Annotated in this window: 173 protein-coding genes, 3 tRNA genes, 1 pseudogene and 1 riboswitch (2 of these 178 cut by a window edge); of the genes and pseudogenes, 86 read left to right on the forward strand and 91 right to left on the reverse strand. The window is 35.0% G+C overall.

Annotated features, from left to right (window positions below; genetic code table 11):
- Positions 1-95: the 3' end of a DUF4256 domain-containing protein gene (locus ACHRV3_RS00785; RefSeq protein WP_395434144.1), read on the forward strand. The gene continues 472 nt to the left of window position 1, outside the view; only the last 95 of its 567 coding nucleotides appear in the window; the start codon falls outside the window, past its left edge; it ends in the stop codon at positions 93-95.
- Positions 96-259: 164 nt separating this feature from the next.
- On the opposite strand, the gene ACHRV3_RS00790 is transcribed toward ACHRV3_RS00785, so the two are convergent.
- Together ACHRV3_RS00790 and ACHRV3_RS00795 are read right to left on the reverse strand one after the other, a co-directional pair.
- Positions 260-1,249, reverse strand: a complete 990-nt coding sequence (locus ACHRV3_RS00790; protein ID WP_395434450.1) for a type IX secretion system membrane protein PorP/SprF — start codon at positions 1,247-1,249, stop codon at positions 260-262.
- 129 nt (positions 1,250-1,378) lie between these two features.
- A complete protein-coding gene (locus ACHRV3_RS00795) occupies positions 1,379-4,843 on the reverse strand; it encodes a T9SS type B sorting domain-containing protein (RefSeq protein WP_395434145.1) in 3,465 nt (1,154 codons plus the stop codon).
- Between the two features lie 592 nt (positions 4,844-5,435).
- Between ACHRV3_RS00795 and ACHRV3_RS00800 the strand changes: the two genes are divergently transcribed.
- Together ACHRV3_RS00800 and ACHRV3_RS00805 are read left to right on the forward strand one after the other, a co-directional pair.
- A complete protein-coding gene (locus tag ACHRV3_RS00800) occupies positions 5,436-5,993 on the forward strand; it encodes a Crp/Fnr family transcriptional regulator (protein WP_395434146.1) in 558 nt (185 codons plus the stop codon).
- A gap of 76 nt (positions 5,994-6,069) precedes the next feature.
- Positions 6,070-6,984, forward strand: a complete 915-nt coding sequence (locus ACHRV3_RS00805) for an alpha/beta fold hydrolase (protein ID WP_395434147.1) — start codon at positions 6,070-6,072, stop codon at positions 6,982-6,984.
- A gap of 57 nt (positions 6,985-7,041) precedes the next feature.
- Here ACHRV3_RS00805 and ACHRV3_RS00810 read toward each other — a convergent pair whose 3' ends face one another.
- The 3 genes from ACHRV3_RS00810 to ACHRV3_RS00820 form a co-directional block, all read right to left on the reverse strand.
- Complete coding sequence (locus tag ACHRV3_RS00810) at positions 7,042-8,145, reverse strand: pyridoxal phosphate-dependent aminotransferase (RefSeq protein ID WP_395434148.1); 1,104 nt, start codon at positions 8,143-8,145, stop codon at positions 7,042-7,044.
- A gap of 212 nt (positions 8,146-8,357) precedes the next feature.
- Positions 8,358-9,155, reverse strand: a complete 798-nt coding sequence (locus tag ACHRV3_RS00815) for a hypothetical protein (RefSeq protein ID WP_047775188.1) — start codon at positions 9,153-9,155, stop codon at positions 8,358-8,360.
- Between the two features lie 46 nt (positions 9,156-9,201).
- Complete coding sequence (locus ACHRV3_RS00820) at positions 9,202-9,795, reverse strand: hypothetical protein (RefSeq protein ID WP_395434149.1); 594 nt, start codon at positions 9,793-9,795, stop codon at positions 9,202-9,204.
- Between the two features lie 326 nt (positions 9,796-10,121).
- Here ACHRV3_RS00820 and ACHRV3_RS00825 point away from each other — a divergent pair, with 326 nt between their 5' ends.
- On the forward strand, positions 10,122-11,381 hold the full coding sequence (locus tag ACHRV3_RS00825) for a hypothetical protein (RefSeq protein WP_395434150.1): 1,260 nt from the start codon (positions 10,122-10,124) through the stop codon (positions 11,379-11,381).
- A gap of 256 nt (positions 11,382-11,637) precedes the next feature.
- Here ACHRV3_RS00825 and ACHRV3_RS00830 read toward each other — a convergent pair whose 3' ends face one another.
- Both ACHRV3_RS00830 and ACHRV3_RS00835 read right to left on the reverse strand, forming a co-directional pair.
- A complete protein-coding gene (locus ACHRV3_RS00830; protein WP_395434151.1) occupies positions 11,638-12,837 on the reverse strand; it encodes a PQQ-binding-like beta-propeller repeat protein in 1,200 nt (399 codons plus the stop codon).
- Between the two features lie 253 nt (positions 12,838-13,090).
- Positions 13,091-13,168 (reverse strand) — tRNA-Val (locus tag ACHRV3_RS00835).
- Positions 13,169-13,433: 265 nt separating this feature from the next.
- On the opposite strand from ACHRV3_RS00835, the gene ACHRV3_RS00840 reads away from it, so the two are divergent.
- The 3 genes from ACHRV3_RS00840 (at position 13,434) to ACHRV3_RS00850 (ending at position 18,000) form a co-directional block, all read left to right on the forward strand.
- Positions 13,434-15,218: an ABC transporter ATP-binding protein gene (locus ACHRV3_RS00840; protein WP_395434152.1), complete on the forward strand. Its 1,785-nt coding sequence runs from the start codon at positions 13,434-13,436 to the stop codon at positions 15,216-15,218.
- Between the two features lie 154 nt (positions 15,219-15,372).
- Positions 15,373-16,584, forward strand: a complete 1,212-nt coding sequence (locus tag ACHRV3_RS00845; protein ID WP_395434153.1) for an OprO/OprP family phosphate-selective porin — start codon at positions 15,373-15,375, stop codon at positions 16,582-16,584.
- A 96-nt stretch (positions 16,585-16,680) separates the two neighbouring features.
- Positions 16,681-18,000, forward strand: coding sequence for a hypothetical protein (locus tag ACHRV3_RS00850; RefSeq protein ID WP_395434154.1), 1,320 nt, complete (start codon positions 16,681-16,683; stop codon positions 17,998-18,000).
- Between the two features lie 90 nt (positions 18,001-18,090).
- Here the strand turns inward: ACHRV3_RS00850 and ACHRV3_RS00855 are convergent, their stop codons facing one another.
- On the reverse strand, positions 18,091-19,260 hold the full coding sequence (locus ACHRV3_RS00855) for a proline dehydrogenase family protein (protein WP_047775208.1): 1,170 nt from the start codon (positions 19,258-19,260) through the stop codon (positions 18,091-18,093).
- A 90-nt stretch (positions 19,261-19,350) separates the two neighbouring features.
- Here ACHRV3_RS00855 and aroB point away from each other — a divergent pair, with 90 nt between their 5' ends.
- The 5 genes from aroB (at position 19,351) to recQ (ending at position 25,854) form a co-directional block, all read left to right on the forward strand.
- Positions 19,351-20,418, forward strand: coding sequence for a 3-dehydroquinate synthase (gene aroB / locus ACHRV3_RS00860; protein ID WP_395434155.1), 1,068 nt, complete (start codon positions 19,351-19,353; stop codon positions 20,416-20,418).
- A gap of 297 nt (positions 20,419-20,715) precedes the next feature.
- Positions 20,716-22,119, forward strand: a complete 1,404-nt coding sequence (locus tag ACHRV3_RS00865) for an arginine decarboxylase (RefSeq protein WP_395425434.1) — start codon at positions 20,716-20,718, stop codon at positions 22,117-22,119.
- Positions 22,120-22,226: 107 nt separating this feature from the next.
- Entirely contained in the window at positions 22,227-23,195 is a 969-nt protein-coding gene (locus ACHRV3_RS00870; RefSeq protein WP_035681188.1) for a deoxyhypusine synthase family protein, read from the forward strand.
- A 9-nt stretch (positions 23,196-23,204) separates the two neighbouring features.
- Complete coding sequence (locus ACHRV3_RS00875; protein WP_047775214.1) at positions 23,205-23,612, forward strand: hypothetical protein; 408 nt, start codon at positions 23,205-23,207, stop codon at positions 23,610-23,612.
- A gap of 127 nt (positions 23,613-23,739) precedes the next feature.
- Entirely contained in the window at positions 23,740-25,854 is a 2,115-nt protein-coding gene (gene recQ, locus ACHRV3_RS00880; protein WP_395434156.1) for a DNA helicase RecQ, read from the forward strand.
- A gap of 686 nt (positions 25,855-26,540) precedes the next feature.
- Here the strand turns inward: recQ and ettA are convergent.
- The 3 genes from ettA to holA all read right to left on the reverse strand — a co-directional run bounded on the left by ettA (position 26,541) and on the right by holA (position 29,530).
- Positions 26,541-28,235 carry an energy-dependent translational throttle protein EttA gene (ettA, locus tag ACHRV3_RS00885; RefSeq protein ID WP_047775217.1) on the reverse strand — a complete coding sequence of 565 codons (1,695 nt, stop codon included), beginning with the start codon at positions 28,233-28,235 and terminating at the stop codon, positions 26,541-26,543.
- A gap of 34 nt (positions 28,236-28,269) precedes the next feature.
- Positions 28,270-28,452 carry a CAL67264 family membrane protein gene (locus ACHRV3_RS00890; protein WP_047775219.1) on the reverse strand — a complete coding sequence of 61 codons (183 nt, stop codon included), beginning with the start codon at positions 28,450-28,452 and terminating at the stop codon, positions 28,270-28,272.
- Positions 28,453-28,525: 73 nt separating this feature from the next.
- Complete coding sequence (gene holA, locus ACHRV3_RS00895) at positions 28,526-29,530, reverse strand: DNA polymerase III subunit delta (RefSeq protein WP_047775220.1); 1,005 nt, start codon at positions 29,528-29,530, stop codon at positions 28,526-28,528.
- Positions 29,531-29,625: 95 nt separating this feature from the next.
- Here holA and ACHRV3_RS00900 point away from each other — a divergent pair, with 95 nt between their 5' ends.
- The 3 genes from ACHRV3_RS00900 to ACHRV3_RS00910 are packed head-to-tail and all read left to right on the forward strand — an operon-like array spanning position 29,626 to position 31,981.
- Positions 29,626-30,069: a type I restriction enzyme HsdR N-terminal domain-containing protein gene (locus tag ACHRV3_RS00900; RefSeq protein WP_395434157.1), complete on the forward strand. Its 444-nt coding sequence runs from the start codon at positions 29,626-29,628 to the stop codon at positions 30,067-30,069.
- A gap of 26 nt (positions 30,070-30,095) precedes the next feature.
- The gene (locus tag ACHRV3_RS00905; protein WP_395434159.1) at positions 30,096-31,115 is read left to right on the forward strand and encodes a glycosyltransferase family 2 protein; all 1,020 of its coding nucleotides are present in this window, start codon (positions 30,096-30,098) and stop codon (positions 31,113-31,115) included.
- A gap of 32 nt (positions 31,116-31,147) precedes the next feature.
- Entirely contained in the window at positions 31,148-31,981 is an 834-nt protein-coding gene (locus tag ACHRV3_RS00910; protein WP_047775225.1) for an OmpA family protein, read from the forward strand.
- Between the two features lie 482 nt (positions 31,982-32,463).
- On the opposite strand, the gene ACHRV3_RS00915 is transcribed toward ACHRV3_RS00910, so the two are convergent.
- On the reverse strand, positions 32,464-33,084 hold the full coding sequence (locus ACHRV3_RS00915; protein WP_047775227.1) for an L-threonylcarbamoyladenylate synthase: 621 nt from the start codon (positions 33,082-33,084) through the stop codon (positions 32,464-32,466).
- Positions 33,085-33,212: 128 nt separating this feature from the next.
- Positions 33,213-35,549 carry an ATP-dependent helicase gene (locus ACHRV3_RS00920; protein WP_395434160.1) on the reverse strand — a complete coding sequence of 779 codons (2,337 nt, stop codon included), beginning with the start codon at positions 35,547-35,549 and terminating at the stop codon, positions 33,213-33,215.
- A 236-nt stretch (positions 35,550-35,785) separates the two neighbouring features.
- Between ACHRV3_RS00920 and ACHRV3_RS00925 the strand changes: the two genes are divergently transcribed.
- Entirely contained in the window at positions 35,786-38,500 is a 2,715-nt protein-coding gene (locus ACHRV3_RS00925) for a T9SS type A sorting domain-containing protein (protein ID WP_395434161.1), read from the forward strand.
- Between the two features lie 102 nt (positions 38,501-38,602).
- On the opposite strand, the gene ACHRV3_RS00930 is transcribed toward ACHRV3_RS00925, so the two are convergent.
- Positions 38,603-39,370 carry a sulfite exporter TauE/SafE family protein gene (locus ACHRV3_RS00930; protein ID WP_395434162.1) on the reverse strand — a complete coding sequence of 256 codons (768 nt, stop codon included), beginning with the start codon at positions 39,368-39,370 and terminating at the stop codon, positions 38,603-38,605.
- A gap of 123 nt (positions 39,371-39,493) precedes the next feature.
- Between ACHRV3_RS00930 and ACHRV3_RS00935 the strand changes: the two genes are divergently transcribed.
- From ACHRV3_RS00935 to ACHRV3_RS00955, 5 genes are all read left to right on the forward strand, one after another.
- Positions 39,494-40,015, forward strand: coding sequence for a hypothetical protein (locus ACHRV3_RS00935; protein WP_047775235.1), 522 nt, complete (start codon positions 39,494-39,496; stop codon positions 40,013-40,015).
- A 1,150-nt stretch (positions 40,016-41,165) separates the two neighbouring features.
- A complete protein-coding gene (locus ACHRV3_RS00940) occupies positions 41,166-42,599 on the forward strand; it encodes a hypothetical protein (protein WP_395434163.1) in 1,434 nt (477 codons plus the stop codon).
- A gap of 72 nt (positions 42,600-42,671) precedes the next feature.
- Positions 42,672-43,775 carry a phosphotransferase family protein gene (locus tag ACHRV3_RS00945; RefSeq protein ID WP_395434164.1) on the forward strand — a complete coding sequence of 368 codons (1,104 nt, stop codon included), beginning with the start codon at positions 42,672-42,674 and terminating at the stop codon, positions 43,773-43,775.
- Positions 43,762-44,727, forward strand: a complete 966-nt coding sequence (locus tag ACHRV3_RS00950) for a T3SS effector HopA1 family protein (protein ID WP_395434165.1) — start codon at positions 43,762-43,764, stop codon at positions 44,725-44,727. Before ACHRV3_RS00945 ends, ACHRV3_RS00950 begins: the two co-directional genes overlap by 14 nt.
- A gap of 11 nt (positions 44,728-44,738) precedes the next feature.
- Positions 44,739-45,971 (forward strand): lanthionine synthetase LanC family protein, encoded by a 1,233-nt coding sequence (locus ACHRV3_RS00955; protein ID WP_395434166.1) that lies wholly within the window; start codon positions 44,739-44,741, stop codon positions 45,969-45,971.
- Positions 45,972-46,210: 239 nt separating this feature from the next.
- Here the strand turns inward: ACHRV3_RS00955 and ACHRV3_RS00960 are convergent, their stop codons facing one another.
- The 3 genes from ACHRV3_RS00960 to ACHRV3_RS00970 form a co-directional block, all read right to left on the reverse strand.
- Positions 46,211-47,110, reverse strand: coding sequence for a patatin family protein (locus ACHRV3_RS00960; protein WP_230001962.1), 900 nt, complete (start codon positions 47,108-47,110; stop codon positions 46,211-46,213).
- A gap of 164 nt (positions 47,111-47,274) precedes the next feature.
- Positions 47,275-49,335, reverse strand: a complete 2,061-nt coding sequence (locus ACHRV3_RS00965) for a M1 family metallopeptidase (RefSeq protein WP_395434167.1) — start codon at positions 49,333-49,335, stop codon at positions 47,275-47,277.
- On the reverse strand, positions 49,332-49,997 hold the full coding sequence (locus ACHRV3_RS00970) for a transposase (protein WP_395434168.1): 666 nt from the start codon (positions 49,995-49,997) through the stop codon (positions 49,332-49,334). The genes ACHRV3_RS00965 and ACHRV3_RS00970 overlap by 4 nt, the downstream gene beginning before the upstream one ends.
- 64 nt (positions 49,998-50,061) lie before the next feature.
- On the opposite strand from ACHRV3_RS00970, the gene ACHRV3_RS00975 reads away from it, so the two are divergent.
- The gene (locus ACHRV3_RS00975) at positions 50,062-50,832 is read left to right on the forward strand and encodes a diphthine--ammonia ligase (RefSeq protein WP_395434169.1); all 771 of its coding nucleotides are present in this window, start codon (positions 50,062-50,064) and stop codon (positions 50,830-50,832) included.
- Positions 50,833-50,903: 71 nt separating this feature from the next.
- The gene (locus ACHRV3_RS00980; protein WP_395434170.1) at positions 50,904-51,596 is read left to right on the forward strand and encodes an aspartyl/asparaginyl beta-hydroxylase domain-containing protein; all 693 of its coding nucleotides are present in this window, start codon (positions 50,904-50,906) and stop codon (positions 51,594-51,596) included.
- A 137-nt stretch (positions 51,597-51,733) separates the two neighbouring features.
- Here the strand turns inward: ACHRV3_RS00980 and ACHRV3_RS00985 are convergent, their stop codons facing one another.
- Positions 51,734-52,216: a DUF4348 domain-containing protein gene (locus ACHRV3_RS00985; RefSeq protein ID WP_395434171.1), complete on the reverse strand. Its 483-nt coding sequence runs from the start codon at positions 52,214-52,216 to the stop codon at positions 51,734-51,736.
- 5 nt (positions 52,217-52,221) lie between these two features.
- Positions 52,222-52,767 carry a DUF1697 domain-containing protein gene (locus ACHRV3_RS00990; RefSeq protein ID WP_395434172.1) on the reverse strand — a complete coding sequence of 182 codons (546 nt, stop codon included), beginning with the start codon at positions 52,765-52,767 and terminating at the stop codon, positions 52,222-52,224.
- Positions 52,768-53,168: 401 nt separating this feature from the next.
- Between ACHRV3_RS00990 and recG the strand changes: the two genes are divergently transcribed.
- The gene (gene recG, locus ACHRV3_RS00995; protein WP_047775257.1) at positions 53,169-55,277 is read left to right on the forward strand and encodes an ATP-dependent DNA helicase RecG; all 2,109 of its coding nucleotides are present in this window, start codon (positions 53,169-53,171) and stop codon (positions 55,275-55,277) included.
- A gap of 336 nt (positions 55,278-55,613) precedes the next feature.
- Here the strand turns inward: recG and ACHRV3_RS01000 are convergent, their stop codons facing one another.
- From ACHRV3_RS01000 to ACHRV3_RS01015, 4 genes are all read right to left on the reverse strand, one after another.
- Complete coding sequence (locus ACHRV3_RS01000; RefSeq protein ID WP_047775258.1) at positions 55,614-56,216, reverse strand: PAS domain-containing protein; 603 nt, start codon at positions 56,214-56,216, stop codon at positions 55,614-55,616.
- 75 nt (positions 56,217-56,291) lie between these two features.
- Positions 56,292-56,633, reverse strand: coding sequence for a hypothetical protein (locus ACHRV3_RS01005; RefSeq protein ID WP_395425451.1), 342 nt, complete (start codon positions 56,631-56,633; stop codon positions 56,292-56,294).
- A gap of 60 nt (positions 56,634-56,693) precedes the next feature.
- Complete coding sequence (locus ACHRV3_RS01010; RefSeq protein ID WP_047775262.1) at positions 56,694-57,551, reverse strand: hypothetical protein; 858 nt, start codon at positions 57,549-57,551, stop codon at positions 56,694-56,696.
- A 31-nt stretch (positions 57,552-57,582) separates the two neighbouring features.
- Positions 57,583-58,182 carry a peroxiredoxin gene (locus ACHRV3_RS01015; RefSeq protein WP_047775264.1) on the reverse strand — a complete coding sequence of 200 codons (600 nt, stop codon included), beginning with the start codon at positions 58,180-58,182 and terminating at the stop codon, positions 57,583-57,585.
- Positions 58,183-58,827: 645 nt separating this feature from the next.
- Between ACHRV3_RS01015 and ACHRV3_RS01020 the strand changes: the two genes are divergently transcribed.
- The 5 genes from ACHRV3_RS01020 (at position 58,828) to pheT (ending at position 67,941) form a co-directional block, all read left to right on the forward strand.
- The gene (locus ACHRV3_RS01020; RefSeq protein WP_047775266.1) at positions 58,828-59,886 is read left to right on the forward strand and encodes an efflux RND transporter periplasmic adaptor subunit; all 1,059 of its coding nucleotides are present in this window, start codon (positions 58,828-58,830) and stop codon (positions 59,884-59,886) included.
- 76 nt (positions 59,887-59,962) lie between these two features.
- Positions 59,963-63,058 carry an efflux RND transporter permease subunit gene (locus ACHRV3_RS01025; protein WP_395434173.1) on the forward strand — a complete coding sequence of 1,032 codons (3,096 nt, stop codon included), beginning with the start codon at positions 59,963-59,965 and terminating at the stop codon, positions 63,056-63,058.
- Positions 63,059-63,126: 68 nt separating this feature from the next.
- The gene (locus tag ACHRV3_RS01030; RefSeq protein WP_395434174.1) at positions 63,127-64,437 is read left to right on the forward strand and encodes a TolC family protein; all 1,311 of its coding nucleotides are present in this window, start codon (positions 63,127-63,129) and stop codon (positions 64,435-64,437) included.
- Positions 64,438-64,464: 27 nt separating this feature from the next.
- On the forward strand, positions 64,465-65,328 hold the full coding sequence (locus tag ACHRV3_RS01035) for a bestrophin family protein (protein WP_047775270.1): 864 nt from the start codon (positions 64,465-64,467) through the stop codon (positions 65,326-65,328).
- Between the two features lie 192 nt (positions 65,329-65,520).
- Positions 65,521-67,941, forward strand: a complete 2,421-nt coding sequence (gene pheT / locus ACHRV3_RS01040; RefSeq protein WP_047775272.1) for a phenylalanine--tRNA ligase subunit beta — start codon at positions 65,521-65,523, stop codon at positions 67,939-67,941.
- A gap of 59 nt (positions 67,942-68,000) precedes the next feature.
- Here pheT and ACHRV3_RS01045 read toward each other — a convergent pair whose 3' ends face one another.
- The 3 genes from ACHRV3_RS01045 to ACHRV3_RS01055 form a co-directional block, all read right to left on the reverse strand.
- Positions 68,001-68,825: an N-acetylmuramidase domain-containing protein gene (locus tag ACHRV3_RS01045; RefSeq protein ID WP_395434175.1), complete on the reverse strand. Its 825-nt coding sequence runs from the start codon at positions 68,823-68,825 to the stop codon at positions 68,001-68,003.
- Between the two features lie 4 nt (positions 68,826-68,829).
- A complete protein-coding gene (locus tag ACHRV3_RS01050) occupies positions 68,830-70,977 on the reverse strand; it encodes a hypothetical protein (protein WP_395434176.1) in 2,148 nt (715 codons plus the stop codon).
- Positions 70,978-71,055: 78 nt separating this feature from the next.
- On the reverse strand, positions 71,056-73,071 hold the full coding sequence (locus ACHRV3_RS01055) for a hypothetical protein (protein WP_230001972.1): 2,016 nt from the start codon (positions 73,069-73,071) through the stop codon (positions 71,056-71,058).
- Positions 73,072-73,345: 274 nt separating this feature from the next.
- Between ACHRV3_RS01055 and ACHRV3_RS01060 the strand changes: the two genes are divergently transcribed.
- The 3 genes from ACHRV3_RS01060 (at position 73,346) to ACHRV3_RS01070 (ending at position 75,840) form a co-directional block, all read left to right on the forward strand.
- Positions 73,346-73,786, forward strand: a complete 441-nt coding sequence (locus ACHRV3_RS01060) for a hypothetical protein (protein ID WP_395434177.1) — start codon at positions 73,346-73,348, stop codon at positions 73,784-73,786.
- A gap of 766 nt (positions 73,787-74,552) precedes the next feature.
- Entirely contained in the window at positions 74,553-75,206 is a 654-nt protein-coding gene (locus ACHRV3_RS01065) for a sensor histidine kinase (protein WP_395434178.1), read from the forward strand.
- A complete protein-coding gene (locus ACHRV3_RS01070) occupies positions 75,190-75,840 on the forward strand; it encodes a response regulator (RefSeq protein WP_395434179.1) in 651 nt (216 codons plus the stop codon). The genes ACHRV3_RS01065 and ACHRV3_RS01070 overlap by 17 nt, the downstream gene beginning before the upstream one ends.
- A 3-nt stretch (positions 75,841-75,843) precedes the next feature.
- Here the strand turns inward: ACHRV3_RS01070 and ACHRV3_RS01075 are convergent, their stop codons facing one another.
- Together ACHRV3_RS01075 and ACHRV3_RS01080 are read right to left on the reverse strand one after the other, a co-directional pair.
- On the reverse strand, positions 75,844-76,608 hold the full coding sequence (locus tag ACHRV3_RS01075; protein WP_395434180.1) for a hypothetical protein: 765 nt from the start codon (positions 76,606-76,608) through the stop codon (positions 75,844-75,846).
- A 27-nt stretch (positions 76,609-76,635) separates the two neighbouring features.
- On the reverse strand, positions 76,636-77,148 hold the full coding sequence (locus ACHRV3_RS01080) for an adenine phosphoribosyltransferase (RefSeq protein WP_395434181.1): 513 nt from the start codon (positions 77,146-77,148) through the stop codon (positions 76,636-76,638).
- A 116-nt stretch (positions 77,149-77,264) separates the two neighbouring features.
- Between ACHRV3_RS01080 and ACHRV3_RS01085 the strand changes: the two genes are divergently transcribed.
- Positions 77,265-77,338 (forward strand) — tRNA-Arg (locus ACHRV3_RS01085).
- Positions 77,339-77,602: 264 nt separating this feature from the next.
- Here ACHRV3_RS01085 and ACHRV3_RS01090 read toward each other — a convergent pair.
- The 3 genes from ACHRV3_RS01090 to ACHRV3_RS01100 all read right to left on the reverse strand — a co-directional run bounded on the left by ACHRV3_RS01090 (position 77,603) and on the right by ACHRV3_RS01100 (position 80,826).
- Positions 77,603-78,022: an SMI1/KNR4 family protein gene (locus ACHRV3_RS01090; protein ID WP_395434182.1), complete on the reverse strand. Its 420-nt coding sequence runs from the start codon at positions 78,020-78,022 to the stop codon at positions 77,603-77,605.
- A 603-nt stretch (positions 78,023-78,625) separates the two neighbouring features.
- Complete coding sequence (locus ACHRV3_RS01095) at positions 78,626-79,930, reverse strand: M20/M25/M40 family metallo-hydrolase (RefSeq protein ID WP_395434183.1); 1,305 nt, start codon at positions 79,928-79,930, stop codon at positions 78,626-78,628.
- A 335-nt stretch (positions 79,931-80,265) separates the two neighbouring features.
- On the reverse strand, positions 80,266-80,826 hold the full coding sequence (locus tag ACHRV3_RS01100) for a hypothetical protein (RefSeq protein WP_395434184.1): 561 nt from the start codon (positions 80,824-80,826) through the stop codon (positions 80,266-80,268).
- A 182-nt stretch (positions 80,827-81,008) separates the two neighbouring features.
- Between ACHRV3_RS01100 and ACHRV3_RS01105 the strand changes: the two genes are divergently transcribed.
- Entirely contained in the window at positions 81,009-81,422 is a 414-nt protein-coding gene (locus tag ACHRV3_RS01105; RefSeq protein ID WP_395434185.1) for an XRE family transcriptional regulator, read from the forward strand.
- 216 nt (positions 81,423-81,638) lie between these two features.
- Here the strand turns inward: ACHRV3_RS01105 and ACHRV3_RS01110 are convergent, their stop codons facing one another.
- The 3 genes from ACHRV3_RS01110 to ACHRV3_RS01120 form a co-directional block, all read right to left on the reverse strand.
- Positions 81,639-82,253 carry a hypothetical protein gene (locus ACHRV3_RS01110; RefSeq protein WP_395434186.1) on the reverse strand — a complete coding sequence of 205 codons (615 nt, stop codon included), beginning with the start codon at positions 82,251-82,253 and terminating at the stop codon, positions 81,639-81,641.
- A gap of 172 nt (positions 82,254-82,425) precedes the next feature.
- Positions 82,426-83,094 (reverse strand): hypothetical protein, encoded by a 669-nt coding sequence (locus ACHRV3_RS01115; RefSeq protein ID WP_395434187.1) that lies wholly within the window; start codon positions 83,092-83,094, stop codon positions 82,426-82,428.
- 264 nt (positions 83,095-83,358) lie between these two features.
- On the reverse strand, positions 83,359-83,736 hold the full coding sequence (locus ACHRV3_RS01120; RefSeq protein ID WP_395434188.1) for a 2-dehydro-3-deoxyphosphooctonate aldolase: 378 nt from the start codon (positions 83,734-83,736) through the stop codon (positions 83,359-83,361).
- Positions 83,737-84,335: 599 nt separating this feature from the next.
- Here ACHRV3_RS01120 and ACHRV3_RS01125 point away from each other — a divergent pair.
- The 3 genes from ACHRV3_RS01125 to ACHRV3_RS01135 all read left to right on the forward strand — a co-directional run bounded on the left by ACHRV3_RS01125 (position 84,336) and on the right by ACHRV3_RS01135 (position 85,561).
- Entirely contained in the window at positions 84,336-84,821 is a 486-nt protein-coding gene (locus ACHRV3_RS01125) for a hypothetical protein (protein WP_395434190.1), read from the forward strand.
- Between the two features lie 220 nt (positions 84,822-85,041).
- Positions 85,042-85,290, forward strand: a complete 249-nt coding sequence (locus ACHRV3_RS01130) for a type II toxin-antitoxin system ParD family antitoxin (RefSeq protein ID WP_395434191.1) — start codon at positions 85,042-85,044, stop codon at positions 85,288-85,290.
- Complete coding sequence (locus ACHRV3_RS01135) at positions 85,283-85,561, forward strand: type II toxin-antitoxin system RelE/ParE family toxin (RefSeq protein WP_395434192.1); 279 nt, start codon at positions 85,283-85,285, stop codon at positions 85,559-85,561. The genes ACHRV3_RS01130 and ACHRV3_RS01135 overlap by 8 nt, the downstream gene beginning before the upstream one ends.
- A 248-nt stretch (positions 85,562-85,809) precedes the next feature.
- Here the strand turns inward: ACHRV3_RS01135 and ACHRV3_RS01140 are convergent, their stop codons facing one another.
- The 12 genes from ACHRV3_RS01140 to ACHRV3_RS01195 all read right to left on the reverse strand — a co-directional run bounded on the left by ACHRV3_RS01140 (position 85,810) and on the right by ACHRV3_RS01195 (position 95,339).
- Complete coding sequence (locus ACHRV3_RS01140; protein WP_395434193.1) at positions 85,810-86,286, reverse strand: hypothetical protein; 477 nt, start codon at positions 86,284-86,286, stop codon at positions 85,810-85,812.
- A 186-nt stretch (positions 86,287-86,472) separates the two neighbouring features.
- Positions 86,473-86,877, reverse strand: coding sequence for a hypothetical protein (locus ACHRV3_RS01145; RefSeq protein ID WP_395434194.1), 405 nt, complete (start codon positions 86,875-86,877; stop codon positions 86,473-86,475).
- Between the two features lie 178 nt (positions 86,878-87,055).
- Positions 87,056-87,817, reverse strand: a complete 762-nt coding sequence (locus ACHRV3_RS01150) for a barstar family protein (RefSeq protein WP_395434195.1) — start codon at positions 87,815-87,817, stop codon at positions 87,056-87,058.
- Positions 87,818-88,170: 353 nt separating this feature from the next.
- Positions 88,171-88,788 (reverse strand): hypothetical protein, encoded by a 618-nt coding sequence (locus ACHRV3_RS01155; protein WP_395434196.1) that lies wholly within the window; start codon positions 88,786-88,788, stop codon positions 88,171-88,173.
- Between the two features lie 195 nt (positions 88,789-88,983).
- Positions 88,984-89,562 carry a DUF4833 domain-containing protein gene (locus ACHRV3_RS01160; protein ID WP_395434197.1) on the reverse strand — a complete coding sequence of 193 codons (579 nt, stop codon included), beginning with the start codon at positions 89,560-89,562 and terminating at the stop codon, positions 88,984-88,986.
- Positions 89,563-89,784: 222 nt separating this feature from the next.
- The gene (locus ACHRV3_RS01165; protein ID WP_395434198.1) at positions 89,785-90,210 is read right to left on the reverse strand and encodes a GtrA family protein; all 426 of its coding nucleotides are present in this window, start codon (positions 90,208-90,210) and stop codon (positions 89,785-89,787) included.
- 1 nt (position 90,211) lies between these two features.
- Positions 90,212-90,898, reverse strand: coding sequence for a CDP-alcohol phosphatidyltransferase family protein (locus ACHRV3_RS01170; RefSeq protein ID WP_395434199.1), 687 nt, complete (start codon positions 90,896-90,898; stop codon positions 90,212-90,214).
- Positions 90,899-91,051: 153 nt separating this feature from the next.
- Complete coding sequence (locus ACHRV3_RS01175; RefSeq protein WP_395434200.1) at positions 91,052-91,858, reverse strand: phytanoyl-CoA dioxygenase family protein; 807 nt, start codon at positions 91,856-91,858, stop codon at positions 91,052-91,054.
- 218 nt (positions 91,859-92,076) lie between these two features.
- On the reverse strand, positions 92,077-92,865 hold the full coding sequence (locus ACHRV3_RS01180) for an SDR family NAD(P)-dependent oxidoreductase (protein WP_395434201.1): 789 nt from the start codon (positions 92,863-92,865) through the stop codon (positions 92,077-92,079).
- 151 nt (positions 92,866-93,016) lie between these two features.
- Complete coding sequence (locus ACHRV3_RS01185; protein WP_395434202.1) at positions 93,017-93,715, reverse strand: DUF1826 domain-containing protein; 699 nt, start codon at positions 93,713-93,715, stop codon at positions 93,017-93,019.
- A 547-nt stretch (positions 93,716-94,262) separates the two neighbouring features.
- On the reverse strand, positions 94,263-94,667 hold the full coding sequence (locus ACHRV3_RS01190) for a hypothetical protein (RefSeq protein ID WP_395434203.1): 405 nt from the start codon (positions 94,665-94,667) through the stop codon (positions 94,263-94,265).
- Between the two features lie 177 nt (positions 94,668-94,844).
- The gene (locus ACHRV3_RS01195) at positions 94,845-95,339 is read right to left on the reverse strand and encodes a hypothetical protein (protein WP_395434204.1); all 495 of its coding nucleotides are present in this window, start codon (positions 95,337-95,339) and stop codon (positions 94,845-94,847) included.
- A 600-nt stretch (positions 95,340-95,939) separates the two neighbouring features.
- On the opposite strand from ACHRV3_RS01195, the gene ACHRV3_RS01200 reads away from it, so the two are divergent.
- The 11 genes from ACHRV3_RS01200 to ACHRV3_RS01250 all read left to right on the forward strand — a co-directional run bounded on the left by ACHRV3_RS01200 (position 95,940) and on the right by ACHRV3_RS01250 (position 109,273).
- Complete coding sequence (locus ACHRV3_RS01200; RefSeq protein ID WP_395434205.1) at positions 95,940-96,731, forward strand: polysaccharide lyase; 792 nt, start codon at positions 95,940-95,942, stop codon at positions 96,729-96,731.
- Between the two features lie 556 nt (positions 96,732-97,287).
- Positions 97,288-98,202 (forward strand): N-acetylmuramoyl-L-alanine amidase, encoded by a 915-nt coding sequence (locus tag ACHRV3_RS01205; RefSeq protein WP_395434206.1) that lies wholly within the window; start codon positions 97,288-97,290, stop codon positions 98,200-98,202.
- A 186-nt stretch (positions 98,203-98,388) separates the two neighbouring features.
- Positions 98,389-98,462, forward strand: a tRNA-Arg gene (locus ACHRV3_RS01210).
- Between the two features lie 208 nt (positions 98,463-98,670).
- On the forward strand, positions 98,671-98,856 hold the full coding sequence (locus ACHRV3_RS01215) for a hypothetical protein (RefSeq protein ID WP_395434207.1): 186 nt from the start codon (positions 98,671-98,673) through the stop codon (positions 98,854-98,856).
- A gap of 315 nt (positions 98,857-99,171) precedes the next feature.
- Entirely contained in the window at positions 99,172-99,579 is a 408-nt protein-coding gene (locus ACHRV3_RS01220; RefSeq protein ID WP_395434208.1) for a hypothetical protein, read from the forward strand.
- Positions 99,580-100,336: 757 nt separating this feature from the next.
- Positions 100,337-101,548 (forward strand): DUF4297 family anti-phage-associated protein, encoded by a 1,212-nt coding sequence (locus ACHRV3_RS01225; protein ID WP_395434209.1) that lies wholly within the window; start codon positions 100,337-100,339, stop codon positions 101,546-101,548.
- 1 nt (position 101,549) lies between these two features.
- Positions 101,550-103,229, forward strand: a complete 1,680-nt coding sequence (locus ACHRV3_RS01230; protein ID WP_395434210.1) for an ATP-binding protein — start codon at positions 101,550-101,552, stop codon at positions 103,227-103,229.
- Positions 103,230-103,345: 116 nt separating this feature from the next.
- Positions 103,346-104,119 carry a hypothetical protein gene (locus ACHRV3_RS01235; RefSeq protein WP_395434211.1) on the forward strand — a complete coding sequence of 258 codons (774 nt, stop codon included), beginning with the start codon at positions 103,346-103,348 and terminating at the stop codon, positions 104,117-104,119.
- Positions 104,120-104,364: 245 nt separating this feature from the next.
- Positions 104,365-106,353, forward strand: coding sequence for an AAA family ATPase (locus ACHRV3_RS01240; protein ID WP_395434212.1), 1,989 nt, complete (start codon positions 104,365-104,367; stop codon positions 106,351-106,353).
- A gap of 2 nt (positions 106,354-106,355) precedes the next feature.
- Positions 106,356-107,312 (forward strand): hypothetical protein, encoded by a 957-nt coding sequence (locus tag ACHRV3_RS01245; RefSeq protein ID WP_395434213.1) that lies wholly within the window; start codon positions 106,356-106,358, stop codon positions 107,310-107,312.
- Entirely contained in the window at positions 107,309-109,273 is a 1,965-nt protein-coding gene (locus ACHRV3_RS01250; RefSeq protein ID WP_395434214.1) for a hypothetical protein, read from the forward strand. Before ACHRV3_RS01245 ends, ACHRV3_RS01250 begins: the two co-directional genes overlap by 4 nt.
- Positions 109,274-109,695: 422 nt before the next feature.
- On the opposite strand, the gene ACHRV3_RS01255 is transcribed toward ACHRV3_RS01250, so the two are convergent.
- The 10 genes from ACHRV3_RS01255 to ACHRV3_RS01300 all read right to left on the reverse strand — a co-directional run bounded on the left by ACHRV3_RS01255 (position 109,696) and on the right by ACHRV3_RS01300 (position 119,174).
- A complete protein-coding gene (locus tag ACHRV3_RS01255; RefSeq protein ID WP_395434215.1) occupies positions 109,696-110,697 on the reverse strand; it encodes an NADP-dependent oxidoreductase in 1,002 nt (333 codons plus the stop codon).
- A 17-nt stretch (positions 110,698-110,714) separates the two neighbouring features.
- The gene (locus tag ACHRV3_RS01260; protein WP_395434216.1) at positions 110,715-111,590 is read right to left on the reverse strand and encodes an SDR family oxidoreductase; all 876 of its coding nucleotides are present in this window, start codon (positions 111,588-111,590) and stop codon (positions 110,715-110,717) included.
- The gene (locus tag ACHRV3_RS01265; protein ID WP_395434217.1) at positions 111,547-112,248 is read right to left on the reverse strand and encodes an SDR family oxidoreductase; all 702 of its coding nucleotides are present in this window, start codon (positions 112,246-112,248) and stop codon (positions 111,547-111,549) included. Before ACHRV3_RS01265 ends, ACHRV3_RS01260 begins: the two co-directional genes overlap by 44 nt.
- A 152-nt stretch (positions 112,249-112,400) precedes the next feature.
- Positions 112,401-112,991: a TetR/AcrR family transcriptional regulator gene (locus ACHRV3_RS01270; RefSeq protein ID WP_230001997.1), complete on the reverse strand. Its 591-nt coding sequence runs from the start codon at positions 112,989-112,991 to the stop codon at positions 112,401-112,403.
- A 267-nt stretch (positions 112,992-113,258) separates the two neighbouring features.
- The gene (locus ACHRV3_RS01275) at positions 113,259-114,131 is read right to left on the reverse strand and encodes a helix-turn-helix domain-containing protein (RefSeq protein WP_395434218.1); all 873 of its coding nucleotides are present in this window, start codon (positions 114,129-114,131) and stop codon (positions 113,259-113,261) included.
- Between the two features lie 173 nt (positions 114,132-114,304).
- On the reverse strand, positions 114,305-114,847 hold the full coding sequence (locus ACHRV3_RS01280; RefSeq protein ID WP_395434219.1) for a cysteine hydrolase family protein: 543 nt from the start codon (positions 114,845-114,847) through the stop codon (positions 114,305-114,307).
- A 435-nt stretch (positions 114,848-115,282) separates the two neighbouring features.
- The gene (locus ACHRV3_RS01285) at positions 115,283-115,735 is read right to left on the reverse strand and encodes an Lrp/AsnC family transcriptional regulator (RefSeq protein ID WP_047775354.1); all 453 of its coding nucleotides are present in this window, start codon (positions 115,733-115,735) and stop codon (positions 115,283-115,285) included.
- A 165-nt stretch (positions 115,736-115,900) separates the two neighbouring features.
- Complete coding sequence (locus ACHRV3_RS01290) at positions 115,901-116,893, reverse strand: bile acid:sodium symporter family protein (RefSeq protein ID WP_395434220.1); 993 nt, start codon at positions 116,891-116,893, stop codon at positions 115,901-115,903.
- A 166-nt stretch (positions 116,894-117,059) separates the two neighbouring features.
- On the reverse strand, positions 117,060-118,091 hold the full coding sequence (locus tag ACHRV3_RS01295; protein WP_047775357.1) for a methionine synthase: 1,032 nt from the start codon (positions 118,089-118,091) through the stop codon (positions 117,060-117,062).
- Between the two features lie 30 nt (positions 118,092-118,121).
- Complete coding sequence (locus tag ACHRV3_RS01300) at positions 118,122-119,174, reverse strand: DUF1852 domain-containing protein (RefSeq protein WP_395434221.1); 1,053 nt, start codon at positions 119,172-119,174, stop codon at positions 118,122-118,124.
- 268 nt (positions 119,175-119,442) lie between these two features.
- Here ACHRV3_RS01300 and ACHRV3_RS01305 point away from each other — a divergent pair, with 268 nt between their 5' ends.
- Both ACHRV3_RS01305 and ACHRV3_RS01310 read left to right on the forward strand, forming a co-directional pair.
- A complete protein-coding gene (locus tag ACHRV3_RS01305; protein ID WP_395434222.1) occupies positions 119,443-120,072 on the forward strand; it encodes a nitroreductase family protein in 630 nt (209 codons plus the stop codon).
- Between the two features lie 117 nt (positions 120,073-120,189).
- Positions 120,190-120,594, forward strand: a complete 405-nt coding sequence (locus ACHRV3_RS01310; protein WP_395434223.1) for a helix-turn-helix domain-containing protein — start codon at positions 120,190-120,192, stop codon at positions 120,592-120,594.
- A 99-nt stretch (positions 120,595-120,693) separates the two neighbouring features.
- On the opposite strand, the gene ACHRV3_RS01315 is transcribed toward ACHRV3_RS01310, so the two are convergent.
- Positions 120,694-121,383 (reverse strand): NADAR family protein, encoded by a 690-nt coding sequence (locus tag ACHRV3_RS01315; protein WP_395434224.1) that lies wholly within the window; start codon positions 121,381-121,383, stop codon positions 120,694-120,696.
- Positions 121,384-121,387: 4 nt separating this feature from the next.
- Complete coding sequence (locus ACHRV3_RS01320) at positions 121,388-122,464, reverse strand: hypothetical protein (protein WP_395434225.1); 1,077 nt, start codon at positions 122,462-122,464, stop codon at positions 121,388-121,390.
- A 352-nt stretch (positions 122,465-122,816) separates the two neighbouring features.
- On the opposite strand from ACHRV3_RS01320, the pseudogene ACHRV3_RS01325 reads away from it, so the two are divergent.
- The 4 genes and pseudogenes from ACHRV3_RS01325 (at position 122,817) to ACHRV3_RS01340 (ending at position 128,720) form a co-directional block, all read left to right on the forward strand.
- Positions 122,817-123,222, forward strand: a pseudogene (locus ACHRV3_RS01325) (XRE family transcriptional regulator).
- A gap of 295 nt (positions 123,223-123,517) precedes the next feature.
- Entirely contained in the window at positions 123,518-126,289 is a 2,772-nt protein-coding gene (locus ACHRV3_RS01330) for a hypothetical protein (protein ID WP_395434226.1), read from the forward strand.
- A gap of 419 nt (positions 126,290-126,708) precedes the next feature.
- Positions 126,709-127,797 (forward strand): hypothetical protein, encoded by a 1,089-nt coding sequence (locus tag ACHRV3_RS01335; protein WP_395434227.1) that lies wholly within the window; start codon positions 126,709-126,711, stop codon positions 127,795-127,797.
- The gene (locus tag ACHRV3_RS01340) at positions 127,794-128,720 is read left to right on the forward strand and encodes an STING domain-containing protein (protein WP_395434229.1); all 927 of its coding nucleotides are present in this window, start codon (positions 127,794-127,796) and stop codon (positions 128,718-128,720) included. The genes ACHRV3_RS01335 and ACHRV3_RS01340 overlap by 4 nt, the downstream gene beginning before the upstream one ends.
- Positions 128,721-129,027: 307 nt before the next feature.
- Here ACHRV3_RS01340 and ACHRV3_RS01345 read toward each other — a convergent pair whose 3' ends face one another.
- Together ACHRV3_RS01345 and ACHRV3_RS01350 are read right to left on the reverse strand one after the other, a co-directional pair.
- On the reverse strand, positions 129,028-130,452 hold the full coding sequence (locus ACHRV3_RS01345) for an amino acid permease (RefSeq protein ID WP_395434230.1): 1,425 nt from the start codon (positions 130,450-130,452) through the stop codon (positions 129,028-129,030).
- Between the two features lie 458 nt (positions 130,453-130,910).
- A complete protein-coding gene (locus ACHRV3_RS01350) occupies positions 130,911-134,597 on the reverse strand; it encodes an HYR domain-containing protein (protein ID WP_395434231.1) in 3,687 nt (1,228 codons plus the stop codon).
- 423 nt (positions 134,598-135,020) lie between these two features.
- On the opposite strand from ACHRV3_RS01350, the gene ACHRV3_RS01355 reads away from it, so the two are divergent.
- Positions 135,021-135,713: a hypothetical protein gene (locus tag ACHRV3_RS01355; protein WP_395434233.1), complete on the forward strand. Its 693-nt coding sequence runs from the start codon at positions 135,021-135,023 to the stop codon at positions 135,711-135,713.
- A 203-nt stretch (positions 135,714-135,916) separates the two neighbouring features.
- Here the strand turns inward: ACHRV3_RS01355 and ACHRV3_RS01360 are convergent, their stop codons facing one another.
- The 6 genes from ACHRV3_RS01360 to ppdK all read right to left on the reverse strand — a co-directional run bounded on the left by ACHRV3_RS01360 (position 135,917) and on the right by ppdK (position 149,944).
- Positions 135,917-139,069 carry a hypothetical protein gene (locus ACHRV3_RS01360; protein ID WP_395434235.1) on the reverse strand — a complete coding sequence of 1,051 codons (3,153 nt, stop codon included), beginning with the start codon at positions 139,067-139,069 and terminating at the stop codon, positions 135,917-135,919.
- Positions 139,070-139,422: 353 nt separating this feature from the next.
- The gene (locus ACHRV3_RS01365; protein WP_395442771.1) at positions 139,423-140,622 is read right to left on the reverse strand and encodes a sodium:proton antiporter; all 1,200 of its coding nucleotides are present in this window, start codon (positions 140,620-140,622) and stop codon (positions 139,423-139,425) included.
- A 302-nt stretch (positions 140,623-140,924) separates the two neighbouring features.
- Entirely contained in the window at positions 140,925-141,116 is a 192-nt protein-coding gene (locus ACHRV3_RS01370; protein ID WP_047777553.1) for a cold-shock protein, read from the reverse strand.
- A gap of 151 nt (positions 141,117-141,267) precedes the next feature.
- A complete protein-coding gene (locus ACHRV3_RS01375; protein ID WP_395434237.1) occupies positions 141,268-142,692 on the reverse strand; it encodes a SusD/RagB family nutrient-binding outer membrane lipoprotein in 1,425 nt (474 codons plus the stop codon).
- A gap of 12 nt (positions 142,693-142,704) precedes the next feature.
- Complete coding sequence (locus tag ACHRV3_RS01380; RefSeq protein ID WP_395434238.1) at positions 142,705-145,881, reverse strand: SusC/RagA family TonB-linked outer membrane protein; 3,177 nt, start codon at positions 145,879-145,881, stop codon at positions 142,705-142,707.
- Positions 145,882-147,154: 1,273 nt separating this feature from the next.
- Positions 147,155-149,944 carry a pyruvate, phosphate dikinase gene (gene ppdK, locus ACHRV3_RS01385; protein WP_395434239.1) on the reverse strand — a complete coding sequence of 930 codons (2,790 nt, stop codon included), beginning with the start codon at positions 149,942-149,944 and terminating at the stop codon, positions 147,155-147,157.
- 501 nt (positions 149,945-150,445) lie between these two features.
- On the opposite strand from ppdK, the gene ACHRV3_RS01390 reads away from it, so the two are divergent.
- The gene (locus ACHRV3_RS01390; RefSeq protein ID WP_395434240.1) at positions 150,446-151,465 is read left to right on the forward strand and encodes a hypothetical protein; all 1,020 of its coding nucleotides are present in this window, start codon (positions 150,446-150,448) and stop codon (positions 151,463-151,465) included.
- Here ACHRV3_RS01390 and ACHRV3_RS01395 read toward each other — a convergent pair.
- The 5 genes from ACHRV3_RS01395 to ACHRV3_RS01415 all read right to left on the reverse strand — a co-directional run bounded on the left by ACHRV3_RS01395 (position 151,449) and on the right by ACHRV3_RS01415 (position 160,270).
- On the reverse strand, positions 151,449-152,951 hold the full coding sequence (locus tag ACHRV3_RS01395; RefSeq protein WP_395434241.1) for an NAD(P)/FAD-dependent oxidoreductase: 1,503 nt from the start codon (positions 152,949-152,951) through the stop codon (positions 151,449-151,451). The two genes, ACHRV3_RS01390 and ACHRV3_RS01395, sit on opposite strands and share 17 nt — an antisense overlap.
- Before the next feature lie 353 nt (positions 152,952-153,304).
- Positions 153,305-154,690: a radical SAM protein gene (locus tag ACHRV3_RS01400; protein ID WP_395434242.1), complete on the reverse strand. Its 1,386-nt coding sequence runs from the start codon at positions 154,688-154,690 to the stop codon at positions 153,305-153,307.
- Positions 154,690-156,990 carry a hypothetical protein gene (locus ACHRV3_RS01405; RefSeq protein WP_395434243.1) on the reverse strand — a complete coding sequence of 767 codons (2,301 nt, stop codon included), beginning with the start codon at positions 156,988-156,990 and terminating at the stop codon, positions 154,690-154,692. The genes ACHRV3_RS01400 and ACHRV3_RS01405 overlap by 1 nt, the downstream gene beginning before the upstream one ends.
- A 33-nt stretch (positions 156,991-157,023) precedes the next feature.
- Entirely contained in the window at positions 157,024-158,508 is a 1,485-nt protein-coding gene (locus ACHRV3_RS01410) for a ferritin-like protein (protein WP_395434244.1), read from the reverse strand.
- A 214-nt stretch (positions 158,509-158,722) separates the two neighbouring features.
- Positions 158,723-160,270 carry a peroxidase, FMP-type gene (locus ACHRV3_RS01415; protein WP_395434245.1) on the reverse strand — a complete coding sequence of 516 codons (1,548 nt, stop codon included), beginning with the start codon at positions 160,268-160,270 and terminating at the stop codon, positions 158,723-158,725.
- A 1,291-nt stretch (positions 160,271-161,561) separates the two neighbouring features.
- Here ACHRV3_RS01415 and ACHRV3_RS01420 point away from each other — a divergent pair.
- Complete coding sequence (locus tag ACHRV3_RS01420; protein WP_395425603.1) at positions 161,562-162,236, forward strand: VIT family protein; 675 nt, start codon at positions 161,562-161,564, stop codon at positions 162,234-162,236.
- An 82-nt stretch (positions 162,237-162,318) separates the two neighbouring features.
- Here ACHRV3_RS01420 and ACHRV3_RS01425 read toward each other — a convergent pair whose 3' ends face one another.
- Complete coding sequence (locus tag ACHRV3_RS01425) at positions 162,319-163,095, reverse strand: hypothetical protein (RefSeq protein WP_395434246.1); 777 nt, start codon at positions 163,093-163,095, stop codon at positions 162,319-162,321.
- A gap of 391 nt (positions 163,096-163,486) precedes the next feature.
- Between ACHRV3_RS01425 and ACHRV3_RS01430 the strand changes: the two genes are divergently transcribed.
- From ACHRV3_RS01430 to ACHRV3_RS01505, 16 genes are all read left to right on the forward strand, one after another.
- Complete coding sequence (locus tag ACHRV3_RS01430; protein ID WP_395434247.1) at positions 163,487-163,837, forward strand: hypothetical protein; 351 nt, start codon at positions 163,487-163,489, stop codon at positions 163,835-163,837.
- A gap of 547 nt (positions 163,838-164,384) precedes the next feature.
- Positions 164,385-164,888, forward strand: a complete 504-nt coding sequence (locus tag ACHRV3_RS01435) for a DUF4625 domain-containing protein (protein WP_395434248.1) — start codon at positions 164,385-164,387, stop codon at positions 164,886-164,888.
- A gap of 10 nt (positions 164,889-164,898) precedes the next feature.
- Positions 164,899-167,331 (forward strand): TonB-dependent receptor, encoded by a 2,433-nt coding sequence (locus tag ACHRV3_RS01440; protein WP_395434249.1) that lies wholly within the window; start codon positions 164,899-164,901, stop codon positions 167,329-167,331.
- A gap of 14 nt (positions 167,332-167,345) precedes the next feature.
- Positions 167,346-168,257 carry a DUF4625 domain-containing protein gene (locus tag ACHRV3_RS01445; protein WP_395434250.1) on the forward strand — a complete coding sequence of 304 codons (912 nt, stop codon included), beginning with the start codon at positions 167,346-167,348 and terminating at the stop codon, positions 168,255-168,257.
- A 37-nt stretch (positions 168,258-168,294) separates the two neighbouring features.
- Positions 168,295-169,509 (forward strand): hypothetical protein, encoded by a 1,215-nt coding sequence (locus ACHRV3_RS01450; RefSeq protein ID WP_395434251.1) that lies wholly within the window; start codon positions 168,295-168,297, stop codon positions 169,507-169,509.
- Between the two features lie 112 nt (positions 169,510-169,621).
- A complete protein-coding gene (locus ACHRV3_RS01455) occupies positions 169,622-170,749 on the forward strand; it encodes an NAD(P)/FAD-dependent oxidoreductase (protein ID WP_395434252.1) in 1,128 nt (375 codons plus the stop codon).
- Complete coding sequence (locus ACHRV3_RS01460) at positions 170,750-171,463, forward strand: methyltransferase domain-containing protein (RefSeq protein WP_395434253.1); 714 nt, start codon at positions 170,750-170,752, stop codon at positions 171,461-171,463.
- Positions 171,460-172,512, forward strand: a complete 1,053-nt coding sequence (locus ACHRV3_RS01465; protein ID WP_395434254.1) for a type III polyketide synthase — start codon at positions 171,460-171,462, stop codon at positions 172,510-172,512. Before ACHRV3_RS01460 ends, ACHRV3_RS01465 begins: the two co-directional genes overlap by 4 nt.
- Before the next feature lie 16 nt (positions 172,513-172,528).
- The gene (locus tag ACHRV3_RS01470) at positions 172,529-172,978 is read left to right on the forward strand and encodes a 3-hydroxyacyl-ACP dehydratase FabZ family protein (RefSeq protein WP_047777514.1); all 450 of its coding nucleotides are present in this window, start codon (positions 172,529-172,531) and stop codon (positions 172,976-172,978) included.
- Entirely contained in the window at positions 172,975-174,249 is a 1,275-nt protein-coding gene (locus ACHRV3_RS01475; RefSeq protein WP_395434255.1) for a beta-ketoacyl-[acyl-carrier-protein] synthase family protein, read from the forward strand. The genes ACHRV3_RS01470 and ACHRV3_RS01475 overlap by 4 nt, the downstream gene beginning before the upstream one ends.
- A 1-nt stretch (position 174,250) precedes the next feature.
- Positions 174,251-174,505: an acyl carrier protein gene (locus ACHRV3_RS01480; RefSeq protein WP_047777601.1), complete on the forward strand. Its 255-nt coding sequence runs from the start codon at positions 174,251-174,253 to the stop codon at positions 174,503-174,505.
- Positions 174,502-175,023, forward strand: a complete 522-nt coding sequence (locus tag ACHRV3_RS01485) for a 4'-phosphopantetheinyl transferase superfamily protein (protein WP_395434256.1) — start codon at positions 174,502-174,504, stop codon at positions 175,021-175,023. The genes ACHRV3_RS01480 and ACHRV3_RS01485 overlap by 4 nt, the downstream gene beginning before the upstream one ends.
- Positions 175,024-176,006: 983 nt before the next feature.
- The gene (locus ACHRV3_RS01490; RefSeq protein WP_395425615.1) at positions 176,007-176,663 is read left to right on the forward strand and encodes a DUF4331 family protein; all 657 of its coding nucleotides are present in this window, start codon (positions 176,007-176,009) and stop codon (positions 176,661-176,663) included.
- Positions 176,664-176,700: 37 nt separating this feature from the next.
- A complete protein-coding gene (locus tag ACHRV3_RS01495) occupies positions 176,701-177,255 on the forward strand; it encodes a DUF4331 family protein (RefSeq protein WP_047777506.1) in 555 nt (184 codons plus the stop codon).
- Positions 177,256-177,327: 72 nt separating this feature from the next.
- Positions 177,328-178,623: a hypothetical protein gene (locus tag ACHRV3_RS01500; protein WP_395434258.1), complete on the forward strand. Its 1,296-nt coding sequence runs from the start codon at positions 177,328-177,330 to the stop codon at positions 178,621-178,623.
- Between the two features lie 10 nt (positions 178,624-178,633).
- Entirely contained in the window at positions 178,634-180,847 is a 2,214-nt protein-coding gene (locus tag ACHRV3_RS01505; protein ID WP_395434259.1) for a TonB-dependent receptor, read from the forward strand.
- 492 nt (positions 180,848-181,339) lie between these two features.
- On the opposite strand, the gene ACHRV3_RS01510 is transcribed toward ACHRV3_RS01505, so the two are convergent.
- The 3 genes from ACHRV3_RS01510 to ACHRV3_RS01520 form a co-directional block, all read right to left on the reverse strand.
- Positions 181,340-182,800, reverse strand: a complete 1,461-nt coding sequence (locus tag ACHRV3_RS01510; protein ID WP_395434260.1) for an FAD-dependent oxidoreductase — start codon at positions 182,798-182,800, stop codon at positions 181,340-181,342.
- 713 nt (positions 182,801-183,513) lie between these two features.
- Complete coding sequence (locus ACHRV3_RS01515) at positions 183,514-184,323, reverse strand: PhzF family phenazine biosynthesis protein (RefSeq protein ID WP_395434261.1); 810 nt, start codon at positions 184,321-184,323, stop codon at positions 183,514-183,516.
- A 154-nt stretch (positions 184,324-184,477) separates the two neighbouring features.
- Positions 184,478-185,854 (reverse strand): phosphatidylinositol-specific phospholipase C domain-containing protein, encoded by a 1,377-nt coding sequence (locus ACHRV3_RS01520; RefSeq protein WP_395434262.1) that lies wholly within the window; start codon positions 185,852-185,854, stop codon positions 184,478-184,480.
- Positions 185,855-186,190: 336 nt separating this feature from the next.
- Here ACHRV3_RS01520 and ACHRV3_RS01525 point away from each other — a divergent pair, with 336 nt between their 5' ends.
- From ACHRV3_RS01525 to ACHRV3_RS01570, 10 genes are all read left to right on the forward strand, one after another.
- Positions 186,191-186,520: a hypothetical protein gene (locus ACHRV3_RS01525; RefSeq protein WP_047777496.1), complete on the forward strand. Its 330-nt coding sequence runs from the start codon at positions 186,191-186,193 to the stop codon at positions 186,518-186,520.
- 175 nt (positions 186,521-186,695) lie between these two features.
- A complete protein-coding gene (locus ACHRV3_RS01530) occupies positions 186,696-187,079 on the forward strand; it encodes a hypothetical protein (protein WP_395434263.1) in 384 nt (127 codons plus the stop codon).
- Between the two features lie 118 nt (positions 187,080-187,197).
- Positions 187,198-187,590, forward strand: a complete 393-nt coding sequence (locus ACHRV3_RS01535; protein ID WP_395434264.1) for a hypothetical protein — start codon at positions 187,198-187,200, stop codon at positions 187,588-187,590.
- Positions 187,591-187,783: 193 nt separating this feature from the next.
- Positions 187,784-191,257 carry a hypothetical protein gene (locus ACHRV3_RS01540; protein ID WP_395434265.1) on the forward strand — a complete coding sequence of 1,158 codons (3,474 nt, stop codon included), beginning with the start codon at positions 187,784-187,786 and terminating at the stop codon, positions 191,255-191,257.
- 5 nt (positions 191,258-191,262) lie between these two features.
- Positions 191,263-192,753, forward strand: a complete 1,491-nt coding sequence (locus tag ACHRV3_RS01545) for a hypothetical protein (RefSeq protein ID WP_047777491.1) — start codon at positions 191,263-191,265, stop codon at positions 192,751-192,753.
- A gap of 52 nt (positions 192,754-192,805) precedes the next feature.
- Positions 192,806-201,376: a hypothetical protein gene (locus ACHRV3_RS01550; RefSeq protein ID WP_395434266.1), complete on the forward strand. Its 8,571-nt coding sequence runs from the start codon at positions 192,806-192,808 to the stop codon at positions 201,374-201,376.
- A gap of 386 nt (positions 201,377-201,762) precedes the next feature.
- Positions 201,763-203,007: a DUF4856 domain-containing protein gene (locus ACHRV3_RS01555; protein WP_395434267.1), complete on the forward strand. Its 1,245-nt coding sequence runs from the start codon at positions 201,763-201,765 to the stop codon at positions 203,005-203,007.
- A gap of 55 nt (positions 203,008-203,062) precedes the next feature.
- Entirely contained in the window at positions 203,063-204,178 is a 1,116-nt protein-coding gene (locus ACHRV3_RS01560) for an imelysin family protein (RefSeq protein ID WP_395434268.1), read from the forward strand.
- 2 nt (positions 204,179-204,180) lie between these two features.
- A complete protein-coding gene (locus ACHRV3_RS01565) occupies positions 204,181-205,548 on the forward strand; it encodes an HTTM domain-containing protein (RefSeq protein WP_395434269.1) in 1,368 nt (455 codons plus the stop codon).
- Entirely contained in the window at positions 205,529-207,955 is a 2,427-nt protein-coding gene (locus tag ACHRV3_RS01570; RefSeq protein ID WP_395434270.1) for a TonB-dependent receptor domain-containing protein, read from the forward strand. Before ACHRV3_RS01565 ends, ACHRV3_RS01570 begins: the two co-directional genes overlap by 20 nt.
- Before the next feature lie 630 nt (positions 207,956-208,585).
- On the opposite strand, the gene ACHRV3_RS01575 is transcribed toward ACHRV3_RS01570, so the two are convergent.
- From ACHRV3_RS01575 to ACHRV3_RS01640, 14 genes are all read right to left on the reverse strand, one after another.
- Entirely contained in the window at positions 208,586-209,995 is a 1,410-nt protein-coding gene (locus ACHRV3_RS01575) for a di-heme oxidoredictase family protein (RefSeq protein ID WP_395434271.1), read from the reverse strand.
- Positions 209,996-210,060: 65 nt separating this feature from the next.
- A complete protein-coding gene (locus ACHRV3_RS01580; RefSeq protein WP_395434272.1) occupies positions 210,061-211,254 on the reverse strand; it encodes an imelysin family protein in 1,194 nt (397 codons plus the stop codon).
- A gap of 237 nt (positions 211,255-211,491) precedes the next feature.
- Positions 211,492-212,127, reverse strand: coding sequence for an MgtC/SapB family protein (locus ACHRV3_RS01585; RefSeq protein ID WP_395434273.1), 636 nt, complete (start codon positions 212,125-212,127; stop codon positions 211,492-211,494).
- Positions 212,128-212,192: 65 nt separating this feature from the next.
- Positions 212,193-212,687, reverse strand: coding sequence for an SRPBCC domain-containing protein (locus tag ACHRV3_RS01590; RefSeq protein ID WP_395434274.1), 495 nt, complete (start codon positions 212,685-212,687; stop codon positions 212,193-212,195).
- Positions 212,688-213,498: 811 nt separating this feature from the next.
- Positions 213,499-214,446 carry a DUF4465 domain-containing protein gene (locus ACHRV3_RS01595; RefSeq protein WP_395434275.1) on the reverse strand — a complete coding sequence of 316 codons (948 nt, stop codon included), beginning with the start codon at positions 214,444-214,446 and terminating at the stop codon, positions 213,499-213,501.
- 78 nt (positions 214,447-214,524) lie between these two features.
- On the reverse strand, positions 214,525-215,754 hold the full coding sequence (locus tag ACHRV3_RS01600; protein WP_395434276.1) for a hypothetical protein: 1,230 nt from the start codon (positions 215,752-215,754) through the stop codon (positions 214,525-214,527).
- A gap of 4 nt (positions 215,755-215,758) precedes the next feature.
- Positions 215,759-217,006 carry a hypothetical protein gene (locus tag ACHRV3_RS01605; protein ID WP_395434277.1) on the reverse strand — a complete coding sequence of 416 codons (1,248 nt, stop codon included), beginning with the start codon at positions 217,004-217,006 and terminating at the stop codon, positions 215,759-215,761.
- Between the two features lie 37 nt (positions 217,007-217,043).
- On the reverse strand, positions 217,044-218,330 hold the full coding sequence (locus tag ACHRV3_RS01610) for a cell surface protein (protein ID WP_395434278.1): 1,287 nt from the start codon (positions 218,328-218,330) through the stop codon (positions 217,044-217,046).
- Between the two features lie 12 nt (positions 218,331-218,342).
- Complete coding sequence (locus ACHRV3_RS01615; RefSeq protein ID WP_395434279.1) at positions 218,343-219,488, reverse strand: DUF5074 domain-containing protein; 1,146 nt, start codon at positions 219,486-219,488, stop codon at positions 218,343-218,345.
- Positions 219,485-221,533, reverse strand: a complete 2,049-nt coding sequence (locus ACHRV3_RS01620; RefSeq protein ID WP_395434281.1) for a TonB-dependent receptor — start codon at positions 221,531-221,533, stop codon at positions 219,485-219,487. The genes ACHRV3_RS01615 and ACHRV3_RS01620 overlap by 4 nt, the downstream gene beginning before the upstream one ends.
- Positions 221,534-221,649: 116 nt before the next feature.
- Positions 221,650-221,857: riboswitch (cobalamin riboswitch) on the reverse strand.
- A 483-nt stretch (positions 221,858-222,340) separates the two neighbouring features.
- Positions 222,341-223,600: an NAD(P)/FAD-dependent oxidoreductase gene (locus ACHRV3_RS01625; protein WP_047777475.1), complete on the reverse strand. Its 1,260-nt coding sequence runs from the start codon at positions 223,598-223,600 to the stop codon at positions 222,341-222,343.
- A gap of 86 nt (positions 223,601-223,686) precedes the next feature.
- Positions 223,687-225,021 (reverse strand): DEAD/DEAH box helicase, encoded by a 1,335-nt coding sequence (locus ACHRV3_RS01630; protein ID WP_395434282.1) that lies wholly within the window; start codon positions 225,019-225,021, stop codon positions 223,687-223,689.
- Positions 225,022-225,273: 252 nt separating this feature from the next.
- Entirely contained in the window at positions 225,274-226,812 is a 1,539-nt protein-coding gene (locus tag ACHRV3_RS01635) for a DEAD/DEAH box helicase (RefSeq protein ID WP_047777470.1), read from the reverse strand.
- A gap of 108 nt (positions 226,813-226,920) precedes the next feature.
- The gene (locus ACHRV3_RS01640) at positions 226,921-227,454 is read right to left on the reverse strand and encodes a DUF6155 family protein (RefSeq protein ID WP_395434283.1); all 534 of its coding nucleotides are present in this window, start codon (positions 227,452-227,454) and stop codon (positions 226,921-226,923) included.
- A 103-nt stretch (positions 227,455-227,557) separates the two neighbouring features.
- Between ACHRV3_RS01640 and ACHRV3_RS01645 the strand changes: the two genes are divergently transcribed.
- Both ACHRV3_RS01645 and ACHRV3_RS01650 read left to right on the forward strand, forming a co-directional pair.
- Positions 227,558-227,845, forward strand: coding sequence for a DUF3817 domain-containing protein (locus ACHRV3_RS01645; RefSeq protein ID WP_047777466.1), 288 nt, complete (start codon positions 227,558-227,560; stop codon positions 227,843-227,845).
- Positions 227,838-229,094, forward strand: a complete 1,257-nt coding sequence (locus ACHRV3_RS01650; RefSeq protein WP_230002065.1) for a mechanosensitive ion channel family protein — start codon at positions 227,838-227,840, stop codon at positions 229,092-229,094. The genes ACHRV3_RS01645 and ACHRV3_RS01650 overlap by 8 nt, the downstream gene beginning before the upstream one ends.
- Positions 229,095-229,571: 477 nt before the next feature.
- Here the strand turns inward: ACHRV3_RS01650 and ACHRV3_RS01655 are convergent, their stop codons facing one another.
- Positions 229,572-230,003 carry a hypothetical protein gene (locus ACHRV3_RS01655; protein ID WP_047777462.1) on the reverse strand — a complete coding sequence of 144 codons (432 nt, stop codon included), beginning with the start codon at positions 230,001-230,003 and terminating at the stop codon, positions 229,572-229,574.
- 14 nt (positions 230,004-230,017) lie between these two features.
- Positions 230,018-230,401 carry an acyl-CoA thioesterase gene (locus tag ACHRV3_RS01660; protein ID WP_047777460.1) on the reverse strand — a complete coding sequence of 128 codons (384 nt, stop codon included), beginning with the start codon at positions 230,399-230,401 and terminating at the stop codon, positions 230,018-230,020.
- 70 nt (positions 230,402-230,471) lie between these two features.
- Here ACHRV3_RS01660 and ACHRV3_RS01665 point away from each other — a divergent pair, with 70 nt between their 5' ends.
- On the forward strand, positions 230,472-230,686 hold the 5' portion of the coding sequence (locus ACHRV3_RS01665) for a glyoxalase (protein ID WP_395434284.1). Its footprint extends 187 nt past the window's final position; only the first 215 of its 402 coding nucleotides appear in the window; it begins with the start codon at positions 230,472-230,474; the stop codon falls past the right edge of the window.

Here is a 230,686-nt window from a genome sequence, read left to right on the forward strand (position 1 = left end):
TTTCTGATTTTCGTTACAATACTGTTTTTGTCTACCACAATGGCGCTGATTCTTATTATGCAGCGAGAGGTTTTCGTGGGCGATTATTGGTTTAATGATGATGTTATTTCACATATAAAAAACCTCCAAAATCAAATGAATTTGGAGGTTTTTATATCAAGTCAAAGACTACTGAGATCGGTTTTTCTTATTTATTACTAACACTTTCGTTTTATTTGTAGAGCGTCTTTGTGTTACACTTCGCGAAAGCTGTAAAATCTTAGTTTACAGCGGGACAATTACAATCGTACTTCTCCTTTCTACAAGCAAAATTCATCCCTAATGTAAGCTGGTGATAAGCGCCATTGTCAAATTTGACACTACCAAAAACGGAAGAATACGTATAGGCAAACAGGAAGCTTCTATAGTTTATACCGATAATAGGTGTCAAATATTGTAATTTTTGTTTTGAAGTGCCATTTACCGGGTGCTGGGCATCTAAACCGGTACGATAAGACAAACCGGCCCACAGCATTCCTTCACTAAAATTCTTGTACGTTTTCAAATTTACATCGAGTGTCTTTTCTTCTGTCATTTCAGTAAATTGAAACATAACAGAAGGTTCCCATGATAACCAATCTGAATTGCCAAAAATGTAACCTGTACTAAAAAGATATTTTCTTAGGTTGCTTGTTTCATGATTGGAATCCTTATTTTGTTTGGTTTCCAAAACATTTTTTGCAGTCAGATGAACATACATATCCAGATAATTATAGGAAGTTCCGATATCAAAATTGACATGTGTTTCGCTTTCGACGTTTCCTTTAATAATCGGATCTGTAACACCGGAATCCAGAAAGTGAGTTTCATCTATCTGGCTTTGCGTGATACCGCCACTTATTCCAAAAGAGAGTTGATTCAAATCGATAGCATCCCTTGAAAACATAATGTGATGTGCATAAGTAAGTTGGATTCCTTTTTGAGAATAGTATCCGTTTTTATCGTTAAAAAGAATAATTCCTCCAGCCGATTTTTCGTCAAATCTGGTATTGTAACTCAAGGTCTGAAATGCAGGAGCGTCCTCGTGACCGAACCATTGGTTGCGAATGGTTAATCTTATTTTATCACAATTAGCTGCTCCCGCCATTGAAGGGTGAATGAGATAGTAATTGTCGGATAAATAATCAGAGTAGATCGGAATTCCTTCTTGCGAAAAGCAATGTGTAGTGATCAGTAGAAGGGTAATATAAGAGACAAATCGTGAATACATCATTCAAGTTTTATTTTAAATTTATTTACTACTAATACAGTAGTTTTAGAAAATAAGATTGCGAAATAAAGCAGTCATCTTGTTGGAAATACGGTGCTGCTCTTTAGAATAGTGGCTTAAGAAAGTGTTTTAACGTTTCAGTGAAAAGTGCCCGTACAGTGTTTTTCGTATCAATGGATCATTCTTATCAGTGTACGTCATTGTAAACCAATAATCTGTGGCCGTAAGAGGACTGTTGTTGAAGGTACCGTCCCATCCATTAGAATCTTGTGACAATTGAATTATAAATTTACCATAGCGGTCAAAAATTCTTATTTCGGGATTTTTAAAATTATCAAAGTTTTTGATGTGCCAAGTATCGTTTTGTCCATCATTATTTGGTGTAAAAAACTTTGGATAATCTAATGTTAGCGGATCGGGATCTGAAATGGCCTTATTGCATTTCTCCTCTACTTTGACAATTGGCGCTGTAAGCACACAACCATTTTGGTCTGTAATCATAACGGTATACTCCCCTATTTGGTCTGCTATATAAGCATCACTATTGGCATTAGTAATAGTTGTATTATTTTTTTTCCATTGATACGATTTAATTTGTATGGATGATGAATTTGCAACAGCCTTTAAAACGGTTTTATACGGATAACAGAAAAAGAAATTACCTTCTATTTTAACTGTTGGTAGTCCGCTATTTTTAGCAATAGTGAGAGTCTTATTAATTGAAAAGGTACAATTCGAAATAAAAATTTTGGTTATTTTGTAGGTACCAATAGATGCAGACGAAACGAGGAGCTGTGGGGTGTTAGTTATTGTTACCCGAGGTTGCAAAATTCCGTTTAGTTTGTATTCAACTATATAAGGTCCCGGTTCAGTGCTTTTTATTTCAATCTGAATGTCAGTGCCTGTTCCCTGACAAGCTGATCTGTCAACCTTAGAAAGTACTATATCCGGAGTAGCTACATTGGAATTGATATCTAGAGATTCATCTAATACGGTATCAAATCCTGCTGCAGTAATTTTTGTTAGTCTATAAATACCGATTGGTGCTGGTGATTTGAAAAGTATGTGTGGACTGTTATTTATAGTTGTTGCAGGTTGCGATACTCCATTTATCTCGTATTCTATTGTAAAGGGGCCTGGCTTGGTACTTTTTATTTCAACTATAACACCCGGTCCGATACCGGCACAAATAGATGCGCCATAGGCAACAAGTTTAGCACTCAAATTTGATCCGGCAGCCATTGGGAGTATAACAAGGCTGTTGTTTAATAAAGCATCACAACCTGAAGCGGAAATCTTTGTCAAATGATACGTACCTTCCGGAGCCTGTGAAGGGATAAGAATGTAAGGACTACTATTTGCTGTTACAGTAGGTTGCGGCACTCCGTTTAATTCATACTCGATTAAAAAAGGACCGGTTTCAGTACTTTTTATTTCAATCTGGACACCGGGGCCTACTCCAGAAGATGGTGAGGCTGCATATTTAGAAAGTGTAGCATTCAGGACCGGATTGGCTGCTGTTGTAGTAATAGTAAGTTTATCGTTTAATATAGTAGTGCATCCGGCAACAGAGATTTTCGTCAATCGATAAATTCCATTTGAAGCGGGTGCTGTAATAAGAGTATAAGGGCTGCTAGTTGCGGTTACAGAAGGCTGCGATATTCCGTTTATCTCATATTCGAGGATAAAAGGGCCTGGCTCCGTACTTGTTATTTCAATCTGAATCCCGGAGTCTTTTCCAGTACAATAATTCCCTCCATATTTAACTAATTTTGCAGTTGCTACAGCTCCAATATATTTTAATTCTATTGGGCTACATACGACTTCACCAGCGCTAACGGCATCTGTCACAGCAGTAAGCGCATAGCTGCCTTCTTTAACTGATTGTATGGTATACGGATTTTGCGAAGTGGTCACATCCGGAAAACTAATCTCCGGAGATACGGCTGTTTTTTTATAACTGAATGTATAAGGAGCTTTGCCGGAGAAATAAACTTTTAAGGATAATTCTTTTCCACAAGTGGCATTAAAACCTTCCATTCTGGCGGTAGGTGCAAAACAGCTGTTAGCACCAGATCCACCATATACTTCAGCCAGTCCTTTTTTAGGATCAAAAGCTGGTAGAAAGGTTACTATTGATTCTATTACAGCTGACATTTGATATCTGAAAGAAATAGGATTTCCTCCATTAATTCCATCAAAAACAGGTTTAATAGTATTTATAAAGTTTTGTTCCTGTACGCCAAAAGAAGCGTAAAAAGGCGTTATTTTTTTTATGTATTCCTCTACGTCATTCCACGCAAATGGAGCGTCGTAATAGCCTCTGAAACTATGTGCTGCTTTATTGGTGATGCCAAAAACAGCGGCATCTGTCCAATTGATGTCAGCAACTTTGTTGTCCAGTACTTTTGTTAATCGGTTGGTTTGTTCCGCATAAAGCCGATTGGTAGCAGCAGGTGTAGAAGGAGAAATTCGATCCATAAGGTTTGTTGCATTGATAGCAGCTGAACGGTCTTTGTCAAAAATATCTTCAAATGAGGAATGATTCATGCCCTGATTATAAGCCATGCCAATTATTTTGACAGCAGCATAAGGATCGTTTGATTTTTTTAAAAAGTCAATCGGATTCCAACATTTAACATATTGCCAATACGCTACATTCCGATAATCATGATAGGCTTTCACAATCAATTGAAATTCAAAACTGGAGCCTGTATTTGGGGTACCTATAAAACTTTTTTTATCAATTTGCGGAATAAAACAGGGATAGCTTGTATTTAACTCTGTCCAGCTCCCTCCCATTTCTTGTTGAAAATACCCTACAGCTACAGCACCACTGGCATCATAACAATACAAAGGAGCATTGATGTCATTATGAGGGTATGTCTTTGTAACCCAATTTGGGGCAATAAGCTGACTTCCTTCACAGCTTGCTTGTGATTCCTGAATAGCAGTAGCAAAGTATGCATTGATACTCATTGCATCAAATCCCATTAGGTTTGTAAATAAAGAATGGGACACCGCCATCGCAATAGCCCAACCTTTCCGATTCTCGGGAATATAAACCTGTATAGGAGCATTCCAGGCAAAAACGGATCCTTCACCTATTCGTATTTCCTGAGCAGCCGGGCCAACTGGCTTTACCGTACAGGCAGCACTAAAATTTCTTTCACATTTAAAGTTCTCATGTGCAGGAGGTGTGTAACAACTTATGCCTGTAATGGGATTGCCGTTTAAAATGCCTTCGTCAGGTGGAAACATCCCTAATTCATAATCCATTGTGACACTATAGGTGGTTGTGCCAACGGGAAGAGCATTTCCGAAGGTCGTTTTTTTTAATTCAACTACACCATTATCTCCATTTTGAATGACGTCTAATCCTGACCACACTGTAGTATTTGAGACAGCTTTCCAATTAAAAGTAAAGTCATAGTTTGTAATTGGAGCTGAAGTATTATTGTGAATTTTAAAGTCCAAAACAATAGTTTTTCCATACTTACCCGTCATACAAAACTCGTAAGTTACCTGGCTGTAAGAAGCAGTAGTGGCGAATAAAATAGAAAATAGAAGATAGCGTAATTTATACAAGTTCATAAGCGTTTGAAATAAGATTTAGATTTCGAGTGGTTTTCTTCGAAATTTCCTCACTTCGGGTTTAAGCTGCAATTAGCATACGTTACAAATACCAGTTAACTTTATTTGGTATGGTGCAAGAGTGTTTGGGTTGTGTCGTGTCATCTTAACTTTCAATAGTGTCCTTTCTTAAGATTTACAGTTTTACAAACTATGGAAAGAACAAAACACTCTTTATTATTACGATAATTACATTTACAGAGCGAAATTATCAAACAGACTAATTTTGTTTAAATCAAACTTATAAGTGTATTTATCTAGTTTATGGATGAATATGTAAATTGTGCTCTCCAGCTCTCTCAAGTAGTAAGATCAGATTTGTTTGCCGGATCTTGATTGGCAAAGGATGCTTACTTGGTATTTTTAAAGATTAAAAAATGGAATTTTAATCTACTCCGGTTTCCTGTATTAATTTTATGTAATTTTGATAAGGAATTTTGCTATTTAGTCTATACAAAACGTTCTTTTTAGGCTTTACTAAGGATGTTTTTGTGCATTAAAATTCATTGCAGCCAACGGGTTAAAGCAGAGTTAATATTTTAAAACGATACAGTTGATACAATTTCTAAAATCTTTGCAATTACTTTCTGACAGTGAACTTCAAAAATTAGAGGGTATCACCAAAACAAAATTCTTGAAAAAGAAGGAGTACTTCATTAAAGAGGGTGCAATATGTACTGAGTTAGTGCTAATTAAAAGTGGTATTTTAAGGTCCTATTATAGTAATATTGAAGGGAAAGAAACTACTAAATGTATTGCATTTGAAAACGAATTAACGACTGCCTATTCCAGTTTTATAACACAAGAAGCAACTTATGAAAATATCCAGGCATTATGCGATACAGAACTAATCATTTTGGAAAGAGAAGCGCTATATTCCTTATATGAGGATAGTTTTGACTGGCAAAATTTAGGCAGGAGGCTAACCGAACAGCACTATATTGAACAGGAAAACAGAACGATCTCCTTTCAAAAACAAACCGCTAAGGAGCGCTATGAAACACTAGCGGCCAACCATTCAAAATATATCAAATTCATTCCGTTAAAACACCTCTCTTCTTTTTTAGGTATTTCTCCAAGGCATTTAAGCAGGTTGCGCAACGGCACTTAATTTGAAGACATTTGTCTATTTCTTAACAGGTTACTTCAAGGCATCTTTGTATAAACTAAACCAATAGAGTATACAAATGACAGCAACCACAGATTTCAATTTATCAACTGAAGCTAAGGAACCTTTTAAAGTTGATCATACGTTAAAGCCAGTCATCGAAAGACATACTGCAAAAATTAAAGGAGGTATTCAATACATTGATGAAGGAAATGGGATTCCGATTTTATTTGTTCACGGTGCCTTATCTAATGCCAATACCTGGAGAAAAGTTATTCCAATTCTAAGTCAAAATTATAGATGTATTGCCATTGACTTGCCTCTAGGGGGGAATTATTTAGCGGTAGCAGACAATGTTGATTTAACACCAATTGGAATTGCCCTGTTAATCAATGAATTTCTGGAATATCTTGGTATCAATGAAATTATTGTGGTGTCAAATGATACAGGGGGCGCTTATGTACAGATTTTTGCTTCACTTTTTCCTGAAAAAGTATCGAAAATGGTGTTTTCAAATTGTGAAGTTCTTGCTGTTTTCCCGCCTACGAAGTTTGCATATCTAAAATACGCCGTTAGAGTTCCGGGTTTTACTTTTTTGTTAAGTCGTGTCTTTTCTCTAAAATGGTTGTTGAAAAAAGACCTGATTATGGGACTGTTATCTTTAAAAGTAACAGATCAGGAATTATCAAATTTATACTTAAATAATTTTATTCGCAATAAAAGAGTCAGAGCTAATTTTGCAAGTGCTGCCAAAGCGTGGTCTCCAAAATATACTATCGAAGCCGCTCGGAAATTGCGAACCTTCGAAAAACCGGTGTTGATACTTTGGGGAAATCAGGATTTCAAACTTTTTCCCTTAAAATTAGGAGAAAATTTAAAAGCTGTTTTCCCAAATGCAAAACTTGTTGAAATTGCTAACGCGCGAACCTATATTCAAGAAGATCAACCGGATCGCACAATTGAGGAGATTGTGCAGTTTATTGATTATAGATAAATTAAATATTCCAGTTTAATCTGGTAGAGCTTAAACTGGAATATTTTTTTGTTTTATTTATTGTAAAGAAGCAATGAATTTTTGCATTTCTTCCTTTTTGCCAATTGTAATTCTGGACCACTTCCCCTCCTCTTCGTAAATTTTGGTACCGATTATATTATTGACTTCTAACTGGTGAAAAAAGTCTTTTTTATAATTTTTTAAAGAGAAATAGATAAAATTGGAATTCGAGTGAATACAAGAAATGTTTAATTTCTCTAACTCGGCAATGGTATAATCTCTGGTTTTCTGATTTAATGCTTTTGTTTCGTTTACAAAATTTTCGTCTTTTAAAGATGCTATCGCAGCAGCCGTTGAAACAACACTAACTGCCCCATTAGCCCAGGTTTGCAGTTCACTTAGTTTTTCAATTGTGCTAGAATTGGCAATGGCATACCCTATTCTTGCGCCTGCTAATCCGTATGCTTTTGAGAAAGTTTTGGCAATTATTACATTTTTATTTTCAAGGACCAGGTGACTTACCGATTCTTGATCAGTAAAATCAATATAGGCTTCATCGACTAAAACAATGGAGTTTTTAGAGGCCTGAGATATGAATTGTATTAAATCGTTTCTTTCGCAAATGGTTCCGGTTGGATTGTTTGGATTACAGATGTAAACCAACTTTGTGTCAGCAGTAATCGAACTTAGCATTTTAGGAAGATCAATTTTTTTGTCTGCTGTTAATGGAACTTTGATTTTGGTTAGCCCTAATTTTTCGGCAGTATCCGTCCAATATCCGTAACTTGGGTCCGCAATAACAAGATTGCCTTTTTGTAAGGCTGCAAACTGGCTTACTAAATCTAAAATTTCAGTTGAACCTGCGCTAATTAAAATATTGTTGAGGTTTACTTTGTTTTTTACACCTAATAAATTGACCAATTCTGATGAAAGCTCCCAACCGTATCTGTTGCTTAAAGTTATGCTTTCGATCATGGCTGTTTTTGCGGCTTTAGACGGACCATAAGGGTTTTCGTTTGAACTTAATCTAATAGGAGTGTCTTTGCTTTCTTTTTCAGGAAAATGATCTGTGGGTAAAGCAAATGTTTCAAACGGAACCAGTCCAAGTCCAACAACACCAACACTAATTTTTTTTAACCAGTCGCGTCTATTATTTTCCATAAATCAATTTGTTAAGAAGGTTATTAAATACGAGGTATTAGATGGTAAAACCTTAATTATGTTACAGGTTAACTGTTAAAAATATGAAAAATAATTGTTTTTATTTGGTTAATTCTGATTTTTAAGTTTAAACTTCTACACTTTAATTCTTTGTCCCTTAAAGTATAAAGGTATAAAAAGACGATTTGATCGAGTTACTGTTAGCAGCTTCTTTATTTTCTATATTTTAATTTTCTAACTTCCATTTCTTGTTCAATACCGGTACTATTACCAAACCCTCTTACAGTTTGAAGCTGTTGAGCGTAACCGGGACTTAAATTTCCATTACAGACTAATTCTTTCAGCTGGTCTTTGTAGAGTAATTCACCTCTTTGGTAAATATGTGTTAATAATATTGCTGTTGGCAGATCTTCAATATTTTTTCTGACATAGTTATACCCCACTTTTCTTTCTGTCGGGAAGCCATATTTCTCGACCATATTTTGGAATCTTAAGGAAACTGCTTTCATTTCAGAAACTAGTATTTCAATTGCATAATCGTGCTCTTTTGTTCTCCACTGGTGGTAATGGGTATTGATTTCTTTATCAAATTTCTCTAAGTCAATGAGATCTGCTTTAAAATTTAAATCAAAATTAGCGTTATACAATTTTTGATATTCCGGAAATTGCTCGTTGAACTGTTTGTACCACTTATAGTTTTCAAATTTTTTAAAAAAGAGTAACGGGATCCCTCCTTTTGCTAATTTTATTGCAATTTGTTCCATCCAAATTTTGTCTTCGGTTTGGTCTGCTACTTTTAAGGCAAGATTCAAATCTGTACCCAATGCAAAATCCGTATTTTCAAAAGCCTGTTTAAAAAGTTTATTGGCTTCTTTATAGTTTTTAACAGCATTTTCCTTTTTAGCAAGTTCAATAAACGTATTGTATTTTTCACAATCGCATTTTTGAGAAAAAGCAAGCGCACCGAAAAAGAAATTAAATAACAATAACAGGAGTATTTTTTTCTGCATTTTTGAAGATTTGAAATTATACTGTTGTTGGAAAGATGCTTTTTTTTTATTTAGATTCTTTTCTTAGAGAATTCAAAATCTCTTTCATTTCCACAATATCCTCTTCAGTACAATTCATTTTTGAGAGATGAACATTTACAAATAAATCATTGCCAAACATGGCGTATCCATACATGTGCTTTTGAGTAAATTTAGTTCCCTCAATGTTGATTTCGTTTTCTCTAAACATAAAATCATCAGTCATTTCGCCCCAACTTTTATCATTTGTTTCCATACTTTTCAAATTGGAGTAATTTTTAAAATAGGAATAGGGAAATACCGGTGAGTTTTCAGGAAAGTCTTTGTTTGCATCTTTAAACTTTTTACCAAGTACAAGTTTAGGGACTTCAACCAGAGCAAGTTTTTCTTCTTCGTCAAGTTTATAAAATAAAACAGAGCATATAAATCCATCTTTTTCAGCGGAGTAATAATAATCGGAACCCCTCCATTCTTTGTTGAATTTTTTAAAATGATCCGACAATAAGCTTATTTTAACTCCATTCTGTTTGGGGTAAATAAATTCAAATGTCTTTTTTTCAATACAACTGAATGATAAAAAGCCTAAAATAAGTATTCCGAAAAGCATTTGTTTTAATTTCATTGTATTTAAATGTTAGTTTTTTATACGCTGTCAAGGTTCTGATATTTGACAAACGTGATAGGTTGTTAAACGAAGTTTTTTGCTAAAGTATAGTTACTGTTTGGATTTTTACTACGGCTTTCCGGATTTTGTCGAATTATTTTTCGGTTTGAATTTTTCTTGCTTCCAGACAAATCCTTTTGGGCGACTTTAATATTAGTTTTAGCGAAGATATTTCTTATATTAGCCTCCCAAGCAACAGCTTATAGTCTTAAACAGGCTGGTTTTAAAGGGTTGTAGTTATTTTATTTCTAGTATAAACGTTTTATATATTCTAAACATTACAATTGAAAAAAGTATTAAAAAAAGGAATTAAATTTCTTGTTTGTATTCTCGTCTTGGGTCTGATTTATAGTTTTTCTTTAAAGACTTATGATAAAAATTCGGGAAAAGAAACTTTGGAATATTGGAAAAACAATAAAAAATTATACGAATCAGTCCATCAAAATCAGGATTTATCGTTTACTAATTTAGACCGTTATTTAGTCAATAATAACTTGATTTTACTGGGAGAATTTCATGGAATAAAAGAGACAATTGATATTGACATCAGTTTAATTAAATATTTAAATCGTAAAGTTGAAATGAAAATACATTTGGCAGAAATTGATTTCAGTCAGGCTTATTTTCTAAATCGATATTTAGAATCAGGAGAGGAAACTCTTATTGATTCCGTTTTAAACAGCTGGATTGTTTATCATGGACATCACAATCGCGACTATAAACGTAAATGGATTGAGATTTACAAATTAAATCAATCTAATTCTCCCGATCGACAAATAAAAGTTTACGGAATAGATAAAATTCAAAATCTAAGACTAACTCAAAAGCACTTGAAAATTCTATTGAAAGAATTAGGGCTTTCTGATGTTTTTCCAAACGATGAAGCGTTATTTCTTAAATGGGCGAAAGAAAGACTCCCGAAAATGATTTCAAATGGCAATATAAAAAATAAGGATATTGCGGAAGATGTTTTATTTATTCAAAAAAATCTTGCTAACTACACTACATCGTCAAGAGAAAGTACAATGTACTTAAACTTTAAATATTTATATGAAAGATATAATTTTAAAGAGGAAAAAATCTATGGCTATTTTGGAGAAGCTCATGTACTGCAAAAAGAAATAAATAGCAAAAAGGATTTTGGTGCTTTGGTTGAAGAAGATGTTAATTTTAAGAACAAAACCTACACAATTATCTCAAGGTATTTGGATAGCGATATGTCTGCTCCTTCTAAATTTTTGCCTTTCTTTTTGCGAAGTGAAAATGAGCATACAAAATCAGGGATTACTTGCGATAATCCATTTCTTCTTTACCATAGTGGTATTAATGAATTTAAACAACTAACCAAGAATAACACAAATACTTTTTTTGACTTGAATCAAATCGATTCTCCCTACAGAAAATCAAAAAGACTGATTAAAAGCTTTGGATTGTTTAGCCTACTCTCGGGAATGAAAATTACCGATGAAACCTCTTCTACAACAGATTATGCTCAAGGTTTAGTGTTAATTAGGAATTCTGATTGGGCGCAACCAAATCAATAATGATAAGGCATAGATATTCGTATTTATACACTTTAAAATATGAAAAAAAAGATACTCCTATTAATTTTGGCTACAACAGGATTGCTTTCCTGTAAGCAAGGAATTCTTGTGGAAAGATTGATTTAAAAGACTTTACATTACAGAAATAAAAAAACTCCTTAATTCTTTAAGGAGTTTTTGCAAAGTATCTGAATTTAGAATCAATCACTTACTATTAGTTTTAAGAGCTCGATATCGAGACAATTTCTTTATTTTCTTATCGAATTATTTTTATAAAAGCACTGTATACATCTTCTTTAATCGAAGTCCGCATGTATGTCATGTTTTCGTCTTTTTCTTTTAAATCAAATTGAACCAAACCGGCATCACAATAATAAAACACGGAATCATCAATAGGGAATTCTAAATTTGAAATGGGTAAGGTGGTTAATTTTATTTCGAAGGCTATTTCGCCATTATTGATGTCTAATTGAAAAAGTCTTCCCTTGCGGGTATATCCCCAGATATTATCATCCTGCTCCGTAATATATTGGATATTGTCGTCTTTAAAATCCGTTTTCCAAAGCTGAGTTCCTGTTTTCGAATCTAACGAGTATAAAGAAGAAACTGTTGGGCCCTGAGCTGCAAAATATACCTTTTTGTCTTTGCATAAGATGCGCTCTTTAACATTATGCTGATTTTCATCCAGTTTAAATTGCCATAAAACGTCCGGTTTGTTAGGGCTTAGGGCAAAAAGGATCCCTTCTTCATTTGCTGTAAAGACATTTTCGCCATCTGTAACAGGTTTTCCGTCCACCGCTTTCTCGAAGGTTTTTTGGTAAAGAACTTTTCCTGTATTTGCATCAAAACAATAGAAATTTGACGCGCTTTGGGCGAAAACTTTATTATCAAAAAAGAGTACCGGAATGTCATTGTTCGGGGTATCAAATTTATAGGTCCATATTAAACTGCCATTTTTTAAATCAAGCGCATAAATGTTACTGCTTTGGTCTTGATTTTGAGCTGTAATATACAGTTGTCCATTATTTATAATCGGAGTTTGATCTTTTAGTACAACCTGATCTGTAATATTACCTAATCTTGATTTCCAAAAAATAGCTCCGGTTTCGTTGTCAATGGCGAAAATTTCACCATTTATAAACGGAACGTACAGAACTCCATCCAGCAGTGTTATTTTATTGGCACACATTTCAGTATGCGAATCCGTGGCTTTTACGGTCCAGATAATTTGTTCCGAATCTAAATCAAATGAAAAAAGAATACCATCGTAATCGTGAATCAGAATCGAATTTTCGTATAACGGAACTTTTTTAAGCGGGTTTATCGCTTTATTAGAAACCTTATCATTCTTAGCGTCTGAAGGATCGGTCTTACCCAACGTTGCTGCGGTCGGCGTTTGCCCGAACAGATTTACAACAGTAAATACAAATAAAAGAGTTATTAGTTTTTTTTTCATTTTAAAGATTTGGGTTGATAATTTAATTTCTTTTTGGGTTATATGAAAATACGGCTTCTTTTTCACATTATCCTGTCACGCTTACAAGTAATAAATCTTGATAGTAAACTTAATTCGTTTAATTTAAGCGGTATAAGTATGACAAACACCAGAAATTATCTCGCTACTAATATAGAAACAATTTTCGCCGGTAAATCAATATTTAAAAAATTAAAGACATAAAAAAAACTCCCTAATTTCTTAAGGAGTTTCTTGGTGGGCGATGAGGGGTTCGAACCCCCGACCCCCTCGGTGTAAACGAGGTGCTCTGAACCAGCTGAGCTAATCGCCCTATTTTACTAGGTTGCTATCGTATTGTGATTGCGAGTGCAAATATACAGCTAGATTTTGTATTTGCAAGCATATTTACGAAAAAAGTGAAATAATTTTTCGAGATTTTCTTTAGCGAACTCTTTTACAGTAAATTAATGTAATCCCATTTGCTTCATAATTATTCAGGTTCCGTTAAAAAAATCACAAAACGGCTAAGTTTAGCATATAACTTTGGTTTCAGTCGCTATAATCATACCTTTGTATATCTTAATTGTATATTTAAAATGGCCAGATATAAAGAAAATGATTTGCCAAAATCAAAGATTACTGCTACTTCTCTCAATAAAGCAAAACTAATATTCAAATACGCCGGAAAACACCAATGGAAATTCTATGTTGGTTTATTCTTCCTGTTGCTAACAGGAGCTACTGCCCTAGCCTTTCCTAAGTTAATGGGAATGTTAGTAGACTGCGTTAAAAACAAAGACAACACAGAGACCAATAAAATTGCTTTAAGCTTAGTTGCTATACTATTTCTTCAGGCCTTCTTCTCTTTCTTTAGATTGTCTTTATTTATCAATTTTACCGAAAATACGCTGGCAACCTTGCGTTTGTCTTTATATACTAATTTGGTTAAGTTGCCTATGACGTTCTTCTCTCAAAAAAGAGTTGGTGAACTTAACAGTCGTATCAGCGCTGATATTACACAGATTCAAGACACGCTGACCAGTACGATAGCAGAATTTTTACGCCAGTTTATATTAATCATCGGAGGGGTAATTTTATTGGCTACAGAAAGTTTCAAACTTACTTTGTTAATGCTTTCTGTTGTGCCCTTGGTGGCTGTTGCAGCTGTAATCTTCGGAAGATTTATTAGAAAATACTCCAAACAAGTGCAAGATCAGGTGGCCGAAAGCCAGGTTATTGTAGAAGAAACCATGCAAGGAATTAGTATTGTGAAAGCATTTGCTAACGAATGGTATGAAATTGCAAGATACAAAGGCAAAATAAACGAAGTAGTAAAACTGGCAATTAAAGGCGGTAAATACCGTGGTTACTTTGCTTCGTTTATCATTTTTTGTTTGTTTGGTGCGATTGTTGCCGTAGTTTGGTACGGTGTTCGATTGAGTATTGCAGGTGAAATGAGTGTAGGTCAATTGATTTCATTTGTATTGTATTCTACTTTTGTAGGGGCTTCTTTTGGAGGAATAGCCGAATTATATGCACAAATACAGAAAGCAATTGGTGCTACCGAAAGAGTTTTTGAATTATTAGAAGAAACACCGGAAGAAATAAATCTTGAAGCAAACGGTGCGCATGAGAAAATTAAAGGAAATGTAGCGTTTAACAATGTAGCATTTAGCTATCCTTCTCGTAAAGAAATTGAAGTGCTTAAGAATGTAAGCTTTACAGCAGAATTTGGTCAAAAAATAGCAATTGTAGGGCCAAGTGGTGCCGGAAAATCGACTATTTCGTCTCTTTTATTGCGATTTTACGATATTTCGTCTGGGGAAATTACCGTTGATGGAAAGAATATTTATGATTATGATCTTGAAAATCTACGTGGCAACATGAGTATCGTTCCACAAGATGTGATTTTGTTTGGAGGAACGATTAAAGAAAATATCGCTTATGGTAAACCCGACGCTACGGACGAGGAAATTATTCAGGCGGCGAAACAAGCAAACGCATTCAACTTTGTGAATGGTTTTCCGGAGAAATTCGAAACTTTGGTTGGAGAACGTGGTGTGAAATTGTCTGGTGGCCAACGTCAGCGTATTGCCATTGCAAGGGCTTTGCTTAAAAATCCAAGTATCTTGATTCTCGATGAAGCGACTTCTTCTTTGGACAGTGAAAGTGAAAAATTAGTTCAGGAAGCTTTAGAAATTCTAATGGAAGGAAGAACCAGTATTATTATCGCACACCGTCTGTCAACAATCAGAAGTGCCGATAAAATTTTAGTTTTAGACAACGGAAAAATCACCGAAGAAGGAACACATCAGGAACTGATAAATTTGGAGAATGGAATTTATAAAAACCTGAGTAACTTACAATTTACCCATAATTAGTGGTTAAAAAAAGTCTCTTTTTTTTTGTAAGAAAATATAAAATAATAACAAACAAATACTTAAATTTGAAGTCAATGGGTGTAAAAACTCATTGGCTTTTCTTTTTTTTTACCTAAATCGTTTCCAGTTTATGTCGTAATCAAATCCTTTAAATATGAGTCAAAAAGAACTTAATTTGAAAATTTATTTTGGTGTCTTACTTTTATCTTTTTGCTCAATTACATTCTCTCAAGAGCAAAAGGACTCTACTAAACTAATGAATGTGAGTTATGGAAGTAAAGGAATTCAATTAGAGACCAGAGATAATAAATTCTTGTTTCAATTACAAAGCAGATTACAGTTTCGTTTTGCAACTCCATACGATCAGGATCCGTTAACGTATGACGATTTCAATCAAGACAATCAGACCGCCTTTAAAATAAACAGGGCAAGGCTAAAGGTCGGAGGTCATGCTTTTGAGCCGTGGTTGAAGTATTATTGGGAATACGAGCTAAGTCAGTCCAATTTGTTGGATTTTAGAATCATGATTGAAAAATGGGACTGGATGAGTTTTAAAATAGGGCAATGGAAAACGGAGTTTACCCGCGAACGCTTTATTAGCAGCGGTGAACAACAAATGGTAGAACGATCTATATTGAACCGCCCTTTTACCACAGACAGACAGCAAGGAGTCGAAATTTATGGTCATCTAAAAGGAAAAGGCATAGCCGATTTTAACTATTGGGTTGCTGCTCTAACCGGAACCGGAAGAGGAAATACTAAAAATGACGACCAGAACCTAATGTACTTTGGAAGAGCGCAATGGAATTTCTTAGGCAGAACACTTGATTTTGAAGGAGGAGACTTAGAATTTCATGAAAAACCAGCCGCTATCATAGCCTTGGCCGGAGTAACAAACAGAAGCCCATATACTCGTTTTTCCCAAGCCGGTGGTGGCTCTTTGGAAGGATTTGAAGAAGAAAAACCAGGTCAATACAGAGTTAATCAATACAATATAGAATCCGCATTCATGTACCGTGGGTTTTCCTGGCAAAGCGAATGGCATCACAAAAATATTATCGACAGGGTAAACAACAATGAATTAACCCGATTACGAGGGTATTATGCACAAGCTGGTTACTTTTTTCATACCATTTGGCCTTGGGTTCCTAAACATTTAGAAATGGCAGGGAGACATGCTGTTTATCGTCCTGATAAAAATTATAAAGACAACCTGCAAAGAGAATCTACGGTAGCTTTTAATTACTTTTTTAAAGGCCATAAAAACAAGCTCACCGGAGAGGTCTCCTACTTTGATTTCCAGGATTCTAGCCTGCAATATACAGGTGGTTGGCGCTTTAGAGTGCAATGGGATATTTCACTTTAAATAAAGTAATTTCTGTAAAATTGGGAAAATTTTATGACTTGAAATAAGCTCAGATTTTATATGTTTGCCTTTAAACCCGGTAAACAAGCCTCTATTATGAAAAAAATCCGTTACAGAAGCAGTTTAATTTTTTTTGCTGTTTTACTACTTTCACTCTCTAATTTAAACGCCCAAAAAAAACAATCCCCATTTGTAGTTAATTTATCCGAAGACGTATCACAATACATTAAATTCGGAATGAATCTTCAAGTTTGGGGACGCTATTCAGAGCTAAATCCCGGAAGTAAAATTGGAACTGACGAAGTTAACCAAACGTATGATATCGTAATTAGACGTTTGCGTTTGCAGGCGATGGGAATGTTAACGGAGAATATCTTTTTTCACCTTCAATTAGGACAAAATAATATCAATTTTCAACAAAATTCTGGCCCTTCCAATGCGCCGCTTTCTATTATGGATGCTTTAGGAGAATACCATTTTAATGATAAACTTCATATTGGTGGTGGTTTAACCGCCTGGGGAGCCGGAACAACAAGATATTCCGCAAATAGTAGTTCTTCTCACTTGACACTGGATACGCCGATGTATCAGCAGTTTATTAATACCTCCTCTACTTTTGGAAACAGAAACTTAAGTATTTATGCTAAAGGTGATTTGGGAAAATTCAATTACCGAGCTGCAATCACAAATCCATATAAAAACAGCGTAAATAATTTGGGCATCAACTCTACATTGAGTACAGAAACACCAAGAGCACAATATTCAGGAATCCTAACCTATTCCTTTTTCGAAAAAGAATCTTTGGAAGATCCATACCACAAAGGGACTTACTTAGGAACTAAAAAGGCCTTTAATCTGGCACTGGGTTATATGACACAAGCAAAAGCGATGTGGCATTTAACAGCTGACGATAAAATCGCCCACGATGACATGAGTGTTTTAGGTTTTGATGTTTTTTACGACAGTCCAATCAATGATAAAGGAGCTGCTATTACCGCTTATGCTTCTTACAACAATAATAATTACGGTAGAAATTACATTCAATCTGTTTCAACTCCTAACCCGGCTGTTGGAGATAATGGTTTAATCAATGGTTCCGGAGCCGGTTTTATTGGCGTAGGTACAGGAAATATTTATTACGGACAATTCGGGTACTTATTTGCTAAATCCTCTAATGCGGCTAAAAAAGGACGATTCCAGCCCTATGTGGCGGCACAAGTTGCTGCTTTAGAAGCCTTAGACGCTCCAATGACGATGTATGAAATCGGAGCAAATTATTACATAACAGGTACTTTTGGTCCGAAATTCAGTTTAAACTATCAAAACAGAGCGATCTACGATAATACACTAATTGGAAAATACAAACAAAGCGACCGATTAGGAACTGTGGTGCTGCAATGCCAGGTTTCGTTTTAAAAAAAACAAAAAAAACTCCAATGAAAATTGGAGTTTTTTGTTGTTGTAAAATATAAATTGTTAGCTGAGACTGTAAGCTGAGACTGAAAACTATTTCCCTTTCCTACGTCTGCGTTCTGCTTTAATCATAGATAATTCACGACTTGTTTGTCCTGCTACAGAAGTGTTTTCTTCTGCACGACGAATCAAGTACGGCATAACATCTTTTACAGGACCGAATGGCAAATATTTGGCAACATTATAACCGTTTTCGGCTAAGTTGTAACTGATATTATCACTCATTCCGTACAATTGACCAAACCAGATTCTGTTATCGTTTTTGGCAATTCCTTTGTTTTGCATCATTTCCATCAATTTATAAGAGCTCAATTCATTGTGAGTTCCTGCAAAAATGGACATCGTATCTAAATGTTCTAACATATAATGAACAGCTTCATCATAGTTAACGTCTGTTGCTTCTTTAGAAACACAAATTGGAGAAACGTAATTCTTTTCTTCAGCTCTCTTATTTTCTTTTTCCATATAAGCGCCACGAACCAGTTTCATTCCAATAAAAAAGCCTTCTTTTTTGGCAATATCATGCAATTTTTTCAAATAATCCAAACGATCCCAACGGTACATTTGTAAAGTATTGAAAACAATTGCTTTCTCTTTATTGTATTTACGCATCATATCGGTTACCAAGTCGTCTGCAGCATCCTGCATCCAGCTTTCTTCACCGTCAATTAATAAGGCAACGTCTTTTTTGTGTGCTTCACTGCAAACTTTATCAAAACGGGCTACTACTCTATCCCATTCTGCTTGTTCTGCAGGAGACAAGGTTTGTTGCTCTCCTAATTTTTCATAAAGTTCAAAACGACCTAAACCGGTAGGTTTAAAAACCGCAAACGGAATTGCTAAACGTTCTTTAGCAAATTCAATCGTTTTTAAAGTCATTTCTAAAGCAGCATCAAACTGCTCTTCTTCTTCTTTTCCTTCAACTGAATAATCTAAAACAGATGAAACGCCTTTGGTAAACATTTTGTCTACTACAGTAATACAATCGTCTTCGTTGATACCACCACAAAAATGGTCAAAAACAGTTGCACGGATTAATCCTTCTACTGGCAAATGTGCTTTAATAGCAAAATTAGTAACAGCCGTTCCTATCCTCACCAAGGGTTCACTGTCGATCATTTTAAAAAGAAAATAAGCTCTGTCAAGTTCCGTATCGCTTTTTAACGAAAATGCAACCTGAGTGTTATCGAATATTTTTTCCATTTAGGTTATTTTTTGTGCAAATATAGACAGAGTTTCAATATTATTTACTTAAAAATGCCTTATTTTGCGCTTTCAATTAACTAAAGAATTATGCAATCCATTCAAGCCAATAATTATCTGGTACATTTTAATCAAAATGCATACGAAGCTCTAAATGTACATTTAAGAGAAAATAAATATTCAAACCTGTTTATTGTAGTCGATAATCATACAAATGAGTATTGTTTGTCTAAGTTTTTACCTTTACTTGAAACGGATTTAACTATTGAAATAATTGAATTTGAGGCGGGTGAAATCAATAAAAATATTGATACCTGTATCGAAATCTGGAATGTTTTGACGGAACTTGGTGCGGATAGAAAATCACTTATAATTAATCTTGGTGGTGGTGTTGTAACCGATTTAGGCGGATTTGTAGCTTCGACTTTTAAACGTGGAGTTGACTTTATCAATATACCGACTACCTTATTATCTATGGTGGATGCCTCTGTTGGAGGAAAAACCGGAGTTGATTTAGGGAATCTGAAAAACCAAATTGGGGTTATTAACGTACCTCAGATGGTATTAATTGACACGCAATATCTGGAAACTTTATCGCAAAGCGAAATGCGTTCCGGTTTGGCTGAGATGTTAAAACACGGTTTAATCTATGATGCTCCTTATTGGAGACAATTTTTAGACCTGAAATCTATTGACTATGCTGATTTTGATGAATTGATTTATCGTTCTGTAGAAATTAAGAACGAAATTGTAATTCAGGACCCAACAGAAAAGAATATTCGTAAAGCATTGAATTTTGGTCATACATTGGGACATGCTATTGAAAGCTACTTTTTAGAAAGTGAAACTAAAAAAACCTTATTGCATGGGGAAGCAATTGCAGTAGGAATGATACTGGAAAGTTATATTTCATTGCAAAAAGAATTGATTACTGCTACAGAATATGCCGAAATCAAAACCGCTATTCAAAGTATATATGACGACGTGAAGTTTGATGATAAAGACATCGATCCGATCCTTGAATTGCTTATTCACGACAAAAAAAATGAGTACGGTACCATTCAATTTGCCTTGATTGAAGGGATAGGAAAAATAAAAATTAACCAATCCGTTGAAAATAAATTAATTCTAGACGCGTTTGAGGATTATAAATCTTAAACTTTTTTTAAGCAAAAGCTTTGCTTTAGCTGTATTTTATTTTTTACATTTGCCACGATGAAAACAAACAGAAAACAAAGACAATTTAGTTCTTATAGAAACCGCCTCAATAGTTCCTTGCTAAGGATGTTGAATCGTTTTTATAATAGCAAGAGTCCGTTTTGTTTTGATGTTTTTTTATGTTCAAAAGCAGAACACGAAAAACTGCCGATTATATTCGCCAATATTAGAGTTTGAATTTTAGATTTAGCACCGTTTACCTAAATTAAAAATACAATCTTAAATATTGAAAAATAAATGAATACAAAATATTCGGACTTAATAAATCAAACGTATTACTTCCCGCAAGAAGAATTTAAATTAAATAAAGACAACTTACAATTTCACAATATCGATTTGATGAAATTGGTGGAACAATACGGCACTCCATTAAAATTTACTTACCTGCCACAGATTTCGAACAACATCAATAAGGCAAAAGCCTGGTTCAGAAAATCTATGGAAAAAAACAAGTACGAAGCAAAGTATTACTATTGCTATTGTACAAAAAGCTCTCATTTTGAGTACATCATGAATGAAGCTTTCAAAAACAATATCCATATCGAAACATCATCTGCTTTTGATGTGAATATCGTGGAGAATTTGTTGGAAAACGGTAAGATAAACAAAAGTACGTATGTTATTTGTAACGGTTTTAAAAGAGACGAATACATCAGCAACATTGCGAGACTAATCAATAACGGACATAAAAACACTATTCCGATTATTGATAATTATGAAGAACTTGATTTGCTTCAGGCTGAAATAAAAGGAAAATTCAAAATTGGAATCCGTATTGCTGCCGAAGAAGAACCTAAATTTGAGTTTTATACTTCCAGATTAGGTATTGGATACAAAAATATCGTTGCTTTCTACAAGAAACAAATTCAGGAGAATGATAAATTAGAGCTGAAAATGCTTCACTTTTTCATTAACACCGGAATAAATGATACGGCTTATTACTGGAACGAATTGGTGAAATGTATCAAAGTATACATTGCACTAAAAAAAGAATGCCCTGGTCTTGATGGCTTGAATATTGGTGGTGGTTTCCCTATTAAAAATTCATTGGCCTTTGAATATGACTACCAATATATGATTGATGAAATTATCAATCAGATTAAAATTGCCTGTGACGAAGCAGAAGTAGATGTTCCGAACATTTTTACTGAATTTGGTTCCTTTACTGTTGGAGAAAGCGGTGGCGCTATCTATCAGATTTTGTACCAAAAACAACAAAATGACAGAGAAAAATGGAACATGATTGACTCTTCATTCATTACCACTTTGCCAGATACATGGGCTATCAACAAACGTTTTATCATGCTGGCGGTAAACCGCTGGAACGATACTTACGAGCGGGTTCTGTTAGGAGGTTTAACTTGTGATAGCGATGATTATTACAACTCCGAGCAAAACATGAACGCCATTTATTTACCTAAATACAACAAAGAAAAACCATTGTATATTGGTTTCTTTAATACAGGTGCTTATCAGGAAACAATTGGAGGTTACGGAGGTTTACACCACTGCCTTATTCCACAGCCCAAACACATCCTTATAGATCGAGACGAAAACGGAATTTTGGCTACTGAAGTTTTTTCAGAACAACAAACTTCTGATGATGTATTGAAGATATTAGGCTACTCTAAAAAAATATAAAAAAAGCTGCAAATTGATGATTTAATATCTTTAAAATTATTAATTTGCAGTATCATCTAAAAGGTTAAACTTTTAATTCAAAATAAAAAAACAAAAAAAACAAGAAAATGAAAGGACCAATCAGTCAGTTTATTGAAAAACATTATTTGCACTTTAATTCTGCTTCTTTAGTTGATGCTGCAAAGGCATACGAACAACAATTGGCAAATGGAGCTAAGATGATGGTAAGTATGGCTGGCGCTATGAGTACAGCAGAAATTGGTAAAATTTTTGCCGAAATAATCAGACAAGATAAAGTACAGATTATTTCATGTACCGGAGCCAATCTGGAAGAAGATATCATGAACTTAGTAGCTCATTCTCATTACGAAAGAGTTCCTAATTACCGTGATTTAACACCGGAAGACGAATGGGCATTACTGGAAAGAGGATTAAACCGTGTTACCGATACTTGCATTCCTGAACATGAAGCATTTCGTCGTTTGCAAAAACACATTTACAAAATCTGGAAAGATGCTGATGACAAAGGAGAACGTTATTTTCCGCATGAATTCATGTATAAAATGTTATTATCCGGCGTATTAGAAGAATACTACGAAATAGATTTAAAAGATAGCTGGATGTATGCAGCTGCTGAGAAAAATTTACCTATCATTGTTCCGGGTTGGGAAGATAGCACAATGGGTAACATTTTTGCCTCATATGTAATTAAAGGTGAGTTAAAAGCCTCTACCATGAAATCAGGAATCGAATACATGACATTCCTTGCTGATTGGTATCCGAAAAATAGCACTAACGGAATTGGATTTTTCCAAATTGGTGGTGGTATTGCAGGAGATTTCCCTATCTGTGTGGTACCAATGTTGTACCAGGATATGGAAATGCATGATATCCCGTTTTGGAGTTATTTCTGCCAAATTTCAGATTCAACAACCAGTTATGGTTCGTACTCTGGAGCAGTTCCAAACGAGAAAATCACTTGGGGTAAATTAGACATCAAAACCCCTAAATTTATTATTGAGTCGGATGCTACAATCGTTGCTCCGTTAATTTTTGCATATTTATTAGATTTATAGGATAATTTTATGAAAAGAGTTATAGTAGACTACGCTAAACTTACCAACGAAATTTTAAACCTTTTGGTAGAGAAATTTCCTGATGGTTATGATGATTCGGATGTTATCCGTTTTAGAAATGCTAAAAACGAATTGATCGAAGCGGTTGAAGTTCGTACTGAAGACACTATTTATTTAGTGAAAATTAGTACCAAACTTGCAGACAGAATCGAAAACTACGACGAAGATGATGATATCGACGTTGATGTAGATACTATCGAGCCGGTAAAAGGTCTTGATCTTGATGATGATATTGATGAGGACGAAGATGAAGATACACAAGACAAACCAGACTCTGACGGTGGAGATGACGATGATGACGACGAAGATAAAGAAGACATCGCTGATGACGACGACGATGAAGACGATGAAGATTAATTTATCTCTTTCTTAATAAACTAAAGGAACTCTATTCGGGTTCCTTTTTTTATTATTTCCTTATAAAACTTATTATTATTTATAAGAAAAATACTATATTTACATAATTCTAAAGTACTAGCGCCAGATGAATTCACAGATACTACATGCCAAACTAAAAGAAAATTTTGGATTTGAAAAGTTCAGACCCAATCAGGAAACGATTATAAACACGATACTTTCCGGTCAGGATACACTGGCTATTATGCCAACCGGAGGAGGAAAATCAATCTGTTTTCAGTTACCGGCGCTAGTGCTTCCCGGAATTACCATTGTTGTTTCCCCACTGATTGCGTTGATGAAAGATCAGGTAGACAGTCTGAAAACGAATGGTATTTCGGCCTGTTATATTAATAGTAGTCAATCTTCTGAAGAACAGCGATTTTACATCGATCACCTAAAGTCAAATACGATTAAACTGGTGTATATAGCCCCAGAAAGTTTGTCTTATTTGGATGCGGTTTTTAATGAGTTAACAATCAGCTTAATCGCTATAGATGAGGCACATTGTATTTCGTCATGGGGTCATGATTTTCGTCCGGCCTATACCAATTTAGGGTATTTGAAAAGCCGCTTCCCTTCTACTCCAATTCTGGCATTGACCGCTACAGCTGATAAAGCAACGCGTACGGATATTACAAAACAGTTAAATTTAAGAAACCCAAAAACTTTTGTAGCTTCTTTTGACAGGAAAAATCTAAGTCTTGAAGTGCGTCCTGCTTTGGATCGTATCAAACAAATTACAGATTTTATTGAAAAGCGACCAAACGAATCGGGAATCGTATACTGTCTAAGTCGTAAAACCACAGAAGAATTAGCCGATAAACTTCGAAAGAAAGGAATTTTAGCAAAAGCGTATCATGCGGGTTTAGAGAATAAGCTACGGGCAAAAACACAAGATGAATTTATAAACGATGATTGTCAGGTGGTTTGTGCGACAATTGCATTCGGAATGGGGATTGATAAATCCAATGTGCGTTGGGTGGTGCATTACAATCTTCCCAAAAATATTGAAGGCTATTATCAGGAAATTGGACGTGCCGGTCGTGATGGATTGCCGTCTGAAACTGTTTTATTTGAAAGTTATGCCGATGTGATTCAGCTCCAGAAGTTCGCGTCAGAAGGTCTAAACGCCGATGTGCAATTGGCAAAACTGGAACGAATGAAGCAATATGCCGATGCTTTAAGCTGTAGGCGCAAAATTCTGCTCTCGTATTTTGGTGAGTTGGTTACGGAGAATTGTGGTAATTGTGATATTTGTAAAAATCCTCCCGTTTTCTTTGACGGAACAATTTTAGCACAGAAAGCATTGTCAGCGATTATCCGTTTGCAGGAATCTGAACCCTTGGCTGTAATTGTTGATTTTTTAAGAGGCTCAAAAAACGCGTATATCTACGAAAAAAATTATCAAACGCTAAAAACGTACGGAATTGGCGCTGATATTTCCTGGTACGATTGGAATCAGTATTTAATACAACTAATCAATTTAGGATATTGCGAAATTGCCTTTCATCAACACAATAAAATTTTACTAACACCCTTTGCAAAGAAAGTGTTGTTTGAAGGCGAAAAAGTTAAACTGACAACCGTTGTCAAAAAAGTGATCGACAAAAACGCTATAAAAGAAGAAAAAGCAACAGTTGCCAAAAATTCTCTTTTTGAAACGCTTCGAAAATTGCGTTACGAAATTGCGCAGGAAGAAGAAGTTCCGGCTTATGTAATTTTTAGTGATGCCGCCTTACGTCAAATGGAAACCGTTCGCCCAATGAGTGATGAAGAATTTTTGACTATTGATGGTGTTGGAAAAGTCAAACTTGAAAAATATGGATCAGAGTTCATAGACGCGATTATTGATTTTTATAAAAAGAAAAAGACCAACACAAAAACCAAAAAAGAAAGCAATACCTATAAAGCAACTTTAGAATTATTCCAAAGCGGTAGCTCTGTTGAAGAAATCGCCTTCAAAAGAAAACTCGGACTTTCGACAATAGTCTCACATTTGGCCAAATTATATGTGGAGGGCTATGATATTGACTTAAGCAAGTTTGTTACTTCTAAAGAAATTGCTCTATTAGAAAGAGCGCAAATAAAATTAGAAAATCCTACTGCTCTAAAACCTTATTTTGATCATTTTGAAGGAAGTATTTCGTATGATAAAATCAGATTGGGTCTTGCGGTTATTGAGAGGTATAATAAAAAGTAGGGCGCGTGCGCTTCGACTTCGCTCAGCGTGACAGAAAGAAAATTAGGTTTGTTTTTTGTTTATAGATTAGGGTTCGGTGTTATTGGTTAAGAAATAAAATGATCACAACAGATAGAATATTTTAAACGATTTGTCACTCTGAGCGAAGTCGAAGGCTATTTAAGTAATAAAGGGCTTCGACTTCGCTCAGCCTGACAGTAAGGGAATTAGTTTTGTTTTTTGTTTATGCTTATGGTTCGGTGTTATTGGTTAAAAAATAAAATGATCACAACAGATAGAAAATTTAAAACGATTTGTCGCCCTGAGCGAAGTCGAAGGCTATTTAAGTAATAAAGGGCTTCGACTTCGTTCAGCCTGACAGTAAGGGAATTAGTTTTGTTTTTTGTTTATGCTTATGGTTCGGTGTTATTGGGGTAAAAATAAAATGATCACAACAGATAGAAAATTTAAAACGATTTGTCACCCTGAGCGAAGTCGAAGGCTATTTAAGTAAAAAGGGGCTTCGACTTCGCTCAGCCTGACAGTGGGGTTTGCTGTTGATAGGTTAGCAATAAAATTACCGTATAGCGCACCACTTTATCTACAACTAAATTTTCAGAGTTTCACCAAAAAAAAATCCCAAACCCCAACCTACAAAGATTGGAATTTGGAATTTATAAAATTGGAATTTAAATTCCCCCAGGAATTTAGTTTCTGATTAATTTTTTGTATTTCAAACGTTTTGGAGTTAAATCACCACCTAAACGTTTCTTTTTGTTTTCTTCGTATTCAGAGAAACCACCTTCGAAATAGTACACTTCAGATTCTCCTTCAAAGGCAAGAATGTGAGTACAAATTCTGTCCAGGAACCATCTGTCGTGTGAAATTACTACAGCACAACCAGCGAAGTTTTCAAGACCCTCCTCAAGTGCACGAAGTGTATTTACATCCAAATCATTCGTAGGTTCGTCTAATAAAAGCACGTTTCCTTCTTCTTTTAGTGTCATTGCCAAGTGCAAACGGTTACGCTCACCACCCGAAAGCATAGCAACTTTTTTGTTCTGATCGCTTCCTCCAAAGTTAAAACGGCTTAGGTAAGCACGAGAGTTTACCTGACGTCCGCCCATCATGATTAATTCCTGACCATCGCAGAAATTTTCCCAGATTGTTTTGTTTGGGTCAATGTTAGAGTGTGATTGATCTACGTAAGCGATTTTTACGGTTTCTCCAACAGAAAATTCTCCGCTGTCGGTTTCCTGCTCTCCCATAATCATTCTGAAAATAGTAGATTTACCGGCACCGTTTGGTCCGATAATTCCAACGATTCCGGCTTGTGGTAAAGTGAAATTCAAATTATCATACAATAATTTATCTCCAAATGCTTTCGCAACATTTTTAGCTTCAATTACATTTGTTCCTAAACGAGGTCCGTTTGGAATATAGATTTCCAGATTTTCATCCAGTTGTTTTTGATCTTCGTTTAATAATTTGTCGTAATTCTGTAAACGTGCTTTTTGTTTTGTCTGACGCCCTTTTGCTCCTTGACGAACCCAGTCCAACTCACGCTCTAAGTTTTTACGACGTTTAGAAGCTACTTTTTCTTCTAATGCCATTCTGCTTGATTTTTGATCCAACCAAGAAGAATAATTTCCTTTCCATGGAATACCTTCTCCTCTGTCTAATTCAAGAATCCAACCCGCTACATTATCCAGGAAGTATCTATCGTGCGTTACCGCGATAACAGTTCCGGCATATTGCGCTAAGTGTTGCTCTAACCAAAGTACACTTTCCGCATCTAAGTGGTTGGTAGGCTCATCCAATAACAATACATCAGGTTGTTGCAATAACAAACGACATAAAGCTACACGACGACGCTCTCCTCCAGAAAGGTTTTTGATTGGCGTATCTCCGTCCGGAGTACGTAAAGCATCCATTGCGATTTCTAATTTGGTATCAATTTCCCAAGCTCCAAGCGCATCAATTTTATCTTGTAAAGCTGCTTGACGGTCCATTAATTTGTCCATTTTATCCGCATCTTCGTAATTTTCAGGAAGACCAAATAAATCATTAATGTTGTTGTATTCTTCTAAAACTGCCATGGTTTCGGCAACTCCTTCACGAACAATATCAATAACTGTTTTCGTTTCATCTAATTGTGGTTCTTGCTCTAAATAACCAACAGTATAACCCGGAGCAAAAACTACATCACCCTGATAATTTTTATCAACTCCGGCGATAATCTTCAAAAGAGAAGATTTTCCGGAACCATTTAAACCTAAAATACCAATTTTAGCTCCGTAAAAAAAGCTTAAATAAATATTCTTTAGTACTTGTTTGTCACTGCTTGAGTAGGTTTTACTCAATTTTGACATGGAGAAAATTACTTTCTTATCGTCTGACATTATGATCTATTTTTTAAATTTCTATATTTTTATTTTAAACTCTACCTTTTAAAGCATTAAAAACCCATGCATTAGCAAAGAAACCAACACCTACAGCTCCAAATCCCCAACCCGAAACATCACTATATCTAAAAGCTCCAAGACCTATTAATAACAATCCCATAAGTATCATTATAAAAGTAGCCCATCCTAAAACAGTATTTTTATTCATTCCCATAATTGTGAATTATTTTTTAATCTAGATTATTTTTTATTTTTTTGGAAATGCAAATATCGTGAATTTTCATGGCTTAATTAAATATTTTGTAAAGCATTTCTTTTAACAAATCTGATTGTGGCAATGCATTCGCCCCAACTCCTTTACTTTTTACATCAATATCGCGTAATGCGCCTATAATTTGACTTACTTTTCGCATCGGGTAATTCTTTATTGCCAGGTCGTATTCCTTTAAAAAATAAGGATTTACTCCGATGGCTGTAGCTACATTTTTAGGATTCTTGTCTTTGAGTCCGTGGTATTTCAGCAGTTGTATAAAAAATCCAAATACCAGTCCGGTTGTCATTACCAGCGGGTATTCTTTTGGATTGTGAGCAAAGTTTTCTGCAATCTTGTAGGCTTTAATCTGATTGCGTTCTCCGATTGCCTTTCTTAATTCAAAAACATTGTAGTCTTTACTAAAACCGATATTTTCTTCAATATGTTGTGGTGTAATTACAGTTCCTTGCGGTAAAATAATCTGTAATTTCTCAAGTTCATTATTGATTTTACTTAAATCGGTACCTAAAAATTCAACCAGCATGGCATTTGCTTTCGGATCAATTGTATATTTTTTTCCCGCTAATACCCTTTTGATCCAGTCACCAACCTGATTTTCGTATAATTTTTTACTTTCAAATACAACTCCTTTTTGAGCTAATAGTTTGGTTACTTTTTTACGTTTATCAAGTGTTTTGTATTTGTAGCAAAAGACTAAAACGGTCGTTTCCATTGGATTAGCGACATAAGATTCTATTTTGTCAATATTTCTGGATAAGTCCTGCGCTTCTTTTACTATAACAACCTGACGATCAGCCATCATCGGATAGCGCTTAGCCGTTGAAACAATATCTTCGACAGAAACATCTCTTCCGTATAAAACAGTCTGGTTGAATCCTTTCTCCTCTTCTGCAAGTAGATTTTTCTCCATGTACTCCGCTAACTTATCAATATAATAAGGCTCTTCACCCATTAAAAAATAAATTGGCTTAATATTTCCGGCTTTTATATCATTTACAATTTTTACAACTTCATCCATTCATTTTGATGTTTCAAGTTGCAGGTTTCAAGTTTACGCTCCAATAACTTGAAACTTTAAACTTGAAACCTGCAACAATTTTATATTTTTGCTTTATGCTAAAATTAAATTTCCCTACTTATACTTTCCGATTCAAAAATAGCGAAAATAAAGTGTCTATTTTTGATGAAATCAGGAAAAAATTCATCATTCTTACCCCGGAAGAATGGGTGCGTCAGCATGTCGTCCATTTTTTAATGAAGGAGAAAAAATACCCCAAATCACTTATAAATGTAGAAAAAGCCCTGACAGTCAACGGATTGCGAAAGCGTTACGATGTTGTGGTCTTTAATTCTGATGGTTCTATACATATATTGGTAGAGTGCAAAGCTCCTGAAGTAAAAATATCGCAGGCAACTTTTGACCAGATTGCCCGTTATAATATGACAATGCAGGCACGGTTTTTGAATGTTACGAACGGTCTGAATCATTATTATTGTCAAATGGACTTTGAAAACGAGAAATATGCGTTTTTACCATCGCTTCCGGACTATAAATAAATTTAATAAATTATAAAAAAATACTTTTGGATAAAATAGCAGTCGTAATTTTAAATTGGAATGGAGTAAAATTGTTAGAGCAGTTTTTGCCTTCTGTCATCCAATTTTCGGCAGAAGCCACTATTTATGTTGCAGATAATGCTTCAACGGACAGTTCTATAAATTTCGTCAAAGAAAACTTCCCAACCATAAAGATTGTCAAAAATGATGGTAATCATGGTTTTGCGAAAGGATACAACGATGCTTTACAACATATTGATGCCGAACTATACGCTTTAGTCAATTCAGATATCGAGGTAACAGAAAATTGGTTGAAACCTATTATAGAAATGTTTGACGATGAAAAGCAAACGGCTATTATTCAACCTAAAATTCTGGACTTTAAAAATAAAGAATATTTCGAATACGCCGGTGCAGCGGGTGGTTTTTTGGACAAATATGGCTATCCTTACTGTCGTGGACGTATTTTTGAAACGATTGAGAAAGACAATGGGCAATACGATGATAATTGCGAATTATTCTGGGCTTCCGGCGCTTGTTTTTTTATTAGAAGTAAGGTTTATCACGAATTAGAAGGCTTTGATGCTGCTTTTTTTGCGCATCAGGAGGAAATCGATTTGTGCTGGCGTGCTTTAAATGAAGGGTATATTATTAAATACAATTCACAATCGATAGTGTATCATGTGGGAGGCGCGACATTACAACAAGGGAATCCAAGAAAAACGTATCTGAATTTCAGGAATTCGTTGCTAATGATGGTGAAAAACCTTCCGAAAAAAGGGTTGCTCTCCACTCTTTTCATCCGAATGGTTTTAGACGGAATTGCGGGAGTACGTTTTCTTTTTCAAGGAAAATTTCAACATACTATTGCGATTTTGAAAGCACATTTCTCATTTTATGGCCTGTTTTTTGCGTATAAAAGAAAAAGAAAAGATTTTCAGATCCAACAATACTATAGTGTCAAAAGTATCGTTTACTTGTATTACGTGGAAAAATTGACATTATTTAAAGAAATCTTTAACAGAATTCAATATATTAAAAACTAAATTTGTAATCAACGTCTAATTAAATTAAAATTATGAGAAAAATAGTAATTGCACTATCCGTATTAATGGCTTTAACATCGTGTGTTTCGAAGAAACAATACGCGGCATTAGAAGCTAAAAACAAAGAGACTCAAGACTTATTAAATTCTTGTACTGTAAAACTTAATTCATGTTTGGAAGAGAAAGCGGGCTTAGCAGCTACTGCTGAAAGTTATAAATCACACAATCAGGACTTAATAAACAGTTCGAAAGATTTGACTGTATTAACTACAAAAGGAGCTGAAAATCTGGAGAAATCTTTAGAAAGTTTAAAAGAGAAAGATTTAAAAATATCAAGACTTCAAGATGCTTTAACTAAAAAAGACAGTGTGACGTTGGCTTTAGTAACAAGCTTAAAAGGAGCAGTTGGAATCAACGATCCGGACATCGAAATCAACGTTGAAAAAGGAGTTGTATTTATTTCTATTGCAGATAAATTATTATTTAAAAGTGGTAGTTATGACGTAAGTGATAAAGCAAAAACAGTTTTAGCTAAAGTGGCTAAAGTTGTAAATGACAAACCGGACTTTGAATGTATGGTTGAAGGTCATACAGATGACGTTCCTTACAAAAGCAACGGAATTATCTTAGACAACTGGGATTTAAGTGTGAAACGTTCTACTGCTATTGTACGTGTATTAACAAATGATCTTGGTGTAAATCCAGCGAAATTAATTGCTGCAGGTAGAAGTTCATATGTGCCTTTAGTTGCAAATGACACTCCTGAAAATAAAGCTCGTAACAGAAGAACTCGTATTGTGGTTATGCCAAAAATCGATCAATTCTACGATATGATTGAAAAAGAAATGAAAAAACAATCGAAATAATTCTTTATTTCCATATCATTTTTAAACAGAAAAAGCAGGTCGAACGACCTGCTTTTATGTATTCTTAACTTTGTTTAATAACCAATTAAATATAAATCAAGAATAGCATTATTTTTAATTAACTAACTAAATTTTAACTGATATTAAAGTTAGTTATTATTTTTAAATTACGATACGTTTTAAGTTTTTTTTTACAAAAGCACTATTAAGGTTTCAATTTATAGCTGCAAATTAGATTTTTATTGCTGTATTGTATCGTTTAACAGCAGTTTATCTCCCACTTTCTTTTCTTTCCATTTACTCAGAAAAACAATGTTTTCAATATTTGAGTTGCTCTCCTACTTGTAAATGTATAAACGGTCCGTCTGAAAGCGTATTCCGGATTACTCAGTTTTTTAAATAAAAGAAAAATGGTTTAATTAATTCACAAGTAAATTAATCAAACCATTCTTTATTATCTTAAAATTGTATTCTTTTATTTTTTACAGAATATCAATATCTCCTTTTCCTTCTCTGATAATTACAGGCTCATGTTCAGATAAATCTATAATTGTTGAACCAACGTTATCTCCATAACCTCCGTCAATAACAAGATCTACCAGGTTTTGCCATTTTTCAAAAATGAGTTCCGGATCTGTTGTGTATTCAATTACATCATCCTCATCGCGTATCGAAGTAGAAACAATTGGGTTTCCTAACTGTCTTACTATTTCTAAAACAATATTATTATCCGGCACACGAATACCGACAGTGGTTTTCTTCTTAAATTCTTTTGGCAAATTGTTATTTCCCGGCAAAATAAAAGTATAAGGCCCAGGCAACGCTCGTTTCAGGATTTTAAATGTTGACGTATCAATTTGTCTCACATAATCGGATAAATTGCTTAAATCATGACAAATGAAGGAGAAGTTTGCTTTCTCCAGCTTTACGCCTTTTATTTTTGCTATTTTTTCCAACGCACGGGAATTGGTAATATCACAACCCAATCCGTACACTGTATCGGTCGGATAAATCACCAGACCACCATTCTGAAGTACTTTTACCACTTTGGCTATCGCAGCTTCACTTGGTTTATCGGGGTATATTTTTATAAATTCTGCCATGAGTTTTTTTTGTTTAAAGTTTCTGGTTTTACGTTTAAAGTTTCACGTTTTACGTTTCATGTTTTACGTTTAAGGACTTGTGATGAGAACTTGAAACTTTAAACCTGAAACTTAAAACAAATTACTCGTTATCCTACCACATCTAATTTAGCAAATCGAAGTAATAATTTCTTGAGTCCGCCTACTTCAAATTTAATTTCGGCTTTTTTGTCGGGGCCAACTCCTTCCAAATTGACTACCTCTCCTCTACCAAAACGTTCGTGCATTACGACATTTCCGATTGTCAATTTATTATCGAATAAATTCGGAGCGCTACTGTTTGGATTTGTTCCCACAACAGGTTTCAACTTGCGGACATTTGAATCCGGTCTTGGCTCATTATTGGTGTGCTGTTTTGGAGGAGTACTTCCAATCGGTTTTGCTAGTCGCAATTTTGATTTGTCAATATCTCCAAAAATATCACCGTCAATCGGGGATTTGTATCTGTAATTCGTTTCTGCCGGAGTTAAATATTCCAGGTATTGCCCATCAATTTCTTCAATAAATCGGGAAGGTTCACTATCGGTTAATTTTCCCCAACGGTAACGTGATTGTGCATACGTTAAGTACGCCTGATGCTCGGCACGTGTCAGGGCAACGTAAAATAAACGTCGCTCTTCTTCCAGTTCGCTTCTGGTACTCATACTCATGGCGCTCGGAAACAAATCTTCTTCCATTCCGACTGCAAAAACATGAGGAAATTCCAATCCTTTTGCTAAGTGAATGGTCATTAAAGCGACACGATCTTCATCGGTTGTATCGTTGTCTAAGTCGGTAGCAAGGGCAACATCCTGCATAAATTCAGACAAAGCACCTCTTGCGCCGTCAATTTCTCTTTGGCCTTCGGTGAAGTCTTTTATACCGTTTAAAAGCTCCTCGATATTTTGAACTTTAGCCATTCCTTCCGGAGTAGCATCTTTTTTAAGCTCTTGTACTAAACCTGTTTTTTTGGCTACGTGGTCTGTAATATAAAAAGCATCCTGATTCTGATCAATAACCTGAAAACTCTGAATCATGGTCACGAAATCTTTCAACTTGTTTTTTGTTCCTGTATTCAGTTTCAAATCAATTTTATCGATGTTTACCATTATTTCCCAAATCGATCTTTTATAATGATTGGCAGCAATAGTTAATTTTTCGACTGTTGTATCTCCAATTCCACGAGCCGGATAATTGATCACACGTATCAATGCTTCTTCGTCTTTTGGATTAATAACCAAACGCAAATAACACAAAACGTCTTTGATTTCTTTACGTTGGTAGAAAGACAAACCACCATAAATTCGATACGGAATATCGCGTTTTCTCAAAGCATCCTCCATCGCACGCGACTGCGCATTGGTACGATACAAAATAGCGAAGGAACCATTATGCAACTGATTTTGCATTTTTTGTTCGAAAATTGTACTGGCCACAAAACGACCTTCCTCGGCATCGGTTAAACTTCGGTGTACTTTGATCTTTGGTCCGAAATCATTTGCGGTCCAAACGATTTTATCCAGTTTCGTTTTATTCTTATCGATAATGGTATTGGCCGCTTCTACAATATTTCGGGTAGAACGGTAGTTTTGTTCCAATCGGAACATTTTTACCCCTTCATAATCCTTCTGAAAATTCAGAATGTTATTGATATTCGCTCCACGGAAAGCATAAATACTTTGCGCATCATCACCTACCACACAAATATTTTGAAATTTATCTGATAATGCTCTTACAATCAAATATTGAGAGTGATTGGTATCCTGGTACTCATCAACCAAAATATATCTAAAACGGTTTTGGTATTTTGATAAAACCTCGGGAAAACGGGTTAACAATTCGTTGGTTTTCAACAACAAATCATCAAAGTCCATTGCTCCGGCTTTGAAACATCTTTCAACATATTGCTGATAAATTTCTCCTAACCTAGGTCTTTTAGCCATAGCATCGGCTTCTTGCAACTCAGGATCGTTGAAGTAGGCTTTAACCGTAATTAAACTGTTTTTATAATTTGAAATTCGGCCTAGAATCTGTTTTGGTTTATAGACATCGCGATCCAATTGCATTTCTTTAATAATCGAAGAAATCAACCTTGCGGAATCCTGCGAGTCATAAATCGTAAAATTTGACGGGTATCCCAAATGGTCTGATTCGGCACGAAGGATACGGGCAAAAATAGAGTGAAATGTCCCCATCCAAAGGTTCTTTGCCTCAGCAGATCCTACGATATCAGAGATCCTGTGTTTCATTTCACGAGCTGCTTTGTTCGTAAAAGTCAACGACAATATATTAAAAGCATCAACACCCTGATGCATCAGATAAGCAATTCTAATGGTAAGAACACGGGTTTTTCCTGAACCTGCACCAGCAATAATAATCATTGGCCCGTCTTTTTGTAAAACGGGTTCTCTTTGCGCTTCGTTTAGCTGGTCAATATAATTTTGCATGAAATTTTTCTATTTAGGCAAAAATAAGAATTCTAGTTTTAATAAGCTAGTAAGTTTCTGAGGTTCTAAACAATAAAACGTGCTTATTTTATATTCTCTTTTGAAGTAAAAGACGCTCTAAACAGAAGATCTTGACTTTTTCTAAAAAGGTTGTGAGAAATGTTAAAATTTCAGGCAAAATAACAGGATTTATTTGAATAAAATTTTACTTTTATCTTAACTATAAAAAACTGTCTATGAAGAAATTTTACCTACTATTACTTTTATTTTTAAGTTTAAAATTACTGGCTCAAAACCCGGGACTAGATCCTACTTTTAACCCCAAAGATGATGGAGTTTATCAACAAAAAAATGGATCCGGTGCGGTTCTGCTTCCAAACAATAAAATACTAAGTGTCTATAAAAATGGACAGGTTGAATGTAATGTATTGCTTTTGAATCCGGATGGAAGCCGGGATAATACTTTTAATACGACGGCTTCTTTTTCATCAAAAGACATTCGGATATTTGCTAAATCAGATGGTGCTTTTTTAACGCTTGATTACAGCGGTAAATTAAAAGCTTTTCATGCAGATGGAACGCTTAACGCAGGTTTTACTATTACAACTATAAAAAACACCAATACCGATACTTATAGAATCAATGATATCATTTATCAAGAGGATGGGAAAATCATTCTCTACGGTGCGTTTGATACTTTGAATGACGTTTATGCGGTAGGTTTTGTGCGCTTAAATGCGGACGGAAGTCTTGATCCTACTTTTAAATGGAAATCTGCCGGTAAAAAAATAGTGATCCAGAATGATGGAAATTATGTGGCTGTAGGCGGAACAAGACCATCACGATATTTTGCTGATGGGAAAATGGATTCAAGCTTTAAAATAATTGCTACTATCGATCCTGTGCAAAAATTTGTGACGAATGGCTTTGAAACGGCAGATAATAGTACTATCGATGACATAGCCGTGCAGCCTGATGGAAAAGTAATAGCAGTTGGATGTAATTATGTCGAGAACGGCAGAACCATTTCTTACTCTATTGTTAGGCTAAATGCAAATGGGACAAGAGATACGGGATTTAAATTATTTACAGACAGAGAGCAAAGAATAAGAAAAGTTTATATACAAAAAGACAATAAAATCATCCTTAATATTGACTATTATAAATTTATCCGATTAAATCCTGATGGATCAACAGATCCCACTTTTAAATACACCAATACAGTAGGTTTCCTAAACGAAGGAGTTTTGCACTTTCAAGGGGATAAAATAATTATCAGTGCTCGTTTTAAAGACAGTCAAGGAATTACAAGAGCTGATATACATCGAATAAATGTTGATGGAAGTCTTGATTTGACTTTTAATCCGCATTCAGGTCCTAATTTATTTTTTAATGAAACGTCTCCTTTTTTATCGAAAGTACTATTAGATCAAAAGGTTTTATTAGTTGGGAATTTTACAACCTACAATGATACTCCGGTGAGAAATATATGCCGACTCAATCAAAACGGTACCTACGATCCAAGTTTTAAGCTGGATCCAAAGATTCGAATATTAGCGGATACAGACAGTTCATATCGCATTTTGGAGCAGAAAGACGGAAAAATTATATTGGTTCATAATGGTACGCTGTTGATAGATGGTCGTGCAACCTCTATCATTAGATTAAAACCTGATGGTACTATTGATGCTACTTTTAACATAGATCAGTATGTGTCCTACAACCCATCTGATATCCAACTTTTAAGTAATGGAAAAATTCTAATGATAGGTGAAAACGGTGTTTTTATTAACACAGCAGGAAGTTATTATTCCTTTAATATCATTCAACTTAATTCAGATGGTTCACTTGATAATGGTTACAAAAGTGTCCAATACAAAAAGCCATTTAGAATAGCTCCTTTGTCCGATAATAAAGTTTTAGTTTCCTTTCTGGATTACAATCCAAATTATACCTATTATCCGGTTATAAAATTAAATGAAGACGGCACGAAAGACAGTTCTTTCAAATCCGGAATTTATCCTTATTCCAAAATAAAAGAACTAAATGATGGTAAACTATTAATTACCTACTATGATCGATATCGTACTGGTTCCAATGGTGAAGATCTTTATTTGACAAGAGTAAATTCTAATGGTTCGGCTGATCCTACCTTTAGCACTTATTCTTTTGCTTCAAGTAAAGTTAATCGTTCTGATTTTTATGAAAATGGGGAGATTAATCTATTCTTAGCTACTTACGCTACTGACTCAACAAAAAAAGTAACGCTTAGTTCGGATGGAAAATTAACAAACAGTACGACCTATAATAGCTCTAAAGAGTTTGCGATTCAAAACTGTGAAGATTTACTTTTTTACGGTTATTTTGATAAACTTGATGGTGTTAACAAAAGTGGAATTGTTCGCTACAAGACGTCCAACAGTACTTCAAGTTCAAATCCAGCTGGCGAAATTTATCAACCTTTCACAAATGGACAGACTTTGGCAGATCTTAAAGTGGATGGAATAGCTTTAAAATGGTACACTTTGCAAAGTGATTGCGGTATCAACAATAAAACAACAAACAAAAGTGCCGCAGATACTGAAACTTTGTTGCCTGCTACAACACTTTTGGTTAACGGAACAACCTATTACGCATCACAAAGTATAAATGGTGTAGAAAGCAGCTATAGGCTTCCGATAACCGTATATTCTGCTACACTTGGAGTAAAAGAAAACAATCTGCCTAATTTGGTGACTTATCCAAATCCGGTAAAAGAATATTATACCATTTCCAATCGTGAGGATATTACCGAAGTTCAGGTTTACAATATCCTGGGGCAACTTCAATTTAATCGTACTTATAACAAAAACAGTGTAGAAATTGATTTTACAGCTTTAAAATCAGGTCTGTATTTTGTGAAGGTATATTCGGAGGGTAAAAGTGATACTCTGAAGGTTATTAAAAATTAGAATACCACTTTTTTAAAGTTATTAAAGTACAAAGGCTCTAAGTTTCTAAGTTTTTCTTTAAAAGAAATCTCAGAAACTTAGAGCCTTATTATCTTAGCCTCTTTACTTATAAAATACGTCGTAAGCAAAACGGATCAAAGTGCCAATTACCACCACCAGGAAGAAGATCCTTATAAATCCGTTTCCTTTATTGATGGCCAGTTTGGCGCCAACCCACCCTCCTATTCCATTACAAATGGCCATTGGGATGGCAATTGTCCAGATGATTTTTCCTTTTATCATAAACAGACAAATTGAACCAAAATTGGTTGCCAGATTGACCATTTTCGCATTCGCGGAAGCGTGAAGAAAATCGAAACCTAAAAGCGCTATAAAAGCCACAACCAGAAAACTTCCTGTGCCTGGCCCGATAAAGCCGTCGTAGAATCCAATAATTATACTTATTACAACAGCATACATAATTTGGGTTCTTGCTGAATGGTCTTTGGCAACCTGCTGTCCGAAGTTTTTCTTTACATAAGTATAGATAAACAACAATGACAAAACAACCAATAATAGCGGTTTCATAAAGTCATTACTGACAAGGGTTAGAATAGTCGAACCCAAAAAAGCTGACGGGACTGCCAGCGCCATCATAATCAGTAATAATCGCCACTGAATTACGACATTTTTCAGGTATTGAAAAGCGGCTACCGCAGTTCCGCTAAAAGCTGGAATTTTTAAAGTTCCGATCACGGTAGAAACAGGTAAATTGGGTAGCAAAATTAAGCCCATTGGTGTTTGAATCAACCCTCCTCCTCCAACTATGGCATCAATAAATCCTGCAGCAAAGGCAGCTAAACAAAGTAAAATAATTAAGTAGGATTCCATTTTGGTTGGGTATCAGCAGGTTTAATAAATCGGGAACAAAAGTAACCTTCCATTTTGTTTATTACAATAATTTTAAAGTGGATTTCTCCTCAAAAAGTATATTTTTGTTGAAAAATTACGAAAATGGATTTTACACGAATTATAGAATTAGCCAGTTATACTTTACCAGCTATCGTTACCGGATTTGTAGCCTACAGTTTTTTTGAATTACATATTAAAAACAACGATAGAAAACGTGCTTTTTTATTAAACAAACAGGCTCATAAAGAATCCTTACCAATACGTTTACAGGCATACGAGCGTATGACCTTGTACTTAGAACGTATTAATCTGACTAAGTTATTGATTAGAATTGCTCCTATTTCTAACGAAAAACACGATTATGAGAATTTTGTAATTGATCAGATCGAACAGGAATTTGAACACAATCTGACGCAACAGATTTATATGTCCGACGAATGCTGGACTATTATTACCACTGCGAAAAACTCAACCATACAAATTATTCGCAAAGCCGCAATGAGCGACCGTGTTGAGAATGCTGATAAATTACGTGAAGTAATTTTGAACGATTTATTAGAAAAACAGTCTCCAAGTAACGCAGCTTTGGGTTACATAAAAAATGAGGTTGCCGAAATGTGGTAAACCAAATTATTTTGAAAGATTGATGCTTGGTCAATCTTTCATTTTTTTTCCTCTTTCTTCTTTATTGTCTGAAATCGTTGTTTTTTGCCACGAATTTCACGAATCTTCTCGAATTATTCTTTTGCCACAGATTAAAGAGATTTGCACTGATTTTTTTCACGCAGATCTAGCAGATTATAGCAGAAACACTGCGGCGAAAATCCGTTTAATCCGCTGGATCTGCGTGCTATTTTTTTTATTTCCTATTTGAATGTCATTTCTCAAAAGTTAGTTACTCTTTGTTAAAGTGCTAATTATACTTTATTGAAAGCTATGGCTGTTTTTTTGCCACGAATTGCACAAATCTTCACGAATTGTTCTTTTGCCACAGATTAAAAAAATTTGCACTGATTTTTTTTCACGCAGATTTGCTTCGCCAGTTCGCTATCGGACGGGTAGCAGATTTTTAATTATCGCATTCCGCGAAAATCCGCTTAATCCGCTAGATCTGCGTGCTGTTTTTTTATTTCCTATTTGCACTGATTATGGATCAAACCCAAAATCTGTGGACTGGTAACAAAAATGAGTATTAAAATTTAGTTTGTCTACTCCACCTAATTTTACACAATACCCTTGGTTTGTCCTTTCGACGAAGGAGAAATCACACAAGAAATTCCGCAAAGAAAAGCTCTAATCTTTGTCGAATATTAGATGTAATTTCTCCTTCGTCGAAAGGACAGGACTATCGAAAAAAAAGGCTTATTACTTCAATAACTGCGTCGCGATAAATCACAAATAACCACTTAGATGTATTTATTTAAATTATTGATTTTTAATCACTTAAGCCTTTTTATTGCCGTGAAATAGTTTTTTTATGTCTATTTTTTCTGCTTTCATGACAAAAATTCTCCCTCTTCGTGTCATTTCTTCCTTTACAGGTTTACATCCCCAGTAATTTTATTCCTTAATAACAGCTGAAAAGCATGCGTCAATTGTTATTTATCTTATTATCAGAATATTATATGACAATAAAAACCATCATGTGTTTACATGCTAAAGAGAAAAAGTTATAGTCCATATTTATTTCAAACAATAAGCAAATCAACCAAAAAACAGGGAAGGAAGCCGAAAAACCCTAAAAAAGAGTAGGTAACAAATCAACCAATAAGTTATGACTAAAATTTCTAACGTAGAAAACGGGGCTGTGTACGAAGGGTACGACAGCCTTGCTGCCTCACAGTGGTGTACCCCATCATTTCTGGGATGTAGCGCGTGTGTCTCTGCCAGTGCTGTCAAAGGTCAGGTTACGATCACAATAGAATTAAGAACTCCTTTCGGAAATGTATCTAAAAGCTTTAGTTTTAATAGTAATGTAAGTTTTACATGGCAGCCTTTTAGTAAATTCAAAGTTACCATAAGCATCGCAAACTTCAATGAAGCCGGCGGTGTTTTTAGTTTTGATCTGGCTCTGAATCCTTGCATCGACATTCCGTTTTATGGATGGAAATGCTTTAATTTCAGCCACACATTCTCTGTGCCGTTATTAGTAGCAGGCATCGAAAGTGATATTGACGATTCTCATTTTACAAGTTTGTTAACGTTACACGCTAGTGGTGCTTTAGATGCTGGATGTCACTGCGATGATACAGCTACTCCGTTGTTGAAAGGTGATATTTACAACAACTATCTGAGTAGCCAGGCCGCTTTTCCAACCATACCGGTTACGAAATGCTTTCCGATACCAACTGTACAATGCATTCCAACTATTACATCATGTGTAACAGGGATATCCCCTATTTGTCTTACACAGCAAGATACTGGTGCAAATGCAGCTGCAATACCTACACTACCGGTAAATCAATGTATCCCTACAGTGTCTTGTATTCCTACTGTATCTTGCATTCCGACGGTATCCTGCACGGGAATCCCTTTTATTTGCAATGGTGCGGCACTTCAAGCTGGAAATACTGCCAATGCGGAAGCCAGAACATTAGTTTGTTTTCCAACATATCCTCCGGTATGCAGACAACTAAGTGCTACTGATGCAAATGCTGCTGCAATACCAACATTACCTGTAAGTCAATGTATTCCTACAGCATCTTGTATTCCTACTGTTTCTTGCATTCCAACGATATCTTGCACAGGAATACCTTTTATCTGTAATGATGCTGTTCAAAGTACTGGCGGTGTAAATGCGGGACCACCACATACTGTATTGTGTTTTCCAACATTGCCAATGGCATGTAGACCAACAGGAGCTGTTGCCGATGCAGCTGCAATTCCGACATTACCGGTGAATCAATGTATACCTACGGTATCTTGTATTCCTACAGTGTCTTGTATCCCAACGGTATCGTGCACTGGAATCCCATTTATTTGTAATGGTGTTGCTGCTCAAGCGGGAAGCACACAACAAAGTACTTATACACTAATTTGTGCCCCAACTAATCCTATAGTATGCAGGCATTTAGGTGCTGATTATCAGGGTAATGCTGCTGCAATACCGACATTACCGGTAAATCAGTGTGTGCCTACTGTATCGTGTGTTCCAACCTTGTCTTGTATCCCAACGGCATCGTGCACCGGAATACCTTTTATTTGTTAATACTATTTAATTTTAAAAATCGCAGGGTCTAAACAATCCTGCGATTGTTTTTTAATCCTTAAATCTTACGCAATGCAATTAACTCCAGAAACCGTATATCAGTATCTACATAAACGTCAACTTATTGATGAAGAGGCAGTGATTAAAGGCAATTTTATGGTACATCCGGTAAAGACCAGAAATACCATCATGAAAATAATAGTCCGTCCTGAGAATTCTCTTTTTGTGAAGCAAATGCAAAAAGATATCGTTAGTGACGGTTTATTTCAAAGAGAAATCAGTACCTATACTTTATTTAAAAACAATGCAGAATTTTCATCAATTGCTGCTGTTGTTCCTAAACTATTGGATTACGATGATACGGCTAATATAATGGTAACCGAACTGTTATATGATGCAAAAAACTTATATGAGCATTATATGCTTACCAAAAACTTCGACTTAAACCTTGCCCGCGAGCAAGCTGTTATATTATCAGCATGTCATGTTGTACCTGAAGACAAAACAAGTGCATCAATGTTTCCAAAAAACCTGCCGTGGGTATTACAATTGGATAAATACGATGCCGATCAATTTTTTGTAAACAATGAAGCAAGCACTTCTATTATAAACCTGATAAAAGAGAATCAGGTCCTGCAAAACGCATTAATAAACTTGGCCATATCGTGGAATTACACCCACTTGATACACGGTGATATCAAATGGATCAACTTTATGGTTACTCAAGATGAAAAAGGTTTCACACAAAAACTCATCGATTGGGAACTTGCTGACATTGGCGATCCGTTGTGGGATGTTGCCGGACTCATGCAATCGTATATCAGCGTTTGGCTCCTTGGATTTGATAATAACGACCCTGCCGGTTACCAATTACCTGAGTATATGCAAGCTTACGATATCAAAAACACCCAATCTTCGGCACAGGCTTTCCTTTATGAATATATGACCATACAAAAATATCCTGAATCGTATTATGGTACTATTTTGGCAAAAATAATTCAGCTAACAGCAGCCAGAATTATTCAGACGAGTTTAGAAGGAATTACTTATAATTCAAAAATCGAAGCGAATAATATGCGTTGTATTCAATTGGCATTCAATATTATGAGTGATCCTTTTAACGCATTACAGGAATTGTTTAATATAAAACTACAACAAGATTATGTTCCAGGATAAAACCATCGTTAAAGAACTTACGCGACTGATTAGTCAACTTCATATTTCGGACTCTTTTCTCCAATTTAGAGAAAAACAATATGCTATTACGCCTGAGGATGCAATGAGCAGTCTCATTAGCATATTGTATTCCGAATGTTATGCCTTAAAAGAAAGCTATCAGACAGGTCAGAAGGAAAGAGCGCTCCATTTTACGGACTCTAATGACTCTTTTTTGGAATTGCTTTCTCAAAATAATCTAAGTAAAAACAGAACAGAAAAGGATTGGATTGTAAAAAACATACATCCAAACGGGTATTTAGAAGTAACAAAACAGAGCGAACTGCAAGTCATACACGTTTCTCATTTAGTAGATGTCCCGTCCGGATCAACTGCAGAAATTGGGCAAACGGTTTCGGTTTTATTTCCAAAAGAAGACAGACAGAGGCAACCTACTTTTTATTATGTTTTTAGTGATCAATCGATGAATCCGTTTCAAAATTTCACGAGAATATATTGGAATTGTAACAGCGATGGTGCGCCAAAACTTATAAAAAGCATTACCGAAAAACTAAACTATTATTCGATTCCGTTTCTCTTTAAATGCCTTAATCACCCTGATTTGTATTTTCGAAGGGATGCAGCAGTACTTTATATAGAAGACACTATGATTCCTATAATCAAAATGTTACTTCCTGAAATTTATAGCGAAATGGAGGACTACCTTGAAGAAGATGTGCCTCTTTTTGCTTATCCGTATGCCAAAGGAGTTGGTATAGCTGAAAGTCCGAATGAGAATGAAAGTTTCGGAATGAACAGAATAACGATACTAGCTGAAGCACTCTTCCGAACTACACACAAAAAACTGGTAGCAACAGCTGTTGTTAACGAAATTGGAAGCGCTTTTCTACAAAGAGGAATAGATCCTAAAACGACTTTTCTCAATAAAGGAACAAAAATACTATTCAATTAAAAGCAAGAATTATGGATCAGACCAATAAAAATATTTTCCTTGAAACGGCATGGAATATCGGAACTAATTTAATGAAAACCAGTATCTGGCATGATAAATCCTGTACCTGGCAAGGGTATTCATTTGAGCCTTTGAATGGTACGTATCAACCGGTGATCAGGACTTTTGGACCGGATGTTTATTCGGGTACAGCGGGTATTGCTTTATTTTTGACGGCTTTGTATACGGAAAGAGAAGACCTGATTTTGCTCCAAACAATAGAAGGCAGCATTGAACAAATGAAAAGTACCATGTATGCTGCTATTAATCACGGATTCTATGCCGGAAAACCTGGGATTGCAGCGGCATTAATCAAAATTGGAAATGAATTAAACAGGACAGATTGGGTACAAGACGGACTTGATTTACTCGATAGCATTCCTTCTGAATCACTTCAATCCTATGAAATTGATATTATAAGTGGTGCTGCCGGAACAATACCGGTGCTGCTGGATGTTTATACTGTTTTTAAAAAATCGGAATTACTGGATAAAGCAATTGCACTAGGGTATTTATTGTGTGATGCGGCTGTTAAAAACAATACCGTCTGGTCATGGGCTACGGTTCCATCCCAAAAAAATCTAACGGGTTTCTCGCACGGTTCTTCAGGGATAGCTTTGGCATTATTGCAATTGTATAAAGCAACGGGGAACTCCACATTTATGGAAGCTGCTGAAGGTGGTTTTAATTACGAACGCCAGTCTTTTGATAACACACAACAAAACTGGCCTGACTTTAGAGACGATGTGGTCGCAAGCACCACAACCAATGTATGCGGACTAGCCTGGTGCCATGGAGCTCCCGGGATTACAATTTCAAGATTAAAAGCCAATCAACTAGATTCAAATCCTGTTTTTACAAACGAAATGAATATCGCACTCGCAACTACCGCTAATTCTGTTTATCAGGGGCTAATAGAAAATCTGACGAGTACCAATTACTCTATTTGTCATGGCATAGCAGGAAATGCAGATATCATGATGGATTGTGGAGGAATGGAATACCAGCAACTGGCAGAAGCTGTCGGGAACGCTGGTATTAGCAAATATCCAAACAATAGTATTCAATGGTCTACAGGATTAAGTAGCGGACAGTATACGCCGGGACTGATGATGGGAATTGCAGGGACTGGATATTTTTATCTTCGTTTACTGAATAAAGACAAACATAAAAGTGTGTTGCTGCCGCAACTTGGGTTGACTTAGGGAGCTAATAACCACTTTGTAATTAACTTATAAGGTGATATAGTAAAATGAGACAATAATTTATTTTATTAGCCTCCAGCTTTAGCTGGAGGTATATAGATAGAGAAGTGTAATTGGCTTTAGCTAAAATAAGTCGCCAATTTGGCTAAAGCCATTAAATCTTTAAATTAAACTATAGTCCTCCAGCTAAAGCAGGAGGCAATGGAAAATAATGCTTCTATTCTTTATAAAATTACAAACTACTTATTATCACTCATAATTTCAGATTTATTCTGAGCATATTCATAACCTTGCTCCCACCACACTTTCATAACTTCTCTATTGAAAATCAAAGCGTTATTTGTGAGTTTTGTTGGTGTGTAGTATAGATTTAATTTTACATTTTTATTGCTGGCCATTAGTTTTCCAATTGCGATATCATGCTTTTCTACCTGATCCAGAGCAATTCGGAATAAATCAATCATCAAGGAAAACGGGTTTTTGCCGATAACCATTTTATCCATATTAACTTCGGTTTCCAGAATGATCACATCAATTTCGGTTGCGCCACGATTTATGGCTTCGCGAATGGGTACCAAACTAGAGAAACCGCCGTCTCCATATTCGTAATTGTTCTTGGTTACTAAACTCATAAACGGAATATAATTGCTTGAAATCCAAGTCCAGTCGCAAAACTCTTCGTACGTACAATCTTTAACGGACTTGTATTCTGCCTCGTTTTTGGTTAAATTGGTAACGGTAACAATAACATCACTCTTAAGTTTTTTGAGCTTATTGAAATCGGCTATCGAAAAATTGTTTTTGATGTACTTTTGCAGTCCTTTACTCTCTCCAAAAGTCCTTTTCCCTCTAAAAAATTGACGTAAAACATTAAAATGATTAATGGTTACGATGTCAATTCCGTCTTTGACTTTTACAACAAATGGACAGATATTAAAAATTTTGGACATGGTAACATTGGTGTAAACCCAGTGGATTTTTTTCAAATGCCCCAGAGCCAGGTGCGGAATTAAAAGACTGCCTGTTGAAGTCCCTAAAAACATGTCGTATTCGTGTTTCTTCTCTTCTATTAAATATTGTGCCACACCACCCGCAAATGCTCCTTTACTGCCTCCACCTGAAATAACCAATGCTCTCATAAATTTAATGTAGGTATTATTTTTTTATTTAGAATGTGGGGAGAAAATAGAGTATAGAACATAGAATATAGATTGGGGTGTTTTCCTTGCTCTACATCCTAATATTCTATGCTCTATATTCTTTGTTCTATATTCTTTGTTCTATATTCTTTGTTCTATATTCTTTACTCCTTTAATAAACGATTCAACTGAAACTGTTCATCGGATGTCAAATTAGGCAAAATTCTTTCAAACGACGCACGCATTTCCGAATTTTTTAATAAAATCCTAATAGAATCTCTTCCGAATTTTGAAAATTGCCACATATGATGCGTTGTCGCATCTACTAAATTTGTTAAAACGGTATCGTTTATCAATCTAAATGCAATTAATTTTTCTAACGCATTTTGTCTTGTCGTTGCTTCATATTTTGTGGATGAAAAACCAATCAGTTCCGTAACTAAATCTTCCGGATTCTCGCTGTAATCACGTGTAGATAAAGCCAATGAAAGCCATAGTGTACGAAGATTATAGTCATTAAAACCAATCCAATTCTTTGATTTGTTTAGGTATTCAGTCTGATGTTCGGGAAAACTTTTCCATAAACTATAGAGGGCGATTTCTTGAGTTTGGTATGATTTGTCATCAAGCAAAGTTTCATAGGTGACTCTGAAATCTTCCGGAATTTGATTAAAATTACCCGCAACTGCCTGACGAATCTGTACATCATTACTTTGCATAGCAATTAGTAATAATTCTTTTTTAGCATCATACTTATCGTTTTCTATTTGATTAACAATAGCTTCTTTTACAGTGTGGTAGGTGTTTGAATTTAAAGTTTTAATTAAAAATTCTTTCTTTTCTGATAAAGGCGTTTTTTTTAGTTTATCTACTTCCAAACGAACTTGAATTGCTTTGTTTTTGCTCAATAAAGCATTAGCGGTAGCGGTATCAAAAGCAGTTGATTCTAACCAGGTCTTCTGAAATTTATCCAAATCAAAATCGGATACTTTTTTAACTTCATCAAAGAAATTTTGCGTATTTACATTTTGATAAGCGTATTTTTTGAGGTAACTTTTAATGGCTTTTTTAAAGGCCTTATCACCTATTGATTCGTGCAGTACGAACAACGTCCAAGCTCCTTTTTCGTAAAAGGTTAAAGAACTTGCCTTGGCATTTAAAACCGGAATCGTATCTGTTCTTGAGGCAAACTTTAATTGCTGTGCGGTTTCGTATAATTTAGAATAAAAGTAATCCTCACCATAAATAGCCCTCTCGGCAAGCAAAGCATAATAAGTCGCAAAACCTTCCTGAAGCCAATGATGTGTGCTGCTTTCGGCCGTAATCAGATCCCCGAACCAATGATGTGCCAACTCATGTGCGTCGACATTGGTATAATTTCGGTCTTCAAAACCGGTAGAATCAACAACGTAACGCGTTGCAAAAAGTGTGGTTGTTGTGTTTTCCATTCCCGCATACAAAAAATCACGAACCGGAATTTCTCTGTAAATTCCCCACGGATACCCTACACCTATTTCTTTTTCCAGAAAATCGAAAATGCGTTTCGAATAACGGTAAGTAGGTTCAAAACGTGCTAAATCCTTATTCTCCAAATAATACTCTAATGGAATGTTTGTTTTAGATTTGAACTCTTTTTTATCATATTTACCAACCGTAAGCATCAATAAATAAGAACTCATTGGCTTTTTCATCTGGTATTGCCATTGAACCTGATTGTTATGCTCTGTTTTGTTTTTCAAGATTCCATTCGAGACTACCTGATAGCCTTTTTCATAAGTAACTTCCATATTAAAAATTACTTTTTCATTGACATCATCAAAACTCGGAAACCAGTTGCTGGTATATCTCCCCTGACCCTGCGTCCAGATTTGTACTTCTGAATTTTCAACAGCAACAAAATACAAAGCTTGTTTGGGTTTAACCGAGTAGTTAAAACGAAGCTGCTTTTTGCCTTTTTCAAGATTATCAATGATTTGCAATTGTTTGCCTGTGTTAAGAAAAATCACTTCTTTTCCATCGATTTCAACATTGGTAAATTCCATGTTTTTCGCATCAATTTTAATCGTATCTGCGGCTTCCAAAACATCAAAATCATACGTGACACTACCAGAAACAGATTTTTCCTTGGCATCTAATTTTAATTGCCCCGAAACGGATTTAAAATCGACGAACTGGGTTTGCTGTGCAAAAGCGAAGCTGGTAATAAAAAGAAAAAAGTATTTCATTGAAAATTTGAATTTATGGGATCCGTCTCCCAATTTCTAGGGTTGTTTTTTATGTAATTATAGATTTTATCAAAGGCAATATGGTTTCTAACAATACTATCGTGATAATTGGATTGCCAGATTGATGTTTCATTACCGATTTGTTTTGTTGTGACCGATTTAAAAATCGCAACAAATGATGAAATTGAATTTGGTTTTCGGGTTAATTTGATTTTTTTGGGGTTATTGTGGTCTTGTTGTGGGTCCGATTTTTGATCGTGATTATGTTTTGAATCATCTTCCAAATAATGTTCCAAATCATCTTCCAAATTACGTTCCCGTAGAGACGCACTGCTGTGCGTCTCTACGCTGTGCGTCTCTACATCGTTCGTTTCTGCGTTAGAAATCGGATTATTTTGGATTTCAATCAACAAATGAATATGATTTGGCATGACCACCCAATTATGGAAAAACCAATTTTTCCGAATTGAAATTGATTTTTTCAATTCGGTCTCAATAATTTCTCCATTGTCGTTTAATTTCATCACTTCATTTTCAACTGTGCCAAAAATGGACTCTCTATTCTGAGTCACTATTGTAATAAAATAGATTGCATCACCGGAATAATCCCAGTTTTTCAATCTGTTAGAATCAGTTTTGTATTTATTCTTAAATAATATCATTTCTTGAGGCGTATAATAATCTCAAAGTTACAAAGGTTTCGCCAACAAATCGAATGAATTTTGTATGTTTACTACAGAAAATTACAACAAAGTGTCAAAGCCAATAAAAGCCTTATTTAACTGGAGCAGCGGAAAAGATTCTGCTCTTACCTTATACAAAATTTTACAGAATCCGAAGTATAAAATCGAATGTTTACTAACCAGTGTCAACGAGAAATACCAACGAATTTCGATGCATGGTGTACGCATTGAACTTCTCGAAGCACAGGCAAAAAGTATCAGTATTCCATTAAAAGTACTGCAGGTTCCGGAGATGCCAACAATGGAAGTGTATGAAAACGTAATGACTCAAACTTTAAATGAATTAAAAAAAGAAGGAATTACACATTCTGTTTTCGGGGATATCTTTCTGGAAGATTTGCGAAAATATCGTGAGGATCAATTAGCAAAAATTGGTTTTCAAGGTGTTTTTCCAATCTGGAAAATTCCAACAAGAGAATTGATCCAGGAATTCATTCAACTTGGATTTAAGACAATTGTAGTTTGTGTAAATGAACGCTATTTAGACAAAAGTTTTGCCGGTCGTATTATCGATCAGGATTTTATCAATGATTTGCCTGAAAATGTAGATTTATGTGGCGAAAATGGTGAATTTCACACCTTTACATTTGATGGTCCGCTTTTCTCTAAACCAATTGATTTTGAAATTGGCGAAATCGTTTACCGCAAGTATGAAAGACCAAAAAAAGATGAGTCATCCAATACTGCTTGTGATACGAATACGACCGATGCTTTCGATTTTGGATTCTGGTACTGCGATTTGATTCCTAAATAAGTGATGTAAACTGAGGTTAGGTTTTAAATTCGCGAGAGTTTATTATTATTCTAATGCAAAAAAAATAGATTATGGATATACTGATACGTTCTATAAAATTCCCCATTGTTTTTGATGTAGACAGACTCAAAAGTGATCTTTCTAAAATAATGAATAAAAAATGGGTAGCGCATTACAATACCAATGATTATTCCGGAAAATGGACTTCGGTTGCCTTGATGTCTACAGACGGGAAATCGGATACTATTTTTGCTTTACCCAATACTGACGATGCCATTAAAGAAACCGAAATTTTAAATTCCTGTACCTATTTTAAAGAAATTTTAGATGGTTTTCTCTTTGAAAAAACCGCAGTACGCCTACTTCAATTAGCTGTTGGTGCAGAAATCAAGCCGCACTCCGATCATTGTTTGGGGTATGAAGATGGTTCTTTCCGATTGCATATCCCAATAATTACCAATCCTGATGTCGAATTTATTCTGGACGGAAAACGTCTGATCATGGGTGAAGGAGAATGTTGGTATATTGACGCTAATTTTGAGCATTCTGTGGCAAACAGAGGCGATCAGGATCGTATACACCTAGTGATTGACGGAGTCCGAAATGAATGGACTGATGCTCTTTTTTACAAAGAAGCGGCAGAAAATCAATTTAAGAAGCCGGCTGTAGTACTTAAAAAAGAGGAAAAAGAACTTATGATTGCCCAGCTACGTCTTCTAAATACACCAATAGCAAATGAATTAATAAAAAACTTAGAGCTATAAAATCTAGGTTTTTAAAAACGACTGTTTTAAAGTAATTGTTTTTGTAGCTATTGAGCTGTTTCTTTTAAACATTAAAATTCAGACCAATAAAGATCAATTTGTCTGAGAAACTGCTATGTTGTTATTCTTAATTCAATTTAGGTTGAAACATCGATCCAAGTTGATAGTTGCCATTTTCCATTTTTTCTTTTGAAAAAGTAATCGATATAAATACCATTGTTAATTCCGCGCTGTTGGATTACGGCGCCCTCTTCTTTTAGATGTATCACTTGCTTATAATCCATGCTCTGCGGTTGCACGTCCAGATTAATATTGCGGTATTCCTCTTTAGTAATTAAGTAATCAACTAATTCAAAATCGTCGTTATTTATTTTAACTTTCAGCGGAAAATGAATTCTATCTCTTTGAAAAAGGGAATCGTTACTAAATATTTTTAAAAAAGAATTAAAGTCTTCTTGTTCATTTTTACTTTCGGCGACGGCAGGTTTTTTTTCTTCTACTCTAACAGATTTTTTGGTTTCTTCTCTTGGAACAGGAGTAGTTTGCAATACATCATTCCTTTTGCAGCTTACAAATGCTACTAATAAAAAAAAGAAAAATATACTTTGTGAGATTTTCATATGGATTATTCTTCTTTATACATGTTCAATAAATTAGTTACCGTATTCCAGTTTCTAATCGTTGCCGTTACGTTTAGTTTTTTCTCAATATATTTTTGATCAAATCTTGTCTTTCCTGCTCCAACCGCGTATTTAATAAAAATTCTGTTCCCGTCAATACTGGCTTCATCAGGTTTAAACTGACTAATTTTAAGATCATTGATATTCTCGCTTTTCAAAGCAATTGAGACAAAAGCAACGTACAGTTTTTTAGTGTCGACTTCTTTTTCTTTGAGAAAAGGGCTGTTTTTGAAACAATCATCAAGGTCTTTTTTGGTAATCACCACCGTTGGAACTTCATGACCGAAAACTTTAAAGATTTCTTGTTTTATTTGAAAACCCACTGCTGATGCACTTTCTTCCGGTGTATCTACAAATACATTTCCGGACTGTAGGTATGTTCTAACATTTTGAAAACCTATATTTTCAAGCATTGTCTTTAATGCTTCCATTTTCATCATATTATGTCCCGAAACATTTATGCCGCGTAAAAGTACCAGATGTGTTGTCATTGTCTTTAAATTTTGTTCAAAGATAAAAAATTCAACTGCAATAAAAATGGAGCTGGACTCAATTATAGTTTTACGATTAGGATTAAAAAAAAGATACCAAACTAAAACGGCTTAAAATGTAGATGAAAATGTCCTAATTATAAAAAAATCCGGCTGTCGATACTGCTAATAATCAACTGTCTATATATTCGTACATTGCCTTTACCGGATTTAACAAACGTCAATTTCTTTCCTACAACAACTGACTTTTCAAGACTGGCAGATTTTTAAAATTCCCAATTAAAATCTATCTTCGTATTTCTAAAAGAGAAAAAAGAAGAGACCCGTCAGCATACAGTGCACAATCTTAAAGTTATTCTCTAATATCTATTTGCAATATTCTAAAAACGTAACGCCAAAAAATGTCTAATAATCTCCTTGAAACTCCTATCGAATACTTAAAAGGTGTTGGTCCCAATCGGGGTCAATTGCTGCGCAAGGAACTGGGGATTCATAAGTATGGTGATTTAGTTAACTTTTTTCCAAATCGTTATATTGATCGAACGCGATACTACAAGATAAATGAACTTCAAAATACGGGTTCTGAAGTTCAGATTATTGGGAAAATCATCAACATCAAAACGGTTGAATTTGCAAAAAACAAAAAGCGTCTGGTAGCCACCTTTGTAGATGATACGGGCCAAATTGATTTAAATTGGTTTCAGGGACACAAGTGGGTTCGCGAAAGCTTAAAGCTGAATGAAGTTTGTGTCATTTTTGGAAAATGCTCTTTGTATGGGAGTCAATTTAGTATGGCGCATCCTGAGATCGAACCTTTAAATGAACATGAAAAAAGCCTCCGTTCTGCCATGCAACCGGTTTATCCTTCAACAGAAACACTGACAAATCGAGGTATTTCTAATCGAACGATCAATAAATTAATGGAGCAACTGTTTATTGAAACGCAGGCTTTGTTTACAGAAACATTTCCTTCTTATTTAATTGAAGAGTTGAAATTGATTTCAAAAAAAGCAGCGCTATTCAATATTCATTTCCCGAAGAGTACTGATGCTTTGGCGAAAGCGCAGTTTCGATTAAAGTTTGAAGAGTTATTCTTTATTCAACTGCAATTAATCACCAAAAATCTAATTCAGAAACACAAAATAAAAGGGCATCCGTTTACAAAAGTGGGTGAATTTTTTAATGAATTCTATCAGAATCATTTGCCTTTTGAATTGACCAATGCGCAAAAAAGAGTTATAAAAGAAATCCGTTCCGATATGGGAAGCAATGCCCAAATGAACCGATTATTGCAGGGTGATGTGGGATCCGGAAAGACTATTGTAGCTTTTATGAGCATGTTATTGGCGATGGACAATGGTTTTCAGGCTTGTTTGATGGCGCCTACAGAAATTCTCGCCAACCAGCATTTTATCGGATTGTCGGAATTGGCTAAAACTTTAAATATTAACATCAAAATACTTACCGGTTCTACCAAAACGGCTGCCAGAAGAATTCTGCATGAAGAACTTGAAAACGGGACTTTGCATATTTTAATCGGGACACACGCTTTATTGGAAGACAAAGTTAAATTTAAAAACCTAGGTTTAGCGGTAATCGATGAGCAACATCGTTTTGGTGTCGAGCAACGTTCTAAGTTATGGAAGAAGAACGAGATTCCACCCCATGTTTTAGTAATGACGGCCACCCCTATTCCAAGGACACTTGCGATGAGTCTTTATGGTGATTTGGATATTTCTGTAATTGATGAATTGCCTCCCGGACGAAAACCCATTCAGACCGTACATCGTTTTGACAGTAATCGTTTGAAAGTTTGGAAATTTCTTAGGGATGAAATCGCACTGGGAAGACAAATTTATATCGTTTATCCGTTGATTCAAGAGTCTGAAAAAATGGATTATAAAGACTTAATGGACGGTTACGAGAGTATTTCACGTGATTTTCCATTGCCACAGTATTCGATTTCTATTTTGCACGGAAAAATGAAGCCCGCAGATAAAGATGCTGAAATGAAACGTTTTTCAGAAGGAAAAACGAATATAATGGTCGCAACAACCGTGATTGAAGTTGGGGTAAATGTCCCCAATGCAAGTGTAATGATTATTGAAAGTGCAGAACGCTTCGGATTGTCTCAATTGCATCAGCTTAGGGGTCGTGTAGGACGTGGTGCTGAACAAAGTTATTGTATTCTAATGACAAGTCATAAATTAAGTGCCGACAGTAAAACTCGAATGGAGACCATGGTGCAAACCAATGATGGTTTCGAAATTGCCGAAGTAGATCTTAAACTTCGTGGCCCCGGAGATTTAATGGGGACGCAACAAAGCGGTGTTTTAAACCTTCAAATTGCAGACATTGTCCGTGATCGTGATATATTGTCTTTAGGAAGAAACTATGCCATGAAAATTCTTAAAGAAGATTCTGCTCTTCAAAAACCGGAGCATGCTATTTTGAAAGCGGTCTTTATTGAACTAACTAAGAAGAAAAATATCTGGAATTATATTAGCTAAAAGGTGCTAAGTTACTAAGATGCTAAGCTTCTGAGAATCTGGAAATGTATTTACTTGAAGGGTTCTTTTAATTGCTAAAAAAGTCCAAAAGTTGCGGAGCGATTTTTATTGCCACCCACTTTTAAATTCAGTTATCAGAATCACCAAATCTTAGCCCCTCAGAACCTCAGTAACTCAGAAACTTTAAAAAAAAATACACTCCAAAGTATCATCTTAAACGGTCGAGATTTAAGTCTAAAATAGTTACATAAATTAGTAAGCTTAATAGAGTTGGGGCAAAAAAAGCATTCCTATTTTAGAACTGATACAATGAAGCGTATAGTAGTTTGTTCTACGCTATTTTTTGGTTCCGTTTTTCTTTTCGAAAAAGCCGTTAAAAAAACCTTTGCTTACTTTATTTTTATCATCTTTTCCGGTGGCTACAAGATGATCTACATATTCGGTGTACGTTTTTTTACGTTCTTCCAAAAAACCGATCAAATACTCTTCAGACGCATGAAGTCCACTCGCCTCTTCGATATGGATTAGTTTTTTGTATAGTGGTTCTATAAACTTAACGATCACTTCTTCCGGAACCGATTTTCGGGTTCCAAAGTACCCTACAATTTCTCCGTCTGAATCTGAAACAATTTTAAAATCTGTGATTACCCAATAGTATCTTCCGGTTTTAGACATGTTTTTGACTATAGCATGTATATTTTTATTACCCTTGATACTATCCCATAAAAATTTAAAAATAACTTTTGGCATATCCGGATGACGGATAACGTTGTGGGGCTGTCCGATAAGTTCAAACTCATCGTAGCCCGATACATCAATAAAAGCTTCGTTAGCATACAAAATAGTTCCTTTTGTATCTGTTTTGCTTAGTAATACTTTGGTTTTATTCCAATCAACTTCTCTGTCTGATGGATTCGGGCGGGTAATTCTGGTATCCATAAATCTCGTATTTTAAAATTAATATGCGACTCTTTTGTTGTGCATAAATAAATGCGCTGCGTATTAAATAGTATTCTAGTTCAGTTCTTCTTTTAAAATAGTTAACAAGCCTTTTGTTTTCTTAAAAACGGCTTCGAGCTCCTCCTCCAGCCAATCCGGCAAGGTGGCGTCGTTGGCCAGTTTTAAATGCTGAATATCATTTGCAATATGAACGATCTTTTTATATTGAAAATCTAAATTTTTAGCATTATGATTATCACTGTGTTGGTTAAAAATTCGGGCAACTTCCTTTCCAAAATCAGTTTCTGTAATTTTATCAAATGAATTTACAGCTACTTCTTCTTTAAGGAAACTGTCAAACGATTTTTTTAAAGAATCGAGCATTGCATTGGTTGATTCAAAATCATATTTCGACATAAGATTAAATTTAAGTTATAATGGATTGAATTAATACCTACTACTAAATACAACTTAAAGTTAATTTGAAACTCTGGTAGCTGATTTACCGTGAATATCATTAACCAAATCATCTATTTTTTTGGCACTTTCACGCATCATTTCGAGGTAGTTTAATAGTTTATCATTATCGGTATGTCCTTTTGAAGCATCAATAAGTTTTAAAACTGAATCAACCGGAAGTCTTAAATCCTGTGCTGTTCTGTAAACAAAAACATTAAATTCATTATTAGAAGACAATGTACTGTATTTTGCGGAAGCCAATTTCATGTTTTCCAATTCATACTCATCCGATATTTTTGAAATGTGATTCTGGCTGTGTTCTTTGAAATAATACGCCCAATACCCATTCATTAAAAATACAACTGCAGCTAATACTACGTGAATAATAAAAGTTTCTAAATCGAAATTTACCTGAGAAAAATACAATTGCAAACCTTTTGGATCATTAAAAACAGCATTCTGCATATAAGCCAGAGCTCCATGATGCAGAACCACCAAAAGCGTAAGCGGAATTTGCAATTTCCAATTTTGATAAATAATTAAAATGGTACTGGCGATAAATACGGTAAAGTGCATTTCGAACAAACCGTGCATTTGGTAAATGTATTGTGCCATAAATATTGCTAGCACTACAGACAAAACATACTGGTAAAAGTTCGATTTTTTAAAAAAGAATTTTGCCGAATAGTACAATAATAAATTAATGACACCTACTCCAACCCCAATTTCAAATGTATCGTACTTAAAGGCCAGGGCAATTCCGAGAAGAAAATAGGCTGCAAGCACATAATTAATAATCGTGTCTGACTTTTGTGTCATTGTTGACATAAAACTGTGTAGGTAATCTTGTTCATTCAAACTTGCTTTTGATTTCATAATTTTGGGTAATTTAGGTTGAGGGTTAGATTTATTTAGTGCATTTTGGTAACGAACATCCGTAAGCTCTCAGAGCTAAAGCATCAAATGAAGGGGTCTTGGTTTGTTTGAGCAAAGAATCAATTGCCATTTGTGCATAATTACTGTCGGCATTAGTACAATATCTGGTCTTATTGTAATTCCCTCGGTAGTATAAATTCTGTACTGGATCAATTATAACAGCTTGCGGAGTGGAGAAAACACCACACTTTTTGGCCATCGCTTCATCAAAATAGACAGGGATTTCAGCATCGAATTTTTTCTGTATTTCTTCAATCGTAAAGTTTTTGTGTTTGTTTAAGACCACAATTTTAAAATTAATACGATCACCATACTTTTTGATTAGTTCGCTAACGTGTGGTATGTTAAATCGCGAACAAGGACAGTCCGGATTAAAAAAATGAATAAATACAGGTTTGTTGTTGGTAACCCAACATTTCCCTAAGTCAATTCGGGAACCCATAGCAATGGTATGATAATTTTTAGGAATCGGAGTTGGCAAACTGTATTTGAACTCATTCTGCCAGAATAAAACAAGAATTGCGGAGAGCAATAAAGAAAACCATAAGCCAAGGAGTATTTTTTTTGCCATAAATAAGTAGTTTTGGGTATATAATTCTAATGATGTCTAAACAACTGTTAAGTAATTGGTTTTGTAAAAAACTAATTTTAACTTAAAAACAAATAAAAAACCTACACATTTACACGCTTAACCCCTAAAAACATTAATATTATCACAAAAAACCGATCATTTTGTTTAAGCTTATCAATGTTACGAATAAAATCGATAAACAACAAAAAAAATCAGTTAAAATGCAAATTTTGCTTATTAGATAAGAATTACCTTATTTTTTGTTTTATTTTTAAGCAAAATTACTTGCGTAAAAACCTACAAAAAATACAGCTCATTAAAACATTTCTAAAAGTTTTGTTAAAAAACATGTTTTTCAGATCGTGCCGTTAAACCAATCATCTAAATCAGCATCTAAATCCAATTATTCACATCAACTTTATAAAATGACCTATTTTCAAAAAACAGCCAAAAATCGGCGCCAGAACAGCTCTAAGTCAATTTGAATAATAGTAAAATACTGTTTTTCAATGACTTAAATTCAATGTAAAGATTTGTACATACAAATGTTAAATAAAAGCTAACGCCATTTGGATTCGCTCCAAAAAGTTAAATTTGTACACTTACTAAAAACACTTACCCAAAAAATCTATTTACCTCAATTTTATGAAAGTAAAAAACCTAGTTTATGCCCTTCTGATTATCGGACTTGGAGGGTTTATTGCCTACCGAGTTGTATCTAATAAAAGTAAAAACGAAGAATCTAAAAAATTCGGCGATAAAGACAGTCCAACTACCGTAACAGGAATAGTGGTAAAAACGGCCACTTTTGATAATAATCTGTCCTTATCGGGATCTATTGAAGCCAATGAGCAAATAGAAATTCGAAGCGAAGTCTCGGGTATTGTTGAGAATATTTACTTTACTGAAGGTACTTTCGTAAACAAAGGTCAGGTACTTTTTAAGGTAAATGATATTGAGTTAAAAGCGCAATTAAGACAAGCTGTTACCAGAGAAAAATTAGCAGCGGAAAACGAAAGAAGAGCCAAATTATTACTTCAAAAAGAAGCGATAAGTCAGGAAGAATTTGATGTTGCCAATGCAGATTATGCATCAGCGCAAGCTCAAAGCCAATTGATCAGAGCACAGATTTCAAAAACAGCTGTAAAAGCTCCTTTCTCTGGAAAAATTGGTTTGCGTTCTATTTCTCCGGGAACGTACATCACTCCTACTATATTGGTGGCAAAATTAGTGAATACTGGGAAATTGAAAATTACATTTTCAATTCCTGAAAAATATGCCTCACAAGTAGTGTCGGGCTCTAATATTGATTTTACAGTGTCGGGCTCAACAAAAGTTTATACAGCCAAAATATACGCTATTGAACCTGAAGTGGCTGTAGCGACACGTACTTTACAAATTCGCGCCATTGCAGATAATATCGACGGAAAACTTTTGCCGGGTACTTTTGCAGATGTGCAATTACCTCTTAATATTATCAAAGATGCGATCGTAGTTCCTTCAGAAGCTATTGTTCCTGTTCAAAGTGGTAAAAAAGTATATATCGCAAATATGGGTAAAGCCAAAGAAGTTATGGTTGATGCTACCACAAGAACAGATGCTTCGATTTTGATTTTATCCGGATTAAAAGCGGGTGATACGCTGCTGACAAGCGGTGTGATGTCATTAAAAAATGAGGCTCCAATAAAAGTTAAAGTAAAATAATTATAGATTTTGAAAATCGGTTTATGAGGTAACAATCGAAAACCAACTACTTAAAATCTAAAATCTAAAAATCATAATGAGTTTATCTACTACTAGTATAAGAAGACCCGTTTTAACCATTGTACTGAATCTTTTGATTATTTTGTTCGGTTTTATTGGTTACACTTTTCTGGGTGTTCGCGAATTTCCTTCCATTGATCCGGCACAGGTTTCGATCAGAACCAATTATACCGGAGCCAATGCTGATATTATTGAATCCCAAATCACAGAACCTCTTGAAAAAGCTGTAAATGCCATTGACGGAATCAGAAATATAACTTCTTCCAGTAATCAGGGAAGCAGTAACATTACCATCGAGTTTAATCTGGACAAAGATCTGGAAGAGGCTGCAAATGATGTAAGAGATAAGGTTTCTCAGGCCGTGAGAAGTTTGCCGCAGGATATCGATGCTCCGCCCGTAGTTTCTAAGGCTGATGCCGATAGTGATGCTATTATTTCGATGACTGTGCAGAGTGATACCCGAAGCGCGTTGGAATTAAGTGATTATGCGGAAAATGTAATTTCACAACGTTTAGAAACGATTCCGGGAGTTAGTGGTGTGCAAATCTGGGGGCAAAAACGATACGCCATGCGTTTGTGGATAGATCCGGCAAAACTGGCAGCTTACGGTTGTACAGTAGCGGAAGTTCGAAATGCTTTAAACGCACAAAATGTGGAGTTACCTTCCGGAAAATTGACCGGAAATAACACCGAACTTACAGTAAAAACGGTTGGAAATCTCTCTAAACCGGAAGAATTCAACAATATCATTATCCGTACCGACGGTGATATCATTGTCAGGTTAAGTGACATTGGTGGCGCCGAATTAGGTCCGGAAAACATAGAGACAAAATTGAGTCAATCAGGACTTCCAATGATTGGTTTGGCTATTGTTCCGATGCCAGGGGCTAATTATCTGGATATTTCGGCTGAATTCTATAAAAAATACGATGCCTTAAAAAAGGATCTTCCAAAAGACATCAAACTTAATATTGCGCTGGATAATACTATTTTCGTTAAGAAATCAGTACTTGAAGTAGCGGAGACTTTAGGGATTTCAATTATTCTGGTAATTATTATTATTTACCTGTTTTTTAGAGACTGGGCCATTGCATTCCGTCCTTTAATTGACATTCCGGTGTCTTTAATTGCGACATTTTTTATCATGTGGCTTTTTGGATTTTCAATCAATGTACTGACTCTTTTAGCTATTGTTTTGGCGACAGGTTTGGTGGTAGATGATGGAATTGTGGTAACGGAAAACATCTTCAAAAAAGTCGAAGAAGGCATGTCGCCTATTGAAGCGGCCATTAAAGGATCAAACGAAATCTTCTACGCTGTAATTTCGATTTCGGTGACTTTGGCGGCTGTGTTTTTACCTGTAATTTTCCTGGAAGGCTTTGTCGGCCGACTCTTTAGGGAATTTGGAGTTGTAATTGGTGCTGCCGTATTAATTTCGGCCTTTGTATCATTGACTTTAACGCCAATGTTAAATGCTTATTTAATGAAAGGTGGAGAACAAAAAAAATCAAAATTCTATGTTAGAACAGAACCTTTTTTCGAAAAGCTAAACAGCGGTTATGCGGATGCTTTAAACCGATTTATGGCGAAAAAATGGATCAGTTTCCCGATTCTAATTGCTTGTTTTGGATTGATTTATTTGTTTTTTACGATACTTCCAAAAGAAACGGCTCCTTATGACGACCGTAGCTCGGTAACCATGCGTATGACAACTCCTGAAGGCTCTTCGTACGAGTACACGGACCGTTTTATGCAGGAAATATCAAGATTGGTAGACGACTCAATTCCGGAGAAAAAAGTGAGTTTGGTGATAACCGCACCTGGTTTTGGAGCTTCTGCAACAAACACCGGTTTTATCAGACTTTCATTAAAAGAACCAAACGAAAGAAAACTGTCTCAAAAAGACATTGCAGATAAATTAACAAAATGGACGAAAAAATATCCGGATGCTAAAACATCTGTGATTCAACAACCTACTATTGCCGTAAACAGACGTGGAGGTTTGCCGATTCAATATATTATTCAAGCACCCAATTTCGAAAAACTAAGAGAAAAAATTCCTTTGTTTATGGAAGAAGTGGGTAAAAGCGATGTTTTCTCTATTACCGACGTGAACTTGAAATTTAATAAACCCGAAATCAACGTCAGTATCGATCGTGCCAAAGCCGAGAGTTTAGGAATTTCTATTATCGATATTGCGCAGACTTTACAGCTTTCTTTAAGTGGTCAGCGTTTTGGTTATTTTATTAAAAACGGAAAACAATATCAGGTTATTGGTCAATTTGATCAGAAGGACCGTTCTAAGCCTCTGGATTTGACTTCTATGTTTGTTAAAAACAGCAAAGGAGAGCTTATTCAGATGGACAATGTTGTGAATATAGAGGAACAAAGTAATCCACCTCAATTGTATCACAACAACCGTTATATGTCGGCTACTGTTTCTGCAGGTTTGGCGCCGGGCAAAAGTATCAGTGATGGTATTCAGGCTATGGATCAGATTAAAGCTAAAGTTTTAGATGATACTTTTACGACTGACTTAAGTGGAGAATCACGAGATTTTGTCGAAAGTAGTTCCAATACCTCTTTCGCGTTTGGATTGGCTTTGCTGTTAATCTTTTTGATTCTTGCTGCTCAGTTTGAAAGTTTTATCGATCCGCTTATCATCATCCTTACAGTGCCAATGGCTGTTGCTGGTGCCCTATTTTCTTTATGGTTATTCAATCAAACCTGGAATATTTTTAGCCAGATTGGAACGGTAATGCTTATTGGATTGGTAACTAAAAACGGTATTTTAATTGTTGAATTTGCGAATCAGCTAAGAGAGCAGGGAAAACCGAAGCTGGAAGCTATTTTAGAAGCATCAGAAGCGCGTTTGCGTCCAATTCTAATGACAAGTTTGGCGATTGCTTTAGGGGCTTTACCAATTGCAATGTCACTTGGAGCAGCATCGACGAGTAGAATCGGAATGGGAATTGTTATTGTGGGTGGAACTATTTTCTCTTTGGCTCTAACTCTTTTTGTGATTCCGGCGATTTACCTGATGTGGTCTAAGGCCCGAAAACACTATCCGGAGTTTGATCATATTGACGAATACGAAAAAGAAAGTAAATAATTTATTAGTCAGGAATTCACTATTGCAAAAATTTATGCTGGTGAATTCCTTTCAAAAGAAAAACAAATATGAGTACTAAAATTTTATTCAGTAGTCTGCTAGTATGCTTCTTCTGCCTCACAAAAGTACAAGCGCAGGAAGTTTTAACTATTGAAGATGCTATGAAAATAGCCTTGGAAAATAACTTTGAAATTAAGATTGCCAAAAACAACACGAAAATAAGTGAGACTAATGTTACGGTCGGAAACGCCGGAATGTTACCTACCGCAACAGCTTCGGTTACAGATAACAACAACATTCAGAATTCATCACAAACACGTCAGGATGGAACTTCAACATCTTTGAAAAATGCGAAGAACAACAGCTTAAGTTATGGTGTAAGTCTGGGATGGACGGTCTTTGATGGAATGAAAATGTTTGCGAAATTGGATCAGTTAAAAGAACTTCAAAAACTGGGCGATTCAGAGCTTAAAAGAACCATTTTAATTAAGATTGGACAAGTAAATTCGGCTTATTATGACTTGGTGCAGCAGCAACAACAATTGGCTGCATTGGACACGACAATTGTAATTTCCAATCAAAGATTAACTTTAGCTAAAAATCGTTTCAGTATTGGTAAAGCTTCAAAATTAGAGGTTTTAAATGCGCAGGTGGATTTAAATTCGGATCAGGTGGCGTTGTTAAGACAAAAAGAATCGTATGCTAACGCTAAAATTTTATTGAACCAGTATTTAGCACGTGATTCAAGAATAGATTTTAAAGTAACTGATTTGGTTACTGTTGATAATAAATTGATTTTAAATGACTTAGTAGATTTAGCTCAAAAACAGAATCCGGCATTAGAAGCGCAGGTTATAAACAAACGTATAGCCGAATTGCAATTGAAACAAGTCAAAGCTGATCGTTATCCAATTGTGAGGCTGACTTCGGGTTATAATTTTAACGAAAGTGAATCGAGTTTAGGATTTACCAGCGCTACTTCTTCGCGAGGTTTAAATTATGGTTTTAATGCGACGTTGAATATTTTTGACGGCTTTAATCAGCATCGAAATGAAAAAGTAGCTAAACTGCAGATTGAGAATTCTCAAATTGCCATCGAGCAGCAAAATATGGTTTTGAATACACAGTTAAGTACCGCTTTTCAGACGTATTTGACCAATTTAGAATTGATTGGTCTTGAGGAAAATAACGAAGCAATCGCTAAACAAAACTTAGAGATTACGCTGGATAAATTCAAAATCGGAACGATCACTACCATTGATTTCAGAACAGCTCAGCTTAATTATGTAAACGCAAAGGTACGTTACAGCAATGCCCAATATCAGGCAAAATTATCTGAAATTGCACTAAAAGAATTGGCGGGAAATATGAATTTTTAATTTAAATTTGTTTCAAAACAAACTTAAATGATTTCATATAATACTAAAGAATGGTTTTCTTTTATCTTTCATTTTCATAAATCAGATACCGTTCGAAAATTATTTCCAATTATGCTGGCCATCGGAGTTTACGCTGGAGCAGTTGGATATGTTGAACTTGAATATTTTAAAGTTACCAAAAATGACTACATCCAGAACATTCCTATTATGCATGGAATGCTTGGTTTTGTAATATCCCTATTGCTTGTTTTCAGAACCAACACAGCTTATGATCGTTGGTGGGAAGGCAGAAAGCTTTGGGGCGCACTGGTAAACAACAGTCGTAATTTAGCGATAAAACTTTCCGCTATTTTAAAAGAAGAAAACGACAGGAAATTTTTCCGTAAGATTATACCAACTTATGCTTCTGTTTTGCAGAAGCATTTGAATAATGAGGATACCGGTAAACAGCTTTTTGAAGATGTAGATTTAGAAATTGACCATCAAAAGCACAAACCGAATCAGGTAAAAAGAATCATGTATCAGAAAATCAATGATTTGTATGATGCTAAAAAAATTACAGGAGATCAGCTGATTATTTTAAACGAGGAATTACAATCTTTTACCGATATTTGTGGTGCTTGCGAGCGCATCAAAAACACGCCTATCCCCTACTCTTACAGTGCTTTCATCAAGAAATTCATCTTTTTTTATACGATGACATTGCCTTTTGGATATGCAGTAAGTTTAGGATATTATGTAGCACCGGTGGTTGTTTTTATCTTTTACGTCTTAGCCAGTTTAGAGCTTATTGCGGAAGAAATTGAAGATCCTTTTGGTGATGATGAAAATGATTTACCGATCAGAAAGATTTCGGAAAATATCAAAAAACACGTGGAAGAACTGATTTAAATCCCCTTACAAAGTAGCGTAGCAACTCATTACAAACAGATTACAAACAGATTACAAAATGCTTGTGTTAAATTTGTTGCAGCATTATAACGTTGAAAGGTAAATTTATACGGCAAAAAACAAAAAAATTGTTTCCAACTCCGCTGATCAATCCTTATATTTACACCCTTATTCAAGAATAAAAAAGTTAACATGAAAATATCTTACAACTGGTTAAAACAATTCATTAAGACAGACTGGACCTCTGAACAAACATCAGAATTACTTACAGATTTAGGTCTGGAAGTCGAAGTTGTTGAAAAATATGAATCCATTAAAGGTGGTTTACAAGGAATTGTTGTAGGACACGTGCTTACCTGTGAAAAACATCCTGATGCTGACAGACTAAACGTTACGACTGTAAATATCGGATTGGAAGCTCCTATACAGATTGTTTGTGGAGCTGCTAATGTTGCTGCCGGACAAAAAGTAGCAGTTGCTACTATCGGAACAGTTTTGTATGATAAAGACGGTGGAGAATTCACCATTAAAAAAGGAAAAATTCGTGGACAGGAAAGCCACGGAATGATCTGTGCAGAGGATGAATTAGGTCTTGGCACAAGTCATGACGGAATTATGGTTTTAGACGAAAAATTAGTACCTGGAACTCCGGGTTCTAAAGTTTTTGATATCGTAAGCGATGAAGTTTTCGAAATTGGATTGACACCTAACCGTGCCGATGCCATGAGCCATTATGGAACAGCGCGTGATCTTAGAGCCGGAATGTTGCAACGTGGCGTAAACATCGAATTAATTACACCTTCTGTAAGCAATTTCAGAGTGGATATGCGTACCCTTAAAATTGATGTGGTTGTTGAAGAGCCTCTTTTAGCTCCAAGATATTGTGGTGTTACGATTTCGGGAATCACTGTTGGAGAATCTCCAAGCTGGTTGCAAGATCGTCTAAAAGCGATCGGATTAGCCCCAAAAAATAATATTGTTGACGTTACCAATTATGTTTTACATGAATTAGGACAACCTTTGCACGCTTTTGATGCTGCAAAAGTCAACGGAAAAATAAGTGTAAAAACATTGGCTGAGGGTACAAAATTTACAACCTTAGATGATGTGGAAAGAACATTGCATGCAGAAGATTTGATGATCTGCGATGAAAAAGGACCACTTTGCATTGCCGGTGTTTTTGGAGGAAAAAAATCAGGAGTTTCTGAAGGAACTACTTCTATTTTCCTTGAAAGTGCTTATTTTGATGCGGTTAGTGTTCGTAAGACAGCCAAAAGACATCAGTTAAACACAGATGCTTCTTTTAGATTTGAAAGAGGAATTGATCCGACTATTACAGAATATGCTTTAAAACGTGCTGCTCTTTTGATTCAGGAAGTTGCAGGTGGAAAAATTACCTCTGATGTAATTGAAGTGTATCCTAAAAAGGTAGAGGATTTTTCTGTTTTATTGAACTTTAGTCATGTTTATAAAATTATCGGTCAGGAAATTCCAAAAGATACGATCAAAAAAATACTGGTTTCTTTAGATATCAAAGTAAACAGTGTTTCTGATTCCGGTTTGGGATTAACGATTCCTGCTTACCGTGTAGATGTACAACGTGAAATTGATGTAATTGAAGAAATTTTAAGAGTATACGGTTATAACAATATCGAGTTTTCGAAGAAGTTTAATGCTACGGTTGCAAACTCACCAAGAACAGAAGATTACAAAGTGCAGAACTTAATCGGTTCGCAATTGAACTCGCAAGGTTTTCATGAAATGATGGCCAATTCTTTAACAACAGCTGCTTATACAAAACTATCGGCTATGTTAAAAGAAGAGCATAATGTGACCATGCTTAATCCGTTAAGTAGTGACTTGGCAACTATGCGTCAATCTTTGCTGTTTTCTGCTTTGGAAGCGATTTCATACAACATCAACAGAAAAAGTTCTGATTTGAAATTGTTTGAATTTGGAAAAACCTATCATAAATTCCTTAACGGTTATGAGGAGCACAAACATTTAACGCTATCCATTTCCGGAGACAGAAATAAAGAAAGCTGGACAAGCCCTCAAAAAGCTACAGATTTCTTTTTATTGAAAGGATATGTTAAAGCTATTTTAGCCCGTTTAGGAATCGATAAAATATCTAATAATCCCGTGCAGTCTGATATCTTCTCTGAAGGAACATCTATCTGTTACAATAATGATGTATTAGTTGAAATGGGTGTGATTAAAAAACCGATCCTAAAACATTTCGGAATCAAACAAGATGTTTATTTTGCTGATTTCAACTGGGATTTGGTATTGAAAATTATTACCGGAAAAATCAAATACACCGAAATTCCAAAGTATCCGGAAGTTCGTAGAGATTTGGCTTTGTTAATCGATCAAAAAACAACGTACGAGAGTGTTTATAATTTGGCGAAACAAACGGAAAAAACACTTTTAAAAGATGTGAATTTGTTTGATGTTTATGAAGGTAAAAATCTTCCGGAAGGTAAAAAATCTTACGCTTTAAGTTTTACGATTCAGGATCATACTAAGACACTTACAGATGTTCAGATTGATAAAATCATGTCGAAATTGCAACATGCATTTGAGACCGAACTTGGAGCAAGTTTAAGATAAAAAAGAACTTTCTTACTATAATTAAATCCGACAGTTTTCAAAGAGCTGTCGGATTTTTTTTAAGACGCAAATCGCTCGTAAGCACTCTTTAGTTTTTCATCGTATTTGTTTGTTCTATATCCCTCACCGTTGTACTTAAGGGCAAATTCAGCCCATTTTTGGTTTCTTAAAACCGAAATCAGATTATTCTCTTTCAAAAACAACCCGAAAGCTTTTAAATGTTCCCCTTCATTTAGATTCATTTTTTCTGTAAATTCGTTTATGTTCGCATATCCGATAGAAACAGCATTAAATCCCATAACCTGAAAGAGCCCCCAAGAGGCCGAGCACTTTGCAGCGTCACTAAAATCTGGATCCGAGTTTAAATTCATCGCTTTTTCTAAACGGGTATACTCGCCTTCTCCGCCCACATAATACTTTTTGGTATAAGCAGGATAGAGAATATTGGCCGTATTTGAATTGACATAAGCTTGACAATTGATGCCTCTCTTTTTTAATTCCCTCCAGAAAACATGGCCTTCAAACAGAATTTTTGGCCTCCCGTCTACCAGAAAACCTTTGCCATTGCTTTCAACCTGATTTACCGCTTTAACAACTGCCAATTCAAGATTATGGTCGTTCGAGAAATCAATAAGATCTTGCTCCGAAAGTAATTTGTTGTTGGATAAAGATCCGGTATCACTTTGTTCTAAAAGCATTGACCAGGTTTTTAGTCCCACAATTCCATCGACTACCAGATTGTTGTTTAACTGAAAATCCTTTACTGCTTTATCCGTTTCAACGCCAAAATAGTCTGAAACGATGACGCTGTAATTGCGTTTTGCGAGTAATTCGTTTAAGTAATAGACCTCACTTGATTTTACTCCAAATTTTATAGTTCTCATGGCTTTACTTGATTATCGTTATTTTGGAAGAGGTTGAGAAATCAAAAACTTCATTTTTGGATTTTACCAAATTGTCGTTTTTGTCAAAATAATTTGTTTTATACGAAATAAGGGTCGAATTTACCCCTGTATTTTTGACAATAAAATTAAAGAGGATCGGAGTCGAAAATTCCGATTTTAAGCGTTCAATGCTGAATTTACTTCCAGATTCCAGAACCGTTAACTCTACCGTAATTTTACTTGTAGCCGCTGCCTGCTTTTTTATTTCGATCTGAATGTAACGATTGTAGTCTGTAGATTGCGAAACGATCTGATTGAATTCGGAGCTAATATTTTCAATGTTTTCAAAATCAAAAAATACGTTTTCCAAATTCCCTGATGCGCTACTGGGATTGAGAGCAGCACTATCCAAAACCTTGCTGTCGTTACTGATTAACTGCGGATAACTATTGAAAAAGGTGCTGTTAAAATACGTTGCGTTTTGATTGTAAACCAAAAGAATAGAATTGAGTCTGCAACTGGAAAAAGACTGATTTTTAATTTGAATCTTCTTCAAATCATTATCTATCGAAGCAGCGATTATTTCTCCAATCGTTTTTTCAATATTCAATTCAATGACACTGGTGTCTTTTATTTCTTTATGTTTAAAATTAATATTAGCAAACTGTGATATGGTGTTGTTCAAAGCGTTGATCATTATACTTGCTTCGGCCAGATTTTCAGTAGAGAGATTGAACAGAAAATGTTTCCCGTCTACATTAATATCTGATTTTTGCAAGAAATAATTTCCGCTCACCTCGTACTCGGCTTCAATATCATTTGGGAAAAGAAACTGAACTTTATTGAAATAATCGGTCGTGTCTCCATCAATAAAATTGTTGTTTAAAAGTGCTATTTTTAGTTTGGCCAAATCAAATTCGGAAAGATTTGGGCCAATAGCAAACTGGAAACTAATTTTTGAGATTTCTTCCGAAGAACCTACGCCGTCTTCAAAGGCATGAAAAATAGTCGAAATGCAAGGTTTTAAAGTATCTAAATCTTTAGAAAGACTGTACATTTTAGAAATCAGTAAAAAGGTATTGGGTTGCACCATCGATTTATAAATCGAAAGTTTGCTGAAATTTATTCCAGCGACAAATATTTGTTTGAACTGAGAAAAGTCTTCATTCAGATTAAAAGGATTAACAATAAACCCTCCATCGGCTGTTTTGTAAAGACTGGTTGTAGGTTCTTTTGAAACAGCATACCCTACGGTTTTATTTACCTTTAATAAAAAAGTGCTTTTAACCAATTCTGCCTGAATGGAAGTGTCGATATTATTCTCTCTTTGAATTTCGGTAATGGATTTGCTTGAAATCATGCTTTTTGCAGGTCCAGCTTTCACAAGCAAAGGACTGCTTATCAAATTTGCTTTTGTTGAAAATGTTTTAGGAGCCACTAAATCACTTTTGATCGCCATTTTAGTGTTGATTAAGGAAATATCTCTGGCAAACAAAAGGTTTCTTCTGTACTTGGAGTATCCTTTAAAATCGAAGAACAAATCGATATTACATTTGGCGCTTTCAATTTGCGAGATGAGATTGAAATAAGCAATTTTTACGGCTTCATCCTTTAGGTCAAATTGTATTTCTTTGGTTAAGGTATTAATTACGCCATTGATTCTGACCAGGTCGCCGTTTACTTTCAGATTTAGTATTGCTTCTCTTAAGTTTAAAGCAATATTCCTCTGATTACTGCTTACTTGTTTGTTTTTGATGTTGTATTTCAAAGTAACATAACCAAGTAACCCGCTTTTGTTTCCGGATTTATCCAGTACGTTTTCGTAATAGAACACCGTGTTGTTGTTTGGTGTAAGTTCTATTTCGGGAAAAAACAAGGTGATATCAGGATTGTTATAATCTTTAAAAGTTGAATTTTCGTTTATTACGGTATCGTTTTCAATCAATGGAAAATAAATATCCAAGGGTATCAGGATGATTTCGGGTCTTATGTTTATCGAATGAATTACAGGATGTTCGATAACTTTAAAATCAGCTACTTTGACACTGGGTGCCACCGTAAATGAAGCACTGGGTTTTGCCGGTTCGAGGTTGAATCTGTTGGTGGGAACCAGTTTTGTTCCTTCAAGTTTGAATGTATTTAAATCTGGCATGATGTTTCATTTTAATGATTAATTAGGTTTAGAAAACAAAAGGGACAAAATGTCCCCTTTGTTTGTTTAGAAAAAAAACTATTCCATAAATGGCGCTCTGATTTTTTCTATGTCCGCATTTTGAGCAGCAGTTCCTGTTGGGATTTCAAATAAAACATCCCCTTCTAAATAATCAATTTTTTGATAATCCGTAGAGATACTTACTTTTTTGGCTTTTTTACCAATTTTACCGTTACAAGTATATTTTACTTTGTATTCGGTTGGTTTTATGGTATAATCCAATTCATACCAAGCTCTGTAAGGTATCGCGTCTTCAAAATTGTCGGCTGTAAATTTGAATTTTTTGCTTGACATTTTGTCTACTTTTAAAGTAACCTCCAAAGTGTCGCATTCAAAAAGTTCTTCGGTAGATAATGTGTAGTTTATCATATTCATAACCGGTAGTGGTACGAACACTTTGGTTCCCTCAAATTCAAACTCTCTGGTGGTGTCTTTTAATTTGATTCTCTTGTCTTTCTCATACATTACCTCTTGTCTTACTTTAATTTTGGTCGAACCATTGTTTTTCACAAAATCAAAGACAAAAGCATTTTTCTCTTTGGATTTATCATTCCAAGTTGCCGGGAAAATTGCGTCAATTTCTTTACCGGATTTGCTCGTATTTTTCACATACGGAGTACCTTCAGGTGCAATCATTCTTCCGGAACTTTTCCAGATTATTTTTCCTTTTGAATCCGGATAACCAACTTCGATAGAAACCTGGCTTACTGGACTGTCGTTTACGATATCGCTGTCTTTGTCCAGTTTAATCAAACCACCATTTAAAGATGCAATCACCTGAACTTTAGAAAAATCTTCATCAAGCTGAATCTCAGTGATGTATTTTTTTAGTTCTGCTTTTGCTTCAGCTCCTGATTTTAAAGTCAAAGGAGTCAGATTTCCACTGATTTTTGAATCTAAAACTTCAATGGCAGAGAATTTAATTTCATCGGTAAATTTTACTTCTCTAATTTGAGTTCCGGATTTTAAGCTTACTCCTACGCTGCCCAGTCCAAATAGCACTCTAAAGAATCCTCCTGGTTTTTCCGGTGTAGATGCCGGAGTAAATTGTTTTTCAGGGGCATCAAAAATTTGTTTTTGAACCATTTGAAAAGCAAAATCTCTTTGTTTGGTTAAAAGTGCTTCTTCTACTTTTTTTCTTTCCTCGTTAGAGAATTGGTTGTCTGTGATGATTTCACTGATGATTCCACCTTGAGTTAAGATTTTCTCATACTCATGCTCCCAGTTTACATCAACAAATGACCAGCTGGCATTTACTTTAGCAGAAAAATAAGTGTGTACTTTTTTGACATCTACAGTAGTTTTAATAGTTGTTGTTGGCATGTATCCTTTGTACTTGATACTGTTCTCGACAACCAGGTTATTGGTTCCTGTTTCTAAAGCACCTTTTACTAATGAAGCACTGTTACGTCCCATTAATACAGACAATGCGTTATCCCCAAGTCCAAAAGTACTTCCGTTTCCTTCTCCTTGAATATTAAATGTCCATGGATTAGCCCCTCCAAAAGGATTGTTTGGAGACTTCTCTCCTACTATATGCATGGCAATTTTGTTCTCTGTTAACTGTATAGGTCTAACGTTTGTTTCGTTAAAATCTCTGTCAACGCCTTTTAGGAAAGAAAACAATCCGAAAAGTTTTGAAGTTCTTTGATTGTTATAGCTCGTGTGAAGCTTTGTTTTCAATTTATCGATTGCTTTCTTTAATAAAGCTTCCGGTAAATCTATAGTGCTTGTCAATGTAGTATAAGCTCCTGCTTCTTCTTCCAGTCCTTCTGCACCGATTACGGTTGAGGAATCTCCTTCTGATTTAAAAACCTGCATAGAGAATTTGAATCTTCCGTCAGGGTGTTTCGCCAGACGTGGTGCTTTTGGATAATAATAAAACTGCATTGGTAATCCCGCGTCTCTCAATAACATATTGTTGGGATCTGGTGAAAAAAGGACTGCAAAATCTGCTCCATCTTCTTTTTCTAAAAGGATTTCTACTGTTCCGGCTCCTGCATGTGGGTAACCTAGAGGTGTTGGTTGTGACATAATTAAATAATTTAAAGTTTTACATTTTTAATTGGCTCTTTTTTTTGAGTTTCGCCTGACTCATTTGTTCGAAAAAAGGAACGATGTAAAATTGTATCATTAGAAATTATCCTGTAACAGCGCTTTAGCCCAAATTTTTAAATAAATTTACCTGCGTAAAAAAGGGTAAATTCCCCCTTGTCGCATCTTGTCATTTGAAATAATTTTGTACGTAAGAATATCAAAAACCTTAATTAATAACTTTTTAACTAATTACACTTTAAAACTAAAAAACATGAAAAACCCTTCTTCAAAACCCAATCAGTTGATAACGAGAGAATTTGCCAAGGAGCTGAATTCGAATTACACGCATAAAAGAGCGAAAATAATCCGTAAATCAACCAAAAAAGACGATGCAAATGCCATTTGGTATTCACTGGAAGCTTTAGAAAGCTACATACAGTATATTAAAACACAAGGAGTTGAAAACGGATATGACGTAGACGGGATCCGATTCTATTTTGGTGTATACCCGGAGGATGAAAAACATGGCGAGAAAGCAGGTCTGACGACACTTTTTCTGGCTCCTACTGGAAAAAAAGCAAGCTCAGTATCGAGTGCAAACAAAATGCAAGCTTTTGCTTCTACAGTAGAAGAAGAGGAATCCCATGACATAGAAAGCATTCAACCAATGAATTATGGCAACATAGGAAGACCACCTAGCCTAACCTACTAAAAAAAATTATGTTTGAATTTTTAAGATCTTATATCGTCTATTTAGCTTTGCTATCAGGAATCATCGGGTTAATCTCGTTGCATAAACTTCCTAGTAATAAAGCTAAATTTTTAGTACTTTTAATCTGGTTTTCAGTGCTAATTGAAATAGTCGGCTACTTTTTTACACAATGGACAGGTTTATTAAACTATTATGTTTATAATTTTTACATGTTCGTTAGTTTCTCGGCCTATATACTATTACTCAGAAGCCTTTTATTGAAGCGGGATAACAGAATTTCTGCAATACTATTTTTAGCGCTGTTCGTGGTTTCCTTTTTTTTGAATATTTTATATTTCAAAGAAGATATGAATCACTCGTTTACATACAGTTTTGCAATAGGAGTTATAGTAGTGATGATACTTGCCTGTCTCTATTTGGTAGAGATCTTTAATTCAGACAAAATATTAAACTTTAAAAAATCTGTTTTTTTTTGGTATATCTTAGGCATATTGGTCTTTCACGTTCCTTTTCTGCCTTTTATGTTAGCGATAAACTGGTTTTTAATCAAACAAGACGACTCTATTTTTAGTTTAGTTGTTTTTATTTTAAATTTTCTGGCACACAGTTGTTTTATAATCGGATTTATATGGAGCGAAAAGAAATACAATTATTAGTCATTTCATTAGGTATTGTTTTTTTTACTCTACTCATCACGTTACTTGTGCTTTTTTTTTATTTTTTGAAGAAAAAGAACAATTATCTGGTTGAGAAAATGGAATCTGAAATGTACTTTCAATCAGAGTTAGTCAAAACCAGGATTGAGATTAAAGATCAGACGCTCTCCGAAATCAGCAAAGAACTGCACGACAATATTGGCCAGATTGTTTCAGTGGGAATTATGCAGCTTAATATGTACATACAGACCGGAAAATCAATTAAAAGCAAAGAACTGACTGATCTTAAGCATGTTTTAGCCAAATCGCTCGACGAGATTCGGATTTTATCCCGCATTATAAACAAGGATAACTTATTGCAATCCAATTTTATAGAAGCGATAAAACAGGATTTGGAACGTATAAAAAAACTGAAACACATTCACTATAATTATAAATTTACAGGAGAAATACCTGAGATTAACGAAGAGCATGATTTGTTTATTTACCGCATTTTTCAGGAAGCTTTGCACAATAGTTTAAAACATTCTCTCAGCGATTTGTACGAGGTGGATATTACGACAACTGCAGACCTTTTTCAGTTAAAAATGAAGGATTTCGGAATTGGTTATGACACCAAAAAAGTCACGTCCGGAATTGGTTTAAACAATATGAAATTGAGAGCTAAACTAATTGGTGCTAAACTAATTATGGAATCCAATACATCCGGAACAAGTATAACTTTAGAATATCCCTTAACCATACCCGATGAAAACAAAAGTTAAAAATAAAATTATTATTGTCGATGATCACCAGTTGTTCTCACAATCCTTGCAGCTTTTGATCAATAGTTTTAAAGAATTTGACGTGGTCAATCGCTTTGAAAACGGCAAAGTTTTTATAACTTATCTGCAGGAGAATACAGACTTAGAGGTAGATTTGATTCTTTTAGATGTCAATATGCCTGTTTTAGACGGCCTTGAAACAATGAAATGGGTCAAAGAAAACAGGCCTTCGTTAAAAATTATAGCGCTATCGGTAAACGATGATGAAGAAATTATCATTAAAATGATCACTAATGGTGCCAGAGGTTATTTACTAAAAGACACTTCGCCAGAAATATTCAAAGAAGCCATGTCGTGCGTGATCGATAAAGGCTTCTATTTTACCGAATTAGTCTCAGGAATGCTCGTGAAAAAAGCCAATGACGATTCTAAAAAAGTCAGTTTAAAAGAAAAAGAAATTGTTTTTATAAGACATGCCTGCAGTGAAAAAACCTATAAGGAAATTGCTTCAGAAATGTGTCTGAGTCCCAAAACAATTGACGGCTACAGAGAGTCCCTGTTTGATAAGCTCGAAATCAAAACCCGAATAGGTCTAGTTTTATATGCGATTAAGCATAAAATTGTTTTGGTTTAAAGACTACTTAAATTCGATTAATTTATCGTTTGCCAAATCATACTCATATAATTTCCTGGTTTCGTTATCTAAATACAACCATTGAATTATACTGGTATGATTTTCGAATTCGTTTGAAATTCCAACAATAACATAAGAGCGACCGTCTTTATCTCCATTTTCTATCGAATAAACCAAATTGGTGTCCGGATTTTGGAGGTTTGCTTTTACGAGCTCTCTTTTAGAATTTGCGAGGTAGTACTCGACCAAAACATTGAGGTATTCCACAAAAGACTTTGTATACTGCTCCTCGCCTTTCAAATAATATTTAATTGGTTTTTTGTATTTTCTTTTAAATAGACTTACGCTACCGTCTTTTACTTTTTTAGCTTTTATCAGCCAAGGTGTGAAATCCAGTTTCTCTCCGTCGCCTGCACTGTAAGTTGTATCTATTTTCCAGGTTATTTCTAGAATGTCGCCCCTCAGAAAGGCAGCAGTTCCTTCAAAATTAGTGTTCAATGCTACAGTTTCCTTGCCTTTTTTTATGGTAAACAGGTTATAATCGCCGTTGTCATCGTATTCTACATATTCCACTTCATCTGAGTATTCTTTTTCTTTATTCAATCGCTCTCCTGGGCGTATAGCGCTAAAAAAGGCCTCTTCTTGGGAAGCCTTTGGGATTTGCTTTTCTTTATTCGCTGCTGTTTTTACCGATATTTCTGAGGATGTTGTTTTTTGGTCATTACAGGAAAATAAGAACAGTGCTGCTAGTAGAGAAATATATTTCATTTTCAGATTTGGGTTAAAGTCGCTGGATTAGTAGGTTATTGCCGCAAAAATAGGGTTTTCGGCAATTTTATCTCTGCCTTTTAAAAATGAAAGCTCCATTAGAAAATTAAACTGTACAATTTCTCCACCCAATTCCTTTACCAATTCTCCAAGTGCTTTAGCTGTTCCTCCCGTTGCTAAAACATCATCATGTATCAAGACCCTGTCTCCTTTTTTGATGGCATCTGTGTGAATTTCTAAGGTATCTGTGCCGTATTCTAAGTCATAAGAAGCGGAAATAGTTGTGTAAGGCAGTTTTTTAGGTTTACGAACCGGTACAAAACCCGCATTCAATTCCTGAGCCAACAACATGCCGAAGAAAAATCCGCGACTTTCAGCCCCTATAACTTTGTCGATAACCTGTCCGTTTAGCGATGCTAGCAGAATAGACAGGCATTCTTTGCGCGCAACCGGATCATTTAATAACGGGGTAATATCTTTAAATAAAATTCCTTCTTTGGGAAAATCTTGAATATCACGTATATAACTTTCGAACTTCATTTTTTTTTGTTTTTATATTATTTTTTCCTTGTTTATCTCACATTTATAGCTATCTTTGCACCCGCAATAAGCGCTCAACAAAGCTACAGAATTTTAGCTGAATTGAGAAATAAAAAGGCCTCGTGGCGCAACTGAATAGCGCACTTGATTACGGCTCAAGAGGTTACTGGTTTGAATCCAGTCGAGGTCACTAAAAGAGACAACTAGCAAATAGTTGTCTCTTTTTTTATGCACTAGTATGTAAATTTATCAAGCCTTTACAATCTAACATTTCATGGTTCAATTTTTTCACAAGAAATCCTTAGATACTTTAAAATAAACAATCTAAAAGTGTCTTTAATTGAAATTTAATCGGAGCTTAACGATGATTCGAAGTTTCATTAAGGATATGCGATTTTTCTCTTTTGGTTTATCGTAATTTTTTGATACTAAATACAATAACTTCAAAATAATTTTAGCTTTCTTCTTGCAAGTTATTGATAAAATCTTCAAAGCTATTAGCGACTAATTCAAAAGCATCTTTTTTTGTTTTCCACTCCATTTCCATTTGATATATCAATATTTTATCAATAGATTCTTCATCAAATGATATACAAAAAACCCAGCCTCCATTATCTATTGCAAAAGGTAGCTTTTTTCCCAAGCCTTCTTCCTTGAATTCTTTTACAAAATCGTACATCATCTTATAAGTTATGAATTGTGAAATTTCAAACAACTTCCCATCACTATTTATATACTTATTCTCCTTTACTGACAAATCTGCATATTCTGAAATAAAATCTTTAATATTATCAGGAATTTTTATACCAGCTTCATTTTCAATTCTACTGTATTGATGTGGCAAAAAGCGATCATTTAAAGTTAACCTTCTCATAGTATTTTATTGCTTATACTTTTTCATTTAAATGGATTATTTTCCACGGCAGTTGCCAATAAATCCAAATATAGTTAAATCCTGCAAAATATGCAGAGCATATTATTAATTTATCAGCATATACTATACAACTTATTGGCAAAAAAATTGCCTTTTTTACAGATGTTTCATCCATCTAAGTTTTGTAGCAGAATTAACTTATTCATATTTTGAAAACATATGAATCCCCAACAGTACATCCAAACCAAATCCTTAAAGCCAACGAGAGACAGACACTACATATGGTAAGCCAATTTCTTCAAATCATCCATAAAAAATGTTGAAATTTGTCCCGTAGAGGTCACAGCTGAAAAGCCCATTTTTAACGAAATGGGCTTTTTTTTGTGTTTTTCCAATCGAATTTAATGGGTTTTTACTTCCAAAAAGGTTGTGAATTAAACCTAACAGGTTTTTAAAACCTGTTAGGTTTGGGGCTACAATCAAATGTTTTTGATATAAATAAAACAAAAATAGTCAACCTATATCAGGACAAGACAAATAATAAAAAAGCACTGAAAACCAATCATTTTCAGTGCTTTTTCGATTCTTTGTAATTTACTTCTGTTATTTCAGTTGAGTAGTATTTACTCTTGTTGGCGTATCTTTTCCACTAATAATTGAAGAAGAACTTAAGGCAATTGATTTTATTATTTGGGTCATGTTATCAATATCTAACGTTTCAAATTCATCATCGGCTGTGTGGTACGTTAGCTCATTATCCATTTTTGAAGTAGAGATGGTATGAGCAGGAACTCCAAGCTTGGCTAACGTAGCGTTGTCGGAGCGGTAAAATAATTGTTGTTCCGGATAAGGATCTGAATAAAATGTAAAACTTGATCCTTTTAAATTAGTTTGCAAAATCTCTCCCATATTCGACTTTTCGTAGCCTGTAATGTAAGCTGAGTTTTTACCCCATTTAGATTCTGTTCCGATCATTTCAATATTAAACATCGCAATCACTTTTTCCGGCGCAAGCTGTTTAGAAAAATATTTGGCTCCATAACCACCTATTTCTTCAGCTGTAAATGTGGTAAAAATGATAGTACGCTCGTTGTTATTTTGTTTTTTAAAATATTTCGCAAGCATAATTACTGCTGTTGTTCCAGCGGCATCATCATTAGCGCCATTATAAATAGAATCTGTTGCAGGATGTGGAGCACCTTCTTGGGGAGAGCCTATTCCTAAATGATCATAATGCCCTGAAAAAATCACATACTCATTTGGTTTAGTTTTTCCCGGTAATATTCCAACAACATTATTCAATGTTTTTTTGGAGATTACATTCGTTAATTCAACAGAGAAAGTGGTCGCTTCTATGGTTCCAAAAACAAACATAATTGTATTGTTTCCGGGATTAGAATTTACTCGATCAATATGTTGAATATTTGGTAAAACACTATCAAATGAAGGGTCAACTAGTACCAAAAGATTTTTCGAACTTTTATAATATTCATTAAATTTATCCCCAATGTTATCCCCTTTATTGATTTTTACAATAGAAATATCGCTTTTTTCAGTTAAAGAAACTTGAGGAAGGTACGAGAATATTGCAACTTGATTATTATTTATTTCTTTGCCATCAATAGTAATTTTTGAAGAAACTCCTTTAGAGACCGTTATTGAAAATTCTTGTCTATAATTTGTTGCTGTATTGAAAGTTTTCAAACCAATTTCTTTAAACTCTGATTCTATAAAAGCAGATGCTTTCTCAATACCGGGAGTAAAAGTTCTTCTACCCTGCATATCATCAGCCGAAAGTATTTTCTCTATACGAGTTACTTCCTTGGTCGTAATAATTTTATCAATCGATTGTCCATGTACATTAAAACATTGACTTAGAACAAACATACTTACAATAATTTTTTTCATATTTTACTTTTATAAATAACATTTTAATTAAACCAAAATTACGTTAATTATTTGCGAAACTTAGCGCTCGCAGAAATTTTTAAATGAAAAAACTGGCGGCATTGCTAAATTATAACGTGAACAATTTAAAAACATTAAACTGAGAAGTTTAGTGCTTGTTGTATGCTTTTATTTAACGACGTATAATTTTATAAGCAAAAAGAAGAAGCCGTCTCAATACCAACTTGAGACGGCTTCTTCTTTTATGGCTTTTTTTGCTTTTATAACGGATAACCTAAAGAAAATCTATGTTGAAGTTCATAGTATAGTATTTTAAAATTCGAATACCGGATATTTTATTCCGTTACAGCAACAACCTTATCCGTTTTCTTTATTTTCTCAACGCCCCTTTCTCTCATTTGTTCCACTGCATCGAACATTTTGATTAAATGAATATAGGGCGTCGTCAGGTCAGAATCCGAATCTCCGGGATGGGGAGACAATGAAAGCTCCAGGATTTGACATAGAAATAATTCAAATTCTTCCAGTGTTTTTTCATCAAATGCTTTTTGAAATACAATAAAGGGATTATCGTATTCTTCCTTCGTGAGAGAAGAATGATGAGAAACCGTTTCACAGCGCAAAGATTCTTTCACTTTTCGTTTTTTGCTTTTTTCATGCAGGCAATAGCAGACTTTGACAAAGGAGCTGAAAACGGTATACAAAATAAAAACATCAGAAGGATTGTCCTCTCTGTAGATTTTTGTTTTATAGCTGTAAATTACCGCTTCATTTAAACTTTGTTTATAATAATCCAGGTCTGCAAAATCAAAAAAAGCGTTAATTGCCTTAAATGGATTTCCTGCCGCATATCCCGCCCAAAAGCTGGTTTCGAAGGATGATTTCTTCTTTTTCATAGTCAATAGATTTAAAAATTAAGAAGTGAAGTTCGATTCATTCAAAAGGATAATCTATTCGGAAATCGGATATAATATCTGACAAAAAGGATGTTTTACGGGATATTTTTTTATCTTTGAAATTCAGGATTTTTAATCCAAATGGCTTTATCTTTGAGCTTTTAGAAAAATTAATATTCGTTATGGAACAGAAAATACATCAGGGAAGAAACATAAAACGTTTCAGAGAAATGCTTAACATAAAGCAAGAAGCATTGGCTTATGATCTGGGCGAAGACTGGAACCAAAAGAAAATTTCTATGCTGGAGCAAAAAGATGTAATTGAAGACAATTTGTTGAAACAAATTTCAGCTGTATTAAAAATTCCTGTGGAAGCTTTTCAGAATTTTGATGAGGAGCAGGCGATTAATATTATTTCTAATACTTTTCATGAAGGAGCAGTAGCGGTTGGTAACAATTCTGGGCATGTGAGTACTACTATTAATCCAATTGATAAGATTGTACAAATACACGAAGAAAAAATTGCCTTGTACGAGCGGATGTTGAAGGAGAAAGATGAAATGATGATGAGGCTTGAAAAATTAATCAATAAGTAACTGTAAAAGAGGTTTTTACAGTCTGTTTTTTGCTTTAAAATATTATTTTCGGGTGCGAAGTTGGGAGATATTCGCATAGCTTTTCATAAGGAAGACTTCGCAGAGCGGCGATAAAGATGCGAGATTTTTCGGTTAAACAAAATTTCCAAATACAAAAACCATCTTTAAATTCAGTCAAATGCCTAAATCTATTGGAACGGCTATTGTGCGATGCCGTTATTTTAGCTCTTCAATTTTTATCGATGGTATTTGATTGCAATTTATATACTTCACAAAAACCTTATTACGAATGTTTATTGAAAATTTGATTTCAATATTTTCTACACAATCAATATCAGTTATTTCGGGAAGTTTAAAGTTTAATTGTTTTCCACTTATTTCGTCAATTTCAAAAGAGTGAATTAAATAATTATCTTCCAGTTTTACTTTATTTGAACTGTAAGTTAAGATATAACGATCAAATCCTTTACCCGAAGATCTGACATTTTCCTTTTCGTAGTTTATTTTAATATCGTTATTACCAATCGAACTATTTCTCATAAAAAGAGTTTTAGGAAGGAACGAATTAATTGAGTCGATTTTATTTTTAGATAGTGAACTGATTTCAATTGTTGAAAAAATTTCATTTTCCTGAATTGTGTTTTCATATACTGAATCATTATGAATCCTAATCCATCCAAAGAATAAGACAGCAATTGTCAAAATAATTACAAGCCATCCTGAAAAATTTAAACGTTTTATAAACGGGATTCCTTTTATATCACTTTTCAAATTCGAAAAGAGTGGGATGATTGCGATAGATGTTATAAAAAGGAGTTCTATATATTTCATAATCTAATTTAAGCACTGATTTTTTACGGTTTCGCACAACGTTTAGCGCATTTGAGAAGTCGCTGAAATAGGAACAGAGTTCTCTCTGCTAAGATAAAACATTTTTGGTTTGAAAAATCTTCCAATCACTAACGAACTAGCGATTTATTTAACACACTGTTAGTCACTGGCCTTAATCTTTTGAATAAATCCGAAATCCATAAATTGTTTTATCGCTTTGTGAAACCCAAACATCAAAAACACCTCTATTTAACTCACAAAGCCCGTAATTATATAAATCACCTTTGATACTTAAATTTTTTCGAATATGATTATCGCTTTCGACAAATTCTAAATCAAATTCGCCATCGTATTTTGCATGAATTAGTAGTTTGGATGTAGTCCCATCTTCAAATTTTTCCATCCAAATATTTTTACTAATAAATACATTTACAATTTTTCCATCATATTCTTTATAGTAAAAATTCCCGCCCTTTAAGAAATTTGAAAACTGTTTTTTAGAAATTTTAGATTTTGGTTTTTGTAAAAGAGTAATCCAATCGCTTTTATTTTCTTCTATTTTACCTAATACATCGCGAAAATCTTTACAATTTTTCTGTAACCTAAAATAGACTATATCTCTTATTGAATCAGCTATTGTTTGAGATGATATATTTACTTTTTCATAAAAATCAGGAAGATGCTTTTGAAAAATCATTGTAATTTTTACATCATCTTTAATTTCGTTTAACCTGGAAAGTGATTCGCACATTTTAATAGAAACAGAATCAATTTGTTGAATAGTTTGGGCAGATAAAGATTTAAATTGAAATAATATAAAAATAAAAGTTAATCCTTTCATAATGTATAGATTTTGTTTTGTTCCGATTTCGATGGCTTGCGGCTAACCTCAATCTGTAAAAAAACCTCTATTATTTATTCTTCAAATATAACAAAAGAATAGTACCACGATAAGAAAAGGTCAATTTTTAAGTATGCAACATGTCACAGGAATTCCCCGTAATCAAATGTGTTTTTCGAGTTTAAACGAGGTTGTTTTTTAGTGATTTATTTTAAATAGTTTTTTTTCAGAGGTTGCGCAACAGCTACGGCTGTTAGCAATAGTTTATTTGAATTTTAACCCAATTGGAGCTTTAAGTTTTGCTTTGTCATACATGTTTAAATATAAAGTTATTGTATCATTTTTTCCTTCATATGTAACTTTGAAGATGTCTAACATTCCCATACCATATGAACTATTTCTTGTTTCAAAATGACAACAACTTCCAGATCGATTATACAGTATAGTTTCTCCATTTGGACCAGATAAAGAATTTAAATATTTACGTTCATTTATAGGTCCATTATCATCTCCTCCAACTTTAATTGGGTTATCTCTTGAGTATCCATATGTTGAATCTGTTGTTACATTTTGCGTTCCTGATTTAGAAGTAGAGCAAGAGATTAATGCTGAGAATGTAATGATAAAAAATAGTTTTTTCATATCTGTATAAGTTGATTTAATAATTGGTTTTTGAAGTTTCTCGTTAAATTACTGCTAACGTCAGTCTGTAAAAAAAACCTCTGTTAGTTATTCTTCAAATATAACAAAAGAATTATATCAAGATAAGAAAAGTTGTATTTTTAAGTATACAACATATCACAGGAATTCCCCGTAATCAAATGTGTTTTTCGAGTTTAGAAGCCCCCCTACTCTACGAAGTGTTCTTCTTTACACTACCCAAATGTCTCTGACTTTGCGCAATTTTAAACAAATATAATTGAGAAACAAAGACTTCATAAAGTCTCTGACTTTAAAACTAATTTTCTTAGAATATTTTTACTGAATGTGAAAAATCCTCAACAATAATAAGAACTAACTATAAAAAGTCAGGAGACTTCTGTCAAGTTTATAATTTCTAAGGAACAAAAAATTGCGCAAAGTCAGAGACATTTGCGTAGCTTTTCATTAGAACACTTCGGAGAGCGGAGAAACAAGCTTTCGACTTTAAAAATATTTATCAAATAAATTCCAGATACTTGATACTCTTATTTTTTCTGGATACAAAAATCCTCACTTTTTTGTAAGTTTGAGAAAAAGTTATGAATGAGCAATTCTTTAAAGAAGCCGAACAAATAAAAGCTAGCTTGGAACAGTTGATAGAAAGTAATAATGACAAAATTCAAGTCGCCGATACTGAAGTTAGAAAAGTCAAGTACTTTGTATACTTAACTCTTTCATTTGTAATTTTAAGTCTTACTTTCTTTTATTTCTTTAAAGGATTTCAAAACTATATAAAATACTTTTTAATTGTGACATATTCAATAACTTTAGGAATATATTTCTGGCTTCTTCGTGAAAGATATAAACTGATTTATGGATTACTTGAACTGATGGCTGGACTGGCATCTATATTTATTGTTTTTAATTCAACCGATTTTAATTTTGTCTTCAGTTCCTGGAAATTTGAAAATTTTATGGGAATAGTCGGAGGTCTCTACATTCTTGTACGCGGTATTGATAATCTTTCAAAAACAAAAACTGGAATAATGATCGCAGACTTTTTTTCCATTGATAAAAAACAATAACCCGCTCTATGAAGTATTCTTCTTTACGCTGCTGCAAATGTCTCTGACTTTAAAACTAATTTTATTAGAATATTTCTTCTGAATGTAAAAAAACAAGACAATAATTAAGAACTAACTGTGAAAAAACCGGAAGGCTCTTACAAACTTTAATAACTTATAAATACGTTTTTATTTCAAAATTTTGGTGTAAATTTACACCAATCTAAAAACTTGTATTGTTATGACACGACAAAGTATATCATTAACTGCCCCCAATGACGAGTGGTTGAAAAATCAGGTTAATACGGAAGAATTTAGCAGTAAAAGTGAAGCTATTAACTATTTGATTAAGCAAGCGCGTTCACAAGAAGAATACTATGAGTTTGTGAGAGCGAAAATTGAGAAGGGAGAAAAAAGTGGTTTTGCTAAAAAACAAACTAGAGAAGAAATGTTAGCTGAATTTAAAAAAGATTTACCAAATAATGTATAGCTATTATTTAAGTAGCGAAGCCAAAGAAGATTTAAGAAGAATTTATTATTATGGTGTTAGCAAGTTTGGTATTAATCAAGCTGACAACTATTATAATATGTTTTATGATTGTTTTGAAAAAATAGAGGAAAATCCTTTTTTATTTCCATCTGCTGACCCTATTAAAAAAGGATATCGTTATTGTGTTTGTGGTGTTGATACTATTTATTATCAAATTAATGGAGATAAACGGGTAGAAATTATTGCCATTATCGGAAGGCAAGACTTTTAAAGCAATTCAATTTCTCGAGAGTACCTTTTTTGCCATTGAAATTTCACTCCGCTCTATGCTAGATGCTTGATTGAAAACGTCTACGTATCGTTCACGTAGTAATGTCACACAACGTCCTGGCGCTACAAGAGGTTTGGGATTAAAGATGCGAGTTTTTTCTATTATGCATAAATTTCCCAAGTACGAAACCATCTTTAAATTCAGCCAAATGCTTAAATCTCTTGTAACGGCTGTTACCAGCAGTTTTTTTACTTAATTTTAGTAAATATTATGGTATTTTCTACTTTTTGATAGTCAATAAATCCGATTTTAATAGTATCAAGTTTATTTCTCACTTTTGAATTTTCATAATCAATACCTAAATTACTATCCAAAATTCCGCCATTTTCTGAATTAAAATTGATGTAATCATTCCAATTAACGTCACAATCGTATTCAAATTTTTCGCCCGTTTTTGCATTTTTTAATTTACAAATAAATACAAAAACATTTTTATTTATTGTTCTGTCTTTTGTCGAATTAAATTTAGTGGTTGTAAATGCTTCACCAATAATATAATCTTTTTTGTTAATTGTGACATTTCTTTTATCAGGCATGTAAATGTCGAAAAGTAAATTATCTTTTTTTGCATCTTTTATGCTATGAGGTATAGATATGTTATCTGATCCAATACAAGATAAAAATAATATACTTGTAATAAAATATAGTACTGTTTTTGTTTTCATTTTTTGATTTTAAATTATGTCAGATTCTTGAGTCTGCTGCCTAATTGCTGGAACGTTCTGGCGCTACAAAAGGTTTTGGAATAAAGGTGCGAGTTTTTTCCACTATGCGCAATTTTCCCAAGTACAAAACCGTCTTTAAAGCCAGCCTAAAACCAAATATCTTGCAGCATCTGTTTTTACGTAGCCTTAATTTAACTTATTAATGTCTTCATAAGTTAAATAGTTTTTTCTACTAATAGTAAACATTAGTGATTCGTTCTCATTTATAACCATTAAAATTAGCCCAATACTTTCGTTATTTTTTGGAAAATGTATTTTATAATTTTGACCATTGTCTAACAGGATCTTATAAGTATCAATTGACATGTCTGAAGAACCATGATGTCCTGCTCCGCTTTGTACATAACTATGTTTTATAGATTTCCCTAAACTATCTTTTATAGCAATTTCCTTTGGTGAAAAAGTGATTTCATATTTTTCACCCTTTAAATTTAATGCTTTCCACTTGCCTTGAAAACTATCTGACCCTTCACATGAAGAGACTAAAATAATAAAACATATAATCAAAGCTAATTTTAATTTTTTCAACATAATAATTTATTAGGGTTTAGTTTTTTGCAAAGGTTACGCACAACGTCTTAGCGTTACAAGAGGTTTGGTATTAAAGATGCGAGTTTTTTCTATTATGCACAAAATTTTCAAGTACAAAGCCATTTTAAATTCAGCCAAATACCAAAAAATCTCTTGTAGGTTGTTGTGCGATGTTTTTTTAATTCAGTTCAATTTTTACATTATTATCTTTCAATACTTCTAGTATGTGATTAAATTTTTCTTTTAAATATTTTTTACTTTGTAAATGATTTTTCCACTTTATGGTAAATGGCAATTTAACTCCAAATTCCCCTCGAAAACAATCGTGCAAAGCATCTAAATTTCTTCCGAAATATCCACCTGGTCCATTAATACTTTCTCCAATTACGCAATAAAATGAATCTGTGTTGTCAATTAAATCTCCGTTTATCTCAACAATTAAATTTGCTCTGTCTATTATATTACTTTGCAAATTTATCGCAACTTCTAACCAACCTTGTCGACTTTCTTTCTTAAGTTTCCTCCAAAGATTATATTCTGTCAACTCATTGTTAATTCTCATTTCGCAAACTTCACGAACTCCTTGACTTGCTTCATATAAGTTACAATTTAAGTCTAAATTGTAATAACCATTTTCCAAATCTTGAATTTGGTTAATTTCAAGATTAAAAAAGAAATATTCAAGTTTGATATTGTTTTGTTTGTCAATAAAGTAAATGTAATATCCGCTATATTCATTTTTAGTTGATGCTTCTTTTAGATTTCTTTCAAATTCGCTAAAATTTTTTCCTCTTAATAGTTTTAATTTACATTTTATGGGATACTTGTTTTCGTCACTTTGATCTTTTTCTAATGGATTTTCTCCTTCTATACCTTCTATATTTTCAAAATAGCCTAAAATACTTGTCTTCGGATAATCATCAATTCCTATTGCTATCATTTTCGTTTTTTCTTTTTGTAAAATATCACACAACGTGGCGGGTAATGCCGAAGACAGTGAATTTTAGTACAAAAGTTGAATAGAATTGCTGTCGTTCAACTTTGCAGAAATGTTCAATCTAACCCCGCTCTACGAAGTGTTCTTCTTTGTGCTGCGTAAATGTCCCTGAATTTGCGCCATTTTAAACAAATATAATTGAAAAACAAAGACTTCATAAAGTCTCTGAAATTAAAACTAATTTTGTTAGAATATTTCTTCTTCTGAATGTAAAAAAAATCCATGACTATAATAAGAACTAACTGTAAAAAGTCGGGAGACTTCTATTAAGTATATAATTTCTGAGGAGATGGTTATTATTTAATTTCGATATAATCCATTTTGGCTTCCAAACGTTTTGGTTTTGCTGATTCATCTATATCTTTATATTCTCCAATTCTGTTACTTTCATCAGTGAGGAAGATAAAACTCCATTTTTTATTTTCATCATACATATATTCATTTTCGGTCATCAAATCTTGACTAACTTCCATTTTTGGATATCTTTTTAGAATATCAATTATGTTTGATTTTGGATTTAAACCATTGTCTGTTTTTAGTTTGTTGCTAATTGCAATTATTGCGATAATTTTTGTCGTATCTCTGTTAGGGATCAAAGCAAGAATTTCTTCACTCTTAATTGAATATATAAAAGCATTTCCGCCTCCATCGTAACCAAAATCATAGGCTTCTACTTTTTTTCTATTCATTTCACGCAAAGAATTTTCAGCATCATTAAGGTTCATTCCTATTTTGATTTCTCCAACTTTCCCTTTTGATATTAAAAACTTGTCAAAATTGAATTCGGCATTTTCTTTTCCTTTGGTTTTTAGCTCATTAATCGTTTTATTATAAGTTTTAGGTTGATTTTCTTCCGTTTTTTTACATGAAAATAAATTAATAAATAGAAGTAAAATTATTAGTTTGGTTTTCATTTTTTGCCAATTTTTATTTCGATTTTCTGTCGCTCTAAACTATCCACTAACATTAATATATGCGAAACAAACCTTCATGTATACATCCTTTTTAAGGCAGATTTGTGAAGGTTTGTTTCGCTTTTTACTATTTCAAATATATTCTTTTTCTCTTACAAATCATCAAAAGGTTTTTTTATTTGTTGGATATCTATCTCATTTCAACAACATCCTTTCCGTAATTGTTTTATTGGAAGAAGCATCAATTCCGGTAACTTCGGCATACTTTACATTGGGTAGCCAAAAAGAACCGCCTTCAATGCGTACAAATATTTTTTCTACCTGTATTTTTTTCTGATTTACACTTGCAAAAACATGGTATTTTTGATCTGACTCTATCTTTTTTAAGGTTAAAGGCAACTTTTTATACGATACAAATTGAAGCTCAAACTCCTCATTATTTACCGTTTTACTTTCTATTCCGTATGCAAATTTGCGTTGTATGTAACTAAAATCTTTTTTATCTCCTTTCTCAGCATATCGAATCCAATACGCTTTTATAGGATCGCTTTTGTTTATTTTTCCATTTTCCTGGTAGTTTATGGCATAAATAGCAGTGTTTGTATTGGGATCCCGCTGAATGTAAAATAGCATATTATCTATATTCTTAGGCGTTGGAAAATTTAACGGCGATGGATTTTTGGATTGTGCCACCAGATCATCAGAAAGTATATTTACTAAGATCGATATAACGATTAGTAATTTTCTAAAATATTTAAATGATAATTTGTTCATAGCGAAATGTTTATATGACCCGTTGGGCGTAATTAATTTTAACACATAGAGACATAGTTCACAAAGCTTAAAAAGGCGTAACACTTAAAATAAATCGCATAAGCGATGTGTAAAAATTATAATTTTCTTAAAACATGTCAAATTGTAAATCAAAATCTATGTTTCTATGTGTCAAAAAACATGTAGTTTAATTGCAACCAATGGATTATTTATAGGCTAATTCTATTCGGTTACATTCTGTTTTTTGTTTACTTTAAAAACCCAATATTTAATTAGTGGGTAATTGAATCCATAAGAGACAAAACTATCCGTGATTAATCTTCCGATTCTGTAATCGATTTGAAATGCTTTTTGTAAAATAAACGTACCAAATGACTTTAAGGAGATACTTCCCAATACAACCAACGCAAATTTAAAAAGCTGACTATTGATGTGGTTACTATAACCGGATTGATTTTTAAATACCCAAAATCTGTTGATGCTGAAATTGACAATTGCACCAACGGTTCCGGAGATTAGAATAGAAAAGGTAAAATGCAATTTAAATACTTCTGTCAACAAAATCATTAAGCCATAATCGGTAATACCCCCTAAAAATGCCGCAACTTGTGCTTGCAGAAAAATGAAAATAGATTTTCTCTTGAACATATTAGTCTTGAGTTTTATCCCTTAAATCACCTAACTTTAAAAGTTTTATACTGTCAATAGTATTGATTATAAACAGTATAATTGAGATTAAACCAGCCAAATAGGTAATGGATCCGTGGAATAAAACTTCTATAATTAAAATTAAAGCAATAATAAATCTAAGTTCTGTTGGACCAACAAAGCCGGAATCTATACGGTATTCATTTGTAATTTTGTAGCGCAACTGGCTGATGATGATCGACCATCCATACAATGCGACAAAAGCAAAGGCTACTATTTGTGTGCTATTTTCAGCATAAATGTAGTAGCCAAATCCTATCAGTACAATACCAATCCAATCGGCAATAATATCGAGTGCAAAACCATACCAACGACGTGGAATATTTCTATAATAAGCCAATCTTCCGTCTAAAGAATCTCCTAACCAATTTATAGCCAAACCGATAATACCAAAAAGCAAATACCAATTGGTGAAATAAGTGCCTAAAGCAAAAGCTAAAAAAATTAACCCCGAACCAAGTGTACCAATTAAGGTGAGTGCGTTTGGCGAAATGAATTCAGGCACCTTTGGAAGCAAAAAAACGATCGTTAACTGTTCTGCTCTTTTTAGAATATTAGTTCGCTTACGGTCTGAAAATGTTCTTTGTACAATTGCACTATACGCTTCAATCTGTGTTTCTTTCCCCATTAATAGCCTAATATTAATACGCCTGCTAGTATAGGCAGTTCTAGTTTTACAATTTTTAGTTTTATTTTTCTTTGGGTATTTTTAAAAAAGTCGGTGGTTCTTTTTAGCTTACCTGATCTAACCAGATAACTAAATGCGAGTACAATCAGCATATTATTTAACAATACCTGCAAAACGTTGATAGAAAACCGTTGGGCTATTCTCGTTTTTAGGAGCGTACTTTCCTGCTATAATTGGAATATAAACCACTCTCCTCCTACTTTCTTCGCCACGGATAGATGATTCTGCAACTCTGTGCCACAAACGGCCATCGTGAATGGTTAAATCACCGGCTTCCGGATTGATGGAAATTTCCTGTGGATCGGGTTTATTGTCTAAAAAGTATTTTTTTCGGAAAAGCATTTGATAAACACTTTGTTTGTGAGTACCCGGAATGATTTTAAGACCTCCGTTTTCGGGTTGTAAAGTGCTTAAGTGAATCCCAACATTTAACATCGGGTTTAATTTTCCGCCATAAAAAATATCTCTCAAACCATCTGTATGCCAGCCCATTTTAGTAAACTTGCTTTCCGGCCCATTGATATAATGATTGAAAACCATTCCGTCTTTTTCTTCAGTACCTAATCTTGCGCCATCACCTGCCAACTCTAATAAACTATTGAATCTTGGATCAAGTAAAAGACCGCTTAAGGTTTGATGATGTTGATTGATAAAAGCAAAACGCTGTACAATAGTTGAACCATCTAAATCTTTTCCAAATTTAATTGGAACACCGTTTACCTTTTTAAGATCGTTGTCAATCCATTCTTGCTCCACTTGTTTCGAGGCATCAATGATTGATGAAACAGTTTCCGGATTTATAAATTTTTTGAAGTGGATAAAACCATAATGGTTAAAAAAGTTAATTTGCTCGTCAGTTAATTGCTCAGTAAGAGTAAAGGTTTTGTAAGAAGATACCATAATATATAGATTTAATAAATGAAAGAATAACGTTTGAAATTTTATCTAAAAGAGTTGCAACAGCAACAACACATTCGCATGTTGGCGTGCATTCGGTTTTCAGACAAATTAAACATATTTCTTTTATTACTCATGTTCTATAGAATTAGTAGATATTAAGCAAATGTAATATAATTTCACATACGCAAAGAATATTTTTTTTATTTTTTTTGAAAAATTTAAATTTTATAAATCCCGGCTGCAGTTTTTTCGATGAAAGCCTTTGGTAGTATGCGGTTGGCATAAACCGAAATGATATTTGTAAAACCGGGAATAACTTCCGATTTTCTGTTGAACATGGCTTTTACGGCAATTTTAGCAACTTCATCAGGTTGCATATTGAACTTTTCAGCCATTTTGCTAAAAGCATTTAAACCAGCTCTGGCAGCAAAACCTGTATCAACCGGACCTGGACTAAAACAGCTTACTGAAATTGAAGTTGGGGCAAGTTCGAAACGTAAGGCACGGGTAAATGATAAAACAAAAGCCTTTGTAGCTGAATAAACAGCCAGCGTTGGTACAGCTTGGTAGGCAGCAGTACTCGCTATATTTAAAATGTAGGCTTGTTTTTCTTGTGAAAGGATGGGCACTAATAAATGTGAAAGTTCTACAACTACATTCATGTTAAGTTGCATCATACCAAGCTGATCGGTTAGAGAAGACTGACTAAAATTGCCCCACACACCATAACCGGCATTGTTAACTAAAAAACCAACCCGATAGTTATTCTCTTTTATCCAATTGGTGACTTTTAACGATGCACCATTTGTCGACAGATCAATCGATAAAACAGAAGCGTTGATGTCGTATTTAACTTGAAGATCATCAGATAGTGCTTTTAAACCCTCCTCACTTCTTGCGACAAGTAATAGTGGATAACCTTGTTTGGCCAATTCATAAGCAATAGCTTTTCCAATCCCTTTGCTGGCGCCCGTAATTAAGGCATACGGTTTCGTTTTTTCGTTCATTTGATTAATTTAATGATCAAATATAGAGATTAATTGTAAACTGTTAGGTCTGCAACGTACATAATGGTTCCCTCTTATCTCTCTGTTTTCAATTAGAAAATGAAAACAGTCAAAATCAAGTTATTAAACTAATGGAGAATTAAAAAAATCGCTAACAAATTAACAACAACCTATACTCCCCTTCCTTTTCTATTGGTGCTCTGTGAATACAAGGTAACACTTGCTGTTCCGGATGATCTACGGCCAGTCGCCAAAGATGTACTAACCCTAAATTAATAGGCTTCACGTCTGCATGTACCTGATAATGCAAATCAAAATAGTTTTCCTTCAAAAAGTCTTCGAATTCTTCTGGCGATCCATCATGCAGCTCTTTTAACTTTGTTCGGACTTCCGGAATTAGCACTTTTTGCTGTGCTTGCGAATTAGAAATAATATCACTTGCCGCACCATGATACGTACATAAAAAAGTATCTGTCGCAATTGGCGAACGATCAACATGAAACGAATACACATCAGTTGATATGAAATCAAATTCATCATCGCGTTCGTAACACTTCAGTAAATTAAGGGAAGGCGAAGCGCCAAAATTAGTTAGTAATTGTAAATCATTTAAGATTATTTCCCTTGCTATACTTCCCTTTTCTGAGAGTTGGAGTGCAATCAGGTCTTCAGCATACACTTCTGTTATATTTCCTTTTATACTCAACTGCGCTACAACATCGTTAAAATCACCATCCGAATTTCTGTGCCAGCATAGTGCATTCATTTCTCCCTTGAAATCGGTTTGTACAAGCTCAGAGAAAGTTGATACTAATCCAATTTGGTTGTTGTCGGAAAATGTTTTGTTCATGGTTTACTATTAAGAAGGTAGTTGCTTTAGGTTTTACAAAATTATGTAATAGTAGGTAATTGGTGTTTTTTTTTAGCTTTAAAATTTTGGGTTTGCCTGATTTTATGTTCCAAAAGGTTGAAGCTGTTACTTTTCGAAATTTATCATTATTAAATTTTGATGGGCATGTTTTAGACTAGCGACAGGAATTTGTCTATTGATACGATCTGTAAAATAGTCAAATATTTGAGTATAACTATTGACCAACTTGTTAACTTTGAAGACGATATTTTCCAAAAAGTAATCATAGAATATAAAAAACTTATTGAACAAATCAAATTAATTCAAGGGTTAGAACATGAAGAAATAATATGGTCGATACTTTTTTAACTCAAAAATAATTTAAAGACTTGTTCACTAAAATACAGCAATGTTATAAAAAAGAAAACCCCACAATTTGCGAGGTTTTCTTTTTTTGCTATTTTGTCTGCTCTTGTTTGCGGGCAAGAGCTATAGACATCAAGCTAGTCTTTAAGGTTATTTCTACTCGAACCTTCCAGATTCTGGATTAATTCTCATCATAAGTAATTGGCCAGCTCATTTTTTCTAATTCACTTTCAGTAAATTGGTAATGTTTCAATATCATATTATATTTTACAATGGTATCCCAAGGGGTATTTTCTATTACATCTTTATCAAAAATAAAAAGTTGTACCGTTGGGTTTCTACTAAACATGCTCATTGTAAAAGCATATATATCTCCTGGATAAATTTTATAGGCTGTATTTTTACCAGGTATATTAACTATACTTTTCAAACTAGTATCAGGATAGGAATGAGATACGCCCCAATATATCAATTTACCTGAGTTGTTTTTTACATTAAAATATTTTCGATATCGATTTTCATCACAGCTAGCGAACAGGATAAAACCTGTTATTAAAAGAGTTGTTGTTTTTAATATATTTTTCATTTATATTTCTTGTTTAGGTAACCATTTAAATTTTGACACGAAGTTATTTCGTTATATTTCAATATTTTGGTACTAATTGTTTATACTTTAAAAATTCAAATCAAACCAATCATTGTAATCACCGTCAAAAATAGGGTGGCTTAAGTAATCACAATTATCAAAATCTGATACATTACCCTATTGTCCATTAGCCTGAATATCTAATTCTTTCTTAATACCTATTAAAATACGGTCTTCAAACAGTTTTTTTTCTTTTTTATTTTCAAAAAAGTCAAGATCGTTATTTATGTCTTTCCAATTGCCAATATTTAGACCATTATTAATAGATACAAAAGAGAATTCTGTTGAATTTTTACCTGTAGAACTAATTAAAGTATATATAACCTTATTTTCTTTTTTATAATAAAAATAAAAGCGAAACCAATTTGAAGTTTCTGATTTTGATTCATCTTTTAAATCCCAAGAACCTTGATTTTCAATTGACACTTTTGGTACAATATAGTCCTTGTTTTTCTCTTTAAATCTTAAAATTGCGCTCTTAACAGTATCAAATTTATATTGAAGTTCATATTTCTCTGCATACGGATAGCTACCCGGTGCAAATTTATTGCCCAAATAAAATAATAAAGTAATAGAGAAAATTATAATTGCTAAATAAGTTTTTTTTTTCATCCTATATAAATAGTAATGTCTGTGTATACTTGGAGAATTATTTACTCCTTGATTACTGTATTCTTACCCTATTTTTGCTTTTCCATATCCGTTAAACTGTGCTAGAGAAAAAAGAATGGGACGAAATCACGACAATGAGCGGTGTTTTCGTTATTAATAATTTGCTAAAATTTCATCGTAATTACACTGTTAAATTATGTTAATTTTATTTTTTAAGGCGCAAAGATATACAAATCGCAATATAAATTATAAGAGTGCATTTCTTTATGTCCCATTTAAATTATAAAGTCCTCTATTATAAAGTAATACGGAAAAGCAGAATTTTGGATAGTAAGTATCAATAAATGAATTTCATTATTGCTATTCCCACCAACAAAGTAACTTTCAAGGTCTATTCTTACTTGATTCCAAAAAAATACATATAATACATAAATAGGATTTTTCTGTACCCAGAATCGTACTTTATTGCTCCCCCTGAGAACTATTATTAAGCAACTTTGCAACATCACTTCATTGCGTTACGAACGTAAATGCGATACGTAACAAGCATACAATTAACCTATTAACTATTAATTATTTACTAACCTTAAACCTTTAAAAATGAAAAAAATCTTAAAATTAACAAGTTTATTATTTATTACAGCAGTAGTGTTTACTTCCTGCGAAAAGGAACAAGATTTAAATGAGCCTCAAAGTACTAATAAGGTGATGTCGCGAAACGGTAACAAAAGCGAACCGAAAATTGTTAGCAAGGATGCCACAGATGGAGCAGTATTACAAGGTTCTGCCGGAGCCAGAACGATTACCTTGCAAACCAATACACTATCATGTCCCGGTGGTTTGTGTACCTCGTATGGTGTTTGGTCGGGTGATGTCTACTCGGTGTGGTTTACAATGAAATTTAATTCCGGATTTTATTGGAGCAGAGGCGGTAAATGCGGATACGGTATCCTAATTGGGGATCAGAATACAGGTGGTGACCCAGGATGGGATGGGAATGGCGGTAGTGCCCGATTTATGTGGTACTGCCCTAGCGGATCGAACACTGCTAAGGGAAGCGGGGCTTACCTTCAGCCTTACGTTTACTATAAAGATCAACCCGGACAATTTGGTAATGATTTTGGGAAAAAATATTACATCCAAGAAGGCGTGACATACAACTGTCAAATATCAGTTAAGTTGAATACCGGATCCAATACTAACGGATACGTCAAATATTATGTAAATGGTACGGAGGTGTTGAATCAAAGTATTCGCTGGGTCACTAACGACGCTAAACGAAATGTTAATGCAGTAAGTCTTCACACCTTCCGTGGTGGTAGCCAGAGCTACTGGACAGCTCCTGTGACGAGCTCTATTTCTTATCCTAGTGCGTCTTGGGATGCGCAATAGTAGTTATAGGCTTTAAGGTATTTTAGCCAAAATAAATAAAAATCTCAAATACAAACAAGGCCGCCACCACTAACATCGGTCTGGCTTTGTTGAGTAAAAGGTATTTTATAAAGGAACATTCTAAAAGATGTTCCTTTTTTTGTTTCTTTTTGAATGAAGTAAGTTAAAAAGGGTATAAACCCCCTTTTATAACTTCGCTTATATTCTTATTTTTGAGCAAGTTATAGATGTATAGATTGTAATCTGTAAACTGTAAATTCTTCTTTGAATCTTTTTTCTTTCGTATTATAAAGAGAAAAAAAATACACTATACGCCTTCCTTTTGAGTCTTTTGTGGACCAAGTCCAAAAGTTGTGGAGAAGTAAAAATCTCGCAAAGTCGCAAGATCGTAAAGTTTTAATGAAAAAGTAAAACGTCAAAGCTGCACGCCCCTACCCTAAACTGCTAATGCAACTATTCAAATATGCTGATTAGAAATACTCATATTCTATTTTTTATACCCCGAACTGAATGCTAGACAAATAAAACAGTACTAATTTTAAAAACGAAAGTGATCATGGAAATAAAAAAAGATTGGCTGGTTCCCGATACAGTCACAGATAAAATAAAAAAACAGGTTTCTCCAAACGCCCGTTATACTATAGTGCCTAAGTTTTTGGTTATTCATTATACCGCCGGTGATACTGCAGAATCTGCTTTAAATTGGTTTATGACTCCGCAAGACAAAGGAAATCCGGATCGAATTGCAGCGCATATTGTCGTAGATGTTGATGGTAGTATCACACAGTTGGTTCCCTTTAACAGAAGAGCCAATCATGCCGGTTACAGCGTGTGGGATAAAGTATCCGGATTTAATGATCATTCCATAGGGATCGAAATTGTTAATCCGGGTTATTTAGAAAAATTAACTGACGGAAGCTACCGCCGACGCGTTGGAACTGACAAAAATAAAAAACCGGTTTACAAGACCTACCCTGCCACTATTTCATCAAAACTGCATGTGGGCAACCATAAACACAAATTTTGGACCGATCCTGATAATCATCTTTGGTTTAAATTCCCCAAAGCACAATTAGATGCCGTATACAAACTATCCGGTTTACTGATCAGTCAATATGAACTCACTACGGCTATTGGTCACGATGATATTTCACCGGCTCGAAAACCCGATCCGGGGCCTGCATTCCCATGGGACGACTTTAAAATTGCCGTATTTGGAAAAACAGATACTGTTGGAAAAATCTTTAAGGTTACAGAAAACGGAACTAATTTTAGAAGTGGTCCCTCAAAAGAAAATACGCCTATAAAAAGTCTGAAAAAGGATTATGAGGTAGGCCTCATTGAAACCAACGGCTCCTGGAACAAAGTTTATCTGGTAAATGACAAAAAAGACGTCGTTAATTCAGATGGCGGCAGTAAAAAAGAAATTGGATGGATACATAACTCCTTATTGGTTTTGAAGGATATTTAGCTATTTGATTGCTTTTCAAAGTATTAATCATGAAAAACGTTTAAATAAAATACTGTTTCAAAACCACATAAAAAAAATCTGTCGTATCAGGGTTGTTTTCCTTGTTTATCTCACATTTATGTCTATCTTTGCACCCGCGATAAGCGCTCAAGTAAAGCTGCTAAATGTAGTTTAACTGAGAAAAAAGGCCTCGTGGCGCAACTGAATAGCGCACTTGATTACGGCTCAAGAGGTTACTGGTTTGAATCCAGTCGAGGTCACTACTAAAAAAAACGTTAAAACTTAGGTTTTAGCGTTTTTTTTATGCTTTTCATGCATTTTTAATGCGTTTTATCCTACGTAAACATACGGTTTAGACGTCCTATCGAGGTGACTACTCAGGATTTAAACCAAACTTACCATGCTGATTTACAGTGCAAAAACATTTAACTTTATATTTAGAATAATTTAACATTAAAAAACTAAATTATGAATTATAGAGATGAGCAAAACAAAGGAAAAATATCTCCAGAAAAGGCACAGAAAATGCTTAAAAAGGAAGGAATGAATGTAACAGTTGAGCAGGCAGAAGAAATATTATACTTTATCCGACTGATAGCAAATATTCAAATTGTAAAATTTATCGAGAACAACAAAACGACTGAAAAAAACTAAATTAGTCTTCGTTGACGCGTAAAATATACGCTGTCTTTACCGGTTTGGTTTGAACATTTATTCGCTTAATGTTTATATTTATATGCATTGCTAAAGCAAAATCAGGTATTAATACGGTGGTGGTATTTTTGCTAAAAGAATTATTTTGCACATTAATACTGCACCAGATTACGGAAATCCATAAAATAACAATAAAATGCTTTTGTAAGTTTGGAAATTAGATTAACAAGCGTAGGATGAGAGTACAATTATGGGCACTTATTCATGCTGATGCATTTTTTTTTAATAACCTTTATTTAAGAGAACTAACAGAGTATGACTGTAGAAAAATATACCGATCAACAACTTAGCGGACTTGTAATCCAATTGATTTTTAAAATATATAACAATCCGGAAAAAATTCTTGAATCTTTTCAAGGCAACATTGCAAGAAAAGTCAGGTCCCTGCATTTAAAAAAATTGACTGCTGCTGAAATTCAAGAAGCCTCTTTAAAAGTTGCAGCCTTGACATTTAAAGATTTGAATACAATACCAAAAGAATACATACGAAGCAAATTATCCCGTGAAATTACTTCAAAGAGTTATCAAGAAGGAATCGAACTTTCCCAATACAGAGATTATTTTAGTGATCTAGCAAAAGATATGGTTAGAGATTTAATTCAGCGAAAATACAACCTGGCTAAACAGCAGAGAGATCAGGTGCTAAAAAAGAGGAAAAAATAGCCCGGCATATAAGGCTAGTCTACATCTTGAGATATTGATATGCAGTGAGTGAAAATCCTTTAAGAAAAACATTACCATAGCTGCATCTGAGTTTTATCACTGCCCTCAGTTACAAGGAACGCAGTAATAAATACGCAGATGAGATGACGATTAAAAAACTGAAACTAGTATGAGAAAATTATTTTTTGCGGCAGTTACAGCATTGATGACGATTTCCACGTTCTCTCAAAGTTTGCCTGAAGCCTCCAGACAAAATATTTCCACCGACAGTAATGTTGCCTACAGGCTGTTCTCTACGCGAAATATCTATACTTTTATCAAATTGAATACAAGGAACGGACAGATGTCGCAGGTTTAATGGGATACAAAAGGCAATCAATCTGAAACTGCGCTGTCATTAATTACCCGTGTTACAAAAGAAGAAGAAAATTCTGGGAAATTTTTTCTTTATCCGACAACAAATTTCTATAATTTCATTTTGCTTGACCAGACGGACGGACGGATATGGCAGGTACAATGGTCCTCTGCGCCTAACGAAAGGGCGGTCATCCCAATAAACTAAGTAGTCAATTTTATGCCTTTAGATTAATAGCAGGAAGTTCAAAATTTGAAAAAACAAAACCTTCGGCAATTGATGCAGGGAATTCAGCCAATAAGCTTAATTTAAAACTGCTTCTGCCTTTAGAGGCTTCAGCAGAGAGTTTCTATGTAAGACGAGGAAAAAAGATTATAAATAATACAAAACATTTTTACGGACATGACAGATAGAACAGCAGTCGATACAATAAAAGGTTACTTCTACCAATTTGATTATGCAATTATAAAAATATTGGAATTAAGCAAAGATACGGATGCTATTACTGTAGAAGGAATTGAAGACGTAGATATAAAAACCGCTACAGAAGAAACAGCTGTCCAATGTAAATATCATTCCAAAACCGAATATAATCATTCAGTAATAGCCAAACCAGTAATGCTAATGCTTAATCACTACCGGGAAGTGGTTAATGGCACAAAAAAAAGAATAAATTACAAGCTTTACGGCCATTTCCTATCAGGCCAAAAAAAGCTGATTCTTCCTATAGACTCAACTTTTTTAAAAGACCACTTTTTGACTTACAGTGAAAATAAAATTAAACGCTACCATCATACTGAGCTACATCTCTCTGATGCAGAATTGGACGATTTCATTTCTCTGCTGACAATTGACATCAACGCATTAGAATATCAATCCCAGGTTTCAAAAATAGCTGCATTATTAACTAATCATTTTGGATGCACATCTTTTGAAGCGGAAAACTTTTTTTATAACAATGCACTCAAAGCTATAAAAGACATTTCAGTCCAAAATGATATATTAAAACGAAAAATAACGAAATCTGAATTTCTAAAGAGATTAGATTCTAGAAGGGTTTTATTCAATCAATGGTTTATCGCGTATAAAGGAGAAGCAAAATTATTTGCAGAATTAAGAGCAGAATATTTCACGGTTTTTAACATTTCTCCTTTTGAACGATTTTTTATTATTGAAGTGCCGGCTGTGAATTACCTGCGAGCAGAATTAAAAGATTTAATCTTAAATATTTCGAAAAAATGGTCTAAACTCTCAGCAAGGGAATCCCAGCCATTTTGTCCATACATTTATCTTCATGGCATTCTTCCACAGGAATTAATTGAACTAAAAAAAGAGCTTTATTTAGAAAGTTTCACATTTGTGGACGGATTTGATTTCAGTGGTGCAGATTTTAGTGCAAAATCAATAACAAAGACCGCCAGCTATAGTAATTCGATTAAACTTAAAATCATCAATTCACTAGAACACTTTGATTTAACTATAAAAGAAATAAGCAAAACTAAGGAGGTTTACCAGTTCTATAATTCAAATCCGTTTTTTACAGTTTCTTACCCAAATGTTAAGCAGGTCCAGATACAATTTTCAAAATTAACCGATATCAAAAAAATCATATAAAATGTCAGAAGAACTTAAAAAAGTAAATGCTGAGGTAATTGCAGTTTACCCAGATAAGATAAAAATTGTCGTTGACAACCTTGAAGATTTTAGAATTGCAGGAGAATTACTGCAGGTAGGTTCTTATCTTAAGATTTCAGATAATGACAACGCTGTATTAATGTCAATTATTGAAAATTTTTCAATAATTGTAAATGATTCAGGAAAAAGAGACTATGCAATTGAAGCATTCCCGTTAGGAATGATTAAAAATGGGCAGTTCATAAGGGGCGGGGATTCGCTAGCAATTCCTCCAAAGAAAGTTGAACCAGCATCAGAAGAAGAGATAAAAAAAATATATGAGCAGTCAATCGATGCAAAAGAGAAGTTTACTTTTGCCGCCCTCTCCTCCAATCATAAAATCAGGATTCCTGTAAACGGAAATAAATTTTTTAATAAGCATGTGGCAATTGTAGGTTCTACCGGTTCGGGAAAATCGCATACATTATCTACAATCATACAGAAGGCCGTCTCCGAAAAAAGCGGAAGCTTTTCGCTTAATAACTCACATGTCATCATTTTTGATATTCATTCGGAATATAAATCGGCTTTTCCAGCGGCGAATTTTATCGATATTAAAAATCTCGTCCTCCCATACTGGCTTCTAAACAGCGAAGAACTCGAGGAGTTTTTTTTAGATACGGAAGCAAATGATCATAACCAGAAATTTATCTTTAAAGAAGCAATTGTCTCTGATAGAAAAAAACATTTCAAGGGAACTGAGGCAGACAAAAAGAAAATTCATTACGATTCCCCGCTATATTTTGATATCCAATATATATTGGATTATGCAAACATGAAAAATACTGAATTAGTAGATTCAGGCGAGGTCTATGCAGCTAGCAATAAAGAGAAGGCAGGTCAGCCTAAACTTACAAATGGAAGTCTGAACGGAAAACTGACAAACTTTGTCAATAGATTAGAGAACAAGATAAATGACAACAGGCTTGATTTCCTGCTTTCTCAAAAATCTAAGGACATAACCTTCGAACAGACTTTAAATCAGCTGATAGGCTATGAATCGGGAAAACAGTCCAACGTTACTGTAATTGATTTGAGCGGTGTGCCATTCGAGGTTTTAAGCATTACAGTTTCACTAATTTCAAGAATGGTTTTCGAATATGGATATTTCTACAAAAGGCTGAGAAATACAAAAGATCCAAATGAAAAAATTAATAATGACATTCCAATTTTACTTGTTTACGAAGAAGCACATAAATATGTACCTAACAGTGATTTAGTAAAATATCGTTCCTCAAAAAATTCAATAGAACGAATAGCTAAAGAAGGCAGAAAATATGGAATTACTTTATTGCTAGCAAGTCAGAGGCCATCTGAAATTTCAGAAACAATATTTTCGCAGTGCAACAACTTTATTGCTATGCGACTGACAAATCCTGTTGACCAAAGTTACGTAAAAAAACTTCTGCCGGACAGTCTTGGGTCTTTAATTGATACAATGCCGTCCTTGAAGCAAGGCGAAGCTTTACTTGTAGGGGAATCAATTATTTTACCTTCAATTGTTCAAATTGACAGATGCAAAGATCAGCCTTCATCAAACGATATACCCTATTGGGAATTATGGAAAGAAGAATGGAAAGACATGAATATTGACGAAATTAAAAATGAGTGGTACAGCTAAAAATATCTAACAGGCTTGACTTATCTATTGAAATGATAAGAGTAGTGTATTTCACATAAGCTGAAATCTTATGCAAGAATTGAAGAATAATATAAAAACAATTTAAAATAACCTTTATGGCTCGCAGAAAAATGCAGAAAGGAATATGCCGTTTATGCAAAAAAAACACTGATCTAAGCTTTGAACATATTCCGCCGAAAGTAGCTTTCAATAAATATACTAAATTTAGAAGTGTGCCGTTTTTAGAGTATGCGCAGAATGCACACAAAACGGACTACCAGCCGAACGCAAAGCTACAGCAAGGGGGGCTCGGAAAGTATTGTCTCTGCCGAAAATGCAACAGCTTCTTAGGAAATAATTATGTACCGGATTATTTTAAAATGAGTCAAACGGCTAAAGCAATTTTTCAAAACAAAGATTTCTCAAAAGCGTTTTTTACTACCCGCGAAATTTCGCCATTAAGATTTCTTAAGCAAATATTATCAATGTTTGTATGTATAAACGATCCAGATTTTACTGATGATGAACCGGAATTATTGAACTTTTTAAAAAATCCAAGCGAAAATAATCTTTCCGATAAATTTAGAATTTTTATGTATCTTAATCATCTTGGACAGATACGCAGTTTAACTTCGATGTATACTAATAAATACGGATTAGTGAACGAATTGACATTTCCTCCTCTAGGCTTTGTACTTAGTATTAATTCTGACAATTCATTTCCCTTAACCGAAATAACCCATTTTAAAAATATTTCGATAGATTACACAGATGAAGTTACTTATGAACTTTTTAATTTGCCGACACATCTGCCCTTTCCTGTTGACTACCGAACTAGAGAAGAAATAGATGAAGCTGTTAGAAAAAGTGAAAAATATCAAGAGGAATAAAAAAAGCTTGTTAAACAGCGGTTATCCGATTATAAAAATTGGATTAGATTTAATGCTACTTTTATAATAGAAATAAAATTAGCCCTTATACCCTACTTATTTTTCACAAAAAAACAAAGCGAATTTTAAAAATTGTCTTTTAGTTTAAAAGATGATATTTTGAAAAAAATAACGGCAAAATTGCCCTTCAACTTTATCTACATTTTTCGTTAACAAATCCACATTAATATTTCAATATTAAATTTATGATTACAAGCATATACCTTAAAGAACACCAATACTTAATAAGAAAGCCTCAAACTTTAAATTTTGGGGGGAAATACCTGTATTCATATCATCCTTTAGGTAAAAATCTAATTGTTAGAAGAAAATTAAACGAAAAATATATTCCAGATTTTTTTAACATCTCAAATAGTTATTGTAAAATTCAATTATTGAGTGCTATAGTAGGTGAAAATGGAGTGGGAAAATCTTCTATTTTAGATGTAATTAGAGGCGCTTTTGTACAGCATATTTATTCTATGCCACATAGTCTTTCCACTATCTTAGTCGAAATTGATGGAGAGACTAAATTATTAGATTCTAATTTTCAAAATGTATATCTTGAAATTGAAAAAGATGATGATATTGATCATATAGATATTGAAACAATCGATAAAGAATCCTATCAGAGTATATACTATTCTCCACATTTTGATTTAAAGTACAACAATGACTTTAGTGAAGTTGATGAGTATGACATTTCTCTTGATCAATTTATTAAATTAGACTTAGAAGACACCGACAAAAAGGGTACTAATGAAAATGGATGGAGATTTGATTTACATGATGAATTATTATTAAAAAACTCTATTCGACAAATTGAATTTCTAAACTCATCTATTTTTAATGATAATATTATATTTAAGGAAATTTTTAATTTGCAAAAATACAACACGGGAATACTTCATTTTCGAGATGTAAAAATTCCCGATTTTCATAATACACCGTCGCCTTTAAGGCCAATTATCAAACTTATTTTTGATAAGTTAGAAAATGAAAATTCTAAATGGCACATTTTCAGAGATGAAAATTCGCATTTAGGAGACAAATTAAATCAAGCATTGGTAAACAAATATCTTTTAGAGAGATTTGTTGTTCATGCTTTTCTATCTATAGTAATTCAGCAAATGGAGAAAAGTAATACTTGGTTGGAAGAAGGAAGAATTGAAAACCCTTATCAAATGGATAGATTTAAAGATTCTTCTGCTTTCGAGACTTTTACTTATTTCATTAAAGAAAGCTATATCGAAAAAGGTAAATTTAAACGCATAATTTTTAATTCCGAAGAAATTTTAATTTTTTTTAAAAAACTAAATACACTTTTTTCAAAAGAAACTAACCCTGACAATATCAAAAAGCAAAGTATTAGATCGAATTTGGATGATATAAAAGATGTGTTAGAATTACACAAAAAAATTATGATAAATTTGCTACATTATTACCCTACTACTGATGGATTAATTAAAAAAAGTGATTATATCGATGGCTTTTTAGCTTTTAGGCCTACTGACCGAAATATGAGTTCTGGAGAAAATGCTTTATTGAATTTTTTTTCAAAATTATATTCTTTCATAGAAAATAATCTCGTAGATAACAGCAAATCTTTATCCGACAAGGAAAATTATATCATTTTACTAGATGAAGCCGATTTAGGGTTTCATCCAATTTGGAAAAAAAGATATATTAATGCAATACTTAAAAGTTTACCACATTTTTTTAAGGCCTTAGATATAAAGCCAGATTTACAAATAATTATAACCACACATGATCCACTTACTTTATCAGATTTGCCTATAAATAATGTTATTTTTTTAAATAAGGATGAAGCTTATTGTAAAATAATGTCTACTGATGATCAGAATAAAATACAAAAGACATTTGGAGCTAATATTACTGATTTACTAGCTCATTCTTTTTTTGTTGAAGATGGTTTAATTGGTGATTTTTCAAGGTCTAAAATCAAAGAGGTGATTGATTGGATAAATGACAGTCAGAAACTATCAGAAAAAAGTAAATCAGATCAAAAATTCAAACTTCAATTTGAATATTATAAAAACGTAGTAAACCTCATTGACGAAAAGATTATAAAATTGAAGCTTGCAGAAATGATAACTGATTTAGTACCAGATAATGATTACTATAATTTACTTATAGAAAATGAAATCGAATTTTTAAAAAATAAAAAAAGATAATCATGCAACATATCGACACTAATCTTCCTAATATGATTGAAGCAAGAGATAGTTATTACCAGTTTATGAGGTATGTCATTAAGAAAAAAATTAATGGAAAAACCTTTACTGATCCTCCTCCAATTACAAATATGAATGCAATATATAAAGTAAATGGAATAAAAAGTACTATTGTTAAATTTCTAAATAACGAAGATAATTTAAGAAAGGTTCTAATTGGAACACCTGATGAACTAGACACAATAAAATCACTTTTTACGAGCGTTGGCTTAAAAAAGTCTCTAACAAAAATAATTAATTATGATAGTTGGATTAAAACTGACGAAGATGCAACCTATCGATTTTATAACGCCTATACTTTAGCGGAAAAGCTTGATATTCCGACCTGTGTATATTGTAATCGGATTTATACAAAAACTGTTATTAGCAGTTCTGGGAAAAAAATTACCCGTCCCACTTTTGATCATTGGTTTTCCAAAAGTAATTATCCTTTGCTTGCATTGTCATTTTATAATCTAATTCCAAGTTGCTCAGTATGTAATAGTGGTGTTAAAGGTTCTACTCCTTTTTCTCTTTCAACTCATTTTCATCCCTATTACAAGAACTTAGTTGACGATTTTAAATATACCTTTAGTTATGATCATAAGGATTATGATAAATTTTCTTTTAAAATTTTAACTGAAAATAAATTCTCAGAAGAATCAGTAAAAGCATTCGAATTAGAAGAGATTTTTAAATCTCACGAAGATGAAATAGAAGATTTGAGAAAAATTAAAGATGCTTATTCAGAAAGTTATCTTGACATGGTTGAATCAAAAATACTAAATGGGCTTTCCTTAAACAGGGAAGAAATATATCGATTAGCTTTTGGGACACATTTGGAAGAAGCTAAGTTTGATCGCAGACCACTAAGTAAAATGAAAAGAGATCTTTTAATTGAATTAGGTATTATAACATGAATTTTAAAATTATAGCATTAGAAATTTTAGATGGTTGCACAAAAAGGCATTCTAAAAACCTTCAGAAAAATTTAATCTATTATTTCTACAATCAATATTTAATTGATAAAAATAATGGATATGACAAAATTAGAATTGATAAATCAAAAAACATTGACTTATTTTCTCAAGATGAAACCCTGAAAATTAGTATTTCTGCCATAGTAGGAAAAAATGGATCTGGTAAAAGTACAATTATTGACCTTATTATAAAGGGAATAAATAATTTCGCATATCAATATAGGCAACAAAATCCCGACAAAAAAATACACCAAGTGGACTACGTTGGGGGGATAGATATTATTATTTACTATCAAAAAAGTGAAAGTGTTATCCTAAAATTACATATTAAAAATAAAGCGTGTAAAATTTACGAATGCGTATGGGATGATAATAGAAAATTTTTCATAAACAGAGGAATCGCTTCAACGGATCTGCATCTGAGTCATCTATTTTATACGGAAATCATCAATTATTCATTATACGCATACAACTCTTCCATTGAGGGAGGGTGGATTAGCAAACTATTCCATAAAAATGATTCATATCAAACCCCTATAGTATTGAATCCTTTTAGAAAAAATGGAGTTATTGATGTGAATATTGAAAATGCCCTAATATTTCAACGTTTAATGGCAAATTTGTTTAGAAACGAAAATATTGAAATTGAAATTGGAGAAAACTTAGTAGTAGAAAATCTTATTTTAAAATTAGCCCCTGAGAGAAGAAAATTTAAATATTATAACGATAAACAGAAAAAAGATTTAGAGTTTTCACTTTTGAAATTTGATAACGAAATCAAAGATGAAATCATAAAAAAACTACTTGAAGCTTTCTATAATTATTCTATTGATAAAATTAAAATTACTGGAAAATTATACGATAACGCCAAGTCATATATACTTTATAAACTTATTAGTATTTGTCAAAAATATGATGAATATGATTATTTTGACTTTAAAACTATTAAATTTAAAAATTTAGAAAACTTAATTGATCATTTAAGAATCGATAATAGTCATATCACATTTAAACTTAGACAAACTATTAATTATCTAATCTTTGACCATATTGAGTACGATGAACAAAAAAACATAAATTTTGTTAAAGTAAAAAAATTAGCAAAAAATATTAATAAAATAAGAGGTCATGAAAATATAATTAAATTCATTCCACCACCTATCTTCAATATAGACTTAAATCTTAAATCAGTAAATGGCAGTGAAACAGAAATTAGATTTAGCAATTTAAGTTCAGGAGAAAAACAATTAATATATTCCCTCAATTCAATTTATTATCATTTAATCTATCTTGATTCGGTAGCCTCTTCAAATGGGAATAAAACATATTATAAAGATGTCAATATAATATTAGAAGAAATTGAACTATATTTTCATCCTGAATTTCAAAGACAATATATTAAGTTACTATTAGATGGACTATATAATATTGGGCTTGAAAGAATAAAAAGCATAAATATAATTTTTGTAACTCACTCCCCCTTTATCTTATCTGACATCCCCCAATCAAATGTAATGTACTTGGAAGTTAAAAATGGAATTTCTGTACCTATTAAGCAAGAAAAAAAATCTTTTTCTGCTAATATACATCATTTGCTGACAGATAATTTTTTCCTTAAAAATAATATTTATATTGGTAGTTTTGCTCATTCAAAATTAAAAATGGCAATAGGGTTTATAAATACTTATGACGAAAAATCAGCAAAAAAAGAAGAAATACTTTATTGGTATAATTTTTTAGAGATAATAGATGAACCAATAATTAAAAACAAATTATTAGAAATGTTCACTATAAAATTTCAAGAATTTTCAAAAGAAAGATTTATAGACATTAAAAAAGAAAAGGTTCTAAAATTTGCAGAAGAAATGGGAATTTCAATTCACTTTCAACATGAGATATAAAAAAAGAAGGTGCAGAATGCACCTTTCACTTTATCTAAATTTTTCGTTAGCACATCCTGAAGGGGATTACCTTAGTGACACACTAACTAAATCGCATACAGTATTTCATAGAGCCAAAAAAAGACAATTCTACCCTACGCATAGCAATCTTTTTAAATCCTTTAAAATATTTGTAGAATTTTATTATAGTTTAATGCCATAAACCAATTGAGTTTTTATATTTTTTTGCACTAATCCCCAACAGGACATCTAAACCAAATTTTCATAGCCAATGGAAGACAGAGACTACAAATAGAAAGCCAATTTCTTCAAATCCTCCAAAAATGATGTTGTAATTTGTCCTGTCCCCGTCACAAAAACAAAAGCTCAATTCGAAAGAATTGAGCTTTTGTTTTATGTATTATAATAAACTGTTGTCAATTTTAATTAACCTTAATTACAACTTTCCCTTTAGCACGCCCGCTTTCTACATAAGTCATAGCATCGTTAGCTTTATTAAATGGAAATACTTTGTCTACTACCGGGCGTATAATTCCAGAATTGATGAGTTCTGTAATTTGATGAAGTTGCTCCCCGCTTGCTTTCATAAAAAGAAACGAATAATATACTCCTAATCGTTTTGCTTTTTTCTTAGTACTGTAACTCAGAAAAAACATCACTATTTTTAATACGGCATTGAGTCTAAATTCTTTTGCAAATTCCGGATCTGGTGGACCTGAAATTGATATTAGTTTTCCTCCCGGTTTTAATATCCGAAGGGATTTTTCCAGACTGACTGCATCTTGACTGTTTAAAACAACATCATAATTTTTAAGAATGGTTTCAAAATCTTCTTTTTTGTAATCAATAACAATATCTGCACCAAGGCTTTTTACCAATTCAATATTTGTAGTGCTGGTTGTCGTGGCAACAATAGCGCCTAAATGTTTGGCCAGCTGAATAGCAAAAGTTCCTACGCCGCCAGAACCTGCCTGAATAAATACTTTTTGCCCTTTTTTTAAAGCGGCTTTTTCAACTAATGCCTGCCAAGCTGTTAACCCAACTAACGGAATTGAGGCCGCTTCTTCCATCGAAATAGTTGTTGGTTTTAGTGCAGCATCATTTTCATTAATGGCAATAAATTCAGTAAAAGTACCTATCTTAAAATCGGCTGGACGCGAATAAACTTCATCTCCTATTTTAAACTTCTTTACTCCAGAACCTGTTTTTACCACAACTCCTGCCACATCATGACCTAAAATAAGTGGCATTTTGTAGGGAAGCATGGCTTTAAATTCACCACTTTTTATCTTAGAATCTAGCAGATTTACTCCGGTTGCACTTACTTTAACCAAAATATCGTTTTCTTGTAGTTTTGGCTCCGGAACTTCGACCAGAGTCATACCGTCTTTAGGTTTATAACTCTTTATTATAAATGCTTTCATATGATTTTATTAAGTGATTATTTTTGTAATAATTTATAGCTGTTTTTAGGATTAACTAAAGCATACGCTAATTGAGGAAAGAATCTATTTAACAAATACAAAACTTTTGTATCTCCTATTCGAATCGTATAATGATCTTTCTTTAAAGCATTAATAAACTCTTTCACAAACTCTTCTGTTGTTAGTTTTTTACCTGTTCTATCTGCAGTCATTTCGGTAGCAACAACTGGAGGAAGAAGTTCAAATACTTTTACACGACTGTTTAAAATCTGTAAATGTTTACGCAGCGATTCTGTATAAAAACCTAATGCCGCTTTACTCGCAGAATATGTTGGTTCTACAATTGAAGGTACATAACGAAGAAGTGAGGTTGTATTAATAATAGCGCTTTCTCTTCGTGATTGCAGCATATCCATAAAAAGATTATTTAAGCGAATTACGCCAAGATAATTAACCTCAATTTCATAAGCAGCATTCTTACTATGTCTTTCATCTGTAAGAGCTAAATTTAAAAGCGGACTTAACACTCCTGCATTATGATATAAAATATCAATTCCGCCCAATCCTCTTATATGATTGAAAAGAGCAATCGCATCTTCTTCCTTTCCGGCATCACTTTTTATAGTAATTAAACTTGAATGTGCTTTTTTTGCACTATCAAGCTTCTCTTGATTTCTACCCGTAATAATAACTTTTGCACCTTGCTGCAAGAATTGTTTTGCAGCCTCAAGACCTATTCCAGAACCTCCGCCGGTAATTAATATCACTTTATCCTTTAGTACCATAATTTTACATTTTCCTATTAATTCAATCTCTAATGAAAGATTTTGATCTAAGTTATTTTCAGTTTTATAATTTATCTGCGAACTTTTTTGATTCTCCAACCAAAACATCAAATTGATTTTTCTCTAATGCCAAGAATAATTCATCTGCAACTTCTGAAGGTGGAATTCCGTTTGCACCACCAATCTCAGCAGAAAATTCTGTATTCACCAAAGGTGGATAAACTTCATAAACATTTAGATTAGGATTTTCTTCAAATGAATCTCTTAAACCTTGTGTATAAAGATGTAATGCAGCTTTACTTGCAGAATAAGTTGGCAGGTATTTATTTCCTCTAAAAACTGCAATCGAAGTAATATTTACAATTGCTGCATCTTTTTGCTGTACTAAATGAGGCAATACCAATTGTGTAAAATCGATAACACTTAAATAATTCGTATTAATTTCCTGAAATGCTTTTTCGGCAGCATTATTTTTGCTGTCGCTTAAATCATTCATAAAGGCAGCACCGGCATTATTGATGATAATATTCACGTCAGGATATTGTGTTATTAATTCTTTTGCAATTCGAATACGATCTTCTGCTACAGATAAATCTCCTTGTATTGCAATAGCATTGTCTAATTCTTTCAATGCGTTTTGTAAACGTTCTTCATTACGCCCGTTGATGATCACTTTATTTCCTGCGGCACTTAATTTTTTTGCAAATGCTAATCCAATCCCAGCGCTACCGCCTGAAATAAATATTGTATTATTTGTTGTTTTCATTTTGTTATTTATTTAATTCTTAAATATTTAAATTATAATTTTATACTTTTTAGTATATTTTATACTCGAAAAAAAGATTGAAGGCTTTAATATTTCTTCTTTTAAAAACTAATAAAATATACCAAAAAGTTTATTTTAAGCCCAAAAAAAAGTCAAATTACAAACTGCTCTAATTCTTCTTTCAAATTTTTAATAAGACCTTGCATAGGTTTAGCAGTATTCATAGTTCTGCATAAAACTAAAGCGCCTTCAACGGCTGCAACTGCTTTAAAAGCATAGATTTCGGGTTCTAACTTATTTGTAAACTCACCATCTAAGATACCTTTGTTTAAAATTTCGACAAATAAATCCTGTCCATTTCTGATCACACCAGCCACTCTTTCTTTGATTATTGGAAAAGTATCATCTGACTCTACGGCCATATTAAACACTGGACATCCGCCTTTTATATTGGTTTCTAATGGATCTTTATAAAAATCTAAATAAGCAAAAACCTTAGTTTTAGCCGTTTTAGCTTTATTAATAGCCGCTACTAATCGCAATCCGTTATAATCAAGCATGTAATTTACTACCTGAATAGACAAATCCTCTTTACTTTCAAAATGCCCATAAAGACAGCCTTTTGTCAACTTAGCAGCTTCAAGTACATCATCAATGCTCGCGCCTGCAATTCCTTTTTGATTAAAAATAGGAGCTGCAGTTTCAAGTATAAATTGCTTTGTTCTTTCCGCTTTAGTTAACATTACTCTTTTAATTAGAGTGCAAATATACTAAAAAGTATATTTTAAAACACATTTTCAGATTTTTTTAACATACAACCGATAGGTTCTCAAATTTCCTTAAATCATTCATAAAATGGTTTGTAAATTGTAAACTAGACGTCACAAATTTAAAGCTTATTTCTTTCGAAATGAGCTGTTTTTTATTCGTAGCTGGTTTTATTAAGGAGTAAAAAGTTATAAATAATAAATAAACTTGATGACATTTTGATAGTTTGGATAACTAAAATGCTATGAAAATATACCATTTTGGTAATCTGAGAGGAACTGGCTGCTGGTTATTCCTGTCTGGGTTTTAAAAAATCGCATCAAATGTCCAGGTTCTGAAAAATGAAGATCGTAGGCTATCTCAGCAATAGTTTTTCCAGAATGTATCAGGTCATTCTTTATTTCAAAAAGCAGTCTCTGTTTTAAGAGCTCTGTCGCGGTAACATTAAACTGCTTTTTCACACAAGAGTTAATTGTAATCCTGCTAACATTTAATAAATCTGCATAATAGTCAATGCGTTGCTTCTGCCTGATATGTATTTCTACTAATTGTTTAAACTGGTAAGCGAAATTATTTTCTGCCCTATCTATAGAAAGATTATTTGCACCAGCATACATTCTGTTAAACTTCAAAAGCAAATAATAAGTAAGAGATCGTATGATATGAATACTGTCTGTTTTGCTATTAACAAGTTCGTATTTGATTTCCATAAGCTGGTCAAATGCTTTTTGAACTTCTTCCCTTCCACTACTAATATTTAAAGGATAATTTAATTGATAAAAATAAAGAAGCCGATACGTAAAGAATTTGTCCGAAAAAAAATCATTAAGAAAATTTTCCTGAAAAACCAGAACAGTATAATCCAATCCCTCTCTCTCCAAAGTCCATTGCCTTTTTTGAAAAGGAGAAATAAAAACAATTGTATTGTCAGTTATATTGATTTTCTGCTGATTTAAAATCAGGGATCCCTTGGCAGTCTTAAAAAGTAATATTTCAAAAAAATCAGTATTGTAAGTATCCCGCTCCAAATATCTCTCACTCAGCATATCGCCATGCAATACGTTGAGAAGCACTTCAACACCACATTCTGTTTTATGAAATTTAACTGTTTTCATTTTTTCTAATTAGTTAACCTATTGAAATCCGTTTCTTTTACTTTTAAGATTTGTTCTAACATTATAATTAAAGCAAATTTACAACTTCATTTACAAATTACTTCAAACCAAAAAATGAGCAGTAATTAATTACGGCTCATTTCATAAAAATAATTTCTTATTTATCTTTAATTTTACGAAAGCAGATATTCTTCTGTTGTAGTAATTTTTGCGTAAAAGAATTCTAATGCCGCCAAAAATGCATTATGAACATCCGCAGCTTTTACATCTTGATCATTTATTTGAAGATTCATTGTAGCACAGGCATCTCCAATTACTGTACATTCAAATCCATAATCAACAGCAGCTCTTGTTCCTGCGTCAATGCACATGTGAGTCATCATTCCCGCGATTACCAAATGTGTTATCTTCTTTGACTGCAGATATTCCAATAAATCAGTATCCCTAAAACTATTTGGAAACTGTTTCGTAATTACTTTCTCCTCTTCCAGCGGTTTTACATTTTCATGAATTTCCACCCCTTTTGTACCGGGAACAAAAAAGGGAACACCTTCTCCCGATAGGTGCTGAACATGAACAATAGTCCCGTTTTCTTTTCTAAAATGCTCTAATAGTTTCTTTGCGTTTTCACTTGCACCAATAGGATTTACAAGTTCTAATGCCCCATTTTCAAAATATTCTTTCTGTATATCAATTAATAATAGTGCCTTATTCATTTTATTTTAATTTTAAAATTTATATCTGACAAAATTAAAACTTAGAGTAATGATACCAGATACCAAAGCACTCCCAATAGATACCATTTTGATAAGTAAAGGTTTTTATAAATACCTGATTTGAAATTAAAAATAAAAAGTGACTCACGGTTTTGGTTTGGAATGATACACCATAATAGACAAACCTGAATTAAGATAACATTTTTACATCAATCCCCAACAATACATCCAAACCAAATTCTTTATGCCAATGAAAGACACGCTCTACATGTAGTAAGCCAATCCTGCATAAAATGGTGCAAAATTTGTCCTTTAAGGTCACAAAAAAAGACAACTAGTAAATAGTTGTCTCTTTTTTTACGCATTAATATGTAGATTTATTAAGCCTTTACAACCTAACATTTCATGGTTCGATTTAAATAAACCATCGCGGAACTATCCATACATATTCTTTATCTCCGACATAACAAAGGTACTTTGGGTGCTCCCTATACTTTCAACTGATCCCAATTTATTAAACACAAAATCCTGATAATGCTTCATGTCTTTGGCAGAAACTTTCATTAAAAAATCGTAATCTCCTGAGATATTGTAACATTCCACAACTTCTTCTATTTTCATAATATCACTAACAAACTGATTCCCAATATTACGATCGTGCTGTTTCAGTTTGATATTGCAGAAAACGATGAATCCTCTATTTAATTTTTCTGCATCCAGTAGTGCTATATACTTCTTAATATAACCATTATTCTCTAATCTTTTAATCCGCTCAAAAACAGGCGATGCCGAAAGATTTACCATTTTGGCAAGCTCTTTTACCGTGTATTTAGAATTATCGTGTAGTATGTTTAATAACTGAAGATCAATATCGTCTATTTGTTCCATTGAATGTTTTACTTTAAACAGGTTTAATTAATTTGTAATAACAGAATAAAATTCTTCAAATATAATCAAAAACAACACAAAAATCTTCTTTTGTATAAACCAAAAACATAGCATACTGCAAAGTTTTACTTTGACAGTATAAAAATTCACTAGTCATAAATAAAATTATACTTCTTTTCGGCGAGCCATACCCTGAGCGATGATACTAGCGGCAATCAATTGCAAGGCATGATAAAGCATGAGTGGCAGCAATACGATGCCGGTGATGGTACTGTGTTGAAAAAGTACTTTTGACATAACAGTGCCGTGTACCAATGACTTTTTAGACCCGCAGAATAAGACCGTAATACGATCTTCATCTGAAAAACCAAACAGACGGCTGAGTAGTCCGACACAAAAGAACACGGTAAAAAACAACACCATCATCCCTGCAGCAAGTCCGGCAAGTTCAAGGGCGGTGAAGCCTTCAAAAAGATGTTGGGAAAATGACTTGCAAAACGATGTGTAAATAATCGTTAGAATAACTGCCTGATCGAAATATTTGAGCTGCTTCTTGTATTTTTCGGCAATGGTGCCGAAACGGGAATTGAGGCTTATGCCAATGATGACAGGTAGCAAGACTTGCAGAATTAACTTTGTGCCGATTTGAGTGACATCAAAATCGCCTGTTGCAGAAGCTATAAACAGCCCAACCCAGAGCGGCGTAACCACTACTCCAATCAAACTGGAAATACTCGCATTGAAAATGGCTGCGGGAATGTTTCCCTTGGCGATGGAAACCATAACCACGGAAGAGGATACTGTAGACGGTAAAGCTGCCAGAAAAAATACACCCAGCCAAAGCAGTTCGAAGCCGTTATTGACAAACAACGGGCGAAATGCCAAAACAATGAGCGGGAAAAATAAAAAGGTTGTCAACTGAACGACAATGTGCATTTTCCAGTTAGAAAGTCCAGCTTTTAGTTTCTCAACACTCAGTCGCAAGCCATAAAACAAGAAAATCAAGGAAACGCCGGCGTTGGCAATCTCTTCCAGTGAAACAGGTTCTTTGACCATACCTGGCTTTGGCAAAAAATAAGCCATCAGAATCATGGTGGCTATCATTAACAGGAAACCGTCAAAACCTGCTTTTTTTAATACTTCTAATAATTTCTTCAATTTGTTTTAAATATTATTCCTCCGTAGAGTCAAGGTTACAAAAATATCTTGCGCAGATAAACGTGGATTCTTTAGATTCATTAGTCTGTCCGCAGAGTCACTCTGTTAAATTCTACGGACAGCAGGCTTCAAACAAGGAAATCCTATTCAAATTAGTACATGGAGACTAAATCCCAAGTTCTTTTCGTATAATTTCTGCTCCTGCGCTTAAAGCACTTAACTTGCCACTAGCTACGTTTCGAGATAGCGGGGCCATACCGCAGTTTGTAGAAGGGTAAAGATTTTCGGCATCTACAAACTCAAGCGCTTTACGCAGGGTATCCGCTACTTCTTCTGGTGTTTCGATAGTGTTGGTTGCCACATCAATGGCACCGACCATCACTTTTTTACCGCGAACAAGTTCCATTAAATCTAAAGGCACATTGGAGTTGTGACATTCTAAAGACACGATATCAATTTTAGATTTTTGAATTTTCGGAAAAATTTCTTCGTATTGTCGCCACTCTGAACCTAATGTCTTTTTCCAATCCGTATTTGCTTGTATTCCATAACCATAACAAATATGAACGGCGGTTTGACAGTGTAAACCTTCAATGGCTCTTTCTAATGCTGCCATTCCCCAATCGTTTACTTCGTCAAAGAACACATTAAATGCAGGTTCATCAAACTGGATAATGTCCACCCCTGCGTCTTGAAGTTCTCTTGCTTCTTCATTGAGTGCTTTGGCAAATTCCCACGCCAATTTTTCCCGGCTTTTATAATGGTCGTCGTACAAGGTGTCTACCATTGTCAACGGGCCTGGCAATGCCCATTTTATAGGCTTATTAGTCTGTTTACGTAAAAATTTAGCATCTTCAACAAAAACTGCTTTTTGACGTGCAATCTCACCTACAACCACTGGAACACTCGCGTCATAACGGTTACGGATTTTTACTGTTTTGCGATTTTCAAAATCTACACCGCTTAAATGCTCGATAAAAGTCGTTACAAAATGCTGGCGTGTCTGCTCGCCGTCACAAATGATATCAAGATCTGCCAATTGTTGTTCCTGCAGAGAAATGCGTAAAGCATCTTGCTTCCCTTCAAGTAGCTGATCGCCTTCCAATTTCCATGGTGACCAAAGTTTTTCGGGTGGTGCAAGCCAAGCAGGTTTGGGTAAACTTCCAACAATAGAGGTGGGCAATAATAATTTCTTCATAATAGTATAATTTTAATGCGTTGTAATCAATTAAAGGGTAAAATTAGCAGACCATTGTTCCAGGAGATTTTTGTAAGGCTTAATGAAATGCTCTTCTGCATATTTACCCTGTTCAACAGCCAATTGGCTGCGCTCTTCGCGGTCATAAACCACGCGAGTCAGTGAATAATCTTCGTGTTTAAGACTGGGTTGATAGATTTTCCCGGCCACTGAATTTGCATTGTAAATTTCAGCGCGATAAATCTTCTGGAAAGTCTCCATCGTGCTGATTGAGCTGATTAGTCCAAGATCAGTATAATCAGCAAGTAGATCTCCGGAATGATAAAAAGCCATCGGTGCTACACTATTCGGAGGCATGAAAAAACGAACTTTTAAGCCCATTTTAGAGAAATATTCATCCGTGATAGAATACTGATCCTGCAGATACTCAAAACCCAGAACCGGATGCTGATACTCCGTGCGCGTATAAGTTTTGTTGGTCGATACACTTAGACAAATGATCGGTGACATCTTAAAGTGCTCTTTATAAGTGGCTGAATTCACAAAGCACTTATAAAGTTTTCCGTGCAAATCACCAAAATTTTCAGGAATACAAAAATTAGATTTGTTTTTATTATGCTCGATCAATAAAATGCTGAAATCATAATCACGAACATAAGAAGAAAAATTATTTCCGGCAATACCTTCGATCTGCTGGCCAGTCTTGTGGTCAAAAATATTCGTTTTTAAAACTTCAATCAACGGCAGATTGTTAATACTATTCTTATCATCAATACGCATTGTTACTGTGATGATTTCAAGTTCTACAAGGTAACGATCCGCTTTTGGATTATCCAGATGAGCCAATGCATTGAATCGATTGTTAATCATATTTAAGGCATTACGTAAGTTTTGTTGGCGATTAGCTCCTCTAGCCAAGTTGGCGAAATTGGTTGTCAAACGCGTTTGGCTTGAGGGGTGATAGTTTTCATCTAAACAAGTACTCTCTAGTGTGAATGCAAAATCATTCTTGATTGTATTCTGGGTGTTTTCAATATCCTGCTTTTCGTATATTCCCCTATTTTCTTGTATGTTCGCTTTCATCTGATGACAACTTTTAGTTTTTTTACCCTGCAAAATTGAAAATAAAAGATTTAATATTTTGTATAAACTAAAAATTCAGATAATAATTCTTTTTCAATATACTTTTTAAGATTATTAATCTTTATATAAATATAATAATGAAGAAAAACAGATAATTATTCTTTAGGGAACCAGGATATGACTGATTTGAATTTTCCTACAGCAACTCAAGACTCGAAAAAGAAAACAATATATTTTATCTTTGACAAAACTTAAGATAGATATTGCAATGAATTTGATAGAAAATTTAAAATGGCGTTACGCCGCAAAAGCTTACAGCGCCCTTAAAGTAACAGAAGAAAAGGTTGATCAGATATTAGAAGCTATAAATCTTTCAGCATCTTCTTGTGGTCTGCAGTCTTACCGTATTTTTGTTGTAAGCAACCCGGAAATCCAAAAAAAATTAGGTGCTGACTCGTATAATGGACAGATTAGCTCCTGCTCTCATTTGTTGGTTTTTGCTGCATTTAATGACGTGACTCCGACTTACATTGACGACTACATGGCTATGACAGAAAAACAAAGAGGTCTTGAAGCTGGTGCTTTATCAGGATTTAGAAATGGATTGCATACCTATTTTAGCGCTATTAACACAGAGCAAAAAGTGCTTTGGGCTGCCAAACAGGCTTATATTGCACTAGGAACAGCACTTATTGCTGCGGCAGAATTGAAAGTGGACGCCACTCCTATCGAAGGATTTAATGCTTCTCTTATCGATGAAGTTTTGGGTTTACAAGAGAAAGGGCTGCATTCCGCAGTTATCCTTGCTTTAGGATACCGTGATTTGGAAAAAGACTATATGGCAACTACGAAAAAAGTTCGTTTGCCTATAGATGAAATGATAACGAAAGTCTATTAATGTTATTCGATATCTGACAAAAAAGATATTTTACGGGATATTTTTTTATCTTTGAAATTCAGGCTTTTTAAGCCAAATGGCTTTATCTTTGAGCTTTTAGAAAAAATGATATTCGTTATGGAACAGAAAATACATCAGGGAAGAAACGTAAAACGCTTTAGAGAAATGCTTAACATCAAGCAGGAAGCATTGGCTTATGATCTGGGCGAAGACTGGAACCAAAAGAAAATTTCTATGCTGGAGCAGAAAGATGTAATTGAAGACAGTTTGTTGAAACAAATTTCGGCGGTATTAAAAATTCCTGTTGAAGCTTTTCAGAATTTTGATGAGGAGCAGGCGGTGAATGTTATTTCTAATACTTTTGGTGATAATAGTATTGGATATCAGAAAAATGATAATCCTACTTTTAATCCTATAGAGCAAGTGCTAAAGATGCACGAAGAAAAAATTGCATTATACGAGCGTATGTTGAAAGAGAAAGATGAAATGATGGTGAGGCTTGAGAAATTGATTGGTAAATAAATCATTTATTAAGATATATAAAACAACAGCAGGTTTAGAACTAATTAAGCTCATAATTTGGATTTAATAAATCACCCCAAATGCAAAATAAGCCTAGTTTTAAATCTCTGAAAATAATTCTCCTTGTATACCTCTATTACATTTATCATTCCATGTCTTTTCCAGTTCATCAATGAAATTTTGTCTTTCATCAATTATCGCAATTCTTTCATCTAATAGTAAAAAATTAGGGATATTAGGTGGTTCAATAATTAATAAAGAAAATTTATTTATACTGTAAAATGTTTGTCTTAAATCCATTAGCAATCGTCCTAAGGCATTTTTTCCTCTAAACATTTTAGCATCAGCATCAGGAATCGCACCCCAAAAATTATCACTTGATGAATTTTCTACGATATTTTTTAATCCCGTTTCATTTAAAACTGAACCAAAGGAATTAAAGTTTTGAGCTATTTTTACTTGGATACACCATTTCATTACTTTTATTCTAACATTATCCCAATCATCACGGCTATTTTTTTTATTAGCGTTACTAATCATTTTCACATTCATTGGACTCGATTGATTGATGATTTTTTGCTGAATCTCAGGTAAGTGAGGAAACCTACAAGCTTGATAAAGTGCTTCAACTGTTTTAATCTTAACGTTGTTTATCTCTAATGGGAATCCGGTAGACATATTTGATAATCCTCCATACATATCGGTATTTTTTTTGAAGATACAGGAGTTATCGATAGAATAAATTCTAATCTCGTTTGGCTCTAATTGGTATTTCTCCTTTTTATTCATTTTTTTAAGTATGATTTCGCTCAAATAATGGTAACCAACTATTATTTTTGTACCAAAAAACCAAAGGTACATTATAGGGCACATTTCTCCAAGTAAATATTAATGTACCAAAACCTAAACTAACATCTCCATATAATCCATACCCTAGAGGTCTAGGTCTAAGTGTATTATATAAAGTTGGTGAAGAATTGTAAATTTCAATACATTTATTTAAGATTATTTTTTCAAATCTATCTCTATTATTTGGCGACGTAAAAAAATTTTCTATATCTGGTTTATTAGAAGGGCGAAAAACTATTTTCTTCCCATTCAAAAAACCTCTTTCAGCAATCTTTTCTTCAATTTGTTGTCGGCAATTAACTAGGAGTTCATTATCAAGATCTTCTTTTGGAAAGATAAAATCCATTTCTGAATTATCATTTACATTCTTATCAATTACAATTTCCCAAGCGTAAACATAACCAATACTGTAATTATCTAGTTCTCTGTAAATTCTTTTCTGGACATTTGATATATTTGGCTTGTGTACTGAGAAATATGACAGCACCAATTTTGCTTTATTTTGTTTGAAGTTTTCGAGGTTGGTTTTACCATTGACACTTATTTGGTGAAACCAACCTTTATCCTTAGCATCATTTTTTGTCATGCTTTTAACGAATGTGTCTCCAGTACAAAAAACATCATCAGCATAAATATAAAACGCCGGATTCTCATGATTACAATCTTTTGTATTTATTCCATATTCATGATGAATTATTTCATCGATGAATTTTAGCAATATCTTTTGACTTTTACCTTCATGCTGATTATCTATAAAACAGGACTGTAAAAGAAAATCTCTAGGATTTTCAAAATCGAATTCCTTTGTGAGGAATTCTATCATTTCCTTTACCATTTTCTTTGCATCAACCCTTGATATATATCTTTTTCCTAGAATATTTTTCATTTCTTCTAAAATAAAAATCCTATCATCTTCATCGAATTGTTCTATCCAAGTTTTTATAATTTCCTCACTCATCAATTTTTCTTCAATTCGATAATCCTGAATAATGTCATATATCTCTGTAATAAGTTGTTCCATTGTAGATTTAGGTTTAAAGATATTTTTAAGTTTCTAATTTATATTTTTAGTGTTTTTTATTTGAATTTCTATTTTATTATAGCTAGAATTAATAAATTAAGAAATATTTCAAACTTCTTAATTTTTCTTTCTAATTTTGAATAATCAAATCCTTTTGTGCGGCAATTTAGTTGATTAACAAATAATAGAAACAGGTATAATTACCCGTTTTTGCTTTAGAAAATTCATAAAAATACCTAAGCCCACCCCCGCTGGCGCGAGCGTCCCGCTCGTGAGGGTAAAGATGTCTCATCGAGTGCACGAGCGGGACGCTCGCGCCAGCGAGGGGCTTTTAGAAAAATAGATATTCGTTATGGAACAGAAAATACATCAGGGAAAAAACGTAAAACGTTTTAGAGAAATGCTTAACATAAATCAGGAAGCATTGGCTTATGATCTGGGCGAAGACTGGAACCAAAAGAAAATTTCTATGCTGGAGCAAAAAGATGTAATTGAAGACAATCTACTAAAACAAATTTCGGCGGTATTAAAAATTCCTGTTGAAGCTTTTCAGAATTTTGATGAAGAACAAGCTACAAATTTTATTTCGAATAAATTCTATAATGGTGCAATTGGTTTTCAGAAGAATGATAATTGTACATTTAATACAATTGATAAAATTGTACAATTATATGATGAAAAAATTGCATTGATATGAGCGCATGTTGAAAGAGAAAGATGAGATGATGGTGAGGCTTGAGAAATTAATCACTAAGTAATTATTTATAAAGATATATTAATTCTACAAAGAGGCTTTCTAGTCTCTTTGTTGTTTTATAACTATATTGAGTTAATTATCCACTTTCGTCTTTAACTATATTTGTATTGAAATGCAATTCCTACATATTAAAATTGTTTTTCTTACAGTTAATCGAATAACAATGCAGTTCAACGGCAAATGCGAGTTTAGCAATAAAAAAATTGCCAAATATTTTTGACAATAAAAAAATTGTTTTAATTTTGGCAAAAAATAAATTGTCATCTGCGACAATATAGTTCAAAAAAACATTTATTATGATCCATTCTGAATTAAACATATTGCTTAGGAACAACACGGGTAATAAATCCAAACATGATTTAATAGAGAGTTTTGTTGTAAGAATAAAATCATTTGAACAAATTATTACAGATCTAAAATCTAATAAAAAAACAAAAAACCACTTAATTATTGGTCAACGAGGTGCTGGAAAAACAACACTTCTATATAGAATAAAATATGCTATTGAAGATGATGTTGAATTAGAACCAAAAATAATTCCAATAATGTTTACTGAAGAGCAATACAATTTAATGGATATTGTAAATCTATGGGAAAGTATTTCAGAATATCTTGAAGACAGTAAAGGCTTTGAGGACTTAAACAATCAGATTTCTAAAATCACTTATAATAATATTAATCAAGAAAAACTTATATACAGCTTACTCAATAAAACATTAATTGAAAATAAAAAAACAATTATTGTTTTCTTAGAAAATATTGACTCATTTTTTAAAAAAATTGGGAAGAATGGTCAAGAAAGACTACGTGAAGTATTTGATAATTCAAATAATATAAAATTAATCAGCTCCTCAACTACATATTTTGAAGGGATAATTAAGGAAAACGACGCTTTCCATAATTTTTTTAATATTGTACAACTAAATGGCTTAAATGAAGATGAAAGTATAAATCTATTGTACAAATTAGCCGAGCAGAAAAAACAGACGGAACAAATTAAAGCAATAATTGAATTACATCCCAAGAGATTAGAATCCCTAAGAAGACTAACTAACGGAAATCCACGAATTATATCTTATCTCTTTCAAATATTTTTAGATAACGAAAATGGAAAAGCAATAACTGATCTTTATATACTTTTGGACGATATAACTTTTCTATACAAAGCAGAGTTAGATCAGTTATCTGCTCAACAACAAAAAATAGTCGATTCAATTGCAAGAAATTGGGATGCAATTTCAACAAAAGAATTAGCGCAAAAAACAAATATTGATAGTAAACACATTTCATCAATATTAAATACCCTTGAAAAAAATCAAATCATTGAAAGCATTCCTACAAACACGAAAAATAATTTATACAGATTAAAAGACCGATTTTTAAACATCTGGTATTTAATGCGTTTTGGAAAAAAAAGAGATAAAGAAAACATAATATGGCTAGTACGATTCTTTGACGCTTGGTGCGATAAATCAGAATTATCAAAGAGAATTGACTCGTTTATTATGAACCTGAAAGCAGGGCAATATGATGTAATTGCAGCTCTAGACATGGGGAATGTTTTTCTCTCATGTGAAAATGTACCGAACGAAATAAAATACAATTTATATCAAACCACTAAATCAATTTTACCAACTAAATTAATAAAACAACTTATTATATCTGATGCTTCATTAGATGAATCAATCAGAAAATTAGTAAAAGAAAAAAAGTGGGATATTGCTTTTGAAGCTTTAGAAGAAATAAAATGCTCCGATAAACAGCTGACTTTAGCGAGTTGGGTCCATTTAAATAAGGGAGATGTTAAAAAAGGTCTGGAAACTTTAGAAAAACTATATGAAATTAGATCACAAGGCGACTTAACAAAAGACTCTGCAAAAGAATCTGTAGGAGATCTTGCGATGTTAATTGCTGAAGTTTTTGATACTTTAAACGACTTTGAAAAAACAATTTTTTATTATAAACAATCTATCAATTTAGGCATTACAAAATCACTTTTTCAAATTGCAAATGTATATTCAAAACAATTAGGAGACTTGTCAGAAGCTGAGAAGTATTTCCGACTTGCGGAATCTAATAATATTGACGGAGCAGCAATAGCACTGGCCGAAATATTATTCGCAACAGGTAGATTTGAAGAAAGCCAACAAATAATCGTGTCCGAAATAAATAAAGGAGCTAAAGATGTAAAAAGCAGTCTTGCAACAATTCTTATTAAGCAAGATAAAATTGAAGAAGCAATAGATGTTTATAATGATGCCATAAATAATGGAGAAGATGAAGCGATTTTAAATTTAGGTAAGTTATATATATCTAAGCCTAATCCAAACATAACAAAAGCAAAGGAATTATTTGATAGAGCTGTTTCTCTTAAATTAAAAAATGCTTACCATTCCCTTGCAAGATTAAATTTAAAAGAAGATAACAATGAGGAAGCAGAAAAAAACCTGATAAAGGGAGTAAATAATAAGGAGGCAGAATCTGCCCATCTTCTCGCCCATTTTTGCCATGATCGAGGTGATGACTGGGGAAAAATTGAAAAACTATTTATAAAATCATTTAAGTGGGGAAAATATTCTTCTTTGCTTTGCCTTGCTCACGCAGCAATAAAAGATAAAAAACATAATCGAAAAAAGATAATTCTAAATATTTTTGAAAAAAACTATTTCAATATACAAAAGAAGCCTATACTACTTATTGCATACGCTAGAATTTTGTTATGGGACAATCAATATGATAATTCAATTAAAATTATATCAAATGTTGATGAAAGGATTGACATTATTCTTAATAGTAATGCCTCTGAGCAATATAAAGAAGATTTAATCGAAGAATTAACTATTTTCTTTATTGTATTATTAGCGAAAAATCAATTTAAGATAGCATCCAGTTTATTTTCAAGTTGCAAGACAAACTTTAAACAAATTTTAAAACCTGTATATTTTGCATTAATGAATTTTATGAAAGATGAATATCCAAATGAATATTTAAAAGCAGGTGACGAACTAAAAGAAACAATAGATGAAATAAATAAAAGAATTGAAAAATATAAGTTGATATACAAATAGGTACATAAAAGAAAAAGTCTAAAAGTAAACTTTTAGACCTTTATATGAAAGATTAATAATCCTTCCTTGATTTCAGAACTCAAAATTAGGATTAATATACTTCATAGACAAAATTTAATTCTTAAATTTTGTTAATACATCTTTTCTGTTACTATTTTAAAATAAAAAAATAATTTAAAATTAGTAATTATGATAACAATGTAACCCAATCAAACTTGGAAGGAGAAGCTATAGGCTCTCCGATGTTCTAAAATTAAAACAGATTTTTCGGACAGAATTGCTAAATTAATTGGCATGACTTAATATGCGATATAATAATTGAACTATAATTATTATACATAGCAAATTATTTAGTACTCAATTTAATATTAAGTAAACCTATAATTTATTCATTTTCTCTAATTCCAAAAACAAAAGACATGAATCCTAATTATTTAGAAATATTAAACGATCTTAAAAAAAGATCAAATCCTGAAAACATTGTTAATAAAAGAGCAATTTTAGAAAAAGCTATGTTTTCTGACAGCTCAATATTACCATATTCTGATATCACAGAATATATAAAACTAGCTATGGTAGGCGTACCTCAAGAATATACTCTAAAGAGCAAAGAGGCGGCAAAAAAGGTTATTGAGCATTTAAAAAAGAGTCACGGAAGCGACGTTGAATTTAAATTTCAAGGATCAGTAGAAACTAATACTCATATCTTAAGTGAGAATGATATTGATCTCGTACAGGTAACTAGCAAATCAAATTCCGTAGATAGAGCTGGATTAACGAAAGCTCTTAATGAATCTCATTTATTTACTCCATCAGAAGTTGTAAATCTAAAAAAACATTCGGCTAGTTTCTCCCAATATCAGGGTAATCAAATGTCAGATCTACGCTCTTTACGAATTAAATCAGAAAACGTATTATCTAAGGCGTATAAAGATGTTGATATATCAAAACCAAAAGCAATTTGTGTTAATGTAAAGAGTCCATTAAGAAACGTCGATGTAGTTACTGCAGTAGACTACAAAACAGTTAACTATATGAAAAAGGACGTAGAATACCGAAAGGGAATCCAGATTTATGACAAAGAAAAGGACAGTAAATTACCTTTGGAGTATCCGTTTTGGAGCATTAAACGAATTAATGAACGAGACATAATTACAGACAGAAGATTAAAAAAAATGATTCGATTTTTAAAAAACATCAAATCTGACGGAAAAAAAATAATAGGAAGAAAACCTCTGATTTCAAGTTTTGACATAAATGCTATTTGTTACAATATCCCAGTAATTAAGTATCAGTATTTACATTATTTAGAGCTAGTTCCTGTACTCTATCAGCAAATTTCAAAAATTATAGATGATGAAGATTTTAGAAATAATTTAAAATCTGTCGATGGTGAAGAATTCATCTTTAAAGACAATCAAGGAAAGGTAGAGGAACTACAATTCCTAAAAAATGCGGTTGAGAAAATAAATTTAAAAATTAAAATACAAAAATTATTAGCAATATGAAAAAGAGAATATTTATAGGTAGTTCATCCGAAGAACTAGGAACTGCAGAAATTGTTAAGGCTATTTTAGAAAAAGACTTTGATGTAACAATTTGGAATGACACAATTTGGGAAAAAGAAGTTTTTAAAATAAATAATAATTTTTTAACTGATTTACTAAAAGCTCCTCTCAAGTTCGATTTTGGAATTCTCATAGGATCTCCGGATGATGAGACAAAAAAAAGAGGTGAGATTGTTTTAAGTGCAAGGGATAACATACTATTTGAACTTGGTTTATTTATAGGGAGATTAGGCTTAAATAAGTGTGCTTTTTTAGTAAATGATAAAGTAGAAATACCATCTGATTTTGGAGGTATTTACCTCTCGAAATTTAATAGCTCTAATTTAGCAAATACCGTAAATCGGATAAGCAAAGCATTTTTAGAAAGTTCTCCCTCTGGAATAAATTTTTTTCCTTCCTCTACTTTAGCATTTGGATACTTCGAAAATTTTGTCAAACCATTATGTCTTGGATATTTCAGCAATGGATCGTTCAAAATTGATGGTGCCGATTATAAAGATTGTAAATTTAGGATCATGTTGCCTGAAAAATTATCGGAAGATGTAAATTTACAGTATCAAAAAATTAAACATTCAATGGGTGCCAAAGAAAAACAGATAGAATCATTGGGTAGGACAAGGACATACAATATTGATGTTAAAAGTTTTGAAAATGGAAAACTTGAAATTTTAGATTTTCCAACAACACTAACTGGCATAAATTATTCTATTAAAGAATTGTTACCTGATGAATATAAAAAATATGGCGAAGATTATAAAATAATTTTAAACCGTGAAGTAGAAAATTTTTCGTCAACACTAATAGATTTAATAAACAAAAATGACTTTCAAGAATTTGCTAAAATAGAATTTTTAAAGCAATAGTAAATAATACAATTTTTATTTATCCCGATCGCGCGGATTTGTAATCATAAGTGTTCGAAACCTTATTTTTATTTTTGAATTAGTTTTTAAAAACATATTTAATGCTCATTTTTATTAGAAAAAAGGACAATTTTTTGTTCAAAACTGAACTTAAATATTAATGGTTTTCATGTTTCGAACACTTATGATTTGTAATTCGTGCCTGCAAAGTATATCTTAACAGATTAAAAAAAAGAAAATACTGTTTTAACTAACTTACAAAAAACAAAATCCCATTTCAAACGAAATGGGATTTTGTAAAAACGACCTATTTTTTCCCTTTAAAAACTTTATAAAAAACAAATAAAATCCCCAACCAAATAGGAATTAATTCTACAGATATCTTCATATTCGTAATCCACATAATAGCTAAAATACCGAGTAAAAACACGAAACAGATGTAATTGCTTACCGGATAAAATATAGAGGCGAATTTAGTTTTTGTGTTTTCTTTGTCTTTCGCACGTCTAAATTGTAGATGGGTATACGAAATCATAACCCAGTTAATAATCAGGCAAGACACCACTAAAGACATTAAAATGCTAAAAGCCTCTTCTGGCATTACTTTGTTTACTACAATACAGATCGCTGCAAAACAGGAAGAAATTAAAATGGCATTAACAGGTACTGATTGTTTGTTTAGCTTCTTTAAAAACTTTGGCGCATTGCCTTGATCTGCCAAACCAAATAACATTCGCGAGTTACTGTATACACTACTATTGTAAACGGATAAAGCGGCGGTTAATACAATTAAATTAAGCACATTAGCTATAAGGCTGGTGAAAAATATTTTCTTACCAAAGAGCTCAAACTCCATTCCGTTTAAATTTTGAAAAACCATTACAAACGGACTACTGTCTGTAGTAATTTGCTGCCAAGGTGACAAAGCAAATAAAATGACCAATGCCCCAACATAAAATATAAGGATTCTATAAATTACCTGATTGGTAGCTTTTGGAATGTTTTTTTCCGGATTTTCGGCCTCTGCGGCGGTAATTCCAATGAGTTCTAAACCTCCAAAAGAGAACATAATCAGTGCCATTGCGGCCAATAAACCTTGAAAATCACCGGTTCCTGTTTTTTCAAAGAAACCTTTTGGAAAGAAACCTCCATCGTTATATAAATTATGAATCGTAGCGTGCTCTCCTCCTGTTCCACTTATCAGTAGATAAATACCAAAAAGAATCATGGCTATAATAGCGACCACTTTTATGATTGAAAACCAAAATTCAGTTTCTCCATACACTTTTACGGAAGCAAAATTCAAAGCATTAATAATCAGGAAGAAAAATAAACTGGATGCCCACAACGGAATTTCAGGCCACCAAAACTGCACATAAACTCCAATAGCTGTAAGTTCAGCCATACTGACTAAAATATACAAAATCCAATAATTCCAACCTGATGCAAAACCTGCAAAAGAACCACAATATTTATAAGCAAAATAGCTAAAACTTCCTGATACCGGTTCTTCAACAACCATTTCACCAAGTTGTCTCATTATAAAAAAAGCAATAATTCCGGCAATGGCATATCCTAAAATAACAGATGGCCCTGCTAATACGGCTGCCGGACCAATACCGAGGAAAAGACCTGTTCCTATCGATCCGCCTAAGGCAATTAACTGAATGTGTCGGTTCGTTAGTCCGCGTTTAAGTTGATTCTCTTGTACAGTATCTTGATTATTTTTCACAAATTAGATTTTTAAAGGGATTAGATGTATTCAGAAATGTATAAAAAGCGAAGATAAGTTAAAAAAGGAATCTTACAAAACATCGTTGCGTCGCAGCTGTCAGAATCCAATATAAATATTTAATTTTGAAAATTAAACTGCTAATTTATAGAGCGGTTAAAGTATCGTTATTAGTATTGTAACTAATTGATTGTTTGAATTATACATAGCCTGAGTACCACTTAAAGTTTAATAAATTATCCTGCGAAATTTTCTTAAAAATCATTTGAGATTTCATGTTTAGACCTTTAACTCCTTTTGCCCCCTACGAAGCTGGGTGACTTCAAATAGCGGGTATTAAAAACAAAAGAGACGACCAGCAGATCGTCTCTTTATACTATTTTAAAAATTATAATTTATTTTCTCTTTCACTGATTTACAATGCTATTGTGCAAAAACAGCTGATCTGATACCGTTATTTAATCTTTAATCACTTTTTTCGTTACAGTTCCCATATCATTTGAAACTCGAAATAAATAGACACCAACTGGTAAATTAGATACATTTAATTTGGTAGATATCGTTTTTAATTCTCTTGTAATAAGAAGATTCCCCGTTACATCAAAAACATCCAATTTGGCGCTATTTAGTATATTCACGTCAATTGTTATGAAATCTTTAACCGGATTTGGATACAATTTGAATGAGTCTTGGAAAGTAAAATCTTTTGTTGCCAGAACTGCAACATCAAAACAGGTACTTGTAGCCGTGCAGTTGTTTTTAGTAACCTCTACAGCATAGCTTCCTAATTGCTTTGGTGTAAAAGTGGGATTATTTTCGTTTGGAATGGCCGTAAATACTCCATTGTTACAGGTCAGCCACTTATAAGTTGCCGCTGTTTCGGCAACAGTTAATTTACCTTCATTGTAAGAAACTGTTACATCAAGACCTTTTATTGTTACTAGTTGTGTTGCTGTGGCGGTATTGTTGCTTCTGTCTTTTATGGTCCAGGTTACAGTTGTGTTTCCTATAGGGAAATTTGCCGGTGCATCATTTGTAACTGAAGCAACTGAGCAATTATCGGCAGTTATTGGATTTCCCAATGCGATTCCTGCTGCTTTACAGTTAAACGTGGTATTTGATACTATTGCCGCAGGAGCAGTAATTGTTGGCGGTGTTACATCTTTTACTGTTACTATTTGGGTGGCCGTTGCACTATTATTGCTTTTGTCTTTTACGGTCCAGGTTACGATTGTAGTTCCTAGTGAGTAAAATTTTGGAGCATTACTAGTTACAGAAGCTACCGAACAATTATCTGCCGTTACCGGAGTTCCTAAAACGACATCTGTTGCTGATAGTGTGCAACCTGCAGCAGTCAGATTCACCGTTACAGCAGTTGGAGCTGTAATAGTAGGTAAAGTAACGTCTTTTACCGTTATGGTCTGAGCAGCTGTTGCAATATTACCGCTTGCATCTTTTACGGTCCAGATCACTGTTGTATTTCCTACAGGAAAAATTGCAGGAGCATTATTGGTTACTGAAGCTACGTTACAGTTGTCTGATGTTATGGGAGTTCCCAGTACAACAGCTGTTGCTGTACAATCTAAATTGGCGTTGACTGTTACAGCTGCCGGAGCAGTTATAGTAGGTCTTTCAATATCAGAATCTGTGATTATTATAAAATTCTTAGTTATCGTTGCCGATTCACTATCTATTATTTTACAAGAATAATTTCCAGCCACTAATCCGGTAATTTCCGGTGTTGTTGCTCCATTAGACCAAAGGTAGGTATAAGGTGCTTTTCCTTCATTAACAGAAACTATAGAAGCCGAACCTGTAGCACTGTCAAGGCAAGTAACATTGGTTTGGATCGTTGTTGCGTTTAGAGGTGTAAAATAGGTACCCTTGAGACGAATGAAATACGAGGAAGTAAAACTCTTATAAGAAGAAAACACGCCACTAACATTAATTTTTCCATCTGGAAATAATGAAATAGAGTAAATCGGAGCTACAAATTGGTTTCCTGTATCAAAGGAAGCGTCTATACTTCCATCAGAATTTAAACGGGTTAAACGGCTTTGTGCGATTCCTTGAAAAGTATCAAACTCCCCTCCTACAAGTATTTTTCCATCAGGTTGTAAAACCAAAGAACTAATTTCAATACCATATCCTGTTCGTACACTTTCAGATCCAATGGACTGAGTAAAAGAAGGGTCTTTGCTCCCATCTGAATTTAAACGAACCAGGTAATTTTGATAATCCCCGGTAGTAGGTGAGAAAAGACCGGCCACCAGTATTTTTCCATCAGGCTGCAAAGTTATTTTTTGAACATTAATCGCCAAATTATATAACGTTCCGATATCAAACGAAGTGTCTTGGCTTCCATCTGGATTTAAACGAACCAAATATTTTTGAGGAATTGGATTAAGAGTAGTAAATGACCCTCCTACCAGTATTTTGCCATCGGGTTGTGCTACTATAGAAGAAATTATTCCTTTAGAAAGATCAAAACTATTTCCGGCTGTAAAAGAAACATCGTTAGTACCATCAATATTCAAACGAAATAATCTTCTAACAGGGAGATACGGGTAACTATCAACAAAAGCACTTATGATTATCTTTCCATTGGGCTGCAAAGCTATAACGTCAACATCATATTCAGATGATCTAAGGAAAGAAGTGTCACGAGAACCATCAGGATTTAATCTAACCAGAGCATTTCTGCCTGAATTCCCGAAGTTAGTAAATTTACCTCTTATCAATATTTTTCCATCAGCCTGTAATAGTATCGATTGAACTTCATCATTGAATTCAGCCGGCGGGTTAAATGAAGTGTCCTTGCTTCCATCAAGGTTTATGCGAATCAGTTTTTTTTGTGTAACTCCCTGAAAATTGTCAAAATATCCTCCTATCAAGGTTTTTCCATCACCTTGCACGGCTGAGCACTGCACAGCTGCGTCAAAACCTGTGTCTTTGTTAAAAGAAGAATCTCTTCTTCCATTGGCATTTAAGCAAACTATACCTTTCTCAATAATCTTATTGCAATAATTAAATTTACCGCCAATAAGGATTCTTCCATCATTTAAAATAGCTGTAGCCAAAACGTCTGCATTTGCTTTTCCTGTAAGAAGATTTGCTCCATCATCAAAAGAAGCGATTGAAAAAGTACTATCTAGACTTCCGTCCGAATTAAAACGATAGACACCATCATCACCGGAAGAATTATTAGGCTTATAAAAACTTGCAATTAGTTTTCCATCAGGCTGGAGGGACATATTACTTGCATATTCATTATTCATATAGGCAAAATTAATTGGATTAGTAAATGAAGTGTCATTGCTGCCGTCGGGATTTAAACGAATTAAATATTTCTGAGCCACTCCCTGATAAGTTCTAAAGCCACCACTAGCGATTATTTTTCCGTCACTTTGTATTAAAACAGAATATACGTAATTACCAACAAAGCCAGTTCCTGTATTAAACGAAGTATCTTTGGAACCATCTACATTCAAACGAATCAAATATTGCTGAGCCACATCCTGAAACGTACTAAACTTGCCACTTACAACTATTTTTCCATCAGATTGAACGGCGACAGCAGTAATATCATTATCAAATCCGTTGCCTATATTAAAGGCTGTATCAAGGCTTCCATCGGCATTCAAACGAATCAATCGTCTCTGTGGCGTAGAATATATCTTTTTATTAGCTACAAGTATTTTTCCATCAGATTGAACTGTTATAGCACTCACAGAAACCGAACTTTCGCCCACACCTCCTCCAAATAGAAAAGAAGTATCTTTACTTCCGTCTGCATTTAAACGTATTACACGAGATTGTTCAACGTTATCGTTTCCTCCTACCAGTAATTTTCCATCAGACTGCAAAGCGATAGATTTTACAGTAAAACGAGTAATATCCTCGTTATAAACAAAAGTCGGATCCAGACTTCCGTCAGGGTTAATACGAACCAATCCATTAGTTCTCTTACTCCTAAAGACAGCAGCTCCTTTTATGATTATTTTACCGTCAGGTTGTGTTACGATACATTCTACCAAACCGCCAAATCCGGGTGAAGGTCCAAAATGGTGCTCCACATCAGCAGCGTTTTGAGCAAATAGTATTAAAGATTTTAGAATAAAAAAAAAGAGTAGAGTTTTTTTCACTTAAATAGGTTTTTAAAATGTTATAGCTAAAACAATAGGTTCAAAAGATGAATCTTAAAAAACTAACAAACATAAGAAAAAACTTTTCTTTAGATTTTATATTGATAAATAATTTGTTAAAAACAAACATTTTACAATAGTTTAGATAAGTATTTTAACTTATTCTTTCTTAAATATAGCAGCTGTTATAGATGCGCAATGATTAAATCAAATTATAACTTGCTTAAAAACGGTTCTAATCCCTTTAGGGCTGCGAAGGACAAAATTTTCAAAGAAATCTGAGGCTTTTTTGTTCGCTTTTTTTATACTTTCTTTCCTAACTTTGTGTGCACAGAATTCTAATCTGCGCTAAAGACTGTCATCAGGTAAATATTTTTTTCTTTCAAATCAAGTTCCATAAATTTTAAAAAATAAAAAAACGAAATGAAGCATACACAACAAGAAAACGATAAGGAAATTACTGTTTTAGAACTTCGTAATTATTTACTAAAGCCCAATAAACTGAACGATTTTGAAGAATATTTCAATAATCATTTTGTAACCCCAATGGCTAAACTGGAAGGCTTTACTCTGGGACAATTTAAAATTAATAATGTAAATGATCGATTTGTTTGGCTACGTGGATTTACAGACATGAAAACGAGAGTAAACTTCTTAAATGATTTTTATATCAACAGTACAACATGGAAAGATTTTGGGCAAGGCGCAAATGCTATGATGCTAAATTCAGATCACGTGCATTTACTAAAGCCATTAGAAAAAAGTACCACTCTTGACTTTTTAGACATAAATGAAGGGATAGTACTTATAGATTTTTATATCTGCAATAGCACTTTAAATAAGGTAATTGATCTATTTAAAACTACGTACATTCCGTTTTTAAAATCTTTGAATATTAATGACCTATCCCTTTGGGTCAGCGAAATGCAGGAAAATGATTTTCCGAGACTTCCCGTTTTTCAGGATAAAAATCTTTTGGTAACAATTATAAAGTATAAGGATTTGGCTGAATACGAAAAAAAGCAAAAATTGATCGCAGAAATGAATATAGAGCTAAAAATAGCGCTACAGGAATTAGTAACAATCCATAGCAATTTAGTACTCGAAAAAATCTAAGGAAATTTTTGGGGTTGTTAGGTTGGATTCTGTAATGCTTGTTATTTTAGTTAAAAGCTACGACTTTGTAAGGGAACTTTTTAAGATATTTCAGCAATACTTAAGTTATAAAAGTAAAAGCTCAATTCGAGAGAATTGAGCTTTTTTTATGATCTAATTTTATTCTGCAGTTTTAATTTTAAATAATCAGCCAATTGTTCTTTTTATTTATTTTTACTTCCCAATTTTTCCAAATATTCACCCAATGGAATATCCAGTCCAAAACCATAAAAAGCATTGTCTCCAAAATTATAATCCTTAACAAATGGAAAGCCTAGAATTAAATTAACATCTAAAGCATTATAAAATCGCATCCCGACTCCTACACCAACATGCGGAAAATCAAAATTCTCGTTAGTAGTGGTATTAGCCACATTGTAGAGTAATCCTGATCCGTAAACAATGCTATATATTTCATTTATAAAAGGAGCTTTTTTATTAAGATAAACGTCATCTTTAACTACATTTTCATATCCTTCAAAGCGTTTGAAATTCGCAATACGCCATTTTACTCCTATTTTTTCTGACGCAAAACTAATGTTGTTAATTGTTTCTGTATCTGAAATTTTGAAGTTTTTAAAAAAGAAATTTTGATCTAATCCCAGACTGAGATAAAGTGAAAAAACTGCTTTATTATTCCTGTTGTAATATTGTTGCAACTCATTTAAAAATGAAACGACGTCTATTTCGACATATTCCTCTGCTGGATTAATTAAAGTATATTTTTTCATGGCATTGATAAAAAGTATGTAGCTGTCTTTAAATTCACCAGCTGTGAGATTATCTTCTACTTTTTTACTTCCATCTCGTAACATATTAACGATACTCTGATATGTTTCTGCCTTATCGAGGTTGTTAAGATTGGAAATAAACTCAAAGAGATTCATAAGTTCTTCATCATAATTTCCAATACCTTTTATTCCCTGTAATGCTCTTATTTTAAGAAAGGGAATTATAATTTTTGTATGGGAAATAATTGCATCATAAAGAGCATCATTTTTTTGATCTCTAACCTTAAGTTCTATCATTTTCTCTGATATGTACTCATCTAAATAAACGATATCACTCATATGGATATCATCATTATTAATGAGAGACTTTATTGTAGCGTGTATTTTTGGTAGAATAACAGAAGCCTTAGCAATAGTTGCTGAATCTACTTCTTTAATATCAAAGTCATTACCTGTTGTAACTTCATCTAATACAGTAGTTAAATATTCGTTGTAAAAATCATTTGACTCTGCAATTTTGTTATAATTATTATCAATATTTTTTCTGTTACTTTCTTTTATAGTCTTAATTTTTCTATTTCTAACTCCAATCTTAACATCTAGAGCCAGCATGAAAGTCTGATTTTTTTCAAACCCCGCTTTTAAATTCGATATATCAGCAGTTACAAACTTTCCTTCAATCCAAGAATTTATCTGGAGAGCTTCGCTCAGATATTCATTATTAGGTAAAGGTTTAAGATATTTATCAAGTTCAAGTATTGAATTTAGGGCATCTATAGTTAAACTATTTTTATCATTATTATTTGAAGAATTACGTTTTTTTATTTTTTTATTTATTTTATCAATATATTCATTTATCACTTTTATGGTGGGTTCATCTGGAAAACTTGTCGCGTCTAAATGTTTTAGATCTGGTATCGAATTACTTGAGAACTTAAATTGAGCTTTGACTTTCAAAAAATCTTTTATTATAGCATCCACTTGATTTTGAACAGAAGGATCCTTAAATTCTTCTCTAAACGATGTTAAAATATTCTGAATCTGAACATAATCGTTGTAAGCCAGTATAGTTAATTTTCCGCAGTCACTCTCACAGTTCACATTTAAAGTTTCTTCAACATTTGGTCTACTCCTTAGTCTATCAGCATTTATGATACTAATTTCGCTCTCCAAATTTCTTATTTGATTGAGCATATCATTAATATAAGAATATTTGCTTTTCCATGATTTTTCATTTAACATTGGAGCAATAAGTGCAATACTCTCACCTTGTAAATTCTTCATAATATCAACTACTTTCTTACCCTTGTTTTTCTTAAGAAATTCATTAATGACATCATAATTTTTTACATATGGCGTAATTTTTCTGCAAACATAAACTTTCATACTATCGAGACTTTTCTTAAAATCGGTAGCGTCCTTTTTTACTAGATTTGTTTTACTCTCTAGACCTGAATAAAATTCACTTGTCCGATAATCAATTTTATTCTTGAAAAAACCTTTCTTTTGTAACTCAGGAATATCTGACAAAGAAAGACTTACAACGTCGAGAATAATTCCAAAAGGAATCTCTATATAATATTTCGTTATATTTTTTACTTTATTGTCTAATATTATCTTTTCTTCAGCAATTTTTAAATTGCTGATTTTTTCTTTAAGTTCAGCTTTCTCTTTTGTGTTTTTTCCATCTAGTTTATTAAGTTCATCGTTTAATTGAATTTCCATCTTCAGCAACTTCTCATATTTTGCAATTGAATTGTTAATTTCTATCAAATAATTATTTAGTTGTATAATGTTATTCCCCGATTGAAGATAATCTTTGAATTCTGATAAATAATACCCTACTGAATCAATGCTTTTAATGGCGTTGTTTGACGACATTTGATCAATAATCTTCAGGCTTTCAGTTTTTTTTAATGCGATAATTGCTTCCTTATCATTAGTAATATTTTCCCTTAAGTTCAAACGAGCTAATTTTTTTTTAAGTTTTATCAGATCATTCTTTTTTTTAACTAAACTGGCAAAATCATTTTCGCTCAAAGTATTTATAACTTTAAGACCACTTTCTACTTCTCCTTCAAGTGTATTGATTGATGCATTTAAGTCCTTCCGTCTATCATTCTTTTTATAATGATTTTCCCTTTGCTTTATAATCATATCTTGATTGTAAGGGGATGAAATTTTATACTTAGAATAAGCGTAATTCATATCAAAAAGCTGCTTCTCGGGAGATTTCAATATAGCGTATGCTACTCCTAAGGAAAGGGAATAATTTGTAGTGAGTTCCAGTATCTCTTTTTCAATCACCTGCGGGTTCTTTTCATTTAAAAGTACATTGAGACAATTCTGAACATAATATTTAGTTGTAAAATTTGCTTCGGGGAATAATCTGTACATAAACCTTCTAAGCGCTTCCTGTCTAAGCTCCTTTTGTTTACTCATAATGATTTCAGTCAACACTTCGACATCAATTGTTCCTTTATTCATTGTTAGTTTCTCTAACCCTACTGCTAGGGTTGGATTTACCTGTGCTGAAATGGTTAGACTAAAAAATAATGCAAACAGTAAGAGTAGTTTTTTTTTCATAAATGATAGAATTAAGATTATGCTCAGATTCTCTTGTTAAAAAAATCTAAATACTATATCAAATATAAAGTTCTTCGGCGAAATGTAGTCGAGTATAAACACTTATTTTCAAATAGTTAGAATTGTGATTTATTCAATTTTCAACAAGACATTCAAGCCATATTAATAAAGGCAATAAAAGGCAAACGCTACATATAGTAAGTCAATCGCTTCAAATCCTTCTTAAATTGGTCTGTAATTTGTTTAGTCGAAGTCACAAAACTAAAAAGCTCAATTCGAAAGAATTGAGCTTTTCAATGCGTTCAGAAAACGAGGGTAGATACAATTTTTTTAATATTGGGAAGGCTTTAGGTCTACCCCACAACCCTATCCTCCTTCGCAAACATCAACCCCAACATCATTACGATAGCACTCAAAATAATCACCTGCGTCAATAAGGAGTTACTAATAAAACCAACCTTCTTGGATAATGGTATCGATAAAAAAAGCATAATGGTTATTAAACCTCGTGGCGCTATAAAAAGTAAAGGAGTAATCGGTGTTTTTGAAACTTTAAGTTGAATAAAACGAATAGAAATAATGACTGCTACAATGCCAACTGCAAAAGGCAAAGTACTGGTATTTAATACCGTTTCTGTAGTAATAGTATACCCAAAAAGTAAAAAGAATATCGTTCGGATCAGAAAAGCAACTTCACCTATTAATTTGCTAAATCGGTGAACTTCTATATTCAATCGTTTGGGTTCCAGTTTTTTTATAAATGAAAAATGCGTTAACTCATCCAGATTGTTCAAGAAGAGACCGAAGATTAAGATAAAAATAAGAGCCGGTAAATGATAAATTTTAGAAACTTCATAGATCAAAATTATCATGACCATAATGGGAATGAATTTTACGTGATGATCAATTTTTTTGATCACAAAAGCTAAACCGATGCTAGCTATTAAGGATATGAGCAGCATAACCACGACTTGAGCAATAAAAGTTATAAATGACCCCAATCCAATAGTATCATTGGATAAGAAGAAATTAAAAATAATAACCCCTAAGATATCAGACATACTACTTTCGTAAACTACAAATTCTTTTTTGTCTTCGGAAAGGTTCTGAACACTAGGAATAGCGATAGCACTACTGATAATACAAAACGGAATGGCATTTATAAAACTATTAATGATGGAGGCACCCGTAAAATAGTTAATCCCAAAACCAATTATCAGAAATAGAAATAATAAGGGGATTAAAGCGGATAAAAAGGACTTTGAAATCATCGCCTTTTTATTTTTATTGAGCTCTAAATCCAATCCCGCTTCCAATACGATTAAAATCAATCCGAGGGTTCCTATTGCAGGTAATAAGGGTTCCAGATTAGGAATTTCTATTTCTAAAAAAAGTGCTGCATAACGCAAACAATACCCCATAAGCAACAATATAATTACGGTCGGTATCTTGGTTCGCTTTGAACTTAAGTCAAAAGCGTAGGCAACTAAAACAAGCAAACAAAGAGAAATTATCATAAATACAAAATATTTTTCCAGTGATATGGAATTCAAAATTTTGCCGTTTTTAGGAAATGCAAAAAAGACACGGCAGCACAACTTTAAAATTCAATATACAAAAAAATGAGGGATACTGTTGTAAAGTTCACTTTAAATCCTGTGATATGCCCATTTTAGTGGTAATCTGAAGAGTTATATCGTTTGATTTCTATTTAGTTTTACAATAAATAAATCTATAAAGGCGATAAATAAATGCTGCCAAAGAATAAAAAAGGAGCAAGAAACCACGGCAAATTATAAGCATAAAAAAAGCATCTGCCGGTAACAGATGCTTTTTTTATACGCTCAGTAAGACTTTAAAGTACAACTACATTTACCGCGTTTGGGCCTTTTTTACCTTCAGCAATCTCGAAACGAACTTCATCGTTTTCACGAATGTTTTCTGTTAGACCTGAAACATGAACAAAGACCTCATTTCCACCATTCTTTGGTGTAATAAATCCAAAACCTTTTTCTTCATTGAAGAATTTTACTGTACCTTCTTGCATCTTAAAATAATTATTTGTTAAATACAAATATAATATTTTTAACAGTACTATTCTGAAAATAATAACTTATGTTGAAATATTTTATTCATTTTCAAATCTAAACAATTATAATTAAGATTCAGTTACACTCTGAGCTTTTTTTTGTTCTAATTTATTTGGTGTCAAACCACAGTTTTGTTGTAAGCAAATCCTTTCCTTGAGCAGCAACTGCTGCCTGATAACTGGTTCCGTTTAGCGATTGTTCTGTACCCGGATAAAAGAAACGAGAAGGCAGTTGCCCGTCTAAAACAGTAGCCGGACCCGCTGTCAGTACCGGATAGTCGAGTCTCCTCCACTCTGCAAAGGCATCCAGACCTTGTCCAAAAAAGGCTATCCATTTTTGTGTGCCTATTGATTTGGCGTAATTGGCGGCATCGTACTTTACGGTCGGCTGATCCAAATAATCTGAAATAATGGTTGCATTGGTAATCCCAAATTGGTTGAATGATGCCGTAATCGCACTTTTATAAAGCTGTTCTGCGTCTCCGGCAATGTAACCACGTGCAGCCGCTTCAGAAAGATTAAACAGGACTTCAGAATAAGAAACCAGTACAGCCGGTGATGCCGAGGTTAAGAAATACGAACCCGGTTTTGATGTTTTAGCAAAACCCTGACTGTTGGCATCACTGTTTGATAATCCGTTAGCGCCTCCAACGTACTTACCTACACTCGCATCTGATGGTAACTGAGCATATACAGGTAAACGTGGATCGGACAATTCCTTTAACTTATCTACTACGGTCTTTGAGATACGAAAATCATCACGTGTTTCAAACCAGGCCGATGCCGGATTTTGTTGAGGCGAACTGGTGTAAAGAAACTGAAAAATTTCGCTATTACTGCTAATTAGCCCCGCAGCATCAGTTGTTGCTTCAATTGCGGCTTGTTTAGCCAAAGCAGGTTCTCTGTCTGATATTCTCAAAGCGATACGCAGACGAAGGGAGTTGACCAGCTTTTTCCATTTTAAGATATTGCCTTTATAAGCCAAATCACCCGTTACTGCTCCGTTTGTTGTAGCCAATAAGGACTGAGCACGTTTTAAATCTTCAAGTAATCCGGTATAGACTTCTTTTTGAATATTGTATGCCGGCGTCACTTTTAGGCCTGCTTCTTTATAAGGAATACTTCCGTAAGCGTCGGTCAATAATAAAAAAGTCCAGGAACGTAAGGTCAGTGCGATTCCTTTATAATTTGAATTGGCTTGCTGATCCGGAAAATTCAGAATCGTATTCAAATCTGTAATTAAAGTAGAGTAACCGGCATTCCACAAATAAGTAAAAGAATTGTTCGACACATCATATCGGTCGGGTTCGGTATATTGAACTTTAGCCCAATGTTGTACAAATAACAAAGACGAGTTAAAGTTGTTGTCAGAGCCCCAGTATAAGTCGGCACCTTGTTTTAATGTTCCTGTTAAAAGGAAGGGCGCCAATGGTGTCTCTGTAGCATTTGGATTTTTATTAATATCATCCAAAGTATCACTGCAGGAGGTTAATGCTAATGCAGATAGAAGTATATAGGATAGTTTTTTTAACATGATTCGGTATTTTTAAAATTTAAGATTAACATTAAGGCTAAAACTTCTGGTGGTTGGCAACGATAAACTTTCAAGTCCTTGCGCATTCCCGGTGTTAAAAGCCGATTCAGGGTCGATATTTGGCGCATCTTTGTAAATAAAAAACAGATTACGACCTGTAGCAGTAACACTTGCTCCTGCTAATCCAAGTTTTTTAGCTAGCTTCTTATCAAAATTGTAACCGAGTTTCACTTCTCTTAATTTTACAAAAGTCGAACTGTAAACATAGGCTTCACTGATATTGTAAGAGGCTTTGTAATATTCCTGCGCACTAATCACCTGAGTATTGCGAGCTCCATTGGCGTAAACACCATTGAAAATAACTCCATCATCATATACCGGTACCCCGTTTGGAGCAGTTCCACCTGTTAATAAGGTTTTTGTATTCCCTGAATAATAGTAATTTAATCCACCGTTGGCAGCATCACGACCTGGAAGGGTTTGCGCCAGTACACCCGTATAATTTCCTGTTCTGTTCGTTCCTGAAAAAATCTCTCCGCCTACACTGGCATCAACAAGAAAGGACAATTCGAGGTTTTTGTAGGTCAATGTGTTTGTAATTCCGGCCAGATAGTCCGGGGTATAATTCCCTAATACTCTCTTTTGTGGATCAGCTTTTGGCAATCCGTTTGCGCCTACTACTATATTTCCGTTTGCATCACGTTGGTAAGCTGTACCATAAAGTGCTCCATAAGCTTGTCCAACCGATGCCAATACATCAACACCTCCTGAAGAACCGATAGTGTAGTTTTTAATCTTTCCTTCATAATCCAAAACTTCTACTTTACTTTTATTGGTTGAATAATTTAAACCAATATTCCATTTGAAATTTTCACTTTGAATGGGAGTTCCGTCCAATTGAATTTCTAAACCACGGTTGTTTATTTTACCTGCATTGATTAATTGTGAATTATAACCACTGGCAGCTGTTGTTTTGATCTCCAAAATCTGATCGAAACTATTGGTGTTGTAATAAGCAACATCCAGGTGCAGTCTGTTTTTCCAGAAAGAAGATTCTATCCCCAATTCGGTTGAGCGGGTTGTTTCGGGTTTCAGGTCCGTATTAAGTTTCTTTTGTGAGGAAGTTTGAATTGGATTTCCATCGAATGCACTTTGAAAATTGTAAACAGTAGCCAATTGATAAGGATCAGCATCATTCCCTACTTCCGACCAACCTGCACGCAACTTTAAGAAGTCAAGTGTATTGCTTTTCAAATTCAAGGCTTCGGATACCACTAAACTACCACTTACCGAAGGATAGAAATAAGAACGGTTACTGCTTGGTAATGTCGACGATATGTCATTTCGCCCCGTCAGGTTTAAATAAGCGTAATTTTTATAACCCAATTGTGCTGAAGCATACCCGCTATACACTCTTAATTTCGAAAACGTGTTTGATGATGTCAACGGATCACGCGAATTTGTCAAGGTGTACAAATCTGGTACAGCCAAACGTGGTGCTTTTTGATAGTTATTAGCATCACTATGATTACGTACATTGAATCCTGCAAGAGCATCCAAAGTAAAATCATCACTCAGTTTATTGTTATATTGCAAGATCGCTTCTGTATTTCGTTCTTCAACCGTATAAGCGTCTTCGGCATACGAGCCGAATGGCGTTCCGTTTGTGCCATATTTAATGGTGTATTTTCTGCGATCATTATAATAATCTACTCCTGTACGGAATTTAAAATCAAGTCCACTCGCAATCTTGGCTTCCAAATGAATATCCCCTATTAAGCGATTACGTTGTTGGCTGGTGGTATTATAATTGGCATTCCAATACGGGTTGCTGTAATAGCTGTTGTTCCAGTTGGTGTTCCAATCTTTATTAAGCTCATTGATATCGACCTGGCGACCGAACCAAAGAAACTGCAGCATCACACCGGCAGCACGGTTACCCGATGGTCCACCCGGCAATGTTGGAGCTGTGGTTACAATATAATTGGCCGTTACTCCTATTTTTATACTTTTAGATATTTGGTAATTGGTGTTTATGGTAAAGTTCGTTTTGTTGACTTCACTGTTAGGCACGGTCCCGATTTGTTTTTGATTATTGATTCCTAAACGAAAATCTGATTTTTCATCTGATCTGGCTATCGAAATACTATTATCGTAAGTAACTCCGGTATTAAAGAAATCCTTCACATTATCAGGATGTGCTACAAAAGGTACTGCTGCACCATTGGAATAAAATTGCGGAATAAGACGTCCGTCTAATTTTGGTCCCCAACTTTCATCAACTCCATCGTTAATTCCACCACCTTTACCGTCTACATAACTGAATTTCCCGTTTGATCCCTGTCCAAATGAATTCTGAAAATCGGGTAAAGTTGCTACTTTTGAAATTGTTATACCGGTACTAAAATTGATGCCCAATCCTTTTTGACCTTTTCCGGATTTCGTAGTAATAAGCACTACACCATGTGCCGCACGTGATCCGTAAAGGGCAGCAGCGTTCGGTCCTTTCAACACGGTTAAGGTTTCAATATCCTGTGGATTCAAATCGGCAATCGCATTTTTAAAATCACGGGTTGCTCCACCAGAATTCAACTGTGAGTTGTCTACCGGGATTCCGTCTACTACAAATAAGGGCTGGTTGTTTCCGGCGATAGAGGTTTCGCCACGAATAACAATGCGGGATGATCCCATATCTCCTTGCGAATTGGTGATTCGTACTCCGGCCAATTTACCGGTAAGACTATTCAGGAAATTCGACTCTTTTGTATTGGCTAAGTCCTTATTTTTAAGAGATTGTGTAGTATATCCTAACGATCTTTTTTCTTTTGAAATTCCCAATGCCGTAACCACAACTTCCGACAACACATTCTGTTCTTCCGTAAGCGAAATGGTAATCGGGTTTTCAGTAACCACAATTTCTGCTTTTTTATAACCCAAATAACTTACAATTAGTGTATAAGGGAATTTTTGACCTGTTTGGAAATAAAAATTTCCATCTAAATCTGTTGCAACCCCATGTGTAGTGCCTTTAATATTTACGGAAGCACCGATAACTGGCTCTTTTGTAACAGCATCAATCACTTTTCCATCAAGTTTGGACTGGATTAACGGTTTTGTCTCCTGCGCTATACTTCCAATGGAAATTAGCAAAATGCATAACCATATAGAGCTATTAATTATTTTTTTCATTACTTTGTTTTGGTTTAATAAATAAGGCAGGCCGAAATGGATTTAATCCACTCGCGCTATCCTTATAGAGATGTACAATTTCTTTAAGCTTAGCCATTTCTGTTCCCGCAGAAATGGTTTTTTTTTACATGCAACGCATTCGTTTCTTCATTTTTAACTATTTTGGATTACTATTATATTTGAATTGATCTGTATAGCATTTCGGCTCTAATATTAAAAGCCAATCTTATTTGAAACTCTGCAAGAAGTATAGACTATCACTTTTAAAATTATCATAACATTTAAAAGATGAAAGAGCCAAATGACCCCCGCCCATTTAAAAATAAAGTCTCTTTGATGACCATCTTTTCTGTTGTCTTTTGATTTATTTTAAATTCTACTAATTTGATAGAACAAAAGTATATTAAAAAAGTAAAAGCAAAAATTTTAGTTGTTTTTTTTTGTAAAAAAATGTTAATTCGTTCATTCTGAATGTTTCAAATCACTAACAATAAGACAGTTAATGCTTGTGCTTACTTTGTGTAATGTGTAGGAATTTTTCTAATCAGATCGTATTGAATTAGAAATTAGTACTCTTTGTAAACCTGTTTAGAACTAAAAAAGAGCTCGTAATGGTCTTAATATGGATTTGATAATGCCGCAAAGACGCTAAGTCGCTAAGTTTTTTTTCTTTTTGGTGTTAGGCTTTTTTCTTCTGTTGGAAGTAGCAGATCTTATATTTTTACAACAAAGTTTTTTAAGTCTTATTTCCTCGTTTCTCGCTTTTATAGTCTTGCAAAGACGCGAAGTCGCTAAGTTTTTCTTTTTATTTTTTGGCTTTTTGCTTGTGTTGGAAGTAGCAGATCATATACTTTTTCAACAAAGCTTTTTAAGTCTTATTTCTTCGCTTCTCACTTTTATAGTCTCGCAAAGACGCGAAGTCGCTAAGTTTTTCTTTTTATTTTTTAGCTTTTTGCTTGTGTTGGAAGTAGCAGATCTTATACTTTTTCAACAAAGCTTTTTAAGTCTTATTTCTTCGCTTCTCACTTTTATAGTCTCGCAAAGACGCGAAGTCGCTAAGTTTTTCTTTTTATTTTTTGGCTTTTGCTTGTGTTTTCCTTTTTCTCACAGTGGGTTTCTTGAAATGACACAGGATTTGAAAGTTTCGTTCTAATTTTCATTAAAACTTTGCGACTTCGCGACTCTGTGAGATTTCCACTCACTTTACATCAAAAAAAAACAGCTGCAAGTTTATACCTGCAACTGTTTTAAAAAAAAACAAACTAAAAACTAACTAAAGAAGAACCAAATCTTCTTCTGTCTTTTTTATACTATTAACTTCCTTATTAGAATTTTTTTTTTCTTTGATGGCAGCCTGAGCAGCCGCCAGACGAGCAATTGGCACTCGGAATGGTGAACAACTCACATAATTCATTCCTACCAAATGACAAAACTCTATTGAAGATGGTTCGCCACCATGTTCGCCACAAATTCCAATTTTTAGGTCAGGACGTGTTGCCAAACCTTTTTCTGCTGCGATTTTAATAAGCTGCCCTACTCCATTTTGATCTAAAACCTGAAAAGGATCGTTTTTCAGAATGCCGTTTTCCAAATAAAACGGAAGGAATTTCCCCGCATCATCGCGTGAATATCCAAAAGTCATCTGTGTTAGGTCATTAGTTCCAAAAGAGAAAAACTCTGCTGATTCTGCAATTCTGTCCGCAACAAGTGCGGCGCGTGGCACTTCGATCATGGTTCCCACTGAATAAGCAATAGAGTCTCCTTTTTCAAGGAAAACTTTCTCTGCAGTTTCCGTTACGATTTGCTTTTGCATTTGCATTTCGGCAAGTGTTCCGGTTAGGGGAATCATAATTTCAGGAAGCGCTTTAATTCCTGCTTTTTTCAGATTTATTGCAGCTTCTAAAATAGCTCTTGTCTGCATTTCGGAGATTTCCGGATAGGTGTTTCCTAAACGGCATCCACGGTGTCCTAACATTGGATTGAACTCGTGCATCGAGGCAATTTTATCTTGAACGGATTTAACAGAAATACGCATTTCTTCTGCCATTTCTTTTTGGTTCTCCAATTCGTGAGGAACAAATTCATGCAAAGGCGGATCCAGTAATCGAATCGTTACCGGAAGTCCGTTCATGGCTTCAAAAATACCTTCTAAATCCTTGCGTTGCATCGGCAATAGTTTTGTCAGTGCTTTACGACGACCGGCTTCATCTTCTGCAAGAATCATTTCTCGCATGGCCATGATTTTGTCCTCTTCAAAAAACATATGCTCGGTTCTGCACAATCCGATCCCTTGCGCTCCAAAACGACGCGCAACTTCTGCGTCTTTTGGGGTATCGGCATTGGTTCTGACCTTCATGGTAGCGTATTTGTCCGCCATTTCCATCAAGGTATCAAAATCATCGCTTAGCACTGCAGCAGTAGTTTCGATTTTGCCTTTGTATATTTTACCGGTTGAACCATTTAATGAAATCCAGTCTCCTTCTTTCAGTACCAGATCCCCAATTGATACCGTTCTGTTTTTATAGTCGATCTGAAGACGCTCTGCTCCTGACACGCAACATTTCCCCATACCTCGCGCCACAACGGCTGCGTGTGAAGTCATACCACCACGTGCCGTCAATATACCCTGAGCGGCTACCATTCCTTTCAGGTCTTCAGGTGAGGTTTCAATACGGACCAAAATAACAGCGCGATTCTCCTCTGCCCCTAGTTCTGCATCATCTGCAAAAAACACAATTTGTCCGGTTGCTGCACCTGGTGATGCCGGCAATCCTTGTGCTACCAATGCGGCTTGATTTAAACTTTTTGGATCAAAAACAGGATGTAAAAGTTCATCAAGTTTGTTAGGGTCCACTCTTAATACTGCTGCTTCTTCGTCTAAGAGACCCTCCTTGTGCATGTCAATAGCAATGCGTACCATTGCTGCACCGGTGCGTTTTGCATTTCTCGTTTGCAGCATCCAAAGTTTACCTTCCTGAATCGTAAACTCGATATCCTGCATGTCTTTATAATGAAGCTCTAATTTTTTTTGTATATCGATTAATTCCTGAAAAATACTCGGCATTGTTTCTTCAAGCGATGGAAATTTTTCAGCACGAACTTCTTCCGTAATAGCTGCAACACTTGCCCATCTTCTGGAACCTTCAAGCGTAATTTGCTGAGGCGTACGAATACCGGCCACAACATCTTCTCCTTGTGCATTTATAAGATATTCTCCATTAAAAAGATTCTCACCTGTACTCGAGTCACGTGTAAAAGCAACTCCTGTAGCTGAACTTTCACCCATATTACCAAATACCATGGCTTGTATGTTCACGGCTGTACCCCAATCGTCCGGAATATGATTCAATCGACGGTAATATACCGCACGTTCATTGGTCCAACTGTCAAATACGGCTATAACCGCTCCCCAAAGTTGTTCCCAAGGATCTGTCGGGAAATCGGTAGCAGTAAATTGTTTTACGGCGTTTTTAAATAAAGAAACCATCTCTTTGAAATGATCTGCAGTAAATTCGCTATCTAATTTTACCCCTTTTTCGTGTTTTAATTGATCAATAATTTCTTCGAAAGGGTCTTCGTCTTCCTTGCTCTTTGGTTTCATACCCATGACTACCTCGCTGTACATTTGAATGAATCTTCGATAAGAATCCCATACAAAACGTGGATTTCCGGTTTTTTCGATCAATCCATCAACCACTTTGTCATTTAGACCTAAATTCAGAATCGTATCCATCATACCGGGCATAGAAGCACGGGAACCGGAACGCACCGAAACCAAACAAGGATTTAGATTGTCTCCAAATTTACTGCCCATTTGATCCTCAATCTGTAGCATTGCGGCATGGACTTCTTGTTTGATCTTCGCCAAAACGGCTACTTTACCTTCACTGTTGTATAATTTGCACATTTCTGTGGTAATGGTAAAACCGGGAGGAACTGGCATTCCGATAAGATTCATTTCGCATAGGTTGGCCCCCTTTCCACCCAGCAAGTCTTTCATTGACGCATCACCTTGGGCTTTTTTACTGCCAAAAGTGAATACCGTCTTTTGTAAATTAGTCATAATTTTTGTTGTTTGTTTAAGTAGTTATTTGCGATTATCGCATTACGAAATCGATGTAGTAAAATAAATAAAAAATTATTTTATAAAAAAATTTAATTTACTATAAAGATTAATTTTACTAAAATCTCGTGATTTAAGCCTAAATTTTGGGATAACCGTTTTTTTCTTTGGACTTAACTTGACACTAACTCATTCTCAGTAAATTCAGGATAAAATGATGTAAAATTGGTTTTAGACAGGGGCAATAAACGAGGAAAACCGTTTAGACAGAAACAGGTTATTTCGCAATAATTTAACAAATAAACTCTATTTGTATTATTTTTAAGAACCTAAAAGGTGTTCGAAGTAACCATCAAGATACTTAGTGGAATTAGAAAAGATTTTTATTACAGCTGTTTTTCTATATTTGGTATATCTAAACCGATAGAAGTACAAAATTCATCGATTACGATTAAAAAAACCTGCCGATTCAAAACTTGGAATAGCCCCTAATTTAAAGCAATGAAAAAAAATGCGATCCTAATACTTCTACTCTCTTTTTTTACTTTTTCTTCCTGCAAGAAAGACCAAAAGACAGAAAAAGTAAAAACAGCTGATACTATTCGAAAAGAAGATATCGAAAAGGAAACTTCCGATAAGACCGCTACTTTATTTACCTTAAGCAATCAAGACAGCACGGAAGTTGTTAAAATCTCTGCCAGCGAAATCAGTTCTGATAATCCTTTTTTCCTGGTTGGGGAGAAAAATGTACTTACCGTTTCGAGATATGCAAAAAATGGTAAAAGTTTACAATTCGTTCAAAAAGAGACTTTGCTTTCAGATGAATTTTATTATGTCAATATTGACGAGCACCACTTCTTGCGAAAAAAGATTCAAAACGAAGACTATTTTCTGTTTGCTGTAATGGAGTCTTCACAAGGCAATGGAGATCGCGAGATAATTTTAAATTTTATTATGTTAAATGTAACTAATCTGAAATCCTATACCTTAAAATATGTCGGACAGGCTACTTTAAGATCTGATGAGGGTATTGATGGTGCGTTTTTAAAAAATGAAAATTTAGAAGCCAATGCTACAATAAAAAAAGAATTGTATCAGTTTGCGAATAAAAGTAAGTGGGTTTACAATCCGACCGAAGAAGAAAAAGACATCAATTATTATAAAAACTTTGAACAAAAATGGCAATTAGACAACAATGCCAATACTGAATCTTCATTTCCGAATTCTGTAAAAAGTACGTACTACTCCGAAAATCTATTTCAGTTTAATGGCAATTACGACAAAGATCAGGTCATTGAAAATGATCATTTTAAAATTGTTACTTACTTCCGTCATAACATTATAGGATACGATAAAACTAAAAAATTATACTTCCCGATTATTGCAGAATCGTGTGCTACAGGGTGTGACAAGAAAATCGAATTTGTATCGGAAAATGAAATAGAAATAACCTACGAAATTGCATCACAGAAGGCCGACACTCTGGACCTGAATACGATTCGGTTTACAAATAATGATTAAACTCTTGCTCTTTTTTATCGACAACAAGCAAGTGATTGGACAAAAGAAAAACGAGTATTTTTTTTGACTTTTCTATTCCAATAGTAGTATTCAAATGCGCTACTATACTGGAAACTACTTTGCCGTTTATGTTCTTTAAAAAAGGAAATAATTCGATTTGATCCAAATAAACGGAAGGTCGCTCCAAGTTAGGATGCAGTAACGCTTCTTTTAGGACTATGCTGTCTTTGCTAATGGCATAAACCGTTTTAAACGTTGCATGTGGAGAAACTACAATTTCCTCATTCCAAAAACGGTACAGAATAAAATCTACCGGAATGGGTTCTTGTTTTTTTTCAAAAAGTATACCATTTGTATTAAATTCTTTTTCCAATTTGAGTGTAAAATCCGTTTCATTTTTCGAAACATCGAGTTGAAAATTAGTTCTTTTTGTCCAGAACTCCGTTTTTTCGTGGCTAGTCCATGCATTGCGGTAGTAATCAGCTGTCCAATGCGCATGACTTACTACTGATTCTATCAATTTTTCTTCGTAGAAATCCTTTGGGTGTGGCGAATCCGGATCTTTTAGGTAAGTATTTATTGCAATAGCTACTTGCAAAGAAAAACGCATGGCCTTTTCTACCCCGGTTGAAGACAAAGGGTCTAAGGTAAAAGCAGCTTCCCCGATTTTAATAAATCCGTTGTTCCAAGGGTTTTGATTCACAAACGAAGTAACGGAACAGGTTTCTATAGCCTCACCTCTGATTTCGTTTACAAATGGAGAGAATAATTTTGTTTTGCGTATGACCTCCAAAAGATGGGATTCACTATTCTTTTTTAGGGCAATCGGATCCGTAAAAGTCATAATCCGATAGCGATTTCCACAAACGGGTGATCCCCATAACCAACCCTCTTCAATAGCTTCAATAAGTGCCTCGTTGCAGGCTGAGTTCGTTTCTATGTGGGTCCAAACGGCGACCGCTGAAGGAGCAATTGGCATTCTTTCTTTTAAAAGCGTTCCTTTACGCCCCCTTGCATCCAGTACTATTTTGGAACTAATTTTAATTTCATCCAAACCTGCTGTTATTTCTAATAGCCAACTGTTCTCAGAATTTAGGGCTTGTTTTAATTTTCCGGGTTGTATTATATGTAATCCTTTGGAAAGCGTGAATTCAAGCAAATCCTGATCCAGTTTACTTCGATCTACAATTATTCCACCCTTACTTTGTGCGGGACGATTGTAAACCTGTTCTTTGTTTTCCCAAATGACCTTGGCAGCACAATTTTCTAAATACGCTGGATCTTCCAGTAGGTGTTTTGCATTCAGATATTCGAAAATATTCCGAATCCCCGGAGAAAGCGACTCGCCTATTTGTGGTCTTGGAAATTGTTCTTGTTCGAGCATACCAACGGTATATCCCATCTCTAATAAACGGATCGCTGCACACAATCCGGCAGGACCTGCGCCAAGAATAAACACGTCGAAAATTTCAGGTAACCGTTTCATTTTTCTATTAATTAATTTAAGTTGTTAGTTCTTTTATGTTTGAAATTATAAGGCCTAGACCTCATTTCTGGATTATAACACTATAAATTTCTGGTTAAAATTAAAATATTGGCAAAGTATCATTTCGAATAGCCTCCTCCTGAAGCACAATGTCATTAAATTAAAGATTATCAAAAAAGTCTCACGCAGATTTTAGCAGATTGAAAAAGAAAATCCGCAAAATCTGCCGAATCTGCGTGAAAAAAACTCTTAACTTAATGACATTGAACTGAAGCAAGAGGCAAATTAATCCTTTTGTGTTTTCGTCAGATAGATTCAACTAATTCAAAAAGGTTACTTAAAAGCCACTTGAATTAAGTATTCCAATTAGGTTTTAATCTCGATAGTCTTTCATTGGCTTGTATGGTGTAAAATAACCACGATCTGATATAATCACAAGCCGGTCTTCCTTTTTCAATTACTTCGTGATGACATCCGCCGCCACAGAGGTAACGGGCCCAACATTGTGAACAGGGATCCTGTGTATTTACATGTCGGGAGGCCAACCAATTGTTTTGTAAATCCGGTTGTATGCCCTGATTTAAATCGCCCATTTTGCCAACCTCTTCATTCACAAAACGATGACAGGCAAATAAATCTTCGTCTGCAGACACGCCCATATAACCCGCCCCCGCACCGCAGGGATAAGGTCTGTGTGTTCCTTTTGAAATTTCTTTCAAGGCATTTACCATATTTAAAAAAGGATAGCGTTTTCCTGCCAATACATTTTTCTCGAAATTAAGTCCACAGGCAATCATCCCTTCTAACATGACCGCCAGCTGTTCTTTGTTCATTTCGTTCTGACCATTACTGGATCTTAACAAAGGAGAAAAACCTACGCCATGAAAACCCATCTGAACAAACTCATCCAAAACAGCCGGAAGGTTTGTGTTTTCGGGTGTTACGGTTACTCTTGCCGATACTTGCATTTTTTTCTGCAGTCTCAATAAGGGCTGAATGTTTTTCAAGATGGTGTTATAACTTCCTTTACCGCCCTTCATTGGGCGATTGCGATCATGATCCTCTCCTATTCCGTCCAAACTAATAGTCACCGAAAAACCATATTCTTCAAAAAAAACAGCATCACTTTCTGTGACCAATGTTCCATTTGTGGTAATCGAATAGCTGAGTTGTATGTCTTTTTTCTTTGCCATTGTTTCGGCATAAACAGTCGCTTCTCTAATCGCCTGTCTGTTAATCAGAGGTTCTCCTCCCAGAAAGGTTAGCTGTGCTTTTCCTCCTTCGGGACATTCTTTTAGTAACAGATCTATGGCTTTAAAAGCCGTTTCCAAAGACATATTTTTTGTAGGGCCTCCAAAATCACCCTGATCCGCATAACAATACGTACATCCCATATTACATTTCTGCGCTATTGCCAATGACAAAGCATGTAATCTCGGACTTTGCAAAGGCTCGTCTGTGATATATTCCGGAGCGTCGAGCCCTAAACGAATCAGTTCGTTTTGCAAGCCTTTTTCGTTCTTTTCGTCCATCAAAAAAGCTATTTTTTGCTCTACTTCCTCAGAAATAGTATAAAGCCGGCTTCCGTTTGGAATAAAAATCTGAGTCGATTGTCCTCCTTTTACCAAATGTGCCGTCGCAGAACGTGGTCTGGATTGCGGAACGATCAGCTGTGCCAATTTGGTTGCAATGGCCCCATTCATTCCCACATTAACGGATCTTTCTGTTGCCCCCGTCATTACTTTTTGGTTGATTTAGGTTTTACTGGCTCACTTTGTATCGCATCTTTTCCGGCTATGATAAAATTGAGTTCTCCTTGCCAGTTTTCAAAAAGATCCTGATACGAAATCAATCTTGAATTTACCCAATCATCCGGAATATAAGATCCGGTTCGTTTTTTAGACATCCATAAATCTCCGGTACTTAAACCATTTTCATCCGGAACAATATTTACGAAATCAGGTCTACTGGCAGCCCAATAATAGCAGGAACATTCACGATAATCATTTTGCCATGGCGCACAAAGTCCTTGTGTCAATTCTCCGGGTTTTATAATGGTATCTGAAAATGCGGCACTATTGCCATCAAATATCGTATTAACAACTAGGGTAACTGCAATATATTTTTCGGGATTATTTAATTCCTTTAAATCTACTACTACTTCCTGTGTTGACTCTTCTGCTGTGAAATGACATACCACTTCTTGTCCTTGCTTTTGTAAAACATGAACCATCGAGTTCGACCATTCCATAAACGAAACTCCATTTGGATTGGCATCTGTTTTTAAAGGTACATTGTCTCCATCGGGGAATAAAGGTCCAAAAGTCTGCACCATGGTAGGTTGGCCTTCTATAGCAACCAAACGGTGTTTTACTAAATTTTTGAATTTATCCTCGGTGGCCTCTAGTACGTAGTTATTGTTTTCGATAAGGACAATTCCGTTAAAGGCTCTTCTCCAAAGATTTCTGAAATCAAATTCCAGTCCCGGGAAACAATTCGAAATGGCCGTTCTTGGCAAAACAGCAATAGGGTTTCCTGTTCCTCTGTAGTGCAATTGCGCTGTTAAATTGTTGGCTTTAAATGCTGAACCATAACTTACAGGCAATGTATCCGGATTGATATCCTTGAACATCGAAGTACTTGCTGCCTTAATAATCATATTGATTTGTCGGTAGGTAAAAGTAAGTGACCTACCATCGGCACCACGCATTAAAGCAGGCATTTTTCGGAGTGCTTTACTGGACAAATCGCCAATTTCTGTCGGTTTTCGCAATAAATCACCAAACCAGGGTGATGCACCGGAACTTAATCCGTTGAACACTCTTTCGTGTAAAAGTTGTAAAGCAAGATTGTCTACCAGAGAGGTTGCCATAATAGGTTCGAAGAAACGTCCAAAATCATTGGTGTTCTGGCGTACCATGGTACTGGCAACATTTTGTTTTCCTTCGTAACTATTGCCATTCATGATAGCGGTATTCATCAAACGAATGGTTTCAAAAGCCCGGCGAATAATCTCTTCGGCTTCTTCTATCGTTACTTCTCCTTCTATATCTGTACTCAATATAATTTGTTCGAGCTCATCTGACACTACACGAATCGGCAGCGTATCAGGAGCAAAAGAAGGAGGTCCGGCACTAATATGTGCTTTGGCGGTTAGGGTCTTTTCACTTGAAACTTTTAGTTTAACGGTTACAAAACCATCACATTCATCATCAATATAACCCCAGCTTACCTGCCAGCTTTCCCCTTCCTTATCGGTATACGAATAACCTGCAAAAATTTGCGCCGGATTAGTGTAAAGTACATTAGTTATACTGCCTTCTTGGTAACCACGCCATTTGCCTTTTCCTTCGCTGATATCATACAGTATTTGGTCGTCACTTGTGAAAGTCGGATCTTTTTCTATGTCTTTAGGTCCGTTACCTGTTTTTCTATATCTGTCGGAACCGTACACTTTTCCTGCTGCCGGTGTATAGCGCAACCTTATTTCGGGAAACTCTGGAGTTGGTTTTATATATTGAATAGAACCTAACGGCAGTCTTTTGCTGGCCAGGAAATTGGCGCAGTCCGCTAATAATGGTTTGGCTTCGTGTGTGGTAATGTTGTTGATTTTTGCGAACATTTTATCATTTACATCCCCCGTTCTTCTGAAAATTTTAATGTTGGCCACATCTACATCCCAACTAATGTCTGTCAAACTCAATCCGGCTTCAGCAAGCAAGGCTTCTGTGAGCGGTACTAATTCATCCGGCTTTTGATCTGTTATGGCAAACACTTCCAAAAAAGGAGAAACGGGATGTATTTTTCCATTTCTGTCCGCCAGAGTTTTAACGTCTTTAAATTTTATATGCGTTGGATTATATGATTTTAGCTCTCCTGAAACGGGATCTACGGTCAAAGTCGTTTCGGGAGTAATTTCTCTGTAATCTAGTGGCTTTTCTTTTGATAATTGAAGATCATATGCCGCCATTGGTTCCTCTGATTCTCCTAATCTGCCAATTGCGATCGGCGGAAGAATTCTTAATTCTATAATTTTCATATCGTAGTATTTTAAATTATTAAATGGATTGAATTAATTTGAAACTTCTTCAGTTAAGTCTACAATGACTTGTAGTAGCTTTTGATCGGCTTCCTGTAATCCATTCAAATATTGAATATGAGGTTGATTTTGAAAGTGTTTTAGCTTTACGATAATATTCTGAGAAGCCTCGAGAAGATCTCTGTGCATTCTCCAGCGGTTGTGCTCTCCAAAAGGCAAATCAAAGGTATAAGGAAGTGTAAAAGGCGGTCCTCCCATTACATCGCCATCTTTAGCGATTGGGGTCTGAACCAAAATAGTTGCCAAACTTCTTAAATTATACATTTCTCCAAATGCCGAATTGATGATCATACCACGAGGCGAAAAGCTTCCAGAATTGTTATAACCATTATCCAATAAAAAACTATGATTTAAGTAGTTAAGCAATAAACGATACCGAAGATCACTCAAATCGGACCAAAGAATGGCTTCAGGATCTGTAATAGCATTGCTATCCACTTTTTTAGGTGAAGTACCGGACTCTGTTGTGTGTACTTTTGAACCCACGTAAGGATTGGTTGCCACATTGCGGGAAGGCTCGAAAGTGTTATTGGTTTCTTCTAAAATTGTTTTGTATTCTTTGTAAATGTACAAGAATCGTTCGAAATGGGATGGTGTTGTTTCTTCTTTTGTATCCATACCTTCTCCTTGTTCAGCTATTTCTGCCAACGCATTATAAGCATCATCACGAGATAATAAGGGCGCTACCAACACATCCGGGCTTTTGGTGTAGATTCCTTTTCCATCAGTTCCTCGGTCTCCTCCGGTATAGCCACGGCCCCACTCATCAAACTTCGCCTGACAGTTGTAGGTTCCGGGTTGAAAAGTCTCATCGGATATTACTTTTGGATCTTTAATTAATTGCAGTAAAACTATAAATAAAGCACCTACAGTATGCGGATCTTTGACAGTCGCGTCTACAGAAGCTACAATTTCGGCTGCCAACGGATCATCACTTTCCAGCCATTCGCAAGGAGCTTCGGCGTAGACGTATTTGGCCAGTGAACTAAGGGAAAATTTTTCTAAAGTAAAAGGAAAAGGATAAAACGGGCTGTCCCAAGGATAACTTTCTCTTCCAAAATTTAAGGGAGCTCCTATCACTTTCAAAACATTTTGTACGGAGATAAAATGCCCCATTTCTTCTTTAGCAATACCTAAAATTATGTTTTGCCACGTATGCACTTTTTCCTGATACTTTTCCGGAATTTGCTTTCCGCCCATGCTATAAGCCGCATACAGGTATTGCAACATAAGTCCTTGTTCAATTTCAGCATCGATCTGAAGCAACATGGTGATATAATCTTTTCCGGTAAACTGAGAAGGTACCTCAAAAGGTTTTGCGTTTTTCAGATGATCACAACCACTCATAGCAGCAGCAGCTGAATACATACCTTTTGCAGTAGTCGATTTTGGTTTATTCTTTTGGGCCCATTCTAATATTGGGGCAATAAAATGGTCTCTTTTCTGATTGTAATTCATAATACGTTGTTTAGTTAAATTTCTATTTAATCTTTGTACTATAAGATGGTATCAAATCAATTCATTTGATAGGTTACTTTTTTTTGAACAGCCATACTTTTTAGAATTTCTAAAAAAATGCTTGAAAAGCGGAAGAAAGTGTGATTTTTAAAGGCAATAAAGCCCCACAGCGTCTTGATGACAAGACACTGTAGCGTTTTATTTTTAAAGTTTTTTATTCTTTATGATACGGGCATCCGGCAGCGGCCGCAGCAGCATCTTTTTTACCGGTATTGTAGAATTGATCTATAATTATCTGTCTTTGATCTTCAGGAATATCTTCGATCTTACGCAGTGTATTAACTTGTATGTGTGGCCAGCTTGTTGTGCCTCCGCTGTCTCCAAAAGCAAATTCGAAGAATATAATTTGTTCGTATTGCAATTGTAGAAACTCTTTTCCGTCTTCTTTAACGGTTTCAATCCACAGATTCATTTTCATTTCGACTGTAGATACAAAACGATCCACAAAAGGAACATTTATAATTCCTCCTTGTGCGCCTGTTTTATTTTTGGAAGACATTTGAATCAGGACATGGTTTGTAATCTCTTGTCCTTTATTCGTATCACGAAGTCGCAAATCCGGTCTTACTGAATAAGGATATAACGGATTAGCAAGTATACGTTGCGTATATATTTTGTTTTCTTCGGGATCAGTATCGTGATTCAGTGTTTCAAAAACCCATGGTGGTGGCGGTGCATCAAGATTTATTGGGTCTGATTCGCTTGCGCCGGCTCCTCCCATTGTTCTTGAAATAGCCAGATGATCGTACTTCCAGGCAGCATTGCCTTCCGGAAATTGTGGTGCACCTTTAATTAAAAAGCCATTATCCCCTTGAGCAAGATCTCCTAATAAAGTTATCGTACTACCGTGTGGAATTACCCCACTTCTAGAAATAGAATAATCAGGTATAAAATACGGACCAGTTTGACCGGCTCCGGGTTTAAGTTCTTTAGCTGCCAAGATTGCATAATAATGTCTTCCGTTTAAGTTTGCTAATGTTACGTATTCTTTTACTCCCTTATCGTTTAAAACTAAAAATAAGGTTTCGTCCGGGTAACCATCAGGATATAGATCTTTATTTGGATTCGTTTCTGCTACAGGAAGCAAACCACGGTCTTCTTTAATGGTTTTCTCGGTGGCAGCATAATTAAACACGTCACTAAGCCATAAATACATACCGTTTTCTTCGTGAATTGGCGTGTATTTTAAAGCAGCGCTTTCTTTTTCAGTACTGACACTTTTGACACTTTGCTCGTATTTTACAGCTCCGCAAAATTGTTCATTGGCACCACCACGGTTACGAACTCCTCCCGGAACCAAATCGAATGTTAGTTTTTCGATATACTGTTGGCAATCAAAACTATATTTCCCTGGAATAGTTCCGGAATTTGTACCCGGCGAAGGCATAATAGTCGTATGTACTCCACTTCCTATTAATCTGTCTACTGTTGGATTAGTAGCTTTATTATTGTAGCTCACCCAAGTGCCTTGTAAAGCTGCCAAAACTCCGTAGTCTACATCGTCTACAATTTTTTGAAGGTTGTGCTCGTAAAAAGGTCTAAGCGCGTCGTCGATTTCGAGTTTTGTATATCCCTTCATCAACTTCTCTAATATGTTATTATTGGCTCCTGGATCTGCTCCCAGTTCATTTTCCTGCGCACTGAAACTTGCGATTTTTTGAGATTCTTGCATCTCGTCTCCGAGATCGTTACGTTTTAACATAATATTGGTTTTAAAGTTAATAATTTGCGTAGTTAAGGGGCTTAGTTGTTTTGTCTTAAAATCAAACTGTTGTCATAGTAATCCAGCAAATTGTTGTTTCAAGACCTGATGCTTATAATAGATTGATTCTGATTCTTTTTTTATTTCTTTCCATGTTAGATTTAATTGAATAACCTACTGATTTACTTGTTTAAATGAAACGAATAATAAATATTTTAAATAGTTATTAAACAAATAACTACCGTAGATTACCTCAATAAAAACTAAACCATTTAACTTCTAAAAAAAAAAGCACTGCATGTAGTTGACTTTAAAATTTTATATCACAATGTAATGCCGCTTTTTTAGAAATTTATTCCTACAATAGTAAAGCATAATTTTAAAAAACGACCAAGTAGTTTTACTGGTTTTTCGTACAATGCGGTTAATTAGATTCATTCTAAATCTGCGAAATACAGTACGTTAAATCGGTCGATACCCCCTGTCATTGCTGCTATCAACGTCACTAATGACAAAATAAATTGTTTGTGCTGTGGGGTCTCAATTCTGATTCATTAAGTGAAAGTCTACTTAATGAACTACTGCTGCAATTATTTCTAGTTATTATCTAAATCATTTTTGAAAAAAAACAAACTATTTTACCTATATATTATGTGGGCAAAAAAGAGCTTCTTTTTCCTATTTTTTTCGAAGAAAATACTCCTTTCAACGACTATTTTTGTCATTCAAAGACAAAAGATTTACAATTAAAATAAACGTGTTAATTTCAATGTGAAAATCCATATTTTAGACCTGTAAAATAGCAAGCTTACCCATAACCAAGTCACTTTCACCTAATAACCTTAATCAAAACCAGAAGAACTGCAAATTTTAAGAGTTTCACAATAATAGCTTTAGAAATTAGGACCAGCGAAAAAATAATATACAGCCTTTTTAACTAGTGCGATTAAAGTCTTTTAAGCTTTAATTCCGAGGTCTTCCGTACCTAATTCTTACTTATCCGCAGATTTTTTAAGCTATAATTCCAGTAGCACTTTCAAAGGCTACTTAATGATCCTTTTCAAAAGCATTTATAAAGAAATCAACACGTTCAAAAATAAAAACGACAGTCCTTCGTGAACCTTTAAGATTCGCTGAAAGAGTGCGCTACATAAAAAATCAAATCAATTACAGTTTTTAACTACCTGATATCCAAATAGGGAAACAGCTAAAAGATAAATTATGAAACCATAACCCACCCAATTTACAATCCCGTACAAATTAAACCCCGTATATAATCAAAATCATGGAAATGGAAAAACTCGACATTAACCGGAGCTGCTGGTTCAGAGCAGCCGTACTTAGTGCTAAAGACGGAATATTGTCTATAACCAGTTTAGCAATTGGTGTTGCTGCTGCCAGTATAACCCGCGAACCGGTTTTACTCGCATCCGTAGCAGGTTTAACAGCCGGAGCGCTTTCGATGGCGGCAGGAGAATACGTATTTGTAAGTTCTCAATCTGATATCGAAACTGCTGATCTCAAAAAAGAGAATGAAGAAATCAACAAGATGCCGGAAGAAAAACTTAATAAATTGACGCGTATTTTTATCCAGAAAGGAATAAATACAGAACTGGCAAAAGAGGTTGTCGCAGAGCTGTCGTCTCCAACTACCTATGATACTGAAACCAGAGATGAGTTAGAAACAGATGAAATTAAACAAGTCAATCCACTCATGTCGGCTTTTGCAGCGGCGATGTCTTTTATGGTTGGTGGACTCCTACCCCTACTCGTGGTTATTCTGGCACCTATAAAAGAAATGGTACTCTGTCAATACACCTGCTCTATCCTTTTTTTGATATTATCCGGCGTACTGGCCGCAAAAGCAAGCGGATCGAACATATTTATAGCAGCGCTCCGGCTCAGTATCTGGAGTACTTTTGTCATGGGGATATCAGCTCTTGTCGGATATGTTTTGGGCAATTAACCTTCATCGAAACTAATCAAACTAAATACAGTCAAACTTAAAGAAAGCCTATGATTCCTTTTCTACTTAAAAGCTACACAAATTAATGCTCCTCATCCAGAAATAACAACCAATTCTTTTCCCGAAGATTTTTTCTTGATTTTGGCGCAATAAATTTAAAAGATTCTTTGAATGAGTTTTTGGTGTTTAAAAAAACATGCAGCAAAATTGTCATCAGACAGCCTGAAACAATTATTACGAGTCTTTCATTAAAAGGGAAATCGGTATCATCTGCATTAAACACCACATAAAGACAGCTCGTTAAAAATGGCACAAATGCCAGAAAATGCAACGAATATCTAAACAATTTCGTCTGCCACAAAATACCAAACTCTAATTTTTGATTCTCATATTCCAGCGTCCTAAGATCAATATCATGGAGAAAGCTTGACATTTCTTCAGACGAGAGAATTACCTGCAAATCATCATCGATTTCCTTAAATGTAGTATAACAAATTTTCAGCGGGTACTCGGAGTAATCACGATCCCTGTTTTTTAGTTCTATTGCATTCAATTCAATTAGAACTTTTTCAATACATTTCTTCACTGCCATTAGTTCAATGACGGCTTTTTTTTCAGTATTAAAATCAATACCATCAAATTGAATTCTGTGATTGTTACCGTTAAAAATAAGATCCAGGTCCTTTATTTTAGTGCAAATAAAGTCTCTGTCGGCATCATCATATCCACGGTAACTGTGACCTGAGTACAAATCTTTATCAAAATAATTGGGTTTAATATTTAGCGCGGCATTGTTTACTAAATTTTTGTGTCGTTTTAAAAAACTGTAAAGACTCAATTTAGTTTTATCCAATGACATAGCGCGACAGTTATTAATTGTAAGAATTTTACAAAGCATATTACATCAATAGAATTCAACTCTCTATTTAACAGTATAATACACTACGCTAAGATACAAAAAAATCAAAAAAAAATAAAATTTGACACGCTTTCTGTCCTAACAAATCCCTGACCAGCTGCAATTAAAAGGCTTTCAAAAAAGCAACAGACTTAAAGATAATCAGTAAGTATTACTAGTCCTACAAATAACAATTTTAAAGTCCTATATTACATTAATAACTAGTATTTTAAAGGAGTTTACGGCGCCAAACTATGACATCTTACAAAAACTTTAATGAAACAATGTTGCATTTATAAATAAGTATTTTATATTTGCAGTAATCTTGTAGTAGTAAAACCGGATTCACAGAATGAAAAAGAAATTAAAATTTATTAATCTTCTAATGCCATTGATAGTATTGTTTGCAATACTATTTCCGGTTGTCCATTCTTACGAACATATTCACAGTCACAATCTCAGTGCAGAAAAAAAGGTTCAACAATACACTACCAACAAAAGTGATTTTAAGGCACACAACTACACCAGCGAAGAATGTCAAATATGCCATTTCAAGTTTAGTCCGGTTGCTAATTTTTCCTATGTCCATTTTGAATTCTATAAAAGTATAAACAATACGCCTTATGTTTACTTTTATTTCAAAACGTACTCCAATTACTTTAAAGGGGCTTTATTTGCGCTTCGTGCACCTCCGACAATTTAAAAAAGTAATCATTTCTATTTCGAAAGGATCACTGCAATTTTCTGTTTTAAATACAATCAGTAGCACTACCATTATTATTTATTGAAGTTTAAGTCATTTTAAGAGAACTTTTTCTTTTACCATTTCTTAGATACTGGCCAGAATTCATTGTCTTATGGACTTGAGTTAAACCAACGTATTTCTAATTTATTGAATACTAAATAAGTACTGCTGTCAAGAAACTACATCCCCTCTTTTTTGGGTTATTGAGTGTTTCATTTGTATTTAAAAACAATTAGCGTCAAAACCTAATTCAGAAATTCTGTATATCTCCTTTTCGAAGTCCGGCCAGAACAACTTAAATCAATTACAACGGATTGATTTTCGGGATTATTCCCTGCCAATGATTTACTGCTACTCTCAAAAAAACATGCTTTTTATAGTATAATCTTTCTTGATTATGCTATGCCAATTTGCAAAAGACTGTCATAGTTCTTTAGGAAATGGCTGTGCTATTTTAATGATTTTCGGGAACCCCTTTTCCAATTCGTATACCAAATAAAAACCTATGAATAAACTTAAAATCAAATCAGACAAAATGAAAAAAAACAGAATCTTAGTCGCCCTTTTAATCGGTGCTTCCGCTTTAACGTCTTGTAGCAGTGACAAAAACGAAATTGACACGGAATATCCGGTAGTTGATATTTCGGCTTCCACTGCATTTCCGAAACAATGCAGTGAAGTAAAACGTGGGGAGCTATTTACTTTCAAAGCAAAATTTTCGGACAATGCTAATCTCGGCTCTTATAGTCTGGACATTCACCACAATTTTGATCATCATTCGCATAGTACAGAAGTCAATACCTGTGTAGTTGATCCGATCAAAAAACCGGTGAATCCAATGTTATACATCAACATCACTCCTATTCCTGAAGGACAAAAAAGCCACGAAGCAACAAAACAAATCTTTATCCCGGCCGATGTCGATCCGGGTGATTATCACTTTATGATTCGTTTGACTGATAAAGAGGGATGGCAAACCATTAAAGGACTAAGTATTAAAATTATATAAGTTGATTTTGATGAACCAAAATAAATCAAATCGATTACGAACTTTTTGCCTGTGGCTGTTTTGTTTTGCTATAGTTTCAACAGTTACAGGGCAATCTGTTCGTATATCGGGTAGCGTATTCTCCAATGGTCATAAACCGTTGGAGGGTGCTATCGTAACCATACTTCCTTCAGGTATTACTGCCATGACAGACAAACAGGGGTATTATTTTTTTACACAAATTCATAAAAAATCAAAAAAAATAACCATCACTTATGCTGATTATGTGCGCTACGAAATGGAACTTTCTTTAAATAAAAATTCAAACACTATTCCTGATATTACCTTAATTTCGGAAGTAAAAGAATTAAAAGAAGTCAAAGTTACCAATACTTATGAGGGGCAACGAAAAAAAGAAGAATCTTTAAACGTTGAAATCGTAAGCAGCGGTTTTATTCAACGCAATCTTGGTGGAAGTCTGATGCAGTCCCTGCAAAGACTCCCGGGGGTAAAAGCCATTTCTATTGGCTCGGGAAGTTCGAAACCTTTAATTCGCGGCTTAAGTTTTAATCAGGTTATAGTCGTTGAGAACGGTATTAAACACGAGGGACAACAATGGGGAGCCGATCATGGTTTAGAAATTGACCAATATGCCGTAAATCGTGTCGAAATTATAAAAGGCCCCTCTTCTATCATGTATGGATCAGATGCCATTGGTGGTGCTATTAATATCAAACCGGTTCCTTTTCCTTCCCAACATGTTTTGGGCGGAAGTCTGGACGTTACAGGCAAGAGTAATAATGGTCAGTATGGAGGTTCTTTCAATTTATTTGGAAGAAAAGAAAAATGGTTTTTCGATTCCAGAATCACTTTTATGGATTACGGAGATTACCGCGTTCCTGCAGATACGGTGCATGTTTACAATTATGCTGTTCCCTTAAATAAAAATCAGCTGCGTAATACAGCGGGACGAGAATTGGATTTGCATGGAAGTGTTGGATACCTGACCGATACATTTAAATCGGTTTTCTATCTAAGTTCTATTCATACCAAAAGCGGTTTTTTTGCCAATGCCCACGGACTCGAACCACGAAATGTAGATACCGAACTTCATGACAAATCAAGCAGAGACATACTGATGCCGTATCAGGAAGTTACGCATACTAAAATTAGCAATACCACTTCCTTTTTGATCGGAACGCATCAATTGGAAACACAATTGGGTTTTCAGAAGAATTTCCGTCGGGAATGGAGTCAATATGTCAATCATGGCTATATGCCACCGATATATCCTGAGAACAGACCCGGATCTCAAGATTTGGAAAGAGAATACGATAAAGAAGTTTTCTCTGTTGCGGTTAAAGACGAATTTTCGTTAGGTCAACATCAATTTACTGTTGGAATAAATGGCGAGCAACAGCAAAATGCCATCGCGGGTTGGAGCTTTTTAATACCGGCATTTCAACAATGGAATGCAGGAATATTTGTTTATGACAAATTTAAAATCAACGATTTATGGCTGCTGCATGGAGCTGTTCGAATGGATTACGGCAAAATCGATATGAAGCCCTATTTTGACTGGTTTAAAAGCGAAATTACCGAAAATGGACAAACCACTTCGGCTTATTTAAAGCGCTCCGAGGAACTGACCCGAACATTCAACAGTCTCAATTGGTCGGCAGGAATCAACTACACCCCTGGCCCATTTTCGTTTAAAGCAAATCTTGGAACGAGTTTTAGAATGCCTATTGCAAAAGAACTGGCTTCAAATGGTGTGAATTACCATTATTTCAGGTTTGAAAAAGGAGACCCGAATTTATCGCCAGAACGTTCTTATCAAGTAGATCTTGGAATGGAATGGCAGCAAAATAAATGGTCAGTACAGCTAAGTCCGTTTTTTAATTATTTCACCAATTATATTTACCTCAATCCTACTTCACAGCACGATATTTATTACGGAGCCGGCAATCAGGTTTTCGAATACGAGCAGAGTAAAGTCATGCGCTACGGGGTCGAATTGCAAACACGCTATCAATTCTCCAAAAATATAAGCGGTGAGATTCTGGCAGAGTATCTCTATTCGGAACAATTATCAGGGAGCAAAAAAGGGTATACATTGCCTTTCTCTCCTCCTCCATCGGTTTTGTTTAATATCACCTATAGTCCGGAAATTAAAGGGTTGAAAAACACTTATTTCTCACTTGATTACCGATACACTGCCGAGCAAAATCAAATTGTTCCGCCTGAGAGTAAAACGCCAAGCAGCAACGTCTTTAACCTCGGTGTGGGGACAAAAGTAAAAACAGGCCAGCAGGATCTACTGATTAGTCTGCAAGTTCAAAATTTGTTGAATGCAAAATACCTCAATCACACCAGTTTTTACAGGTTAATTGAACTTCCTGAAGCCAGTCGAAATATTATCCTTTCGGTCAAAATTCCATTTTTAATACATAAACCAAATTAATACGCTATTTACCTATGAAAAAACAGAAAATCCTCTCACTCTTATTCCTTGTCACCGCAGCCTTTACCGCTTGTGACAACGATGACAACAAGGACACCGTTACAGTTTCAGAACCAACAGTCAAAAATGTTGAAATTGGAACGGCCAATAACAAACGAGCCTTAATCGGTCGTGATTTCCATTTCAATGCAGATGTGATTGCGGGAGATAAAATTAGCGATGTGCAATTAAAAATACTTCCCAAGAAAGGAGAAACCTATGCCAAGGACTGGAAGTTAGAATTGTCCTGGAGCGTCTACAAAGGAGCAAAAAACACCAACGTACACAAACACTTTACCATCCCTGCCGAAGCTCCGGAAGGTAAATACGATTTCTTCTTTATTGTACTGGATGAAAACGGAACTAAGTTAGAAATCAAAGAAGAGGTTACGCTAACAGATCCCGCAAATATGCCCGCCGATCCCTTAATTGGTCGCGACATGTTATCCCGAAATGAAGATTTAATCTATTATATGGGAACCTGGGTCGAAGCTGAATTAATCTTCAAAAAGAACGATAAATTGACCGCACATGCTCAGGTAAGTCAGATTATGGGTGATGGAATTTTATATTCTGTTTTAATCAAAAAGAGCCTCAATTACTATCCAGAAAGTATCGATAATCTGGATCTGAAAAAAGTTATTGTGATTTCAAAAGTCACACATACAGGCCTTCCGGCAGCTTCAAAAATTTCAACCCTGCAAAAGATAAATGAGGTTTGGGGTGGCGAAAGTATTGTAGTTGGTGCCGATAAAGATGTCAACGGCGACCCTACAACGGCAGACAAAGCCTGGCAGTCCGGCCAGTACAACTGGGTGGTGCTTTACAAAAACACGACTTACAATATGAGTGTCTACAAATCAATGCCTATTACAATTGCATACTAATCCATAAATTCTAAATATTAATCTAAATACCATTACAATGAAAAACAATTATTACAAACTGATTTTTTTATTTGCGTTATCAACCCTTACATTCTCTTGTAGCAACGATGATGACAATACTACCGAAACTCCAATAGAAAAGCTGACAGAGCATAAATATCTAAGAATATTCCTTTCTGATGAAAAAACTACAGCACTGACACTGGTTAATCCGCTAGAGGCTACGACAAGTTCTTTTGATGCAAAATTTGCAAAATCAGCCCTCTATACAACAGAATCCGGCCGCTATGCAGGAATAATTCACAGAGCAAACAATACGGTTGAAACTTTTGACAGCGGCTTCGAAAGTCATGGTGATCACGTAGATGTAGATGGAATTCCGAAATTTGGTGCATTAGTCGGGCAATCTGTTACGCCTACTCATTTTAAAAGTAAAATTGGGGAGCTATTAACGTTCAATGATGGCGATGGTACTTTATCTGTTGGTAAAGAATCGGAGATCAATACAGCAGGAGCTAAATTTAAGCTAATAAATGCAGGATTATTGGCCCATCACGGTGCTATGGCTAGTTTTACTAACGGAACTTACGCCATTACACAAAAAGACAATTCGGTTACCGGAACATTACCTGAAAAAGTAAAAATTATAGATGCTACCGGTAAAACTCTTTTTGAAGCTACTGTTGCAACAAAAGGAATTCACGGAAATGCTACTGACGGAACTTACGCCGTTTTCGGTTCTGCAAGCGGTGTACTTGTGGTTGAAAGTTCAGGAAAACAAAAACTAATCACACTTCCTGAAGATTTTGGAACAGCCTGGTTTGGAACCATTTTAGAAACAAAAGCCAAAGGTAAATTTATTGGATTTACGGCCGCAAAAGGTGCTTACGCTATCGATGTGGTAAACGGGACCATCAAACCTGTTTTACAAAGTACAAATATTATACAATGTAAAGTGAGCTACAATGCTACTAAATTAGGAGTACTGTTGAATACCGGTGAGTTTAAACTATTCAACCTAACCAGCCTGCAAGTTGAAAAAGAAGGAAAACCAATCGGTCAAACGGCTAGTGATGCTCCTTCAAAACCTCAAATGCAGTTAACAGAGCGTTTTGCTTACATCACCTCTCCTATTACAGGAGAATTATGGCAATTAGATCTGGCTACAATGGCCATAGTAAAGAAAATAAAAGTTTCGGCAACACCTTATGCCATTACAATTCTTGGCTTTGAAAATAGTAAAAGTCACTAATAATATAGGAAATGTTTCTGAAAGAAGCCCTCTCGAATTGGTATCGGGAGGGCTTTTTTTTATTTTGTGAGAAACGATTGTCATTTCATATTTTATAACTAAATTGCTGTATATGAATACTAATCAAGATGTTATAATAATTGGTGGCGGTCTTGCTGGTTTGACAAGTGCACTGCATCTGTCTAAAAAAGGATTGAAGGTAACTCTAATGGAGAAATCCGATTATCCGCATCATAAAGTATGTGGGGAGTATATTTCGAACGAAATCCTTCCTTATCTAAAATGGCTCGATGCTGATGTTTTAGAACTCGACCACGCTACTATTACTCAATTTGAATTCACTAGCGGTGGCGGAAAAGCAGTAACTGCCAAACTACCGCTAGGCGGATTTGGTATCAGCAGGTACACATTTGATTATTTTTTGTATCAAAAAGCAGTTAGCAATGGCTGTACTATTTTGAAAGACACGGTTAACGAAGTTTCCTATAACAATGATCTTTTTACGGTTAAAGGAACAAATCAAAGCATAACATCAAAAATAGTACTGGGCGCTTTTGGTAAACGTTCCAATATCGATCAGGTTTTAGCAAGGAGTTTCATCAATAAAAAGTCGCCTTGGTTGGCTGTTAAAGCGCATTATTCGGGTAGTTTTCCGGATAATTTCGTGGCTTTGCATAATTTTGAAGGAGGCTATTGCGGCGTTTCCAAAGTCGAAAACAACATTATAAACATTTGTTATCTGGCAGATTACGCAACATTCAAGAAATATAAAAACATAAGCGATTACCAGCATAATGTGCTCTATAAGAATAAGAATCTAAAATCAATTTTTGAAAATACCAGCTTACTTTTTGAAAAACCAATCACGATAAGTCAGGTATCATTTGATAAAAAACAGCTTGTAGAAAACCACATCCTTATGATAGGCGACACAGCAGGTTTAATTCATCCGCTTTGTGGTAACGGTATGGCAATAGCCGTACACAGTGCAAAAATTGCATCAGAATTGGTATTGGACTATTATTCGGGTAAAATGGCATCACGCGAAATGCTGGAAAAAACATATGCCAAAGAGTGGAAAAAACATTTTGAAAAGAGAATGTCCGCAGGCAGAATCTTAGCACAACTATTGCAAAATAAAAGAATCACCACACTGTTGTTTGCCGTAACGACCGCATTTCCGGCTTTACTTCAGTACGTAATCAAACAAACACATGGTAAAACTATAGCAATTGATTAAATGGGTTTAGATATAAAATACAGAACACAGGAAACGGAAATTATGGATGATTTTTCGCTTGAAGGCGAAGAAATTGACAAGGCACTCGATACAATTGCCCGCATCAATCACTTTTTAGGAGGTAATAAGTTGACTCTCAATAGTGTGAAGTTGTTATTAAAAAAAACAGATCCCACTACAACCATAACAATAGCAGATATTGGCTGTGGCAATGGTGATATGTTGCGCGTACTGGCTGATTACGGTTTAAAAAATAAGCTCAATTTTAAGCTAACGGGGATCGATGCAAATACAGGTACAATAAACTATGCAAAAAAGTTATCCCAATCTTATCCAAATATCGAATACGCTTGCATCAATATTTTCAGTGAAGAATTTAAGCAGTTAAAATATGATATTGTTTTATGTACCCTTACACTGCATCATTTTACAAACGAAGAAATCTTGCATATCATTAAAACCTTTACTGAAAATGCGACAGTAGGTGTCGTTGTCAATGATTTGCACCGCAGTAAACTCGCCTATCGCCTGTTTGAAATCGTCTCAGGTGTCTTTCGCCTGAGTACCATATCACGCGAAGATGGCTTGACCTCTATTTTAAAGGGATTTAAGAAAAAAGAACTGGAAAGCTTTTCAAAAAAATTAAATTTAAGAAACTCTGACATCAACTGGAAATGGGCCTTTCGCTACCAATGGATAATTGCTAAACTATGAGTGTAAAAATAAGTACTGTTGCAAAGCAACTGCCGAAATATTCACGTACCACTGCCGATATCCTTCCGTTTCTGGACAATTGGCTCGAGGGGCAGGAAGAGCGTTTTATAAAAAAAGTAAAAAAAATATTTGAAGGTGCTGCGGTAGATAAACGCTATTCTATAATGGATCCGTTTGAAGTTTTTACCGCGACCTCTTTTGAAGAGAAAAATGATATTTACAGCCGTGAAGTTATTATTTTGGGCGAACAAGTACTGGAAAAAGCGCTTGCTAAAGCCGGATGGGAACCACAGTCATTGGACTATATTATTACCGTAAGCTGCACAGGAATAATGATTCCTTCATTGGACGCATATCTTATTAATAAAATGAATCTAAGGCAGGATATTGTCCGACTGCCCGTAACCGAAATGGGGTGTGCTGCAGGTGTATCGGGCATTATATATGCCAAGAACTTTCTTAAGTCAAACCCCGGGAAACGCGCTGCAGTAATTGCTGTAGAATCGCCAACGGCCACCTTTCAGCATACTGATTTTTCAATGCCAAACATAGTGAGTGCTGCCATTTTTGGCGATGGTGCGGCTTGTTGCTTATTATCGTCTTATGAAACAGATCCAGGTCCCGAAATAATCGACGAACAAATGTATCATTTTTATGATGCCGAACATATGATGGGGTTTAAACTCACCAACAGCGGACTGCAAATGATATTGGATATTGAAGTGCCAGATACCATTTCCGAACATTTTGAAGACATTATTCATCCTTTTCTTCAAAAAAATAATTTAGGAATTACAGCTATCGATCATATGATATTTCACCCCGGAGGAAAAAAAATAATACAAACAGTAGAAACGCTTTTTGCAGGATTAGGGAAAAATGTAGAAGCAACTAAAGAGGTTCTTAAAGAATACGGAAATATGTCCAGTGCTACTGTTTTATATGTTCTGGAACATATTATGGATAACAATCCAAAGCCCGGTGAAAAAGGGTTAATGTTGAGTTTTGGTCCGGGATTTTCGGCACAAAGGGTTTTATTGCAATGGTAATTAATTAAAAAAAATGATGGACTTAGACTACATAAAAGCACAACTGCCTTACTCCTCGCCTTTCTTATTTGTCGATGAATTGATTTTTGCCGATGAAAACGGGATTAGCGGTACTTATACCTTTAAGGAAGATCTCGATTTTTATAAAGGTCATTTTAAGAATAATCCGGTGACCCCCGGTGTGATTCTAACCGAAACAATGGCGCAGATTGGTATGGTCTGTCTAGGTATTTATCTACTGGACAAAGACTTAAATAAAGAATTTACTAAAGATACGTTAATTGCTTTTACATCAGCAGATATACAATTTATAAAACCGGTATATCCTAACGAGAAAGTGACCGTAATTTCGAAAAAAATATTTTTCAGATTTGGAAAACTAAAATGTGATGTATCGATGAAAAATGAAGCCGGACAAGAAGTTTGCAAAGGTACAATAGCAGGTATGATAACTACTAAATTATGAGTAAACGAATCGTAATAACCGGTCTGGGAGTAGCTGCTCCAAACGGGGTGGGAATACCTGCCTTTACCCATGCCTTAAAAAATGGGATTTCTGGCATACAACATGATCCACAATTGCAGGAATTGCAGTTTTCTTGTCAAATTGCCGGCACGCCACCGCTAACTGAAGAGCTAAAAGCCATGTACTTTACAGAGCTTGAACTACGAGGTTTTGGCAGTACTGGTATCTTATACGGTGTTATAGCAGGCATCGAAGCATGGAAAAATAGCGGATTACCAATAGAAACTAATGAAGAACCCGATTGGGACAGTGGAACCATTTTTGGAGCGGGCACTTCGGGCATTGATAAATTTCGGGAAAGCATTTATAAAATAGACGAGCTACAAGTCCGAAAACTTGGAAGTACCGTAGTGGCTCAAACGATGAATAGCGGAATTAGTGCTTATCTCGGAGGCAAGCTTGGATTAGGAAATCAGGTTACCACCAACTCATCAGCGTGTGCAACAGGCACCGAAGCCCTGCTTATGGCCTATGACCGAATAAAAGCAGGACACGCAAAAAGAATGTTGGTAGGCAGTACCAGCGACAGCGGCCCCTACATCTGGGGTGGTTTTGATGCGTTGCGCGTCTGCAGCTCTAAATACAATGATAATCCCGAGCAAGGATCACGCCCCATGAGTAATACAGCGGCAGGATTTGTTCCCGGTAGCGGAGCGGGCGCGTTGCTCGTAGAAGATTTAGATAGTGCTCTGGAACGTGGAGCTCCTATTTACGCAGAGTTATTGGGTGGCAATGTAAACTCGGGCGGACAGCGCGGCACCGGTAGCATGACAGCCCCAAACAGCACCGCAGTACAACACTGTATCAGTACTGCACTTAAAAACGCAGGAATTAAGTCCAATGAAATAGACGCAATAAACGGACATCTAACCGCTACAACAAAAGACAGTCTGGAAATAGAGAATTGGACCAAAGCATTAGGTTTAAAGGGGAGTGACTTCCCCTACATAAACTCTTTAAAAAGCCTCACCGGTCATTGTCTTGCTGCGGCCGGGAGCGTTGAAAGCGTGGCTGCTGTGCTACAACTCCATGAGGGGTTTATATTTGGAAATACTAATTGTGATGACCTGCATACCGAAATTACAGCTTTAATTGATCCCGCAAAAGTACCTTTAAAAACTATTTATAAAGATATCGACATAATTGCAAAGGCAAGCTTTGGCTTTGGCGATGTCAACACCTGTGTATTATTTAAAAAATTTAAAAACTAACATGACAAAAGAAGAAATTATTGCCCAGCTGAAAGTAATTGTAAAGCCGTACACCACCAATGCGGACGCTTATGAGACCCTTAATGAGAACACTGATTTTATCACGGATCTCAATATTAATTCGGCCAATCTCGTAGATATCATACTGGATATCGAAGAAAATTTTGGTTTAATTATTGACAATACCGATATGGAGCGCATGCTTAATGTAAAAGCGACAGTCGAGATTATAGCTACTAAACTTGCCGCAAAATGATTGGTAATGATGTGGTAAACCTTCCACAATCACGCATTGAAAGCAACTGGCAACGGAAGGGCTATTTAGATAAAATTTTCACTTCTGAAGAACAACAGCTTATCTCCACTGCTGCAACACCGGAAATCATGGTGTGGCTGCTTTGGAGCATGAAAGAGGCTGCTTATAAAATCTACAACCGACAAACCAAAATACGGGCATATATCCCCCAAAAGTTAGTTTGTAAAATAACAGTTCGAAATGATCATTTCATTTTGGGCCAGGTATCTTGTATGGATTCTATTTATTACACCAAAACCGTTATAACAGAAGATAATATCCATAGCATTGCTGTTACCCGTCAAAGTGATTTCGCTAATATATTTGAAGCTGAAAACAAAGAAATTAAGAAAGATGCCTTTGGTATACCCCACCTAATCACTGATAAAGGCAATCCAATTCAACCAGTTTCTATCAGTCATCATGGCGGTTTCGAAAAAGTCGTGATTCTAATGCCAATGCAAAATTATACACTTTGAGTACTACCATAGTTTTTGATGCTCATAAATAGTGTATCGGCAAAATAGCTTATCGTTTTCTATTCTATTTCAAAAAAACGACTCCCCTCTTTTTAAATCTCTTATTTAAAACTTCTGAAGCTGAAGTACATAAAACCGTTACTGCCGTCGATGGAGCTTACCAAACGCGTTAGTATACCAATATATTGACAAAGCTACTTCTACTAGATAATAAAAGATGGAATTTAGTAACTGTAACAATTAGCATATTCATTTGGAAAAAACAGGATCCGAAATAATAAACTAAAAACAGGCAAAACTACGTGATTTTTAAGACTAAACTTTATCTAACTTAGAACTGTACTATTTCAGCCAATTGCAAACTTTAATGAGTATAATTTTTTTGGATCCATCGCTTAAAACAAAAAATTATGAAAAACGCAATTTTACCCTTAATGCTGGCATTACTAATCCTCTTGACTTTTTCAAACAATGTATATTCTTAAAATCTTAATTTGGAATTAAGCCCCATTAATACATTGTTAAAACTGATTAAATTTTTGAAATAGTTCATACCTAAACAGGAATTTTTATTTTTTGAAGCAACTAAAGAAGCTGAAATTGTAAAAAATAGAACCTGTATTAAAATCAGTCTATGGAAATTGTGCAGAATAACAAAGCGATAGTGCTATTGTCAAAAACAAAATTCAAGCACGAAATTTAGCTTTTGCCCTCTATTTCCAAAATCATTACCTCTGCCACTGCCACTGTGCTTGAAGTTTCTTGCTAAAATACCATCCTTATCACTTTCAATTTATAACGTGACTATAGTAAAAACTATGGTCTAAGTATACCTTGGAAATAAATGGCAATCCTTTTTTAAACTAAAATTAAAACACTGATTAAAAGATACTTATCTTTTTATTTGTGTTTTTATTAACTCTTTTGAAACCAGAAAAAAAAGAATTGCGTAGATACTTATATAACTTTTAAATTATACCAAAATGAAAAAATCAAAATTAATACTAGGATTTGGGCTTGGGCTCTTAACAATTTCAGGATTGGTCCTAATTGCTGCGGATCATATAGATGCGCCTTCGGTAACTGGTGCTGCATCAGATATTACCGATGTATTCACTTTTCAAGGACAGGATACGAACAATTTGGTATTTGTTGTCAATACACAAGGGTTGTTATCTCCTAATAAAACAGCAGATGCCGCTTTTAATGAAAATGTGATGATCGAAATCAATATTGACAACAATGGAGACTATGTTGAAGATTTGGTTATTCAAGCCATAAAGCGTGGAAACACGATGTATTTCTTCGGACCTTATAAACCATCTGCAACTGGTACAAAAAGTAGTATTGATGTAAGTCAAAGTTCCGGACAAGTTGCTATTTCTGCTTACAAAGCTACACCAATAACATATTCTATAAATGGAATGAAATTTTTTGCGGGACCAAGAGACGATCCGTTTTTCTTTGACTTAGGTCAATTTCAGGCTATTTTAGGTGGAACTGCTACAGGATTTAACAATCCGGGAAGAGATACTTTTGCAGGAACGAATGTTTTGGCACTTGTAGTCGAAGTACCGAAAGCGAAATTGGGTGGAACAGGAACTTTGAATATTTGGTCTGAAACTAAGAAAAAACAATAAGAAATAAGTACTACTAAAAATATTAAAAAATAATATTATGAAAACAAATACACTAAAAATGATAACGTTAGCGATTTCAGTAGCCTTACTTTCTGCAAATTGTGACAATAATAATGATGACAATAGTGAACAACCGGCCAGTATTGACTTTTCCGGGACTTTTGTTCAACAAGATCAAATGGCGAGACCTGCTATAAACACTGTTTTTATTGCATCGGGACAGCCTAAAGATGATTTTAATGCTGCTATTCCATCAGCTATGGGAAGTAAGTATCAGTCTATTTTTCAATCGAGATTACTAGCGCTTAATCCCGCTTACAGCACAAATGCTTTGGGGCAAACTGCTGCAGCGTTTACCGGACTTTTGGCTACAGATGTTTTAAATGTTTCGACTACTAAAAAAACAACCTTTTTTGACGGAACAAACGTTTTAACGGGAAGAGCTTTGGCTGATGATGTTATTGATGTAGAACTGTTACTGATATTTGGTGGGTCTACCGGAGCTTCAAATCCACAATTAACATCAGATCACGTAGATGCAAATGATGTGGCATTTAGCACTTCATTTCCTTATTTGGCTGCTGCCTGGTAAAAAAATCAAAAATAGAGCAGCTTACAACGGCCTGCTCTATTTTTATCTTCATCAACAAACAATCAAACAATTATGAAAACTCTTAGTAAAATTCTGTCATTGTTATGCGTAGTACTACTAACAAGTTGTACTGGCAAATCCGATAATCAAATCACAAACGCAACTGATTATGAAAAATATTTACATTTAAATGATAATAAATCCCTTGATTTAGCGCATAAAGAAATTACTTTTTGGCAAAATAAGTTTGATGAAGCACCAAATCAAAGCCCATATTTAAGTCTAATTGCCTCTAATTATGCGGTACTTTTTGAATACACAGGAAAAATTGAAAATCTGTATAAAACAGAATCACTTCTGGAAGCGTCCAATCTGGCAACTCATTATGGTAGAGTTGGAACATTGCGCTCTTTGGCCAGAAATTATATTGCACAGCATCGTTTTAAAGAAGCATTAACCTTGGCTAATACTGCTTTTGCAATTGGCGAAGGCAAAAAAGAAACTCAAAAATTACTTTTTGATGTTCAAATGGAATTGGGTAACTATAAAGAAGCCTTAAGTAATCTGGATGCCATTAAAGACCTTAACGACTATGATTATCTAATACGCATTGCCAAATGGAATGACCATAATGGTGATTTACCTACTGCCATTCAATTTATGGAAAAGGCCAGAACAATTGCAGAAAAAGAAGATAATAAGACTCTACGAATCTGGTCCTACTCCAACTTAGGTGATTTCTACGGTCATGCAGGACGTATTCAGGACTCCTACAACAGCTACTTGAAGACCTTAGAGTTAGATCCTAATTATTCCTATGCACTAAAAGGAATTGCATGGATTGCTTTTTCACACGAAAAAAACACAGTTGAAGCTAAAAGAATAATAGCTTCCATTACCCAAAAACATAACACTCCCGATTTTTATTTACTAAAAGCTCAAATCGCACAATTCGAAGGAAATACAGCCGAAGAAAATAAAAACACAAAAGCTTATCTGACAATGTTGCAAACGCACGATTATGGTGCTATGTATAATAAATACAATGTTTTATTATTTGCAGATAAAAAAGAGACCGCTTCAAAAGCACTTGAAATTGCAAAAATAGAAGTCAATCATCGTCCAACACCTGATTCTTATGATTTATTGGCTTGGTCTTATTACAATACAGGTGATGCAAAAAAGGCTCTCGAAATTGCACAAAATCATGTGGTTGGAAAATCTTTTGAACCTAGAGTCCAATATCATTTGGCTACAATCTATAAAGCTAATAATTTTGCTCAAAAAATTAAGCCAATAAAAGAAGAGCTTCTTAAAAGCACTTACGAATTAGGGCCTAATATGGAAAGTAAAATTGCACAATTGTAAAAAAATCCCAATGAAAAAATTTCTGCTTGCTTTAATCGCCATAACTGGCTTGTATTCTCATGCCCAAACCATAAATGGTAAAATAACGGACCTGTTTGGAAACCCGATAGAGAACGCCTATGTCTTTAATACTACCACCGAAAGTCATTCGCATACCAACGAATTGGGTGTTTTTAGCATAGAAAAAACGGCTATTGGGAATGTTTTAAAAATTAGTGCATTGGGGTACAAAAAAAACAGCTATACAGTGACTAATGAAGCTATTTTGGTTGCGCTGGAAGAAGATAGTTTTCAATTATCAGAGGTGGTAATTCAGCCAAAACTATCGGCTATGAATGTAATATCAAAAATAGATTTAGAGACTACTCCTGTAAATTCTTCACAGGAAATATTGCGCAAAGTTCCGGGTTTATTTATTGGGCAACATGCCGGTGGAGGAAAAGCGGAGCAGCTTTTTTTAAGAGGTTTTGATATCGATCACGGTACGGATATTGCCATTTCTGTAGACGGAATGCCTGTAAATATGGTCTCACATGCTCACGGGCAAGGTTATGCCGACTTGCACTTTGTAATTCCGGAAACAGTTGACAAAATTGATTTTGGAAAAGGAACGTATTATGCCAACAAAGGAGATTTTGATACTGCAGGTTATGTCGATTTTAAAACAAAAGACAAACTTGATAATAGTGCTATTGGTCTCGAAATAGGACAATTTAATACTTTTAGAACTGTAGGTTTGTTCGATCTTCTTGGCAAACAGAAAAGACAAAGTGCCTATATTGCCACAGAATATATACTGACAGATGGTCCTTTTGATTCACCTCAAAATTTTAATCGTATAAACTTATTGGGGAAATATTCGGCAATTTTAGAAAACAACAGCTCCTTCTCTATTTTGGCTTCTCATTTTGCAAGCAAATGGGATGCCTCGGGGCAAATTCCGCAACGTTTAGTCGATGCTGGTCTAATCTCCAGATTTGGATCTGTTGACGATACGGAAGGTGGTAAAACTTCAAGAACAAATTTTAATGCCTCCTTTAGTAAACCAATTGACCAAAATACTTTCATTAAAACCAATGCTTTCTATAGCGTTTATAACTTTGAATTGTACTCCAATTTTACTTTTTTTCTCGAAGATCCTGTAAATGGGGATCAAATAAAACAAAAAGAAAATCGCTCTATATATGGTATTAATGCCGAGTTGAACAAAAAAGAAGATTTCGATACTTTCGATGTTTTATATCAAATTGGTGTTGGGGTTCGTGCTGATGCCACTACAGATACAGAACTTTCACATACGTTAAACAGAAGTACTGTTTTAAATCAAATTAAATTGGGAGATATTGATCAATCCAACTTGTTTGCCTACTTGAATACGGAATTGCATTTCGGGAAATTGATTGTAAATCCGGCACTTCGTATTGATTATTTCAAATTCAATTATCAGGATAAATTAGCTCCTGCCTATAAGACACAAACCGAAAATAAGGCTAAAATTTCTCCTAAACTAAATTTCATTTATTCTCAAAACAACAATTTGCAATTCTACTTAAAAACCGGAATGGGTTTTCACTCCAATGATGCTCGTGTAGTGGTACAAAATAGCGGAAAAGAGATCTTACCAACTGCAATTGGGGGTGATTTGGGTACTATTTGGAAGCCTTTCCCTAGATTAATTATCAACTCGGCGCTTTGGTATTTATACTTACAGCAAGAGTTTGTGTATGTGGGTGACGCAGGCGTTATTGAGCCTAGTGGAAAAACGCAACGTTTTGGTGGTGATTTAGGCATTCGATACCAATTGACAGATTACCTGTTTTTTGATTTCGATGCCAACTACACACATGCAAGAAGTATTGATGATCCTAAAGGAGAAAATTATATTCCGTTAGCGCCTGATTTTACTACAACGGGTGGAATTAGCTTTCAGAAATGGAATGGTTTTTCGGGAGGCATCCGATACCGTTACTTAGACAGCCGACCTGCAAATGAAGACAATTCGATCGTAGCCAAAGGATATTTCATTGCCGATGCCAATGTGAGTTATACGCATAAAAAAATAACGTTTGGTATTTCAATAGAGAATTTGTTTAATTCAGCATGGAATGAAACTCAGTTTGCCACTGAATCCAGATTGCAAAATGAGCCGGAAAGTGTAGAAGAAATCCACTTTACTCCGGGAACTCCCTTCTTTTTGAAAACAAAAATTACCTATGCCTTCTAACTTTACTTTAAATCAATTCAAGTTACTGGTTACTAATTAGTTGATCCTATTTAACGAAAGCACAAAAGGATTGATTTACCTCGTCCTTCAGCTCAATGTCATTAAATTTAAGAATTGCTTTAAAAAAAGTCTCACGCAGATCTTAGCAGAATCAAATAAAAAAATCCGCAAAATCTGCAAAATCTGCGTGAAAAAGCTCTTAACTTAATGACATTGTGCTTCAGCTGGAAGTAAATGATTAAGAGGTGAAGCACAGGCTTTAGCCGAAAGAACCGGGGTATAATTCGGCTAAAGCCATTAAATCTTGAACTACTTGTACTCCTCCAGCTGAATCAGGAGGTTATTCAAAAGGATACTTTTGTAAATATTTTAATTTTCGCTAGAAATTTAGATTATTATAATTCAGAAACGAGCTATAGGTAGTCTAATTTCAAACCTAAAAATAACTAGCCACTCAATTAATTAAAAAAAAACAGTTTTTAAACTCGGGCTTTAAGAATCACTTTTTTTTAGACACCTTCCTCTTGGCTCATCACCTTCATGAAGTACAATTTCGGAGTGCAGGAATTGTGCCGCATCGGCTGAATCTTTTACTTTGGTAGCACTACGTTCTAACATTTCGGCTTCGAACTCTGTAAGGACACTTTCTCTCACTCCTGCTTTTCGCCATTGAGATAAAGGTCTGCAACCTCTTGTAATCCCTCTCGCCAGACTAAGTGCATCCAATAAAGCTTGATTCGCACCTTGCCCTTTAAATGGACTCATTGGATGAGCTGCGTCACCAATTAATGTTACTTGTCCGGCTTTAGCCAACGTTTCGGAGTCGAGCAATTCGCGATCATATACAGGATAACCGGAAATTTGTGCTGCTTTAGTTGCCAATAAAATTTGAGGTATTGGACTGTGCCATTGCGTTCTGCGACATGCTTCTTCTTTAAGAGCTTGAGGTCCCTGAGCACTTAGCTCCTTCGCCTCTTCTTCGGACATTGGAAAACTAAGCTGCCACATCACTGAGTCTGACGCATAAGGCATCATATAAATTCGTTCATTGCCATTTGCGGTTTGAAATACAGTAGCGGAATCTAATAAAGAACTATTGAGATCTTCAAGAGCTTCCAAAGGACAAATACCCAATATTACAATACAGCCCAGGTAACGCAAAGGGCTGCTATCTTCCCCAATAAGTATCTTTCGTACTGAGCTACGAATGCCATCTGCTCCAACAACAAGATCTGCTTTAACATTTTTGATTTGGCCGTCAACTTGAAAGTTTAGAGTTACTTCGCCATCAGCTTGCTTAAAATCGAAAAGCTGATGTCCCCATTGTACCTTGTCCGGTCCGCCGAGTTGCTCTAACAGGGCTAAGCGTAAAGATTGCCTGGCGATATGCACATTGGTACGTTTTGTAAACGTATTTTCTTCGGTCTGCAACCACTTTCGTATGCCCCACTCTCCGATCACTTTTCCTGCTGTAGTATGCACCACATGTCTGGTAGAAATGACTCCCTCCTCTAAAGAAAAAATACCTAATCCTTCGATTGCTTTACTGGCTTGTTGCAAAGTGAGTCCGTAACCTTGAGAGCGCTCATCGAAACTGTTGTCACGTTCAAAAAGAGTGAATGGAATTCCGCGGTGCAAACAAGCTACTGCCAAAGCTACTCCACCGATGCCGCCACCAATAATTGCAACATGCGGGTAGTTTTCGGTATCGACTATTGGAGGCTCAGGAGAGCGAACTAATCCCGAGCCGTTACACTTTAAACAAAGGACCAAATGGGCTTTAGGACGTACCGGAGCTGTCCCCCCGCCATTTGATTTTTCAAAAAGATCTAGTTCTGACTGGTAGCGAAGTCGCACTTTTTTACTGAGTCTTTGGCTTTTTTTGCCACGTCCCTGACATTCCTGACAACTAGTCCAGTTTCCTTTTACATCTTCCACTTTTTTCACTTCCATTTTGGTTCACTTGATCATGACTTTCTTCGATAATAAAAAACTTAGTCGATATATTAACTAATTCTTTTTAAAAAGAGCGCAAATATAATCTTTTGGCTTCATAATCTTGTGCTGCCCTATTTTAATCCTTTAGGTTATCGGCAACAAACACCTGAAACCTTTTGATAATTCCTCACTTAATGAGAATACACCAAAACTGAATGTTATTAAGTTAGGATGTTTTTGCACGCGGATTCTGCGGATTAAGCGGGTTCTACGGATTTTTTTTATTTCATTACGCTAAAATCTGTGTGGTACTTTTTTTGATAATCCTTTACTTAGTGACTTTGGACTAAAGCGCAATGTTATTAAGTTAGGATGTTTTTGCACGCGGATTCTGCGGATTAAGCGGGTTTTACGGGTTTTTTTTATTTCATTACGCTAAAATTTGTGTGGGACTTCTTTTGGTAATCCTTTACTTAGTGACTTTGGGCTAGAACGCAATGTTATTAAGTTGACATGTTTTTTCACGCAGATTCTGCAGATTGTGCGGATTTTTTTTCAATCTGCTAAAATCTGCGTGAGACTTTTTTTGATAATCTTTTACTTAGTGACTTTGGACTAAAGCGAAATGTTATTAAGCTGACATGTTTTTTCACGCAGATTCTGCAGGTTGTGCGGATTTTTTGGTTTAATCTGCTAAATCTGCGTGAGACTTTACAACTTTCCTTTTTCTAGTCTATATTTATCTTTCCTTCCACTATTATTTTGGCATTGCTGATTACTTCAAGTTCAGTGTTGCTACTAATTTTTAGTTGCATAAAGCCTCCTCTTTTTGAAGTCTGATAGGCTCGCATTTCTGTTTTTCCTAAAATTTGACTCCAATATTTAGCCAAAACAGAATGAGAAGCACCCGTAACCGGATCTTCGTTGATACCGATCCAGGGACAAAAACATCTGGAATAGAAGTCATAATCAACATCTTCTGATTTTGCCGTTACCACGACTTCTTTTATAACATCTGAAGATTGGATTGCCTTTGCAAAATCGGGAGTAATGCTCTCTAAGGTTGTTTTGTCTGAAACTTCAATGATTAACATGTCTAACTCTTTTGCAAACTTTGTTGCAATCGGATTGTCAATACCAAACGCCTCATATAGTTCTTTATTTGGAGTATAGTCGATGGCATCGTACAAGGGAAATTTCATTTTTATATTTTCACCTTCGCTACCGGCATGTACTTTTAGATTGTGAAATGTGGTGAAATTTACAAAGGGTTTGTTTAAATGGTGTAAAACCAATTTCGCAGCTGCCAGTGTAGCGTGTCCGCAAAAATCGATCGCAACGGTTGGAGTAAAATATTGTATTGAATATTCTGTATCGCTAGTTTCGGATCTTCTCAGAAATGCGGTTTCCGATAAATTGAGTTCGCTGGCAATAGCTTGCATTGTTGCCGTACTAATCTCCTTTTCTACCAAACAAACTCCTGCAGGATTGCCTTTAAACGCTTGGTCTGTGAAGGCGTCAATTATAAATACTTTCATTATAAATCTTTCTATTTTTATGTTTCGGATCCCCGTAAAACTGCTGCGAAATTGATAAATTACTTCAAAAAACACTAAATACCATAAAACTAAGCGGTATTTACAGCAGTAGCTATAGTTCGCTAAAATAGAAAAGAAATTTAATTCTTCGGTATTAACTAATCCGAATTACAGACCACTGTTCCAACCATAGTGAGTTAGACATGGTTAGAATAACAACAGCGGAACCATTGTCAACACTATCCGAAGTGATTGCCAGCGCTTTGTTGTATTGTGCATGTTTTGGAATTATGATATAGTATGGACTATCATCAAATTTAAGGAATTTCCATCTTTGGTTGTCTCCTCCGTTTTTTTCATGAAGTATAACGGCAGCACCCGCTTCGTGACTGATACCGCTGACATCTAAAACTGAATTTGACGTATTCTCTGCTTTCAGATAAAAGAATCCGTCACCTTCACCGGTATCTATCAATCTCCAATGTTGGTTGGGCTGATCATTAGAATCGTGAACAATAATTGGTGTACCATTTGTACTAACATTCCCTCTCACATCTACACATTTATTAAGACTCAACCTTGTCCGAAGTTCAATAACGTCATTATGTCTTGGATAATTTCCGGGAATGAAATCAAATGGATTGCACGAAACAAGTCTGTTAATCAAATCGTTACCAAGAATCGAATTAGGAAAGTCCATTGCCATAATACCAAATCTTGTTTTTTGCTTGTCGTGTAAATAATTTGTAATAAGCGGATTAACAATACTCGCTATTCCGCTTGGTGAGTACTTAGAATAAAAAATATTGCCACTGGTACCGCTTGAAAAATTGATATAAATAGTATCTGAGCCGGGTGCTGCCAACTCCATTGTTGGTTGAACAAAATTATCGAACTTGCGTTGAACATTTTCTTTCCAATTATCAAATCGGTCTTGTACGTAGTACGAAATGCCATTGTTTTCGAACTTTTTGCTACCATCCTCCGGCCAATTATCATAAAGATTTAAACCAATATCCGGATTACCTGCAAGTCCAAATCGACGGATTAAAACAATCTTACCTCGCGTTTCATATAACTTTGGGATTTTGGTACCGGTATAAAATAAAAAGGGATATTTAGGAATATTATGCTGTGTGAGATCCTTATAAAAATTTTTGATTGTATCACTGGAGGGCTTTTTTTCTTCTATTTTCACAGACATAAAAATGGTTTCGCTGGGATTCTTAGCTAAAAACTCCTTACAATCTCTCAGTACTGTATCTGTAAAACTGAGATCCATATCTGCGATACCATGCCATACCCACAAACTTCCATCATATCTCCCCACTTTTTTTGATTTTAAGCGCATATCTAGAAACCGAATTCCGGTATTTAATTGCTCTGTGATCGTCATCGACTGGCATTTGGTTAAAAAACTAGAAGCATAAGCCGGATATGTTCCGCTGTCATGAGTTCCGGGAATGGTAAGATCATTCAATTTTTTATGATCCGGAATGTATCTCATCCATTTTTTATTAAAATCCGTCATAGCTGGTTGGTTTTATATGAAGCTTTATTCGGTTTTCAGAGAAGCAAAATTAAAGGAATTTCTCTGCGCGGATATCCGTATTTCTACTTGTATTTGTGCTTTTGACATTCAAAAAAAACAAATTTTTCAGAAAATCAAACATTTATAACAAATAGGACATTACGGCATAAATTTACGCAATATCTTCAAAAACAAGTATTTCTACTCGATACCAAAAGTCGGATTTTTCATAATATTGTACAACAATTTAAAGCAGTGGAGTCAGAACCCACTTAAAAAAACGAGGCGGATTCCGAAAAGCCTTATGAGTAGGAAAAACAAACAAACGAATTCATTATGGCAACTTATCCTTATTCGCAGGATGCACTGTTAGTTAACAGCATCAAAGCAACAACTGTAGTATCTATTGTATCAGGAATGCAAGTATCTGTTACTACTTTTACTTCACCAGCAGGAGATTTAGGTAAAATCACTCTTTCGCCTGTACAGCCAACAGCTACAAATGTTGAGTTTAAAGCAGGAGCACAAAAACTACAAATAGACCTTATTAGCTTTAGAGCACAATTCGGACTTGACAGCGGTCAGGTTACTTGTAGCGGACGTGCAACTGATCAAGACGGTAATAACGAGACTGCTTTTGCTAAACAAATTGCTACTTGGTCTTAATTAAAATATCAGGGTAATTTCCTGGGATAAAAGATTTAGAAAGTCCAAGAACAGCATATAAAAATCTAATTTTAACCTATAAATAACCTATTAAAAGTACTATTTATAAGTATGCCCCAATACTTCCTATATTGACATTACCCCAGGAAACTTCCTCAAATCACTCCTCAAAATTATGGCAACCTATCCTTATACTCAAGAGATAATGTTAACGAATAACATTAAATCAACCACTGTCGTTTCTATTGAAAATGGAATGGAAGTATCTGTTACCACTTTTTCTTCCTCATTAGGCGCAATGAACTCCGTACCTGGCTCCTCCTTAAAAGCATCTGATCCTCCAGTCGGAGCACTAGGATCTGTCACGCTTTCACCTGTTCAGTCAAAAGCCGTAGATATAAAATTTGTAGTGGGATCACTAAAAATTAACATAGAGCTAATCACTTTCAGAGCGCAATTCGCACTAGATACAGGTCAAGTTACCTGTCACGGATTTGTCTCAGATCTGCAGAATAATAATCGAATTTCTTTTGATAAAGTAATTGCTGCCTGGTCTTAATTAAAAACACCACGGTAATTCCCTGGGACAAAATAGAGTTATGAAATCAAAAACAGTATTCAGAAATCGAGCTTGTAATATAAATACGTTAATAAAAGTGCTGCTTATAAGTGCGTTTATGGCATTTCCTATAGCGACATTTGCTCAGGATCTCACTACGGTACCCTTGCAGGAAATAACGCCGCCTATTGTCGAATGTGGAACTTCCGGAGAGCGCTATTTTGGTGACTTGGCCATAGAGTACTCCATCGATTCAAAAGGTACTGTTGTAGTCTGTACTTTATATTTAGCTACCGTTTTGGTAGGCATACATTCTTTAACTGCGACTGATCCTATTTACCAATTCGATTTAAAATCCGGAGAAAGCACCACTAGCGGAAGTCTCAGCATTTTTCTGAATTTTTCACCATCACTTTCGACCCTCAAAGCAGATCTGACCTACACCGCTAAAGCCAACAACACCAGCTTTCCTTTTAAAGGTGATTTAGTAGGCTGGTATGTTTATGAGTAGAGATTGTAGATTGTAGATTTTAGATTGTAGATTTTAGATTGTAGATTTTAGATTGAAGATTTTAGATTGAAGATTTTAGATTGAAGATTCTGCAATTTGGAATTTGGAGTTTTCGTTTTTTAGAATTTAGATTTTTTGGAATTTGGAATTTCCATTTTTTGGAATTTAACATTAACCTTACTAAGTAGAATTTATGGCAACCTTACAATTCACAAATACTTCGTCAGGCAACACTTCGTTGTATCTGGCTGCAAAGGACACTAATTGGTTCGCTTATCTTTTGGCAAAAGGAGTGACAGGACCCGAAAGTGGCACAATAGGCCTGGACGAACTGTCCGCTTACAATGGTTATTTTTTATTTTCTTTGAATGCGCCAACTATTGACATTACAACGTTTGTAGGTAATGTATATACCTTTCTTGGTCCGTTGCAAACGTATCAGTCGGCATCGGTTGTTTGGTTTGAAAATCCTAATACAGCATTAACTGCCAGCAATACAACTCAACTGATTTTGACAGGAGGCACCAATGGAAACTATACTGTTCTAACGGGACTTAATTATAATTTTGGAAATAATTATGCTACCCTATTCATAAGTAATAACAGTGTTGCGCTGACTTTGGATACGACCAATAACAGTATGACCATATCCGGTGATAATTATACTTTCCTACCTAATACCCCCTCTTCTAAAAGTGAGATTATGGGCACTATCGAAATTCCATTAACAGGAGTTGGACAAGGACGCATCAGGTTTACCTATGGTTTATATTCCTCCTCTGATTTTAGAAATTTTAATCTCAGCAACCAATACAGCTTTAATAATAATGCCAACAATGGCCTCTTGACGAGAGTTACTTATTCTCTTTTACTAGATGGGAATTTGAACGACTTAGTAACCATGCAAGGCAGTATCTATCCTTGCGACTTATTAAACAAAACCGGAGTAAACACCTATTTTGCTTTTTTAGGACAAACCTATAATACGCATACCCAACTAAAAACAATTACCATACTGCCCTCCTATTATCTGACTAATTTTGGTTATCCCTTAACTTTAATCCCTTATTTTAATTTTATAAATCACGATACTTCTCTAAACTATCCGACAGCAAACAGTTCGCTGTTAGTATTTAGTGAACAAACTCCAGACGATCCAAATGCGGTTTGGTATATGGTTCCTCAGGGAGGCTTATCACTTACGCTCGACATATCATATCAGAAAAATATAGACACCAACAAACAGGTACAATTAATGTGTGGACTGGGTTCTACAGAAACCGTTAGTTTTACGCCACAGTTTATTGATATTAATAATGTAATTACAGGTACCGGGGACTGGCTTTTCTACCAGACCAACCAAAATGCATTTGCACCCCAGTTCCCTATTCAGACTACTCAAAATGTGGTTGGCAGCAATACCACTCAGGAATGGCTCGCTAACAAATATATAACAGCATGGAATGGTGTTGTATTGGCTAATACAGAAAATATACCGGTAGTATATCATGCACAACCTCAGGGATCACCGTTATTCGCACCGGATAAAGATTCTCATTCCCCTTTGTTTAGCCATCTTACCACGGGGTCTGGCGTATTGTCGGACGCAGCGGCTACTATATTTTTTCCTTTGGTACCTTATGGGGTCGCAACGGCAACGCCATCGGGGAAAGTTGATTTTTCATTGTTTGAAAAACAGATCCTTAACCCTACCAGAAAAGCTATTATTGCCAATGCAATGAGTACGCAAAATATCCCTCCTGCATCAGCCAGATTATTAAATTCCAGAGCAACTAACGACGGTATATCCTCTACCAGTCCGCAAGGATTTTATGTTAATGTAGACCCTGCAACCGGAAAATGGAACACTTTGCAACTGGCCAGTAATCAATTTTTAACCTCAAAAGGGGTGCTTTCAAAAATATTTGATTTACAGTTTACTCCGCCAAGTTCCGTACTCCAAACCGCTTTACAATCGAATCAGTTGTTTCTTGTCATTTCTTATAATGAAAAACTGAGTGACGGTACTTATGTGCTGGATAATTTTAGTAATGAAATGGAAATTACCGAATGGCCTTTTATCTTAAATGTACCTAAAGAACCAACCAATGGGAAGTATAAAAACGTCATCATTTTTAAATTCTGCAATGGAAAACTAACCGACAAAGTTCAGAATATTCAGGGATGGAACTCACCGGACACCTTTAACGATACAAGCAGTAACGGACTGCCCAACCTTAGTATGTGGTTACAACAATACATACAAAACGGGATGGATAAATACACCGTACAACACGATAATGACTACTATAACTTTTACAAAATAGCCACAGATCCCAATTGGCAAGGTGTAATTTCACTTGGCGTTGACATCAGTGTACAGGATTTCCCTAAAGAATTACAGGGGTTGTTGGCAGGTATTGATTTAGATAAATTTTATGCCCATCATTTTGGAATTGATATCAGTATCGTAAACAACGAGGCTGGCGTGGTAGCCATGAAACATTCCAGTTCGATGTTTGCCCTGATCGATTATGAAGATCCGACATTTGAAGGTTTTGGATCAGATCCGATAGTTTACAAAGGAAAAGCGCCTATAAATGGTGCTATTGATTATGACTTTGTGGTTTTACAATTAAAAATAGTCTTTACGAATAGTAAAATATACAATTACAACAGTTATTTGGCTTTAACCGTTAATAAATTGTTCGGAGAAAAAATTGACGCCGCCAACAGAGCCAATCTCATTATACTTACCGGAACCTACGAAAACAGCAATGGTGTACCTTCTTACACCTTTACCAATACAGCTGATAATCTTCTGAATCCGGTAAACAACAACATCATTACAGAGGTAGAAATTATAAAATCTGCCTTTGTCACGGTAGTTCCTCAAAACGATGAAACCAGTACTACGGTTAATGCTAAATTCTCTTTTTGGGGATTTATCAATTTTAACGATCTGTCGGGTTTTGATTTGTTTTCATTTGGATCCGAACCGGACAGTACAGTAAATAATTTCAGAGGATTATCCTACTCCAATATGTATGTAGATCTGACCTTTCAGTTGGAAACTCCTACTACAAAAACATTTGTATTTGACATTAGTCAGATGGCATTTGATGTGGGGCAAAGTACGCCACGAAAAGACAGTTTGTATTCCCATTTCCCTTTGCAATTGTCCGGTATTACCAATGGAGATGCGACCAACAGTCCAACTTCTCAAGGATATCTTAATGTAGCTATACCTTCTTTGCAACAACAGCAAAGTGTAAGTGGTCAATGGTTTGCTTTGGTGTTTAACCTTAATATGGGAACACTTGGGTCATTGGCAAGTTCGGCCGGGTTTACCTCTACTTTTATGATGGCTTGGTGTGTTGGTGCAGATGGTGCATGGGCAGGAGTAAAATTACCGGGTGTAAATCCGCAAGCTCCTTCCTTTAGTTTACAAGGCGTATTAAAATTAAATATTGGTTCTATACTGTTACAAAAAGCAACGGGTACTACAGAGACTGCCTATCTGATGAAAATAAATAATATTGCTTTAGAATTGTTCAGTTTATCCTTTCCTCCGGGAGGGAACATTTGTTTTATGCTATTTGGCAATCCAGCTGCCAATGCAAAACCTGAGAGTTTGGGCTGGTACGGATCATATGTAAAAAATTAAAGTATATGTTTGAAACATTAGCTGCCAAAGTTCTTAGTGTCGCAAATTCACACCAGGAACTAATCTCCGGAATAAACAAAGAAAATCTTGCGGCTTTTTTTGAAGCTCAAAATGAAATTCGTACTTATGTAACCAATACGAATGGATTTGGTCATCAGGTTTCGACTGTAAATATCATGTTGCGTTTAATTGGCTACGGCTTTAGTAAAGAAATGGTCTGTATTTACGATGATGGTGCTGCAGATTTACCTACGATACAAAAACTCGCCCTACTTTTGCCTGAAATTGTTTTAATAGGCACAGAGGTACCCAAGCCCATAAAAATTGGTGGGGCTACTATATCATTTCAACCTACATCCACTTACAAACCCGCCAACCAAATAGATTTTGGTATCACCGGAGGGTATGATGATGGGGCCAATTTGTCTACAAAGTATCTTACCAATTGTTTTATTGTACTACAACCTTTCCAATGGGGGAAAGCGGTTTATAACAACAGCATCCTGCGAGGTAGCACTACATTGCCCTTAGAAGATGTACAGGCTATTGGTCCTCGTTTTGGAGATAGGGGCTTTTACATGAGTGATCCGACATTAACGGATCAGCAATGGGACTTATACATGGATAATCCAAAGCTAGCCATTAGGTCGGAACAGGCTAATTATATCTATTCACTTGCAACCAATCAAAGTCCTAAATACAAAAATATAAACCTGTGTAGTGCTTACGGGATGAGTGATGCTTATAATGGTCTCACTACATTACCCACGACAGCCGCCAGTCTTCTTTTTAATTTGGCACTTTCAATGTTATACGTGCAAAAAAACGGTACAGGTACTCTCAAAACCCGAGCTGTATTGCTTGTACTTGCCAATGTTACTGATGACAGTTATAATGATTTAAAGAATTACTTTTTAGGTATAGATACTGATGGTGGTCCCTTTACCAATCCAAAACTACTGGCATTTCTTAAAGACTATAACGTTCCTCGCAACGCAAAAACAATTACTTCACTAGCAAATAACGCTCTGGTAAAAGCCATTGATGAGCTTCAAGATGGACAAGTTCTGGTTGTCAGCTTACCTGGTTTGCCTCCTCCGGTATTTAATCAAATGATGTATGCTTCTAATATACCTTTTGTATTTGAGGGAAAAAACACAGCCAACCTCGCTATTAACTTTGCCAACCCTTATTATTATTTAGCTAAAGCCGGCGCTGGAGTTGTATACCCAACCTTACCATTAAGCGCTGTAGAAACCGACCCTGACGCTAAAGCAATTCAGGCTATTGCCAATTCAATGCAGGAAAGACCTCAATCATGGCCACAAAATGATGATCCATCATCTCCGGTTAAAATGGGAGATTTTACCATACAAACAAAAGATGCTCAAAACGAATATTCGCAGTATTTTTTTAGAACGCAGCAATTTTACCATGATGAACTGAATGATAAATTATTGTTGAGTTTGTTTGTTTTTATAAATACCAATAACTAACAAGTGTAAAGATTAATCTGTACGTAATTAATACAAGTAATTCCGCAAAAAGATGACTGAAGATAAAACACCAACCCTGAAAACTTTATATCAGGAGATACAAGCAAACATAGAAAAGGGAAATGGAACATGTACTCTTGTCCCTGACGTATTAGATACTTCAGATACTATCGGTAAATTCTATTCAGATATAACCATCTCCGGAACACTTACCATAGATAAAGCTACTTTATCTCCTGCGGCTTGGGATGACAAGCTTACCTCTTTTACACTTTCCGGTGACACTACTTCTTTTGGAGTTGGTGATATGAGTGTTGCTATTATTTTTGCTACAGATGATGTTGGTTTGTATTCAAAATTAAATGCCATACTTTCAAATGGCACTTGGGCTATTAGCGGAATTGATTGGTTTTCAATTTCCAGTCCTTTTATAGGAGTGCAGGTCTATGATAATAATATGCCGGTGATTGGAGCAATGGGAGGAACAATTGCGGTGAGTTCTGCTGTTAATGTAGCCTTACAAATGGTCTATCCTATCGTCAATAATACCTGGTTGTTACAAGGAAACTTTAATACACCGTACCCAAGTATTTCTAATTTTTATCAATTGGTTGGAGGTGTTAATCTAACCGCTGCATTACCGCAACCTTTTAGTACCTTATCTACACTTGGCCTAAAATCTATTGACATTAGTTACAATTCATCCAAACCCATAGTAGAGTATATCGCCGTCAATATTAGTACGCCACCTGAGTATAAGTGGCAAATTTTGCCTGGTCTTGCGGTTTCTGCTATTGATATTAATTGTCTTGTTTTAGGTTTTGGTAAAACGGGTGGTATCACTACTGAGTTTACCTTTACAGGCAACTTTACGATAGGATCACCAGGGGCAAACAATGTATTGCTGACTGCACAAGCTCCCAATTTTAAAGCAAGTGTAGAATTAATAGATGGAACCATACAACTGGGTGATTTACTTACCATGTTTTGGACTGGGACCAAGATCAACCTTCAATCGGAAATAACCGTTTTGCAGGTTCAAATTGATCCAAATGCGAAGAACTACACCCTTAATTGCACTGTAGTAACCGACTGGGTTTTCTTTACCATAAGTAATCCAAATTTAAGTTTTACCATGACTGGTTTGGCTTTAGACATCAGCAGTCAGCAAGGTGAGACTACGGGAGAAATAAGCGGGCAATTCCATATAGGGCCAAATACACCGGACAGCGGTGTTGATCTGACCACGTTTGCTAAATACGATGGCGATGCGTGGACCTTTGGCGCCAGTACCGGAACCGATCAGGTTATCTCACTGGGAGACATTGCCGTTACCTTTTTGCAAGCCTTTGGTATGGGTTACGACACCATTCCTAGTTGGGTAAAAGATAATCTGCCAAGTATCAGTAATGTAAACTTTACCGATATTTTGCCGAATGATAAAGCGAAATCATCCACTTACAACGTAAAAGGAGATGTCGCCTGGCATTTACAATACAGTTCTTTTGATTTGAAACTGAGTGCTAATGTTGATATTACTTACACAGATGGCAAAACGTCAGGAACTATCACAGGAACCGCTGATGCCAAACAAATGCTTGGACTGACTTTTATAGTTGGTTATAAATTTGGTACAGCAGATACAGAAGTCTATTTAAAAATACCCGAATTTGCCAGTACCATTACCTATACAAGCGGTACAGAAAATGATATTATCGATATTAAATTTGATAAAATTTCATTGGGCGAAATTGTCAGCACTTTGGTTGGCACCTTCAGCCCGGGCTTCAGTTTGTCTTCACCATGGAGTATATTAAACAGCATCGATCTCTCTGATTTTGAATTTAAATACACCCGATACAAAACTTCGGCAAAAAGCACCATTGAAGCCAGTATACCGATAAAAGTAGACTTAGGCTTCATTAATATAAAAGCCCTTAAAATCACCAAAGACGATTCTATTGGCGGCAGTGGTGTTTACATCTTTATTGATGGTACTTTCTTAGGTCTTCCAATCTTACCCGATTCCCCATTACAAAAAGACGGAAAAGGAAGTGATGCTACCAAAATGCCGGCAGTACCGGGAATGGGTAGTGAGTTTTTTGATTTGAAATTACTCGCTATGGGGCAGCATGTTACGATGTATGATGTGCCAAGTCTCGACTCCGTAGACGCGGCTATTACAGCATTGGGAGCAGCATTCACCACCACATCAGACGAAAGTTCGACTGCTATACCGGTACCCGCTGCAAGTACTAAACCGGGTACGTTGATATTTGATCAGAACAGCAACTGGCTTATTGGAGCTGACTTTACGGTGGCTAAATTTTATCGTATCGCTGCGGTTTTTAATGACCCTAACATGTACGGATTGTTAGTTGGAGTGAGTAAAGACGCGGGAGCTTTTAAAAACCTTCAATTTGAAATTCTTTATAAAAAAATAAACGACTCGATCGGAATGTACCAGATTGATCTGCAATTGCCGGATCAATTCAGACATCTCGAATTTGGGGAAGTATCGATTACGCTTCCTATTATTGGAGTAAAAGTATACACCAATGGTAATTTTTATCTGGACTTTGGTTTCCCGGCCAGTATTACCGATTTCTCCCGCTCCTTCTCTGTGCAGGTATTCCCTTTTCTGGGATTCGGCGGATTCTATTTCGGTTATCTGAGCGGAGCTACATCGAGCAATGTACCGACTACTACTTGCGGGGTTTTCAATCCTGTTATTGAATTTGGTTTAGGACTCTCTTTAGGAGTTGGTAAAACGGTTGATTCAGGTATAATGAAGGCTGGTCTTTCGCTTACTGCTGTTGGTATTTTTCAGGGTGTATTAGGCTTTTTCAGTGCTAATACTTCTCGGGATACCCATGACGAAACCTATTATAAAATCACGGGAACTTTTGGTCTGACAGGACATATCTATGGTGAGATTAATTTTGCCATTATATCGGCCAGATTAGATATCATGGCCTATGCCTATATCACGATGGTAATTGAAAGTTACAAACCAATACCAATTACTTTTGAAGCAGGTGTTTCGGTAAAACTTACTGTTAAAATTAATTTAGGTTTATTCTCTATTAAAGTATCCTTACACTTTAGTGCTACGATCAGTGCCTCGTTTATCATTGGTAGCGACACCTCGTATAATGCGCCATGGATTAATTGTCCGATAAAAGGATCAAATGCTATAGCGGCACTAGACATGGGAAGCAGAAATGCGAGACTGTTAAGCCTGACCACAACGCCAATAGTACTGAAATGGCAACCAATTCAACCCGCCGCAAAAGTACCTTTGGATTTACTGTTCTTCCCGCAACTTACGGTATCGGGAGAAACAGGAGCTTCAGGACCACAATATGCTTCTATGCTTTATATCAATACAGATGTTAACAGCAACAGTCTTTCTTCGTTAACAGAAGGTGTATTATACTGGGCAATTAATGCTCTAATTGGTAATACAAGTGAAAATACCGGTCTGGATTGGTTAAAAGCACAAGAAATCACAGCGGATCAAATTGCTATCTTGCTTTGCTACTTTAATACAAGACCCAATAATGTGGCGCCATTCAATTATATAAATGCGGCGCATGACGATATACAGACTTTTTTCAGTACGTACTTCCAGTTAAATATACGTGCAGTTGATGCTACACAAAGCGGAAGTATGGATGCTGCAGTTTTCCCTGTAGTACCGGAGTTAACTCTGAATACAAATCTGAACGGTACTGCCGGTACCGCTGTAAATTTTGCTACCCAAAACATGACCGGTACTCAAAATTATATCAGTGACATAACAGTATTACTAGCTTCAGCCGGAGTAGATTACCAGTCCGGTATTACGGCAGAATATTATGATTCGACCGATTGCAGTAATGTAACCGATCCAACTTATGAAGAACAGCATAACCTTTCCTTCCCTACCTTTATCTTTACCGATTTTGTAGCATTATTGGCCAAACAAGCACTTCAGGCGGCCTCAGATTATCTGACTAAACAAGATACACTTAAAGGCAAAGTAAGTGATGTGGTTACCGCCGCAGTAGCTGATAGTGTACAAGGAATTGGAGGTATGGCGTCTCGTTTTATGCTTCATGGTTTGCGCTTACCGCAACCACCGGATGCAGCAAAAGGAATCACACAACCTTTGTATGTATTGACAGGTCAGCAGATTGCGATTCCGTCTACGTTGAAAGCGGGTGATCAATACTCGGTTTTATTGCAAAATCCAAATGTGGCCTGGATTACTATGGTATCCGGTACTAATAATACGCTTACCATAACGATTAATGACAGCGAGATTCAGCACATACATGATGTAGCAGCGATTACATTGTCGCCTACTCTTTCGTACGGACCAGCTGCACTTATCAACTATAATGATACGCCGCAAACTTTCTCATTGGGAGCTCCAGCGTTATGGCAATATCCGGGAGATTATTACAGTGGCGTAGACAACAAACCTTACTTATGGAAATTACCGTCTAACTTAACCACTATCTTTTCGGATGGAAAAGACTGGCTTTTTGATGTCAAAACATTGACTACAACCAATACAGGAACTACCAAGGCAAAAGTCAATAATTACACTTGGGGTACCGTTGTTAATTTTTCATTACAGAAAATTACAGCAGTCGACGGACAAGTAACGCCATTATCAAATAACATGTACAATCTGGTAGGTGCCGATGATGCAGGAACAGTTTATCTACAAGAACTGTTGACTTATCTCAATACACATGGTGATAAAGATGGAAGCAAAACCATACAGCAGATTCAGATATTGTATCAGCCTGATCCGACAACAAATTCAAACGGTGGTTATATATCGGATGCCAATGGTGGTTTTAAAACTGCTATCGTACAAGCCAACCTTTCAACAGAAACCAATCCGGCAGAAGCCTTTTTCAGTGCTGCTTTTGTCGAGGCTCCTGTGAGAGATTACAATACGCTAAACGGTGCCGGAGACTTTATTAAGCTTTTATGGGAATGCAGTATTGTTCGCAGTGGCGGCTTCTACTTCTATTACAATAACAGTGAAAATAAAGGATTACCTGATACCTTATTTGCTGGTAACGGAGTAGCGAATCTGGCATTGGTAGTTACTTACGACGATCTCATACTAAGTCCGTTTGTGAACAGTGTTGTTGTTGGAGATTCTATTGATACTTCCAATACTTCTGTTTATGTACAGTCACCCGATACCGCGCCAGCTGCACAACAATATACTACCCGTGTAGCCACTTTATTGCCGGGAACAGTCGGTTATGAAGTAACCCGCAAAAGCCCAGGGGATTATGTTCCGACACAACCGGTACCAACAATAGCAGAAGACAAAATCTATCTGGAAACGCAATTCAATCTGATCGGATTAACAGTTCCGGCCATACCGGCCTATATCAATCCAACGCCTGCAGGACCGGTAGACTCGATGGATGATGATGCCATTGCGAATACCAAAAACGGAACCCCTTCACCCAATATTGATGTTGAAGATTGGAACTACAATGCGGTGGTGCCTTACTACAAATACATCCAACCTGCAGGTACAGATCCGCTATATCCGAATCCGTATGCGGGCATAGGTACAACGGTACAAATGGTATTGAACTGGCAGGATATGTTTGGAAATGTGCCGCCTAACGGAACCACTCCGTTAAATGCATCAATGCAATTATTGTATGCCGATGCGATTATAGCGATAAGCCAGTGGCCATCTGTATCGGTATCGTACATTTTCAGTCCTGTAAACAGTAAACCTAACATCAACCTTAATTTTAATTTCAATACCGTTCGTTATGTAGGTGAAGGAGCGCAGAATAACGCTCAGATCGATATGATCACTTATATGAATATCTACTATCAGCTTAGTAGTAATGATATGGCTATTCATTACACTACAACCGTAGAAGATCAGGCCAATGCACAAGGAGTAATTACTTCAACAGATCATGTTATTACAACGACTGATTTATTGACTAATTTTATCAATCCGATTATTGTTTATTTAAAAGCAATCATTGCCGGACAACAGCCGGCTGCAGTGACAACGTATACAATAAATGCCGAAGTAACAACAAGCAACATCATAACGTTACCCGAAATTTCATTGGTTTCTACCAGTATAACGATGAAACGTATTGCTAATTTGGATCCTAATTTTGCAACTGTTGCAGGAGTGGCTTTATCCAATACCGTTATACAGCCTTCATCAGACAATGGTGTAAACAGTATGCTGGCACTTTCTTATTTTGCGGAACAATTTGAAGCCGCTTTTATCAATCAGCCTACTGCAGGCATAGTGCTTAAAGCCGCAACCGGAGCCAATTTAACCAAAGGAAACAGTGATACCACTGCAAATGCTCCTCTTTGGATGGTGCGTTTTGACAGCACAGGTGCCAATGGTCTTAAATTTGGTTTCAATAAAGAACAGGTCTACTACTTTGCTCCTATTCCGTTGGCAACCAGTTTACAGTCCTTCTCCGCTAAAATACAAACATACCAACAAGGTAAAGCGTATCCTGCTGATAGCGGTGTAACCAAAAATTACACGAGTATTGACATGGACAGCTGGGGCTTACAGTTCTTACAGGCTGTTGATAAATTCCTAAGTCCATCTTATTCGGTCCCTGCCTTTTTATTGACTGCAAGTGATGTCTTTGCCGGAGATCCTGATTATTTACAATTAATACTGGATGCCAAACAAAAACTGGCTGAAGCGATTGAAGGTACTATCGACTTTATTATTGAACCAACCGCAGGAAAAGGGCCTTCAAATATTGGTAATGCACAGGACAAATGGAAACAACAAATCCTGATACAATTAGCAAATGCTTACCGTTATATTGCTTCTGTACAAACAACTGCGAGTATAAATTCAGCCTATTCGGGTAGCGAGTATGCCAATTCAAACAATGTGCCACCGAAGGCTCCATACGTTCCTGCCCTATACGGAAAAATGTTAGGTCTGGATCCTACGACTGCCGGATCTGACACTGTTCTTAAGTCTACTGAGTACTCTTTGTCAACAGCCAAAGTACCGACCGCCAATGGAGACTCTTGGTTGACGTATATGTTTGAAGCCAAAGATGCCGCAGAAAGTCGTAGTTTCGCTTTTGGAGATATGGAGTACAGCGTAAGTCATTTGGAATTTGATATTACCGATATACCGGATTTAGATGATTATCTTGCTTCTTCCTGGTTGACTTTTATTATTCCGCTTGATGGAGATATCGATCACAAAGATAGTCCACTGGCAGGTATGACCGATGTTGGCGAAACCACAATACCGGTGCCATTGCGTGCCTATCCGACGCCACCGTCAATATCTGCGCAGAATTTTGATTATCCTGTGAACGAATCCAACCAACAAGAAGCCATAACGATACAAAACGCTCGTATTTGGGAGTACTATTACACGTATCAAAACCCATCTGCGGCACAGGATACCATAGTAACTGAAATTCAATTTAATGTTACTGATGAAAATCAGAGCTATTATGCCACTGCGAATACACCGAATCTGCCGTTATACCAAGCATTAGCTCAGTTTATTGATTCCTATCCGCAAATCAGTGCTGATTTTGATAATTATCTGGCACTTCTTACACCTGCAACTTTAGAAGCAACTTCACCTTTGGCAATCAATGCTCGTTATGCTATGCTGGCCTTTATAGCTATCGTAAATGAAGTAGCAGAGCAATGGTCACTAACCAATCAGGTCAATCCAAGAAACCAATTCTTGAAGGCAATGGTTGGTACTCCTGCACCTGCACCACCATTTACGTTGGCCTATACCATCACCGAAAGTCCTCAGGATGGAACGGATCATCTAATTGTCACTGTTGATTACAATAACCCACAATCTGCTGATGTCGAAATCAATGTCGGAATTAACGGTTATAGTATTGGATTGGTAGACGGCAAGAAAAATGAATTCCTTTATTACAAACTAAACGACTCCGGTGAGAAAGTTTATTTGATGTATGATGACCGAAACAACGATCCTTCAAGAACTGTTTTAATCAATGGTCTTGATATCTTAAGTGCGCAAAATGCCTGGAGCAGTGTCGCCGTAATCAGAAATGAAGAATTATTGCAAAATGAAGACGGAACATGGGAAACAACTAATCCGTTGTTTATCTATCAGACTCCGCAAGTGATGTTCTATAATAAACTGATTCCGTTCTTAAATGCCGATAACGCAATAGCTATTAATACCATCGGAACTACTACTTATCCGGTACAGCCAACGCGTACCTTTAATGTTCAGATGCTGGCGTTGTTCGATTCTTTAACAGAAAATATCAATGCTGCTGTTACGGAATTCACCATAAAAATGCAATGTGATTATACCTATGTCATTCCAACTACAACCTTCTCTGTAGACGTACCGGTTTTACTGGTTACTCCTACTACATTGACTGTTGCGGATCACGGAAAAGCTATCGCAGACATGATCACAGAAGGAATAAACACCTGGATGCTAAACAGTACTCCACAAAGTAATGCCGGAACATTTACGTTCATGTTAACAGCTTATTCGGTAACAGACAGTTATGTTCCAATATTACAGATTCCGTTTACATTGTCTTTAACAGATATTACACCACAGTAGACTTTTTTTACTATTCTTTTAAAAGCAAAAATCTCAAATATACTTTTGGGATTTTTGCTTTTTATGGAGTAATCAAAAAATGTTGTCCAACAACATAGAATTCCTTGCATACAATTAATTTTAATACCTGGAAATCTAGTCCAACGAACTATAATCATACAAGTATTTTTCATCCTTTTTAACTTCATTAATTCCTTCAATAAAAGTGTTGAATTACACCTCTTTCGAAGCACCAAAGCACAAATCATTTTCAAAATCCAGATCGCATCATTTCCCGTCTAACAAGCAACAAGCTGACGAATAAGTTCTTAATAATTTTGCTTCATAGCATTTTTAAAATATATTTGCAAATCACATACGTTAATTCAATCTAAATAAATATAAAAATGAATGTTAAAAAATTAATTTTACTTGGATCTTTTTCGGCTTTAATGCTTACAGCCGTTTCTTGCTCAAACGATGACGATAACAAACCGCAAGAACAAGGCATCGCTCCTTACACGGTACCGGCAACCTACACTTTTACAAGAGAAGGTGCTACATCTGTTGATTATTCAGGACAAACAACTCGTTTAGTAATGCTTGATGAATTGGGTAATTATATCAAAAATGCCGGAACTAACGGAACTGTTGCCGACAAAGCCTTTTTATCTGATATGTATTCTAACAAGAATGCACGTTTCACCGGAGCAGGATTAAATGCATCCGGAAAACAATTAAAAGACAAAACAGCCGCGTCTAAAGATTATTTTGTACTAAACCAAGGTGGTGGTACAAGTGCCGAGCAGGTTGCTGTACGTGAAGTATTTGAAAATTCATTTGCAGATGCTCAGGCTGGAACACAAGGTACTACTGCAGCGCCGGGTGTTGCGGGAGTTTATCTGGACGGAACGAGTAAAAGAGTATTTGCTGCAAACGGTATGGAGCCACAACAACTTTTATTGAAAGGTTTGATGGGAGCTTGTCTTTTGGATCAGATTCTGAACAACTATTTGAGTACAAACAAACTGGATGAGGCTTCAAATAAAGACAACAATACTAAAAAAGTATTAGAAGCCGGAACTAAGTACACTACAATGGAACATGCGTGGGATGAGGCTTACGGATACATTTACGGTACTGACAATCTAACTGTTACGCCTAATGTTTTTAAATACTGGAGCTCTTATATCAATCAGGTAAATGCTGATGCTGATTTCAACAAAACAAAAGCGGCTATTGAGTTGGCTTTCAGAACCGGTAGAGCTGCCATTATCGCCAATGACTATGCCGTTCGTGATGCGCAGATTACCATTATTAAAACCAACTTATCGATAGTTCCTGCTGTACGTGCAGTTTACTACCTTCAGGACGGAAAAGCAAAATTAACTGCAGGAGACCAAGGAGCAAAAGCATTACACTCTTTATCTGAAGGTTACGGATTTATCATGAGTTTGCGTTATACAAACAAACCGGGTACAAACAGTCCTTACTTTACTAAAGCTGAAGTGGATGCCATGTTGGCTAAATTATTAAGCGGTACAAACGGTTTATGGGATATTGACGGACTATCTCCAAAACTAGATGAGATTTCTACTCAAATTGCAACAAAATTTGGTTTTACTGTAGCGCAAGCTTCAAAAGTAAACTAATTTTACATAAATTTGACTCTCAATAAAATAGCTTTTATATTGAAAATTTACGATTATGAAAAAAATAGTTTTAATTCTAGGTCTTATTGTTGGTATTTATGCCTGTTCTTCAAGTAATGATAATAAGGATACCGGAGGAGAGAGTAACTTCGACAGGACAGCAATGTTGACCAATTGGGCCGACAATATCATCATCCCGAGCTACACCAACTATCAAACAAAAGTAGCCACATTGCAGACCGCAGCTGCTGCTTTTAATACCACTCCAAATGATGCAAACCTAAAAATAGTTCGTGCCGCATGGCTTGATGCCTACAAAGCATTTCAGTATACTGCTATTTATAATTTTGGTAAAGCGCTTGATATTAATTTTAATGCCATGAGCAATACCTACCCTGCAGATGTCAATGGTATCAATGCCAATATCACGGGAACCTATAACCTTGATTTACTTTCGCAGTATAGCAGACAGGGTTTTCCGGGTTTAGATTATCTGTTGAATGGTCTGGCTAGCGATGATGCCGGTATTCTTGTTTTTTATACCACTAATGCAAATGCAGCCAAGTATAAAACCTACCTAGCTGCGGTTATTACTAAATTAAAACAAAATAGTGATGCCGTTCTTAGCGACTGGAAATCCGGGTATCGTGAAGCTTACATCAAAAGTAACGGAACTTCAGTAGGATCCTCTGTAGCGGAAACTACCAATAATTTTGTAAAGAATTTTGAGAAAGATGTGAGAACCGGAAAACTGGGTATTCCTGCCGGGAAATTCTCCAATGGAACAACTTTCCCTGAAAAAGTAGAAGCTTATTACAAAAATGATGTTTCGAAAGACTTATTGAATATTGGTGTAAAAGCATCACAAGATTTTTTCAACGGAAAATATTTTGCATCTGAAACCACAGGTCCATCACTAAAATCGTATTTGGATTTTGTGAATGCCACACGTGATGGAAAAAAACTAAGTGATATCATCAACACACAGTTTGCTACTATTTATACAACCAATCAGGCGCTAAGCAATAGTTTATCTCAACAGGTTATAAATGACAATACAAAAATGCTAACCTCTTATGATGCTTTGCAAAAAAATGTAATCTACACCAAATTAGATATGATGCAGGCATTGAATATTACAATTGATTATGTAGATGGTGATGGAGATTAATTATGACTCATTATATCCAAAACTATATTAATAAAACAACTCAGGCCACAACGCTAGCTTTTTTCAGGCTAGCGTTTGGTTTAATGATGCTTCTTAGTTTGTTCCGGTTTATGAGTTATGGCTGGGTCGAAAAATTTTATATCGAGCCTCTTTTTCACTTCACCTATTACGGATTTGAGTGGATAAAACCTTTCGGTGCATTAACTTACCTTCTTTTTATCAGCGCTCTGATCTCTGCTGTCTTTGTGGCTGTAGGCTTTTTATACCGCTTCTCAGCGATCGTTTTCTTTCTAAGCTTTACCTATATCGAATTGATGGATAAGACCACGTATCTTAATCATTACTATTTTATTTCGATCATTAGCTTCGTTTTGATTTTTTTGCCCGCAAATGCAACTTTTTCACTAGATGCTTTTAGGAATTCTAAGTTGGCTTTTGAGAAAATTCCACGTTGGAACACTGATATTTTAAAGCTGTTATTGGCCATAGTTTATTTCTATGCGGGTTTAGCCAAACTCAATTCAGATTGGCTCTTTCAGGCTATGCCGTTAAAAATTTGGCTGCCAACCAATCATAATTTGCCTCTGATTGGCGGTTTTTTAAATCAGAATTGGGTGCATTTTACTTTTAGCTGGACCGGGATGTTATACGATCTCACCATTCCGTTTTTATTAGTGTTCAGACGCACACGCCTTTTTGCTTTTATTTTGGTCGTTGTCTTTCATATTTTAACCAAAATTTTGTTTCCAATTGGTGTATTTCCTTATGTAATGATCATCAGTTCCCTCCTCTTTTTTGAAAGTAGTTTTCACAAAAGAGTTCTGGTTTTTATAAGCCGATTTTTCAAACTAGATTGTACTATTTTTGACAATGGCAAAGAAAAAAAACCGACATTCTCTATTCTCTATAAAACAAAACTGGCATTACTCACAATCTTTCTGGTTTTTCAATTGACATTCCCTTTCCGTTATCTTTTTTATCCCGGAGAACTATTCTGGACTGAGGAAGGATTTCGCTTCTCCTGGCGCGTTATGCTAATGGAAAAAGCCGGTTATACACAATTTACCGTAACCGACAGTCTTACAAAAAAGACAATCCAGATAAATAACCGTCATTTCTTGACGACTTTTCAGGAAAAACAAATGGCATTCCAACCCGATTTTATACTCGAGTATGCCCATTTTCTACATGATTATTATCAAAAACAAGGTATTGTCAATCCCGAAGTCAGAGTGGACAGTTATGTTGCTCTCAACGGAAGATTAAGCAAACAATACATTGATCCCAATATCGATCTCGCAAAAGAATATGAATCATTCCATCGTAAAACATGGATCTTACCTTTCAACGATGAAATTAAAGGACTTTAACCTTATTATAGTACTGCTTTTTACGATTAGTAGTTTTGCACAAACACAAATAGCAGGAACAGTAACAGATCAAAATGGTGAGAAATTGCCTTATGTCGAAGTATTTACAACTGTTGGCACACAAAAAGTATATACCGACAAGCAAGGGCATTTTTCCCTGACAGTTCCAAATCCCGGAGATTACACGCTTTTATTTTACAAGGAAAACTATGCTGCTTTGGACGAACCTTTTACCGCACCAACTACGACAGTTAAAATTGTACTTCATAAAATGACCAATCTTTCAGAAGTAGTCATACAAAAAGAAAGAGATAAAGTTTTTGCCCTACGCAAACTAAAAGACGTTGAAGGGACAGCCATCTACGCCGGAAAAAAAACAGAAGTAATTTCTTTGGATAAAATAACCGCAAACAAAGCGGCCAACAACCCTCGTCAGATCTATGCACAGGTTGTAGGTCTTACGATTAATGAAAGCTCAGATGGAGGTCTGCAATTAAGTATTGGGGGGCGTGGACTAGATCCCAACAGAACGGCGAACTTTAATACCCGCCAAAACGATTACGACATTAGCGCGGATGTACTGGGGTATCCGGAGAGTTATTATGCAACTCCTACCGAAGCACTGGAAGAAATTCAGATTGTGCGTGGTGCCGCCTCTTTACAATACGGAACTCAATTTGGAGGACTCGTGAATTTTGTAATAAAAAGTCCAACTAAAAAGCCATTTGAATTTGTGACCCGAAACACCATTGGCTCTTATGGTTTGTTTACTAATTTTACAAGTCTGAGCGGAACAAATGGAAAATTCAGCTATTATACTTTTTACAACTACAAACAAGGGGATAGTTTTAGACCGAACTCCGGATTTGACAGTAAAAACTTCTTTGCTAATTTAAACTATCAGTTTACCGAAAATACTTCCTTACATTTTGACTACACCTATTTTACTTACCTCGCACAGCAGGCAGGCGGATTAACAGATAAAATGTTTAATGAAGACCCTACTCAAAGTAACAGAGCCCGAAATTGGTTCGGTGTCAACTGGAACTTATTTGCGCTGCGCTTCAAACATCATTTTAACCATGATGCCGACTTCTCTTTACAGTTATTTGGTCTGGATGCCAGTAGAAAAACGGTAGGATTCCGCCCAAACCGCATTTCAACGAATGATAAGGAAGGAACGGTTCGGGATTTAATTAAGGGAGATTTTGTGAATTGGGGTACAGAAGTCAGATATCTTCAAAAATATCAAATAAAAGGAAATACAAGTACTTTTTTAATTGGAGCCAAATACTATCAATCTAATAATACCGGAATTCAAGGTCCGGGCAGCTCCGGTAGCGACGCCAATTTTAATCTGGCAACAGGTGAATTTCCACTTTATCCAAACCAATCCGATTATCGTTTTCCGAATCTAAACTATTCCTTATTCGGAGAAAATATCTTTAGAATTTCACCAAGTTTTTCTATTACACCAGGCTTTAGAATAGAAAAAATAAAAACAAAAGCGGTCGGTTCCTTCCGAAGAATAAATCTTGATCTTGCCGGAAATGTTCTTTTAGATGAGACCAAGTACGAAGACAATGTAAAAGACAGGAATTTTGTTTTGTTTGGTGTTGGCTTGAGTTACAAACCACAAAACGGTATTGAATTCTATGGTAATATATCACAGAACTATCGTTCAATTACTTTTAATGATATTAGAACCGTTAATGCAGGTCAGTACATATCTCCTGATATTTCGGACGAAAAAGGATTTACTTCAGATATTGGTATTCGTGGTAAGTATAAAAACATACTTAATTTTGACTCTAGTATTTATGGTTTGTACTATAATGATAAAATTGGGGAATATCCTGCCGAAATAGGTGGTGCGTATGTGCGCGTCCGTGACAATATTGGAACTGCCTTTACCTATGGTTTTGAAACTATGGCTGATTGGAATTTAACCAATACCTTCCTAAACGAAAATCCAAATTGGTCATGGAATCTTTTTGCCAATGTAGCTGTAACAAATTCAAAATACCTAAAGTCAGAAGTACCTGGGGTTGAAGGTAATTCGGTAGAATTTGTGCCGCTTTTTAATATTAAAAGTGGTAGCGGGATTGGATATAAAAACTTCATGTCCAGTATCCAAATCACTTATGTTACTTCGCAATATACAGATGCGGAAAATTTAAAAACAGGAGAGAATAATATCGGTGATGGTATTACGGGTCAGATACCTGCTTATTTTGTTGCAGATTTCTCCAGTTCTTATAAATGGAGAAACTGGAAATTGGAAGCGGGAATTACGAATTTTACAGACAGTAAATATTTTACGCGTCGTGCTACAGGTTATCCCGGCCCCGGAATTATCCCTTCTGACACAAGGACGTTTTATACTACTTTAGAATTTAAATTTTAAATTTTAAACCGTTGGCGCGCTTATTTTTAACACATAGAGACATAGTTCACAAAGCTTAAAAAAAGGCGTTACACTTAAAATAAATCACATAAGCTATGTGTAAAAATTATGATTCTCTTTAAACATGTCAAATTGCAAATCAAAATCTATGTTTCTATGTGTTAAAGAAAATTTCATAACCAATTGGTGCGCTTATCTTTAACACATAGAGACATCGTTCACAAAGCTTAAAAAGGCGTTACACTTAGAAAAAATCACATAAGCTATGTGTAAAAATTATGATTCCCTTTAAACACATCAAATTGTAAATCAAAATCTATGTTTCTATGTGTTAAAGAAAATTTCATAACCAATTGGCGCGATTATCTTTAACACATAGAAACATAGTCCACAAAGCTTAAAAAGGCGTTACACTTAAAATAAATCACATAAGCTATGTGTAAAAATTATGATTCTCTTTAAACATGTCAAATTGCAAATCAAAATCTATGTTTCTATGTGTTAAAAGAAAATTTTATAACCAATTAGCGTAATATTTTTGACACATAGAAACATAGCATCCAATACCTCTCAATAGAATCGGTAACTAAAAAAACATCCGCAGAATCAATTGATCTTGCGGATGTTTTTTTATAATGAATTAATAAAGGCCAACAGATTTTCTCTTTCTGAAGCACTTAATTTCTTGTACTTCTCTTTGGCCTTCTGGCCTTCTCCACCGTGCCATAAAATAGCTTCTTCTACGTTTCTGGCTCTTCCGTCATGCAGTAAATTGGTATGACCGTTTACAATTTTAATCAATCCAATTCCCCATAAAGCAGGAGTCTTCCATTCGGATCCCGATGCTTTAAAATCGGTTGCATTATCTGCTAAACCAGCTCCCATATCGTGCAATAAAAGATCGGTATAAGGACGAATCGTCTGATTGCGTAAAATAGTTATAGGATGTGTGGTACCGGTTTGAATTTTTGGAATATGACAACTTGTACACCCAATAGTTTCAAAAGTTTTCTTGCCTTTTAATACGTTTTGATCGGTATAATTCCTTCTTGCCGGAACCGCCAAAGTACTGGAATACATCGCCATTCGGTCTAAATTAATCTCTGTAATTTCAGGCATTCCACCGTTTGGAATTGTTGTTAAATCAACTCCTTTTGGTCCACTTTCGTACGGAAATAAACTCGAGGTAATTCCCATATCACCCGATAAAGCAGCAGCTACCTGTTGTTTTACATTGGGCTGATTGGCTTTCCATCCAAATCGTCCTAATTTGCTTGAATTGCTGGCGAAATCATATACATAATTGGGTTTTCCGGAAATTCCATCACCGTTCGTATCATTTTCATCGGCAAAACCTAAAATTGTACTTTCAGAAATCGCTTCAAGCAATCCTAAACCAATTATTTGATTGGCAATTCTGGGTGAAATTTGAACAGTAGCTAATGGACCATATCCTAAATTGGTAATGGTGTAAATCGGCTTTTGCAACGTCACTAAAGTCCCATCGTCTAAAGTCTCTTTTATGGGTTGATAGCTAATGGTAAACTGACCTTCTGCTGTTTGACCTAAAATAGCGTGGTCCTGCAATTGCGAACCGTAAACCGGGTCAGGAAAACCAATTCCGTTAGTATCTTGCCCTGCCACTGAAATGCGGAAAAGCAATCCGGCTCTGTCTTCCCCATCAAACAAGGGAGGTCTGCCGCGTCCATCTTTAAAATGGCAACTTGAACAGGAATGGGCATTAAAAAAAGGACCTAAACCGTCACGAGCAGTAGTAGAAGAAGGTGCGGTAACCCAGCTTTGTCTGAAAAATGAATTTCCGACACCAAAATCTGTTTGTTGGTCAAAAGTAAGTGTAGGCATGAAAAAACCAAAGGCCTCCTCACTGGTATTAAAAACGGTTGCTTCACCACCAGAAAACTGCTCACCATCTTCAGCCGTTAAAGGAATATAACTTTCTTCATTATTGTTATCATTATCACTACAACTAAAAAGTGCAATACAAACAATAACAAACCAATACGCTTTAAAATTCTTCATCTTTATTTACAGAAAAAGTGTTCTGCAAAGGAACACTTTTTGTTTTAATTAATCATTAAAATTGATTATCCGTTAACGATAATACCAATTTTTACAGCACCAGCCAATAAATTAGCTCCTAAATTTTGCAATTGTTGCGCAGCAGATTTTACTTTTGCACCTTCTACAGATGTTGGTCCTCCCGAGATCGCTAAATCAAACGGAATCAAAATAGCACCCACTTTTGTAGTTGATGCAGCTATTGCCGTTGCAGTATCATCATAAACTTTACTATCCGCTTGTTTGACTAAATCTTCTAAAGACGGGCCGTCAATAACTCCGTATTTACCTTGATATACATTGATAACGCCTTGCATATTCAGAACAATATCTCGGTGTGTATTATCACTGAAACAAGAATGTTCGTCTTCCTGACTTGCATTTTCTACCGCTGTAATCATACGTTCCACAGGTAATTCAGTAAGAACTAAAGTTGTAATTCCAAGGTAAATATTTTTTATAGCTGTATCTTCCGATAAAGCCAAAAACTTAACTCTGTATACACCTCCTACTTTCCACTGTTGTACTAAATAATCCAGATTATCAGTTAGCAAATCAGCACAAAATTTCAAATAATCAGCTCTGCGACCTTGGTTAGCAGCTGTTCCTCCAGCACCCGTTACATAATCTGTATAAGGTCTTTGTCCTGGCAAATTGGCTGATGGTAGTGTTAAATCTTGTCCCCATAATAAGAACTCGATAGCATGATATCCAACACTTACATTTAATTCGTCTTCATCTAAAGCATTTTCATCAGCTAAAACTTTTTTCGATAAAACCGGGAAATCAGTTGTATTATTAATGATTCCTGAAGCTGGAGTTCCGTCCACATAATCAATAAAGTTTTCATCTAAAGGCCATGAGTTCAAAAGTCCTTCCGGTCCATTATCATCATCAATTGGTCCGTTTGCAAAACGAAATGCTTCTGTAGTCCCGTAACTCTCTCTTGAAGTTTTCCATGCTGTTTTTGCAGCTGTAAAATTGGCAGCTGTCGGAGTAGTTGTAAAAGTGGTAATCGCTGTTTCTAAAAGTACCGCATCATCATATGCTTTTTTGTAATTGGCATATACGATATCTGCATAATTTGCAATCACCTGTTTTTTTGTAACAGCAGTTGGAGTATTAGTATCGTTATTCTCCTTTTTATCATCATTGCTACACGCAAAAAAAGTTAATCCGGCCAATAAACCAAGAGCAACTTTAGGGTATACATTTTTCATTTGTTTTTATTTAGAATAGTTAAAGTTAAACAAATGTAAAAATAATTTTTAATATAAGCGAGTGGCCAACACTTTCTTAAAACAGCTTATTATCAAACTTTTACAAAAAAGCAACACAATTCGGAAGCTAAACTTCTAATCTTGTTCTAATTATATTCTAATGTTATTTTAATGTTGTTCTGATTTTACTCTGATAAATATTTAAAAAATCCTCGTAAGTATAAATCGTACAATCCTTTAAGATTCCATAAAATCGATATACTCTGCCCTAAACATACTGTCAAAAAAAGTAGTTAGATTTTCTGCTTTCCCATGTAACATCCAGGTTAAATGTATTTTTTCGCCATCGCGAACCTGACGTACCAGTTTGTATTTAATTTTAAGCGCTTTCATTTCTGATTCACAAAGCGCAAGAGCATTCGATTCTCTATTACTGCGAATATAAAAGCTACGCGATTGATTAAGGCGGTCTATTCGTTTTTGCAAAGAAGGCAATACGGCCAGTATAAATAAAATAGACAAACTTGCACAAGCTGAGGCAAAATAGTAGCCTGCTCCTATTCCCATTCCCACAGCAGCTACAGTCCAAATGGTGGCTGCGGTAGTGATTCCGCTAATGCGATTGTTTCCGCGAAAGATCACTCCTGCCCCTAAAAATCCAATACCGGTCACGATATTTGATGCGATGCGATCGGGGTTTCCTGAACCTCCAATAGCAATTGACATGATGGTGAAAAAACAGGCTCCAAACGAAATCATAATCGTTGTGCGAAATCCAGCCACTTTACCGTGATACTCCCGTTCAGCGCCTACAAGTCCACCCCATAACAGAGCGAGAAAAAAGCGAATTAAAATCTCAATATCAAAAATCATTTTTTATCTTTTAGTGGTAAATAATTAAAAAATGTATTTCACAAGGGGCACAACCAAGATCGATTCTAATTGTTAATCATCGGATCTAAATCGGCATCTTTATTACGTAAATCCAGACCGCCTTCGTAAACTGATTTCAGGTTACACAAGTAAAAATGCCAACCATTTGAACAGCCTAATCTGACAAATTTCTTAGAAGAATCATCCGTTGGAATGTTGTGTTGTTTTAATTCGACTATGGTATAGCCGTTAAATTCACTCAAATTAACATCTACCAAACACGTTCCTTCAAAAGTAAATTGCAATTGGTCTTTTCCATTAGCTGATTTTAGGGTTCCTTTCATATTATCATCATAAAGATACCACAACCATTCGTACCCGTTTCCTTGAGAAGCATTGTTGTTTTTATCTATCGTTTCATCAGCTGTATTAAAAAAATCAGCTTCTTTGAGAAACCATTTTTCCAGTTCACCGGACTTTGTCCAAGCATTATAAATCGTAGCGAGATCAGCCTTGATCGCAATTTTTTTTGTAAAGGATGTCCAATCAAAATTTTCCATATCTAAAAATAGTTTTAGTTTACTTAATATTTTTTTTTCCGCTTTTATAAAACAATACTTAAAACTCCATGTATAAAAATCTTAACGCTACTAAGATTTAAAACTTATATGTGCATATATCAAATAGTTGTCTTACAAAATATAAATTAAAAATAAAGTTTTTTATTGAAATACAGGCATGGTGTAATTTGAAAAATATAAATCTTTTGCCACCAATTTCACGAATTGGCACCAATTATTTTTTTGCCGCACATTTGCTTCGCCAGCTCGAGTCACAGATTAAAAGGATTTTTTTACTGTTTGCTGATTTATCTTCAGAACAGGAGAATGTCAAGAGTTATCAAAAAGGTCTCACGCAGATTTTAGCGGAATGACATAAAAAATCCGCAAAATCTGCAAAATCTGCGTGAAAAAGTATCTCAACTAAATGACATTGTCTTTTAGCTTGAGGAATATAGTTAAGATCAAACATCAAGTCACTGTATACAAAATATACCGTGCTTCTTTCGGCTAAAGCCAACTACATACCTATAAATCGTTTACCTCCAGCTAAAGCAGGAGGCAATTCAAATTGTAACAAATTAGAAGAAAATAATGAACTGGTCACTTGGATTAATTATACTATTCGATTTCAATCCTCATGATAGGATTGATTAGAGTCAAATCCATTTAATCTGTAAAATCTGTGGCAAAAAAAAAAAGCCAAAGATGTTTACTAATTCTCAAATGCAATCTGAGAATTGTTTAAAAACAAAAAACCATTTCAAAATAAAATCTTGAAATGGTTTTTGCTATAAAAACGATGTGTTTCTTAGTTCACACGTTTTACAGAAAGTTTGTCTAAGCAGAAATAAGCTGCTGTATTCATTCCGTACACTAAATCAGAGTCAGTTGAAGCCATTTGGAAAACAAGGTATTTAACATTCCCTAAACTTTGAAGGTCTGATGTGCTTACATTGATCCAACCTGTTGGCATTACTAAAGATCCTCCTGTATAATCAGCTAATGAGCGTACGATTGGGCTTGTCACCACTCCGCTTGCATTAACTCCATAAATTAACAATTCAAAATGATCTCCTGATGCAAAAGCTCTTGCGAAACCATCTCCGTACAGACAACCGTAGTAAGGCCATGGGTGCATGTTTACTTTTAATCCTTTCACCTGGTACGATGCTGTGTTACCAATTTTAATCCAGTTAGAGAAATTAGCTTCGCTAAAAGTAGTACCTGCCGGATTTTTAGGATCTGTATAACTAGACCAGTACGCTAAAATAAAAGGATCCCCTGTTGTTCCCGGAGTTCCTGCAGCAATTGTACCAGCAGTTCCAGAACCACTTCCTGCCATAGTTCCCCATTGATTCGCTACCCATCCGTTAGATCCGCCTGAACCTGCTCCTGATCCGAAATTGGTAATATTATTTACGTTTGACACGATAAATCCATCCCAGTAATTATATCCTGATGATACAGCAGTGTGAGCAAATGTAAAGATGTCTACAGTAAGTTTGGTGTTAGACACATACGTATTCTCCCAGTATTTACCACCGCTTGTTGTTGTACCATTGGTTAATAAGGCACTTGTAAGATTAAGAGTGGTTGTGGTTCCTATTGCAGGATCTGTAACCGCTTTCTTTCCAGTTGCACTTGTATTGTATTTTACAGCACTTGAGCTGTCATTCATTAAGGTATCGTCTTCATTGTTACAAGACGAAAGCCCTAAAAGCAATCCTACGGTCAAAAAATAAACTACTTTTTTCATTATTTATAAAAATTAAGGTTAATATTCATGGTTAATTGTATTGAAATCTTTTTCTTTAAAAATAGGGGGCTCTTTAAATTATTTGCCCGTAGTAAAATTCAAATCTTCCACTTCTTTAAAGAAATTGGTCAGTAAATCTGAAGCTCCGATTTCTATTAATGTCGGCACGTACACTTTTACAAAATCGACTCCCGGTAAATGCACTTTGTTTCCGTTGCTGTCAACAGCCCAGCTAATATCAATTGAAGGGTCTTTAATACCGCCGTAACCCCACTCAAAAGTGCCTACATTAAATGCTTTTCCTGAACCGTCACTTACATCTTTTACAGGCAAAGACACTTTTGTACCTTTTACCGTATAAGAATCTCCCACCCATTGCGGATAGTAATTGTTATACTCCCCTCTTGCTGTTTTTGTGATAAAGCCATTGGCGCTCTTATTGTCGTTCCACTTAAGATATTCTTTGTCAAATTGCCATTCTAAAGCGCCTGCTACAGGTACTTTATCCGGATTGGGCCTGTGGTAAGTCACTTCGTAATTCTTAACTGTTGAAGATTTGCGGTATTCACTTCCTGCAATTTCATACCATTCATTATCGTCAGCGAGTCCGTTTTTATTAGCATCGTAGGCAACGTATACGCTAACAGGAGTAAATTTTACAGTTGAACTACTGTTCATTTTAATTGTAAAATCACGTTTTCCGTAGGCATTAATTACCGTATGGTCAAAACCAACACTAATAGAACCGCCAAAAGTACCCAGGGGGATCACGCTTTCTTCCATAAGTTCTTCGCGAACTCTTTCTAAAACTTCTGCCTTTGTTGCAAATTCATAATTATCCATACCATAGTGTGGAGAAGGCAAATAATCCAGAAGCGTTAATGCTTTTGAATTGTAAGTTTTACCCGTTTCCGAAACCGTAACTTTAGTCGAAGCTTGTTTGACTACTTTATCTACCGTTACTGTGAAATCTACGGTATAGTTGCTTGCTAAAGGAGCTATAAAATGTAAAATTTTCGCATCACCAATAACCGAATCTTTAGTCGCTCCGGCTTTATCGGTTACTTTTAAGGTCCATTTGTATTGCGGAGTGAGTCCGTTACCGTTTTCGATTACAACTTCGGGATTTACCTCTACTGCTTTGTATCTTTCTACGGTGTAATCTGCTTTTAAGCTTAATTTGATGGTGGGATCCACAGCTGGTTTTGGGTTAACGCTTACAGGATCCTCTTTTGGATCGTCGGAACTACAGCCGCAAAAAGCACTGAAAGCCAACACATACAAACTATATTTTATATACTTTTTCATATCCTTATTCTTTTTCTTTTACTCTTTTTAGGTTGTATTTTTTTAATAAATGAAGATCTCCTGCTCCCGAAAATTTAGTAGCCATAGAAGACTGTTGAATGCATAATCCCATTGGTTCACTCACACAGTTCACTACTTTTATAAAATCTATACCAGGAAGATTTACTTTATTTCCTTTTTTATCAACAGCCCAATCAATGTCTATATCCGGGTTTATTGCATTCACATAGCCCCACTCAGGAGCTGTGAAATTCCATAAAGTAGTCTGTGTAGGACGTACCGGTTTAAAATCAACATTCAATCTAATTCCTTCAAAAACAGTCGTTCCTTCGGCAATCCAGTTTGGGTAGTATTCTTTTTTAGTTTTAGCTCTTGGCAGGTAGTACGATTCGTTCTGATTGTTTTCACAGAATAAATGTTCACGATCAGAAAAAGGATCATTCGGACCACTTACAACTACAGGTTTGCCTGCTGCCGGTCTATGGTAAGTAATTTTAAAATTCTTGATGGTAGTTTCCTTAGTGTGACTGCTTCCTGCGATTTCAAACCATTCGTCTTCGTCCGGTTTTCCATTTTTATTTTTATCATAGGCGATATAAATAAGTCCGGGTGCTGGTGGATTTCCTTTATCGGTTAAAACACCTCCATAAACTCTAAAATCTTTTTGTCCCGGAACATTTACAACTGTATGGTCAAATCCAACTGTAATTGATCCTCCAAATCCACCTAAATCAATCGGATAACCAACACTGGTTTCGTTTATCCTTCCCAAGGCAATTCGCATTACATCTGCTTTAGTGAATCCGGTCGTATACAAATCATTGGCAAACATGCCCGGTGCAGGGTTAAAATCATAAATAGCAGTTATATAAGGATTGTAATTTTTAACTTCATTGGTTACGTTTACAATCGTTTTTTTACTTGCTTTTTTATCTGCTTCTTTTACGTTTACGGTAAATTCATATGCCCCAGCGTATATGGCAATAAATCTTAAGTCTTTTGTGTTTCCAACGATAGAATCTGTCTTTTGATTGACTGGATTTTTTGTCATTACCCATTCATAAGTCGGAGCACTGCCATTAGCGGAAGCTGTAATATCTAAAACACTAAACGCTGCTACTTCATACTTATCCTGAAGTGTAATCGCTATTGGGGTTGCAATGTCTGCTTCAGCTTTGTCATTATCGTTACTGCATCCTATGCACAAAAAGGCAAAGGCAAGCAACAATAAATGGCTAACATTTTTTTTCATAATTTCTGATATAATAATTTTGGTTTATATTCTTTGTTTAAGGTCTGGTAGTGATATTTTCACCCAAAAGATGCAAATCTGTGGCACCCATTATTTCTGTAGAAGTTTCGCCTAACCATCCGGCTTGCTGGTTAAGACCGTTGTATACTTTTACAAAATCAATCCCCGGAAGATGAAGTTTCTTTCCGTCTTTATCGATCGCCCAGTCAATATCAATTCCGGAATCATTGTCATTGTTTGGAGCATTATCTGCGTAGCCGTATAAAAAGGCATATTGCACGAAGTAACTTCCTTTACCACTTTCATCAACGGCATTATCCGGTAATCTGGTGCCTTTAAAAGTGATGGACTCCTGATTTCTAAGCCATTTTGGCCAGTAATCTAAAGAATGATTGTAGGCATTGTTTTGTACTAGATACCCGCTTTTTCCCTGATTGTCTTTCCAGTAGATGTATTCCATATCTACAAATCCTACACTTCCTGTTGTACCACCCGGAACTGGTATCTTGTTTGGATCGGGTCTGAAATACGTGATTTCGTAATTGTGAATTGCTTTCTCCAATTTATGACCTGCTCCTTCTATTTCGTACCATTCGTCGTCAGGAAGACCATTTTTGTTTTTATCATATGAAACCATTATTACGCCAGCTTCACTGCTCCCTCCGCGCATAGTAGCATCTGGTTTTGGATTCGCTTCTGCCCAAAATGCATTTCCTAATACTCTAAAATCACGTTTGCCTTTTATGTTCACAATAGTATGATCAAAACCGAAAACAATGTAACCTCCAAAGGCGCCCAGCGAAAGCAGGTCTCCATTTTTCTTAGCCAGATAACTATTGGCTCTGCTCAGGATCTTTTCAAAAGGCTCTCCGTCATTGGCAGCTGGTAAATCGTTTATGAACTGTCCCGGAGCGGGTTTAAAATCAAATACTTTGGCGATATACGTTTTAAGTTCTTTGGTTTCTTTACTTACATTTACTTTCACTTTTTGGGTCTGTACATTCCCTTTATCGTTTATAGTTACTGTTAGTTCATAAGTACCCGTTTCTGTTGCTGCAAATAAGACTTCTTTTTCAGTTGTGTTAGTTAAAGAATAATTTTCTGATGGTGCTGTGGTTACACTCCAACTATAGGTGGCTTCTGTGCTTACGACCCCTTTAGAAGTTACCGTTACTATTGCAGCCCTTTGTACGCTATACCCGGAATCATCTTGTCCTGTATTCCCGTTCTCTTTACTTTCGTCACCACCGGAACAATTTACCAGCAACAATACTGCCGGCAAAAGCAACACCAATCGGAACTGTTTTAAAGCTATTTTTAACATAATTTGGTTGTTTTAGTTTTTTAATATAAAAGCAATATGCGCGGGAATATTTCCTGCTGTTGTTTTCCATTTTAATTTGCCTTCAGGCGTGAAACAATAGATGTAGCCTGTCACCACATAATTCTGAGCGTCTGAAATGTATATTTCTTTGGTTTCCGGATTTACCTGAAGTCCATACGGAATCATAATCTGTTTCTCTGTTCCGTCTGTGATGATCTGATTGCTGATGATCTTTTTAGTTCTCGTATCTAATATGCCATAACTTACCTTATTACTATTCGTGAGATAACTCCATGAAACACCATAGAAATAGAGCAAATCATCGACGATACACATTCCGGAAACCGGAAAATCCAATTGCATTTTTTTCTCGTCAGTTTTGGTGTCGATAACAAAAAGGTTTGAAGGTGTATCATAATAGTCACCGCGGGAACTCACATAAATATCACCACGACTGTCTATTTGCATACTAAAGAGATTTATACCCACGTCTATTTTTTTGATCTCAGTAAAGGTTTCCAGATCAATTACAGATACTGTTCTGTCGTAATTAGGTACACGGTAACCTCCGGAATTCGCTACATACAATTTGCCATTGTGTACGACCATTTGTTCAGGCTGATAGCCCACTTTTACTTTTCTTTTTATTTCTAATGTCGTAGTGTCGATCTCAGCTACAAAGCCAATCTCGGCATTGGGATCAATAGCCACGGGGCCTGAGTAGGAACTCACATAAGCCTTATTTTTGTAGAAAGCCATATAACGACAATTGGGTACATCAATTTTTTTGATGCGTTTTGCTGTCCACTTGTCTATTACTTCTATTTTGTTCGAGCAGTTTATCACGGCGTAAACCTTGTTCCCGTATATTTTTATATCATTACCTACGTCTCCTAACTCTTTTACAACTGTCGGATTGCGTTCAGAATAAATATCGGTTGTATAGTTTCCGGTCCTGTAATTAAAGATGTCTATACTGGCCCTGTTCATGCCCATATTACCCTCATTAAGGAGGTAAAAACCTTCTATTTTGCCGTCATTTCTTGGTGCGGCAACATTTTTGTCTGACGATAGAAAAATGGTTTCGTCTTCTCTGCAGGAAGTAAAAGCAAGAGCGATAAATAAACTTAGCAGTATTTTTGAAAGGTTCTTTTTCATAGCGCAATACTTATTATAAATTTAAACGTACGACCCGGCATAGGGTAATTGTAGATCACCTCATAGTGTTGATTGAATGCATTGTTAACTTCTACAGTTCCTTTAATTTTATAATTTTTAACTGCGAAAGCTTTCTGTACCGAAAAATCGTGGGTGTACCAAGGCTGTACTTCATTAACCTTTATGTTGTTTACGTTTCCATTAAAACGTTTCCCTACATAGATGTAACTGTAATTGAAGTTCCACGATTCGTAGTTGGCGTTTAGTATTCCGGATCCGCTGTGCCAAGGTGTATAGGGGATTTGGTCTCCGTAAGATGAAATTTCTAAGCCTGCGAATTTTGTATAATCTCTGCTTTCAGAATAGGTATAAGTCAGATTGGCGACTAAGTTTAGTTTGTTAAAATGAGTTCCCATATTCAGAACAGATTCTATTCCTTTTCCTTTAACTTGTCCGATATTGGTCATCATCCAGCGGAATAAATTGCCTGTTGGTGCTGCTACGATTTTATCTTTGGTATTGGTATAATAACCGTCAACCTGAATCGAAAAGGCATCGAAAAAACCTTTCCCTACAGGCAAATTGTAGGTAAAACCAAGGTCGTACTGGTTCATATACTCCGGTCTCAAAGTACTGGAGCCAACCATGGTGTAATACAAATCATTAAAAGTGGGCATTCTGAAAATACGTTTTGCAAACGCTCTTAGATTAAAATCATGTCCTTTAAATGGAGTGTAACCCAAAAACAGCGCGGGTGTTACTTCTGTTTTATCCGGAGCTTTTGCATTGTAGCGCACCTCTTCTTGTACATGCGTACCTACAAGACTTCCCAAGACTTTAAGTCCTCCAAGTCGGTAGGAACTGGCAAGAGAAACTAAGGCGGTATAACGTTGTGGATAAGAAAACAAAGTTTGGATTCCTTTTCGTGTTGCGTTTAATCGGTTGTATTGCAGATCTGTGGACAACGAAACATCCCACGTTGGTGTTATACTGTACATATTAACGGCAGAAAAATAGATTTCCTGTTGGTAGTAACTATCGTCAGATTGGGCGCCTTCGGTTACTGTTTCTCCTAAAATTCGGGTCGTATCTCGGGCAACATAATGCGTGTAATCGTAGGCGTATTTTGCTCTGGCCTGAAATTTATACTTCTCGCTAACTTCTTTCACTAAAAATGCCTGAGCGAAAAAATTCTTATCGTATTGTCTGAAACCGTCTTTAAACTTATTCGCCACGATAGCTCCCGGTGCTCCCCTATCTGAATCATAATAATAGACCTTGGCATCCCAGGAACCTTTATTTATTTTTCCGTAAAGCCCTGATTCTACTCTTAAAGCTTCAATATCACTGTTCATTCGGGTCGCTGTAGTGTCATAAGCCAAAGAACCATCCTGATTGTTTCTGGTGTATCTGTATTTGTACTGCCCATTAGACTTGATGTATTCCGAACTTACACTCATACTTACTTTGTCGCTCAACTTCTGTTCCCATCTGAATGAAGGATTGATGTAGTTGATAGACATCGTTTTGTAACGTACTAAAAGATTCGTTTTTTTGGTACCTTCAAAAACAGGTCGTTTCGTTCTTAAGTAAATCGTAGAGGCAGCAGCAAAGTCTTTGGCAGATTGAAATATTTCGCTTTTTTGTCCATTGTACATGGTCAAGGATTCCATGTCGTCTAAGGAATATTTCCCTAAATCTGTCACTCCGTTTTGTGCATTACCCAGTTGAATTCCGTCATAAAAAACACCTACATGATGGGTTCCCATATTACGGACATCAACCGTTTTAAGGCCACCAAGTCCGCCATAGTCTTTGATTTGGGTTCCAGCAAAATATCGTAATGCGTCGGCAACGTTATGACTGGCCAGGTTTTCTAGTAATTTTCCTGAAAGCGTTTGTACGGGAATTACTTCCTGAAAAGGTTTTGATTTTAGGACGACCTCTTTTAAAACCCGTAAACTGTCCTTTTTTACCTGAGCTTGAGGTAAAAACGGGATCAATACAATAAAAAAGAATACAAGCGTTTTTGTGGTATTATGCATCACTGATTTTATTAAATAAACTTTCAGAGATGTAAATAACAAGAAGCAATAAGACACATTCCGTCTATAAAAATAGCAGGGAATATTCTTGTTCTTCAACTTTATACCACGAAAGTCTTAAACTATGTGATTATGGCAGGTCTCCTGACTTATTCTATCTTTAAAACAGCCTTCCCATTCGCTGTAGCAAACAGTGGCATTAGTAACGTTTAAAGACTTATATAGAACTTACAGTAGCGGGTCTGCTCAGGATTTACACCTGATTCCCTTTTAACTATTCTCTAAAAAAACTTAGAAAAATAGACCAAAATCTGCGGCAAATATACAATTATCTTTATAATATTAAGAACTATTTAATACAATTGCTCTTACCCTAATAAAATAAAAACATCTTCCGAGTGAAAAGACTTTTAATTACTGGTATGTTATTGAATCTAAATAAGTAGAAAACAACAAAAAAAATAAAACCAAAAAGCCGAAAACGTAAGTTTCCGGCTTTTTAAATTTTTGGAATTTGGAATTTGAATTTTGGAATTCAGACTTTTGTCAATTCCGAGATACTAAAAATCAAACAAGTTGCTCCATTCTCTATTTTTCGCAATTTTGTCATACTGAGGGACGAAGTATCTTCACGAGTAATTCCGTAAAGTAAAGCGCAACGGTATGGATTCAGCAAACGTAGATCCTTCGTTCCTCAGGATGACAAACTGTGCAGAGTTTCTGGTGCGATTTCTCGACTTCGCTCGAAATGACAAAAAAACAAATTAGCTTTTGGAATTTGGAATTTGAAATTTCAAATATTAAAATTTAACTCCTCTTATCCGGTCTGATAATCATTCTCAAAGATTGATCTCGTGCAAAATAAGCCACCATCCAATTCCAGAACGTATTCAGTCTGTTTCTATAAGTAATTAACGATATTAAGTGTATAAACAACCAGATAATCCAGGCGAAAAATCCTTTAAAATGCCATTTTGGACTTGGTAAATCTACTACAGCTTTATTTTTTCCTATAATGGCCATCGAGCCTTTATCGTTGTAAGTAAAAGCTTTAAGAGGTTTGTTATGAACCATCGCTTTAAAGTTCTTAGCCAGATTCAACCCTTGTTGAATGGCAACCTGAGCAACCTGAGGATGCCCGTCGGGGAATTTTTGATCTCCAGCTAAAATAGCGGTATCACCAATAGCATATACATTTTCAAGACCATTGACTTTATTGTATTGATCCGTTGCCATACGTCTGCCACGACCATAACTTTCTGTTGGAATACCCTCAAAAAGTTTAGCCGAAACACCGGCTGCCCAAATTAGATTTTTGGTCTGAATCGTTTCTCCGTTAGCAAAATGCACGGTATCATTAATATAATCGGTAACACGGCTGTTTAGTTTTACGACAACTCCCAGTTTGGTTAACGCTTCCAAAGTATCTTTTTGTGAAGCTACACTCATTGGAGCCAATAAAGCATCTCCCCCGTCTACTAAATAGACATTACTGGCAGATGTTTCTAATTCCGGATATTCTTTGAGCAATATATTTTTACGCATTTCAGCAAACATACCTGAAACTTCCACTCCGGTAGGTCCTCCACCGGCTACCACAATCGTTAGTAATTTACGGCGTTTGCGAATATCTTTGGTTATAGCGGCTTTCTCGAGGTTTTTAAGCAACGTATTTCGCATTTCGATGGCATCATTTAAGGTTTTCATCGGAATGGCGTTTTTCATCACGTTTTCCATGCCAAAATAACTAGTTTCTGCTCCTGTGGCAAAAACCAGATAATCGTAACTCAATTCGCCATTGTTTAAGATTACTTTATTCTCTGCAGGAACTACAGAAACAAGTTCTCCTAAACGAAATTGAAGGTTCTTTTTGCCGGCAAAAAACTTTCTATAGGGATAACTAATACTGGAGGGTTCCAGAAAAGCGGTTGCAACCTGATATATTAGTGGTGGAAAAAAATTGTAATTGTTCTTGTCTACAAGTGTAACTTGAATTTGAGGTTGATTTACAAGTTCCTTCGCCAGATTTATACCTGCAAACCCACCTCCAATAATGACTATTTTCATATATATTGTTTTACGAATAAGATAATTTTCTTTTAAAATCACCTTAAAAGTACAATATAATTAAACAGCTACAAAGCCAACATATCTTACTTTTTGAATTTTTTAACAGGTTTTTCAACTACATCGATTTTGTTCTGCAAAACATAATTTGCTAACAATTTTTCAATCAACTCCTCTTTGGTTAAATGATGAAAAACAGTTTTCACTTTTGTTTTTAATTCAGCAGAAAGATCATGATTCGGTTTGGTTTTGAAAATTTGTTTTGCCCAAAGAAGTGTATTGTTTTCCTCTAAACTTACTGCTGTTGGTTTTTTAAATTCAATGAATTTTAAATCCAATTCTCTTTCAAATTCAGCAATTTCAGCTACTTCCTCCTCTTGCAGAACGGTTAAAGAAAGTCCTTTAGCGCCCGCTCTGGCAGTTCTTCCACTTCTGTGAACGTAAGCTTCATAAGTATCCGGTAAATGATAGTTGACTACATAAGAGATTTCTTTTACATCTATTCCTCTGGCAGCCAAATCTGTAGCAACCAAAATATTGATATGTCCTTCACGAAATTGTTCCATAATTCGATCACGAATTCCTTGTGACAAACTACCGTGAAGTGCTCCTGAAGAAAAACGGTTTATAGCCAGATTTTTAGCCAGTTTATTTACTGCTGCTTTAGTTTTACAGAAAATAATACCGCGTTCCCCTTCTCTGGAATTCAAAAAGTGCATCAGGACATCCAATTTTTCAATTGGATCAACCACTATGTATTCGTGATCAATTCCCTGATTACCAATTGTTTCCATATTGGCACTAACCTGAACTACATCTTTGTGTAAATAATTCTGAACCAGTTGCTTAATTGTTCCAGGTAAAGTAGCTGAGAACAATAAAGTACGGTGTTTTTTAGGCAATTCGGCAATGATTTCATCTAAGCTTTCTTTTAGAATAGAAACCATTTCGTCGGCTTCATCTAAAACCAAAAACTTTGTTTGTTTTAAGTCAACAGCTTTGCGTTGAATCAAATCAATTAATCGTCCCGGAGTTGCTACAACAATATGGGTTGGTTGTGCAAGACGTTCCATTTGTGGTTTTATTGGAATTCCACCACAAGTAGCTGCAATAGAAAGATTTGGAATGTGTTTTCCAAAATCTTCCAGATTTCTGAAAATCTGATGTCCAAGTTCTCTTGTTGGCACCAAAATAACAGCCTGAACAATTGGCGATGCGGTATCGATCAATTGCAACAATGGCAATCCAAAAGCTGCTGTTTTTCCGGTTCCGGTTTTGGCTAAACCTACCAGATCGTGAGTTTCAGCCAAAAGAAGCGGAATCGTTTTTTGTTGTATTTCTGTTGGCTCAACAATATTCAATTCGCTTAACGCTTTTAAAATTGGCGCTGAAATTCCTAATTCTGAGAATGGTTTAGACATGTTTTTTTATTTTAAATTTATGAGTTTAGATTCCGGATTTACCTCTGGTCTCTAAATTATTGAACCATTAAGGGATTAAGTTTCATTAAGCGTTGAACTTAATTTTTCTAAATACCTTAATGGTTTATTCTTGAATGAAATTCCAATTTTTTAAATTCCAAATTCCAATTGAGGGCACTCGCTTCGACTTCGCTCAGCGGGACAACCTGAAACCTGAAACTTGAAACTGAGACTAAGAAACTTTCGCTACTCTCAGTCCGGCTCGTTCATGATTTTCTCGCGGTATTTTTTACCGATTAACAGGACCATTTTTAGTTTGTAATCGTCAACCAGCCATTCGCGGTAGTTTTTACTACATTGACTTAGACATTTTGCGTAACGTTTGATACGGCAATCGATATCGTCATCTAATTCTTTACCAAGAGATTTTGCTTCTTGTAAAGTTTCTGTATTGTCTACACACATTGAAGCGTGTTGCTCTAATGATTTATCTAATACTACTTTTGAACGTAAATTTTGCTTGATGATTAGTTTGTGTTCTTCATCAACATCAAAAGTTACATCTGCGGTTTTACTGAATTTTGCACGTAATTCCGGTGGCATGCTGTATTTGAAATACAATTCAATTTCCGTATCATCACGAAGGTTTTCAAGGTAAAACTCAGGAGATTTAAAGATGTGTTGCCAGTTTACCGGCTCACTCCATAAACCAAAACGAGCCGCATTATTACCCAAATCGATTACTGTAAACTCGTCTTTACCAGGTAATTTACGAGATCCACGACCAATCATCTGGTAGTATAAAGTTAATGATTTTGTTGCTCTGTTTAAGATAATAGTTTCAACCGTAGGCTCATCAAAACCTGTGGTCAAGATTCCAACCGATGTTAAAATCGCGTCCGGAGTCTTTTTGAACCATTGTAAGATGTCTTTACGTTCTTCAGAACTACTTGTATTATCCAGGTGTCTGATGTCGTAACCTGCTTCTCTAAACGTTTCATATACGTACAATGACGTATGAATACCATTATTGAAAATCAACGTCTTTTTTCCTAATGAACGTTCTGTATAAGCATGCAAGAGTTTTTCCTGCATGATGGTGTTGGTATATAAATCATCAGATGATTTTACGGTGTAATCTCCGTTAATACCCACTTTAAGCGACGTTAAACCTACATCATAACTGTATGTGGTAGCACGCGCCAAAAATCCTTTGTCAATCAATGAACTAATGGTATCACCCACAATAAGTTCATTATAACTTTGGTGCATAGGTAATTTTATATTCGAACTCAAAGGAGTTGCTGTTACTCCAAGAATAAAAGCGTTTTTGAATGAGTTTAATAACTTACGGAATGAATTGTAATGTGCCTCATCGATAATAACCAAACCAATGTTGTCAAGGTGTAGCTTCTCGTCGTTGATACGGTTTTTTAAAGTCTCAACCATTGCCACAAAACAAGAAAAATCGTTCTGATCCGGTAATTCTTTTACTTTACTATTGATGATTTTATTGGAAACTCCGAAGCCTTTCAGCATTTTCGAAGTCTGTTTGCAAAGCTCGATACGGTGGGTTAAAACAACTACTTTTTTATCATTATTAGCCAAATAGCGACGAACGATTTCAGAAAAAATTACTGTTTTTCCTCCACCGGTCGGTAATTGATATAATAAATGATGTTGAGTAGGAGCATTGTCTAAACGATCAAAAATGGCATCGATGTCACCTTTTTGGTATGCATAAAGTTCTTTTTTCTCTTCTCTTTCTATTTCTAAAGTGTTTTGAGACATTGTAAATTTTTGGATTTTTGCAAAAGTACACCTAAAAAACAGTTTTTCATCTTATTTTAACTTAAAATAAATGATTCTTTTTAATAAGATTTTTTATAGGAAGTGTTTTTATTGGTCGATTTTCTCCAAAAGTATCTCAAATTCGTAGCTGTTTTTCCACTTTTGTTGCATTGTTTCTTGGTAAACAGAAACGATTCGGGTCTTAAATTCACTCAAAACACCATTCGAAATGGCAAAATGTACGAGCTGTTCAAAAGAATTCAACATGCTTTTAAAAAACAATTCCTGCTTGATCGGGTTTTGAGCGGAATAAGTTTGTGCGATTTCAATATTGTACAGCATTACATCTGCAATTACAAACGGATCAACTCCCAGTGATATAAAATGTTTGATGTATTTCTGTGCCACTGAGCGACGCATTTTTGCTTTTGGCCGCCTCCTGGCCTGTGGCTTTTTTATCGGAAAATATTCCTGCGAAATCTTAACCTTACACTCCTGTAAAAGCTTATCTTCTTTTGGGTTAAAAGCAAAATCATAATAGGTTTTTACGGGACTGAATTTCTCATACAATTCGATAATTTGTTCTTCGAGTTGTTCTTTATTTAATTCTGCCAAGTATTTTTTTAAATCACGTTTACTCATTATCAAAGTTTAAGATTGTAAAAGTAAATTACTTTTGGGTTTCATACTCATAATGCCGACGATAATACTTAATTTTGCCTGTATAAACTCAAAAAACAAATACATGCTCAAGATTTTTAAAGTTACCGCAATTTTAGAAGGAATCTCTTTTTTAGTATTAATAGCCAATATGCTTTTTCTTAAAACAAACAATCCGGAACTCTATCACACTATAGTACGCCCTTTCGGAATGGGACATGGCGTATTATTTATTGCTTATGTTGTTTTAGCCTTTTTATTAAAAAAATCTCAAAACTGGGATTTAAAAACTTTCGCAATCATTCTAATCGCTTCTTTAATTCCTTTTGGAACTTTTTATATTGAAAAAAAATATTTAGAGCACAATGCATAAACTTTTGGATAAAATATTTAATTCTTTATATCCTGTTTTTAGAGATTGGGGAATGAGTCGCAACTTTGCGTCTTATGTCAGCCTGATTTTTAATATCATCATCTTGGTGGTGCTGGCTTATATTATTTATTATGCCGCCAAGTTTCTTTTGGTAACGCTGACAGCTGTTTTTGCGCAACGCACCAAAACAAAATTTGACGATTATTTAATTCAGAATAAAACAACGAGATATACCGCTTATCTGATTCCGTTTTTTTTCATTTTTAAAGCCGTTCCCGTAATCTTAGATAAATACGAATACTGGGAATCAATTTTTGGAAAAATCGTTGGGGTTTATATTGTTTTGCTGGGCTTATGGATCGTTCGTACCATTTTTAATTCCTTACGCGATTATTTAAAGCAAAAACCGGAATACAGCGACAAGCCAATTGACAGTTTTGTTCAGGTCATCATGATCGTGCTTTGGATTTTTGGTGTTGCCATTATTATTTCGAAATTATTCGGAATAAAACAAGGCGAATTATTAACCATATTAGGAACACTTTCGGCGATTATCATCTTGATATTCAGAGATACTATTTTAGGATTTGTATCGAGTGTTCAGGTAGCCATAAACGACATGGTTCGAATTGGTGACTGGATTACAATGGATAAATTTGGCGCTGATGGTGATGTTATTGAAATTAACCTGACAACGGTAAAAGTTCGAAATTTCGACAATACCATAACCACAATTCCAACCTACGCTTTGAGTTCCGATTCCTTCCAAAACTGGCGCGGGATGCAAAAATCGGATGGTAGACGTATCAAAAGGCATGTTTTGATAAAAAGCAGCAGCATTCGTTTCCTGAACGATGAAGATTTGAATCAGATGAAGAAAGTACAACTGATTAGCCCTTATATCGAAAGCAGACAGGCAGAAATTGAAAAATACAATGATGTACGCGGTATAGATAAAACTTTAGCGCTAAACGGCCGAAACATGACGAATCTTGGATTGTTTCGCAAATACATCATGCAGTATTTAATTACGCATCCAGGGCTTAATAAAGACATGCATATGATGTGCCGTCAATTGCAATCTACTGCTCACGGTGTTCCGTTAGAGATATACGCTTTCTCAAGTGATAAACGTTGGGCCAATTACGAATACATCATGGCCGATATTTTTGACCACGTCATGGCTTCTGTAGAATATTTTGACCTTGAAATCTTCGAGCTTCCTTCTAAGATAGGACATCTCGATTAGATATTTTTTTTTCTAAACCATATAAGTTATATAAGTTCATATTAACTGGAGTCTAAAATTAGCGCAAAGCTTAAATGAACTTATATTAACCAGAGTCTATAATAAGCGCAAAGCTTAAATGGACTTATATGACTAATATGGTTTAAAACCTCGCCTTTTCTCTAATCTTATTTCTCTATAAGTCATATAAGTTCATGCAAACTGGAGTCAAAAGATTAGTGTAAAGCTTAAATGAACTTATATTAAATGAAGCCAGAAATAAGCGCAAAGCTTAAATGGACTTATATGACTAATATGGTTTAAAACCTCGCCTTTTCACTAATCTTATTTCTCTATAAGTCATATAAGTTCATGTAAACCGGAGTCAAAAGATTAGCGCAAAGCTTAAATGAACTTATATTAAATGAAGCCAGAAATAAGCACAAAGCTTAAATGGACTTATATAACTTATATGGTTTAAAATTTAAAAACCTTGCCTTACTGTTTTATCTCTTCAAAGACAAATCTTCCGTTCTTGTAATCTATCGGTACATCGGGAACATAACAAGGGAGATTCATATAGGTACCTACTACTCCACTTCCTAAGATCAGTTTGTTGTCTTTTTTAAGAAGTGCTAAAGGAACCCTTTTCCAACTGCCTCCAAAAGTGATGTAATGGTAATCTCCGCGCAAGATATTTTCTTTAATATCTCCTCTTACATCTCCGGAGTCTTTTCCGATTTTGTAATGCAAGATTTCGTATCGCCCATAAAATCTCTTATTATTCATTTTTAACCGCAGAATTGCAGTGTCTTTGTTGTTTACAGCGCGGTATAAAACACTTCTGTACGAGTCCTGCCCTTCTTTTGAATTGCAGGATAATAAAACGACAACAACTAATAAAGAAACAATTTTAAGGGCTTTTACCATTACTTAATTTTTTATTATAAACGATCTTTTACAAACTCAATTTGTGTTTTTCCGTGTGCCAACGGCTTTCCGTTTTCGTCCAGATTAACCATTGTGGTATTATCAATTGTAATGATGATTTCACGCGTCATCATGTTTCTTACTGCACATTTCAAAACCAAAGAAGTAGTTCCGAATTTAACTACATCAATTCCGATCTCCACAATGTCGCCTTGTTTAGCCGAACTCTTAAAATTTATTTCGGACATGTGTTTCGTAACGACTCTTTGATTTTCTAATTGAATAATGCTGTACAGCGCCAGCTCTTCATCTATCCAGGCTAATAATTGTCCGCCAAACAAAGTCCCGTTAGGGTTTAGATCTTCGGGTTTAACCCACTTTCTGGTGTGAAATCTCATAAATTTTATAGTATATTAACAAAAATAGGTTTTTATTACGGGATTTTTTCGTTAATTTTAAAGAAAAAACATGATGGACAGAGATACTTTTTTAAAAGAATTCAGAGGCGAAACTTTAGGAACAGTAAGTGCTCAGTCTTCAGCAGATGAGCTGTTTCAAAATCAGACCATCCGACCGGTTTTAAAACTCCAAAACGATCTTTTTGTAGCCGTTTTTATCAATTATGTGAATAAAAACAAAGCTGATTTTTATTCGTATACCGTCGAAAAAAAATTGCAAACCAT

It is taken from the genome of Flavobacterium sp. FlaQc-49 (assembly GCF_044005985.1).
GTDB classification, from domain to species: domain Bacteria; phylum Bacteroidota; class Bacteroidia; order Flavobacteriales; family Flavobacteriaceae; genus Flavobacterium; species Flavobacterium cupriresistens.

Coding starts and splice junctions, on each gene's coding strand:
- ACHRV3_RS00790 (WP_395434450.1), bottom strand. CDS start 1,249: ATGTATTCACGATTTGTCTCTTATATTACCCTTCTACTGATCACTACA.
- ACHRV3_RS00795 (WP_395434145.1), bottom strand. CDS start 4,843: ATGAACTTGTATAAATTACGCTATCTTCTATTTTCTATTTTATTCGCC.
- ACHRV3_RS00805 (WP_395434147.1), top strand. CDS start 6,070: ATGACAGCAACCACAGATTTCAATTTATCAACTGAAGCTAAGGAACCT.
- ACHRV3_RS00810 (WP_395434148.1), bottom strand. CDS start 8,145: ATGGAAAATAATAGACGCGACTGGTTAAAAAAAATTAGTGTTGGTGTT.
- ACHRV3_RS00815 (WP_047775188.1), bottom strand. CDS start 9,155: ATGCAGAAAAAAATACTCCTGTTATTGTTATTTAATTTCTTTTTCGGT.
- ACHRV3_RS00820 (WP_395434149.1), bottom strand. CDS start 9,795: ATGAAATTAAAACAAATGCTTTTCGGAATACTTATTTTAGGCTTTTTA.
- ACHRV3_RS00830 (WP_395434151.1), bottom strand. CDS start 12,837: ATGAAAAAAAAACTAATAACTCTTTTATTTGTATTTACTGTTGTAAAT.
- ACHRV3_RS00840 (WP_395434152.1), top strand. CDS start 13,434: ATGGCCAGATATAAAGAAAATGATTTGCCAAAATCAAAGATTACTGCT.
- ACHRV3_RS00845 (WP_395434153.1), top strand. CDS start 15,373: ATGAGTCAAAAAGAACTTAATTTGAAAATTTATTTTGGTGTCTTACTT.
- ACHRV3_RS00850 (WP_395434154.1), top strand. CDS start 16,681: ATGAAAAAAATCCGTTACAGAAGCAGTTTAATTTTTTTTGCTGTTTTA.
- ACHRV3_RS00855 (WP_047775208.1), bottom strand. CDS start 19,260: ATGGAAAAAATATTCGATAACACTCAGGTTGCATTTTCGTTAAAAAGC.
- aroB (WP_395434155.1), top strand. CDS start 19,351: ATGCAATCCATTCAAGCCAATAATTATCTGGTACATTTTAATCAAAAT.
- ACHRV3_RS00865 (WP_395425434.1), top strand. CDS start 20,716: ATGAATACAAAATATTCGGACTTAATAAATCAAACGTATTACTTCCCG.
- ACHRV3_RS00870 (WP_035681188.1), top strand. CDS start 22,227: ATGAAAGGACCAATCAGTCAGTTTATTGAAAAACATTATTTGCACTTT.
- ACHRV3_RS00875 (WP_047775214.1), top strand. CDS start 23,205: ATGAAAAGAGTTATAGTAGACTACGCTAAACTTACCAACGAAATTTTA.
- recQ (WP_395434156.1), top strand. CDS start 23,740: ATGAATTCACAGATACTACATGCCAAACTAAAAGAAAATTTTGGATTT.
- ettA (WP_047775217.1), bottom strand. CDS start 28,235: ATGTCAGACGATAAGAAAGTAATTTTCTCCATGTCAAAATTGAGTAAA.
- ACHRV3_RS00890 (WP_047775219.1), bottom strand. CDS start 28,452: ATGGGAATGAATAAAAATACTGTTTTAGGATGGGCTACTTTTATAATG.
- holA (WP_047775220.1), bottom strand. CDS start 29,530: ATGGATGAAGTTGTAAAAATTGTAAATGATATAAAAGCCGGAAATATT.
- ACHRV3_RS00900 (WP_395434157.1), top strand. CDS start 29,626: ATGCTAAAATTAAATTTCCCTACTTATACTTTCCGATTCAAAAATAGC.
- ACHRV3_RS00910 (WP_047775225.1), top strand. CDS start 31,148: ATGAGAAAAATAGTAATTGCACTATCCGTATTAATGGCTTTAACATCG.
- ACHRV3_RS00915 (WP_047775227.1), bottom strand. CDS start 33,084: ATGGCAGAATTTATAAAAATATACCCCGATAAACCAAGTGAAGCTGCG.
- ACHRV3_RS00920 (WP_395434160.1), bottom strand. CDS start 35,549: ATGCAAAATTATATTGACCAGCTAAACGAAGCGCAAAGAGAACCCGTT.
- ACHRV3_RS00925 (WP_395434161.1), top strand. CDS start 35,786: ATGAAGAAATTTTACCTACTATTACTTTTATTTTTAAGTTTAAAATTA.
- ACHRV3_RS00930 (WP_395434162.1), bottom strand. CDS start 39,370: ATGGAATCCTACTTAATTATTTTACTTTGTTTAGCTGCCTTTGCTGCA.
- ACHRV3_RS00935 (WP_047775235.1), top strand. CDS start 39,494: ATGGATTTTACACGAATTATAGAATTAGCCAGTTATACTTTACCAGCT.
- ACHRV3_RS00940 (WP_395434163.1), top strand. CDS start 41,166: ATGACTAAAATTTCTAACGTAGAAAACGGGGCTGTGTACGAAGGGTAC.
- ACHRV3_RS00945 (WP_395434164.1), top strand. CDS start 42,672: ATGCAATTAACTCCAGAAACCGTATATCAGTATCTACATAAACGTCAA.
- ACHRV3_RS00950 (WP_395434165.1), top strand. CDS start 43,762: ATGTTCCAGGATAAAACCATCGTTAAAGAACTTACGCGACTGATTAGT.
- ACHRV3_RS00955 (WP_395434166.1), top strand. CDS start 44,739: ATGGATCAGACCAATAAAAATATTTTCCTTGAAACGGCATGGAATATC.
- ACHRV3_RS00960 (WP_230001962.1), bottom strand. CDS start 47,110: ATGAGAGCATTGGTTATTTCAGGTGGAGGCAGTAAAGGAGCATTTGCG.
- ACHRV3_RS00965 (WP_395434167.1), bottom strand. CDS start 49,335: ATGAAATACTTTTTTCTTTTTATTACCAGCTTCGCTTTTGCACAGCAA.
- ACHRV3_RS00970 (WP_395434168.1), bottom strand. CDS start 49,997: ATGATATTATTTAAGAATAAATACAAAACTGATTCTAACAGATTGAAA.
- ACHRV3_RS00975 (WP_395434169.1), top strand. CDS start 50,062: ATGTTTACTACAGAAAATTACAACAAAGTGTCAAAGCCAATAAAAGCC.
- ACHRV3_RS00980 (WP_395434170.1), top strand. CDS start 50,904: ATGGATATACTGATACGTTCTATAAAATTCCCCATTGTTTTTGATGTA.
- ACHRV3_RS00985 (WP_395434171.1), bottom strand. CDS start 52,216: ATGAAAATCTCACAAAGTATATTTTTCTTTTTTTTATTAGTAGCATTT.
- ACHRV3_RS00990 (WP_395434172.1), bottom strand. CDS start 52,767: ATGACAACACATCTGGTACTTTTACGCGGCATAAATGTTTCGGGACAT.
- recG (WP_047775257.1), top strand. CDS start 53,169: ATGTCTAATAATCTCCTTGAAACTCCTATCGAATACTTAAAAGGTGTT.
- ACHRV3_RS01000 (WP_047775258.1), bottom strand. CDS start 56,216: ATGGATACCAGAATTACCCGCCCGAATCCATCAGACAGAGAAGTTGAT.
- ACHRV3_RS01005 (WP_395425451.1), bottom strand. CDS start 56,633: ATGTCGAAATATGATTTTGAATCAACCAATGCAATGCTCGATTCTTTA.
- ACHRV3_RS01010 (WP_047775262.1), bottom strand. CDS start 57,551: ATGAAATCAAAAGCAAGTTTGAATGAACAAGATTACCTACACAGTTTT.
- ACHRV3_RS01015 (WP_047775264.1), bottom strand. CDS start 58,182: ATGGCAAAAAAAATACTCCTTGGCTTATGGTTTTCTTTATTGCTCTCC.
- ACHRV3_RS01020 (WP_047775266.1), top strand. CDS start 58,828: ATGAAAGTAAAAAACCTAGTTTATGCCCTTCTGATTATCGGACTTGGA.
- ACHRV3_RS01025 (WP_395434173.1), top strand. CDS start 59,963: ATGAGTTTATCTACTACTAGTATAAGAAGACCCGTTTTAACCATTGTA.
- ACHRV3_RS01030 (WP_395434174.1), top strand. CDS start 63,127: ATGAGTACTAAAATTTTATTCAGTAGTCTGCTAGTATGCTTCTTCTGC.
- ACHRV3_RS01035 (WP_047775270.1), top strand. CDS start 64,465: ATGATTTCATATAATACTAAAGAATGGTTTTCTTTTATCTTTCATTTT.
- pheT (WP_047775272.1), top strand. CDS start 65,521: ATGAAAATATCTTACAACTGGTTAAAACAATTCATTAAGACAGACTGG.
- ACHRV3_RS01045 (WP_395434175.1), bottom strand. CDS start 68,825: ATGAGAACTATAAAATTTGGAGTAAAATCAAGTGAGGTCTATTACTTA.
- ACHRV3_RS01050 (WP_395434176.1), bottom strand. CDS start 70,977: ATGCCAGATTTAAATACATTCAAACTTGAAGGAACAAAACTGGTTCCC.
- ACHRV3_RS01055 (WP_230001972.1), bottom strand. CDS start 73,071: ATGTCACAACCAACACCTCTAGGTTACCCACATGCAGGAGCCGGAACA.
- ACHRV3_RS01060 (WP_395434177.1), top strand. CDS start 73,346: ATGAAAAACCCTTCTTCAAAACCCAATCAGTTGATAACGAGAGAATTT.
- ACHRV3_RS01065 (WP_395434178.1), top strand. CDS start 74,553: ATGTACTTTCAATCAGAGTTAGTCAAAACCAGGATTGAGATTAAAGAT.
- ACHRV3_RS01070 (WP_395434179.1), top strand. CDS start 75,190: ATGAAAACAAAAGTTAAAAATAAAATTATTATTGTCGATGATCACCAG.
- ACHRV3_RS01075 (WP_395434180.1), bottom strand. CDS start 76,608: ATGAAATATATTTCTCTACTAGCAGCACTGTTCTTATTTTCCTGTAAT.
- ACHRV3_RS01080 (WP_395434181.1), bottom strand. CDS start 77,148: ATGAAGTTCGAAAGTTATATACGTGATATTCAAGATTTTCCCAAAGAA.
- ACHRV3_RS01090 (WP_395434182.1), bottom strand. CDS start 78,022: ATGAGAAGGTTAACTTTAAATGATCGCTTTTTGCCACATCAATACAGT.
- ACHRV3_RS01095 (WP_395434183.1), bottom strand. CDS start 79,930: ATGAAAAAAATTATTGTAAGTATGTTTGTTCTAAGTCAATGTTTTAAT.
- ACHRV3_RS01100 (WP_395434184.1), bottom strand. CDS start 80,826: ATGAAAAAGAAGAAATCATCCTTCGAAACCAGCTTTTGGGCGGGATAT.
- ACHRV3_RS01105 (WP_395434185.1), top strand. CDS start 81,009: ATGGAACAGAAAATACATCAGGGAAGAAACATAAAACGTTTCAGAGAA.
- ACHRV3_RS01110 (WP_395434186.1), bottom strand. CDS start 82,253: ATGAAATATATAGAACTCCTTTTTATAACATCTATCGCAATCATCCCA.
- ACHRV3_RS01115 (WP_395434187.1), bottom strand. CDS start 83,094: ATGAAAGGATTAACTTTTATTTTTATATTATTTCAATTTAAATCTTTA.
- ACHRV3_RS01120 (WP_395434188.1), bottom strand. CDS start 83,736: ATGAAAAAACTATTTTTTATCATTACATTCTCAGCATTAATCTCTTGC.
- ACHRV3_RS01125 (WP_395434190.1), top strand. CDS start 84,336: ATGAATGAGCAATTCTTTAAAGAAGCCGAACAAATAAAAGCTAGCTTG.
- ACHRV3_RS01130 (WP_395434191.1), top strand. CDS start 85,042: ATGACACGACAAAGTATATCATTAACTGCCCCCAATGACGAGTGGTTG.
- ACHRV3_RS01135 (WP_395434192.1), top strand. CDS start 85,283: ATGTATAGCTATTATTTAAGTAGCGAAGCCAAAGAAGATTTAAGAAGA.
- ACHRV3_RS01140 (WP_395434193.1), bottom strand. CDS start 86,286: ATGAAAACAAAAACAGTACTATATTTTATTACAAGTATATTATTTTTA.
- ACHRV3_RS01145 (WP_395434194.1), bottom strand. CDS start 86,877: ATGTTGAAAAAATTAAAATTAGCTTTGATTATATGTTTTATTATTTTA.
- ACHRV3_RS01150 (WP_395434195.1), bottom strand. CDS start 87,817: ATGATAGCAATAGGAATTGATGATTATCCGAAGACAAGTATTTTAGGC.
- ACHRV3_RS01155 (WP_395434196.1), bottom strand. CDS start 88,788: ATGAAAACCAAACTAATAATTTTACTTCTATTTATTAATTTATTTTCA.
- ACHRV3_RS01160 (WP_395434197.1), bottom strand. CDS start 89,562: ATGAACAAATTATCATTTAAATATTTTAGAAAATTACTAATCGTTATA.
- ACHRV3_RS01165 (WP_395434198.1), bottom strand. CDS start 90,210: ATGTTCAAGAGAAAATCTATTTTCATTTTTCTGCAAGCACAAGTTGCG.
- ACHRV3_RS01170 (WP_395434199.1), bottom strand. CDS start 90,898: ATGGGGAAAGAAACACAGATTGAAGCGTATAGTGCAATTGTACAAAGA.
- ACHRV3_RS01175 (WP_395434200.1), bottom strand. CDS start 91,858: ATGGTATCTTCTTACAAAACCTTTACTCTTACTGAGCAATTAACTGAC.
- ACHRV3_RS01180 (WP_395434201.1), bottom strand. CDS start 92,865: ATGAACGAAAAAACGAAACCGTATGCCTTAATTACGGGCGCCAGCAAA.
- ACHRV3_RS01185 (WP_395434202.1), bottom strand. CDS start 93,715: ATGAACAAAACATTTTCCGACAACAACCAAATTGGATTAGTATCAACT.
- ACHRV3_RS01190 (WP_395434203.1), bottom strand. CDS start 94,667: ATGAAAAATATATTAAAAACAACAACTCTTTTAATAACAGGTTTTATC.
- ACHRV3_RS01195 (WP_395434204.1), bottom strand. CDS start 95,339: ATGAAAAAAAAAACTTATTTAGCAATTATAATTTTCTCTATTACTTTA.
- ACHRV3_RS01200 (WP_395434205.1), top strand. CDS start 95,940: ATGAAAAAAATCTTAAAATTAACAAGTTTATTATTTATTACAGCAGTA.
- ACHRV3_RS01205 (WP_395434206.1), top strand. CDS start 97,288: ATGGAAATAAAAAAAGATTGGCTGGTTCCCGATACAGTCACAGATAAA.
- ACHRV3_RS01215 (WP_395434207.1), top strand. CDS start 98,671: ATGAATTATAGAGATGAGCAAAACAAAGGAAAAATATCTCCAGAAAAG.
- ACHRV3_RS01220 (WP_395434208.1), top strand. CDS start 99,172: ATGACTGTAGAAAAATATACCGATCAACAACTTAGCGGACTTGTAATC.
- ACHRV3_RS01225 (WP_395434209.1), top strand. CDS start 100,337: ATGACAGATAGAACAGCAGTCGATACAATAAAAGGTTACTTCTACCAA.
- ACHRV3_RS01230 (WP_395434210.1), top strand. CDS start 101,550: ATGTCAGAAGAACTTAAAAAAGTAAATGCTGAGGTAATTGCAGTTTAC.
- ACHRV3_RS01235 (WP_395434211.1), top strand. CDS start 103,346: ATGGCTCGCAGAAAAATGCAGAAAGGAATATGCCGTTTATGCAAAAAA.
- ACHRV3_RS01240 (WP_395434212.1), top strand. CDS start 104,365: ATGATTACAAGCATATACCTTAAAGAACACCAATACTTAATAAGAAAG.
- ACHRV3_RS01245 (WP_395434213.1), top strand. CDS start 106,356: ATGCAACATATCGACACTAATCTTCCTAATATGATTGAAGCAAGAGAT.
- ACHRV3_RS01250 (WP_395434214.1), top strand. CDS start 107,309: ATGAATTTTAAAATTATAGCATTAGAAATTTTAGATGGTTGCACAAAA.
- ACHRV3_RS01255 (WP_395434215.1), bottom strand. CDS start 110,697: ATGAAAGCATTTATAATAAAGAGTTATAAACCTAAAGACGGTATGACT.
- ACHRV3_RS01260 (WP_395434216.1), bottom strand. CDS start 111,590: ATGTTTTGGTTGGAGAATCAAAAAAGTTCGCAGATAAATTATAAAACT.
- ACHRV3_RS01265 (WP_395434217.1), bottom strand. CDS start 112,248: ATGAAAACAACAAATAATACAATATTTATTTCAGGCGGTAGCGCTGGG.
- ACHRV3_RS01270 (WP_230001997.1), bottom strand. CDS start 112,991: ATGTTAACTAAAGCGGAAAGAACAAAGCAATTTATACTTGAAACTGCA.
- ACHRV3_RS01275 (WP_395434218.1), bottom strand. CDS start 114,131: ATGAAAACAGTTAAATTTCATAAAACAGAATGTGGTGTTGAAGTGCTT.
- ACHRV3_RS01280 (WP_395434219.1), bottom strand. CDS start 114,847: ATGAATAAGGCACTATTATTAATTGATATACAGAAAGAATATTTTGAA.
- ACHRV3_RS01285 (WP_047775354.1), bottom strand. CDS start 115,735: ATGGAACAAATAGACGATATTGATCTTCAGTTATTAAACATACTACAC.
- ACHRV3_RS01295 (WP_047775357.1), bottom strand. CDS start 118,091: ATGAAGAAATTATTATTGCCCACCTCTATTGTTGGAAGTTTACCCAAA.
- ACHRV3_RS01300 (WP_395434221.1), bottom strand. CDS start 119,174: ATGAAAGCGAACATACAAGAAAATAGGGGAATATACGAAAAGCAGGAT.
- ACHRV3_RS01305 (WP_395434222.1), top strand. CDS start 119,443: ATGAATTTGATAGAAAATTTAAAATGGCGTTACGCCGCAAAAGCTTAC.
- ACHRV3_RS01310 (WP_395434223.1), top strand. CDS start 120,190: ATGGAACAGAAAATACATCAGGGAAGAAACGTAAAACGCTTTAGAGAA.
- ACHRV3_RS01315 (WP_395434224.1), bottom strand. CDS start 121,383: ATGAATAAAAAGGAGAAATACCAATTAGAGCCAAACGAGATTAGAATT.
- ACHRV3_RS01320 (WP_395434225.1), bottom strand. CDS start 122,464: ATGGAACAACTTATTACAGAGATATATGACATTATTCAGGATTATCGA.
- ACHRV3_RS01330 (WP_395434226.1), top strand. CDS start 123,518: ATGATCCATTCTGAATTAAACATATTGCTTAGGAACAACACGGGTAAT.
- ACHRV3_RS01335 (WP_395434227.1), top strand. CDS start 126,709: ATGAATCCTAATTATTTAGAAATATTAAACGATCTTAAAAAAAGATCA.
- ACHRV3_RS01340 (WP_395434229.1), top strand. CDS start 127,794: ATGAAAAAGAGAATATTTATAGGTAGTTCATCCGAAGAACTAGGAACT.
- ACHRV3_RS01355 (WP_395434233.1), top strand. CDS start 135,021: ATGAAGCATACACAACAAGAAAACGATAAGGAAATTACTGTTTTAGAA.
- ACHRV3_RS01360 (WP_395434235.1), bottom strand. CDS start 139,069: ATGAAAAAAAAACTACTCTTACTGTTTGCATTATTTTTTAGTCTAACC.
- ACHRV3_RS01370 (WP_047777553.1), bottom strand. CDS start 141,116: ATGCAAGAAGGTACAGTAAAATTCTTCAATGAAGAAAAAGGTTTTGGA.
- ACHRV3_RS01375 (WP_395434237.1), bottom strand. CDS start 142,692: ATGTTAAAAAAACTATCCTATATACTTCTATCTGCATTAGCATTAACC.
- ACHRV3_RS01380 (WP_395434238.1), bottom strand. CDS start 145,881: ATGAAAAAAATAATTAATAGCTCTATATGGTTATGCATTTTGCTAATT.
- ppdK (WP_395434239.1), bottom strand. CDS start 149,944: ATGACTAATTTACAAAAGACGGTATTCACTTTTGGCAGTAAAAAAGCC.
- ACHRV3_RS01390 (WP_395434240.1), top strand. CDS start 150,446: ATGAAAAAAAATGCGATCCTAATACTTCTACTCTCTTTTTTTACTTTT.
- ACHRV3_RS01395 (WP_395434241.1), bottom strand. CDS start 152,951: ATGAAACGGTTACCTGAAATTTTCGACGTGTTTATTCTTGGCGCAGGT.
- ACHRV3_RS01400 (WP_395434242.1), bottom strand. CDS start 154,690: ATGACGGGGGCAACAGAAAGATCCGTTAATGTGGGAATGAATGGGGCC.
- ACHRV3_RS01405 (WP_395434243.1), bottom strand. CDS start 156,990: ATGAAAATTATAGAATTAAGAATTCTTCCGCCGATCGCAATTGGCAGA.
- ACHRV3_RS01410 (WP_395434244.1), bottom strand. CDS start 158,508: ATGAATTACAATCAGAAAAGAGACCATTTTATTGCCCCAATATTAGAA.
- ACHRV3_RS01415 (WP_395434245.1), bottom strand. CDS start 160,270: ATGTTAAAACGTAACGATCTCGGAGACGAGATGCAAGAATCTCAAAAA.
- ACHRV3_RS01420 (WP_395425603.1), top strand. CDS start 161,562: ATGGAAAAACTCGACATTAACCGGAGCTGCTGGTTCAGAGCAGCCGTA.
- ACHRV3_RS01425 (WP_395434246.1), bottom strand. CDS start 163,095: ATGTCATTGGATAAAACTAAATTGAGTCTTTACAGTTTTTTAAAACGA.
- ACHRV3_RS01430 (WP_395434247.1), top strand. CDS start 163,487: ATGAAAAAGAAATTAAAATTTATTAATCTTCTAATGCCATTGATAGTA.
- ACHRV3_RS01435 (WP_395434248.1), top strand. CDS start 164,385: ATGAATAAACTTAAAATCAAATCAGACAAAATGAAAAAAAACAGAATC.
- ACHRV3_RS01440 (WP_395434249.1), top strand. CDS start 164,899: ATGAACCAAAATAAATCAAATCGATTACGAACTTTTTGCCTGTGGCTG.
- ACHRV3_RS01445 (WP_395434250.1), top strand. CDS start 167,346: ATGAAAAAACAGAAAATCCTCTCACTCTTATTCCTTGTCACCGCAGCC.
- ACHRV3_RS01450 (WP_395434251.1), top strand. CDS start 168,295: ATGAAAAACAATTATTACAAACTGATTTTTTTATTTGCGTTATCAACC.
- ACHRV3_RS01455 (WP_395434252.1), top strand. CDS start 169,622: ATGAATACTAATCAAGATGTTATAATAATTGGTGGCGGTCTTGCTGGT.
- ACHRV3_RS01460 (WP_395434253.1), top strand. CDS start 170,750: ATGGGTTTAGATATAAAATACAGAACACAGGAAACGGAAATTATGGAT.
- ACHRV3_RS01465 (WP_395434254.1), top strand. CDS start 171,460: ATGAGTGTAAAAATAAGTACTGTTGCAAAGCAACTGCCGAAATATTCA.
- ACHRV3_RS01470 (WP_047777514.1), top strand. CDS start 172,529: ATGGACTTAGACTACATAAAAGCACAACTGCCTTACTCCTCGCCTTTC.
- ACHRV3_RS01475 (WP_395434255.1), top strand. CDS start 172,975: ATGAGTAAACGAATCGTAATAACCGGTCTGGGAGTAGCTGCTCCAAAC.
- ACHRV3_RS01480 (WP_047777601.1), top strand. CDS start 174,251: ATGACAAAAGAAGAAATTATTGCCCAGCTGAAAGTAATTGTAAAGCCG.
- ACHRV3_RS01485 (WP_395434256.1), top strand. CDS start 174,502: ATGATTGGTAATGATGTGGTAAACCTTCCACAATCACGCATTGAAAGC.
- ACHRV3_RS01490 (WP_395425615.1), top strand. CDS start 176,007: ATGAAAAAATCAAAATTAATACTAGGATTTGGGCTTGGGCTCTTAACA.
- ACHRV3_RS01495 (WP_047777506.1), top strand. CDS start 176,701: ATGAAAACAAATACACTAAAAATGATAACGTTAGCGATTTCAGTAGCC.
- ACHRV3_RS01500 (WP_395434258.1), top strand. CDS start 177,328: ATGAAAACTCTTAGTAAAATTCTGTCATTGTTATGCGTAGTACTACTA.
- ACHRV3_RS01505 (WP_395434259.1), top strand. CDS start 178,634: ATGAAAAAATTTCTGCTTGCTTTAATCGCCATAACTGGCTTGTATTCT.
- ACHRV3_RS01510 (WP_395434260.1), bottom strand. CDS start 182,800: ATGGAAGTGAAAAAAGTGGAAGATGTAAAAGGAAACTGGACTAGTTGT.
- ACHRV3_RS01515 (WP_395434261.1), bottom strand. CDS start 184,323: ATGAAAGTATTTATAATTGACGCCTTCACAGACCAAGCGTTTAAAGGC.
- ACHRV3_RS01520 (WP_395434262.1), bottom strand. CDS start 185,854: ATGACGGATTTTAATAAAAAATGGATGAGATACATTCCGGATCATAAA.
- ACHRV3_RS01525 (WP_047777496.1), top strand. CDS start 186,191: ATGGCAACTTATCCTTATTCGCAGGATGCACTGTTAGTTAACAGCATC.
- ACHRV3_RS01530 (WP_395434263.1), top strand. CDS start 186,696: ATGGCAACCTATCCTTATACTCAAGAGATAATGTTAACGAATAACATT.
- ACHRV3_RS01535 (WP_395434264.1), top strand. CDS start 187,198: ATGGCATTTCCTATAGCGACATTTGCTCAGGATCTCACTACGGTACCC.
- ACHRV3_RS01540 (WP_395434265.1), top strand. CDS start 187,784: ATGGCAACCTTACAATTCACAAATACTTCGTCAGGCAACACTTCGTTG.
- ACHRV3_RS01545 (WP_047777491.1), top strand. CDS start 191,263: ATGTTTGAAACATTAGCTGCCAAAGTTCTTAGTGTCGCAAATTCACAC.
- ACHRV3_RS01550 (WP_395434266.1), top strand. CDS start 192,806: ATGACTGAAGATAAAACACCAACCCTGAAAACTTTATATCAGGAGATA.
- ACHRV3_RS01555 (WP_395434267.1), top strand. CDS start 201,763: ATGAATGTTAAAAAATTAATTTTACTTGGATCTTTTTCGGCTTTAATG.
- ACHRV3_RS01560 (WP_395434268.1), top strand. CDS start 203,063: ATGAAAAAAATAGTTTTAATTCTAGGTCTTATTGTTGGTATTTATGCC.
- ACHRV3_RS01565 (WP_395434269.1), top strand. CDS start 204,181: ATGACTCATTATATCCAAAACTATATTAATAAAACAACTCAGGCCACA.
- ACHRV3_RS01570 (WP_395434270.1), top strand. CDS start 205,529: ATGAAATTAAAGGACTTTAACCTTATTATAGTACTGCTTTTTACGATT.
- ACHRV3_RS01575 (WP_395434271.1), bottom strand. CDS start 209,995: ATGAAGAATTTTAAAGCGTATTGGTTTGTTATTGTTTGTATTGCACTT.
- ACHRV3_RS01580 (WP_395434272.1), bottom strand. CDS start 211,254: ATGAAAAATGTATACCCTAAAGTTGCTCTTGGTTTATTGGCCGGATTA.
- ACHRV3_RS01585 (WP_395434273.1), bottom strand. CDS start 212,127: ATGATTTTTGATATTGAGATTTTAATTCGCTTTTTTCTCGCTCTGTTA.
- ACHRV3_RS01590 (WP_395434274.1), bottom strand. CDS start 212,687: ATGGAAAATTTTGATTGGACATCCTTTACAAAAAAAATTGCGATCAAG.
- ACHRV3_RS01595 (WP_395434275.1), bottom strand. CDS start 214,446: ATGAAAAAAGTAGTTTATTTTTTGACCGTAGGATTGCTTTTAGGGCTT.
- ACHRV3_RS01600 (WP_395434276.1), bottom strand. CDS start 215,754: ATGAAAAAGTATATAAAATATAGTTTGTATGTGTTGGCTTTCAGTGCT.
- ACHRV3_RS01605 (WP_395434277.1), bottom strand. CDS start 217,006: ATGAAAAAAAATGTTAGCCATTTATTGTTGCTTGCCTTTGCCTTTTTG.
- ACHRV3_RS01610 (WP_395434278.1), bottom strand. CDS start 218,330: ATGTTAAAAATAGCTTTAAAACAGTTCCGATTGGTGTTGCTTTTGCCG.
- ACHRV3_RS01615 (WP_395434279.1), bottom strand. CDS start 219,488: ATGAAAAAGAACCTTTCAAAAATACTGCTAAGTTTATTTATCGCTCTT.
- ACHRV3_RS01620 (WP_395434281.1), bottom strand. CDS start 221,533: ATGCATAATACCACAAAAACGCTTGTATTCTTTTTTATTGTATTGATC.
- ACHRV3_RS01625 (WP_047777475.1), bottom strand. CDS start 223,600: ATGAAAATAGTCATTATTGGAGGTGGGTTTGCAGGTATAAATCTGGCG.
- ACHRV3_RS01630 (WP_395434282.1), bottom strand. CDS start 225,021: ATGTCTAAACCATTCTCAGAATTAGGAATTTCAGCGCCAATTTTAAAA.
- ACHRV3_RS01635 (WP_047777470.1), bottom strand. CDS start 226,812: ATGTCTCAAAACACTTTAGAAATAGAAAGAGAAGAGAAAAAAGAACTT.
- ACHRV3_RS01640 (WP_395434283.1), bottom strand. CDS start 227,454: ATGAGTAAACGTGATTTAAAAAAATACTTGGCAGAATTAAATAAAGAA.
- ACHRV3_RS01645 (WP_047777466.1), top strand. CDS start 227,558: ATGCTCAAGATTTTTAAAGTTACCGCAATTTTAGAAGGAATCTCTTTT.
- ACHRV3_RS01650 (WP_230002065.1), top strand. CDS start 227,838: ATGCATAAACTTTTGGATAAAATATTTAATTCTTTATATCCTGTTTTT.
- ACHRV3_RS01655 (WP_047777462.1), bottom strand. CDS start 230,003: ATGGTAAAAGCCCTTAAAATTGTTTCTTTATTAGTTGTTGTCGTTTTA.
- ACHRV3_RS01660 (WP_047777460.1), bottom strand. CDS start 230,401: ATGAGATTTCACACCAGAAAGTGGGTTAAACCCGAAGATCTAAACCCT.